Source organism: Solitalea koreensis (assembly GCF_900182575.1).
GTDB classification, from domain to species: domain Bacteria; phylum Bacteroidota; class Bacteroidia; order Sphingobacteriales; family Sphingobacteriaceae; genus Solitalea; species Solitalea koreensis.
This window is the reverse complement of the sequence record NZ_FXSZ01000001.1, coordinates 346,030-576,715: the sequence shown is the minus strand read 5'-3', so window position 1 is coordinate 576,715 and position 230,686 is coordinate 346,030. Positions and strand designations below refer to the sequence as shown.

Here is a 230,686-nt window from a genome sequence, read left to right as displayed (position 1 = left end):
CATGGATTCAATCACAATTACCGGATAGTCTCCTACTGAAGTTTCGTTGCTAAGCATTACTGCATCTGCTCCGTCAAGAACTGAATTCGCCACGTCATTCGCTTCAGCACGCGTTGGACGAGGATTATTAACCATGCTATCCATCATTTGAGTAGCAATAATTACAGGCTTAGCAAGTGCATTACATTTCTTTACAATTTGTTTCTGTAACAACGGAACTTCTTCCATCGGCATTTCAACGCCCAGATCACCACGTGCCACCATTACTCCATCTGTTACATCGATGATTGAATCTATGTTTTCAATGGCTTCAGGCTTCTCAATTTTGGCTATTACTTTTGATATTTTGCCATTGTCTGCAATGATCTTTTTTAGTTCGATAATGTCTTTAGCCTCACGAACAAATGAAAGTCCGATCCAGTCAAGATCATTTTTTAAAGCAAACTCCAGATCCTCTCGGTCCTTTTCAGTTAAACTTGGAGTACTCGTTTTGGTATACGGTAAGTTAACTCCCTTTTTAGAAGAAAGTGTGCCACCGTAAATTACTTCAGCCTGTACTTCATCAACGCGATTCGTTGCCAATACGCGCATCTGCATTTTGCCATCATCTAAAAGAAAAATTTCCCCAGGATTCACATCCTTTGGGAATGGTTCGTAAGTGATGTATATAGAATCTTTGTCTCCGAGTTTGGGAGTAGTGATGATCTTTACAGTGTCGCCTGCATTAAAGTACACCCCATTGTTTTCCATGTCGCCAATGCGGATTTTAGGGCCTTGCAAATCAGCCAGGATACCCACATTGTAATTATATTCTTTATTGATTTCTCGGATGGTGTTGATGGTCGTTTGATGTTCTGCATGCTTGCCATGAGAAAAATTGATTCGGCAAACATTCAAGCCCGCATTAATCATTTGCAGTAACACTTCCTTGCTTGCAGAAGCAGGACCCAGCGTAGCCACAATTTTTGTTCTGTTATGTAATTCCTTCATATTTATTTGTGTGTGCGGTGTCAAAAATACGATTTGTTTTGTAGAGAGATATAAGTACCCCTCAAAATAGTAAATTCTCTTTTGACTTAAGTTTGTTAGCGTTTAGTAGTAAAGCCGTTTGTATAATGTTTATATTAAGAATGCGGGAAAGCAGCTGGTCAATATCAGATTTATAGCTTAAGTTGTGAATCATTAAGAAGAAGTCAATCTCTTTATGTTCTGGAATAAGATACCCTTCGGAGCCTCTGTTCGTTAAAAGATAATATTCAATTTCACCTTCGTCAATAAAATAGGTATAGCGCGAAAAATAAATTTCATTATTCTCAGCATTTGAATGAATAATGTCATCAGTTTTTTCTAAATTGAAATGTAATTCATTGTTGAGAAACCAACATAAACGATAGTCTTTTATCGGCGCTATGATGCCTATAAGCGTAAAGTCGTAGCTGAACTCAATCTTTAATATTTTTTTATTCAAGCTTGAAACAAATTGGAACAAAGCTATTAAAAAAGGGCATTAGTTGCCACACTGAAAAAAAGTTTTGATTAGTTCTGTTAATTTACTTTTATTTGCAGAAAATTTAGAAATATAACCTTTTAAACACAAAAAATTATGTCAGATATTGCATCAAGAGTAAAAGCGATTATCGTTGAAAAATTAGGTGTTGACGAGAATGAAGTGACACCTGAGGCTAGCTTTACTAACGATTTAGGTGCCGACTCACTTGATACAGTTGAGCTTATTATGGAATTTGAAAAAGAATTTAACGTAGCAATTCCTGACGAACAAGCTGAACAAATTTCAACTGTTGGTCAAGCTATCACTTACTTGGAAAAAAACGTTAAATAACAACCACTCACCTTAAAAGTACTTAATGCAACTTAAACGTGTTGTTGTAACCGGGCTTGGTGCTCTTACACCATTGGGTAATACTGTTCCAGAATACTGGAACGGATTAGTTAGTGGTGTAAGTGGTGCGGCTCCGATTACGAAATTTAATACCGAAAAATTCAAGACAAAATTTGCTTGCGAGGTAAAAAATTTCAAGCCTGAAGATTTTATGGACAAAAAGGAAGCCCGCAAGGTCGATCCATTTGTTCAGTACGCAATGGCAGCTACTCACGAGGCGGTTGTTGACTCTGGAGCTAACTTTGAAGAACTTGATACAGATCGTATTGGAGTTATTTGGGGTGCCGGCATTGGTGGTCTGAAAACCTTCCTTGATGAGATTTCTGATTTTGCTAAAGGAGATGGTACTCCCCGTTACAATCCTTTTTTCATTCCTAAAATGATTATTGATATTGCAGCGGGTCATATTTCTATTAAATATGGGTTACGTGGACCAAACTTTGCTACCGTATCAGCTTGCGCGTCATCAAATAATGCTATTATTGATGCCTTTAACTATATCCGTTTAGGCAAAGCCAATATGTTTATTACTGGGGGGTCTGAAGCAATCATTAATGAAGCCGGTATCGGTGGATTTAATGCCATGCATGCATTGTCAACCAGAAATGATTCTCCTGAAACGGCCTCTCGTCCATTCGATCTTGATCGTGACGGATTTGTAGCCGGTGAAGGGGCGGGTGCAATTATTCTGGAAGAATACGAACACGCAAAAAAACGTGGAGCTAAAATCTATGCAGAAATTGTTGGAGGCGGCATGAGTGCTGATGCTAATCACATCACTGCTCCGCATCCACAGGGATTAGGTGCACGTAATGTTATGGTTGCTGCGCTTGAAGATGCCGGAATGACCGTTGATGATATTGATTACATCAATGTTCATGGTACTTCCACTCCGCTTGGTGATATTAGTGAAACTACCGCAATCGTTAACTTGTTTGGCGAAAGCGCTTACAAGCTAAATATCAGTTCTACAAAATCAATGACAGGTCACTTATTAGGAGCTGCAGGTGCTGTTGAGGCTATTGCTGCTATTATGGCCGTTGTTCATGATACTGTTCCTCCAACAATCAATCATTTTACTGATGATCCGGCAATTGATCCGAAGTTGAATTTAACGTTCAATAAAGCTCAAAAGCGTGTTATTCGTGCTGCCCTTTCAAATACATTCGGTTTCGGTGGACATAACACCTCAGTAATTTTCAAGAAATTTGTAGAGTAACAAAAAAATTAAGTTATCGGTTTTGTGCATGATCCAATCAAGAACAAAATCGGTAACTTTTTCTTTTAACCTCAGCTTCTTAAGCAACAACTCTTAGTTATAGAATGCCCGCACTTAAATTATACAGGCTTTACATTTCTCGCGATCGAAAGTATGCAAGGGTGTTGCATAATATGCTTGGGTTTGTTCCTCGAAATTTATCTCTTTATAAACTGGCTTTCCGCCATAAATCTGTAGCCCCTCAGCTAAAAGAAGGATTAAAAAATAGCAATGAACGTTTAGAGTTTTTAGGCGATGCCGTTTTAGGAGCTATAGTTGGAGAAATGCTGTTTAAGAAATATCCGTATAGGGACGAAGGTTTTTTAACGGAGATGCGCTCAAAAATTGTAAACCGAAATCATCTTAACCAGTTAGCTAGAAAAATTGGAATCGGTGATTTAATGGATTATGATAGCCGTATGATTCATAACCCCATTAAGCAGGGTTCTTTGATGGGCGATGCTTTTGAAGCGTTGGTTGGGGCCATTTATCTTGATCAAGGATATGTGTTTACCAAAGAGTTTATTCTTAAGCGTATTCTTAAACCGCATGTTGATGTAGATGCTCTTGAACAAACAGAAACTAACTTTAAGAGCAAACTAATAGAATGGTGCCAGCGACATGGGAAAGAAGTGTTGTTTGAACTTATGCCTAATGAAGAAGGTGCACGTACTAAACTTTTCACGGTGAAAGTTTTTGTCGATAACGAAGAATGTGGTACGGGGCAGGATTTTACCAAAAAAAATGCTGAAAAAACGGCTGCAGAGCACGCTTGTGCACTTTTAGGGCTTTAATTGCCTGTTATCTTTTTTATAAAGAGAATTCCTATTTTCGGCTGAACAACCTTAAGCCATGAGAAATTTCCTTGCCATACTACAATTAATGATTGCAGGATTGGTGTTCGTTGCTGTAATGATCATTGTTTTACCTTTTATCGTATTGCCTATCTTATTGATTCCCGGAAGAACAGGACGAGCTATCGGCTTTTATTTTTTGCAATTCTGGGCTATTTGTACTTCTACCGCCTCCTTTATATTTTTTAAAAGCTATCATCATGAAAAAGCACCCGATGGGCGTGCCTATGTGTACGTTCTCAATCATGGTTCATACCTGGATGCGATGGGAGTTGTGATGTGCATTAAACAAGCCTTTAGGCCTTTAGGTAAAATAGAAATGACGAAAGTGCCCGTTTTTGGAATTATCTATAAGCGTGTGGCCGTTATGATTGATAGGAGTAGTAAAGGAAGTCGTGAACGATCTGTCCAAGAGTTAAAAAAGGAATTGGCTCAAGGGGGTTCCATTTTAATTTTTCCGGAAGGCACTATGAACCGCACCGAAAAGCCTCTGGCTAATTTTTATGATGGAGCGTTTCGTATTGCGATAGAAACACAGTCTCCAATTGCACCGATTGCGATTATCAATGCCCGAACGTTGATGCCAAGATCTAATCCCTTCTCAATTCGACCGGGTTTGGTGAAATTTATTTATGATGACGTAGTGGAAACGAAAGGCCTTACCCAAGACGATCTTCCTGAACTAAAGAAACGAATTCATCAATCCATGGAACGGATAATAATCAGCAATGAAAGTAAATATGCAACTCATATGTCGGATCCAATAAGCTAATATTAGGAATTAACCAACTTTAATTTACTCATCCCATGTCACGTCAAGTACAAGTTCACATTGCATTATTCCTTGTAACTTTAATTTATGGAGCAACATTTACCATTGCCAAAGAGGTAATGCCTAAGTACATCCCGCCATATGGTTTCATTGTAATGCGCGTTTGGGGAGCTACTATTCTTTTTATGGTTGCTGGTTTTTTTTCCAGCGTTTCATCTATTCCTGTTGAGAAAAAGGATGTCAGGTTAATTGTTTTAAGTGCGATTACTGGTGTTGGTGCCAATATGCTTTTTTTCTTCAAGGGATTATCGCTAACCACCCCAATAAAAGCAGCAATTGAAATGGTAAGTACTCCATTGTTTGTAGCCATCTTAGCTTTTGTTGTTTTGAAAGAAAAGGTTACACTAATGAAAATTTTAGGATTAACGTTGGGATTGACGGGTGCGGTTTTGCTTATTCTTTGGCCTCATTTCTCTTTTACAGGAGGAACGGTGCTTGGTGATTTTTATGTTTTTCTAAATGCTATCATCTATGCTTATTATTTAATTATAGCCAAACCGCTTATTCTAAAATATCAAGCCATTAATTTAATAAAGTGGACATTTTTGATAGGGTCCATCTTTGTTTTCCCTTTTGGATTTAAAGATCTTACTAAAGTTAACTGGGCAAGTATCCCTTTACATATTTGGTTTGCCATTGCATTCATCATTGTTTGCACAACGTTTCTTACCTATTTGCTCAACGGCTGGGCGCTTAAATATGTACATTCATCAGTAGTGGGCGCATATATTTATCTGCAGCCTGTGTTGGCATCAATTATTGCAGTGTTATTGGGTAAAGACGTTTTGACTTTACATAAAGCAATATTTTCAGTGTTTATTTTTGCAGGAGTTTATCTGGTGAGCAGAAAGCAGCAGGAGTTGAGTCAATAGTTTTCCTATCTTTGCGCTTTGTTTTTTATATCGTAAATTGATGAAATGAGCCGATGTTTTACATTGGTTTAAATTTTTATACTCCTATAAATATATGCTAAAATCAATGACAGGCTTTGGCTTGGCTACTAAGGAAACTGAAAAGACTAAGATCACTGTTGAACTAAAATCGCTGAACAGTAAATTTCTGGAGTTAATGCTCAAAATACCTAAAGCGCATTCTGATAAAGAATTGCTGATTCGTGGTGAATGTAACAAGTTAATTGAGCGCGGCAAGGTAAATCTTACTATAACAATTGAATATAAGCCAGGGGCTGAACGCAAGCCAGTGACTATTAATAATGTATTGCTGAAAACCTATTATGAACAGTTGAAGCAAAGTGCCGCTGAACTGGGCGAATCTCCTGAAAACCTGTTTCAACTGGTAATGCAAATGCCAGAAGTAATAAAGCAGGACGAACAAATTGCCGATGACGAAGAATGGAAGGCTGTATACTCAACTTTTGAAGAAACAATAAAGGCATTCAATAACTTCCGTATTTCAGAAGGTTCAGAGTTAGAAAAGGATCTGGTATTACGCATCAATAATATCATTGCGTTACAGAAAAAGATTGAAGTTGAAGAACCCAAACGTTTACCGATCGTTCGTGAGCGTATTAATAAGTATTTGGAAGATGCTGTTGGAGTTGAGAATATCGACAAGAACCGCTTAGAACAGGAATTGGTATTCTACATTGAAAAATTCGACATTACCGAAGAAAAGGTTCGCCTTAAAAGTCATTGCGATTACTTTTTAAATACCCTTAAAGAAAAAGACGCGAACGGTAAAAAGCTTGGATTTATTAGCCAGGAAATTGGCCGTGAAATTAACACCATGGGATCAAAGGCCAATGATGCCAATATCCAAAAAATGGTAGTAGGCATGAAAGACGAGCTTGAAAAAATTAAAGAGCAATTATTAAATGTACTGTAAGTTGAATGAGAGAAGGATTGACTGGTAGAATAATTTCCTCCTTTTTAGTTTTATTAGCAAAAAATAAATAGATAAAATGTCTGGCAAACTCATCATATTTTCGGCGCCATCGGGTGCTGGCAAAACAACAATTGTTAAACATTTACTTACCAAATTTCCGGAATTACAATTTTCAATTTCAGCTACTACGCGCGAGGCACGTGGTGATGAAGAGGATAAAAAAGATTATTACTTCTTATCGAAAGAAGAATTTTTACACCGGGTTGCAAACCATGAGTTTGTGGAATTCGAAGAAGTTTATAACGGAACGATTTATGGAACGTTGCGTTCAGAAATCGAACGTATTTGGGCAGAAGGTAAGCACGTTATTTTTGATGTAGATGTGGTTGGCGGCCTGCGTCTTAAACGCAAATACCCAGAGAAAGCCATCGCCATTTTTGTGCAACCGCCTAATTTGGAGGCATTAAAGGAACGTTTAAGCAGTCGTGGTACCGATAGCCCCTCAAAACTAGCTGAACGCTTTGCTAAAGCTGAGAAAGAGTTGGCAGTTGCTCCGGAGTTCGATGTTATTCTTGAAAATTTTGAGCTCGAAAAAGCTTGCGAAGAAGCTGAAGTGTTTGTGAAATACTTCCTGAAGGATAAAATGAAGTTTGGGAAGCGATCAGAAAAATAGGATTAAGGTTTAAGGATAAAGGGTTTTCCTTTATCCTTAAACCATCAAAATAGTTCAATATGCAAAGCGCATACCTTTAGTCATGAAGATCGGCTTATTCTTTGGTTCTTTTAACCCTATTCACACCGGGCATTTGATCATAGCCAGTTACATGGCTAATTTTACTGAACTGGATAAAGTTTGGTTGGTGGTTTCTCCGCATAATCCTCTGAAAGAAAAAAACGATTTGATTCATGTGCACGATCGGTTGGAGATGGCAAAAATAGCCACCGAAGATTCAAGGATTGAAGTATCCGATGTGGAGTTGAAACTGCCTCAGCCTTCGTATACTATCGATACGCTAACTTATTTAGCTGAAAAATACCCTCAACATGAATTTTCTTTAATTATGGGTGGAGATAATCTTCGTTCGTTAAAGAAATGGAAGAACTACGAAGCTATTCTTAAATACTATAAGATTTTTGTTTATCCTCGTCCTGGTGAAGATTTGGGACCATGGGAAGGGCATTCTTCTATCGTAATTACCGATACTCCGCTTATAGAAATCTCAGCAACGTTTATTCGAAAATCAATTGCCGCTAAGAAGAGCGTCCAATTTTTCATTCATGATAAAGTGCTTGATTTTATAGAAAAGAAGGGCCTATATAGGAAAGCCTAACTTGCTGTGCTTAGGTACTGATTTAAAGCATGAATTACTTGCAAATCGCCATAACCATATATGCTTTCTGTTTCCCAAAAGCGTTTGCAGATTTCCATTTCATTAGTAATTCCGGCATCAATAATTTGCTGAAGTTTTTTTTCGATTCTGGTTGGTTTTCCATATTGGGGTAACCGTTCTAAATGAGCGGCAAAAACTTCTTTTACAAAAGGAAGATCTGTGCTGTTGATCAAATTTTTAATCTTCTTTATGTCTTCGGTCTGGTAGGCTTTCCATAACTCTGAAAAAAAGTCAAGATCCTTTGGGCTTAACTTTCTTCTATTCTGAAATAATTTTAAAAGATCAGCCGAGTTAAGACTGCCATAGCCTGTAAAATAATCATCGGCGGAAGATTGTACTGGAGTTACCCAGTAAATAGCTGCGGAAGTTTTTTTTGACTTTATAACCTCTAAGGTGCAAAGCATATTCACTTGGCAAAATAGATCAAATTCAAACCAAAGATTGATTTCATTGTATTTTTTAGCATGATCTAGCTTATGCAACTGTCGAAGAAACTTTGCCGAATATTCTGTCGGGCTTGAATGGTAAGTTTCAGAAATAAATTTGGCTCTTAGTTCCCAAAATTGTTTATCATCAGTCGAAATAGGGCCTTCAGCCATGCATTCTCGCCAAATTAATATTTCGCCAGGCAGATGCGTATGCTTGAAGGGTTTTAGTAATAAATCGCCATTAAGTATATGCAGCACTTTATTGAAGGTTTTAAGAAGTTCTGTAAATAGGTTTTAAATTAAACGGCGAACGTTCCTGAAAATTATCCTGAAATCTACTTTGTTACTTTGAGTTTTTGACCAATTTCAATTGAATAGCTTTCAAGGTTATTAAGCGAAACAATATCTTCTACTTTTAAATTAAACTTTCGCGCTATGCTGTATAAGGTGTCTCCTGCTTTTACAAGGTAATAGCCTGCCGGAATTGGTTGTGGAGAGGCCGATGCTGAAGAAGGGGTTGTTGTTTGATTTTCATTGGCATTCGTTGGTTTTTGCTCAAAAAATAACGAGCCATTGTTGTTTGAAGCAGTTTCTTTACCTGCATATTTATCAAATCGCGTTAAATCATACTTATCAATAAGATTAATTAATTTGGGTGCATACTCGGAATGCGTAGCATATCCTGCACTTTTTAATCCGTAAGCCCAACCTTTATAATCACTTGGGTCGAGTTTGTATAGCGCAGCGTATCGAGGACGTTTTAAGAATTCTGAATGATCATGAAACGAGCCTTCAACATGGGGATATTTTCTAAAACATTCGTTAGGACGATCATCGTCCTTGTAATAGGTTTCTCCCTGCCAGTCATTCGTGCATTTTATTCCAAAATGATTGTTGGCCATGGTTGCAAGGTCACTGTTCCCGCTACCTGATTCCAAAATACCTTGGGCAAGTGTAATACTGGCTGGAATTCCGGTGCGTTTCATTTCATCAACTGCAATCCCTTTATATTTTTGAATGTAAGCCTCTGTACTCGAAGAACGTACTGATCCAGTAGATTTGCTTGGACTAGGGGCAGGGCTAGCTGTCGAGGTAGTCGTTATAGTGGTTGGGTAGTTGTCTTTTGAAGGAACATTCGAACTGCTGCCTGTCGATGGTGTAAGAGGGCGATAAGCAGTACATGAACTCATTAAAATACAAAAGGTAAAGAATGAAAGTGAAGGTAGATAGTTTTTCATCGTACGCGAATTTTTTGTCCTGGTTTAAGTTGGGTTGATCGTAAGGAATTTAATGATTTAAGCTTATTTACGCTGATGCCGTGTTTGTGAGCTATGCCTGAAAGTGTATCTCCTTTTTTAACCTTGTAATAAGCGTGATGAACATGCGGTTTAGTACTCTTCTCAGCGGCGGCCGCTACAGGGTCATTCATGGATACAACATCTTCAATCGTTTGTTCGCCACAAACAGCCTCATCGTACTTATATAACTTATTGGCATTTATACAGTGAATAAGATCAGAAGCATATCTTTTACTTCTTGCATAGCCTGATCTTTGCAGACCGCGGGCCCAGGCTTTGTAGTCACATTTGTCAAGTCTAAATAAGAACGCATATTGTGAGCGGCTACTTAAGAAGTCTGATCGGTCATCATAGGCTTCCTGAACAGAGTCATAGCTTCGAAAGTTTTTGTAACGTTTCCCTTGCCAATTTTTACCCGCTTTTACTCCAAAATGGTTGTTGGCCAAACGTGCAAGTGTGGTTGTCCCTGCTCCTGATTCAATAATTCCTTGTGCAAGTGTTATGCTGGCAGGAATGCCTGTGCGTTTCATTTCTCTTACAGCAAGTTCGCCGTATTTCTCTGCATAAGCCTTGGAGGCCTTATTTTGAGCTAGAGAAATCGATGATGAAAGTATAAAAAGAGAAAGGAAAATGAGTTTTAATGTTTTGGTCATTCGTTGTACGTTTGATTTACTAAAACGATTTGCTCTTCATTTTTCGAATGTTATGAATACTACTTTTTACGGACAATTAATAATCCATCCCGGATCGGCAATAATACGTTTTCTACTCGTTCGTCGTGCTGAATTTTAGTATTAAAATTCTGAATTAACAGGGTGTCTTTATCTGCTTTTTCATCCACAACTTTACCGCTCCATAATACATTATCAGTAATTATGTAACCACCGGTTCGTACCTTGTCGAATACCATGTCATAATAGGTTGCGTTATTCTTTTTATCGGCATCTATAAAAACCAGGTCGAAGGTTTGGTTCAAAGTTGGGATAATTTCAGCGGCATTGCCAATTATATAATTGATTTGATTTGCAAGGCCGGCTTTTTCAAAGTAAGTTCTCGCCATACTTTCTAATTCTGCATTAATGTCGATAGTGGTGAGTTCACCTTCTTCTTGAAGGCCCTCAGCCAGACAAATTGCAGAATATCCGGTATAGGTGCCAATCTCCAAAATGCGTTTCGGGTTTATCATCTTACTTAACATACTTAAAACTCGTCCCTGATAATGTCCGCTTAACATACGCGGCATTAAAACTTTTAAATGAGTTTCCCGGTTCAGTTGCTTCAAAACTTCCGGCTCTGCATCCGAATGTTCATCTACATATTTATCTATTTTTTTATTGATGATATCCATTATTCAATAGGTAAGTAAGTTAGCATGTTCAAGTATTCAGGCAAAAAGTTTTCATTGGCAATTTCTTGTAATTCAACGTTTGTTACCTTGTCAATTTTTTTAAAAACTTCTTCTAAACTATCAATCGTGCCATAATCGAGCAGGCTTTTAGCCATGGCAATTATAACAGCAACACGATTCTCTTCAGCTAAAGCTATTTGACCTTTAAAACGTTGTTTTGCTTGTTGAAGTTGTAGGGAACCTAATGGTTGTTCTCGTAACTTCTTTAATTCCTTGTGAATCAGTTTTAAGCATTTTTCTGTTTTCTCGGCATCTGTTCCAAAATAAATTGAAAAAACGCCTGTATCGCTCATCGGGGTATAGTTCGATTCAATCGTATAACATGCTCCAAATTTCTCTCTGATTTCAAGGTTTAAGCGTGAGCTCATTCCAGGGCCAGCTAAAAGATTGTTCAATAAAAGCATTCCTGCTTTTTTAGGATCATGAATCGTGTACGACCTTCCTCCTAAAAGACAATGCGTTTGTGAAATGGATTTTTCAATGGATTGAATGCGGTGATTAAATCCATTTACAGGTAATCGGTTTTTTGATGGTTTGTTTTCAGTAATAACGGCTAAGTATTTATCGATAAGTCGCTGCAGTTTTTTCTCTGAAACATTCCCTAAAACCCCCACAACCATTTCATGTGTCGACCAAGTATTAAGTTGAAAATTGTTAATATCTTCCCCGGTAAAACCGTTTATGCTTTCAGGGGTTCCCAATATATTATGGCCTAAAGGGTGGTTCTCAAACACAAGTTCGTCAAATTCATCCTGAATTAATTCTTCAGGAACATCCCGGTATGAATCAAGTTCGTCAAGTACCACGCCCTTTTCTTTCTCCAATTCATGTGAAGGAAAAGTGGAGCGAAAGGTTATATCGGTAATTAGTTCAAGTGCGCGCTCCAGTTGATGGTCAAGAAAGGAAGCATGAATACATGTTTGCTCTTTGGTAGTATATGCGTTCAGGTCGCCCCCAACAACTTCCAATCGGTTTAATATTTGGTAAGTGTTGCGCTTTTGGGTTCCTTTGAAAAGTAAATGTTCAAGGAAATGAGCTAACCCCATTTTAGTGTCGGGCTCATCTCGTGAACCGGTGTTTACCATAAAACAAAGGTGAGTAATGCCTGAACCTGATCCGGCTTTATGGATTACACGTATACCATTTGATAATTCTAAAAGCTTATATTCCATTTGAGCCCCAAAGATAAGGATTTTGATTTTGTGGATTAATTATTCAAAATAGATAGAGTTTTATGCTTAATCTTGGCAAAAAATATATCCTAATAAAAAGCTGATTTTTTCCTAAATTATAAAATGAAAATAGTTCTCCACGACAAAGAGTTTGAGCCATTTATTAAAGAAGTGGCCATTCAAAATCGAATTAATGCGATGGCTGAGGAGCTGAGTGATGAGTATAGAAATAAAACGCCTTTGTTTATCTCTATGTTAAACGGCGCATTTTGGTTCACTGCCGATTTATTAAAACAGTTCAACGGCGATTGTGAAATAAGTTTTGTGAAGTTTAAGTCCTATTCAGGAATGGAGAGTAGCGGTGAGATAAGCCAAAGCATAGGATTGGATACCGATATTAATGGAAGAGATATCATTATTCTGGAAGATATTATAGATACCGGGAAAACATTAGCTGTATTTCTCGAGGTGTTAAAAAAGTATGCTCCGGCTTCTGTAAAAATAGTTACTCTTCTTTTAAAACCCGATGCCCTTTTGCATGATATAAAAGCAGATTATATAGGATTCGAAATTCCCAGTGATTTTATTGTTGGCTACGGGTTGGATTATGATGGTTTAGGAAGGAATTACCGAGATATTTATGTGGTAAAAAAATAATTCCGGCGTTTTAACACCGGAATTATTAGAATGGTTATTAGGAAAAGTAGTTAGAGTTTTGTGAGATATATCGTTACAATTTGTTTCAGATTTACTCCGTTAGAGACTCCTGTGCTTGTTTCAACCCATGTCATTTGCGCTCCGTTTACCGAGATCACTGCGGTATATCTTCCATTGCTATCAGCGTAATTGAATGAATTGCCGTCCTCGTTTTCCGTAATTGGGAATTTTTGAGGTTGATAACCCTTATTTGTTGCAATAAAACCACCGTCAACAAATTCAATTATTAAATCACCTGCCGCATAGGGTTGAACTCCGCTATAATCTGTATTAATCACATTGTTTTCATAATATTTGAATTCAATTGAATCAACATTCCATTGACCTTTTAAGCTTTTCTGAAGTTCCGTTCTCTGAGGGGTAGTGTCGTCTTTTTTACAAGAAGGCATTGTTAGGTAAAGTGTTAAGAATGATAATAAACACAATGCCTTGATTGCATTTATTGGTTTGAAGAAAGAGCGCATAAGAATAGTGGTTAATTGATGAATAATTTAGTGAAAAATGAGTAAAGGAGTCTTCATAGTAACGGGTTTGAAATGTGTAACTCATTTGTTTTTATTCTATTCGAATGCAAATAAATCCTAATTGAATAAGTGAAAGGTTAATTGAAGTAAAAGTGTAAGAAATCGGCAGATGTTAGTGCAGGCTTCTTTTTTTAATCTGTTGATTTACACTAATTTACGCTTTTAATTTCAAATAATTAAATGAAGTTTAAACAAATAAATACTATTAATACCTTATTTATTAGGCTTTATCTCTTTGGCCTAAAGAGCATGTGTTTCTATAAAGATTTGATTAATAGTTCAGCAGTAGAGGAGTTACTTGCTAACGGAATATTATGCACATCACATTGGCGCATTAGCATCATTATATCCGGCTCATGAGGATGAGCATTTAATGGGTCTCTAAAGAAAAATACCATTTGTGTTTTTCCTTCGGCTACTCGGGAGGCAATTTGAGCGTCTCCTCCATGAGGGCCTGAAAGTAGGCGCTTTACTGTTAATCCTAATTCTTCGGCTTTTGTGCCTGTTGTGCCGGTGGCAATGAGTTTAATGTCTGTTCGATTTAATTTCTCTAAATGTTTAATTAAAAAATTAACCATTTCTTTTTTCTTACCATCATGGGCAATGATTGCTATTTCCATATATAATTTAACTTTTGTTGTTCATAAAAAAGGTGGAGTAATGTGCTCCACCTTCAAGTATTATTGTTTTTTCGACGTTGATGCCGCTGGTTTTGTTGATATTGGTTTCAGAGGAAAGGCTTTATAATTTTGCGCCAATTTTACAGCTTCGTATAAGTTCACAACAGCTCCTGTATTACATAAATCCGAAAAATTTACCAGTTTAATATCGTTGTTAGCCGAATCTCCGCCATCTACAGGCATTTTTACTTTGTCCTCTACTCTAACGGCCGATCTGAGAATAATGTCTTTAATCTGAGCTGCAGTATAGTTAGGAAAATAAGAACGAAGTACTGCCGCTATTCCTGCCACAACCGGTGAGGCCATACTGGTTCCACTATTATTTTTATATTGCGATTCAGGAATGGTTGAATAAATGTCAACTCCTGGAGCAAATACATCTACATTTTTTTTCCCATAATTAGAGAATGTCGCAATTGCGTCTTCTCCTTTTTTCCATGAAAGAGCACCAACTTCGATCCAGTTTTTAGCTTGGCTTCCATCGGCAAAATAACTGTTAGGGAAATTAGCTTTAGTATCATTATTTGAAGCATCATTGCCTGCTGCATGCACCAATAAAACATCCTTGCTTTCAGCATATTTTACCGCTTCATCCACCACCGATTTATCATATGAAAATGATTTTCCAAAACTCATATTAATCACTTTCGCACCGTTATCTACCGCATAGCGAATAGCATTTGCAACATCTTTATCACGCTCATCACCATTTGGAACGGTACGAACCGACATGATTTTTACATTATTCGCAATGCCGCTCATTCCAATATTATTGGTACGGTTTGCTGCAATAATACCCGCCACGTGTGTTCCATGTGAGGCATCAGGTCCCTTTACGTCGTTATTGCCGTAGTAACGTTCATGCTGGTCAGCGTAATTATCGCCAACGATATCACGAGGGTTATAGTTTAAGTTCAATCCATAATCCATTATTTCCTTTAGATGATTAACATCTTCGCTTACATTAGAGATGAGTCCATCCATGTCTGTTACACCTGCTTGATTCATGCCGTTTACCAGGTTTATCGCCAATTCATCCAATTGTGGATTGCCTGATTTTAGACTGCTTAAACTATTGATATCAACTTTTTCCATCTTAAGGTTTTGCTTAAGCAGATTATTGATTTGCGTTAGTTGTTCAACTACCGGATTGTAATCGTCGTACTGTTTTTTGTACTTATTATATTCTTTGTCATACTCGGCTTTTAATTCTAAATATCTGGCATACTCTTTTTTATCAGTTACTTTCGAACTATCCGCATTTGCATATTTATCGGCTAGTGGTGCAAAAAGACGAGTTAGTTCAGTAGCCTCAAAATTGATATTACGTCCGTCTTTTCCTCCGATAAAGTTCCATCCATGTATATCATCTATGTAGCCGTTTTTATCATCATCTTTCCCGTTTCCGGCAATTTCTTTCGGGTTAGTCCAGAGTACGCTATTTAAGTCTTCATGGTTAATATCCACCCCGCCATCAATTACCGCAACAATTACGGGCTTTGATTTTTTGCCTTTTAAAAGCGTTTGATAAGTTTTTTCAGTACTTACTCCACGAACACTATCAGTTTTGAAATCAAGATTAAACCAATTGGCAGGTGCTTTTGCCGGGATTTGCGCAAAGGCTGTAGTCGCTAATAACGAAAGGAAAAGCGTTGATCGAATATGTTTTAACATGGTCTGAGAATTTAATAGATTAAATTACGGAATATTATTAGAATGGGTTTAAAAAATTATACCGTTTGAAGTTCGGCGATTTCTGAAAGTGTTTCAATTGCGTGTGTAATACTTTGAACATTATCAATAATTAAAGCTAAGGATTGTTTTCCTTCCTTCATGCGGCAATTTCGTTGATGTGTCTGAACATAATTAAGTACCTTGGTGAAATGCACTGATTCATAATACAGCGATTGTTGATTGGAGATAAAAGACCCACGCAGTGTATTACTTTTTAATGATAATTTCTCAAATCCTATTTCTTTTGCCAGCCATTGCAGTCGCATCGTATTCAGTAATTCTTTTACTTGTTTTGGCATCGGTCCAAAGCGATCGACAAGTTGCTTGGCGAATGCCTCCAGTTGGGTTTCGTTATTTAACTTACTGAGTTCTGTATATAAGTTGTAACGCTCGGCGGTACTGCTAACATATTCATCAGGAATAAGGATTTCTAGATCGGTATCAATTTGTGTATAAGTGATGAAGGGACGTGGCTTTTCATCTTTGAATAATTCACTGAATTCCTCTTCTTTTAATTCCTGAATGGCTTCATCTAATATTTTATGATACATTTCATAGCCAATTTCGGCAACAAAACCACTTTGTTCAGCTCCGAGTAGGTTTCCTGCTCCACGAATATCAAGGTCTCGCATGGCTACGTTAAATCCACTACCTAGGTCAGAAAACTCTTCAATGGCGCTAAGGCGTTTACGAGCCTCGGGTGTAAGTACAGATAAGGGTGGGCTCAGTAAATAACAAAAGGCTTTTTTGTTTGATCGGCCAACTCGTCCCCGCATTTGATGCAAGTCACTCAATCCAAAATTATGTGCCTGATTAATAAGAATTGTGTTAGCATTGGAAATGTCCAAACCCGCCTCAATAATGGTGGTGGCAACTAATACATCGAATTTTCCTTCCACAAATTCACTCATTCTGTCTTCCAGTTCATCGCCTTCCATTTGTCCATGAGCCACAGTTACCTTAACATCTTTACACAGCTTGCGTATGAGTCCGGCAATTTCCAAAATGTCTTTTACCCGATTGTGAATAAAAAACACCTGTCCGCCGCGATCAACTTCATATTCAATGGCTTCTTTAATGATCTTCTCGTTAAATACATGCAGTTCAGTTACTACCGGTTGGCGATTAGGAGGAGGTGTGCTGATAATGGAAAGGTCACGCGCTCCCATTAATGAGAAATGAAGAGTGCGCGGTATTGGTGTTGCCGTAAGGGTTAATGTATCAACATTTACCCGCATTGATTTAAGCTTTTCCTTTACGGTAACTCCAAATTTTTGTTCTTCGTCGATGATAAGTAAACCTAAATCATGGAATTTTACATCCTTACTTACAATCCGATGCGTACCTATAATGATGTCGACTTTGCCTTCTTCCAGCTTTTTAAGTGATTCTTTGATCTGTTTTGCTGATTTGAAACGATTTATATAATCGATAGTGCAAGGGAAATCTTTCAGGCGCTCTTTAAATGTGCGATAGTGTTGTGAAGCAAGAATCGTTGTCGGCACTAAAACCGCTACTTGTTTACTATCGGTAACTGCTTTGAAAGCAGCCCGTACAGCAACCTCTGTTTTCCCAAAACCGACATCACCGCAAACCAAACGATCCATTGGATGTGGCGCTTCCATATCTTTTTTGAAGTCGGAAGTGGCACGAATTTGATCCGGAGTATCTTCGTAGATAAACGAAGCCTCCAATTCGTTTTGCAAATAGGTGTCAGGCATAAATGCATAGCCATCTTTTGCTTTGCGTTTGGCGTATAATGCGATAAGATCGCGGGCTATGTCTTTAACTTTTTTTTTAGTGTTTTTTTTTAATTTCTCCCAAGCATCAGTTCCAAGCTTGCTTAGCTTGGGTTGGGTTCCATCTTTACCCGTGTATTTTGAAATGCGATTTAAGGAGTTGATGTTTACATACAGCAAGTCATTATCAGCATAAACTAAACGTATGGTTTCTTGTACATGACCACTCACTTCAATTTTTTCCAAGCCGGCATATTTTCCTATGCCATGATCAATATGTGTTACAAAATCACCTGGTTTTAAATCACGTAATTCTTTTAGCGTTAAGGCCTGAGATTGAGAATAGTTCTTTTTGGGTTTGTATTTATAATAACGATCAAATATCTGATGATCGGTATAACAAGCCATTTTTAGTTCTTTGTCAATAAACCCTTCGTGAATGGAGAGATTGATCGGAGTGAAGCCAACATTATCGCTGGTTTGAACTGATTTTTCTTTAGGCAGATCATTGAAAATAGCATATAAACGTTCAACCTGTTTGGCACTATCAGCGAAAATAAAGTTGTTGATGTTTTCGTTTGTGTTTTCGTTTAGGTTATGCTGAAGTAAAGTAAAGTCTTTGTTGAAAGATGGCTGGGGGCGTATCTCAAAATTGAAGATTTCTGTCGGTTCGTAGGTAAATTGCTTGCCAAATTCAATTACGGAGAAACGATCTACGTTGCGGCGGGTATCTTTTGCTTCTTCAAAAAGATAAATTGGATCCAGCCATTCAGGATGCATTATCTTGTCATCAGCAGTAAGGCCTTTGTAAATTTCTTTCGCTTTTTTTACCCCTTTTTCAATGATCTCATAAGTAAAGTTTACATCCTTGAACCACAAAATACTGTCTTCTGAAATATAATCCAGAAATGAAGTATTGTTGTCCGTCAAGAGTTTTGACTGAACATTCGGTATAATAGTAATGAACTGCATTTTAGCTACCGAAAGCTGATCTTCAGTTTCAAATGTTCGTATTGATTCTACTTCATCTCCAAAAAACTCAACCCGATAAGGAAGCTCATGTGAGAAAGAAAAAATGTCAACTATGCCTCCACGAACGGAAAATTGACCAGCCTCGTAAACAAAGTCAACACGCTCAAAACTATAATCGATCAAAAACTCATTGATAAAGTCGATACTGAGTTTATCACCTACGCTAATATTTAAGGTATTTTTCTCAAGTGTTTCCCTGCTTATAACTTTTTCTGCAAGCGCTTCAGGGTAAGTAACAATCGTTTGGGAGGGTGTTGTTTTTGATTTTATTTCGTTCAGTACCTCGGCGCGTAAAAGCACATTTCCGGGGTCGTTATTTATAAATTCAAAAGACTTTTTATAAGAAGCGGGGAACAGCAATCCGGTTTTTTTACCGATGTTTTCCAAGTCATTCAAAAAGTAAACGGCTTCCTCATAGGTAGGAAGCACATACACGAAAGATCTTTCTGATTCTGACTGTAGAGCAAGTGCCACCATTGCATCCGATGAGCCTACCAGTCCTTTCAGATGAATGCGTTGCTGCATTAATTGCAATGAAGAAGCTACCTGCTGAATGCGTGTATCTTGTTCATAAAGAGCTAAAATTTCCTGAATGGTTTGCATTAAATCAATTTGCTTTCAAGGCTAGTGTATTTGAATAGCTTGCGCAATCTAAAATTGGGCGGCAACTACTTATCACTAAGCACAGGCAAAGTAGTGCAAATATAATGCTTTGATGGGTTGGCAACTATAACGTTCCCCAAAATTTGTATTTACATACAAACGAATAGCAAAGCCCGACTTTTGGCCGGGCTTTTATCTATTTATGATTTACTGTTTTTTAACATTCAGCAATGTTAACAGGAATATTTATCGCCAGTCCGCCTTCTGAAGTTTCTTTATACTTGGTGTTCATATCACGTGCGGTATCCCACATTGATTTTATAACGGCATCTAAGCTCACTTTTGCTGATTTTGGATCGCTGTCTAACGCAATATTAGAAGCGGTAATGGCTTTTATTGCACCCATAGAGTTACGTTCGATGCAAGGAACCTGAACTAATCCTCCAATTGGATCGCAGGTTAAACCCAAATGATGTTCCATGGCTATTTCTGCCGCCATTAAAACTTGTTCAGGGCTGCCTCCTAAACATTCGGTTAAGCCTGCTGCAGCCATCGCTGAGGAAACGCCAATCTCGGCCTGACAGCCACCCATAGCCGCTGAAATGGTTGCATTCTTTTTGAAAAGAGTGCCTATCTCCCCGGCGGTGATAATAAAGCGAATGATTTTGTCATCGTCAAAATTATCTACAAAACAATGCGCATACATAAGCACTGCAGGAATGACGCCCGATGCTCCATTGGTTGGGGCGGTAATAATGCGGCCAAATGATGCGTTTTCTTCATTCACAGCGAGCGCAAAACAAGTTACCCATTTATTGATGGAGGTAAAGCTTTTGTCGGAGGCTTTAACTGCACGCATCCATTCATTTACAGTTGTGCAACTTCGACCGGCAAGAAGTTTTTCATTCATTTCGGCTGCACGACGTTTTACATTTAGTCCACCCGGAAGAATTCCCGGTTTATTTACGCCGCGGAAAATGCAATCCTTAATTTCATTCCAAATGTTTAAGGCTTGCGATTTTATCTCATCAAGACTTCTCCACGCCTGCTCATTGATAAATATCAAATCTGAAACACGAAGGTTTAACTCTGCGCATCTTTCAGCAATTGTTGCAGCATGATGGCAAGGATAAGGAGTTACAATGGCGTTTTGAGTAATTGTATTTTCGTTTTCAGTAGCTACAAAGCCGCCGCCTACCGAGTAATATTTCTTTTCAACTACGGTTCCGTCATTGAAAATGGCTAGAAACAACATGCCGTTGGCATGAAACGGAAGATTGTGCTCAAAATCGAAAATTAAATCGTTGGTGTAGCTGAAAGGAATTGCTTTTGCTCCTTTAAGTAGAATTTGATTTTCCGTTTTGATTTTTTCTACTTTCTCAGGGATAGTATTGGTATCAATCTGAGTAAAATCTTCACCGCCTAAGCCCATCAAAACGGCAACGTCAGTTCCGTGTCCATGACCAGTTTTTGCCAAAGAACCGAACAGCTGCACTTTTATTTGACTAATTTCATTTAAAGTTTTTTGTTCTGTTATTTCATTAATGAACATTTCGGCCGCTTTCCATGGTCCCATGGTATGAGAACTGGACGGCCCAATGCCTACCTTGATAATTTCAAAAGCACTAATCGATTCCATAAGATTGTATTCGTAAATTGGTCTCGCAAGTTAAGAAAGAACTAAGAACAAAGACAAAAGATTTGAGGGGTAATTTAGTTGACAGTAAATAAGGTCTTAAGAATTCCTTTATCTTATATCTTTGTCCATTATTCAAAATCACATGCAGCTACAGCAACTCATTACCTATTTGGAGCAATTGGCTCCTTTAGCTTTACAGGAAGATTACGATAATGCGGGACTTATTGTTGGTTCGCCTGACAGGGAAGTGAAAAAGGCAATGGTTAGTTTGGATTGCACTGAAGCAGTTGTTGATGAGGCCATTGCTCAAGGGGCTGATCTTATTATTGCGCATCATCCAATTGTTTTCAGAGGTTTAAAAAAACTGAATGGAAAAACCTATGTGGAGCGAACAGTAATGAAAGCGATTAAAAATGATATCGCTCTTTATGCCATTCATACTAATCTTGACAATGTGGCTGATGGTGTAAATGCAAAGATTTGCGAAAAGCTAGGTCTTAAAAATACATTGATTCTGGTGCCAAAAATGAACCTGCTTAAAAAAATAGTAACATTTTGTCCCACAGCACAAGCACAATATGTTCGTGAAGCATTATTTGCAGCAGGAGCAGGCAGTATTGGGCGTTATGACGAATGCAGTTTCAATGCCGATGGTACAGGGACATTTAAAGGGAATAATGAAACTAATCCATTTGTGGGTGAATCTGGTAAATTACATTATGAGCCTGAAGTTAGAATCGAAACGATATATCCTGCTTATTTGGAGGGCAACGTTTTAAAAGCCTTGTTTGCGGCTCATCCTTATGAGGAGGTTGCTTATGATTTGTATAACTTATTAAACCTTAATCAGCAAGTTGGGTCGGGAATGGTTGGCGAGTTGGAAGAAGATGTTGAAACGCTTGAGTTTCTTCGTTATCTAAAGCAAACCATGAACGCGGGCGTAGTTAAATATACCAGTATTACAAAGGCTACAGTAAAACGCATTGCCGTGTGTGGTGGGGCTGGAGGCTTTTTGTTGAAAGATGCGATTAAAGCCAATGCAGACGTTTTTATTACTGCTGATTATAAATATCATGAGTATTTTGATGCTGACGGCAAGATTATTATTGCCGATATCGGACATTTTGAAAGTGAACAATTTACAGCAGAATTATTGCTTGAAAAAATATCAAAAAAATTTCCTAATTTTGCCGTTCTGTTAAGCAGGGTAAATACCAATCCTGTTAACTATTTATAAAACCAAAAAAAATCTTTCATTACATGGAAGCAACAGTAGAACAAAAACTCCAAGCGTTATACGATCTTCAAACGATCCATTCAAAAATAGATAGAATTCGTACTGTTAGAGGAGAACTCCCAATGGAAGTAGCGGATCTGGAAGATGATGTGGCCGGCCTTGAAACTCGTATCAAGAAAGTTAAAGACGAACTTGATGAATTAGAGGATACAATTGTAACCCGCAAAAACAACATCAAAGAAGCTCAATCTCTGATCAAAAAATATGAAGGTCAGCAAAATAATGTAAAAAACAACCGTGAGTTTGAAGCATTGGCGAAAGAAATCGAGATTCAAGGTTTGGATATCCAGGTGAGCGAGAAAAAAATCAAAGAGCATGGATTCGAAATCACTTCTAAAAAACAATTGCTGGATACGGCTATTGCCAATTTAGAGGATAGAAAGAAAGATTTAGCAGCGAAGAAAAGCGAATTGGATACCATTACTGCTGAAACTCAAATTGAAGAGGATCAGTTGTTAGAAAAAGCTCATAAGCAAGAAGAGAAAATTGACCAACGCTTATTAGGAGCTTATACCAAACTTCGTTCAAACGCTAAAAACGGATTGGCAGTTGTTACCATTCAGCGTGATTCTTGTTCAGGTTGTTTTAATAAAATTCCACCTCAGCGTCAGGCTGATATTCGTCAACGCAAAAAAATCATTGTTTGCGAACACTGTGGACGAATCATTGTGGATGAAGGCTTTACTGTTGAATCGGTACTTGCATAAGCGCACAAGATTTTATTAAATATCCATTATAAAATATCCCTTCGGTTTCGAAGGGATATTTTTTTTAGCCATTGAAAAGCTATTTTTGAAAGCTGAACGTTGAAATAGATTAGTTCTATTATGTTTTGCACTACATGAAAAAAATACTTCCCCTTATATTCTTTTTTTTGATTTCACTCGTTGCAGAAGGCAACTTTGATTTTAATGAGAACTGTATTCAGGCTTATAAAAAAATAATTGCCTTGCGCTTGGATGAAGGAAGAAGTTTAGTGGAGCGCGAAAAGAAAATTAATCCGGGTAATTCAATAACTGTATTGCTCGATAATTACATTGATTTCTACACGGTTTTTACTTCTGAAACTAAGGCTGACTTTGAGCGGTTCAAGTCCAATAAGTCGGATCGAATAAATCGTTTGGAAAAGGAAAACAAGAAATCTCCTTACTATCTTTTCTGTATTGCTGAAGTAAACTTGCAATTGGCCTTTACCCGCGCACGTTTTGGTGAATATTATACCACTGCATTTGAAATTCAACGCGCAATGGAGGCGTATAAAGAAAATCAGCGAAAATTTCCTGACTTTCTTCCTAATAGAAAAGGGTTAGCACTCTTAAATATAATTATCGGATCGGCACCATCAGGCTTGAAAACCATCATGAATACGTTGATTGGCGTAAATGGTAACGTGCAGGTTGGCATACAATTAATGGAGAAAACTCTGGCCGAGCTTCCTTCATCGCCTTATAAATTTTATTACCCTGAAACAGCACTTTATTATAGCTATGTGTTAAATGATATTATTGGTGATCCTGGTGCCTATGCAAAAATGCAGCATTATCTCTCACCTATTGACAATGATTGTCTGCTGAAATATTTTGTGAAAGGATACATCTCCATGAAAACAGCTCATAATGAAGAAGCAATAGCTATGTTGGAAAATCGTCCTTCGGGTAAAGAATACGAGCCATTTTATCATCTCGATTATTTGCTGGCAGTTGCCAAATTGAATAGAATGGATTCTGATGCAGTATCTGCTTTTCAATTATATGTTTCCACTTATCCGGGAGTGTTCAACATAAAGGATGCTTATTTGCGTATGGCTTGGAGTTATTTGATTCGCGGTAATCTTAAAAAATATAATGAATACATTGCCTTGGCACAAAACAAAGGTTTTTCAATTAATGATAAAGATAAGCATGCGTTAAACGAAATTGAATCGGGGATGCCTGATATCTTTTTGCTTAGTGCCAGGCTGCTTTTTGACGGAGGCTATTACGGACGCGCATTGAACGTGCTAAAAACTAAGTCGGTCTTTGATTTTTCAACCGAAAGAGATAAGTTGGAATTTAACTATCGATTAGGACGGATTTATGATCAATTGAAAGATGATGCTAAAGCTATTTCTTATTATGGCGCTGCCTTAGCTAAGGGTGCTGGCAAAGAGTGGTATTTTGCAGCCTATTCTTCTTTGTACATTGGGCGTATCTATGAAGAAAATAAAAACTATGCTCAGGCAAAAATGTATTATCAACGTTGCCTGGATATGAATGGCCATGAATATAAAAGTAGCATTGATGCCAAAGCCAAAGCTGGTCTGAAAAGGCTGCAGGCTTTTAGGCCTTAAGTTAAAACCTTTTGTCTGAATCCTAAACCTAAATATTACCTTTGCCGAATGACCATAGAACAAATCAAAGATTTAAGGGATAGAATAGCTTCCCTAAGGAGGCATCTTTGACATTGATGCTAAACTTGCTGAAATAGCTGCTGAACAGGAATTAACACTATCTCCTGATTTTTGGGACGATCCCAAAGCCGCCGAAAAAGTTCTTCACAGTATAAAAACTAAAAAGGTATGGACTGACGCCTTTGCTATTGTAAATACAGCGGCCGAGGATACTTATGTGCTTTTTGATTTTTATAAAGAAGGCGACATTTCTGAATCTGAAATGCAGCAACAAATGGATGCTACTATTAAAGTGGTAGAGGAACTGGAATTTAAAAATATGCTAAGCGGTGAAGAAGACCAGCTAAATGCAGTTTTGAAAATTAATGCAGGTGCCGGCGGAACCGAAAGTTGTGACTGGGCTGAAATGTTGATGCGTATGTATATCATGTGGGGTGAAAAGCACGGATATAACATTCGGGAGATTGATTATCAACCGGGCGATGTTGCTGGAATTACCTCATGTACGCTTGAGTTTGAAGGCGACTTTACATATGGCTATCTTAAAGGTGAGAGTGGAGTGCACCGATTGGTTCGCATTTCTCCGTTTGATTCAAATGCGAAACGCCATACATCTTTTGCTTCAGTATACGTTTATCCTTTAGTGGATGATTCGATTAATATTGAAATTAATCCGGCAGATGTTACCTGGGATACATTCCGTGCAGGCGGTAAAGGTGGGCAAAATGTAAATAAGGTAGAAACTGCTGTTCGATTGAAGCATGCCCCATCCGGAATTGTTATTGAATGTCAGCAAGAGCGTTCGCAATTGCAGAACAAAGAGAAAACCTTAAAAATGCTTAAGTCGCAGCTTTATGAATTGGAAATTCGTAAAAGAAATGAGGCCAAAGCGCTTGTTGAAGGTTCAAAGAAGAAAATTGAATGGGGTTCACAAATCAGAAACTATGTGTTTCATCCTTATAAATTAATTAAAGATTTACGAACAGGTGTTGAAACCTCGAACGTACAATCAGTAATGGATGGCGAATTAGATGAATTTATCAAGGCCTATTTAATGGAGTTTTAATAAAAAGAAGTGCACTGCATCAACACATCTTGGGGCAGTGCACATTTGGTTTAGCTCCTTACCTTATATAATTTAATGATATTGTTGCGAATCAAGAACGAAAAGCAATTCTTCAACTTCTTCCACCTTATTCATAAATCCTAGTTTTTTATACGAACTAATTAAGTTGCGTAGTACACGTTTTACAATGTCGATATTGGTGCAGGGAGTATAATACTCTTCTATTGGCTCCAATTTCAATTGTCGTAAAAAGGAATCAACATCATGCTTGCCGAAAATAAAACCTTTGTTAAATGGATTGATGTAGAATAAAATGCCATTATGTGCTTCAAATCCGGGTAAAGTTGGCTCCGATTCATCAACGTATGCCAAAATGAAATGCTGCGGAAGATTAACTCCGTAGATAGGAATATCAAGTCGTTGTGCAATTAAGGAATAGATGATTGCCAAAGAAATTTGATTTCCCTTTTTGCTTTCCAGCACCAGATTAAGGTATGAGTTTTGAGGATCCTGATGATTAACAGTATTTCCGCTAAAGCCATGAATATGAAAAAATACATGGTTTAATACTTTTACTTTCTCAACTGCGCTCATCTCGTATCCAAGCTGTAACCAGGCATCACGTTTTATTTCTTCAATTTGATTGATGATTTTTTGGTCATCCAAATCGGGATATTGATATTTATTTACGGCAAGTACACCCGCAAGTAAATCAAAACTTCCACTCATTGCCCAGATACTTAAGCCTTTTTTTACGTCCTCAAATTGTATATGATGAATAATGTTTTCAATGCGTTCCTGCATCATTGCATCTAGTGATGTTTGCCACACTTCCTCCAAATAATCAATTACTTCTGATCCTAGTGAGACCAATTTTAATTTTACTTGCTCATAAATTTCATGGTCGGGATCATCCAGTAATTTTACTAATGAAGCTAATTCTTCCTTACTAATCATAATTAAAATCTCCTCAATACAATATAATAAAACTTATTAATACAGCAATGTAGCGGGGGCTATATGTGTTTTCTATTGCTATAACTCAAATAATTGTATTTTTGATTCATGAACTTAACTCTTGTAACGGCCTATATAAAGCACCAACTTTCAGCAACAACTCGTCATGGAACTCATTCGCCATTTGTATACGAATTGGTCGATAAAGTTATCTACGACAAAGATTTAAGGTCAGATTATCAAACCATTGAACAGTTGCGTGTCTCATTGTTACGTGATTCGCATTTAATCAATATTACTGATTTAGGAGCCGGATCAATGTACAATAATAACAAGCAAAAGGCAGTGAAAGATTTAGCTGCTAATGCATTGAAATCACCGGAGTGGGCACAATTAATATACCGATTGATAGAATGGAAGCGTCCGCAAATAGTAATTGAATTGGGAACCTGTTTAGGACTAACAACAGCTTACATGGCAAAGGCTGCTCCTGCGGCAAAAGTTATTACGGTTGAGGGGTGTCCAGAAACAGCTGCTATTGCTCGTAAGAACTTTGAAAACCTTAATCAAACGAATATTAGTTTATTGGTAGGAAACTTTGATACGATATTTCCTGAATTGGTTCGGGAACAGCCAATTCTTGATGTGGTATATGTTGATGGAAATCACCGTAAGGAAGCTACCATTAGATATTTTGAGCAGTTATTGCCAAAAGTAAACGAAAACAGCATGGTTATTTTTGATGATATACATTGGTCAAAAGGAATGGAAGAAGCCTGGGAAAGCATCAAAGAACACCCTCAAGTAAGCCTGACCATTGATTTGTTTACAATAGGCTTGGTATTCTTCCGAAAGGGGCAAGCTAAAGAGCATTTTCGGATTAAATACTAAGCTTGCTTTTGAGTTTATTGGGTCTGTAAAGAGTCTGTAAAATTAACTTTGTTAAGCACAGTTGAGTTTACAGACTCTTGGTTTTTTTAAAATGCTTCGTTTAGTGATAAGTAGAATCCACTGTTTCTTGGTTCTCCCTCATTTTTACTTCCAAATCCATAATCTACTCGAAGCGTAAGCCGGTTGCGAGGATCGAAAATATATCTTCCCCCTATTCCATAGTTTGGTTTAAAATTATTGAATTTAAAATCACCGTTTTTAAACACGCTTCCGCCTCCTGCAAAAGCTGCAAATACTCCTCTTGATAATGAAAACCAACCTTTGTCCTCACGATTGGCAAATGGCCTAAGCCGCACCTCTGATTGAAAAGCCAAGTAGTTTTGGTCCCTGTATCGACCAGTATAATATCCTCGCATTAATAAATCACTTCCCATTTGAGGAAGTAAAAAGAAAGGCTTGTCGCCACCTTGGAGTGATTGAGCATATCCTTGGACAGCTATTACGGTAGTGGGATGCACTTTAAAGTACTTGCGTGCATCTAATGTTATTAAAACAAAATTAAAGTCGCTGCCTATTGCATTAAATGAATTCTGTAGGTATGCGCGTAGATAATTGCCCTTATATGGATAGTTCACAATATCTCTGTCGTCCAAAGTGGCCGAAAAGGCTAAATAGTTTGTTTTGCCACCGCTTTTCCCCTCTAATTCACTTGAGTCATAAATTCCTGTTGAATCTTTTTCGCTTATTTTTTCATTAAGAAACCATAAGCCTACGCCAGCGTAGAAGTTTTTTGCTACTTCTCTTTCCACATCTACGTTGAACCTTGATTTCTTATCATTAATAAGATCCTGATCTGCATAAAGGGTATTATTGCCAATGCCGTAAAAATTATTGGGGAAGTTATAGTACTTTATATCGCCAATGATATGCCAGGTGTTAGCAGCTGTCCAAAAGTTGCCGTTCAGGCTTACTTTGGATTGATTCATAGTAGTATAGGTAGTAATTAAGCCTAGGGTGGAATTGCGCTGTACTATACTGTTTTTTTTATTTAGATAGAAGGAATAAACAGCAGCGGCACCAAATTCAAACCCTTTTTCTTGTGAAGAACCAATTACAGGTATCGGTAGTAAACTGTTTTCCTTTTTTACAGCAGCGGTGTCTGTTTTAGTGTTTTGTTGTGCAAAAGTAATTGTAATCCAGTTTGTTAAACATATACAGATTAGAAGGGTACGCTTTTTTAAAAAGTTGAATTGCATGCCATGAAGATAGATATTGTTAGGCATTGCACAATTTTTAATGAAAAATTAACTATAAGGAACTGTTTTTTATTTTATAATAAAGTTGGATCCGGGCCTGATTTAACAACTTATAATATGCCAATAGATGCTTCTATGGAATGCCCTCCTTTTATTATAAAAAAGCATTGCGTTAGAAATTCTAAGTAACCCATTACTGTTAGAATTCTCTAAGTTTTTTAAATAAAATATTCTTAGCCATAGGATTTGGCTATTTTTGCAGCGCTAAACAGAATAACATGGAAAAGAAACGCAATACTATTTCAGCTTTTATGGAAAAGTATTACCTGCATTTCAACGCAGCCGCGATGATTGATGCAGCTAAGGCTTATGAAAAGCACTTGGAAGAAGGTGGTAAAATGATGATCACTTTGGCTGGTGCCATGAGTACAGCCGAGATGGGCAAAATATTGGCCGAAATGATTCGTCAGGATAAAGTACAAATCATTTCTTGTACAGGTGCAAACTTAGAAGAGGATATTATGAACTTAGTAGCTCATAACAGCTACAAACGTGTTCCTAATTATCGTGATTTAAGTCCGCAAGAAGAGTGGGATTTGTTGGAAAATGGTTTTAATCGTGTAACAGATACTTGTATTCCTGAAGAGGAAGCTTTCCGTCGTTTACAAAAACATATTCATCATCAGTGGAAAAGTGCTCAGGATGCAGGTGAACGCTACTTGCCTCATGAGTTTATGTACAAGATGCTGCTTTCAGGCGATTTGGAGCAGTATTATGAAATCGACCCGAAAGACAGTTGGATGTTAGCGGCTGCTGAAAAGAATTTGCCAATCATCTGTCCTGGATGGGAAGACTCTACCATGGGTAATATTTTCGCCTCTTATTGTATTAAAGGAGAGTTGAATCCTACAACCATGAAATCAGGTATTGAGTACATGACTTGGTTGTCTGATTGGTATATCAAAAATTCTGGAGGCAAAGGAATAGGTTTCTTCCAAATTGGTGGTGGTATTGCCGGCGATTTCCCAATTTGTGTAGTTCCGATGCTTTATCAGGATATGGAAATGGAAACAATTCCTTTCTGGAGTTATTTCTGCCAGATTTCAGACTCAACAACCAGTTATGGATCATACTCGGGTGCTGTTCCGAATGAAAAAATAACCTGGGGTAAATTAGATATTCATACCCCTAAGTTTATTATTGAATCAGACGCCACAATTGTAGCCCCATTGATATTTGCGTGGTTACTTGATATGTAAGTTGAGTGTTTTGAAGAATTAAAAATGGGAAAGAAAGATAGGATAAGAAAGTTCAAGTTCTTGTCAACTTCCTCTTTCCCATTCTAATTTTATGGAGAAAACATTATTTAGAATGGTTATAAATTACTAAAAACTGTCACGCAATTGTCACAGAGTTAGTTTTATGCCTATTTTTGTGCGCTAATTATAAAGATGCTTATTTGTAAGTATCAGATTATTAGCGAATTGATACACAAATCTCAAGAAATTAAACGTAGAATATAGAGCATGAGTACAAACCCGTCCGTTTTTTTGAAAAACTATCTTAAGAAAGGGTTACTAATTTTAACCTTTGTTTTCTTTGGAGTAGCGCAAGCATTAGCCGCGGATCCTAAAGAAGGTGAAACCCTTTTTAAAGCGAATTGTTCTTCTTGTCATGCTGTTGGCAAGAAGGTAACTGGTCCGGCTTTAAAAGATGTTGATAAAAGACATGAAGAGGCCTGGATTATTAAGTGGGTGCACAACTCACAAGCAATGGTTAAAGCAGGTGATCCAGTTGCTGTAAAACTTTTTAACGAGAACAATCAGTCAGTAATGACTGCATTCCCTAACCTTACTGAAGACAATGTGAAGTCAATTTTGGCTTACATTAAGCAAGAAGGTGATGCAATTGATAAGGCGGCGGCTGCTGGACCGGTTGGAGGCGCTGCTGCTGAAAGCAAAGGAACCAGTACTTTCACAATCTTTAGCTTACTGGGCTTAGTTGGTGTTCTTTTATTGGTTATTTGGGTTTTAAACCGTGTAATTAAAACATTAGAACAAATTGTTGCGAACAGAAAGGCTGAAGGCCTTGTAGAGGAAGAAGTTGAAGAAGAAGAAAAACCTTCGGCATTTGCAGTAAAACTTAAAAAGTTAGCATTAAATAAAAAAGTAATCGCATTAAGCTTACTTACTGCCATAGTTGTATTGTCAGCTTGGAGTGTGCGTGAAATGTGGTTTACTGGGGTAACGCAAAACTACCAACCGGTACAACCTATCAAATTTTCACACAAAATTCATGCTGGAGTAAACCAGATTAATTGTCAATATTGTCACTCGGGTGCATTTAAAAGTAAAAATGCCAGTATCCCTTCGGCAAACGTATGTATGAACTGTCACTCGCAGATCAACGAATATAAAGGAGAGCCTATTTTTGACGCTGAAGGTGAAAAAATTGATGGAACTGCTGAAATTCAAAAGATTTACGCAGCCCTTGATTATGACCCGACGACTCAGAAGTATGGTACAAATACTCGCCCAATTGAGTGGATTCGTATCCACAACCTACCAGACTTTGCTTATTTCAACCATTCACAACACGTTAAAGTTGCCGAAGAATCAATTCGTGCTGCAAAAGGATTGAAAGCTGAAGATCCAGTTTGCTATGCATGTCACGGCGAAGTCGCTAAAATGGATGAGGTATACCAATACTCTCCGTTAACAATGAAATGGTGTATTAACTGTCACCGTGAAACAGATATGAAACATCTTCCTAAAAACCACTACTACGATAACATGGTAGAGGTACACGACCGAATTAAGCGTGGTGAAAAAGTAACCGTAGCTCAAATGGGTGGTTTGGAATGTTCAAAATGTCATTATTAATTTTTAAACGACTCTTACGATCATAAATGGATAGCAATAACAAAAAATACTGGAAAGGTTTAGAGGAGTTAAATCCAACTCCTGCGTTTGAAGCTTTACAGAAGAGAGAATTTGCTGAAGACCTTCCAATTGAAGAGATCCTTTCAGGTAAGGCGGTTGAATCAACTGTTATGCCTCGTCGTGATTTCTTAAAATCATTAGGTTTCAGTGTAGGTGCAGTAGCCCTGGCTGCTTGTAACACAACTCCTGTAACAAAGGCAGTTCCTTATTTAATTAAACCTGAAGAAATTACTCCAGGTATTCCTAACTACTATACCAGCGCTTCAAAAGACGGCTATAGTATTTTAGTGAAAACGCGTGAAGGTCGCCCGATTAAAATTGAAGGTAACCCTAACTGCCCTGTTGCGCATGGTGGTGTTGACGCTGCCGGCCAAGCTTCAGTAATTGATCTTTACGATTCAACCAAATTACAAGGCCCATTGTTAAAAGGCAATGAGTCTTCATGGGAAGAGGTTGATGAGTTTGTAAAGAAAGAATTAGCAAAAGTTAGCGCAAGTGGTAAAAAGGTAGTGATTTTATCATCAACAATTAACAGTCCATCAACCAATGCTGTTATTGCTGATTTTATTAAAGCTTACCCAACTGCAAAGCAGGTAACTTATGAGCCGGTTTCTTACTCAGGAATAATTAATGCAAACAAAAACAGCTTTGATAAAGCCGTTTTACCTAGCTATAAATTTGAGAATGCCGAAGTAATCGTAAGCTTTGGTGCTGATTTCTTAGGTACATGGATTTCACCGGTTGAGTTTACTCGCGCTTACGTTTCTAATCGTAACGCTAAGAAACTTAAGAAAACAAAGAAAATGTCACGTCACATTCAGTTTGAAACGGAGCTTTCGCTTACCGGTTCAAATGCAGACGTACGTATTCCTGTTAAGCCATCACAAAATGGGTTGGCTATTTTAGGTTTGTACAACAACATCGCAAAACTTGCAGGTGCCCAAACTTTCTCAGCTTCAACTCCTGAATTTGCAGGAAATATCATCAGCAAAACTGCTAATGAACTTTGGGCTAATAAAGGCAAGTCATTAGTTGTGGCAGGTTCAAACGATGTTTCTGTTCAGATTCTGGTGAATGCAATCAATGAATTATTGGGCAACTACGGTTCAACCATCGATCTTGACAATGTATCATTACAAAACAAAGGCAATGATGCGGAAATGATTGAATTGGTGAACGAAATGAACCGTGGCGAAGTAGGTGCTATTTTCATCTACGGAGTTAACCCTTCATATTCATATCCCAAAGCAGCTGACTTCTCAGCCGCAATGAAAAAGGTTTCGTTAAAAGTTTCATTTAACGAACGTGCAGATGAGACTTCTAAATTAGCTGATGTAATTGCTCCTGATCACCATTTCTTGGAAGCATGGAATGATGCCGAACCAAAACTAGGCACTTTCATCATTGCACAACCAACAATTAATCATATTTATGATACTCGTGCAGCCCAAAAGGGCTTGTTAGTATGGGCAAATAATCCAATTGAGTACGTAGATTACATTAAAAATGTTTGGAATACAACCATTTTCCCACAAGTAGGTGTTGCTGCTTTACAAGATTCATGGGATAATGCATTACGTGCTGGTTTTGTTCAGGCTGCGCCTAAAACTGCTCAACAATATACTCATGCTAGAGAATTAACTCAATCAGTTGTTTCGACTATTCTGGCAGGTAGTAAAGTTGATGCAGGTAAACTGGAGTTAACTGTTTATAAACACACCAATATTGGTGACGGTCGCGGAGCTAACAACCCGTTATTACAAGAAAACCCTGATCCGGTTTCAAAAGTTACTTGGGACAACTATATCGCTATTGCCCCTGCAACTGCAAAAGAAATGGGAATTAATGAGGGTGATGTTCTTGAAGTTGCATCAACTACATATTCTACTACACTTCCGGTTCTTATCCAACCTGGTCAGGCCTTAGGTACTGCTTCAATTGCTTTAGGTTACGGCCGAACTGATGCAGGTAAATGTGGTAATGGAGTAGGTAAAAATGCATATCCATTTGTAAGCATTGTAAATGGAACCATGCAGAACTATAGTTCAGTAACTGTTAAACCAAACGGAGACAGTTACGAATTAGCACAAACGCAAACTCATCACTCTATTGAAGGTCGTGATATTGTAAGAGAAACTACTCTTGCTGAATACGCTAAGAATCCAGCAGCTGGTAGCCAGTCACATCATGAAATTGCAAATGTTGCCCAAAGAAATGCTAAAGGTGAAGAAGAACGTTACAAAGAAGGTAATGTAAAACTTTTCAACATCTGGGAAGATAAAGAGAAAAAAGGCCATCATTGGGGCATGGCTATTGACCTGAACGCATGTACAGGTTGTGGTTCATGTATCGTTAGCTGTAGCATCGAGAATAACGTAGCTGTGGTTGGTAGAGATGAAGTTCGCCGTCGTCGTGAAATGCACTGGTTACGTATCGATAGATATTATGCAGAAGTTGAAAAAGGTACAGAAGGTTATGTTGAAGGCGCTGTTGAGGTAATTCACCAACCAATGCTTTGTCAACACTGTGACCACGCTCCTTGTGAAACGGTTTGTCCGGTATTGGCTACTATGCACTCATCTGAGGGCTTGAACCAAATGGCTTATAACCGTTGTTTCGGTACTCGTTATTGCGCAAACAACTGTCCATACAAAGTTCGTCGTTTCAACTGGTTTAACTATGCTGATAACGAGGACTTCGATTACTACATGAATAACCCAATGGGTAAACTTGTGCTGAATCCGGATGTGACAGTTCGTACACGCGGTGTGATGGAGAAATGTTCAATGTGTGTTCAACGTATCCAAGCGGGTAAACTGAAAGCTAAAATGGAGAACCGTCAATTAGTTGATGGCGATATCAAAACAGCTTGTCAGCAATCATGCCCTGCTAATGCAATTGTATTTGGTGATATCAATGATCCAGCTAGCGAAGTTTCGAAATTGCTTAAGAACGAGCGTACTTTCTACGTGTTAGAAGAATTGAACGTTCAACCGGGTATCGGTTACCTTACCATGGTACGTAATAAAGAAAAAGCAGCGCATGGTCATGGTGAACATGCAGAGAGTCATTCATAAGTTTAATTTTCTATACTCACGATATTATGCACGAGTCAATAATTAGAAAACCTTTAGTAACTGGTACGCCTGATATGCATACCATTACTGAAGATGTGTGCCGCCCGCTAGAAAATCCACCAAGTAAAGCTTGGTGGATCGGGTTCTCCCTGGCATTTGCCGGGTTTGTTTTATGGTTGGTTAGTTTTGGCTATACAACCTGGGTTGGATTAGGTGTTTGGGGTTTGAATAAAACGGTAGGTTGGGCATGGGACATCACCAACTTCGTTTGGTGGGTTGGTATCGGTCACGCCGGTACCCTTATTTCGGCGGTACTTTTATTGTTCCGTCAGAACTGGCGTAACTCCATTAACCGTTCAGCAGAGGCGATGACGATCTTCGCCGTAATTTGTGCCGCAACTTATATCATTGCGCACATGGGCCGTCCTTGGTTAGCATATTGGGCTTTCCCTTTGCCAAATCAATTTGGTTCACTTTGGGTGAACTTTAACTCACCACTTATTTGGGACGTATTCGCGATTTCAACTTACTTCTCAGTATCGTGTTTATTCTGGTTTATCGGTTTGTTGCCTGATATTGCAACTGTTCGTGACCGTGCCACTGGTACCCGTAAACAAGTATATTCTTTCTTGAGTTTGGGTTGGACATCTTCTGCTCGCAGTTGGATTCGTTTTGAAACGGTTTCATTAGTGTTATCAGGTTTGTCAACACCACTTGTACTTTCAGTACACACTATCGTATCGTTCGACTTTGCCACTTCGGTAATTCCTGGATGGCATACTACCATTTTTCCTCCATACTTTGTTGCGGGTGCAATTTTCTCAGGATTTGCGATGGTACAAACGCTTCTTTTAGTTGCTCGTAAGGTATTGAAATTAGAAGACTACATCACTATATACCATATTGAGTTAATGAACATTGTAATTCTGGTAACAGGGTCAATTGTAGGTGTTGCCTACTTAACAGAGTTGTTCATGGCTTGGTATTCAGGTGTTGAATACGAACAATATGCATTCTTAAATCGTGTGTCGGGCCCTTACTGGTGGGCATACTGGACAATGATGACTTGTAACGTAATTTCTCCACAGATGATGTGGGTTAAGAAACTTCGTACCAGCATCATCTTTACCTTTATCATTTCTATTGTGGTGAATATTGGTATGTGGTTCGAGCGTTTCGTAATCATCGTTACCTCTCTACACCGCGATTATTTACCATCATCATGGGCTATGTTCTATCCAACTAAAGTTGACGTGAGCTTATTCATTGGTTCAATTGGTTTGTTCTTCACCTTGTTTTTATTGTTTATCCGTTTCTTGCCTTCAGTGGCAATGGCTGAGGTGAAACTTCTCCTGAAACATTCAAGTGAAGAAGCTAAATCAAAATTGAAAAAACATAATCACGTGGCTGAGCCAACAGTTGAAGGAGGTAAAGTGATTATTGCTACTACAGCAACTATTAAGAAAGGAGAATCAAATGAGCAATAAGAAATACGCCATCGGTTTATATGATGATCAGGATATCTTGTTACAAGGTATCAAAGAGGTTCAAAATAATGGTCAAATGATACACGATGTGTATACACCGCATCCGGTTCACGGATTGGAGAACGTATTTATCATTCCTCGCTCTCGATTGCCAATCGCAGCGTTTTGTTTTGGATGTTTAGGTATTTCATGTGCTTTCTTAATGATGTGGTATATGATTACTTATGATTGGCCAATGGATATTGGTGGTAAACCTAACTTCCCGATTGTGAGTTTTATTCCCATCTTGTTTGAGTGGACTGTATTATTTGCATCGTTTGGTATGGGACTTACATTCTTCTTAGCAAATCGTTTAATTCCTGGTTCTACTCCAAGAATCATGGACGAGCGTGCTACTGATGATCGTTATGTTATTGCAGTAGAAGTTAATGATGAAAACGAACAAACAGTAAGTTCATTATTCAGACAGTCTGGTGCTGTTGAGGTAAAGTATAAAACGGTATAATAAGCAGTAGAAATATGTTACGTAATAAAATTAAAGGCGTTGTATTAGTCAGTTTAATTGGAGTAGTGACACTTTCCTCATGCTCAAAAGTTAAACGTGATCCAGGTTTGGAATATGCACCACAGATGTATCGTCCAATTGCTTACAATCCTGATCAAAAAAATGAAGCTTTTGCAGATGGAAAAACTGCTCAAAAACCTGTTGAAGGTACAATCCCTCAAGGTTTCGAAGTTTTCCATTATCCAAATACTCCTGAAGGTTACGAAGCTGCAGGGGCTGAATTACACAGTCCGCTAGCAAAAAATGAGGCAAATTTTGAAGAGGGTAAAAAATTATTCTTGAATATGTGCTCACAATGTCACGGTAAAACCGGTATGGCTGATGGTGCTGTTGTAGCGAAAGCAGGTTTCCCTGCTCCTCCTCACTATAATTCGGATGCATTGAAAAATTTACCTGAGGGTAAAATGTTCTTCACCATAACTTACGGAAAAGGTGCAATGGGTTCACATGCATCTCAGTTAAGCAAAGAAGAGCGTTGGAAAATCATTCAGTACATTCAATATCTTCAAAAACAATAATTTTTGAACCTTTAAACTTTTGATAATGCAACTAAATACATTAGAACAATTTGAGTTTACAGGTAAAGCCAAAACCTGGAGCCTGATCGCCATCGCAATTGGTGTTATCAGTGTTGCTATTGGTTTTGCAACAGGTCACGTTGATCGTACTTGGGCTAACCTGTTAATATGCGCTTATTACTTCACTTGCGTGAGTTTCGCAGGTATGATGTTTATAGCAATTCAGTATGTTGCGAATGCAGGCTGGGCAACTAGTATTTTACGTATACCTAGCGCATTCACTACCGTTATTCCATACGCCGCAGTGATTTTATTTGCCCTGATTGCTACCGGTTTGTATACGCATAACTTATATCACCACTGGAACGAAGAAGGAATTACAGATCCAAACAGCCCACATTTCGATCCAATTATTGCTGGAAAATCAGGTTATTTGAATATTCCTTTCTTCCTGATTCGCTTGGCTTTGTATATGTTTATTTGGGGTGGATTGGCAGTTTATTTAAGAAAACTAACCTTAAAAGAAGATTTAGAAGGCGGAATGGAATACTACAACACAAGTATTAAATATTCTGCAGTATTCTGCGTAATCTTCGGTTTCACTTACCCATTGTTCTCATTCGATATGATGTTATCGGTTGAAGCTCATTGGTTCTCTACTATGTTTGGCTGGTATAACCTTGCTGGCTTATGGGTAAGTGGATTGGCGGCAATCGCTTTAACTGTAATCCTGCTTAAAGAGAACGGTTATATGCCATGGGTAAACAAGAGTCACATTCACAATTTAGGATTGTTTATGTTTGCCTTCTCTACTTTCTGGACGTATCTATGGACAGCTCAGTTTCTACTTGATTGGTACGCTAACATTCCTGAAGAAACGTACTATTTCTTAAAACGTTGGACACCTGCGTATAAATTCTGGTTCTGGTTTAATCTTGTAATTAACTTCCTGACTCCGTTCTTGGTATTGATGTCGAGCGATAGTAAACGCAATATGAAAGTTGTTAAGATAGCAGCTATCATCATAATTCTAGGTCACTGGCTTGATTACTATTTAATGGTAATGCCAGGTTCAGTTACTGAAGCAGAACGTGGATTTAACCACATTGAAATCGGAACGTTTGTAGGTTTTGTAGGATTATTTGTTTTCCTTATGCTTAAGGGTTTGAGCAAAGCGCCTCTTTTACCAAAAAACCATCCTTATTTAGAAGAGAGTCTGCACCATTCAATAAACAATATCTAATTGTTTTAAAAAAATTATGTCGATACTAAAAAATATAAAATTCATTGCTTCTGCAGCTGTAGCCACTACTTTATCGAGTGTGGCTTATGCTCAGGATGCGGCAGCAGGTGCGGCCGCAACGGCTCCAGACAGAACCGAAATGTGGTTAACGGTTGCTTTTTATGTGTTGCTGGTTATTGCAGCAGGTTTTATACTTGGTATAATTGGCCGCATACTTAAAGTTTATGACCTTACAGCTAGCGCTGCCGGTACTAAAAAAGGAATTAACTGGAATTCGATTAACGCATCCTTGTTATTAATCCTTGGTTTCCTTGGTTTATACGGTTCGTTTTGGGAACTAGGTGTTCATGGTAAAATGATTTTACCTGAACCAGCTTCAATTCATGGTGTTGAAACAGACCGTTTATTCCACATTACTTTCTACATTACTTTTTTCGTATTCATTGTTACGCACGTCTTATTGTTTTCTTATGCTTACTTCTACCGTCAGCGTAAAAACCGTAAGGCATTATACTATCCGCATAATGATAATGTCGAAAAAATATGGACTCTTATTCCGGCCATCGTACTTACCGTTTTGGTATTCTTTGGATGGAAGGCTTGGACAAATATCTTTAGCCCTAACAGTGCTAAAGGTGCTATTGTTGTTGAAGCAGTAGGAGAACAATTTAAATGGACAGTTCGCTATGCTGGTAAAGACAATCAATTGGGTAAACGCAATTACCGTTTGATTGGTGGTGATAACGTGTTGGGTGTTGATTATAAAGATGAAAGATCACATGATGATTTTTACCCTTCAGAAATTGTATTGCCGGTTGGAAAGCCTGTTCAATTTGTGTTTGGAGCTAAAGACGTTATCCACAGTGCATACATGCCGCATTTCCGTGTTCAAATGAACTGCGTTCCTGGTATGCCAACTTACTTTGCATTTACGCCAACCATCACTACTAATGCGATGCGTTCTAAAGTAAATGATAGTAAATTTGACTATTTGTTGTATTGCAATAAAATTTGCGGAGCAGCACACTACAACATGAAATTCACCATTAAAGTTGTGTCAATGCGTGAGTACCAGGAGTGGTTAAGAGGTCAAAAACCTTTTTATGTACAACAGCAGGAAAAACTTCAACCTGCTCCTCCGGCTCCTGTAGCTCCAGTTGATTCAGTTAAAACTGCTGACTCAACCGCAAGTAAAACTTTAGCATTAAATAAGTAATTAGAAAATATTAGCACTATGGCTACTCAAGCAATAAGCAATCCTGCTGCCGTACATCATGATCATGCACACGACCACGGTCATGAGCATCATCATGAAACATTCCTGAACAAGTATGTTTTTAGTCAGGACCACAAGATGATTGCTAAACAATTTCTTATCACTGGTATTATCATGGCCGTGATAGGAATGGTTTTTTCCATCTTATTCCGTATTCAATTAGCTTGGCCTGATAAAGAGTTCCCATTCCTTGAGGTGATTCTTGGTAAATGGGGAGCTGGAGGTCGACTAGATCCTAACTTTTACCTTTCATTGGTAACAATTCACGGTACCATCATGGTATTCTTTGTATTGACAGCGGGGTTAAGTGGTACGTTTTCCAATTTGTTGATTCCTTACCAAATTGGTGCACGTGATATGGCTTCGCCATTTATGAACATGCTTTCTTATTGGTTCTTCTTTGCAGCCAGTGTAGTTATGTGTTCATCATTCTTTATCCAAACAGGTCCAGCTAGTGGTGGATGGACGATCTACCCTCCACTTTCTGCATTGCCAAAAGCGATGCCTGGTTCAGGTTTGGGTATGACTCTTTGGTTAGCTTCAATGGCATTGTTTATCGCTTCATCATTGATGGGTGGTATCAACTACATTAGTACTGTATTAAACATGCGTACTAAAGGTATGTCAATGACTAAAATGCCGTTAACAATTTGGGCATTCTTCTTTACAGCAATTTTGGGTGTCTTAGCATTCCCTGTTTTATTCTCTGCTGTAATTCTTTTGATTTTTGACCGTAGCTTCGGTACAAGTTTTTACTTGTCTGATATTTTTATTGGCGGTGAAGCGTTGCCTAACACCGGTGGTAGTCCTATTCTGTTCCAGCACTTATTCTGGTTCTTAGGTCACCCGGAGGTTTACATTATTATTATGCCTGCTTTGGGTATTACCTCTGAAATTATTGCCACTAATTCACGTAAACCAATTTTCGGTTACCGTGCGATGATTATTTCATTGTTAGGAATTACCTTCCTTTCGTTTATCGTTTGGGGTCACCACATGTTCGTAACCGGTATGAATCCATTCCTTGGATCGGTGTTCATGTTCACAACGTTGATCATTGCAGTACCTTCGGCAGTAAAAACATTTAACTATTTGGCGACTTTGTGGAGAGGTAATATTCGTTTTACCCCTGCAATGATGTTTGCTGTAGGTCTGGTATCATTCTTTATTACAGGTGGTGTAACAGGTTTATTCTTGGGTAATGCTTCTTTGGACATTAACCTTCACGATACCTATTTCGTAGTTGCCCACTTCCATATTGTAATGGGTTGTGCTGCTATTTTTGGTATGCTTGCCGGCGTTTATCATTGGTATCCAAAATTATTTGGTAAGATGATGAATGATAAATTGGGTTACCTACACTTCTGGATGACATTTATTTCAGCTTACCTGGTGTTTTTCCCAATGCATTTTATGGGCTTAGACGGTGTTCCTCGTCGTTATTATGAGTTCACTGAGTTTGAGCAGTTTAAACAGTGGTTGCCATTGAATCAATTTATCACAATTGCAGCTATCATTGGAGCTCTTGGTCAATTGTTGTTCCTTTATAACTTCTTCGTTAATATTTTCAGAGGTAAGAAAGCTCCTCAAAATCCTTGGAACTCAAATACACTTGAGTGGACTACGCCTGTTGAGCACATTCATGGAAACTGGCCAGGCGAAATACCAACTGTTTACCGTTGGTCTTACGACTATAGCAAACCAGGTGCTGTGCAGGATTTCATTCCTCAAAACGTTCCTTTCTCTGAAACAATTAGCTCTAACACTCCTGAAGACTTTGGCTATCATGGTGATGAAACACAATTTGTGCACGAATTTTACCAAGCTAAGCACTTAACAGTGAGTGATGAACAAAAAGCTGAAAAAGCTAATTAAGTCTTCGACTCCGCTCAGCTATACTGGTACACTGAGCGGAGTCGAAGAATAATTTTATTTGAAAAATGCAGAGTAGGGTCGAACGAAAGTTTCTTAAGATCAATTTCGTTACAATAGTATTATTGTTCTTTGTCATTTTGGCAGGAGGAATTGTTAGAAGTACAGGTTCAGGTATGGGTTGTCCCGACTGGCCAAAGTGCTTCGGGCATTATGTTCCACCTACAACCATTGATGAATTAACGTTTTCTGAAGGTAAATTCTTTAAGAAAGGTTATATCGTAATTTGGAATGAGGCTTTGTATAAAGCCAAGAAAGATCTTACAGCCGGGCCTACTTTTAATCATGCAGATTGGGAAAAGTACACCAAGCATGATTATGCAAAATTCAATGTTGCACACACCTGGACAGAATATTTAAACAGGCTGGCTGGTGTAATACTAGGTTTTGCAGCCATTGCTACATTACTATTTTCTATTCCATATCTAAAAACTCACCGTAAAAAGGTATTCTGGCTTAGCTTGTTTAGTTTTTTGCTGATTGGTTTTCAAGGGTGGGTAGGAGCCAAAGTAGTGGATAGTAATTTGAAGGCATACATGGTAACGATCCATATGCTCATTGCGCTTATAATTTTAGCTCTATACGTTTACTTGTATGAGTACGCTAAAGATCGGAAGATTGACGTGTCATTTATAGCAGCAATGAAAATGGGTTCGACAAAAGTAATGCTGATAATTCTTTTAGTTCTTACGGCATTACAAATCCTTTTAGGAACCCAGGTTCGTGAGTTGATTGATGAAATTTCAGCGGCGCTTAATTTTCAAGGTCGGGATCAATGGGTTAGCAAAGTTGGTTCGGCATTTATAATTCATAGAGAATTAGCTTTTGCAGTACTGGCAATTAGTGGATGGATTTGGTTTGCATTTCGTAAGCTTAAATCTGACAATACACTAAAGAAATTAGTTTACTGTAATGCAGCTCTAGTCGTAGTGCAGCTAATTACCGGGATTGCTTTGGCTTACCTCTCATTACCTCCGGCCGCGCAAACGTTACATGTATTGGTTGGCTGTTTAATGTTTGGAATTCAATTTTGGGCAGTATTGTGTTTTTCGAAAATCGATTACATGCAAGAAGCCATTGCTTAACTAAATAATAAGAATCGTGTTGATAGAAAAAACAGTAAAAGCGGATCTTTCTACCATTGTATCGGCAAAATTGGCCGATTACGTTCAATTGGTAAAAATGAGGCTTTCGTTGTTAGTGGTGTTTTCGGCCGCTATTTCGTACATGTATGCCTCAAGGGGTACTGAGTACATTAACTGGTCGGCCTTGGTTTCTTTGATAATTGGAGGTTTTCTGGTAACAGGTTCCGCTAATACATTCAACCAGGTTCTGGAGCGCAATCTTGATAAGTTGATGAGTCGTACTCAAGATCGTCCTCTACCTTCGGGCAGGATGAACATTTTAGAAGCATCGATTGCAGGATTAATAATGGGGATTGTTGGAATTCTATTCCTGGGATATGGAGTCAACTATTTAACTGCTTTTTTCGGTTTGTTTTCTCTACTTTCCTATTCATTCGTTTATACTCCATTAAAGCAAGTAACTCGCTTGTCCGTATTTATCGGAGCTATTCCAGGTGCAATGCCTCCCTTATTAGGATATGTTGCGTTTGCAAACCATTTCGGAATGGAGCCAGGTTTATTGTTTGCTATACAATTCATGTGGCAGTTTCCACATTTTTGGGCAATTGCCTGGGTATTAGAAGAAGATTATAGCAAGGCTGGCTTTCATTTATTACCGGCTAGTTCGGGTAGAAGCAAAAGCAGTGCAACCTGGATTTTAGTTTCTAATATTTTGCTTATTCCGGTTAGTATACTGCCCGTTTATTATAACATGGCAGGAAACGCCTATCTAATTGTAACGCTAATACTGGGTGTGTTATTTCTTTATCAGGCAATACGTTTATATCGTTTAAACGATGTTAAATCAGCATTACAATTGATGTTCGGCTCATTTTTGTATTTGCCTATTGTTCAAATCATGATCTTAATCAATAAATTATGAGTGTAGAAGCAGTTAGAATGGATCAAGAAAAGACAAAACTGAATGTTCGACCTAAGAAATTTATTCTTTGGCTGTTCATCGTAACCAGTATTATGTTAATCGGTGCTTTTACCAGTGCATATATTGTTCGTAAAGCGGAAGGAAATTGGGTTGAATTTGAATTGCCAAAGGTTTTCATGCTTTCAACAGCCTTAATCGTGTTGAGTAGTTTTACAATGCATTGGGCCTATATTTCAGGGAAGAAGCTGAATTTTGGAGCTCAAAAAACCGCCTTATGGATCACTTTCGCATTAGGGCTAGGGTTTCTTGGTTCACAATGGACAGCATGGCAACAGTTAGTTGCGCAAAAAGTGTTTTTTATCGGAAATCCTTCGGGCTCTTTCCTTTACGTGATCTCGGGTGCACACGCTATGCACATTATTGGAGGTCTGGTATTTCTTATCGCTTGCCTGGCAGGTGTATATAAAAATATACCGCAGGTAAAGAATGTCTTTCGCTTGGAGCTAGCATCCATCTTTTGGCATTTTATCGATATCTTATGGATATATTTATATGTTTTTTTACTTTTGAACCACTAAAATTTTTTCAATGAGTACTGTTGCACAAATCGATGAAGTAAAATCAAATCCTTGGGGTGGGGGCAGATCACCATTTTCTGTTGAATACGGAAAATTGATGATGTGGTTTTTCCTCCTGTCGGATGTTTTCACCTTCTCCGCATTACTGATTTTTTATGGCGCTATGCGTTTCAAAAACCTTAGCTGGCCTGAACCTGATTATGTTTTCCAATCTGCTCCCGGAATTCATGGGAATGCTCCATTGGTTTTCGTGGGTATAATGACTTTTATCCTTATTTTTAGTTCTGTTACTATGGTATTGGCTGTTGAAGCTGGTCATCGTAAATCTAAAGCTGAGGTCATTAAATGGATGGTTTTAACGATCATCGGAGGTTTTACTTTTTTAAGTTGCCAAGCTTGGGAATGGTCGCATCTTATCCACGAAGGAATGAATTTGCATCACAATCCATTCTTAAATGCTAATGGTACTCCTGGGGCAGTCCAGTTTGGTCAATTATTCTTTGTAATTACAGGTTTCCACGGTTTCCACGTATTTACAGGTGTAATTATTAACATCATTATTCTAGTGAATGTAATTGCCGGTACATATGAGCGCCGCGGTCATTATAATATGGTTGAAAAAGTCGGATTATACTGGCACTTCGTTGACTTGGTATGGGTATTCGTATTTACCTTCTTCTACCTGGTTTAATATATCTGATCTAAAATATTAATTGTAACATGTCAGCACACGAACAACATACATCAGCTGCTCATCACGAGGAGCACGGCAGCATGGGTAAAGGCCTAATTTGGAAAGTATTTTTTATCCTTCTGGGTATTACCGTAGTTGAATTTATTATCGCTTTAGGTATTTCAAACGAAGTTATGCCTCAGCATATAAAAAATGTAGTTTATATCATTTTAACACTTGCGAAGGCGGCTTATATCGTAGCATACTTTATGCACCTTAAATTCGAGCGAGTAGGTCTTATATTAGGAATCATTTTACCGATTCTCTTTATCATGTACTTTATAGTATTAATGATGATTGAAGGGAATGCTTTGTTGCCCGTATTAAACTAATGTTTGATAAACCCAATTTTGTTAAGAAGATCTTAGTTCTTTTTATTGTTTTTGTAGTACCATCAGTTGGTTATTTCCTACTAAAAACGGGTGAAAATATTTACAAGCCACTTCGGGTTCTCGGACCTAAAGAAGTGGCTTCTACTTTTCATAAGGTTAAGGGAAAAGAGATTCCGGATACCATTTATCACCAGGTGAAAATGTATCCTCAAGAAGTAAAAAATCATGTTTTTCTAGCTAATTTCTTGCTCGATAGCAATCTAGCTGCCAATAAGGAAAGTAATGAACAAATGGCAAGGTTGGTACATTACTTCTCCAAAAATCCTGAAGTACGTTTTGTAACATTTTCGGCCAATCCAAATTATTTAACAGATAGCCTTAAAACAGATAATTGGCTAGTTGAAAACAATGATCAACTAATTTTGGCCAATGCAGCGAAGCAGCAGTATCTACTTAATGAAATTCAAATTGATAGTGTTGCCAATACGGTTGTTCCAAGTCGGCGCTTTGTTTTAGTTGATAATCAACAGCGCATTCGAGGTATTTACTTAATCAAGAATCGTTTTAATGTTGATTCTTTGATTGAAGACGTTAAAGTGGCAACGGTAGAAATGCTTCGTTCGCAAAATAAAATGAAATAAGTGTAGTCAGTGGCACTTGTCCAACTGATAAAAACAATAAGTAATGTCAGATAAATTAATATTTCGCCTCGTAGCTGTTCTCTCAGTAGTTGTATTCGTTGTAGTAGTCATTTTAAATCGAAAGATACTTCCTGCTCCCGCTGTTGACCCTAAATCTTTATTGATTTTGCCAAAGCTAAATGCATTCATTAATGGAACTTGTTCTTTGTTACTTATCATATCTTTATACTGCATCAAAAGAAAAAAAATTGCTACGCATAAGAAGCTAAATCTAACAGCTTTCTTTCTGTCTGCTTTATTTCTGTTGTCGTACATAGCTTATCACTGGTTGGCTCCACAAGAAGCCAAATTTGGAGATTTAAATCACGATGGTTTGTTGAGTCAGGGTGAATTGGATCAAGCAGGAAATATGAGATTGACTTATCTTTTCATTTTGATAACGCATATTGTTCTTGCCGCCTTGGTACTTCCAATGGTGTTGTTATCCTTTTATTTCGGATTGAAAATGGATGTGGCCAAGCATCGCAAAATAACACGTTGGAGTTTTCCTATCTGGTTATACGTAACCGTAACCGGAGTTGTAGTTTATTTACTGATTTCTCCATATTATCTTCAATAAGCTAGATTATTCCAGGAAAAACAAAATAACAGCTAGTACGTTGTTTTTGAACATAGATTAAGACATGCAATTAATACCCAAAATAATTATTACTTGTGTTTTATTGATGACTTTGGTATTTGTAAATACTCAGTCAATGGCACAATGTCCAATGTGTAAAACTTCTGTTGAATCGTCAATTAAACATGGCGGAGATAAAGGCAAAGGCCTAAATAGTGGTATTTTGTACTTATTGGTGATGCCTTATTTTGCGGTGGCCGGAGTTGGAATACTTTGGTATAAAAAATACAGACGTAAAAATATTACGATTGATATTCCTGAAGAGAAATTAAACCTTAATTAATCCCGTATGCACGGGATTTTTTTTTGTTTGTGCTCAACTTGAATTTGAAAAGCCCTATTGCAAATCTTTATTCTTTTATCTTACTTCTATTATCTTAATAATTATGGCCTTAACAAAAAATCAAGCAATTTTAAAACAGAAGTGTCCACGTTGTCGTAAAGGTGATATGTTTACCCATTCAACCTATGATTTGGGAAACTTTCAGAAAATGCATAAAAATTGTCCTGTTTGTGGTTTAAGGTATGAGTTGGAACCCGGCTATTTTTGGGGAGCAATGTACGTGAGTTATGCCCTGAATGTGGCTCAGAGTGTTATCCTTGGTTTTCTTACGTATTATTTATTTAAGGATCCTTCGGCATGGGTATACTTAAGCATTTTGATTGGCGCAATTTTCTTATTTATGCCGATTAACTTTAGATTAGCAAGAGTATTGATGCTTCATTGGTTTTCGCCTGTTAAATTCGATCATCGTTATTTATAAGTTATGTTACATACATCCACTTTTGAATTTCTAACCGATCTTTCTAAAAATAACAATCGTGAATGGTTTCAACTCAACAAGAAACGTTTTGAAGTCGCCAAACAGGAGGTTGAAACCTTTGTAGATGAACTGTTATCCAAGATGGTATTATTCGATAGTTCTATTGGCGAACTAAAGGGCAAAGATTGTTTAATGCGTATCTATCGAGATGTTCGGTTTAGCAAAAATAAAGATCCATATAAAAAGAATTTTGGCATCGTTATTTCGTCAGTAGGCAGAAATGTAAACGGGCCTTGTTATTACTTGCATATAGAACCGGGACAAGTTTTTGTTGCAGGTGGTTATTGGATGCCCTCTGCCGATCACTTAAAAGCTATTCGTCAGGAAATCGATTACAATACAAATGATTTTAAGAAGATTATAGAAAGTAAATCTTTTATAAAAACGTTCGGACAACTTAGCGAAGAAGAAAAGCTTAAAATCGCACCTACAGGTTATCCCAAAGATCATCCTGAAATTGAGCTCTTGAAAAACAAAAGCTTTATTGCCAGTTCCCGGTTAGATGACAGTGCGTTAACAACAGCATCAGCATCAGAAACCGTGGTTGCTATTTTTAAAGAAATCTTACCCTTGAATATCTTTCTTCAGCAAGCTATTTCGCATTAAATAATAATAATAAAATTTGGAAAGCCGGATACATTCTTATTCGGCTTTTTCGTTACTTTTAAAACATTACAAAAAGAACCATGATAAAAAAATACTCTCTCCCTGCCTTTGTAGTGGCCACCATGTTCTCAGTATCATCATGCGTAGTGATGAATAAAAAAGATTACAAGCATTTACTCAATGATCGCGATTCGCTGCAAAATGCCTTGAACTCTTGTGGGATATCAAAAGATAGTTTAAATGCCATTGCTTTTAACTTGAAAAAAGACACCAGCGATTTAGGTAAACAACTTCGAATGGCTCAAGACCAAAATGATCTTTTATCTGAAAACTATAATAAACTAAATAACAAAAGTACCGGAGAAATTAGAAAACTTTCTGCTGATCTTGTTGCAAGAGAAAAGAGATTAAACGAGGTAGAGGCTGTTTTAAAGATCCGTGATGAAGCAAATAATGCTTTAAAGGATAAATTGGCCAAAGCTCTTCTTGGTTTCCGTGAAAGTGGCTTAACTGTGGACGTGAAGAATGGAAAAGTATATGTATCATTAACTGATAAATTACTTTTTGATACAGGAAGTATTATCATTGATAATAAGGGAAAAGAGGCCTTATCTGAACTTGCAAAGGTGCTTTCTACGCAACCGGATATTAATATTTTGGTAGAGGGAAATACAGATAATGCCAGAGTAGTCAACTTAGGTCAGATTAAAGATAACTGGGATTTAAGTGTGCTTAGAGCCACTTCGGTTGTACGTTATCTTACAGAAGTACATAAACTTGAAGCTACTCGTGTTGAAGCGGCAGGAAAAGGAGAGTTCGCTCCAATCGCCATTGAGAATACTCCTGCAGCACGTAGTAAAAATCGTAGAATTGAAATTGTGCTTTCTCCTAAATTAGATGAGCTATTTCAGATGATTACAGAAAATAAATAGCTTTTGAAAAACCTGAGTTTATGATGAAGAAATTTCTTTTGATACTGTTTTTGTGCAGTTCCACTTTAATTGTTCAGGCTCAGGAACGGTTTTCAAGCATTGATGACCTGATGGAGGTTTTGTATGCGTCAATCTCTGGTTCTGCCGGTGAAGCCCGCGATTCATCCTTAATTACGTCGATTTTTCTCCCGGAAGCCAAATTAATGCCTATTGCAAGAAACAAGGAAGGGAAGGTAATCGCAAAGGTCCTTTCTGTCGAGCAGTATATATCAAGATTGGTAAAGTATACGCTTAATGAAGGGTTTTTCGAGCGGGAAATACACAGGGAAACGCAGCGGTATGGAAATATTGCTCAAGTGTTTAGTACCTACGCATCCTACAAAAACAAAGAGGATAAGGCCCCTTATCAACGTGGAATAAATAGTCTGCAATTAATGTTTGACGGGCACCGTTGGTGGGTGATGAATATTACATGGGATGCCGAAAGTACCGGTAATCCGATTCCTAAACAATATTTGAAAAAGTAGGCCGAAGTCGATAGATCAAGCTTGAAAAAGTTAGGTAAAGCAAAGTCAGTCGAATTCGATTGACTTTTTGCATTTTAGAAGCACATTTATTTATTAGTAACAAAGTGTTATCTTACGACCCGAAAATGGAGGTTTATTGTCTTAAGATGAGAATTCATTTATGAATGGAGAAAATTTACAATTAAAGAAAAATGTGGGCCGCAATCGCCGTTTATCTTCGCTGCTTACCTTACTGCTTCTTATATGTAATTCGTTCAAATCCTTTGCTAAGCAACCGAAAGCATTGGTGACATTGAAGGCAAACACTATTAACATGTTAAAGTGCTTAACCGGATTAAACGCTTTTTACAATAATAGCGTGCCTCCATCCATCTAGATCTATTAACCAATAGTATGAAATTTGTACTTAACAATAGTAATATTATTAATGGCTTTCGAAATGGAGAAGAGGTTGCTTGTCGCCAATTGTACGCTCTTTATTATCGTCCATTATGCTATTTTGCTCAAAAACTTGTACATAATAAAGAAGAGGCAGAAGATATTGTGGTGAATACTTTTTTAAAACTGCTGAATAAAAAAAATGATTTTGATAACCTTCCTGATATAAAATCTTTCCTTTACCAAGCCGTGCGAAACACTTGTTTTGATTTTTTGCGTAAGAGTAAGTACCGTGATAAAGCCAACAAAGAAATTGAATACCTGTCTGAGGCTTATGAATTTTTTGGCGAAGAGGAAATGATCACAGCCAATGTATTACAGATCATTTATGCCGAAGTGGAAAATTTACCCGGGCAATGCAAACAGATTTTTAAATCTATCTTTATAGAAGGCAAAAGCACGTCCGTTGTTGCCTCCGAAATGGGAATCAGTACGCAAACGGTATTGAATCAAAAAACAAAAGCTCTTCAAAAGTTACGCCTAATACTATACAAAGAAGGTTTGTATTCTATTGCACTTTTTATTTATTGTCTTTCCTGTATTACCTGCAATCACATTTCTTAAGAAAAAATATTTTTAATTTTAATTACCTGTAATTCAGTTGTTTGCAATAATTTGTAAAAAAAAATGAATTTTAGCATAGTTAAAATGATGTTCTGTTCGTGTTACATCTGTTTTTAGGCTATTTCATTACTTTAATGCAATCCCATAATGCCGGACATGAATAACAATATAGATAATCTGATCATAAATTTTTTGCAAGGAACTCTGTCTGAATCTGGACAGGATGACCTTAATAATTGGATCATTGCTTCAGATAAAAACAGAGCACTCTTTGAGAAGCTCACTAGCCAAAAATGGATAAATACTGAACTGGAATCATTTTACCAATATAATGAAGACAAGGGATGGGATAAGGTAGTTGAGAGGTTAGCCCTAAACTCTTCTCCAATTGCAGAAAAGAACTTTGAAAGCCCTAAAATTGGTATGCTACTACTCTGGAAACGGATCGCTGTAGCAGCTTCAGTATTACTTGTGATGGGCGTTGGGAGTTATTTTTTGTTATTAAATAAGTTCGAAAGGAGAAATGAAATTGTAAAAACAATAAAACCTGCGAAAAATATTGAAGCTCCCATAGGCCCCAAGGCAATGATCACTTTAGCAAATGGTAATAAGTTATATCTCGATAAGGTAAGTAAAGGAGCGCTAGCCATTCAGGAAAATGTAAAAGTTATGAAATTAGCGGACGGACAAATAGTTTATAGTTCGAATGCCAGTAATGGAAACCAGAAAGTAGTACCATACAATACGTTAACCAATCCGAGAGGAAGTGCGGATGTTATAAATATGACACTATCGGATGGCACTAAGGTTTGGTTAAATGCAGATACTCGTCTTAAGTATCCGGTAAGTTTTGATGGTTCAGCAAACAGAGTCGTTTATCTGGAAAGCGGTGAGATATATTTTAAGGTGACAAAAAATCCAAGTAAACCATTTATTGTGCATAACGGTGATATGAGCATACAAGTGCTGGGTACTTCTTTTAACGTAAATGCATACTCGGGTATCATATATACCACACTTGTTGAAGGTAAAGTTAAAGTAGACATTAAAAATACATCAGAATTACAATTAATACCCGGTCAGCAGGCCCAATTTGATAGATGGTCTGGAGCATTAGAGAAGCAAGAAGTAGATGTGTTTCCTTATGTAGCATGGAAAGAGGGCATATTGGCCTTTGATAATACTACCCTGGAATCATTAATGGAACAGGTTGGCAGATTGTATGATTATGATATTGAATTTAAAGATTCCGAACTAAAACAATTGCATTTCAACGGCAGAATGGAGAAAACCGCCACAGTTATCGAATTGCTGGATATTATTCAAAAAACAACAAATGTAAAATTCAATCTTAAAGACAGGAGGATCATCATAGAAAAAACTACACGATAACAAAACAGGTGATGTTGCGACCATCACCCGTTTAAAGGAAAGCTTAAATAATCAAATTGCTTAGTTGAGCACAAAAGATTTATTGTTTTAACTCAACACTATTCCAATCTAATGAAAAAAATTTACAAAGAAGTTATCTATTTCAAAAGTACAAAGGACAGAAACCTTAAAACAAGTATTCTTCTCCTCTTTTTGGTGTTATTTTCAACCGGCTTATTTGCACAATCCAAGGAGAAATTAAGTCTGAATGTTAAAAATGTTAAGATTTCAAAAGCTATTGAAGTACTTCAAAAGCAAACGTCATTGAATATAGTTTATAACAGTGAAGAGCTAAAGGCACTTCCTGTTGTTAGTGTCAATTTAACGGGTCGGTCACTTTCAAACTTATTGGATCAAGTATTAGCAGGTACCAATCTTACCTACACCATTAAAGGCAACACAGTTGTAATTGGTCCCAAAGCAGCAAAATTAAATGGCGATGCACCAAGTCTTGGTACTGTGTCAGGTAAAGTTTTGGATGAAGAGGGAGGACCTCTCGCCGGAGCAAGTGTTTCGATTAATGGTACCAAAATTGGAGCCATAACCAATGCCAAAGGGGAATATGTATTAAATAATGTTCCTCAGGGATCTTCATTCTTGGTCTCATATATCGGTTACAAACCACAAGTTGTGTTTGCAAAACACAACTTGAAGATCAGGCTTGTTTTGGACGAAAACAAAATTGAAGAGGTAGTAGTTACAGGTACTGGTATTAACCGTAAGGTGAGCAGTTTTACGGGGATTACCTCTACTTTTACCGGTGCAGAATTGAAAGCAATTGGTAATAACAACATTATCTCCAGCTTAAAATCATTGGATCCTGCTTTTCAAGTAATCGATAATGAATTAAAAGGATCGAATCCCAATGTGTTACCAACACTTGAACTTCGCGGTAAAACAACAACTTCAGAACTTTCTTTAAAAGATCAATTTGGAACAGATCCTAACCAGCCATTATTTGTTTTAGATGGTTTTGAAACTAATTTGCAAACCATTATTGATTTGGATATGAACCGCGTTGCATCTGTAACTATCCTTAAAGATGCGGCTTCTACAGCCTTATACGGATCAAAAGCAGCCAATGGTGTTATTGTCATAGAAACCATTAAGCCGGTGGCTGGAAAATTACGTTTTAGTTACAGTAACGACTTAAGAATTGAAGGACCGGATTTGTCAGTTTACAATATGATGAATGCTAAAGAAAAACTGGAGTTTGAAAGACTTTCAGGAAGATATAAGGCACTGGATGATGTTGCACAAATACCCTTAGACTCGATATACAACCTACACTTGGCTGCTATTGCCCGCGGTGTAGATACTTATTGGTTAGCAGATCCTCTTCGCAATATCGTGTCTGAAAATCATTCTCTTAATGCAAGCGGCGGTGACGAGGCTTTTCGATATAGTGTGAATTTCAATTATAAAACCAACCCAGGAGTAATGAAAGGCTCTGCCCGTGATTCATGGGGGAGTAACATAAACCTTATTTACAGAAAAAATAATGTTAATATTACCAACTCGTTTTCTGTAGACGGAAATAAAAGTACTGAATCACCTTACGGCAGCTTTCAGACTTATGTTAATACCAATCCGTATTACGAAAAAAACACTACCAGCCCTAGTTTAGATAAAACAACAACTTTCGTAATTGGCAACCCATTTTTAACCACACCTGTCACTGTTTCAAATCCACTCTACAATGCTTCATTGCCTTTTAAAAATGAAAGTGAAGGAATGAAAATTAATAACAATCTGATGGTTATGTATGATATCAATGCAAAATTCAGATTGAGTGGAGGTTTGTCTTTATCAAAGGGAGTGACCGAAAGTGATGTATTCACCTCGCCTGATAATACAATGTATTCCTCACTAGCTCCTATACTGCGGGGTAAGTATTCAAATGCCAAAAGCAATAGTTTTTCATACAGCACTAATGCTGTATTATCTTATGGAAATGTATTTGCGAACAGGCATTCTGTTACTGCCAATATTAGAGGCCAGATAGGCAATAACTACTCCAGCTCAGAAACTTTTATAGCTCAAGGTTTTCCAAGTAATGTTGAGCCTCTATTAAGGTTTGCTTATGGTTATGAACTTAATGGTTTACCAAACGCTAATAATTCCCTTTATCGCAATGTAAATGCTACCGGGTCAGTTAACTATTCATATGCTTCACGTTATCTGTTTGATGCCTCTTACCGTTTAGATGGATCAACCTCTTTTGGTAAAAATAATCCTTGGTCTCCATATTGGTCAACTGGTATTGGATGGAACGTTCACAACGAAGCTTTCATGAAAAAATATGCTAAGTTCATGAGCCGTTTAAAACTTACTTCAAATATTGGTGTAACCGGAAATCAAACCATGGGCGCACCTCCGTCAAGCACGGTTTATCAATATTTGAAAAACTATAACGTAGCTGGTTTGGGCATATTTGTAAGTCAATTGGGTAACCCTGATTTGTTACCATCAAGAACAACCCAGATCAGTAACGGTATTGATTTTGGGTTGTGGCATGATCGTTTTACCGGTTCTGTTACTTATTACACAAAGAATACAGACAATCAGGTTGTTTCTATGAATTATCCAACTTCTACGGGCATTTCGAGCTACAACTTTAATGTGGGTCATTTAATTACCAAGGGAGCTGAATTAAAACTGAATTATGCGGTGATTAATGATCGTGAACATCGTATTGTTTGGAGAGTTGGGGTTACAGGAGCCAGAACTGATAGTAAATACAGCGGTTTTGGACCTGCATTAGCACAACTAGATGCATCACAGATAAGCAGTAAAGCCTTAACTCGTTTTAGAGATGGATCTAGCCCTAATGATTTATATACCGCTGTATCTTTAGGTATTGATCCGGCTACCGGACGCGAAATGTTCTTAACAGCCAATGGAGAACACACGCTTGATTACAGTCAAGCATATCAACCTAAAGTTGGCAGTGCTAAGCCATTAATGGAAGGTGTTATTTCAAATAACTTCAACTACAAAAAAATATCATTGTCAATAATGATGCGCTATAGAGCTAAATCTGATGTTTTCAATTCAGCGCTGTTAAATAAAGTTGAAAATCTTGATTACAGTGATATTCTCAACAATCAGGATAAACGCGCTTTGTATGATCGCTGGAAAAACCCAGGAGACATTTCTCAATTCAAAGGTATTTCTTTAACCACTGACACTCCAATGTCAACTCGTTTTCTTCAGGAAGAAAACACACTTTCATTAGAATCCATCAATGTGAGTTATATGTTCCAAAATACTAAATGGATGAAAGCTGCCGGCTTGCAAAATTTGAATCTTTCAGCTTTTACTAACGATATTGCCCGCTTCTCAACTGTGAAACGAGAGAGAGGAACAGATTACCCATTTGCACGCTCAGTATCATTCAGTTTAAAGGCCTCATTCTAAATTAAAAGGAACAATGAAAAAAATATATAGAAACATAATTGTTGCAATTTGCGCTGTTGCTTCTCTTTCATCTTGTACGGACTATTTGGATTTGAAACCGGATGACAAGCTGCTTGAGGATCAGGTTTTCAGTTCAGCCGCTAACACTTCAGCGTATTTAAACGGTATTTACGTAAAACTAGGTGCCACCCAATTATACGGTGAAAACCTTACATTAACCATTCCGGATCTCCTTGCTCAACAATATAATATGAATTATGGGTCTACCCCGAATTTATATTATACGTTTACTCAATATTCATATACGTCGCCCCAAGTAAGTAATAAAATGGCTGAAATTTGGGCAAATGCCTACAGTGTTATATTTAATGCTAATAGGTTTGTGGCAGGATTGGACAGATCTCCAGGCGTGCTTACCGCAAAAACCGACTCTACCTACAGGGGCGAAGCCTTAGCAATACGCGCTATGATACATTTTGACCTTTTGCGTTTATTCGGCCCTATGTATAACAGTGCTGATTCTACCCTGAAAAGTATTCCTTATAATACATATGGTGAAATTACTGTAAATCCTTTTTTGCCTGCTAATGAAGTGATGAATCATATTATGGCTGATTTAAGTAAGGCAGATAGCCTGCTTTCGCCTGATAAGACAATGACTTCTGTCAAAAAGTATAAGTTTACTTACTATTCAGTAAAAGCGCTGCAAGCAAGAGTAAATTTGTACAGAGGGAATAAAGCTGCAGCTTTAGCATGCGCAAAAGCTCTTATTGATAATTCTGCCAAATTTCCTTGGGCAGATAAGTATTTCCTTAACGAAAGGGCAAATCCTGACAGGATTTTCTCTTCAGAAATGATTTTGGGAGCATATAATCCTGAAATGTCCAATACGTCTCAGGGTTACTTGAAACTTTTCAGTTCTGGTTTGTCTGATAATAATATTCTGGCTCCATTGGACGCACGTCTGACTGCCTTATATTCAGATGCAAGCAGTGATTTCAGGATTTCTGGGCAGTTTTGGGATGTAGGGCCAAGTAAATCCTATAGAACTTTTTTAAAGTATTCTGAGGTGGATGACAAAACTAAATCATTCAGAAATACAATTCCTTTGTTAAAACTTAGCGAAATGTATTATATCGCTGCCGAATGTGAGAAAGATCCGATTGTAGCTAGAGGGTATTTGAATACGGTTAGAAATAATAGAGGCATAGACACATCCTCTCCTGTACCTGCTACCGCAGCGGAAATACTGAAAGAGTACAGAAAAGAATTTCTTGGAGAAGGTCAGTTATGGTTTTATTATAAACGGACTAACACGGCAATTCTTCCAAATGGTAGTAAGGGAGATGATGTAACTGGTGCATTTACCATGGGGCCGGCTCAATATGTTGTTCCAATTCCAACTGCTGAAACTGATAATCGTTAAGAACTAAAAACATGAAAAAACTCATATATAAAATCGCTTTATTATTTATGGCAGTTGCACTGGTGTCATGTGAAAAAGGTCTGATGACTTTTGATAATGAAAACACTGATGTTTATTTTTATGGCGCAGGGGGGACATCATCTGTCAATTTTGATGAATCTTATGTGTCGTTTCAATTTGTTACCAAACCCGACACTATTTTAAATGTCGTGGTGTCGATAACTGGTGCCGCTGCGGATCATGATAGAGAATATAAATTGGCGGTAGGACAATTGTCAAACGAGGAGTTATTGTATGATGACGATAACAATCCCGCTACTCCTCCAACTTCGATGGTAGCAGCTATTCAAGGAACTCATTTTGAATTACCTGAAAAATTTGTCATCAAAAAGGGCGCTTTTAGAGATACCGTTAAGTTAAAATTGCTTCGTTCTCCCGATCTCCTAAACAAACGGCTTGCATTAGCAATTGAGTTGCAGCCTAATGAAAACTTTGGCAATAGCTTTAAATCCCGGATTATAGGTGGTAAACCGATTAATACCATTAGAACCAAAATTTTCTTTGACGACAAAGACGCAAAGCCTAAATACTGGCTTGACGCTGCATTCAGCACATATTCTCGAGAAAAACTGTTTTTCCTATGCAACATGTTTAACTTATCACCTCGGTATTTTGACTCCCCTAATGATATATCAGAGCTTAATGGCTATGGGAAATTTGCCCAACGACATTTAAATGAATTAGCTGCGGCGGGCACGCCGGTTTATGAAAAAAATGGCACCACTCGGATGGTAATGGGACCTAATGCTCAGTAATTATTTGTTTTTAAATAAATGAAGAATATTATGTTAAAAAAATATATATATACCTGCTTACTGGCTGTTTCGGCTTTCTTTACCACTTCGTGTAGTAAAGAAGATTTAGGGAATTATAATTACCACGAAATCAATGAGGCTAAATTTTCAGATTTAAATGGAACCATCTCAGTAGATATGCTTTCCTCGTTAAAAATTACTCCTAAAGTGGCGTTTACTCAGGATTCTGCTATTGTAGACCCCAGCCGTTATGCGTACGAATGGTCTTATTTGACCAATGATCCATCTCCGATAAAAACAATAATAGGCACATCAAAAGACCTGGATTTTTTTGTAACCCTTAATCCTGGTACTTATGCTACCTCTTATAAAATTAAAGACAACGTAACCGGAGTTGAATTTCTAAAGAGGTTTAATGTCACGGTTAAAACTGCAAACATGGAGGGCTGGTTGTTAATGACTGAAGTGAATGGCAAAGCGAGATTTGATATGATTTCCTTCAACTATGTTAAGCCGACTTTTACTTTTGATCATATATCAACTGATCTGTTTGGACAAGCAAACAAGGGCATTCAATTACAAGGGAAACCTAAAATGATTTATAGTTATGATTGCGGTGCGCTTAAAGGGTATGGAATTAATTTACCCTGGGCAATTTACCTTGGAACAAATCAAAGTACAGACAGAGTAAATCAAGATAATTTTACCTGGAAGCCTGAGTATAATATAAGATACGAAAATTTAAACCGTTTGGGTCTTCCTAACGATTATCGTGCTGATTTGATTAAACGAGTATATGGGTCTACTCTTTCTGGTAGTACCTGTTACACGATAACTTCAGCTGGAGATTTGTACATGACAGCTGTAACTCCAGCCAATAAGTACGGTGTAGAGCTTAATGTGGATGCTAATAATGTAAAATACAAGGTAGCTCCATTTATTGGAGCCTATGAAAATGCAATTGCGGCACCGAATGCAACAACAACCTGCTATTTTTATGATATAACCAATAAGCGGTTTATGAAGCAAACTAGCCCCAGCTTTGGTATGACAACAGTTGCTGATCCTCCTACCGGAAATGCAGCTAAACCTTTCCTATTCTCCTTTACTAATACAGGGATGGACATGTTATACATGAATGCAAACAAAACTGAGGTGTTTGCTATATTTAAGAATAGGGAAACGAATAAGTGTTATTGGGCTAGTTGGGTTACAAAGACCGAAGTGCAAACAGCATTTCAAGAAATTGTAGCTCCTGAATTTGATAAGGCAGAAAACTTTGCGGTGAGTAATTTAACGAAATATCTTTTTTACAGTGTGGGGGGCAAAGTGTACATGTATAAGCCTGGAACATCGTTCGCAACAGCTTCATCTAAATTGGTATGGGATTATGGCTCAGCGAATGTTAGTGCAATGAAATTTCAGATTTATTATTATAATTTCCAAAAATACCCTGACACAGAAACAGATAAACTGGTTGTTTGTAGCTATGATCCGGCACTTCCCGAAGGTCAAAATGGAAAACTTGAAAAATTTGATATTCAAGCTGGTGGAGCAGGGTTAACTCAGGTGCCTAACTACACATTTACAGGTTTCGGTAAAGTACAGAGCTTCACTTATAGAGAAAGAAAATAATATTAGAAAGCCGGTAGCAATAGCTTCCGGCTTTTCTTCATTCACATTTCAATTTAAAATTTTATGAAAAAATTGATTGTATATGCCGCTGTACTATGTGGGTTGGGGAGCTCTTTGCCTGTTTTGGCCGAGGAAGGAGTAAAAACCGTTGTGAAGGGGGAAATGTTGGTGTCCAATGGGCGGGCAACCCTTTTTAAGAAAGATTTCAGCCCGAATCCAAAGAGTACCGCTCAAATTATTAACGGTCGTTTCTCTATGGAAACAAAGTTAACACAGCCTTCATATATTATTTTAACAACCTCTGATCCTATTGTAAAGGGATTTGATTTATTCCTGACACCTGGTGATGACATTTCAGTTGCTGTAAGGGATAAGAACGTTGTATTGAGTGGAAAGGGAAGTAAATTAAATCAGTTTCTCTTCGACCTTACCCGTAAATATGATTATGCAAATAATCAATTTACTGCTAAAGAAGTTTATACTAATCGTATAAATGCGATCAATGCTTCTACGAATGAAGAGGTAAAGATTAACAAAGCTGCTTTATTGGGCTATGCTCAAGGTGAATACCTCGACAAAGTGTTTACTTCGTACATGGAATCAAAGGTTGCGGGTGAAACGGATGAAATTAACAAAGTCAAGTTTGATGATTTGAACATCAGTTTAGCGCCTGAAATTGTTAGTTATTACAACTGGTATAAAACAATTAATGAGATCATGTACGCTAAAATGGAAGCCGGTAAACTTAAAGTGCGCAATTCAAATACCTGGATTGCGGATTTTGCCAAAACCATTGAAAATCAGAAATTAAGAGAAGCTTACATTGTTGCCTTATTGGACTTTGCCCGTCTGGAAGAAGACGTTTTTAAAATAAAAGATTATGCCCGGGAAGCACTGCCATTAGTGAAGGATCCGGTCAATATTGCAAAAATAAATGCTAATATAATTGGGGCTGATAAAGTGACCCGTTATAACAATGCTGTGCCCGGCACCGATTTTAGTGCCTATACTTTCCAAAAACCGGATGGTTCCATAGCGAAAATCAGTGATTATAAAGGTAAAATTGTTTTAATCGATATCTGGAGCACCTGGTGCCACCCTTGTGTTGCAGAAATGCCTTTCCTGAAACAACTAGAACATGAAATGGAAGGAAAAGATGTTGTTTTCTTATCACTTAATGGGGATGTTAAGGAAGAATATTGGCAAAATTTTATGAAAAAAAGAAACCTGACCGGGAATCAAGTAAAGATGACGGCAGGACTTAAAGACGATCCGTTTTTCAATCAAATTGGAAGAACAGGCATTCCTCGTTTTGTTCTTATCGATAAAGAAGGCAAAATGGTTAATGCTAAATGTTGTCAACGCCCGTCTAACCCGGTATTAAAAGTTTATCTCAACGAATTACTAAGTAAATAATTAAAACCCGCATGAGCAGTAGGCTCTCCAACGGTCATTAAAGTAAAATTAGCAGGTTCTTGATGGCCTATTAAAAACAAAACACTTTCAGAAAAAGATAAATAATGAAAAAACTATTAATACTCGCAGCCTTGCTCCTGACAAAGGTTTCGTTTGCCCAGATGAGTGAAATTCGCGGGGTTATGAAAAATGGTACTCAAAAGGATATTTCGCTTTTTAGTATTGAAGATGGAAAAGAGCAGTTAATGGCCACCACTCAATTGGGTGAAGATGGTTCATTCGGGTTTTTATTCACTCCTTCCAATGAGGGTTTTTATGCGGTGGGTTATGCAAAAATGGAGAAGGGATCTCTGTTTCCAGTGTACATGAAGAAAGGTGACAAAACTGTGATTGCAATCGATAAAAGGAGAATGATGTTTGTAGGAAAACAGACTCCTGAAAACACCGTTCTTTCATCATGGACTACGCTGACCCAGGAATTAAAGGTTAAATCAATATACTTTATGGAGCTACCATTAAGTACTTATCAGGATTTCTTCCCTGAATTGACCAAAGTTGCCGCCCAAGCCGACGGGTTCAGAAAGACCATCAAAACCAAGAATGAAAACTTCAATCGTTTGATGACTGCGATAACCTATTTCGACCTGGATCTGTACGCTATGAACCACCTAAAAACTCCACGAAAAGCATTCGCTAAGAAAGAGGAATATGTACCTTTTTATAACACCATTGTAGCTGAAAACAAGTTCAAAAACGATGATGTTTTATCCTACTTATTCGGTGAAAAGTTACTACATCTTTACGCTGGTTATGCAGGAGATCCGAGGAATACTAATATTCTTGATAAACTGAAACTCTTTTCCACAGATAGACAAAAAGGAGTATATATATTATTTAAGCAGATACCTTTTGTACAATCTTATCCTCAGTATCAAAGTTTAGTTAAAAATTTTGGCCAATATTTTACAACACCAAGTCTGAAAGCAAGAGTAGATGCTTTAGGCGCCAAATTGTATATTACCACTGCAGGAGGAGAAGCAGTTGATTTCACTTTCTCAGATAAGAACGGTAAAATGGTTTCTTTAAGTGATTTCAAAGGTAAGGTAGTAGTTCTTGATATTTGGGCAACCTGGTGTGCTCCTTGTAAAAAAGAAATTCCTTACTTAAAGACCTTGGAAGAGGAGCTACATGGCAAAGATGTGGTGTTTGTGAGTATTTCTGTGGATGAGGCAAAAAACAAAGAAACCTGGTTGAAAATGCTGGACGACCAGAAGATGGCCGGGGTACAATTGTTTGCAGGTAGTTATGTAAATAATGTAACCGATTTCTATAAAATTGAAACCATTCCCCGTTTTATTGTGATTGATCGCGAAGGAAAATTAGTAAACCCTAATTCTCCTCGCCCTTCTGAACCGAAATTGAAGGAATTGCTTGAAAAAGAATTAGCAAAAGAATTGGCAAAAGTTAATTAATAAAATCTTAAGGAAAAGTAGAGGGCGGTTTTAATCGCCCTCTTTCATACCATCAATAAAATCATGAAAAAATTAATACTTGCTTTAGCAGGTTTATTGTTTAGCCTATGCTCTTCGGCGCAAATGGCTCAAATCTGGGGAACAGTAAAATCGGAAGGTTTTAACGATAAGGATATTACCCTTTACGCTATCAAAGATGGAGAAACCAAGGAAATTGCAAAAAGCAATTTGGCTGAAGATGGTTCTTTTGGCTTCATGTTCAATCCTTCTCAAGAGGGTTTCTATGCCATTGGTTGGGGGGAGTTTCTCAGAGGTAAATTTCCAGTTTATTTAAAAAAGGGCGATAAGGCAGAGGTTGCCATCTACAATAGAACAATTGATTTTATTGGTAAGCAGTCACCGGAGAATGCCGTTTTATACAAATGGATGCAAATGACAGAATCTATAAGGTATAATTCATTCCACTCTATGCAAACACACAATCAATTCTTCCCTGCGTTAACGGAATTGGCTGCCCAGGCGGATCTATTTAAGAAATCTATCAATACTAAAAATGCAGTATTCAACGAGTCAATGAAACAAACCGTCGCATATGATTTGGATTTATATGCGTTGAATTTCCTTGGTGTACCTAGAGGAGGAGTATTTCTTAAAAAAGAACAGTTGCCGCCTTATTACAATACCATTGTTGATTCAAAAAAATTTAATGATTGTGTTTTGGGTATGCTCCACGGAAAACGTTTTATGGATATGTATGCCAATTTTGCAATACCCGGCCGCGGATCACTTGATCAAAAAATTACTGCATTTAGTAACGATCATGTAAAAGGTGCCTACATTCTAAATAGTGGCCGCGACATGCCTAATAATTATGCCGCCTACCGTGACTTTATGAATAAATACGGAAAGTATTTTCAAACGCCTTACCAAAAATCAGTTGTAGAGGAATTAGGTATAAAACTATACAGCAGTGAAACCGGACCTAAACCTGCCGCCAATTTCACTTATCCTGATCAACATGGCAAAATGGTTTCATTAAGTGATTTTAAAGGGAAAGTGGTAGTGGTAGATGTATGGGCTACCTGGTGCGGACCTTGTAAACAACAAATTCCGTATCTGAAAAAAATGGAAGAGGCGTTCAAGGGTAAGGATGTAGTCTTTATGTCGGTATCATTGGATTATGAAAAAGATAAGCAAAAATGGTTAGACATGCTTAAAGAGTTGGATTTGCACGGTATACAATTATTTGCCGGTGGTTGGACTAAAATAACTAAAGATTATGCTATTAGCGCTATCCCACGGTTTATGGTATTTGATAAAGCAGGGAATGTGGTGTCAACTGATTCTCCTCGCCCTTCTGATCCAAAATTGAAGGAAATACTTGAAAAAGAGTTGTCTAAAGAATTAGCAAAAGTTAATTAATAAATCTTCATATTTGACTACAACTGCGTTACAAGTTGACGCGGTTGTTTCTTTCGAATGGTTGCTAAGTAACTGATAATTAGTTATAGAAAAATGAAAAAGATTTTATTAAGCAGTTTTCTCTTATTCAGTGCACTGACCGTTTTTTCTCAAGGCATTGAATTTGAACATACATCCTGGAGCGAGGTAGTAAAAAAAGCGAAGGAACTAAATAAACCCATTTTTGTGGATGTATATACCAGTTGGTGTGGTCCATGTAGAGTAATGGCAACTCAAGTGTTTACAAGACCAGAAATTGGAGTTAAGTACAATCAGGGTTTTGTCAACGTAAAAATTGATGCAGAAAAGGGCGAGGGGATTGTAATTGCAAAAAAATACGAAGTCAAGTCCTATCCTACCTATTTGTTCATCAACCCATCTGATGAATCTTTGGTCGACAGATCCGGAAGTTCTATGCCAGCTGCAGATTTTAATGACGTGGCTGATAAAATGCTTAATAAGTTTTCCGGGAAAAAAGAGATAAGTTTTGCCGAGTTGGATGCTAAGTATAAAACGGGCGATTATGATGAAGTCTTCGCCCAAGCCTATATAAAACGTCTGAAAGCCGAAGGTAAATCGATAGTGGAAGCACTAGGAAAGTACATTAGTAAGTTTGTAACCAATACGCCTACTACTGATCAACTTTTTTTCCTCGGATCAAATTTTCCCAAAGGGGCTGATTCAAATCTTTATAGTTATATGATTAATAATTATAAAGTGATTGATGCTATTTTATGCAAAAAAGATGGAATTGCGGCTGCCTCCTTTTATAGAAACCTTCGTGAAGAAACGAAAACTAAGATTGAGGATATCCTAAGTAGAAAACTGTTAGTTTCTGAAAAGGAAGCACAATTGAATAAGCTTTTCGAAAATATTAAAACTGTTGAAATTGGCGATAGGAGCAATAAAAAAATCCTCGAATTTAAAATGCGACTCTACAATTTAAATGCCGATACACTTCAACTTTTACAGGCTTCACGAGCATATGCAAATGAGTTTTTATTGCCTACGGATAAAACATCTTCAATAGGTAGTGAAACTATAATAATGGACAAGAATGCTCCAATACCTGTCGCTCCTGTTGATTCTGTTAGAACTTCCGACTATTGCTCAAATTTTGCAGTTACGCTGTCCAAGCTTTCTAAAGATAGGCAGGATAAAAAATTAGCTTCCAGTTTATTGAAAAAGGCATTGGCATTAAATAATTCATTCGTAGTTAAAAACAAGATGAACATAGCGACTTATAATTTTGGTGAGAAAAAAGCAGCTATTATACAGCAATCTAAATTGATAGCCGAAATGAAAAGCAGTAATGATGAATATCTGGCTGATGCAGAAACTACGATTCAGAAAATGAAGAATAACGAATCTAATATTTCGCCTTTCTCGTACAGAAAGAAGCCCACCAGAAAGCATTAATCACCAAAAACTAATGAAGAGGGAAAAAATAGGAGGAAAGTCGGAGGGAGCCTGCTTCATTCATTTAAATATAACGTAATTTGATGAAAAAACTATTAACAATTGCAGTTTTGCTATTATTTCACATTTGTGCTTCAGCTCAAATGACTGAGGTGCGAGGAACTATCAAGTCTGCTACTCCTGGCAAACAACCTGTGTATCTATTTAAGATAGAGGACGGGGAAACTAAACTAGTTAAAGCTGCTTCTGCTACAAGCGACGGATTTTTTGTTTTTTCCTTTGAACCTGATTATATAGGTTTCTACATGATAGGAGGATTCACCTCTCAGGCCGGACAATTTCCTGTGTACCTGAAAAAAGGAGATAAAGCAGAAGTCATGTTTGATAATCGCCAAATGGAATTTGTCGGAAAACAAACTGAAGAAAACACCGTCTTATCCTCGTGGACTACGCTAACAAAGGAACTAAAAAGTCAAACCTCCGAATTTAGCCTTGTTAAAGATAAAATGATGGCTTTTCAAAAAAACATCCGTACCAGGAATGAAACGTTTAATCGATTGATGAAACAGGTGGTCAATTTTGAAATGGATTTTTATGTACTGAACCTTATTAAAAAAAATGCAGGTTCAGCTTCGGAAAGTTTAGCAGAATATGGCAGAAAATTTCTGGTGAAAGACAACTATAAAAACGACGATGTGTTTTCTTATCCTAATGGCAAAGCATTGATTAGCTTATATGCTGATTATGCCGCAAGTGTAAATAAGGCGGGGGATGGGCTTAATTTTCTTTCTACTGATCGCCAAAAAGGCATTTATATTTTTAGTAGGATGAACCCAAATATTAAAACCTATGCTCAATTTGAGGATATGACAAATAAGTATGGAAAATACTTTCAAGATCAAAGCTTAAAAGCCAAAGTTGATGCCTTGGGAACTAAGCTATATAATGCTACCCCCGGCCGTAAAGGGGCCAATTTCAGCTATCCTGACAAAGATGGCAAAATGGTTTCTCTGAGCGATTTTAAGGGCAAAGTGCTTTTAGTTGACGTATGGGCTACCTTTTGCGGACCTTGTAAAGAGCTCATGCCTGCTTTAAATAAATTAGAAGCCGAACTGCACGATAATAAGGATATTGCTTTTGTAAGTGTTGCATTTGATGGGCCAAGAGGCAAAGATACCTGGCTGAAAATGATCAAGGATATGCAAATGGGGGGGACTCAATTATTTGCTGGCGGTAGAGCTGACAAAGTAAATGTATTGCAAAACGATTATAAAATTAAAGTGATGCCGCGTTACCTGGTTTTTGATCGACAAGGAAATGTGGTAACGGCTGAAGCTCCACTTCCTAATAATCCGGCATTAAAAGAATTGTTGCTTGCACAACTAGGTAAATAACACAAGATGATCAATATTAAAAGCGAGTAAGGCAGGTTTTTGCTGAGCCGACTAGTTAATGATCGGCTTTTTTGATCCTTATTTTTTTTGGGTTCGAATTAGGTTAAAAACTAATACTTTTAAGCTTAAAATGCCATCAAACGATGTTATTTGGTGCAAATTGGAGATAATTCGATATTCTCGTCCGTGCTACGAACTAACGCTGCTTTATACAATAGAGCAGCGTTTTTTATTGGTTTTACTTTTCGTAGGGGTAAGTATGGGGTGATTTTTTGAAGATTTTTGATGTTCAAAGAGGTTGTTGTGAAGCTGTGAAATACCTACTCAATAAGTTGTAATGCCACAGCAGGTGTGCTAGTTTCAATTTCAAAATCAAGGGGTACTGGGTTTGAATCCGCCGCTAAGTGCATTAATGAAAACGAGTCCTATAAATGATTGCTTGTAGAACTCGTTTAAAAGTATTTATGGGAGATTAAAGATTCCCCATATTCTTATTGGGAATTAAATAATATTCATGGGCTGCAAGATTGATAAAACAATTGAACTGACGAATGATTTCTAATCCTAAGCTTCCGTCTCCGGGAGCCCAATTACCACTACTTTCTGAATAGGACTGTATGGTGCCAATAAAATTACTTACCTGCTTGTCTCCCAGTTTAACATGCTCAAAAAGACCACTTACTGTTGGTGTTTGGTGGCCCATACTGTAGTTTACGCCTTCATAGGCAACATTGAAATCTTTGGTAAGTTCCAACCGGTTAACCGAAGGTCCGTACAGAATGATCGGATAGGCGGCGCCGGTATCAAAATGAAGGTCACTTTCAATCTCCTTACCACTGTTCAATTTGATACCCGCTTTTATGCCGGGGATCCCAGCAGAATAATCCAGCGGCACAAGTGTTCCGCCTTCCGGATAAGTAAATGTTCCAAAGCTATAGAGTTTAATTACAGAATGATCAAAATCGAGGTAAGTAATGTAATTTGCCAACAGATTTCCTCCCAGTAAACCGTCCAGATCATTCCTGAAAGTTGGAAAAATAGCAATATTTTGGTTGGCTATTTTTAATGTGTCAATTTTGATGAGGTTACCGCCCGATATGCTCACCTGTGTGGAAGCTCCCACAACGTTGGTATTTTGCTGGCGGGTTACTTTCAGGCCAATTTCATCAGCTACCGCTTTTTTCATACCCATCCCATCGGCCCCTGTATCAAACATTATTCTTAATTCACGGTCGCTGTTATTTAGCTTCACCTTTAAAACTATACTCTTATGTTCAATCACGAATGGAATTTCAGCCATTAACTTAGATGGACGATTGATATCAATTCCAAAAAGTTGGTCAAAAAAACCAAACCGTTCAATCTTACCCTGCTGATCTAAATAGATTACCGACTCGGATGACTTCTCATGTACAAAGGAAAACTTAACGAATAAAATTTTCCCAGTTTTATTCTTTTTTTCTTTTAGTAGCTCCAGTTTATCAAGAGCGGCATAGTGTGTTAATATGCGATCCATCGCTACATTGGCTCTGGGTAGGGAATACACACCTAATGCAAAATTTGATGCTAATTGTGGTTTCAGGAGTTCAGCTTTGCGTTCTTTGAATGCCTGCTCAATCACTTTCATGAGAGAGGATGCATTTTGAGCGAATCCTGGTAATGCAAAACCAATTAAAAATGCAATAATTACAATTGTTCTTTTCATCTGTATAATCTGTATAGAATAAGTTCAGGGTATTCAAACATCGGAGTTTTCCCCCATCATAAAAAATGCATTCCTGAAATATTTCATAATAACGCGAGCATCTTTTGATAATAGTTATTTCATTTTAATTGGCGAGTAATAAAATAATCCGTTAAGTAAATTTGATAGCCTCTTGATTAAACACTTAATTTTTTCTTTCTTGCCAAAGTTATAGAACAAATGCTGAGTTACAGAGAATATACCGATAATGAATTGTTTTGCCTTTTAAAACAAGGTAAGCATGGAGCCTACGCAGAAATTTATAAACGTTATTGGGCTAGCCTTTTTCGTCATGCACGTAAAATATTGCAGAATGATGAAGAAGCTAAAGATGTTGTACAAGATATTTTTACCACGCTTTGGTTAAAAGCACCCGAAATCAATCTCACCTCAAGCTTATCCACTTTCCTCTATGCTTCCGTAAGAAATAAAATATTTGATCTGATCGACAAAAATAAGGTAAGAAGAAATTACTTGGCCTCTTTGGAAAGTTTTATTGTTGCTGCTGAAGCAACTACCGAAAATCAAATTCATGAAAAAGAATTGGCTCTTTTAATTGAGAAGGAGTTCGCTGCTTTACCACCTAAAATGCGCGAAGTTTTCGAATTAAGCAGGAAATCAGATCTCTCTTATAAAGAAATAGCTGATAAGTTGGATATCAGTGATAATACGGTTAAAAAACAAATCAGTAACGCTTTGAAAATTTTACGCCCTCGACTTAGCGATCTATTAATTATCATCTTTTGGATGAAATTTTAAGCTACTGAAATCCCCTTTGCCAATGTTTTCTAATTTTAATTTTTTCATTTTTCTGTTACACAAAGGTCTTACCTACCCGTCTTATCTATTAAATAGAATAATATTCTAAATGAATAACTCAAAAGCAAAAATTCTAATCAAAAAATATCTTGATGGAACATGTTCTCCTGAAGAAAAGACACTTCTTGAAAGCTGGTATTTCAGCATGGCCCATAATCAGGAAGATGAAACCTCAGAACTAGATTATGACCAAATAGGCAAGGAGATTTGGAATAAACTACCTGTTCAGAAACAATCTGCTCCTTCAATGATCAGGTTATGGCCTCGTTACGCAGCCGCCGCTATTATTCTCTTTATTCTTTCTTTTTCAGTTTACTTCATTTCAAATCAACGACACACTGAGAGCTCTAAGAGTTTAGTTGTCAAAAACGATAGAGATATACTTCCGGGTGGCAATAAGGCAACCTTAATTTTGGCAGATGGTTCAAGTGTTGTTTTGGGAAATTTGAAAAAAGGTGTTATTGCCAATGAGGAGAATGCTGTTATTACAAAAAATGAAGAAGGTTATGTTGTCTATAACGTAAATGCAAAAGAAACTGTGACGGAAGTTGAATTGAATACACTTTCAACTCCAAATGGCGGGACCTATCTAGTAGAATTATCCGACGGAACCAAAGTGTGGTTAAATGCGGCAACATCCTTAAAATATCCAACCATGTTCAAAGGCAAAGAACGATTGGTGGAGTTAACTGGTGAGGCTTATTTCGAAGTTGCAAAAAATAAGGAAATGCCATTCAGGGTTAAAAGCAATGATCAGGTAGTTGAGGTATTAGGAACCCATTTTAATATCAACACATATTCAAATGAGCCTGATGTGAAAACAACATTGTTGGAGGGTTCAGTAAGAATCAAACAACTATCAAGCGGAGTAGAAAAATTATTGGTTCCGGGTCAAAAAGCTGTTCTTAAACCTTTGCAAAGCGGTATTTCTCTTCAAAAGACAAATTTGGATGATGCCATTGCGTGGAAAAACGGAGAGTTTAGTTTTCATAATTCAGACTTGAAAGCAATAATGCGTCAATTGGAAAGATGGTATTCGATTGAAGTTAAGTACGAGGGAAATGTGGTAAACCAAAGTTTTGGAGGTAGCACATTCAGAAATGAAAATTTATCCGAAGTATTAAAAGTGTTGGAACTAGGTGGTGTTCGCTTTAAAAAAGAGGGGAATGTGATTACTGTGTACCCCTCTAATTAATTAAAAAAGCCTCACTACTTGTAGGTAATATCCCGCCCCCCCCCTCTTTTTATTTATTTTTTTCATTTTCTCTTACACAAACTCCCAGCATAGCCGTCTTATCTCTAAAACAGAATAATAAGTTAAACTGGCGGCTAAAGAGCAAATGAAATTTGGAACAAACTACTTGTTTAAAAACAATCGTCCCTTTTAATTGTGTGCGCTTATAAGTGGGGGATGTAGTAATTAATAGTAAATAAAAAATATTAAAAGATCAATTTATAGCTAACACAAATCCCTAAATCTATCCCTATTCTATGAAGTTAAAATTACTATTTAGAAAATCTTCACGGCTGATTCCAATCAAATTAACGTCAATGTTAATTATTGTTGCAACATTACTTTTAAGCGCGAATGCTTATTCTGAATCCATTACGCTTCATGGTAAAAATGTTTCATTAGAAAGTGCTCTTGAGTCTGTAAGTAAACAATCCGGTTATAAGGTTTTTTACAAACAAGAGCAACTTGCTAAAGCAAATCCTGTATCTGTATCTTTTAGAAATCTAGACTTAACCGAGGCGCTTGAACAGTTGTTTATTAATCAGCCATTTGCTTACGCAATTGCCAATAAAACAATTGTAATAACTGAAAAAACAGGGCCGGCTAAATTGCCTTCTTCAGTAAAGAGAAGAACTATTTCGGGTGTTATTACAGATCAAAGTAATAAGGTTCTGCACGGTGCAACTGTTATGGAGAAGGGGACTAATAACGTAACTACTACCGACGCTAAAGGTGCGTTTACCCTAACTGTTGAAGAAAAAGCGCAAATTCAGATCAGCTTTTTAGGTTATGAGCCCAGAACCATCACTGTAGGAGACCAGTCTGTGATCAATGTTGCGCTTAAAATTGCAGAGAGTTCGCTGAAAGAAGTAGTGGTAACAACCGGTATCTTTAAGAAAGTTGACGAAAGTTTTACAGGGGCTTCAAGGACTGTAACTGCTAAAGAATTGGAGCAATTCAGTAATCGTAATCTTATTACCTCTCTTCGTAATGTGGACCCTTCGTTTAATATTGTGGAGAGCAATTCATTTGGTTCCGACCCCAACCGTTTGCCTGAAATTCAAATCAGGGGAAATTCAAGTTTGCCCAATGTTAATGATTTACAAAATGAGTCTCGTGTTGCCTTAAACACACCATTAGTAATCCTTGACGGCTTTCAATCCACGCTGCAAAAATTATTGGATATCAACGCGAATGAGGTAGAATCACTTACCATCCTTAAAGATGCTTCGGCAACTGCTATTTATGGTTCCAGAGGTGCAAATGGGGTAGTTGTTATAACTACTAAAGCTCCTAAAGAAGGAAAACTTCGTGTTTCTTACCGTGGTGATGTAAACGTTGAGGCGCCTGATTTAAGCGCTTACAACCTTTTAAATGCCAGAGAGAAGCTGGATTTGGAAAAAACCAAGGGTCTGTATAATGGTGATAGACCTAATTTTGATATTCCCCTTAAGCGTTATTATAGCTTTCTTTTAACTGATGTTAACAGTGGTGTTGATACGTACTGGCTGTCTAAGCCGCTTAATACAGGTGTTGGCCAGCGTCATAACCTGCGTTTAGAGGGAGGCGATCAAACCTTTCGCTACTCTGCGTCTATGCAACTGAACGATATTCAAGGCGTAATGATAGGATCTAATCGTAAAACTTATAACGGAACCATTAACCTGGCATATACCTTCAAAAACGTAAAGTTTAGCAATAGTTTAATGATTGCCAAGGGCAGTTCAGCCAATTCGCCTTATGGAAACTTTAGCGATTACGTTAAATTGAATCCTTATTGGAAGGCCTACGACGAAAACGGAAAAGCGATTAAAATTTTAGGCGATTCTGGAAATGATGATTATAGAGGTCGTTGGTCTACGCTGCCAACCAACCCCCTTTATAATGCCACTTTGAATACTTTCGATAAGTCCCAAACTTCCGAAATAACCAACAATACCTCTGTTGAATTTCCAATTATTCAGGATTTAATCATGAGAGGGCGAATAGGAATTACACAAGGTGATACTAAAAGCGACAAATTCAGACCGGCCGATCATACAGCTTTCGCAAATTATGGCGATGCAGATATTTTCAGAAAGGGAGATTATAATTACGGTGTAGGAAGCAGATTGTTTTATGACGCGTCTGTAAACCTAAGCTATTCTAAAACACTTGGCGACAAACATACCCTCTTCGGTGGCTTGGATTACAACATCAGCCAAGGCCAATCTTCGGATTACAGTTTTCTTGCAGAAGGGTTTACCAATCCAAATTTTGATTTTATTACAATGGCACAACAGTATGCCAAGGATGGCAGACCTACAGGAGCGGAAGGATTAACAAGAGCTATTGGGATTACTGGTAACGCAAATTATATTTATGACAACCGTTACTTCGTTGACGGCTCATTCCGTGTAGACGGTTCTTCCCAATTCGGTGCTAATAAACGTTTTGCGCCATTTTGGTCAGCGGGAGCAGGTTGGAATATGCATAAGGAGGCCTTTCTTAATGATTCTAAAGTAATCAACCGATTAAAGCTTCGTGGGTCTTTAGGTCTTACCGGCTCGCAGAACTTTAGTTCTTATCAGGCACTTTCTTCTTACCGCTATTATACGGATGATCGTTACATTAACTCGAACGGTGCTTATTTAATGGGCTTAGGAAACAAAGACTTGAAGTGGCAGCAAACCATGAAATACAATGTGGGTATGGATGCTGAATTACTTGACAGACGCCTGAAACTAACGGCCGATTACTATATCCAAAATACAAATGGCCTGGTTTCTTCCGTAAACCTGCCCGGTTCTAGTGGATTCGCTAGCTATATTGAAAATATTGGCAAGTTGAATAACAAAGGATATGAGCTGAAGGCTACAGCATTCCTGATCCGCAATGCAGATCGCCAATTTATCTGGAGTGTGACTATGGGCGTTATGCATAATAAAAACAAGATCGTTCAAATTTCACAGGCGCTGAAGGATGCGCAGGCAGTAATCGAAAAATCTACAGGAGCGACTCCAAGTACTTTGTTTAAGGAAGGGTATTCATCAAATACAATATGGGTGGTTCCATCTTTGGGTATTGATCCGAGTACAGGTAAAGAACTTTATTTGGCTAAAGATGGACAACATACCTTTGTCTGGAATCCGGATAACCTTACTGCAGCAGGGTCAACAGATCCTAAAATCCAGGGCAATTTAAGTACGATGGTTCGTTATAAAGATTTGTCGTTAAACGTGGTTTTAGGGTACCGCACAGGTGGCCAACTTTACAACCAGACACTGATTAATAAAGTGGAGAATGCTGACTATAATTATAATGTGGACGCTCGGGTTTACAACGATCGTTGGAGAACCCCTGGCGACAACGTTCAGTTCAAAAGCTTGATGATTACTGATTTAACTAACAAAACTTCGCGATTTGTTCAGGATGAAAACACTATTAACTGCCAGAATATCAATTTGCAGTACAATATGGGTTTCTTAAGCAAACGATTAGGTGTAGAAGCGCTGTCGATTTCTGCAAGTATGGCTGATGCATTCTATTTCTCGACAGTAAAACAAGAACGCGGAATTCAATACCCATTCTCGAGACAATTTTCATTAAGCATTAATACCACCTTTTAATTAGTATGGAGATGAAAAATCTAAAATATATCGTAGTTACCTTATTGCTGGGGGCGTTAACCAATTCTTCTTGTACGGATTATTTAACCGTTAAGCCTAAAACTGAAATGACCCAGGATGTGCTTTTTTCCACAGAAGGAGGCTTTGAGGATGCGCTGAGCGGGGTATATATTCAAATGAAAGGAGCTAATGTGTATGGGCAAGCTATGACCATGACTACTATTGAATATCCCATATCTAGTTGGGATGGGGATGCCCTTAACACTACGTCGATTCCATATAAATTGGCCCGTTTTAATTACACAGATGCAGCAGTTGAAAACTCATTGTCTTCTATATATAGTTCCGAATATAAGATCATTGCTAGCATCAATGCCATTCTTGATCGTATTGATGAAAATAAAGAGGTTTTTAAAACCCCTGGCGTGTACCAGGCTATTAAGGCTGAATGCCTTGCACTGCGCGCGTATTGTCATCTGGATATTCTGCGCTTATTTGGCCCTATTCCAACTGATGTCAATACCGGCAACAAGCTGGCTTATGTAACTCACTTATCTAAAACGCCAAATGCACTCTTACCATTTGTAGCTTTTCAGGAAGCATTATTAAAGGACCTGGCTGATGCAGAAGCCTTGGTTAAGGATGTTGATCCCATTGTTAGTAATGTCACTCCTACAGGTACCTATTTTGCCAACCGTAATTTGAAAATGAACTACTATGCCGTAAAAGCATTGCAAGCACGCGCTTATTTGTGGTTCAATATTAAAGATAAGGCTTATGAGTGCGCCAAAATTGTGATTGATGCTAAAGACGCTAAGGGTAGTCCTGCGTTCCGTTTAGGAACGGCCACCGACATGACCGCTAAGGATTACATGTTGACTTGCGAACATATTTTTGGCCTGCATTACTTTGCTTTATATACGATGTACAGTTCATTGTATGCTAATGGAGTCCTAAGAAATGGTACCACCAATGCTGTCATTAATTCGCAGCTTTATGGCAATACTGGCACTGATATTCGTGAGGTAAACCTTTGGGAATTAATTGATTTGCCACATAGTACATTACAGGGCTATGTTTTAAAGAAATATAAAGTTGATGACGCTGGGACGAATTTTAAGCAAATTCCTTTATTACGTATTAGCGAAATGTATCTGATCGCGATCGAAACGGCACCGCTTGCAGATGCTCAGGCTCTATGGGCGACCTTCCGAACTGCACGTAATATACCTGTAACTACCTTGCCTTCGGATCCTACTCTGCTTCAAAATGAACTGCTAAAGGAATATCGCAAGGAGTTTTATGCAGAAGGACAGGCATTTTTTGCCTATAAACGGGTGAATGCGCCACAGCTTAATGTACTGTTTGTTCCGGGTGAGGCAACCCTCAATTATTTAATTCCAATGCCTAAAACGGAAGCAATTAACCTTAATTAATGTTTGACACTATGAAAAAAGTAAAATATTTTTTAGGAGCTCTGGCCCTGTTGGCCTTGGCTTCTTGTAAAGAAGATGCTCCTTTCCTGTTTAATGATGTGGCAACGTTGCAGTTCGGGCCTCCATTGTCTGCTATCTATCAGTCCGGCGCTAATGCGGCAGGAGCAAATAGGTCTTATACTTTTTTTTACAAAAGCCCGGATACCCGCCAGGATACGGTTTTTTTTGATATCTACGCTATTGGTGGCCCATCTTTAAAAGATAGGAGCTTTAAACTGAAACAGGTGCAGGTTGATGGCGTAAATAATGCTATTCCAGGAACGCACTATATCGCGTTCGATAATCCGGATGTCAGCAAAAATTTTGTAATTAAAGCTGGTCAGGTTCATAGTCTGGTTCCAGTGATTTTGTTACGTGACATCTCTTTAAAAACGGCTGATGCAGTACTTAAGTTTAATATTATTGAAAATGAGAACTTTAAACTGGGGGAGACTGATTATCTGTGGAGGCGACTTGATTTTACCGACCGTATTAATAAGCCTGCAGCCTGGTCTGCCACTTATCAAACTACATATTATGGCACGTATAGCACGGTAAAACACAAATTTATGATGGATAGTACCGGAGAACTCTGGGACCAAGCTTTTATGAGTGTACTTCAAGACCCTGTTGCCCCTGACCCTGCCCGGCTTACCTATTATATGACAGTCATTAAGACGGCTTTAATTAATTACAATAATGCTCATCCTGGCAATGCACTAAGAGACGAGTTGGGCAATTTAGTTGTATTTCCATAGTTCTAAAGATTATACATCATGAAAAAAATATATACAATTTTAGGCCTGACATCAGCACTTTTTATTTTCGGCTGTTCAAAGGATATAGGTAATTATGACTATGCACCCGGAGAAGTTATCACAATTAATGGCATTGAAGATTCATATACAAAAATTGCTGCAGTGGATAAAATCACCTTGGATCCGGAGGTTTCATCTACTGAAAAAGATGCTGATTTTGAGTGTTTCTGGGGTGTTTATGATAGCCGTGTGCTAGGTACACTCGTAATCGATACAATTGCTAAAACAAAGGCCATTGATTACCTAATTTCGCAAAGTCCTAAAGACTGGACATTGGTTTTTGGTGCAAAAAACAAAAAGACTGGAGTGTCGAAATACGTTATCTCTACTCTAAAAGTAGGGACCCAATTCACTCGCGGTTGGTATGTTTTAAAAGATGATGGCAGTCAAACAGATCTTGATTTGTTCAAGTCCTCAGTCGGTATTGTTCCGGTGGATAAAGTGGAAAATGTTTATAGCATAATAAACGGTAAAAAACTCAATGGTAAAGCATCACTTTTTAGTTTTCAATATAACTATAGAACAAACCCTACAGGGGTATATGCTAATTACCGTGCCTTATATTTGATGAGCGATAAGGATGTAAGCGTAGTGGATATTAGTTCTCTTAAAGAATTAAATGACTTTAACCACCTGTTTTACGAAGCACCAGCTACTAAAGCGCCAAGTATTGTAACATGGGGGTACCTTGGAGGGAACTACGTTGTTAATGACGGGCAGCTGCATTCCCTTTATGCTAATCTAGCAACCAATACAGGGCACTTTGGAGCGAGAAGGATAAAGGATGGTGTGAACACTCCATATAAGTTATCTAAATATTTTATGATGGGCAGCGGTATCCAGCAAAATCCAATTTTCTTTGATGAAATGAGCAGTTCTTTTGTTTCCTGTGTAGCTAATAGTACTGTGCTAAACCTGCTTACAGATGGTACCGGCAATAAGATTCCAGTGAACAATAACAACAAGAACTTATTGTTTATGGGTACAAAATCCGGTTCTCCTTATACTGGTTACGCTATTTTACAAGATAAAAGCAATCCGTCAATAAAGATATTGTCATCACTTACACCTGTATCTCCTAAGCTTACTATTACAGCAAGTGACACTATGAAAGTTACGGACAAAATTTATAACGCCTCTAACTACACTTTGAATCTTGATGATGAGAACATGATTTATTTTACAGTTGGTAACGAAGTTTGGTCTCGTAATTTGTCAAATAAATTTGAACAGAGGCAATTTATAGCTCCTGCTGGTGAGGAAATCACCTTCATTCGTCATAGAAAATATGCTGGAACGGCGTCAGGAGAGGCTCCTTTCAAATACAATTATATAATGATAGGCACCAAAATTGGAGCTAATTATAAGGTGCGTATGTTTACAAAAACATCGGGTAACCTTTCTCCTGATCCGGCAGTTACGCTTGATGGAAAGGGTTCAGTAGGAGATGTTATTTATATATCCCCTGTAAATTCTACTTACCTCAATAATTATTAAAACATCTGTAAAACGGTTTAAAAATGATGGTGGTTATATGCCACCATCATTAATATCTGTTAAATCCAATTTTTATAAAAAATGGTATAGGCTGCTTTAATTAGCTGATTAGGGTTTTCATTCCTACTTTATTCGGTGAACAATTAATGAATCTTTACGCCGATTATGCTGGTGGAAAGTATCAATTGATCAGAAAATGAAATGCTTTTCTACGGATAGACAAAAAGGAATATATCTTTTATTTTAAGTTGACTCCTCAAATCCAATCTTATCCTCAGCTTGAAGGGATGATTGAAAATTTTGGCCAATACTTTAAATCATCAAGTCTTCAGTGAAGAGTAGATGAACTGGGTGCCAAACTGTATATAACTACCGCAGGTGGTAACGCCGTTGATTTTACATTCGCAGACCAAAACGGTAAAATGGTTTCTTTAAGTGATTTCAAAGGTAAAGTGGTAGTTCTTGATATATGGGCAACATGGTGTGCGCCTTGTAAAAAGAAATTCCTTACTTAAAGACCTTGGAAGAAGAGCTACATGGTAAAGATGTGGTGTTTGTGAGTATTTCTGTTGAGGCAAAAAACAAAGAAACCTGGTTGAAAATGCTGGACGACCAGAAGATGGCCGGTGTACAATTGTTTGCCGGTAGTTATGTGAATAAAGTAACCGATTTCTATAAAATTGAAACCTTCTCCTCGCCATTCTGAACCGAAATTGAAGGAATTGCTTGAAAAAGAATTAGCAAAAGTTAATTAATAAAATCTTAAGCAAAAGTAGAGGACGTAATATCCCCCCTCTTTTTATTTATTTTTTTTTATTTTCTCTTACACAAACCTCCCACCTAGCCGTCTTATCTCTAAAACAGAATAATAAGTTAATCTGGAAGCTAAAGAGCAAATGAAATTTGGACTAGACTGCTTGTTTGAAAACAATCCTCTCTTTTAATAGTGCCTGCTTATAAGTGGGGATGTAGTAAATAAAAAACGTTAAAAGATCAATTTATAGCAAATAGAATCCCTAAACCCTAATCTATGAAGTTAAAATTACTATTTAGAAAATCTTCACGGCTGATTTCACACAAACCTCAATCAAGGTTAGGCAGATTAAGCTCGATATTAATTCCTGTTGCAGCATTGCTATCAAGCGCAAATGCATACGCTCAATCTTCTTCAGAAGTTAATAATAAAACAGTTAGCGATGCCACTAATGTTCCAATTGTTGCAACCGGTATCTTTAAAAAGAATGCCCGAAACTTTACTGGAGCTTCAACTACTGTTACTGCTAAAGAATTGGAACGATTCGGTAACCGTAATCTTATTACCTCGCTTAGGAATGTGGATCCTTCGTTTAATATTATAGAAAACAATTCACTCGGTTCCGACCCCAATCGTTTACCTGAAGTTCAAATCAGGGGAAATGCAAGCTTGCCAAAAGTCAATGATTTACAAAATAACTCTGGCTTAAACACACCGTTAATCATTCTGGACGGCTTTCAATCCACGCTGCAAAAATTGCTGGATATGAACGCCAATGAAGTGGAATCACTTACCATCTTAAAAGATGCCTCTGCTACAGCTATATATGGTTCACGTGCTGCAAACGGCGTGGTTGTAATTACTACTAAAGAGCCTGTAAAAGGAAATCTTCGTGTTACCTATCGTGGTGACGTAAACGTTCAGGCGGCTGATTTGAGTTCTTATAGTGTATTTAATGCGAAGGATAAGCTGGTATTGGAACAGGCCATGGGGCTTTATACTAACAATCAGTCTTATTACGATTATCTTTTAAATGAAGTTAATAGTGGTGTTAACACTAATTGGTTATCCAAACCTCTCAACAATGGAGTTGGACAGCGCCATAACCTGCGTTTAGAGGGTGGAGATCAAACCTTCCGCTATTCTGCATCCGTGCAAATGAATGATAATAAGGGAGTAATGAAGGGTTCTGATCGTAAATTCTATAACGGAACCATTAACCTGTCTTATACCTACAAAAAAATAAAATTTAGCAATAATTTAATGGTTGCCGATGGGTTTTCAGCCAATTCGTCATATGGAAACTTTAGCGATTACGTGCAAATGAATCCTTATTGGAAGGCTTATGATGCAAACGGCAAAGTGATTAAACTTTTAGGCAATCCAGGAAATAGTAATTATGTAGGTTTATGGTCTACGCTGCCAACAAATCCTCTTTACAATGCTACGTTGAATGTTTTTGATGAAACAAAAAACACTGACATCATCAACAATACCTCTGTTGAGTGGCCACTTCTTCAAGATTTAATGATGAGAGGGCGTATCGGCATTACCAAAGTTAAAGTCCAAAGCGACAAGTTTAGACCAGCAGACCATACCGCATTTGCCAAATATACCGATATCGATATGTTCAGAAAGGGAGATTATAGATACGGTGTGGGAAGCAAATTGTCTTATGAAGCATCTCTAAACTTAAATTATTCAAAAACATTTGGAAACAAACATGCCATCTTCGCTGGTATGGATTACAGCATGCGTGAAAGCCAATCTTCAGATTACAGTTTTCTTGCAGAAGGTTTTAACAATGCAAAATTTGATTTTATCTCCATGGCTCAACAGTATGGTAGGGACACACCTTCCGGATCTGAATATTTATCAAGAGGGATGGCGGCCGTTGGAAACGTAAACTATAGCTATGATGACCGCTATTTTGTGGACGGTACATTGCGTATGGATGGTTCTTCAGAATTTGGTGCTAATAATCGTTTGGAGCCATTTTGGTCGGCAGGTGCTGGATGGAATATGCACAATGAGGATTTCCTTAAAAATTCAAAAGTCATCAGCCAACTAACGCTTCGGGGATCATTGGGGCGTACGGGCTCGCAGAACTTCAGTGATAATGAGGCACTATCCGCTTACCGCTATTATACGAATGATCGTTATAACACCTCGTATGGCGCTTATTTAACGGGCGTGGGAAACGAAAACTTGCACAGTCAGCAAACCATGAAATACGATATGGGTATGGATGCTGAATTTCTGAATAGACGACTGAAATTAACGGCCGATTACTATATCCACAACACAAACGGTTTGGTTTCTACTGTAGATCTACCAAGCTATCGCGGATTTGCCAGCTACAGTGAAAATATGGGCAAAATAGACAACCGTGGATATGAGTTAAGAGCCACAGCTTTCCTTGTGCACAATCCGGCTCAAGATTTCACTTGGAGCGTTTCAATGGCCATGATGCACAATAAAAATAAGATCGTTCAAATTTCTCAAGCGATAAAAGACGCTCAAAAATCAATTGAAAATGCTGCAGGAGCTACTCCAAGTACCTTGTATAAGGAAGGGTATTCAACGAATGCAATCTGGGCTGTTCCTTCTTTGGGTATTGATCCCGGTACAGGTAAAGAATACTATATGGGAAAAGACGGGCAACCAACCAATGTCTGGAATTCGGCCAACTTAACAGCAGTTGGTTCAACCGATCCGAAAGTTCTCGGAAATTTAAGCACGATGGTTCGTTATAAAGACTTGACTTTAAATGTGGCTTTCGGATACCGCACCGGAGGGCAGCTTTACAACCAGACACTGATTAATAAAGTGGAGAATGCTGACTATAAATATAACGTGGACACTCGGGTTTATGACGATCGTTGGATAACCGCTGGCGATAATGCTGAGTTCAAAGGTATGATGGTTACAGACTTGACCAACAAAACTTCACGATTTGTTCAGGATGAAAGTACTATTAACTGTCAGAATATCAATTTGCAGTACGATCTTCACTCAAAATTCTTGAATCAACGCGTAGGAGTAAAGGCAATGTCATTCTCGGCGAGTATGGCTGATGCGTTCTATCTGTCGACCGTAAAACAAGAGCGCGGAATAGTGTATCCATTCTCGAGACAATTTTCATTTAGCGTTACTACCACATTTTAATTATGAAGATGAAAAATCTAAAATATATCGTTGTTACACTGTTGTTGGGATCATTAACAAATACATCCTGTACGGATTATTTAACTGTTAACCCTAAAACTGAAATGAGACAGGATAAGCTTTTTTCAACAGAAAAAGGCTTTAAGGATGCACTGAATGGGATATATATTCAAATGAAAGGAACTGAAGCGTATGGGGGGGCCATGACCATGACAACCATTGAGCACGCCGTTTCAAATTGGGATGTCGCTCCTGGTTCGGCTGAAGAGCAATTGAACCTTTTTAACTATACAGATACAAAGGTTGAAAACTCATGGTCTTCTATATATGGGACAGAATATACGATCATTGCTGGCATCAATGTGATACTTAGCCATATTGATGAAAAAAGAGAAGTTTTTACAAGCCCCGGTACGTACGAAACCATTAAAGCAGAATGCCTGGCATTGCGAGCTTATTGCCATTTGGACATTTTACGTTTGTATGGTCCTGTTGCTTCCGATGTCAGTGCTGGCAACAAGCTGGCTTATGTGATTGACTTATCTGGGACTCGTGCATCCTTCTTTCAAGAAGCCTTGTTAAAAGACTTGGTAGAGGCAGAAGGATTAGTAAAAGCTATAGATCCAATTGTAACAAATGTTACAACTAAGGATACCTATTTTGACTCCCGTAATTTGAAAATGAATTACTATGCTATAAAGGCATTGCAGGCACGCGCATATTTGTGGTTCAATAATAAAGAAAAGGCATATGAATGCGCCAAAATTGTTATTGATGCTAAAAACAGTAATGGTACACCTAAATTTCGTTTAGGAGTAAGTGCCGACATGTCAACTAATAAAGACTACACGTTGACCAGCGAACATATTTTTGCTCTGTATGACTTTAACTTAGCTAGTAAATACACCTCATTGTTTCAGAATGGAACCTTAAAAAAGGGCGGTAACAACAATGCTGTCATTAATTTGCAGCTCTATGGCAATACAGGGACTGATATGCGTGAGCTCAATCTTTGGCAATTGATAAAAGAGAACTACGTTTTAAGGAAATATGAAGGGGGAAAACAAATTCCTTTATTGCGTTTAAGTGAAATGTATATGATCGCTATCGAAACGGCACCTCCCGCAGATGCCCAGGCGCTATGGACGGCGTTTCGTTCTGCTAGGGGTATTGGTAATCGTGCTCCAATAACTTTGCCTGTTGATCCTGCCTTGCTTCAAACTGAACTGATTAAGGAATATCGTAAAGAGTTCTATGCTGAAGGACAGTCGTTTTTTGCCTGTAAACGTTTGAATTTAAAAACCAATGTACTATTCGTTCCGACTGAAGCAAAGATCAATTATTTAATTCCATTACCTAAAACGGAAACGATTAACCTTAATTAATCTGTTTGGCAGCCCTGGCAGTTTGAAATAGAACTCTGCATAAAAAGGGGCAATTTTATAATTGTCCCTTTTTGCTTTTTTATAGGAGGAGGATCTCCGTGTGAGACAATTCCTTTTAAGCCTGAAAAAAATATGCTAAACCAGAGGTAATGATTGATAAAAGGAAAATGGAGTTTATCGGCACCTAAACAGAAGAAAACGCATTGGGCTTTTAAATTAACGCAGTACTTAAAAGCCTGCCTGTCGCCATTTAAATGCTCCTGGAAAAAATGATAAACGTGAAACATATCATTCTGAAATCACCCTTCTTTTTAAAGTTTGATTTTTTTCATTTTCTCTTACACAAACTTCGAACCTAGCCGTCTTAACAGAATAATAAGCTAAATAGACAGGTTATAGGCAAATGAAATTTTGAAAATAAGCCTGTTTAAAAACTTAAAAACGATTATTCGCAAGTGGCCGATTAATAAAAAAATAACTGTTAAGCAATCAATTTTAAAGCAAAATCTATGAAGTTAAAATTACTATTTAGAAAATCTTCACGGCTGATTCCAATCAATTCTCCATCAAGGTTAAGCAGATTAACCTCGATGTTAATTATTGTTTCAGCATTGCTATTAAGCGCAAATGCATATTCTCAATCTATTACGCTTAACAGTAAAAATGTTTCATTAGAAAGTGTACTTGAGTCTGTTAGTAAACAGGCTGGTTATAAGGTATTTTATAAACAAGAGCAACTTGCTAAAGCTAATCCTGTATCTGTATCTTTCAAAAAGCTATCATTAAATGCGGCTCTTGATCAGGTATTTGTTAATCAGCCGTTTACTTATGCAATTGCTAACAAAACAATTGTAATAACTGAAAAACAGTCGCCAAAAAAATCTTCTTCCGCAGTAATTAAAAGAGCTATTTCTGGCATTGTTACAGATGATAGTAAAGATCCATTGCCAGGTGCTACTGTGCGAGAAGTAGGCACTAATAATGTAACCATCACCAATGCAGAGGGCGCCTTTACACTTACAGTTGATGAAAAAGCACAAATTCAGATCAGTTTTGTGGGTTTTGAAGCCCGAACAATTACGGTAGGTGATCAGACCGCTTATAATATTTCTCTTAAAGCAGCAGCGAGTAAGCTGAATGAAGTAGTGGTGTCAACAGGTATCTTCAATAAGGTAGACCAAAGCTATACAGGAGCTTCAACTACTGTTACGGCTAAAGAATTGGAGCTATTCGGTAACCGTAACCTCATTACCTCTCTTCGGAATGTGGATCCTTCGTTTAATATAATTGAAAGCAATTTATTTGGTTCCGACCCTAACCGTTTACCAGAACTTCAAATCAGGGGAAATTCAAGCTTGCCAAACGTAAATGATTTGCAAAATGAGACTCGTGTTGCCTTAAATACCCCATTAATTATCCTTGACGGCTTTGAAACCACTTTGCAAAAATTATTGGACATGAACTCCAATGAGGTGGAATCGCTTACTATCCTAAAAGATGCCGCGGCGACAGCTATTTATGGGTCAAGAGGTGCAAACGGGGTAGTTGTTATAACCTCGAAAGCGCCTAAGCAAGGAAAGCTTCGTGTTTCTTATAGTGCTAATATAAACGTTGAGGCCCCTGACTTAAGCGCTTATAATCTATTAAATGCAAAAGATAAACTGGCATTAGAAGAGACCATGGGACTTTACAATAACAATTCAGTTGCGACTGATTTGCGTATAAAGCGTTATTATAACTATATTTTAAATGACATTAATAGCGGAGTAGATACTTATTGGTTAGATATTCCACTTAATACGGGTGTTGGCCAGCGTCATAATTTGCGTTTAGAGGGTGGCGATCAAAAGTTTCGCTATTCTGCTTCTGTGCAATTGAATGATATTCAGGGTGTAATGAAAGGCTCTGATCGTAACACCTATAACGGAACCATCAACCTGGCTTATACCCATAATAAAATAAGGTTTAGTAATAACTTAATGATTTCCGATGGGAACTCTGCCAATTCTCCTTATGGGTCCTTTAGTGATTACGTGAAATTGAATCCTTATTGGAAAGCCTATGATGAAAACGGCAAGGCGCTCAAATTTTTAGGCGATTACGGAAATTTGGATTGGCAGGGTCGTTGGGGAGGCACTTTGCCAACCAATCCTCTTTACAATGCCACCTTGAATGTTTTCGATAAGACAAATACATTTGATATCACCAACAATACCTCTATTGAGTTTCCCATTTTTAAAGAGTTAATCATGAGAGGAAGTGTGGGTTTTACTAAGGGTGAAAATGAATCTGATAGGTTTAGGCCGGCAGACCATACCGCATTCGCTGCATATACAGAAGCCGATATCTTCAGAAAAGGAGATTATAATTACGGTATTACAAATAGACTGTCATATAATGCAGCTCTGAACTTAAGTTATAATAAGACATTTGGCGGCAAACATACCGTCTTCGCTGGTATGGATTACAGCATCCGCGAAAACCAATATTCATCGTATAATTTTCTTACAGAAGGGTTTAACAGTTCTGATTTTGACATTATCTCCATGGCACAGAAGTACGCTACTGGCAAACCTTCAGGATCTGAAGGTTTATTAAGATCGGTGGGTTTTACAGGTAATGCAAACTATAGCTACGACAATCGCTACTTCGTGGATGCTTCATACCGTATAGACGGTTCTTCTCAATTTGGTGCCAATAAGCGTTTTGCTCCATTTTGGGCATTCGGGGCAGGTTGGAATCTCCATAATGAGTCCTTTCTTAAAGATTCAAAAGTGATCAACCGACTAAAGCTGCGTGGATCTTTAGGGATTACAGGATCTCAGAATTTTAGTACTTATCAGGCACTTTCTTCATACCGTTACTTTACGGATGATCGATACTTTAACTGGAATGGCACCTATTTATTGGGATTAGGAAACCCGGATTTGAAATGGCAGCAAACCATGAAATACGATGTAGGTATGGATGCTGAATTTCTGAATACACGCCTGAAACTATCGGCAGATACCTATATCCAAACTACAAACGGTATGATTTCTTCTGTAACCCTTCCGGCTTCAAGCGGATTTAACAGCTATACTGAAAATATGGGCAAAGTAGAGAACCGTGGATATGAGTTAAGGGTTACAGGAGTTCTAATTAAAAATACGGTTAATAAATTCCAATGGAGCGTGTCCATGGGCATGAATCACAATGAAAACAAGATTGTTGAGATTTCTAAGGCGCTAAAAGACGCTCAGAAAAAAATCGAAGAACAGACACTGAAAGATGCTCAAAAAAATAGTTCCCTATTAGCTGCTCCAAGCACCACCTTTAAGGAAGGGTACTCAACCAGTACAATATGGGTAGTTCCTTCTTTGGGGATTGACCCGAGTACAGGTAATGAACTCTATATGGGTAAAGACGGTTTGCCAACATATACCTGGAAGGCGGCCGACCTAGTGGCTGTAGGCTCCACAGATCCTACCATCTGGGGTAATTTCAGCACACGGGTCATGTATAAAAACTTAAGTTTAAATATGTCCTTCGGGTACCGTTTAGGTGCAGAACTTTACAACCAAACACTAATCAATAAAGTGGAGAATGCTGACATTCAATACAATGTGGACTCTCGGGTGTATTACGACCGTTGGAAAACCCTGGACGACAGAGCTGCGTTCAAAGGCATTACTCCTTTAACCTCGGGCAGTGCGACCCCCAAAAGTTCAAGATTTGTACAGGATGAACGCACCCTTAAGTGCCAGAGCATCACTGCGCAGTACAACCTACGTTCAAAATTCCTGAGCCAAAGCATAGGAGTGAACGAAATGAACTTCACGGCGAGTATGTCTGATCCTTTCTACATGTCGTCCATAAAACAAGAACGCGGAACGTCATACCCGTTCTCCAGACAACTTTCATTCAGCATTACTACCACATTTTAATACTATGAAGATGATAAATCTAAAATATATCGTTGTAACCCTGTTGTTGGGCTCATTGGTGAATTCTTCCTGTACGGATTATTTAACCGTTAACCCTAAAACTGAAATGACTCAGGAGGTGCTTTTTTCAACAGAAGACGGTTTTAAGGATGCGCTGAGTGGAGTGTATGTTCAAATGAAGGCAACTAATTTGTACGGAAGTGCTATGACCTTTACTACCATTGAACAAGCCGTTTCAAGTTGGGATGTAACGGCTAATACGACTGAATCAAGATTGGGTCTTTTTAATTACACAGATGTTGGAGTTGAAAGCTCATGGGGTACTATATATCAAGCGGAATATAAAGTCATTGCCAATATCAATTCTATCCTTGATCATATTGATGCAAATAAGGCGGTATTTAAAACCCCTGGCCTGTACGAAACTATTAAATCCGAATGCTTTGCTTTGCGCGCCTATTGTCACTTGGATATTCTGCGCTTGTTTGGTCCGGTTCCAACGGATGTAAATAACGGCAATATGCTGGCGTATGTGACTAACTTCTCTAAAACGCCGAATACACTTTTGCCATATGAAGCTTTTAAGGAAGCCTTGTTAAGAGATTTGGCGGAGGCTGAAGCATTAACCAAGGATATGGATCCCTTTGTTAAATTCTCCATAGAACAATTAAGAAGGCCGGATCAGACCGCCGAGCTTATCGACAAGGATACCTATTTGGCCTACCGTTACCTGCGCATGAACTACTATGCCGTAAAAGCATTGCAGGCGCGCGCCTATTTGTGGTTTAAAAATAAGGAAAAGGCATATGAATGCGCCAAAGTGGTTATTGATGCCAAAAACAGCGACGGATCGGTAAAGTTCCGTTTGGGAACGGCGATCGACATGGCCAACAAAGATTATGTGCTTACCTGCGAGCATATTTTTGGACTGTATGATGTTTCACTGTATAACAAATACTCCGGATACTTTGCCAACGGCACGCTCAAAAAGAGCACATCGGCGACTACGATCAATTCGCAGCTTTTTGGCAATGTGACTACTGACATTCGTGCAGCCAATCTTTGGGAATTGATCACCTTGACTAGCGGGGCGAAAGCCTACGTGATGAAGAAATATCAGGTAGCACAAACTGCTAGTAGCCTTGCCACTGATTTCAAGCAGATTCCATTGCTTCGCATCAGCGAAATGTATATGATCGCCATAGAAACAGCGCCATCGGCAGAAGCCCAGGCATTGTGGGCGAGTTTCCGCACCTCCCGTAATATTTCGGCAACCACCTTGCCTACAGATCCGAATTTGTTTGTAAATGAGCTGCTTAAAGAATATCGCAAAGAGTTTTTTGCAGAAGGACAGGCGTTTTTTGCCTATAAACGGTTGAACGCTGTTAAGCCTAATGTTCTGTTCGTACCGGCTGCAGCAACCATCAATTATTTAATTCCATTGCCCCAATCGGAAACAATTGACCTTGATTAATCTGTTTAAAACTATGAAGAAAGTAAAATATTTTTTAGGAGCACTGGCCCTGTTGGCCCTGGCTTCTTGCAAAGAAGATGAGTATTTAACTTATAATGAAGTGGCTAGGATACAATTTGGGTCCATTAAGTCGCCTCGCACTAGTCTGTCAGATACCCTAAAGCCATACACTTTTTATTACGAAAGTCCTGATTTGAAGCAGGATACCGTTTTTTTTGACATCTTCGCTATGGGTGGCTCCACTCCAAAAGATAGAAGCTTTAAACTGGAACAAGTACAAGTGGATGGAGCAAACAACGCAGTTCCAGGCAAGCACTTTATCCGATTCGATGATCCGGCTGTCAGCAAAAATTACGTAATAAAAGCAGGAACGGCTAGCAGTTTAGTGCCGGTGGTTTTATTAAGGGACGCTTCTTTAAAAACGTCAAACGTAATACTTAAGTTTAATGTTGTTGAAAATGAGGATTTTAAGCTGGGGGAGAAAGCTGCCGTGTGGCGTAAAATCGATTTTACCGACCGCCTCAGCGAGCCAGCTGCATGGGCAAGCCTGAAAGGAAGTTATCTTGGCGATTATAGTGTGGAGAAGCAAAAATTTATGATTCAAGTTACCGGAATAAAATGGGATCAGTCATACATAAGTCAAGCAACTACTGACATTAGTCTATTGCAATATTATCTAGGAACGATTAAAGCAGCGCTAGCTACTTATAATGCTCATAACCCTCGACTTAAAGATGAGATGGATAATTATGTCGTATTTCCATAACCATAAAAATTAGAACGGATGAAAAAATTATATACTATCGCAGTAAGCTTAATGGTTTTAGGCTGCACAACGGATAAAGGCAAATTTGATTATGCACCAAACGAAATAATTACCATTAAAGGTATTGAAGATTCATATACAAAAATTTCAGAATTTGAAAGAATTACCTTGGATCCCGTAGTAACATCAACAGACAAAAATGCTGATTTTGAATACACTTGGGGGATGTATGAAACCGGGGTTGCGCTTAAACTTGATACAATTGCTAAAACAAAAGCATTGGATTATTTAATTAAGCAACCGGCTAAAGGCTGGGTGTTGGTTTTCAAGGCAAAAAACAAGCATACCGGTCTTTCCCAGTTTTTTAGCTCTAATATAGAGGTGACAACTCAATTTACCCGTGGTTGGTATGTTGCTAAAGATGACGGTAGTCAAACAGATGTTGATCTGTTCAAAACCCCGGTGAATATTGTTCCTGATGGCAAAGTAGAAAATGTATATAGTTTTGTCAACGGCAAAAAAATTCCGGGCAAAGCATCACTTTTTAGTTTTGCAGGGAAATATAAATCAACTGTAACTGGAGTGCTTGCCGATACTCGATCTTTATTTGTTCTCACCGATAAGGACGCTAGCGTGGTTGATATAAACACTTTAAAAGAAATAAGAGACCTTGATAGACTGTTTTATGCTGTTCCCTCAACCAAGGCCCCATTAATTGCAACAGCCGGTAATGGTGCTCTTTATTTTGTGAATGACGGTGGGGTTCATACTATAGCATCGGCCACCATTAATTCAGGGCAGTTTGGAGCAAAAAGGATGAAAGATGATTTGAATACTCCCTATAAAGTATCCAAATACTTTATGACATCCAATTTTAACAATCCGATTTTCTTTGATGAAGAAACTAGTTCATTTATTTCTTGTACGGCTTTTACCAACAGCCTTACAGCAATACCAAATTATACACCCTCAAAATTGAGTGTTAATAATAACAACAAGCAGTTATTGTATATGGGTATTAAGACTCCCTCTCCATATCTGGGTTACGCTGTGCTTCAGGATAAGACCAAACCTAGCATGAAGGTTTTATATTCCATTAATGCAGCTAATTTATCTGCATTTAATATTACTGTAATTGATACAATAAGAGCCCAGGCAGTCGGCACAAACCCCGCCAGCAAAATGTATAACGCCAGCAATTTTACTCTTTTACAAGGGGACGAAAACCTGCTCTATTTTACAGCAGGTAATGAAGTTTGGTCTCGTAACTTGTCAAATAAAGCCGAAAGGCTGCAGTATACTGTGCCTGCAGGAGAGGTAATCACCTATATCCGTCATAGAAAATATACAGGCACAGGAGCTGAAGCTCCTTACTCATATAATTACGTGATGATAGGTACCAAAATCGGAGCCAACTATAAAGTGCGCATGTTTACTAAATCATCATCAGGTGACCTAACGGCCACTCCGGCATTTACGCTGGATGGCACGGGTTCCGTTGGTGATGTCATTTACGTTTCACCTTTAGTTAATAAGGTTTTTGATGATACCTATATCAATTCATTCTAAAACACTTAAATAAATATCCTGTAAGTAATGATGGCGGTTTAAAGCCGCCATCATTACTTATATCTTTTTATCGCCCCTACTATTATTTAACTGAATTACTCAACCAATAATTATTATGAAAAAATACTTGGCGCTTCTTGCTGTAATGGCAGGCACCATTCTTAATGCCCAGGCACAAAATTTTACTGAAATTGCAGGCGTATCAAAAAAATCAAAACCTACTGAACCAGTAAAACTATACAAGGTGATTTCTGGCCGTATGGAGGAAGTCGCTGCAGTCACTCCGAGCGCTAATGGTACTTTCGGATTTAGTTTCCAGCCGGATTATACCGGGTTTTATGTAATAGGTTCAGGCCATCCCTTAACAATCAGAGATAAATATAAATTGTATATAAAGGGAAACGATAAAATTAACCTTGAATTAAATGATTCTACCTATGTACTTACCGGCCAGAATACGAAAGAAAACGAGGTGTTGAATCAATGGTCGAAGTTCACTTATAATATTGCACGCAAGTCAATATACTTTGATAAAATCAAAGGCCATAGCACATATGTCGATTTCTTCCCTGATTTTGACGCCACTCTTGCTAAGGCAAAAAAATGGACAAATGGTAAAGCTACCGGTAACGTCAAGTTTGATAATTTAATGAAGTTAACGGTTAATTATGACCTTGCCCATATTGCATTGATGTTCTTAAATACACCACGTCTGAAACATCCAACCAAAGAGGAACTTAACCCTTATTTGAAAAGCTTTAATGCTGATCAATTTATGCAAAATGAAGATCTATATAAATTTCCATATGGATCAACGATGCTGGAAATGTTAGTGAATCGTAAAGCTGACGCGATGGGATCAAATTTATTAGATGATAAGAACGTAATGCTTATCCCCAATGACGTGTTAAAGGGCGAGGATGCACTGAATAGAGCCAGTAAAATGAAGTCATATACCAACTTCATGGAACTGTCTGAAAAATACAGCAAATATTTTATTACCGCTGATCAGAAAACACGAGCAGAGGCATTTGCAAAACGCTTAGGAGCCACGTTTAAACCTGGAGTCAAGGCCATCAATTTTACCTGTCAGGACATGGAGGGCAAGCAAGTATCGCTGACTGATTTTAAAGGTAAAATCGTTTTGGTAGATGTTTGGGCTACCTGGTGCAAACCATGTGTAGGTGAATTCCCATTTCTTAAACTATTGGAAGAAGAATTTCATGGTAAAGATGTGGTATTTTTAAGTGTATCTGTAGACAAAGAGCAGGATAAAGAAAAGTGGGAAAATTTAATTAAAACCGAAAAATTAGGAGGTGTGCAATTATTAGCCAACGCAGACCGCCATCTTCAAAAAGCCTACGGAATCTCGACTATCCCAAGGTTTATGCTCTTCGATAAAAATGGCAACGTAATCAATGAGGATGCCCCTCGTCCTTCTGATCCTAAGTTGAAAGAAATATTGATAAGATACCTGAGTAAATCTTAATTGTTTATAACCTTAAATCTAATCGATAATATTAATGAAGAAGTATATAGCATTTCTTGCTGTAATGGCAGGTTCAATTTTTACTGCCCAAGCGCAAAATTTAACCTCAATTAAAGGGGTATCAAAAAAATCAAAACCTACCGATGCAGTAAAACTGTATAAAGTGGTGTATGGGCGAATGGAAGAAGTTGCTTCTACTACTCCCAGTGCCAGTGGTACTTTCGCATTTAGTTTCCAGCCAGAATATAACGGGTTTTATGTAATAGGCACAGGCGATCCTATGCAAGGAACTCAAAACAAATTTAAATTATATGTAAAAGGAAATGATAAAATCAACCTTGAATTAAATGATTCTACCTATGTACTCACTGGTGATAACACGAAAGAAAATCAGGTATTAAATCAATGGTATAAATTCACTTATAAACTTGAACGCAAGTCAGTATATTTTGGCCTTAGCACGTATGTTGATTTTTTTCCGGACTTAGATTCCGTTGTTGCTCAGGCAAAGAGCTGGACAAAAGGTAAAGCCACGGGAAATAAAAAGTTTGATGAGTTAATGAAGTTAACGGTTGACTATGACGTTGCATACATGGCCATGAATTACTTATATATGCCACATTCCAAGCATCCGACTAAAGAAGATTATAACCCTTATTTGAAAAGTTTTGATGCAAATCAATTCATGCAAAATGAAGATTTATTAAAGTTTCCATATGGCACCAGAGTGCTTCAATTTTTTGTCCTTTTTGCACATGGTGCAGATGATCTTGATAAAACCGTTATGGCTATACCAAATGATGTGATAAAAGGCGAATATGTTCTGATTAAAGCTAGATCATTAAAATCGTATACCAACTTTAAGGAACTATCAGATAAATTCGGTAAATACTTTTTAACAGCAGATCAGAAAATAAGAGCAGAAGAAATCGCATCGAGATTAGCCACTAATAAACCTGGTGACAAGGCAATCAATTTTACATATCCGGATGCTGCTGGCAAGCAAGTGTCGCTAACTGATTTTAAAGGTAAAATTGTTTTAGTAGACGTTTGGGCGACTTGGTGTGCACCTTGTAAGAAGGAATTGCCAGCGCTTAAGCTATTAGAAGAAGAGTTTCAAGGTAAAGATGTAGTGTTTTTAAGTGTTTCAATAGATGTGGAAAAGGATAAAGAAAAGTGGAAACAATTCATAACAGAACAACAATTGGGCGGCGTGCAATTATTTGCTAACGGATGGTCACAAATTGCACAAGCTTATAAAATAAAGGGAATTCCAAGATTTATGCTGTTTGATAGAAATGGCAACATTGTCAATGTGGATGCTCCTCGTCCTTCTGAGCCAAAATTGAAAGAGACATTGATAGAATTGCTTGGCAAATCTTAACATAGTTCTTAGCAGTCACTGAAATGGGCTGCTTTTTTAACCACTTTTTATCATTTCATCCTCAATTAAAGTATAAAATTCAAAGCCATGAAATTAAAATTATTGTCACTAATAGCTTTATTAATTACAAGCGGAAGTATTTACGCTCAGAATAATAACTACGTTCTAAATGGGAAAATCACAGAACTTAAAGATGGTGATAAAGTAAGTTTACTCTTTAGAAGATATGGGGGAAATGATACATTAAGTACGGCTTTTGTAAAGGATGGTCGTTTTTCATTGAAAGGTTCAGTTGTACATCCAACATATGTTACCCTACACGTTCCCGGAAAGGAGAGTTATTTTCTTTTTGTAGAAAATGCTCAAATGAGCATCGCTGGTGATTCGATTAAAAATGCTAACGTTAAGGGTTCAAAATCAAACGAGGACTTTGTTCGCTTAGAGAATTCAATCAATCCCATAAAAATGGAAATGCGAAAACTGGGTAAAGAACTTCAAAATGCTTATAAACAGAATGACAAGGTTCTTATAGAACAGTTAGGAAAGGAATTAAAAGAGTTGACTGCAAAAAAAATTGAGCAAGTACGCTCTTTTGCTATTGCAAATCCGAATTCATATGTTTCTCCGGTCGCTATTCTGACGTATGAAATGGTCAGGATAGATCCCGTTGTTTATAAGCCTATCTATGATAAATTTTCTGCCGAAGTGAAAAAAAGCGGTCCGGGTGAATTTTTAAATTGGCGCATTGCTTCAATGTCAGCGATTAAAGTTGGCGATATGGCTCCCGCAATATCTGCCAAAACACCTGAAGGTCAAGATCTATCTTTAGCTGAGGTTATGAAAACAGGTAAATTAACCTTAGTTGATTTCTGGGCATCATGGTGTGGTGCTTGCCGCAGAGATGCTGCGGAAATATATAAACTGTATAAGCAGCAATACCATGCCAAGGGTTTGAATGTAATTGGCGTTTCTTTAGATAAGTCAGAGAAGTATTGGAAAGCAGCTATCAATAAAGATAAGATCGATTGGTATCAGGTTGCTGATCTGCAATTTAAAGGTGTAAAACCTTCGGAAGCTTATGGGGTAGTGCAAATACCGGCTACTTACCTGATAGACCAAAATGGAAAAGTAGTTGCCAAAAACCCTACAATTGATGAACTGGCGAAGTTATTTAATCAAGTTTTAAACACGAATAAATCCGGGGAACTAAAAAAAGTGTTGAATGTGAATTAACACGAACATCTTAAATTATGAAAACAATATTATTGTCGCTTTTCTGCTTATTTATTGCCGGAGAAATGTGCGCTCAAACAAACACCAACTTTGTGTTGAATGGCAAGATTAAAAATTTAAAGGACGGTGAAAAAGTAAGTTTACTGGCGTACAAATTCTCAAAAGGGGAGAAAATTGATACCCTATGTTCAGATTTTGTGAAAAATGGATGTTTCAAATTACAGGGTTCTGTTTCTCATCCTTCATTTTATTATTTGTATGTAAGAGGGAATTTACGATACCCTCTTTTCATTGAAAATTCGAAAATGGAACTTGCTGGCGATTCATTAAAAGCTGCTAAACTTTCGGGTTCAAAAACCAATGATGAGTTTGTGTCCTTCAAACAAACTACTTTGCCAATTGAAGATGAGTTATTAAGGATGGCAAAATCGTGGCCTAAAGAGAATGCTCATAGGGAGGAAGACAGGAAAAAGGCAGGCGAATTGGCGTCTCAAAAAACAAAATTGATTTTCGCCTTTGTTAACACTCATCCCAATTCATTTGTTTCGCCTGCACTTCTTTTAACTAACGGAACGTATGAATTAGATCCTGTGGTTTATTCCCCGATATACGATAAATTTTCGGAGGCAGTTAAAAATAGTTATGCCGCTAAAACTATTAAATCTCGTCTCGATAAGGCAACCAAAATTAAGGTTGGAGATATAGCGCCTTCCTTTTCTGCTCAAACTCCCGATAGAAAGGAGCTTTCATTGGCTGCTGTGCTAAAAGAAAGTAAATTGACTCTAATTGACTTTTGGGCTTCATGGTGTGGGCCTTGCAGAACATTTGGTGCCGAGCTCATCCCAATCTATAATCGATTTCATGCTAAGGGCCTAAATGTCTTGAGCGTCTCAGTCGATGATTCAGCAGATAAATGGAAAAATGCCATCAAAGCGGATAACTATCCATGGTATCATGTTTCCGAGCTTAAGGGCTTTCACTCGGAGATCCCTCAGGCTTACGCCATTTCTTTTGTTCCGGCTACTTTTTTGGTTGATCAAAATGGTAAAATAATTGCCAAAAACCCAACCATTGAGCAACTGGAGCAGTTATTTGGTAAAACTTTGAACGCGGATTAAACGGGCCAATTCTATATAATATCTCAAAGCCTCTAAAAAAGATCTATTCCAACATTTATGATGTTCGATTGAAAATATCATAAATGTGGAAGTGATTTGTTCAACCTAATCTAAACAACCCAATAGTTATTTATGAAAAAAACCTTACTTAGCCTATTGCTATGCTTAAGTATCTCAATTGTTTCTGCTCAGGAAAAACCAGGAAAAGAAATCTCTGGAGAAAAGCATGAGGAATATGAAGAAAATGAATCTCCTGAAACAGAATTAAAGCACAATCGTGCCTTGTGGAATACCTTACTAAAGAAAGAAAAACCTAATTATTTTAAAGTTGAAAAACTTTTTAAAAACTATTTTAAGAAACATCCTGAAGAGAACAGCAAACCCAAGCAGTATTGCGCTGATTGGTTAAAGACTCAGCTCTTTTATCTTGATAATAAGAACAGGGTTGTTGCCTCTCCAAAAACTAATTACAACTCAATCCGTTCTTTTGCACCAGGAGTTTTGGCCAGCGTTACCGACACTATGGCTGGTGACTGGCATATGCTGGGCCCTAGAAATGTTTATGAAACCACCTATTCGGCTAAAGGAAACAATGGGGGGTACGTGAGTTTAGTGCGGATAGATCCCACTAATCCCAATAAATTATTTATAAGCTTTCAATGTGGTGGTTTATGGGTTTCCTCCAATGGAGGAACAGTTTGGCAATTGACAGATGCCAATATGCCTGATCAGGAATATATTGACATTGATGTTTGCAAGGGCAATAATTCCTATGTATATGCTATAAGTTTAGGAGCTGTCATCAAATCCACCGATGGAGGTTTAACCTGGTCGACAACTTCCTTAAATCTCACTAATTATCCAGGTCATTGGGGTTATGATATTGCTGTTTCACCAACTGATCCAAATATTGTTGTGGCCCGCTGGAACGACAAATTATATCGTACTACAGATGGTGGAACAACCTGGAATGTGGTTAAAAGCGGTTTGAAAGTGCACACCGTTTGGGGCGGTTCCGGTGTCTGTTCCGAATTGTTGGATTTTCACCCTACTAATAATAACATTGTTTATCTTTTAGATTATGGTCAAAACCAAAACAATGTTACCATCTATCGATCTGGCGATGCGGGAGCTACTTTTACCACTCTGGGACAACCTGTCAACGTCCCTAGCGGATTAGGTACGGCTATCTGTTGGTCAAAAATACTAACAGCCACAAATAATCCTGCCGTTTTTTATCTGGCAATGGATACAGGCAACGACACTATGTCACCTGCATATTGCAGTCTTTTTAAATTAGATGCCACTACTGGAGCCATACTGCAAACAAGGGTTAATATGGCTGATTTAGGCCACGGGGATATTACTATGGACCTGAATAATGAGAACAATATTGTTTATGGCAAATATGGTGAAACAAAAGCTTTCTATTCTACTAATAATGGAGCCACATTTATACAATCCAGCACAACCGTCCACGCTGACTTGAGGGCATTCAGTATGGTGAACGGGAAAGTGCTAATGGGTACTGACGGAGAAGCAACTTGCTCAGCAAACGGCGGCCTTACATTTACCAGTTTAAGTGCCACAATTTCCAATCATGAGTTGTGGGGCTTTGGTGCTGCACATAAATCGGATATATTAGGTGCCGGTTTAAATCACGGTCCGTTAATGATTCGTGAACATGAGGGGGCCGGAGGCTGGTACAATGCCCTGGGAGCTGACCAGGGGAATACGGATGTAAATCCTTTAGATGCTAAATATTTATATTCACAGGGATATGGTGTTTATAATGTGGAGCGTACAGGTCCTCATGTCATGAAGACTACCGGAAGTCAAATAGACCCGGGAGGTATTTATTCTTATTTCAACAGCATGGAGTTTCACCCCAATCTGTACTATACATTGATAACTCATCATGCAAGCACCTATAAAAATTCATTAATTAGAAGTAGCGATAATGGGGTTACCATCGATAAAATTGTAAAAACGTTTACCAACCAGGTATTCCGTGAAAAGATATGCAAGACCAATCCTAATTACATGTATGTAGTTGAAGGACTCAGCAATAACAAACTCTGGAAAACAACTGATGGAGGAACCAATTGGGTTGATATTACAGCATCTACAGCTGTTACCGGTATAGGAGTGAGAAATATCTCAGACATTGCCGTATCAGATGTTAACCCTAATGAAGTTTGGGTCACCTACTCCGGTGTTCAGAATACCTGTCAGGTGCTGCATTCAACCGATGGAGGAATTTCTTATACAAATTTAACGACTCCGGTACTTACCTCTTTCCCGGTAACAAAAATTATTTTTCAACGCGGAACAAACGGGGGGGTGTATATCGGAAATAAATCAGGGATTTTTTACCGGAACAACAGCTTGGGTGATTGGGTGAAATTAGGAACAGGCTTGCCTATGCTAGATGTTCGCTTTATGTTCGTCAATTATTACAAAAACAAATTGATGATCGGTACCAGCCGCGGTGCCTGGGATCATGATTTATATGAGCATTCCAATACAATGGCGCAGATATCTGCTGAAAAGGACAGCGTTAGATCCGTTTATGATAAAGTGCAATTCAGAGATTACAGTGTAGTTAGAAAAGGACCTAATGTAAGTTATTCATGGAGCTTTCCGGGAGGAACACCGGCAACATCCACTATGGAAAATCCTGTGGTGAGCTATGCTACGGAGGGAAATTTTGACGTGACCCTTACAGTTACTGATCAGTATGGAACTAATACCCAAACATTGCCTGGTTTTATCAAAGTATTGCCTAGTGAATGTGCAGGTGTTGACAGTGTTGCAGGCAGAAGTCTAAGTCTTCCGGATGCAACTGATAAAGCTGTTATTCAAAGTTTGCCGCTCAATACCAATACTATAACCATCACTGCCTGGGTAAAGCCCACTGGTAATCAAGCCAATGGAACTGGAATTATATTGCAGGGCGGTATTACCGGGACCGGGTTATATTTAAAAGGTACAAATAATACATTGGGCTGTGTATGGGGAGGTAACTATACGAGTTTTAGCGGCTTTTCCCTACCTCAAAATCAATGGCACCATATTGCCTTGGTAGTAACTCCCGTCAACCTCACATTGTATGTGGATGGTAGAGCTTCTACCATTAGTGGTGCTAACCCCGTTATAGACCTTACCCTAGCGCCTTGGTATATTGGGATAAATGGGGGCAGCAACTTTAATGGCGAAGTAGATGAACTGTGTATCTATAATCGTTCACTTACAAAAGATGAAGTAAGGGAAAAAATGCATCTCACTCGCCCTGCATCTGAACCGGGTTTGGTTGGTTATTACCAGTTCAACGAACCACGTTCGAGGACTTATAATTTAGTAGGTACGGGATCGGAAATGTTATTAACCGGAGGAGCGAAAGTGGTTTCCTCTGCACCTGTTGCAGCAGGTGTTAGTCAAACCCTTAATGTAAACAATCCTGGTATATTTGACTTTGATCAAACAGGGGCAAAATTAACCTATGATGCAACGGGAGCTTATCCTAAGGGAACGGTGGTAGTAAGCAAGCTGAACGGTGAGCCTTTTGCAAAACCTACGGGTGGAACGGCCAGAGGTAATTACTGGATTTTGAGAAGTTTTGATGATCCAGGAGGAGCTCCTACCCCGTTGAAAGGCATGCAACTGTCATTCACTGACCCCACCAAAAATTTTACTTTAAATAAACGCAGTATTACTTCAGTTGCAACATGGTTTCCCATTCCCGGATTTGGTACTAAGGTAAATTCAGAAACTCAATTTTCGTTAGGTACCAGTGATATTCGGAACTATCAGATTTGGGTTACTCAAGTGGCAAATGCAGCACCAACCTTCACGGTGCCGGGAGCAATTAGTATTAATAAAGATGCTGCAGGCGCTTATAATGCAGCCACCACAATTACCGGAGTGCCTACTGCGGTAAACGATGATTATGATGTGAGCCCGATTATAAGCTACACCGATGCCATAGCCGAAGGCTCTTGTGGAGGTGAACTGGTTATTACCCGTACCTGGAGCGTTGCAGACCATTCGGGGCTGTTTACCGAAAAGGAACAGGTAATTACAGTGAAAGATACTATTGCACCTGTTATTGTTGGTAAATCAAATGCCGAACGTGTGTCAAACCAAGGCGCATGTACTTATTCTATAGCAGGAGATGAGTTTGATGCCTCAGCTACTGATGAGAGTTCGGTAACACTTTCTTATTCATTAACCGGCGCTACTACGGCCACAGGATACCAATCGTTAGCTGGCCAAAGCTTTAACTCAGGGGTTACTACTGTTGAATGGACTGCCAAGGACCCATGCGGGAATTCAGTTATGACCAGTTTCACAGTGACGGTTGCTGACACGCAGGCTCCTGTAGCCCAAAGTCCGGAACGTATTAGCTTGTGTAACAAAGCCGATGGCTTCTATTCGATCAATGATATTTCTGCATCAGATAATTGTGGTATCCAATCCGTTGTTTACCAGGTGAGCGGGGCTACCAGCCGGACTGGCAGTGGATTAAACGCCAGCGGGCAATTCAATGAAGGTGAATCAACCGTTTTATGGACGATTACCGATAATGCAGGAAATACCACAACAACTCAAACGACAGTTAATGTTGACCGGGCATTGATCGTTTCGGTAGCAGATGTGCATGCGGTTAACCCAGGTGGCGATGCAAATACCATTTATATCGGTTATGGCCCATCGTCGCTAACACTTACTGCGGCTGTAATGGGTGGAACCGCGCCCTATACCTATTCATGGTCGACGGGGGCAAGAACAGAAAGTGCAGTCGTTAATCCAAATAAGGCAGGAGTACATGACTATACCGTTACCATTACCGATGCCTTGGGTTGTACTGCTACTACCATTGCACCGATCAAAGTACGTGATATTCGCTCGGCTGATGGCAAAATAAATATCTGTCATAACGATAACAGCTTGTCAATTTCAGTGAATGCAGTTGCCGCACACCTAAAGCATGGAGATAAATTAGGGAATTGCGGAGCAGATGCACTCGAAGCTAATGCCTCAGGAGCTGGTATTGCAGTAGCGTATCCGAATCCGTTTACCAATGAGTTGAAAATTCAACTGTCAAGCGCCTTGAACGGGCAAGTGGTGAACTACGAGATTTATAGTGTGCTGTATGGTAATTTAGTGCATAAATCAACCGCTGTAGCCAATGCAGGCTTTATCAGTATTGCCGAAGCATCAGCGTTGCCACCAGGTCAATATGTGATTAAGACTAGTTTTAATACAGAGGTGTATTCAGTACAAGTTGTAAAGCAATAATGCTGACTAAATAACATAAGAAAGCGGTAGTTTCAGAAGAAATTACCGCTTTCTTTCTTATAACTAGCGAGAGGAAAAGTAGATTAAATATTTTTCTCTTACACTAACTTACAGCTTAGCCGTCTTAATAATAATTTCGAAATACTGTAAGGCCGGGCCTTAGAACCTTTATTTAATTTTTTAGTCATTTGAAAAGAATAGTTTCCTTAATTCTATTGTTCATACTGTTTTTTCAGTTTGAAGGAACTATTTTTTTATTCCTAGTCAGGCATCGGCAAATAAAAAATGAAATACAATTACAAATTTCATCGGGCATCTCTGATGGTGATTTGGTAGTGCTAAGAATTCCAAAACAGCTTGAACTCAGTTCCAATGAAATCTTTCAGCGAACAGATGCAACAGAGTTTAGGTATTTAGGTAAAATGTATGATGTGGTCAAAAAGGTTGATGCAAATGATTCCACATTGTATTACTGCATTTATGACCAGGAGGATACCCAAGTTTATGCTTCACTACACAAATACCAGCAATCAATTAATTGCGAACACAACCCTGGTCAAAAGAATCAGACGAAGCAATTGGCGTCTCTTCTTTTTGCCTCTTATATTAATAATACCAATAAAGTATTCTTTCATAGTATTCTATTGGGCAGCTCTACTTCATTCTACAGAGTTTGCATAATGGATGGTTACCCTCAATCACTTACTCCCCCTCCTTGGTTATCGGTTTAGCTTTTTGATTCAACCCAATTATCCGAGGATGGATTATTATAGCTGATGAATGTGTTGTCGATTTAATTTTTTATACAAACTGAATGCTATTCAGAATTTTACCAATCAAAATGAAATTTAAACTTTACAATAATTTAATTATAGGTGGATGTTTATTGACCACCGTGTTGCCTCTTGCCTTGAAAGCGCAAAATAATATATCTGATTCCCTTTCGCATAAGCTGAATGAAGTAGTTATTACCGAAAACTTAAACCGCCAAAAAGCACAATCAGTGGTGCGTTTGGGTGCAGCTGAGATCAAACGCGGTCAAGGTGTATTTATGGAGGAGGCAATTAACACCAACGTACCGGGTGTGATGATGATGCGACGTTCGGTGTCCGGGGGCCAACAATTCAATATTCGCGGATACGGTAACGGCTTAGGCGCAAGAGGAGCCAATAACAACTTTGATAGTCAAGGATTAAAGGTGTATTTGAATGGAATTCCTGTAACTGATGCAGAAGGGATTACCATTATGGATGATATCGATTTTGGTTCCGTTTCAAATGTTGATATAGTAAAAGGTCCTGCGGGTAGTATGTATGGCTTAGCTATTGCCGGGGCAGTAAATCTGCAAACACAAAAAGCTGAACCGGGAAAAGTATCAATCGGTCAGGATGTAATGCTAGGGGAATATGGTTTACGCCGTTACACCACCCGTTTACAGACAAGCGGCGAGCGATCGTCATTGATGGTAAATTATGGCAGACAGCATTCGGATGGTTTTATGCCTCATAATGCCTCAGATAAAAATTTTGTTAGTGTAATGGGTGATTATCAGCCCAATGAAAAACAAAAACTCACGGCTTTTTTTGGCTATTCAAACAGCTATGATGAACGCGCCGGAGAGTTAACGATTGATCAATACAATAAAAAAGACTATACAGGCAACCCTAACTATATTAAAAACGATGCGCATTCTGAAGTTATCGGTTTCAGATTTGGCTTAGGACATACCCTTGCTTTTAATAAAAACTTGGCAAATACCACATCTGTATTCGCATCATCAAATAAAAACACAGCTAGCTCTGCTGGCGGCTGGACTGACAAATCGCCGGTTAATGCAGGTTTTCGTTCCTCTTTAGATTTCAAATTTAATTTGCTTGGCCAAGTTAATGTGAATGGTACAGCAGGTGTTGAAGCCCAACAACAAACTTATCAGAACATTAGCTATGCGATGGTTCCTAATAATGCCGATCTTAATGGGTACAACATTATTGGTGCAATGAGAAGCAATGTGGCCATTACCAATAAAAATTTTAATGCCTTTACTGAGTTAACTTTTTCTTTACCAAAATTATTTGATTTAACTGCAGGTTTAGGCTTGAGCACCATGGACATACGTTTACAAGACAGAGTTTACAATGCTTCAAATAACAATGCCTCTCCTGAATTAAACAAACCAACTTCTTACGGAAACAAATATGACAATTTGTTGTCTCCTCATGTAATGTTAAGTAGAACAATCACCAAAGGCATTTCAGCTTATGCTTCATATAGCGTAGGATACAGAGCACCAGTGAGTTCGAACTTGTTTATTGCCTACACTGGTAAAGTAAATACAGATCTTAAGCCTGAGAAGGGTACTCAATTTGAAATTGGTACAAAGGGCTCTTTAATTAATGCTCGCTTAAGTTACCAAGTGGCTGTTTTCAATACCGATTTCGCCGATAAAATGAGTTCGGTTTCTGTAGCTAATGCTGGTAATACTGCTACATTGTATTCATACATAGTAAATAGCGGTAGCCAGAAAAACAAAGGTGTAGAAGTACTGGCAAAATACGCCGTTTATCAATCGACCACAGGTTTCTTCCAAACTATTGCTCCTTTTGCAAACTTAACTTACTCTGATTTTAAATATGATAATTACCGATTCCAAAATAGCACAACTCGCGTAATGTCTGATTATTCAGGGTTAGCTGTAGCCGGTGCTGCGCCTTGGATTTACAACTTGGGTGTTGATGCAGTAACTAATCATGGAGTTTATGGCAACGTAAATTTCAATCACAGAGATGCAATGCCAATTACTTCTGATGGGTTAAACGAAACAAAAGCATTTAGTTTATCGAATGCAAAGGTTGGTTATCAACATACTTTTTTAAAGCAATTAGGAGTTGATGTGTTTTTCGGTGCTAACAACATTACTGGAAATCAATACTATAATATGGTGTTTGTCAATCAAATGCCGGATGCTTTTATCCCAGGTCCAGGTAAAATCAATTATTTCGGAGGAATCAATTTGAAATATACTTTGTAATTGATTAAATCCCTACAATAATCTAATTCATAAGCCGGTAGCGATAAGTTGCCGGCTTATACTTTATTAAAGCAAATGAAAAAACTAGCAATTATTTTAACGGCCTGTGGTTTGGCATTCGGGCTAAACGCTTGCAAAAACTCAGGCCGTCAACCACATCCACTCGACACAGAACGCATCGTTTGCGTATCTAAACAGTTAACAGAAATGATTTTTGCCCTCGGTGCACAAGATAAGCTAGTAGGTACTGACCTTTCCAGCACTTAGCCTGATGCTGCCAAAAAACTGACTAAAGTAGGCTTCCATAGGCTATTAATCCCAGAAGGTATAGTTACGCCAAGACTAGTCATTAAAATCTGACCCCCTCATTTACTTTCAAGCGAATCATGATTCGCTTAAAAAAGATCAATAAACCAAATGAAAAAGATATTCTTATTTTTAGTATGCCTACTTATTATCAAACCAATTTATGCTCAACGTAATGATGTTAACATTGAGCAGTTACAGCGTGATATTAAGGAAGGCATTAAGTGTGCCTATGATGCATCTGTTCGCATTATTCAATATAATACGGATGTGCAAAAGGGAGTAGGTGGCTATTTTAGCGGTGTAGTGGTTGATAACAAAGGACATATTCTTACTGCAGCGCATGCTGTTAAACCCAATGATATTTATCTCGTAACTTTTCCGGATGGTCGACAGGTTAAAGCCAAAGGTTTAGGGGTAATCTCCTCTGCTGATGCCGCTATGATTGTAATAACTGATAAGGGAAAGTGGCCAATTGCCAAAATGGGTTGGTCGTCTACACTGGAAAGCAACGTGCCGTGTATTAGTATTTCAAGCCCTGGGAGTTTAGGGTTTAATAAACCCACTGTACGTTTAGGATATATTTCCGATACACAACATGAAAGTGGCTTTATGAAAACAACCTGTTTAATGGAGCCTGGAGATTCAGGCGGTCCTCTTTTTGACTTAAGAGGGAGGGTTGTCGGTATTCATAGCCGCATTAAGCTTTCATTAGACGATAATTTTGAAGTGCCTATCGATGTGTTTAGAAAGTACTGGACCGCTTTGCAATCACCGGAATATCTTAACGCCTTTATTCCTGAAGATAAGGTTGTTCCTGGAAAGAAAGCTGAAGTGTTAAGGCCGGTACCGGAAATGAGACAATTAATTTCAAATTTTAAGGTACAGGATCAAGAATTTCAAAAAAACGTATTTACAGTAAAAGATTCGGTTAATGATTCTCCTATTGTTTGTACGTTGGTTGATTTGAATGGTTTGGTCCCCGAGTCTAAATTAAAAGGCAAGAGTTTTTTTATTAGCAAAAACTCTATGATACTAGCACATCCGATGGTTGAACTGGTTTCAGGGAAGTTTGTTGATGCCAAAGTGCTGGGTAGGGATGAACAGAGCGATTTAGTCCTTTTGGAAGTCCCTCAAGAAATTACTGGAGGCGTTAATCTGCAATCTGTTAAAACCGATTCAGTCTCTGTTGAAGAGCTTGGGAATTTGTTAATTTCTCCACAGCCACAAAATAACGGTATTGTAAGTGTTTTGGGTAATCAGTTGTTGTCAATTCCAAAATCGCCTGCCGCTTTTTTAGGGATTGGTGTAAATTTCAATATAGATACTCGCCAGATCGTAGTTACGGCGCTTTATCCGGAATGGACAAATACCAAAGGTGAAATAGAAAAGAGCAGTGACGATGACATTGAAATTTCTGATGTGCTGACCAAAATAAATGATCAGCCGATATTTACGGTGAAGGATTTGTCGGACGAATTATCCAAATATGATTACAAGCAATCTGTTTCTCTTCAGTATACTAAAAAAACAGGAAGCTCTCATACTAAAACACATGTTCTTAAACGTTATTATATAGTGCCTCATGTGCCAACTGATCTTTTTAGAGAAGGGAAAAGTCAGCGTGATAATTTCAAGGAGGTGTTGGTGCATGACGGAAAATTGAATCCATCAGATTGCGGAGGGCCTTTATATAGTGTCAATGGAACCTTTTATGGAATAAACATTGCGAGACTTTGCCGTACGGTTACCTTGGCAATTCCCGCTAAAGAAATTATGCAATTTGTTAAGGATTCAAAAGCGTTTTAAAATAGAAAACAATGAGGCAATCGAAGGCGCCGGAAGTCTTGGGATTCGAAATTCAATTGCTATATAAATATCGCAGCATGGGAATATTATGGGGCAGGAGTATTCCTAAAACCCTATTAAACAGATGCTTTTGCGGGGGGCTTAAAACAGCAATGTGAGCTGCAAGTTCTAAAGTTACAGTATAAAAAACAGCTGCTCTAAAAGGCAGCTGTTTTTTGTAAAGGTTAGGAAATCTTATAAGGTTTAAACTGACAAACTTGTCAAATCTTTAATAAAATGATTCGAATTTTGTGATCTTAGGAGTGACCTTTCTAATTTAAAAAGGGCTTTTTAAATCCTGCAATAACGACAGAATGGCGTCTTTCTCTGAAATCAGCGGTTCTGCAATATTCCATTCAATATTTAAATCCGGATCATTCCAAACAATTCCACCTTCGGAGTTTTTATCGTAATAATTGGTGCACTTGTAGGTGAAAATTGTATTGTCTTCCAGCGTAATAAAGCCATGAGCAAAACCCGGTGGAATCCAAAACTGAAGTTGATTTTGGGCGCTAAGTTCTATGCTGAAATATTGGCCATAAGTTGCCGAATTGGTTCTGATATCAACGGCAATGTCTAAAACACTGCCGCTAATTACCCTCACTAATTTTCCTTGAGCAAAAGGCGGAGCTTGGAAGTGTAACCCTCTCAAGGTGCCTTTTTGCGAAAGTGATTGGTTATCTTGTACAAATTCGGCATCAATCCCCACTTCTTTATACTTCTTCTGGCTATAACTCTCAAAAAAATAACCCCTATCGTCTTTGAAAACGCGAGGCTCAATAATTAATAATCCCTCAATAGGGGTGGATTTAATATTCATCTTACTAGGAAATGTATTTTGATAGATCCTCCTGAAAGGGACGATCTACTTTAGTTCTTCTATAACCTCAAGAATAGAACGGAAGGCTACAATTTTATTAGCATACTTCTTATTTACATCATCACGGAGTGTCGGGGCAAATTCTTTTTCATACTTAAGGTAATCATTAAAAGAATCACATAAATATTGAAAAGAATAAGTCATTCCTTCTTCATTTTCCTGAACGGGAGCAAGGAGCTGACAGATTTTACAGGATTTAAATAAACCAGTTTTAAGAACATCCGGAATGTGTATGCTACGCATCCAGTGTAACCATTCGTCATGCACTTCTGGTTCAATGTTAATAGTAACGTTGTATAATATCATGCTGAGAAATATTAGGCAGTAAAGTTGGGATTAAATTTTTTAAAAGCGCTGATGAATTGAAATTATGGCGAATTAATTCACAACATCGCCTCTCAAAATGCGGAAATGTTTGCGGGCTTCAATAACATACAAGCTGCCGGGGAATTTTGTAATAAGTTGTTCATACAGCGTTTGTGCTTTAGCAGGCTGATGTAATTTGTTTTCATATAAATCAGCTAACATAAACAGGGCGTCATCGGCCCAAACATCATAACTGTATTTTTCACAGATTTCGGTTAATGGATTAACAGCTTTTTCGGTTTGCCCCTTTTTAATATAAATCTTGGCCTTTGCCATTAAAATGTCGTCATTCAAAGAGTTATTCGGATATAATATATCAATGCTATCTAATTTAGCTAATGCATTGTCAGTTTTATTTTGGAAAATAAGCAACTCTGCTTTAGCATACATTTTCAGCGGAGCATTTGTGCTATCGGGGCCCAGATTGTCATTGATAACCAAGCTTAAATTCAGTGCGTCGTTGGCGAAAAGCTGTGATGTTGATGCTTTTAAAACATCTAATTGAGCCTTGGCCCAGTCAAAATCACCATTAAAATAGGAAAGTTGAGCGTTTCGAAAACGAGCTTCCTGCCCTAAAGGATTATCTCTTAAAGCTTTGTCTACTTGTCCGTAAATAAGCGTGGCTTCCCAAACATCACCTGTGAGAATATACAAATCGCCCAGGTCGAGTTTGCATTGTGCTTGTACCGAAAATGATAGTCGTGGAAGTTTAATGGCTTCCTCAAGCAAAGCAATCGCATCATTGGGTTTGTTTAATTGATAGGCCTGCAAATTGGCCAGCTCCCGGATGGCAAAAACAGTTTCGCTGCTTGTTCCAAATTCTTGTAATAATGATTTATAATCTTCTTCTAGTTCTAAAAGATCTTTCTGTTTGAAATTACCAGCGGTGATTTTCTTGTTTCTTGCAGTAAGGAGTTCAATACGCCCTTGTTGGTACAGCGGAGATTTATTGCCTTTGCTAACCAGATAGCTAAAAGCCTTGATGGCAATATCATATTCGTCATTGTTGATGCAGGCCTGACCAACACTGAGTACACGCTGACCATCCTCATCAAACTTTTTGTCGTATGAAATCGCCTGACTTAACGATGAATTATAATCCTTTTGCTGCAAGAAAAGCCATACTTGTAGTTCGGCAAGTTCCATGTTTTCTGAATCCTTATTCAATCTTTTTTGAAGGATGGTTCTAAACATTTCGAAGTCCTTTTTATCTTCTAATGTTCCTGCTAAAAGGGTTTTTGTTGAGGTTATAAAAGCAGGATTGATTTTGACCTGATTTAGCAACTCCTCAATTAAGGTGATTTTATCTTGTTTTATGGTATACAAGCGTGTTAACTCAAAGGTGAACATTGTTTCGTTGCCTATGAGTTGCCTGCCTTTTTTAAAGGCTTGTATTGCATAATCATATTCCGCGATGGAGTAAAACTTATTGCTGATTTCTGAAATTGCAAACATTTCTGCGGGCAAGTTATTTAACACACTATTGAATTGCTCTTTAGCCTTATTATTGTTCCCGCTTTGACGATAAATGTTTCCCAAATCAACCATATAGGATAAGGATTTGGATGATTTTTTAATTTGATGTTGAGCTAGTTTTTCAGCTTTGTCAAATTGTTTGAGCTTTAATTGGCAAAAAAGTAAGTTGTTGTAGCTTGTTTCAGAACCGGAAGAATTGTAGAGTTGCTCATATAATTTTGCAGCTTTTTCAAAATCTCCATTTTTTAAAAAATCATTAGCTAGGGCTTCATTGCTAGAGTTTTGTGCAAAACTGAATTGGCTCCATGTAAGTAAAAGCAATATGAGTAGGATACGCTGCATAAGAGTAAAAATAACGATTTACCTATGAAAAATGGAAGCCTACAATTGAAACTTAGCCTTTCGCTATAAAAGGTGTTATTTCAACCGATTGACCTTTTTTAACGTTGGTTTGTGGTAATATTTTAACATAGCAATTGGCATTCACAAAATCGCTAAGTGTAAGTTCATTGACATTTTGTCGAAAATTTACGATAATTTCTTTATCAAATATTGAATATCGGCCGATTGAAAAATGAGTATTTTGCGTTTTATTTTGATAGATAGTTGCTGACGTTGCTCTTAAAGGTTCTGTTTTTCTGTTAAGAAGTTGTGCTAACGCCAATCGTCCATACAGTTCGGCAGATAATAAAGCACCTGGTTGTTGAGGAGGCAATATGAAAATGGCTTTATTGTTTTTAATGCCAATCATTAATGAGCTGCCTGGCTGTTGTGTTACACTTTTAACAAAAAAAATTATACCCAACCGCTCAAGTAATGGCATAACCCAGTCCAAATCGTATCCGGTAAAAAATACTATATCAGATTGACTCGATAAAGCCTCTAAGCGAGGAATTGTTTCATCGCGGTTAGCCATAAGCACACGCTCTTCTGAAATATTTACCCCTTCAAAATTCCTGAAAATGTTACTGATCAGTGGTGCAATAATAGGTTTATAGGGATACCGGTCAGAATAAACAGGTTGGACCCTTGCCTGAATAGGTTTATATACCATAATTTCCTCAATGCCTTGTCTTAATAATATTCCCATTTCATAGGGGCGTAATAAAGAGCCTTTAGCAATCAAGGTTTCTGAAATGGCAAAATTAGTTTTTTCAATACGATTACGGGTCAGGATTGGCTGCTCCGGAATTAATAGGTCTTCCGCCAGAAACAGGTTTAAAGCATCCGAAAACGGCACTTTTATAATGCTCTGTTGAGGAGAAAAATTGTGGTTAATCAGGAATAAGGTTTCGTCTACACTGGTCAAGTTTTTCCGAGTTTTAATTTCAAGGGCCTAAAATTAATGAATGTTTTTCATAGGGTAACAATATTGTTTAAAGTCGTAAAAATATTGTTACAGCCCCGGTTGGCGCATTGTTTTTTAACTATTTTTAACATTCTTGCTTCAATTTTTAGAGCAGGAACAGAGAGGAATTATGAAGTTTATTTTGCGTTTAGTTTTAATGCTGCTTGTTGTTGTGATGGTTAGTTGCCATAAAAAAACATCAATCAGAGAAATACCCATTGCCAATTTTTTTCGAAATCCTGATAAATTTTATTACCATATTTCTCCGGATGGGAAATACATTTCCTATTTGAAGCCCTATCAAAATAGATTGAATATTTATGTTCATAAATTAAATTCCAATGAAATTATTCGCGTTACTTCAGAAACAGAAAACTCGGTGACCAGATATTGGTGGGGTAATAACAATCAGCTGATTTACTTACAGGATAATAACGGGGATGAAAAGTATCGACTTTATGCTGTAAACAAAGATGGAAGTAATAGACACGATCTTATTCCATTTTCAAATGTAATTACGCGTGTTGTTCGCGTGATGGGTAACGGCAATATTCTTATCGAAATGAACAAGCGCGATGAGAAAAAATTCGATATCTATAGGTTGAACTTAGAAACGAATAGACTGAAAATGGTTGCCGAAAACCCGGGAAACATTAGTTTCTGGCTCCCGGATTATAACGGAAAAGTATTGGTGGCTATATCATCCGATAGGGTAAATGAGAATTTGTTGTATAGGCCTGATGAAAATACACCATTTAGAGTGATTCGTACGATGAATTTTAAAGAGAGCTTTGAACCGGCATGTTTTTCTTTTGAAAATAATAAACACATCTATGCCCTTTCTAATATTAATCGGGATAAAAAAGCCTTAGTAGAGATTGATCTTGAAACCGGTAATGAAGTGAAAACGCTCTATGAGCATCCTGAGGTAGATGTAATGGAGGTTGGGTATTCAAAATTGAATAAAAAACTAAATTGGGTTGGTTTTACTACCTGGAAGTATCAACTCGATTTTATTGATAGTTCCGCTCGGCGTTTTTATAAAAATCTTACAAATCGATTTCCAGATTCAGAGATAAGTGTGATTGATAATGATACCCTGGAAAGAAAAATGTTAATCAGAACGTATAGCGATAAAAACCCCGGTTCTTATTACTTATATGATCGTGATAAAAGTAAAATCGTTAAGCTAAGCGATATTGCCCCATGGATAAATACGAATGAGATGGCTGACATGAAGCCGATCAGCTTTAAGTCTCGGGATGGCTTAACAATTAATGGATATTTAACCTTGCCCAGAGGACAAGATGCCAGAAATTTGCCGGTTATAATAAATCCTCACGGAGGCCCATGGAGTCGTAATAAGTGGGGATTTAATGCAGAAACACAGTTTTTAGCCAATCGTGGGTATGCGGTATTACAAATTAATTACCGAGGCTCCTCTGGCTATGGAAGAAAATTCTGGGAAGCCTCATTTGGGGAATGGGGAAAAAAGATGCAGGACGATGTGACTGACGGTGTAGATTGGCTTATTAAACAAGGAATTGCTGATCCCAATAGAATAGCAATCTATGGTTTTAGTTACGGGGGCTACAGCGCGCTAATGGGGGCAATACAAACGCCTGAAAAGTACCGCTGTGCCATCTCTTATTCCGGCATCTCCAATATTTTTACTTATTTAAAAGATATTCCGCCTTATTATAAATCAATGCAGTCCATGTTTTATGAAATGGTGGCTAACCCTGAGCTTGATGCTGATTATTTAAGAGATGTATCGCCTATTTTTCATACCGATAAAATCAATATTCCTGTTATGATTGTTCAGGGATCAAAAGATCCTCGAGTTAACATCAATGAAACTAACCAATTTGTTAAAAGCCTTCAAAAACGCAATATTGAAGTAAAATACGTGGTCAATCAAAATGAAGGACATATGCTCACGAAAGAAGAAAACCGTCTGAAATTCTATGAAGAGCTGGAACAATTTTTATCGCAGAACATGAAGTAATTAGCTTTGGAAAAAGAATCTCCTAAAAGTATATACCGCAAAAATCTTCCCCTAATTTCAAGTTTTGTAATACTTGTTACGCTTACCCTTGTGATAGGTTTGCTGTTGGGGTATAAGTTTACGCAAAAATTTGTTGAGGGACAGTTTGATGGTGATAAGGCAAAAGTTCTGGATAAAACCATTGAAAATTACAATGATTTAGTAAACAACCGTATTCCACAAATTTCACTTTTTCAGGGATATCTTGATTCTGTTTCCGTAGAGAAAATTGTGTATAGCAGGCTTCGGTCCTTTCCATTCATTAATTCGATTGTGTTTTATGATACCGAAATTAGCAATCACCCTTTAGGGCCTTTAACAATAGCCTTGCGAAAAGATAGGTTTTCGGCAGAATGTAAGGGTATTTATAAGTACGGAAAAGGAAAACCTCCTGAAGTGCTCTATAAAAAAGGCCGTTTAAATAATTATCCCTCAAATATTGAAGGGGATTTTAATGCCGCAATGCTCAAGTTCGCATCTTATGTAGAGGGAAGCGATACAACTCGTGTTCCGGATAACAACGAAATTTTTAAAACGTTTTATACCATTAGCGACAATAAAATTAGCTATTTAAATGTTCCTCGTCGAGAAGAGATTAGGGTGTATAAAGATTTTATACTTGATTCAAAACAGCCGCTTTCTTCTGTATATGAACATGATTTGCTTACGTTTAACCTAAATCCGTATGCCCTTCAGATAAGAAATACAAATCCTCGTTTGTACGAAACGGTGCTTATTAAACCTTTTACATTTGATTCGCTCAGTACCGATGCTAGAAATTATTATACAACCGGTATTGCCTTACCCGGCGCTTTTTCTGATTATCAGTTGTATTTCATCTCTTCTAAAAGATTTATTAATAAAGAGATCTTTGCTATCTTCAAACCGATAGCAATCAGTTTCATTATCGTTTATTTGCTGCTCATGTTTATTGCATATCTTATTTTCAGAAACATGAACATCAATCAGAAGCTGTTTAAACTGCAGTATGATTTTATTAATAACCTTACTCATGAATTTAAAACACCTGTTAGCGTTATAAAAATTGCTGGAGATAATATACGTAGCTCCGACACATTGAGCGATCGGGAACGTCTGCATTACGGAAAAATATTAAATGAAGAGGCTGATAAATTGAATGATTTGATGAATAAATTATTGTCATTCACTCAGCTTGAGAATAAGTCAATTAAAATCAAGTATTCAAGAATTAACATCGAAATATTTTGTCAGAATCAGGTAGATGCTTATCAACTTAAATACCCTGATTTTGATATTCAATACTCATTGGATGATGTTGATTATTTAGAAACCGATATTGTATTATTAAACAGTGTATTTACTAATTTAATTGATAATGCGTATAAGTATTCTCCTTCAGGAAGAAAACAATTAACGATTAATATAACCCGGCAAAAACGACTGATTATAATGAACTTTATTGATCAGGGAATAGGAATCGAAAAGTCAGAACTGGAAAATATATTTAAGAAGTTTTACAAAGTTGATAATGAATTTAACCGCCACGGAAGTGTCGGCATTGGTTTAGCTTTTTGCAAAGAAGTGGTTAACTTTATGCATGGTGAAATTGAAGTAAAAAGCAAGCCCGGTAAAGGTTCCGAATTTAAAATAACACTCCCGCTAAAAAGAATATAAGAAGCATACCATGGAAAAGAAAAAAATCAAGATTGTTGTTGTTGAAGATGATGAAAATCTTCGTTTTTTAGTTGTTAATCGGCTTGAGAAAGAAGGATATACTGTTTTCGAAGCGGCTAATGGCCATGATGGAGAAACAGCCATTCTAAAAGAAGAGCCGGAAGTGGTTTTGCTCGATTGGATGTTACCTGGGAAACAAGGTTCAGCGGTTTGCGCATCGTTAAGACAGCAGCAGTTTGAAAATCAGATTATCATGATGACTGCTAAAGCTCAGGATGTTGATAAAATTGACGCTTATAATTTTGGAGTCTCTGATTATATTACCAAACCATTCAATATGGATGTTTTGGTAGCCTTACTTGATAATAAAGTAAAATACTTGCTCACGCATGACAAATCTGAGATTCACCGATTTTCCGGAATGGAACATCACCCTAATGTACATTCGTTAGTTATGCGTGATGGCCGTAAAATGGAACTTACCATTCTTGAAAACAGAATACTGTTGTATTTTCTTAAAAATCCTGATAAGGTAATCAATCGTGATGAATTGATGCAAGTAGTATGGGGGTATAATTCAGATGTAAATACACGAACTCTCGATATGCACATTGTTCGACTTCGCAAGAAAATCGAAGAAAATCCCGAAAATCCACAATTGCTGCAAACCGTTCGTGGTATCGGTTATCGCTTTAACCTCGGTTAAACAGTTTTTTATTTTACTATAATTGTAGAGAGGCTGTCTCCTATGTTTGAAAAAAACAGGAAGCGGCCTTTTTTTTGAAAGTGTTAAGATATAAAACCTGTAGATGTGAGTTTGAAAACTAGTTTTGGTGATCGTTGTACCATCAATTACGATCACATACATTCGCAAACGCAGTATGAATTTGGGAATTTTTCTTGCTGAAAAATATAAGGAACTATACGATTTCTATTTAACAATGGCTAAGGCCGACAATGCTAAAATTGTACTGATGAACAGTCCGGTTGCTAGTAAAAAGTTATAATTCAATAATAAAAAAGAGAGAATTATCAAGTATTTCTCTCTTTTTTATAAAAAATAAACTGCAGCTAATACCAGTAAATAATGAGTAATCATTAAGCCATCTACCCAAAAAAGACAAAAATAATCGTTTCTTTTTGATGATGCCAAAATTACAAAGTAAGAAGTAAGTAGGCTTGATGCTAGTAATCCAATGAACACTTGTTGGGCAATTGCAGAATTGAAATTGATAATTAAAAACAACTGACTTGCTAATAAAAACAAACAAAGTATTTTGGTTTGAGCAGGTCCAAGTAACGTGGCTAAAGTCTTTAGCCCAAACTTTCTATCGGAATCTATATCTCGGAGATCGAATAACAATGCCAAGACAAAAATGAATACAAAGCGTTTTGCAAATAGGATGATAATTTGAGTCAAATGCAGTTCAATGCCTGCCTGAAGAATGGGCAATAGTACGGTTCCTAAAGCCCAAACTCCTGCAACCAAAAATGTTTTCAATCCCGGCACTTGTCTAAGGCCGCCTTTCAGTTTAGCAATAAAAGGAAGTGAATAAGACAACGCGATTATACCGGTTAGTAAACCGGCTTCGATTGTTTTTATTTTTAAGAAGAAAGAAAGAGGAACGATTAAAAGGGCCGCAACAAGAGCAATTGTTAATATGGAAGTTGAATGGCGTGAAACAAAACGTACCCGATGATTAGTGCTGTTCTTTTGGGAAGCTTTAATTCTCTGAAAATAAAGAATGACACGAAAATTGTAAACAAAAACAGAAGCGAAAAAGATAATGAGTAATAATGCTTCGTCCGGTTTTTGCCCGATAAGAAGATAGGTTAATGCAGCTTGAGCAACAGCGCATAAAGCCACAAAAAGATGGCTGAAAATTAAATAATCAAAAATGTGTTTGGCTTTTTGGCGCATGTGGTTATTAGGAGCTCAAAGATAAAAGACATTGGCATAAAGACTACTCTTGTTAAAACACCACCAAGAACAAAATTCTTATCTATATTCTTTGCTCGTGTTTATACTTCTTTGGTTAATTCAAAAATGGTGATCTCAGGGTAAATACCAACTCTTCCGGGGTAACCTAGAAATCCATAACCAACGTTTACATAAAGTTGTTGATTGCCTTCTTTGTAGAACCCTGCCCATTCAGGGTATACATACTGTATGGGGCTCCACTGAAAACTGCCAAATTGAATACCAAATTGCATCCCATGCGTATGTCCGGCAAACATTGCGTCAATCTGTGGATAATCTTTCAATACTTGGGCTCGCCAATGACTTGGGTCGTGCGAAAGTAGAAGTCTAACTGCTGCATCTTCCGTTCCGGGTGTAGCTAAATCCATTCGGCCATATTTGGGGAAACGTCCTGTTCCCCAGTTTTCAATGCCAATAATGGCAAGCTTGTCTCCTCCTTGTTCAATAAAACGATGTTCATTCATCAACAGATCCCATCCCATTCTTTTATGAACTTGTTTTAAGTCGTCCAGATTTTGCTTTTTTGCCTGAGGAGAGGCCCATTGCTTATAATCGCCATAATCGTGATTACCAAGAGTTGAATATACGCCAAGAGGGGTCTTCACTCTGCTGAAAATATCCATGTAGTCGCGAACTTCATCAGTTTGTTCGTTTACCAGATCTCCGGTAAAGAAAACAGCATCAGGCTTTTCTGCCAATAATAAATCAATGCCTCCGTTTACGGCTTTCTTGCTATAAAAGCTACCTGAATGAATATCTGATATCTGTCCAATTTTTAATCCTTCGAATGATTTTGGCAGATTGGGTAGGCGAAGTTTTACCCTTTTTACTTTATAATCATACACACCATCAATAATTCCAAAACTCATGGTCGCAAAAGGAATGGATGCACTGATTAAAGCGGCACGGCTCAAAAATTGCGATCTTGAAAGTGAATGTGGAGCTAATTCAATTTCTTCGGTTTCTCTTTCTGCTTCCTGATCAATTTCATCTTGAGGATCTCTGTGGGCTATTTCAGAAGCGGTAGAAAATAGATCTCTTATTTTTTTTACCCCAATAAATAAGCCTCTGCGCAAATCATCAAACAATAAAATAGGAACAGCAAATAGCTTGGAAAAATTCAGCAGCATGAACAATACGAGCACAATGGTGCGTAATACGTGATGTACGTTTAAGAAAGTGACTAATGCGGCAGCAGTAAAGGTGGTTAAACTTACCGTCCAATAAATCCTATTTCTTCTTTTCTTTTTTTTTGTGGAATTGTCTTGAAAAGATGCCTTATAAGCCTGAAATACGTACAAGTCTATCAGTAGCAGGGTTAAAAAAAAGGTGATTAAAAAAATGATTCTTCCTGAACTCATGCCACTAAAATAATGATTCGGAATTAGTTATTGGTTATTGGTTATTGTTGAATGGTTAAAACTCACGAATTGGTCGACTAATGTTATTCAAGTTTATAGACTCAAAACTTAAGACTGTTTTTAGTATCGATCTTCATCAAAACTGCGTTCATCATCTTCTTCATCCATTGATGCATTAAACAGGCTGTTGAACATATCTTTAAACTCAAAACCATTAGTCATATTGTGTTTGCTCAAGAGCGAATACTCCGCAAGCGTATGCAAGGCGAGTTCCATGTATAAGAGCAGGGTAGCTTGATCAAGCTTTCCATGCAATGACTGTATCATTTCTTCCAGTCCTGGAACTGTACGCAATGTGGCGGCATATTTTTTTTCCGAAAGATCATCAGATAAAGGCAAGGTATTTCCTTTGCCAAACCAGTCGATGATTCCTGCATAGAGATTATTGGTTTTACTTCTCTTCGCTTTTTCAGGGTCCGGTAGATAACGCGTTGAAAGTGTTCGAATGGCTTTCCCAATAAGAATGTGAGCAACTTTGGCCGGACCTTCTTGTTCTCCTTCATAAACCAGTTCAATTTTTCCGGTGATAGCAGGGATTACTCCCAAAAAATCTGAAATCCGAACCGAGGTTTGTTTTTCACCGTTGATGAGCATGCGTCGTTCTGCAGTACTCATTAAATTTTCGTAAGCTGTAATTGTTAACCGGGCTGATACACCGCTTTTTTTGTCAACATATTCGCTATTTCGAGCCTCAAAAGCTATTTGTTCAATTAAATCTTTTACCAAGGCATGGGCAACTATAACGGTTGTTTGTTCTTTGGGGATCCGAGCTTCCTGATGGGTAATTTCTTTGGAGACTGTTGTGTTTTTGGGATAATGCGTTAAAATCTGACTCTCAATACGGTCTTTCAGAGGAGTTACAATTGAACCCCGATTTGTGTAATCTTCAGGGTTGGCTGTAAAAACGAATTGAATATCCAATGGCAGGCGAAGTTTAAAGCCGCGAATCTGAATGTCTCTCTCTTGTAAAATATTAAATAATGATACCTGAATACGAGCTTGCAAATCAGGTAATTCATTAATTACAAAAATACCACGATGCGAACGAGGAACAAGTCCATAATGAATTACGCGTTCATCAGAATAAGGTAATCTTAATGCGGCAGCTTTGATCGGATCAACGTCTCCAATTAAATCAGCTACGGTAACATCAGGAGTTGCCAGTTTTTCAGTATAACGTTCGGCGCGATGTAGCCAGGCAATAGGTGTTTCTTCACCTTTCTCCGCAATACTATTACGGGCATACCAGCTAATTGGGTTCAAGGGATCGTCAAAAAGTTCCGAGCCGGCTACGTAGGGGATGTACTCATCTAATAAATTAATTAATTGACGCGCAATTCTTGTTTTTGCCTGCCCCCGTAGGCCAAGTAATAAAATATTATGTTTTGATAAAATGGCTGTATATAAATCAGGTATAACGGTTTCATCATAACCTATAACCCCATCAAATGAAGTTTGTTTAGCTTTTAATCTAGCTATTAAATTTTCACGGAGTTCATCTTTAATGCTACGTGAGTGATAACCACTTGCCTTTAATTGTCCTAATGTTTTTATTGTCATGGAATTACACTGATTATATTGTGATTGCACTGATTATATTTTTGATTGTACTGTTCCTCTTGCCTGTTATCCCGAAGAATGAGGGATCCGGAAGCGAAGAGTGATATCAGTATTTTAGATCCATCTCATTTTTGATAGGGATCCTTCGCTATGGCTCAGGATGACACAATTTTTATACTGATCCTGCCACTGTTGACTGAAGACTTTCGACTACCTTACTGTTCTTCTTCTGTTTCTAATGTAATCTTCAAAGAGGTATTCGCCCAATCCGTTTAAACTGCTATAAAATGCTTTGCCTCCATTTACCTGTGTGAATTCTCTCACGAATGATTGCAAGTATGGATCGCGAGCAATCATAAACGTGGTAATAGGTATTTTAATATGCTTGCATTGTGCAGCCATAGTCAAGGTTTTGTTGATTACTTTCCGATCCAAACCAAAACTGTTTTTGTAATAATGCTGCCCTTCTTTCAAACAGGTGGGTTTTCCATCGGTAATCATAAAGATTTGCTTATTATTGGTTTTTCTTCTTCTTAAAATATCAACTGCTAATTCCAGGCCAGCATAAGTGTTTGTATGATATGGGCCAACTTGCAAATAGGGCAAATCTTTTATAGTAATAGGCCATGCATCGTTTCCAAAAACTACAATATCAAGTGTATCTTTAGGGTATTTGGTGGTGATAAGTTCAGAAAGTGCCATTGCTACTTTCTTTGCCGGAGTAATACGATCTTCACCATATAAAATCATCGAATGTGAAATATCAATCATTAATACAGTAGATGTTTGGGTTTTGTAATCCATTTCTTCTACTTCAAGGTCTTTTTCAGTAAGGTGAAAATCGTTAATGCCATGATTGACTTGTGCATTGTGAATCGATTGGGTCATATCGATCTGATTCAAACTATCACCAAATTGGTATTCTCGACGTTCAGCATTAGGTTCGTCGCCCTGACCTGAATAGTTGGTTTTATGATTTCCCTGACCTGATTTCTTTAATTTGCCAAATATTTCTTCTAAAGCTGATTTTCGAATGGTTTGTTCGGATTTTGCAGTGATTTTAAATTCCCCCGGCCTGTTATCATCATCGATGTAGCCGCGTTTTTTCAGTTCCTCAATAAAATCGCCCATTCCATATTCATCTGATGTAAGCTTATATTGTTTATCCAGTTCGTTCATCCATGATAAGGCTTCGTTAGCATCACCGGCTGTATAGTTAAGCAACTGTATGAAAAGTTTTAACAGATCCTCAAAACTGCCTTTGGGAATATCCTGAGGAATAAATTGGCTGAAAGCATAACCGCGCATAATAGTAACCTTAAAAAAGTTTAACAAGTCATGCATTTTAATGTTTTGACCGCCTGCTATTACTAGATGGGGTCATAAAAGCTTTTCTTGCGTTGAGTGAACCATCTGTCAATTGACCATTTCCCCGCCCCATAAAGAAATAGATAGATAAGGCTAATAATTAAACAAAAATCAAGTTTCAGTTTTTGAATCCACAAATCCATTCCTTGATTGTCAGGGAATTTAATGACATATAGAAAAGTACAGATTATTAAAAATAAAGGAATAATTGCAATGCGAGTTAAAAAGCCTATTAATATAAGCAGTGCACAAATTATTTCAATGCCACCAAGGATTTTTACTCCTAAAGAGGGATCGTCAAAACCCATTCTTTGCACATAATCAATTGCAATCATTTCAGGGTTAAGAAATTTCTGAATGCCTTCCAATAGAAAGATCAGCCCAGGCATAAGCCTGATTAATATTCTTCCTGGAGAATTCCGCGTTACAACTATGGCTTGAAACATAACTTATATTGGTTATAAGTTATTAAATAACTGTTATTTGGTTTTTATATTGCTCTCTAGATTTAATATAAACCGTTGAGTTATTTTATTCCAAAAATAATATAATGCCAAGTTAGGTTATTTGTCTTTATTCTGGCTTTTTTTCTTTGATCTTCGAAATAAGGTGAAACATTATTTTAGCGAAAATATTATTGATATGAAAAAGTTAATCTTAATTGGGGCATTGTTAATATCATCTATAAGCACAAAAGCTCAGGTGCAGGGTAATGATGAAAAGCAGATTCGTGACTTGTTAAATTGGCAAACAAAGCAATGGAATAAGGGAGATATTGAGGGTTTTATGAAAGGTTATTGGCAATCTGATTCATTGGTTTTTATTGGCAAAAACGGGCCGAAATATGGATGGAAAACCACACTCGAAAATTATAAAAAAAGCTACCCTGATAAGGCGGCAATGGGGATATTGAAGTTCGACATTTTAAAAGTAGAAACCTCCTGCGATAAAAGTGCCTTTGTAATTGGTCGCTGGGAATTAACCCGTATGCATGATAAACCAGCGGGCTATTATACATTGTTCCTGGAGAAAATAAATAACGAATGGAGGATTGTGGCAGATCACTCCAGCTAATAATCAACTTTGTCATTCAAAAATATATAGTTCTTAATAGTCAGGTGAAATGGTTTGTTCGTGTTTTTGAAAAAAATGCACTGAATTAACGAAATGTCTGTAAGTCAAAAAGTTATATATAAAAGTTAATATAATTATTAGTAATTTAATATTAGCTAATTCTATAATTCTTATGAAAAAAAGACATTTACTATTTAAACTATTCATTTCAATTTTATTTGCATGGATAGCGCCTGTTTTAGCATTGGCACAAGTTAATGTTAGCGGCAAAGTAACTGACGCCGGTTCTGGAGAACCTCTTTCAGGCGTAACAGTTATTGTTAAAGGAACCACTAAAGGAGCAACCACTGATGGGAAAGGACAATATACTATCAGTGGTGTTGCTTCAGGCTCGCAACTTCTGTTCTCTTTAATTGGTTACACATCCCAAACTGTAGCCGTCAGTGGAGCAGTCATTAATGTCCAACTCAAGGAAGACATCGCTAAACTTGAAGAAGTTGTAATTACCGGTTTAGCTACCAATGTGAAAAGAAGCAATTTAGCAAATGCGGTAGCTACCATTTCTGGTAAAGAACTTACTGGAACTTCCCGTCCGCAAACATTGGATGGGGCAATGAACGGGAAATTAGTCGGGGCTAACATCGTTGCGGCGTCAGGTGCTCCAGGAGGAGGAATTTCGGTTCGTTTAAGGGGCCTTACTTCTATTAATGGAAATACCCAGCCCCTTTATGTGGTTGATGGAGTATTGATGAATAATTCAGCTATTTCCGGAGGCTTAAATTTCGTGACAGGAGCTTCAAGAACGGCAGGAGCTTCTTCTAATCAGGATAACCCTTCCAATCGTATAGCTGATATTAATCCCGAAGACATTGAAAATATAGAAGTATTGAAAGGTGCTTCGGCTGCAGCTATATATGGAGCATTGGCTTCTTCCGGTGTAATAATCATCACCACAAAGAAAGGTAGCGAAGGAAAAACTAAGATTAGTTTTTCCCAAGATCTTGGTGTGGCGAAAGCAATTAAACTGCTTGGCGTTAGGCAATGGGACGAACAGAAAATTAGAGCATTCTATACAGATCCGGCTGCTGCCGATGCTCAGGTAGCATTATTTAATACTGCCGTTGCCAGCGGGAAAATATATGATTATGAAAAGGAGATGTATGGAGAGAATGGTTTTTTAAGTACCACTTCGTTAAGTTTATCCGGAGGGTCTGAGAAAACAAAATTTTTTGTTTCCGGTTTGTATCTGGATGAAGATGGTATTATTAAAACCACCGGGTATAAGAAGTATTCAGTCAGAGCGAATGTCGATCATAAGATTTCTAATCGATTTAGTGTTGCTTTGACCACAAATTATATCAATTCTTCAGCTGACCGCGGGCTAACCAATAATGATAATAATAGTGTTTCTTTTGGTATAGCTTTATCTTCAACTCCTACTTATGCTAATTTGTTTCCAGATGCTAAAGGGGTTTATCCACTAAACCCGTACTCTGCCTCCAATCCCATTGAAACCAGAGATGTAATAACAAACAACGAAAGGATAAATCGTTTTATAGGAGGATTAACATTAACATCTTTTTTGCAACAATCAGATAGATCGGTTACTAAATTGATTTTAAAGGGAGGTTTAGATTATTACAATCTTTATACTAAAGCCATTTTTCCAAACACTTTGCAGTTTGAATCAAATGGTAACGGGACTGACGGTGCTTCTATCCAGGGCAATACTAATAATATAAATACCAATATATCGGCTTACTTTGTTAATACGTATTCGAATAGCGACCGTAAACTCAACTTTACAACATCCGCTGGTGCTACCGCAGAAAATTTTGATCAAAATCAAATATTGAATGTGGCTACAAGGATGTTGGGAGTACAAACCAACGTCGACCAGGCTTCAGCTCTGACAGCAAATCAATTTGTTACTCCTCGGAAAAACAGAGGACTTTTCGTTCAGGAAGAAGTCAATTTTGCCGATAGGGTTATTTTAACAGGAGGTTTACGTTTTGATAAATCTTCTGATAATGCAGATGTTAATTCATTTAAAACATTCCCTAAAGCGTCAGTCGCCTTTAATCTGGCTAATTTTGACTTTTGGAATTCTGATAAAATTAACTTGCTTAAGCTAAGAGCTGCGTATGGAGAATCTGGTAATTTTCCTCCATTTGGTTCTAAATATACTTCTTTTTCTGCATCTAATATTGGCGGCCGAGGCGGTTACCTCATAGGCGTTTTAAATTCACAAGCAATTGTTCAGCAAGGTAACGATCAAATAGAACAAGAACGTCAGAAAGAGTTTGAAACCGGTTTTGATATTGGTTTCCTGGATGGCAAAATAGCATTTGACGCTACCTTTTATAACAAAAAAGCATCTCAATTAATTTTTACCCAAAATGTCGAACCTTCGTCGGGTTTTGTACAAAGAGTGCTTAACGGTGGTACCCTTCGTAATCAGGGAGTAGAGCTGGGCTTAACATTTATTCCTTTTGAAAAAACTAACTTTAAATGGAATTTCCATACCGGTTTTTGGTTAAACAGGTCAAAGATGCTTGAGCTCGATATTCCTCCGTTTAACGTAGGAGGTTTTAGTAACACCTTAGGTAGTTTCCGGATTGAGCAAGGTAAATCTCCTACACAAATTGTTGGCTTGGATGATACTAATGGAGATGGCGTATCTGATGGTGTTTTTGTCTTGGGTAACTCAGAGCCAAGGTTTCAGATGAATTTTGCTAATGAATTTGTTATCTATAAAAACGTTACCCTTAGCTTTTTACTACATTGGAAATACAAAGGAGATAATATAAATCTTTCTCAATTTCTTAATGATCTTGGTGGAACTAGTCATGATTATGACCGTGATGACGATGGAAATGGAGTAAACAACGCTACTCAACGGATTAATAGCGTAGGTGTTACTTCCCGAATTTTTGTTCAGGATGCCAGTTATGTTCGATTACGCGATATAGGACTTTATTACACGTTCCCTTCATCCATGATGAAAGATACATTTAAAGGAGTGGTATCGAGTATAAAGTTAGGTTTGTCAGCCACGAATCTATTTACAATAACTCCCTACGATAGCTATGATCCTGAGGTTTCCAATTTTGGAACCGGTTTTTCTTCAAACGTAGAAGTAACACCATATCCTTCTGCTAAGCGTATGTTTTTCCATATCTCGGTTGATTTTTAATAGATAAAACGACATTAATATGAAAACTTATATAAAAATAAAATCATTGTTGATATTAAGCGTCATGGTATGCTTTTTATCGGTCATCCCTTATGGTTGTAAGCTCGATGATAATCCCGATCCGAATCATCCCTCTACTGATGTTGTTTTGAATAATGCTTCAGTTGTCGAGTTGAATAATGTTGTGGTGGGTAGTGAGGCCGGAATGCGTGATGCCGTTGACTTTTATTTAGATGATGTTGGGGTAGTAGGAAGAGATATTTATCGTTTTTCAGGTTCAGATCCTCGCTATACCCAGGATTTATTGGGACAAGGTAGTGCTACTTTGGATAATAATGCATTTTATACCACTCGGTTATGGAATGCTGCTTATCGGGTTATTAAAAATTGCAACACGCTTCTGGCTGCCGTTGATAATACAAGTTCTCCCACAGAGGAACAAAAGCAAGGATATAGGGCTTTTGCAAACACAATTAAAGCTTATCAATTGTTATTGGCCTTAAATCTTACCAATGAAAACGGAGTTAGAATTGAAGTGTCTGATCCGACTAACTTAGGCCCCATTGTTCCTCATGACCAAGCATTAGCAGCAATTGCAGCTCTGTTAGATCAGGCCAGTACTCAATTGGATGCTGCAGGTGCAAGTTTCGCTTTTCAGTTGTCTCCTGGTTTTCTTGGATTTAATACACCAGCTAATTTTAAGAAATTTAATAGGGCTTTGGCTGCCAGGGTAGCCGTTTATAGAAATGATTTTGCCGGGGCGCTTGCTATTCTGCCAACGTCGTTTTTGGATATAAATGGTAATTTTCAAAGCGGAGTTTATCATGTTTTCTCCAATTTGGCAGGAGATCAGCTGAATAAATTTTTTAACGCACCAAATGCAGGGGGTGAAATTCGAGTAGCACAACCTAATTTTCTAAGTGATGCTATTGCAGCTGGAGAAGGCGCTGATTTGCGCTTGTCAAAAATTGCACCTAGAACTACACCTGCATCACAAGGAGGACTTACAGGTACTCATGATGTGGTTGTTTATAAGAGTAATACTGATCCAATCGCAATCATTAGAAATGAAGAGTTAATCTTGATTTACGCAGAAGCAAATATTCAAACTAATCAATTAGCGAATGCAGTTGTGGCTTTAAATATTATCAGAACTAAGAACAATCTTTTACCTTATGCCGGAGCCGTTACTCAGACAGCATTGATTACCGAAATGTTGAAACAACGTCGTTATTCATTGTACGTAGAAGGGCATCGATGGGTAGATATGCGTCGTTATGGTCGTTTAGCTGAATTGCCTTTAGATAGGCCAGGTGATAATGTTTGGAACTGTTTCCCAGTGCCATTTGCCGAAAATGTGACTAGTACTTGTCAATAAATAGGCAGCTGTCTGATATCCTGTCAAATCAAAATCGGCAGGTTGTTTAACCAGCCGATTTTGATTTGGTTAACTCTTCAAAAGAGAATTAATAAGGCAAACCTTCTTTTACTGCTTTTAGTGCTCTTTTTTTAGCTAATTCCTCTTTCCAATTCATGTATTTTTCTTTGAAGTTTGTTTTCATGAAATCGTCGAATTTACGTTGAATGGTGAGGTTATATAAGCTTTTTGCTTTAATGACCGGTGATTTATCCCAGGCACGTAAACTAATAGAAAAACTCCCGTTTAAATATCGCATCCAATGCCACCAGCCCGTTGGCATAAACAATGTTTCCCCATGTTCAAGATAGCATTCTAACCCTTTAATTCCTTTTAAAGCAGGAAATTTTTCAAAATCCGGGTTTAGAACATCGTAATCCTCTAACGCATAGGTTGCAAAAGGAATACAGTAAAGACGTTCTTTCCAGCAATTATCAAATAAAATAATGTGTTTACGTCCGTGGAAATGTGTGTGAAAAATGTGGGCAAGATCAATATCGTAATGTAGGAATGTTACTGAACCCTTACCGCCGAAAAACATATTAGGGTATCGATCCAAAAAACCACCCATTAATTCACTTGGGCTCTTATAATCATCAAGCAGTTTTGGAGCATGTTTAAATATATCAAATGCGAAGATGCGTAATTCAGAAGGTTGAGATTGGATCAAATTTATATAATCACCAAAAGCCATTTCTGAGGCTGCTGCGTTAATTGGTTTCGATGGATCAGCTTTGGAGTTGTCATATAGGGGCACTACTTTATCTCCAACGATTTTTTTTAGATAATCAAAAGTCCATTTTTCATATGCAGGCCAATTTTGGACCATGTCGGTAATGATTACCGGCTTACGAGGAATCAAATATTTTTCCTTAAATGTTTTTCGGTCAATGCGAGAAATGCGCTCAATTGGCTCTAAAAAAAATCCCATGGGAGAAAGGGTAAGTCGTTCATATTAAATTAAATATAGTGAAAAGCGCTAGTTTTAATGTAATTCTTCCGCAAAAAGTTGAGCGGCGATGTGGTCGGCATAAAGTTTTCCATTTTGAGTTAGAGTTAAAATATTTCCATTACTTTTAATCCATTCTCGTTCAATAAAGGGTTGAGAAGAAACCAATAATGAATCAGCGTATTCGCGTCCAAAATCAGTGCTTACTTTAACTAAATCAAGTCCCCATATGGTTCTTAATGATGTCATAGTATACTCATTCAAACGCTGAGTAAAAGTGAGTTCTTCCACTTCGGCTGGGATAATTTGTCGTGCAATGGCATCTAAATACATGTTGTTATTAGCAATATTCCACTGTCTGTTATTTCCATTAAATGAATGTGCTGACGGTCCTATTCCTAGATATTTCTTGCCTTTCCAATAATTGGAGTTATGCTTTGAAATCCATCCTTCTTTCGCAAAGTTGGATATTTCATAATGTATAAAATCGTTTTCGCTCAGTTTGTCAATCAATAATTCAAATTGACCGGCACTTTGATCTTCATTCATGGGTATTTGTTTGCCTTTGCTTATAAACGAAGCGAGTGCAGTGCTGGGCTCAACAGTCATGGAATATGAGGAGATGTGAGGAACGCCAAAATCGACTAAGGTTTGAATATTGCTAACCCATTTTTTGTCGCTTAATAAAGGGTAACCATAAATGAGATCACAAGTGATGTTTTCAAAACCTGCATCCTGCACACGCTGAATGCTGACCTTTGCCTCCTTAGCATTATGTGCACGGTTCATCCATAAAAGATCTTCTTCAAAAAAAGATTGTATGCCTATACTGAAACGATTTATTGCAGTCTGACGAAGTTGTTTGATCTTTTCAGCATTAAGATCGTCAGGGTTGGCCTCCAGCGTAATCTCCGCATTAGAAGCTACTGTTTGCGTTTGTTCAATGGTATGCAATATTTTATTAATCTCATCTCCCGAAAAAACCGAAGGCGTTCCTCCTCCAAAATAAATAGTTTCAATTGTTTCTCCTGATAAATAGTCTTTTTGTAATGAGATTTCTTTCATAAGAGCATTTATCATTTCCTGCTTGTATTTCCAATTGGTTGAAAAATGAAAATCGCAGTAATGACAAGCTTTTTTACAGAAAGGTATATGGATGTATATTCCGGCCATGAGAATGTAATAAACAGCAAAGTTAGTTAACAATAAAAGGATGTTCTGTCTTTATTAGCTGAAAAGTAGAATAATCGTTCATTGCCTTGTAATAGTTTTTAAAATAACAATATTTTTGCATCGAACTAGATCATCACAAATTGAGGCAGTTAACCATTTTTTTACGTGTTTTTTTTCTTTTTATCCTCGTTTCTGTAAACACTCTTGCTCAAGACTCGAGTCATATAACCCTAAAAAGAACATCTTCTACCAACTCTTATAATCAAGCCTATGCTCCAAAATATAAGCTTGATTCTGCGTTTAATGCTTATCTGAAGCCAATTAAACTCGACAGTATTCGAACAGCCAAGGAAGATTCATCAATGCAGGTCGTAAACGCAAAGTTTTTTGATTACCTGCATTTAAAACGAAAAACGGCAATTGAATCCAAAAATGAAAAATATCAAACAGGAGCAGAGCGTAAGTTTTATCAGCAATGGAATGTGTTTGCTTTGCTGTCTGTTTTATGCTTGTTTGTTTTGATTAGTTATTTTTTTGCAAAAGATATCTACGCTATCCTACAGGGATTTATTAATAATAGGATATTAAATTTAGTAATTCGTGACAATAACGTTCTGAACTCGGAGTCGTTTCTTTTTATTGCCTTGTTTATAAGCTTAACCTATGCTTATTTGCTAAAACTATTATTCGGAATCGACGAACTATTTCATTTTGACGGCTGGGCAGCCTACGTTGCATTAGCGGGATGTGTGATGGTTTTTTTTGGTGTCAAAACTATTTTATTGCGACTTGCCGGGGCTTTGTTCTCTGTAAAAAGTTTGGTTAATAATTATATTTCTATTGTTTACATAACGTTTTGTGCATTTTCATTGATAATATTTCCATTGTTGATTTTTTATACTCTTGGTCCGAAGAGTATTTCTTCTCAATTATTAATAGTGTTTGTTGTTTTGTTAGTCTTAAGTTTAGTTTATCAATACCTTAGAGGCATACTTTACATTTCGTCTAATTTTCAATTTCCAAAATTTTATTTTATTGTGTATCTTTGCGCCTTTGAAATTTGTCCATTAATAATACTATATAAAGTACTTTTGAATTAAATAAAAGCAGAAGGAGGGGATTTTTAAAAAATGGCAGAGACAAAATTAAAGGTTAAAAGTATTTTAGTTACTCAACCTAAACCAGAAACCGAAAAGAACCCGTATACTGAACTTGCAAAAAAGTATAGTTTAAAATTAGATTTTAGGCCATTCATTCATGTTGAAGGAGTGCCGGCTAAGGAGTTCAGAAAGGGGAAAATTAATTTACCAGATTTTACTGCAGTAATTTTTACAAGCCGTCATGGTATTGATCAGTATTTCAGGTTATGTGAAGAAATGCGCTATGAGGTGCCTGCAGAAATGAAATATTTCTGTAATACTGAATCAACTGCTTTGTATTTGCAGAAATATATTCAATATCGAAAACGTAAAATTTTCTTTGGAAAACAAACCACTGCTGATTTAATGGAAATTTTCAAAAAACATCCGGGAGAGAAGTTTTTATTTCCATGCTCAGATGTGAGCAAAGAGGTTGTGCCAGATAAAATGCGTGAAGCTGGCTATAATATAAGCGAGGCAATTATGTATAGAACTGTATGCAGTGACTTGTCTGATTTAGCGGAAGTTAAGTATGATATGATTGCTTTTTTCAGTCCTTCAGGAATAAAATCTCTTTTTCTTAATTTTCCTGACTTTACACAAGATAATACGCGCATCGCAGCGTTTGGGTCTACAACCCATAAAGCCGTACTTGATGCCGGCTTAAAACTGGATGTTCAGGCCCCTACACCACAATCTCCATCTATGACAATGGCTATTGAAGAGTATATTAAGGCAACTAATAAGTAATTTTTAATAAAAGGTATGTCATTTGTAAATAAATATGTTTCACCACATATTTATTTACAAATGACATTTAATTAAACGTTAATACGGTGCTAATTCTTTAGAGATGCGTATTAACGTTTTTTTTTTGTCATTATTTTTGTATGTTGTGTAACAATTAAATATTACAAATCGTTTAAAAGGTATTAAAACTTGTTTTTTAATACCTAAAATTTAAAAATATTCGCCAAACCTTTACTTTTTGATTTATGAAATACTTGTGGCTTCTATGTTCCTCAGCACTACTGCTTAGTGTAAGTGGATGCGGTTCTTCCGGAGCAAGAGGAGAATTAGTAGGTATACAGGGTAGAAAACCCTACAAAACAGATGTGCCATACGGCATGGTTTATATTCCTGCAGGAACATTTATCATGGGGCAATCTGATCAGGATATCACTTCTTCTCAGACTGCTCAAAACCGTCAGGTTACCATCGCTCCCTTTTATATGGACGAGACTGAGATTACCAACAATGAGTATCGTCAGTTCGTTTATTGGGTACGTGATTCAATCGCTGCCAAAATGATGGGAGGCGATTACATTATTAAAGGGGATGACGGTACTGAATTTATCAATCCTAAAAAGCCCTTGGTATATGGTACAAAAAAAGGTAAAAAGTCAGTAGGGGGTGATTCAGGATCTGATAATCTAAATGGTATGTATTACCAGGGGGATGATCAGATTTATGGTAAAAAGGAATTTGACGTAACCAAGTTTGTATACCAATATACATGGTTTGATTTTCGTGCAGCAGCACTTAAACAAAATCGTACAAAAGCACGTACGTCTTTTATCAAACGAGAAAAGGTTCAAATTTATCCTGATACTTTAGTTTGGTTGGCAGATTTTAGTTATGCACAAAATGAGCCAATGGTTGAACAGTATTTTTCTCACCCTGCTTTTGATAATTATCCTGTTGTAGGTGTTACTTGGAAACAAGCCAATGCCTTTGCTGCTTGGAGAACAGAGTTCAATAATAGTTATAAGGATAAGAGTAAAAAGCCTCGTCGCGGTAGTGTAAGTTTACCAACCGAAGCACAGTTTGAGTATGCTGCTCGTGGAGGCCGGATTGGAACAGATTATCCTTGGGGAGGGCCATATATTCGCAATAGTAAAGGCTGTTTATTAGCTAACTTTAAACCAGGCCGGGGTAACTACGCTGATGACGGCGGTTTCTATACGGTTAACGTTAAGTCGTATTTCCCTAATGATTATGGCTTGTATAATATGGCCGGTAACGTTGCTGAGTGGACTAGTTCAACTTACGATGAATCGTCATATACTTTTGTTCATGATATGAATCCTACCTATACTACCCAAGAGAGTGATAATGCATCTCTATCTCAAAAACGTAAAGTGGTTCGCGGTGGCTCATGGAAAGATATCGGATTCTTTTTGCAAAACGGTATTCGCTCATATGAGTACCAAGATACAGCCAAGTCGTATATCGGTTTCCGTTGTATCGTATCATACATGGGGAAACCTATTACCAAATAAATAATTAAACAACCAAATCAAACACATTTAAACTATTGTTATGAAAGGTAAAGTAAAATTTAACCTCAATTTCTTCGCATCCTTATTTGCAGCACCTGTAATTATGGGAGCTTTATTTAAAATTCTTCACTGGCCAGGAGCTAAAGAAATGCTGATGGTGGGTATGACCTGCGAAGCGATTATCTTTATTGCAATGGCATTTCAACCACAATATGACGAAATAGATTGGTCTCGCGCATATCCTGAATTATTACCTGAAAATGAACCAGCTGTTGCCGGAATTTCAGTGCGCTCAGGAGGTGCAGGAAACTCCAATGCCTTAGACCGGATGTTGCAAGAAGCAAATGTTACTCCAGAATTAGTTCAAAACTTAGGTAATGGTTTACGCACTTTTGGCGATAAAGTCACAGCAATATCTAATGTAGCTAACGTTTCTATCGATACCAATACGCTTTCTGAAAGTCTTAAACGTGGAAACGATACGGTTAATCAGTTAATTATTTCATATCAAAAAGCGTCAAGCTCGTTGTCGGAAATGGCTGGTGCAACTATTGATACTAAAAATTATAATGAACAGGTTAGTAACATGGTTAAAAACCTTTCAGCTTTAAATGCTGTATACGAAATGGAACTTCAGGAAACCAATAACCACTTGAAGTCAATGAGTAAATATTATGCCAATATCAATGAAACTATGCAAGGTTTCGGTGAAACATTAAGTTACTCACAAGTATACAGAGATGAGGTTGCTAAATTGGCTAAAAATCTTACTTCGCTTAATTCTGTGTATGGTAATATGTTATCAGCAATGAATGTTCCTAAGTCATAATCTCAATCGATTATTTAAATTATTAAGTTAACCAATAACCATTCGAGATTATGGCAGGAGCAGGAAAGCAAACGGCAAGACAGCAGATGATTAACCTGATGTATTTGGTACTCACTGCCATGCTTGCCCTAAATGTAAGCGCAGAAGTATTAAATGCATTTAAAACAGTAAATGATAGCTTGGAAGAGTCTACAAAAAATGTAGATGGCTCTATTACAAGCACAATGGAATCTTTTAAAAAGGCAATTGCCAAAAACCCTGAAAAAAAGAACCTCTTAGAAAATGCAGAAAAAGCTATAGGATACACTGAAGAGCTGTATAAGTATGTTCAGGGGATAAAAGATGATATTATTAAAGAAGCAGAAGGGCGTGATCCAGTAACCGGTGATATCATAGGAAGAGATAATCTGGATATTGCAACTAGAATTATGCTGGAAGAGAAGAATCCGCAAGGCCCGGTGATTAAATCCAAAATTTTGGATGTAAAAGCTAAACTTGAGGGTTTGTTGGGAGAGAAAATGAAAAATCGTGTATCTATTTCATTAGATGCTAAGGATGAGAAGGATAAGAGTTGGGAGGTTAAGCAGTTTTCTAGTGTGCCAGTCACTGCAGCAGTAACTATTTTGACTAAAATTCAAGCTGACGCCAAAAACTCAGAGGCTGAAATAATCAAAGCGTTGTACCAATCAGTTTCTGGTGATGAAATTATTTTCAACCAATTTAGTGCAAATGTTGCAGCTCCTTCAAGTTACGTTTTAGTTGGTCAGCCATACGAAGCCAAAGTTTCTTTAGCTGCGGCAACGAGTTCTTCAGACGTTCAAGTATATATTGGAGGGACTAAAATGACTACTACCAATGGGGTAGCAAGTTATCATGTTACACCAAATTCAGTTGGGGAATTTACCTGGGGAGGAAAAATTGTGATTACTCGAAATGGTAAAATTGAAGAGTATCCATTTACTCAAAAATATCAAGTTGCAGCACCTGCAGCTGTCGCGATGGCCGATAAAATGAATGTTCTTTATATAGGGGTTGATAACCCTATTACAGTTTCTGCGGCAGGAGTATCTAACAGTAAAGTTAGTGCAAGTATTTCAGGCGGATCTTTAACAGGTGGAAATGGCAAATACATTGCTCGCGTTTCAACTCCGGGAACTGTCAATATTAATATTAGTGCAGAAGTTAATGGTAAAATGATGAACATGGGTTCACAATCTTACAGGGTTAAATTTATCCCAGATCCTATCGCTAAATTTGGTGGGGTAGCTAGTGGTAAATTGTCGGCAGGATCTGCTCGTGTACAACCAGGGTTACAGGCGGTTTTGGAAAACTTTGACTTTGACGCACGTTTTACCGTAGTTAGTTATAACGGTTATGTTATTAAGAAACGTCAGGATGCAATTGTTGCATCTAACACAGGAGCAAGTCTTTCCGGAAGCTTAAAGGATGCTGTTTCAAGTGTTGTGGCTGGAGATAAGATCATTTTTGATGAAATTAAGGTGAGTGACCCATCAGGTAAAATCAGGTTTATTAAAACACCTGTGAGTATCCAAGTTCAATAGTGATAAAAATGAAATTTAAACTAACAGCAATTGCAGTAATATTGAGTTGCCTCACGGTAGTGGCTTCAGCTCAAACCAAGAAAAAAACTACAGCTGGTAAAGCTAAAACTACAGCTTCATCCTCAGCTAAGAAGGTCTCTGCGGTAAAAACGAATGAGAACACTTCCCTGCCTGTTGCTGCTGTTGATACTGTAGTTAAGAATGTATCTAACCCAACGGGTTCAGCTTCATTATTTGACACTCCATTAGTTGATGGTGTATATAAAAAGGAAAATAACGTAAATATTAAGGTAATTCCTTATTCATATATCCGTCAGTCTGATGTTATGTGGTCAAAGCGTATTTGGCGAGAACTTGATGTAAAGGAAAAGGCAAACAAACCGCTAACTTATCCTCAATCTCGTTTAATTGACGTATTGATCAAAGGTATTCGAGCAGGCGAATTGACAGTATACGATGCTAATACTACAGATGATAGTACATTTAGACGTGTTCTTTCAATGGCAGAATTCGAACAAAAAGTATCAGGTGGTTCAACAACTGCTAAAATACCAGTTGATATTAATAGACCTGAATTAGGTGAAAGAGACACAACAATTAGTGAACCTTTTAAGCCTGAAGAAGTTCGTAAATACCGTATTAAAGAAGATTGGATTTTTGATAAACAACGTTCAATTTTTGAACCTCGTATTATCGCAATAGCTCCGATTAAGGAATACTTTAAAGGAGGTGATGATCTTGCTTCTGGTGGTACTTTGGTAAGTGAGGTGTTGTTTTGGATTTATTTCCCTGAAGCTCGTCAGGTATTGGCAAATGCAGAGGTGTTTAATCGTTTTAATGATGCCTCAAACTTAAGTTTTGATGATTTCTTTATCAAGCGTTTGTTTAGTAGCTACATAATTAAGGAAAGCAATGCTGATGATGTTCGTATTGCCAATTATGCAAGCGGTATTGATCGTCTGTATGAATCTGAGCGTATAAAGAACAAAATCATGGATTTTGAACAAGACCTTTGGGAGTACTAGAAATAGTAACATAAAACAAAAGAGAGCACTCGATTAGAGTGCTCTCTTTTGTTTATAACGGTTGATCATTATTCTTTTCCTGATCCGAAATAATCCAAAAGAGCTTGTGCTTGTTTCAAGTTAACTACTTCTAGTAGTTCTTCCAAGGTTGCTTGTTTTATCTTTTTTACAGAACGAAAATATTTGAGCAGGCTTTCTGCAGTTTTTGGGCCTACTCCTTCTATTAATTCTAGTTCTGTTACTAAGGTTCCTTTATCTCTTCGATTGCGATGATGCGTAATGCCAAACCGATGAGCTTCGTCACGTAGTTGTTGAATGATTTTTAACGTTTCCGATTTTTTATCAAGATAAAGAGGAATCGGGTCATTGGGGTAATACAATTCTTCAAGTCGTTTGGCTATTCCGATAATAGGAACTTTGGTGTATATATTAAGTTTTTTTAGTATTTCAACAGCTGAGCTTAACTGCCCTTTACCTCCATCAACAATAATTAAATCGGGGAGTGGTTGATTTTCATTCAATACACGGCTATACCGACGTTCGATTACTTCTTGCATGGTTGCAAAATCATTCGGACCTTCAACGGTACGTACATTAAAATGCCTGTAATCTTTTTTAGAAGGTTTAGCATTTTTAAAAACCACCATTGCTGAAACAGGGTACTTTCCTTGAAAATTTGAGTTGTCAAAACATTCAATGTGTCGTGGTAACTCAGATAGATGAAGGTCTTGCTTCATCTGGCTTAATAATCTGTCGGTTTTTAATTCCGGGTTTAGTTTTTCATATTGATCTAACTTTGCTTTTCGGAAAAACATCACGTTTTTTTCTGAGAGCTCGAGTAATTTCTTTTTATCACCTAGTTTTGGGACAATAAAATTCAAATTTGAATCCTCAAATTCAATTTTAAATGGTACTACAATTTCTTTTGCATCGCTTTGAAATCTGTTTCTGAATTCTGCTATGCCCAATAGCAATAATTCTTCATCGCTTTCGTCTAATTTCTTTTTTAGTTCAATTGTTTGGGTTTGAACGATGCTTCCATTGGAAACTTTTAAGTAATTAATAAAGGCATGTTTACTATCCGTTGCAATTGAATAAACGTCGATATTATTCAACGTTGAACTTACCACAGCTGATCGGCTTTGGTAACTTTCAAGCTTATCCAATTTTTGTTTAAAATGATGAGCCTGTTCAAAATCCAGGTGGGTAACAGCATCTTTTATTTTATCTTCCAAATGTCTTAAAACAGTCGAAGTGTTCCCCTTTAAAATGTCTTTTATGTCCTCTATATTTTGATCATAGTCAGATTTTGATTGAAGATCTTCACAAGGGCCTTTACAGTTGCCAATTTGATACTCTAAGCAAACCTTGAATTTTCTACTTTGAATATTTTCTTTTGAAAGTTGGAGAGTACAAGTTCGAATAGGATACAGGTCCTTTATCATTTCTAACATGGTTCGCATCATTCCAACCGAAGCGTAAGGCCCAAAATATTTTGATCCATCACGAATTATTTTACGGGTCCCATATATGCGAGGGAAGGGTTCGTTTTTAATAACGATAGATGGATAGGTCTTATCGTCTTTAAGCAGGACATTATATTTCGGCTGATGTTCTTTTATTAAATTGTTTTCTAATAATAAAGCCTCCAACTCACTGTTAACGATCGTGAATTTTATATCCTGAATTTTGCTGATCAATACGCGTGTTTTAGCATTTTGCATACGATCGGTTACAAAATACGATGCAACACGATTACGAAGATCTTTTGCCTTTCCAACATATATTAGTTTATTATCAGTATCGAAATACTGGTATATGCCGGGTTTGTGGGGTATTTTAGTAATTACTTTTTTATAATCGAACGCATTCATAGTTTCTCTTACTAAGATAAAGGAAAGATAATATACTCTGGCAGCTTAAAATAAAAAAAGACTGATTCATGTCCGAATCAGTCTTTTTTAGGGTAGCTTTTAATTTTAAAATCCTAAACGATCATCTTTTTTATTTTCAGATTCTTCGGGACGTTCTGTAGAAGCAGGAGCATATTTTGAGCAATCTAATTCTATGTTAAGCGTATCTGGTCGGGCAAAGTCTCCTTTCGAATATTTTAAGCTGGGGTCTTTATATACTTTCTGCATAAACAATGCAAAAGCGGGCAATGCCATATTGGCTCCTTCTCCAAGGTTAAGTGAGTGGAAACGAACTGCACGATCTTCACAGCCAGTCCAAACACCCGTTACTAAATCAGGAGTAACACCCATAAACCAACCATCCGATTGATTTTGAGTAGTACCGGTTTTAGCTGCAATCGGATTAGCAAATTTGTACTTGCCTCGTAGACGAAGAGCCGTACCTCCTGGTATAGTCGATGTGCCTTTTAGCATATCGAGCATCACATACGCGGTTTGTTCACTAATAGCTTGTTTGATTTCTGGTCTGTTTTCGAAAATAATGTTGCCGTTTTTATCTTCAATTCTCAATAAATAAATGGGTTTTGTCCATATACCTTTATTTGCGAATACACTATATGCTCCAACCATTTCGAATAAAGTTATATCGGCTACACCAAGTCCAATGGAAGGATAAGGTGGAATATCTGCAGTAATACCCATGTCGTGAGCATATTTCGCGACAATTTTCGGCCCTATTTGTTTCATTAAATACATGGTGATCAAGTTCATTGATCTTGCCAAGCCTTGTTTTAACGTATAAAATCCGCCTGTTTTACCGTCTGCATTTTTAGGGGAATAGATAGTTCCATCTGCTTGCTCAAAAGTAACAGGTTCGTTGGCTACACTTTGACACGGTGAAAACCCATTATCAATAGCTGCCGTATAAACAAAAGGTTTAAATGTTGAGCCTACCTGACGAGCTCCAGTTCTTACCTGATCGTATTTAAAATACTTAAAATCATTTCCTCCAACCCAAGCGCGAACATAACCTGTTTTAGGCTCCATTGACATCATTGCTGATCGTAGGAATCTCTTGTAGTATTTAATTGAGTCAAGAGGACTCATAGTGGTGTCAATATCGCCTCGCCAGCTGAATACAGTCATTTTTACTTTTGTTCTGAAGTCAGATTTGATCTCCTCTTCAGATTTACCTTGCTCTTTTAGGTCATGATATCGATCAGTAAGCCGGATCGCTCTCTCTATATCTCCTTTTTGTAAATCCGAAAGAGGATCCTGACCTCTTCCTTTCCAATGTTGATTAAATTGCCTTTGTAAATCAGTAAGATGTTCCTTTTCTGCTGCTTCTGCATACTCTTGCATGCGTGAGTCAATGGTGACATACACTTTTAAGCCATCTCGATAGAGATCATAAGTACTACCATCTTGCTTTGGTTTTATGGTTCCGTTATCCAGCATTTTGCTTATTTCAATGCGTAAATATTCGCGTAAATAAGCAGCAATGCCGTCATTGTGGTTTTCAGGATTATAGATAAGTTTAACAGGAGCGGCCTTAGCTTTTTCACACTCCTCCGCTGTGATTTTATCCTCTGATTCCATTCGCATTAGCACTGTATTTCTACGCGCTTTTGCACGTTCCGGATATCTTATTGGAGAATAATAACTCGGACCTTTAAGCATGCCAATAAGTAATGCGGCTTGTTCAATTGTTAATTTATCAGGAGTGGTGTCAAAAAATGTTCTTGCAGCTGTTTTGATGCCGTAAGCATTACTGCCAAAGTCAACAATGTTCAGATACATTGCCAATATCTCTTGTTTGGTATAATTTCGTTCCAGTTTAACCGCTGTGATCCACTCTTTCATTTTTGTAATGATGATAGCGTTTTTTTCACGACCAAATAGTTTTTTAGCCAATTGTTGAGTAATTGTACTTGCTCCCTGACGTTTACCCATTAGGTTGTACAAAACGATAGTGAAGGTTCGACTGAAGTCTATTCCTGAATGGTCATAAAAACGCGTGTCTTCAGTAGCAATAAGAGCGTTTACAATACTTGGAGACAATTCACTGTATTTTACGAACGAACGGTTTTCAAGGTAGTAGGTTCCAATAACTTTGCCATCAGCGGAAATTACCTCTGATGCAATATTGCTTTTAGGATTTTCCAAGTCCCGGAAAGAAGGCATTTTGCCGAATAATCCTAATGTAATGGATAAAATAAAGATGAAAAATAAAGCGATGCAACCAATAATGAATAACCAAAAATTCCTTAAGTACCTGCTAATATCTTGTTTGCTTATCTGCGTATTACTCATTGTATGTATTAAAAATTATTTCTGAAATAGTTTACGTATTGTATAACGTTTTGTTGGTTTGTTAAGCGTGCAAAGTTATCAGTAGTAATGATAAAAACATCGTATTTATCATCTTCAAGTGGAGTGATAGAACTTCGATTGGCCACAAATCTTTTATAATATTCTCCTGCAGTAGCTAAATCATTAAATTGAGTTACTGAAATGAGTTGAGTTTCTTTATTGAGAACGATAGTATTGTACTGATATTTTTTGTCTGGGTAATTATCCATATTAAAGTGGTTAATGCCATAACGGGTTCTGTTAAGGTTTGCGGTTGTATTATTAACTGAAATTATGAACAAGAACTTTGCATTAGGAGCTGGCTTTTTAAAATAACTGAGACGTTCAGCTTCTGCCTGTTCGCGTGCAATGCGTTCACCTTCTGATTGTTGTTGTTCAGCCAGCCTGCGAGTAACATCAGTCGCATTATTAGAGGTAGCGACAGATGTAAGATCGAGTGCGACCGACCGTGCCATATATTCATCTCGATTGCTATCAATCATTGCTAATAGTTGCGAGGCCTCTCTGCTAACTTCATAATCATTGTAGTTAATTTTTATCTTTTTTAATTCAGGTTCAAATTTATTTAGATTTTGGGTTTTACCAATTGCAAGAGCTGCCAGAAATGCATATTTCGATTTTAGATAGTCACTTGCTGTAGAGATTTGAAACTGTGTATTCCCTTCAAGTACTTTGTCAAATTGATTGTTTTGAAAATCGATATACGCAAGTTCATACTGATCTTCAAAAGCCTTTTGGCTGGCATCAGTTGCATTATTTTTTTTACCCGGCTCTTTAATTGCAGTTGCGTAGGTTGAATTCGGGAATTGGGAAAATAGCTTGTTGCGGTAATCACTGGCCAGGGTGTTGTTGCCCAACAATTCATAGCTTTTATAAATATCGTAAAGTAGTTCAGCTTGGTATTGAGCAGTTGGTGTTAAATTCAGAGCCAAGCTGTAATACGTGATGGCTTCATTGTACTCTTCTAAGTCGGTAAAATAGATATTTCCCAAATTATAGCAGGCCGTTTGCTTACGCATATTTGATGAGTCAAGCATTGTCGGTGTTAAAGGTATGTTTTTTAACAAATACGTTTTAATGTCATTTGGTTTTGCATCTTTTAGGGTGCTGAAATCGTCAATTGGGGCATTGCCCTGTATGTTCATTCCTGCAAACTGTTGTTGACTGCCGATTCGCCAATTATCCGAAAGAGTTCTGTTTCCCCAGCGTCGCACAAATTCATTATAACCTGAAGCTACCGCATTATTATTATAGAAATACCAAATGGCACTACCTTGTGAGTTAAACCTGTCGACTTGTACCGTATTATAATAAGGTTGTTCTTGGCCAACTGTTTTGGCCTGTCTTTGAGTTTCTAGTATGGAGGTTACCCGTTTTTCGATCAATTCATTGCGTTGATTTTCGGGCATTAATGCAATTCGTTGTAAACTATCTTCACGGTTAATGACACGCTGGTTTTCAATTAATTCATTTAGTTTATTATGGCGTTCAATGATCTTTGAATATTCAGGGTTGTCAGTTTGTATGAAAGCTCGGGTGCTATCATAGTATAATTTAGCCTGTTTGTAATCCTTAAGGTTGTTAAAGTAGATATCCCCGATCTGAGAATAAGATAATGCCTTTTGATTAAAATTATCCTGACTGTTTTTTATTGATAGTTTATAAAGTTTTAATGCAGAATCAACGTCGTTCCTACGTAGAGTAGCAGCGCCGAGCACATAGTAAATAGACCCTTTGTAATCCTTGTTTTTTTCGTCGGACAGTAATTTATTAAGCTTTTCTACTAAATCGTCGGTTTTTCCACCGTCGGTAATATTACTCAATCTAAATATATTAATCTTTGCTACTAAATCAATTTCATAAGGAGCTTTAAGTTTTTCAATTTGCTTAAAGGCCTCAATAGCTTTGTCGTTTGCATTGATTTTTTCATACAGTTGACCAAGTGTGAAACTATAACGTATTTTCTTTTCAGTATCGACTTTTTTTAGAGAGGCAACAGCTTTATCAAGGTATTGAGCCGCTTTTTCATAATCCTTATTTTGTTTATAGAACTCTGCCGAAGCTGCATGTACAAAACTTTTGGAAGAAATTGCATCTCCAATGTTTCCCAATGCCATATCAAAAGCGGAAGCAGCTTCATCGGTTAACTTGTCTTTCATTTTAGCCAATCCTATCCAGGCGACGGCTTCTTCTTTTAAGTTTTTATCTGGAAAAGTATTGTAAACATATTGGAATGTTTGAGCTGCATTGAAATAATCGCCTTTGTAGAAATAAGCTTTGCCCAGCATCATATAGCTATCATCGACCCATTTGCTCACCTTGTGCCGATCAACAACGTTTGAACATTTTTTAATTATTTCATCCATTGGTGTTCCAAGCGATTGGGTTGCGTTTTCATCCGGAAGGATAATTATAGGTAGTAAAGCGCCATATTGAAAAGCATAATCCTGTTCATACTTCTCGATATTTTTGCGATAGATTTCTCTTGCATTAAAAAAACTGTTATATCGGGCGGTGTTATTATGATAAAATCGATTCATAAACCCAGCGTTATTCGCAGCTGTTTTTGATGAACTACATGATTCAATGGCAGGGCAACTTGCAATGACAAGAATCCAAGTGCAATATTTTCTTATTCTATGCAATGGGCTATAGTATTAGAGATTAACAAATATAAATGATTAATCTAAATCGTCAATAATAAGGTATTTAGCGAATTTCGAATCAAAAAACGAATGTTAATCCAATAATTTTATAGGTTTAACGTTCAATAAAAAGAAATATCCCCTATTTTGCCAAGCCAAACCAAAACGAATGCCCACCCGAAAGAAGAAGTTTATAGCCTTAATTAAAGAGAAGTACAAACTGGTGGTTCTCAAAGATGATACTTTTGAAGAAAAGGTGTCGGTCACTTTATCATTAATGAATGTATTTGTAGCGCTTGCAATTTTAGGATTTACCCTAATCATGCTAACGTTATTATTGATCGTTTTTACACCATTACGGGAGCTCATTCCGGGTTATGCTGATATATCCCTAAAGAAATCCGTAATAGAAACAGTTATAAAGGTAGATTCCGTGGAAAATGCTATTCTTGAGCGCGATACTTATTTAGCCAACTTGCAGGATGTAATTAATGGGAAAGCCGGAGCCGAAGTACTACAAAGTACGGTTCCTGGCTCGAAATCAATTAACGCAAAAGACCTGGATCATAAAAAGCCGAAAGAAGATTCAAGCTTGCGATCATTTGTTGAGCAAACAGAAAACTATAAATTCAAACGCATATCGTCCGATTCTCCATTAGCACTTAAGGATTATAAATTTAGTTCACCTGCGAAAGGGAATATCTCGTCAGGTTTTAATCTTAAAAGCAATAAACTTTTTGTAGATATTGCAACCAATACCAGCAAAACAGTAAATGCTGTTTTAAGTGGTGTTGTTCTTTCGGTTGCTCCCGTAAGCGGCAAAGGGGTTGTTATTACCATTCAACATGAAAACGGTATAGTTTCCATGTATGAAAACTGCGCATCAAGTACTAAAAAGATGGGCGACTATGTATCCGTTGGAGAAATGATAGGTACAGCATCTGATAATCCTGCTAATAAAAATCAAGGTTTGTGTAGCTTTGCCCTTTGGAGTAACGGCAGCCCGGTTGACCCTAAAGAATATATTGATTTTCGTTAAGACAATAGTGGGTTATTTTTTCAATTTATTCCTAAAAAGAAAAAAGCTGTAACCTGTTCTTGATTTTACCGTAAAACCATTCATAACCAAACCATTTAAATTTATGATGCTTAGTAAAACAAAAAAAATGAACGAAGGAGAAGAATCTCTTGGTTCGTCAATCAATCTTATCGGATCAAAGACTGAAATTTGTGGAGATCTTACTTGTAAAGGTGATGTTCGGATTGACGGTTTTGTTAAAGGAAGTATCCATTCGGTTTCAAAAGTAGTACTTGGATCAACCGGAAGAGTTGAAGGTTCAATTTCTTGTGTAAATGCTGATATTTCTGGAACATTGTCAGGTAATATTAACATTTCAGAATTGTTGTTTCTGAAATCAACAGCAAAAATTGATGGGGATATTTATACTGCTAAGATGGTGGTAGAATCAGGTGCGGTATTTACCGGTAAGTGTCACATGGGTTCAATGCACAAAACAGATAAGAAAAATGAGCACACAATTTCCGCAGAAAGAAAAGAAGCCGAACGAATCTCTGCGTAACTATGCCAAGTACTCCGGCATGGGTTTTCAAATGATCGTAATTATCGGTTTTTTTGCCTGGGCCGGAGTAAAGCTTGATGATTGGCTAGCTACAGCTACTCCCTGGTTTACTATTTTGGGTTGCTTAATAGGAGTAGGGGCTGCAATGTATAATATAGTCCGCCAGCTGAAGTAGAGCTTTCAATAATTATTTTTACCACAAAGTACACAATAAAAATACAATGACAACAAGTTTGAGTACTTAGTGTTCTTTGGGCTTCCTCGGTGTTCTTTGTGGCTAAATAAAGAAAATAAAGACCCAATCTCTAAATGATAATAAATCAGCAATGCTTTAGTCTTACTTCTTTAATCTTTTGTCTCAAAAAATGTCTTTCTTAAAAAAGTATCTCCCTTTTATTGTATTATTAGCTGGTTTGATTTTCGCTTTTGCACAATACCAACCCGAATTACTACACCCTTATGTTTGGATGTTCTTCGCATTCTTTGCTGTGTTAAATTTAAGCAGTTATCTTTTATCGAGTTTTGGAATTAAAAAAGGAGGCGAGTCTTCTGTATTATTAGTACTGGTTTCAGTGGTGGTAAAAATGCTTTTAACCATGACTGTTGCGCTTATATGCATTTTTATGCAACTCGCTGGAAACAAATGGTTATTCATTTCTAACTTCTTTATTTTATATTTCTCTTTTACCGCCTTTGAAGTTTATAATTTAATATATAACTTGCGCGACGAAAAAAAAATAGAAAATCGTTAAATAAATGCGCTTTAACCCACTTTTTCTTAAAAAAACAATAATTCTATCTTCATTTTTTGCCATTTTCAGTATTTGTAGCCCAAATGCTAAGGCAAATTCAGAGGGAGTAGATTCTGCGAAACACGCAGCTGAGCATACTGAACAGGTTGCTGAAGGACACGAGGACGCTCATGGTAAAGAAGGTGAGTTTAATGCCACTGAAACCATCATGGAGCACATCTCTGATTCTCATGACTGGCATTTATGGGGCGACAAGTCGTTTGGACTTCCTGTAATACTAAAGACAGATGCCGGATTGGTTCATTTTAACTCTGAAGAGTTTCACCATGATAACGAAGGTTCTCATGTTGTTGAAGCTAACGGACAACGTTTTGTTCGTTTTGAAAACAAGGTTTACTACGCAAGCGAAACCGCAAATGAAAAAGGTCAATATCTGGCTTTTGTTGGCGAGCATCCTACTAATGGCAAACCTCTTGATTTCTCCATCACTAAAAATGTAGCTTCAATGTTTCTTTCGGCAATTTTATTATTGCTGATTTTTACAAGCATTGCAAGTTCTTACAAAAATCGTGAAGGTAAAGCTCCAAAAGGTTTTCAGTCATTGCTTGAACCTATTATTGTATTTGTACGTGATGAAATTGCACGTCCTAATATTGGACATCGATATGTTGGCTACATGCCATTCCTGTTAACAATTTTCTTCTTCATCTGGATCAACAACCTAATTGGTTTAGTTCCTATTTTCCCTGGAGGAGCTAACTTAACTGGTAACATTGCCGTAACGTTTACTTTAGGAGTTATTTCATTCCTGGTAGTAAGCTTTAGCGGAAACAAATACTACTGGAAACACATTTTTGCTCCTGATGTACCATGGTGGTTATATCCAATCATGTTGATCGTGGAAATTATTGGTGTGTTGTCTAAGCCTTTCGCTTTGATCGTCCGTTTGTTTGCTAACATAACAGCAGGTCACATTATCGTATTAAGCTTAATCTCCCTGATTTTCATCTTTAAAACAATGGCAATTGCACCTGTTTCAATAGGCTTTGTATTGTTTATGTATGTATTGGAGTTGTTAGTAGCATTCTTACAAGCATTTATCTTCACCATGCTTACTGCCTTATTTATAGGTACAGCTGTTGAAGAGCATCATCACTATGATTAATAGATCATAGACAAATAATATTAATAGCTACTAGTACTATAAAACATAAACTATTAGCTGTTAAGTGGATAAGTAATTTTTTTTAACATAATAAATCTATAACAAAATGATCGGAAGTATTGCTGCAATTGGTGCTGGTTTAGCTGTAATTGGTGCTGGTTTAGGTATCGGACGTATTGGTGGTTCTGCAATGGAAGGTATTGCACGTCAACCAGAGGCTGCCTCAAAAATTCAAACTGCAATGATCATCGCTGCTGCACTTGTTGAAGGTGTTGCTCTATTCGGTGTGGTTGTTGCGTTGTTAGGCACTCGCTAATTTACCCTAATGTTAAGCCTGAGGCGATTGGCAACAGGCTTAACATTACTTTTATCATTTGACTGATTTGTATAAACTTTAGATAACTACATAATATAATGGAATTAGTTACCCCAAGTATCGGTTTAGTTTTTTGGACAACACTTACGTTTGTTCTCTTAATCATGCTTCTAAGTAAGTTTGCTTGGAAACCGATTGTCGCTGCTCTTAATGATCGTGAAAAGTCAATTGAAGATGCTTTGAATGCTGCTGAAAAAGCGAAAGAAGAGCTGTCTCGTTTGAATGTAGAAAGTGATAAATTGATCAAAGCAGCCCGTGTGGAGCGTGACAAAATGCTGAAAGAAGCCAAAACGCTTAGCGACAGTTTGATCCACGAAGCAAAAGTTCAGGCTCATGCAGAAGGTGCTAAAATGATTGCTAAAGCTCATCACGAGATCAACAATCAAAAATTAGCTGCTCTTGCTGAAGTGAAAAACCAGGTAGGTGCCCTTTCAATTCAGATTGCTGAGAAAATTCTTCGCAAGAAATTTGCCGATGCTAAAGAGCAAGAAGCTTTAGTAACAGAGTTATTAAAAGACGTAAAATTAAACTAATCTATAGTGTCATTCGGTACGGAGTAAGGAATCTCTAGCAACATAAAGATCATTCTCATTCCCTCAGATGACAGTAAACTAGGAATAATGTCAGAAATTAAAGTTGCTTTACGCTATTCGAAAGCATTGTTAGAGCTTGCCAAGAGTGAAAATTTGGTAGAGGAAGTTAACAATGACATGAAGTTGTTCTACCAAACTGTTAAAGCCAGTTCACAACTAAGAGCAGTACTTTCAAATCCAATTGTTTCGACTGAAAGCAAACGTGCTATTCTTCATCAATTATTTGATGGAAAGGTAAACAAGATAACTATTGGCTTCTTCGACATCATGGTAAGTAAGGGACGTGAAGCGTTTATTTACGAAGGAGCAAAACAATACTTTGAGCTTTATAACGAGCTAAACGGTATTGTTAAAGCAGAAGTGGTTTCAGCAGTTGAAATGACGGAAGCAAGCAAAAAAGAATTGATCAACACGATTGAAAAAGCACTTAGCCGCAAGGTTCTCCTGCAGAGCAAAGTAAACCCTAAATTAATTGGCGGTTTTATTTTAACGGTAGGTGATAAACAATACGATACAAGTATTTCATCAGGATTGAATGACCTGAGACGCAATTTTTTGAGCGATGAATTTGTATCACAATTAAGTAAATAATTTTAAAAAGATTATATAATAAAAACTATGGCAGAAGTAAGACCAGACGAAGTATCGGCAATTTTGCGTCAGCAATTGGCCGGCTTCAAGTCAGAAGCTGAATTAGAAGAGATCGGAACTGTATTGCAAGTGGGTGATGGTATTGCCCGCGTTTACGGCTTAACAAAAGTTCAATCGGGTGAGCTGGTTGAATTTGAGAACGGTTTGCAAGGTATCGTATTGAACTTGGAAGAAGATAACGTGGGTGTGGTATTGTTGGGCTCTTCTGAAGAGATTAAAGAAGGCGATACTATTAAACGTACTAAGCGTATCGCTTCCATTAATGTGGGTGAAGGTATGTTAGGCCGTGTGGTAAACACTCTTGGTCAGCCTATTGACGGTCGTGGTCCTATTGAAGGTAAAACCTACGAAATGCCTTTGGAGCGTAAAGCACCAGGTGTTATTTATCGTCAACCGGTAGCAGAGCCATTACAAACTGGTATCAAAGCTATCGATGCGATGATTCCTATAGGACGTGGTCAACGTGAGTTAATCATCGGTGACCGTCAAACAGGTAAAACAGCTGTAGCGATCGATACTATTATCAATCAGAAAGAGTTTTACGAAGCTGGTCAGCCGGTATTTTGTATCTACGTTGCTGTAGGTCAGAAAAACTCTACTGTAGCCAATATCGTTAAAACATTAACCGAAAACGGTGCAATGCCTTACACTGTGGTTGTTGCTGCTTCTGCGGCCGATCCAGCTCCAATGCAGTTCTACGCTCCATTTTCTGGTGCTGCTATCGGTGAGTTCTTCCGTGATACAGGTCGTCCTGCATTGATCGTTTATGACGATTTGTCAAAACAAGCAGTGGCTTACCGTGAGGTGTCATTGTTGCTTCGTCGTCCACCAGGCCGTGAGGCTTATCCGGGTGACGTATTCTACTTACACTCACGTTTGTTAGAAAGAGCTGCAAAGATCAACGCAACTGATTCAATCGCTCAAGCGATGAACGATTTACCGGAGTCTATCCGTCCGTTGGTAAAAGGTGGTGGTTCATTAACCGCTCTGCCAATTATCGAAACACAAGCGGGTGACGTATCAGCATACATCCCTACCAACGTAATTTCGATTACAGATGGTCAGATCTTCTTGGAGTCGAACTTATTTAACGCCGGTATCCGCCCTGCAATTAATGTAGGTATCTCGGTATCACGTGTGGGTGGTAATGCTCAGATCAAATCAATGAAGAAAGTATCTGGTACCTTGAAGTTAGATCAGGCTCAGTTCCGCGAATTGGAGGCCTTCTCTAAATTCGGTTCTGATTTGGACGCTTCAACAAAAGCAGTTCTTGATAAAGGTATTCGTAACGTTGAGATCTTGAAACAAGGTCAATATTCACCAGTTACTGTTGAAAAACAAACCGCTATTTTGTACTGTGGTACTAAAGGTTTGTTACGTAATGTACCTGTTGAAAAAGTTAAAGAATTTGAAGCAGAATACCTTCATATTCTTGAGGTACGCCACAAAGCAGTTTTGGATAGTTTGAAAAAAGGTCAATTGACTGACGAAATTACCAACACGCTTGAAACAGTAGCTAAAGAACTAGCATCTAAATATTAATTATTAGTTGTCAGTTACCAGTTGTTAGTTTTGGGATAACCGATAACCTACAACTGGTAACCAATAACCAAACGTAAATGGCCAACTTAAAAGAAGTACGTCTTAGAATTGCATCTGTTAAATCTACTCAGCAGATCACGAAAGCTATGAAAATGGTTTCCGCTGCTAAGTTTAAAAGAGCTACCGATGCCATTGTTCAGATGCGCCCTTTTGCTAATAAGCTAAAGGATATGTTGAGTAATGTGTCTGAATCGTTGAGCGATATGGACAATGTTTACACACAAGAGCGTGAAGTGAACAATGTGTTAATAGTGGTGATTACCTCTAACCGCGGTTTGGCTGGTGCTTTTAATAACAACGTCATTAAAACTGCCAACAACATCATTGCCGAGAACTACCTTGAGCACAAACGCAAAGGAAATCTTCATATTGTTGCCGTAGGTAAAAAAGCGCAAGATTTTTATACCCGTGCGAAATACAACGTTATTGGAAACAATAATGAGTTATTCAACAAATTGAATTTTGAAAATTCTACCGCTATTGTTGAAGGTATTATGGAAGGTTTTGCCAATGGTAAATATGATAGAGTAGAATTAGTGTATAACCAATTTAAAAATGCGGCTGTACAAATTCTTACTACTGAGCAATTATTACCATTACCAAAAGCTGTTGCTTCAACTGGTAAATCTGCAAAAGTTGATTATTTGTTTGAGCCTTCAATTGAAGAGATTATTGAAGATCTGATTCCACGTTCTATCAAATTACAGTTCTTTAAAGCCTTGTTAGATTCACATGCTTCTGAACACGGAGCGCGTATGACAGCGATGGATAAGGCAACTGATAATGCGGGTGAATTGTTGAAATCATTAACACTGCAATACAATCAAGCTCGTCAGGCTGCAATTACCAATGAGATCCTTGAGATCGTATCGGGTGCAAACGCTTTGGCTGAAGCTTAAGTAATATTAAAAATTGAATGTAAAGGCCTTGGTTCATCAGAACCAAGGCTTTTTGCATTTAATGAACTTTATAAGGACTATATAGTGTTAGCGGGTTTTATTCTGTTTTCATTATTTATAACCCTTCTTGAAAGCTCCATAAATAACCCTCGGCCGGCAATGAGTCTGTCTCAAATGTTAACCTCATTAAGTCATGTTGAATGGAGTCGAAACATCTATTCCTTAATGTGACAAAACCTTCGACTTTACTCAGGATGACAAGTTCATGCTTCATGGTTTTTTGCATATTTCATTATTTGATCATTATTTATAGTAAAATGATATTTTTTTTGATTAAAGTTTAACATAATGATAAAATAGTGCTTATATTGCCATTTCAATCTAGCTTATTATGACGCAGTATCAACACGAACTTTTGACGAACGAACTACACTTGGTGAAGGCCGGTATGGGTAAAACCTATCATGACCTTGAATTCATATTAATCTGTTTAAAAGAGGTATTGGAAGAAAGCGGAGATAAGAAGTTGGCGGGTTTTATTCCCTGGATTAATGATGAAATTCCTACAGGTTCGGATTTTACCATCAAACACATTCAGTTGTATTCAATGGTTTTTCATATTCTGAACCTTACTGAAGTAAACGGTGCCGTTCAGTATCGTCGTAAAAAAGAAAATGATGATCTTTCAAGTGCTAACGGTTTATGGGCCCAAAAGCTGCATGCGTTAAAATACAGCGGCCTTTCGGATAAAGCAATTGCTCAAAAAATAAATATTATTAAGGTGGAGCCGGTTTTAACCGCTCACCCAACAGAAGCCAAACGAATAACCGTTTTGGAGCATCATCGTCAGTTATACCTCTTGATGGTGCAACGTCAAAACTCTATGTTTTCCGATCAGGAACAGGAACAAATCCGGGAGGAGATTAAATTGATTTTGGATACCTTATGGAGAACGGGTGAGATTTATTTGGAAAAACCAAATGTTGAATCGGAGCTCAGAAACGTACTTCATTATTTAACCAACGTTTTTCCGGAAGTACTGCCCATTCTTGACCACCGCTTGGAACAAGCATGGGTGGATGCAGGTTTTGCGCCGGAACTGATTGAAGATATTCGTAACCGTCCGAAAGTTTCCTTTGGTAACTGGGTAGGTGGCGACCGCGATGGCCATCCCCTGGTAACTGATAAGGTGACCGCCGAAACACTAAAAACACTGCGTTTAAATGCTTTTGTGGTCATTCGCCGTTCCTTATTGGAATTAATAAGCAAATTAAGTTTTACGCACACTTTTGAAGAAGCTGATCCTGCTTTGCAGCAACGGATGTTTGAAATGCGTGGGATTTTAGGTAAAGAAGGGGAGGAGGCATTCGCTCGCAATTCGGGTGAAGCCTTCCGTCAGTTTGTGAATTTGTGTTTGACGATGTTGCCGGTTAAAGTGAAAAGGAATCACTTAATTGAATTGAGGGAGAACGAAATAGGCTATACCTTTTCGCAAGAACTTTTGGATGATTTAGTGCTGCTGCGTGAATCGATGATAAAATATGGAGCAAAACGAGCCGCCTTGGGTTATCTGAACAATGCGATTCGTATAGTAGATACATTTGGTTTCCATTTGGCAAAGCTCGATGTTCGTCAGAACTCTGCTTTTCATGATAAAGCAATTGATCAACTTTTGCATGGGAGCGCTTTGCATGGAGACAGTTATTTTGATTGGTCTGAAGACCGAAAGATGATGTTCTTGAATTGTGAGCTTCAGTATAATCGCCCGTTTGTTCATCCTTCCATTAAACTACAAGAAAATGCCAGCCAAGTGCTCAAAACCTACGATGAACTCGCGAAACATGTGAGTCGTTACGGTACTGCTGCCATCGGATCATTGATCGTGAGCATGACCCGTAGTGTTTCTGACTTATTGGCCGTTTATTTATTGGAGCGTGAAGCAGGCTTGTCTGAATTTACGGAGGATGGATTAGTGTGCCGTTTGCCGGTGGTTCCCCTTTTTGAAACCATCGACGATTTGGAGAACAGTATTGCTATCATGGAAACATTCCTTGCACATCCGGTAACGCAACGCAGTTTGGAACATCAGCGCAAGCTTAGTGGTGAGGCTGAGCCAGTTCAAATGGTGATGGTGGGTTATAGTGATAGTAATAAAGACGGCGGCATTCTGGCTTCGCAATGGACGCTGTACAAGGCACAGTTCCAGCTCGCGGAAGTAGGCCGTAAGCATGGTGTTCGTATACGATTCTTTCATGGAAGAGGTGGTTCGGTAAGCCGTGGCGCAGGTCCGGCGAATTGGTTTATCCAGGCATTGCCACATTCTTCCCTATGCGGTGATTTGCGAGAAACGGAGCAAGGCGAAACCATCGAACAAAAATATGCCAATAAGATGAACGCCAGTTATAATCTGGAGTTGTTATTAGCCGGAACCACTGCTGCAACCCTCTTACAGCAAAATACGGAGCGTAAAGCGCATCCCCTAGAGTCAATATTTGAGTGGATGGCAACCGAGAGTTGTGAATTCTACGGAAAGTTAATTCATAACCCGAATTTCATCCATTTCTTTAGTCAGGCTACGCCGATTGACGCGATTGAATCGAGTCGTATCGGTTCACGTCCGGCGCGCAGAACTGGTGAGCGCACTTTGGCCGATTTGCGGGCTATCCCATGGGTGTTTAGCTGGAACCAGACTCGCTGCAACATGACCAGCTGGTATGGAGTAGGTTTTACCTTGGAAAAATTGTATAATGAAAAACCGGAGGAGTTCAATGCCTTGAAAAAAGCTTTGAATACCGATCCATTGCTACGATATGTATTTACCAATGTTGAATCTTCGTTGGATTCTACTGATGAAGAAATCATCAAGGCTTATGCCGAATTGATGACTAATTACGAGGCGAAAGAACAAATTTTAGGTTTGTTGCTCGAAGAATTGGAGCGCACCCGCAGGATGTTTGCCCACCTGCAAGATCGTTCATTCGAAGAACGCCGACAAAATAGGCATTACTCAACTCAGTTAAGAGCTGTTGCCCTTAATCCTTTGCATCAATGTCAAATCCGACTGTTAAAACAATGGCGGGAATTGAAAGCCAAAGGTGTAACTGGTAATGAAAATGAAGAAGTATTGATTAAGCTACTCACCTCTATCAATGCAATTGCAAGCGCGCTAGGAACGACAGGATAGAAGTAAAAAGTAAAAGTTTTGCATAGTGGTGGCGCAATTCTAAGTCGTGCCGCCACTGTTCCCAGACTTAAACAGCAAAGCCATTCTGAATTTCAGAATGGCTTTGCTGTTTAAGTCAACCTGAGCTGGGTCGATGGGACCTTGTCACAGTAATGACTCGATTGGAAGTAATCCAGTGGATGTATGACTTTAAGTTGTACCTCCACTATTCAAAAGAACTCAAGCCTAAATCCTCCTTCCTTTCAACCTTTCTGTATTGTTATTTAGCTTAAAAATCTTATTTTAAAGTATTGATTAAAAGCCTATGGCAACAGCAAACAGCTTGCAGAAAACACTTAGTCCGGTTATGTTATGGGGCTTAGGAGTGGGGTACGTCATATCGGGGATGTATTTTGGATGGAACCTGGGTTTGGAGCAGGGCGGCTCTCTGGGAATGGGCATAGCCACGTTGGCCATCATGGTCATGTATGTCACCTTTACTTTTAGTTATACAGAGCTTGCCTGTGCTATTCCTAAAGCGGGTGGAGCATTCGATTATGCCGGTAAAGCGTTGGGCAAAGATGCAGGATTTATAGCAGGTATTGCCCAGTCGGTCGAGTTCATTTTTGCACCTCCGGCTATAGCCTTTGCAATAGGAGCTTATTTTAATGCGTTTTTTCCTACCATGCCCATTTTTGCTTCGGCTTTGGTAGTTTACCTTTTATTTACAGCCTTAAATATTTACGGAATCAAGGCGGCGGCATCCTTTGAAACCATCATAACCATACTGGCCGTAGCAGAGTTGCTGGTGTTTGCAGGAGTTACTTTTCCGAAGTTTCAAATGACGAACTTAACTCATAATTCCTTTCCGAACGGGTGGATGGGTGTTTTTGCTGCGGTTCCATTTGCGATCTGGTTTTTTCTGGGGATAGAAGGCGTAGCCAATGTTGCCGAGGAAACAAAGAATCCGCAACGAGATATTCTGAAAGGCTTTGGATGGGCGATTTTAACATTAGTGCTTTTATGTGTTTTGGTGTTTAGCTCTTCTATAGGAGTGGCTGGATGGGAAACCATTGTGTTCAAAAATGGCAGTTCGGGAGCAACTTCTGATTCTCCCTTGCCATTAGCTCTGGCGAAAATCACAGGGAGCAATCATTTGCTCTATCATTTACTGATTACGGTTGGTTTATTTGGTTTGATCGCTTCATTTCATGGATTAATCTTGGCCGCCGGTCGTGCAACTTATGAAATGGGACGTGTACGTAATCTACCGCCTTTTCTGGGGAGTATTTCTCCGCGTTTTCGTACTCCCGCTAACGCATTATTGGCAAATATGCTGATTGGAATTTTGGCTTTATTATCCGGGAAGACTTCTGAAATTATTATCATTTCCGTTTTTGGAGCATTGACTTTGTATATCATTTCCATGATTTCGATTATCGTTTTACGCAGGAAAGATCCGCACCTGAAACGCCCTTTTGTAGTGCCATTTTATCCGGTATTTCCGGTACTTGCACTTACCATTGCTATGGTATCTTTTATTGCAATGGTGATTTATAACTTAAACTTAGGGTTGATCTATTTTGCCATATTAACGTTAGCCTATATCTTATTTAAGATCTTCAGTACCCGCAATTCTCTCATTTATGACAAAGCAGGAAGTACAGAACTACATTAATCAACATCCATCCGGGAAAGTAAAAGTAGCAGTGGCTGATATTGATGGTATTTTAAGAGGAAAGTTTATTTCGGTCGATAAATTTCAATCCGTAATTAAAGGAGAGTTGGGTTTTTGTGATGTGGTTTTTGGTTGGGATGCCAATGATGCAGCTTACAATAATGCGAAGTTTACGGGCTGGCATACCGGATATCCGGATGCTCCGGTAAAGCTCGATTTGAATACATTCAGGAAAATACCCTGGGAAAATGATGTGCCTTTCTTTCTGGGAGAATTCTTTACGAATACAAATGAGCCCTTGGCAATTTGTCCGCGACAGTTGCTGCGTAAGGTGCTTGCTGATTGTGAAAAACAAGGTTTTGTGCCCTGCTTTTCACAAGAGTTCGAATGGTTCAATTTTATCGAAACTCCGGAAAGTTTAAACGAGAAAGAATTTAAACATCTTACCCCTCTGTCTCCCGGGATGTTTGGTTATTCTATTCTCCGCAGCTCATTAAAAAAGGAGTTTATGAACGATTTGTTCGAGCTCTTGAACAAGTTTGATGTGCCAATTGAAGGTTTACATACTGAAACCGGACCTGGTGTTTATGAAGCCGCTATTGTATATACAGATATCCTCCAAGCTGCAGACCGGGCTGTTTTATTTAAAACTGCAGTAAAAGAAATCGCCTATAAGCATGGAATCATAGCCACTTTTATGGCAAAATGGAATGAAGCGTTGCCTGGCTGTAGCGGTCATGTGCATCAGAGTTTATGGGATCGGGGGGCAAAGAATAACTTGTTTTATGATAAAGTCGATTCGCAAAAAATGAGCTCATTAATGAAAAGTTATATTGCCGGGCAGCTTTATTGCTTGCCAGATATCTTGCCCATGTTTGCTCCCACTATCAACAGTTATAAAAGATTGGTAGAAGGAGCCTGGGCGCCCACCACCCTCACTTGGGCCGTTGATAACAGAACGGTAGCTCTTAGGGCGATTCCGGGCAGCAGCAAAGCCACAAGGCTCGAAACCAGGGTCGTGGGATCTGATTCCAATCCTTATTTAGCTATGGGGGCATGTTTGGCAGCAGGCTTATACGGCATAAGGCATAACCTTAATTTAGGAGATGCCACCCAGGGCAATGGTTATCTGGATACATCAAATGGAACCTTGCCTCGTAATTTGGATGAAGCCACTCAGAAAATGAAACAATCGGATGTTGCAAAGGAGTTGTTTGGGGAAACCTTCACCGAACATTTTACGTTGACTAGAGAGTGGGAATGGAAGCAATATTCAAAAGCTGTTTCAGATTGGGAACTGAAGCGTTATTTCGAGATCATATAGCTCTACCACTAAATCCCTAAAGGGTCTTTGGGCGAAGTGCTAATTGTTAACTATTGCGATAAACAAAAAACAAGGAGTGTTGGTGGGCTGAACTTATGACTTGCCACTTTAAAACTTTATTATGATTTATCAATATAATTTTCCTACTACGATTCGCTTTGGTGGCGGAGCTGTAAAAGAGCTGTCGGCCTATCTGCATCAGAATAATCTAAAACAACCATTAATAGTTACCGATCCGGTAGTAGTTCAACTCCCTTTTTTTACTGAGATCCTAAACGATTTAAAAAAGAGCAATATTTCGGTAGAAATCTTCCATGATACCCACAAAAATCCGGTAAAATCGGATGTTTACAAAGGTGCCGATGCCTGGGATAATACTAAGCGAGATTGCATAATTGGTATTGGCGGAGGAGTAGCATTGGATGTTGCCAGGGCTATTGTTTTGCGAGTGCATCATCGTGAAGATCTATTCAAATACGATGATCTGATTGGTGGAGATGTGTATGTGACTAATGATGTGCCTCATTTTATTGCCATTCCAACCACTTCAGGTACAGGTAGTGAAGTGGGTAGAAGTGCGATTATTGCAGATGACAAAACGCATCAGAAGAAAATTCTTTTCTCTCCCAAATTGATGGCGAAAATCGTGTTTGCTGATCCGATGCTCACCATGGATTTGCCGGCGTTTGTAACTGCAGCAACTGGAATGGACGCACTTACACACAATATGGAGGCCTTTCTTGCTAAAAATCCTCACCCAATTTGTGAAGGAATCGCACTCGAGGGAATTTCATTAATTAAAGATGCGATAGTGAAAGCTACACTTAAACCCGATTTGGAATCACGCAGTAAAATGATGATGGCGTCGATGATGGGCGCAATCGCTTTTCAAAAGGGCTTAGGGGTAGTACATTCTTTGGCACACCCGCTTTCTTCATTACTCGATACACATCATGGACTGGCAAACGCCGTGAATATTCCTTATGGAATGGAGTTTAATATCGCAGGTTTTGAAGATAAATTCAGGCGAATTGCCCGTGCTTTGGAACTGAAAGATGAAAACGGAGCCTCCGTCGTGAATTATTTATTTGAGCTTAACTCACGCATCAATATCCCGCATAAGTTAAGTGCAATAGGTGTGAAACCAGAACATATTGAAACCTTAGCAGATTTGGCAATTGCTGATTTTGCTCATCCCAATAATCCTAAACCCGTAAACAGAGAAGATTTTAAACAATTGTATCTAAAAGCACTATGAGAAGCTTCTGATTTAACTCTTATCTCAACTTTATCGCTTTAATCTATAAATAGAATCTGTGAAATCACAAGAAAACAAACTAATAATTGGCGTTGCTGATTGCAGTAAATTCATAAATTACAGCAATTGGATGTCGGATGGCCCGGATGAAATAGAGGTCGTTAAGTTGAGTTGTGAAGATGGAAATTTTAATGCTGTTAAAAGATGTCATGGTGTATTGCTTACAGGAGGAGAGGATGTTCACCCTCGCTTTTATAATAAACCTGAATATTTAGCCTATTGCCATAAAGATGATGTGAGGGAGGCCCGTGATCAATTTGAGCTGGAACTACTTTCTTATACCGAACAAAACGCGGTTCCGGTGCTGGGCATTTGTCGAGGATTGCAATTAGCAAATGTGTTTTTTGGCGGCAGCCTTATTCCTGATATTCCAAGCTGGGGCAAATTCAGTCACGCAAAATTAGCCGATGGAAAAGATAGATATCATTCTATTCAAATAGATCCGGCCTCCATGTTACGAAAAATCATTCAGCAAAAAGCAGGCTTTATCAATAGCAATCACCATCAAAGTGCTGATAAAGTTGGAGAAGAATTGGTGGTAACTGCTCTTTCACCAGATGGCGTAGTGGAAGCCTTAGAGCGCAAAGATGCTGCAAGTAAATCTTTTTTGTGTTTGGTGCAATGGCATCCAGAACGGATGGAGGATCAACTCAGTGCTTTCACCATAAATATAAAAAACGCCTTTTTAGATGCGGCTAAAATGAATAAAACATGCAAGTAATAAATCCTGCTACCGAAGAAACCATTGCTACGCTTAATGAAGAGGGTAAAGCCTCTCTTCAAGGCAAATGTCAACTTTTAAGGAATTTTCAAGCTGCCTGGTCCGAACTGAAACTTCAAGAGCGATTGTTGATTGTTAAAAAGTTTGATGATCTGCTGGAGAAAGAGACAGAAGAACTAGCGGCAATACTTACTTCAGAAGTAGGAAAGCCTTTGCAACAATCGCGTAATGAAATAAACGGAGCCCGAAACCGGATTCAGTGGATGCTCAATAATGCAGAAAAATATCTTTCGGATGAATGGATGGTTGAAACGCAGGGTATGAATGAGAAAATAACTTATGAACCCTTAGGAGTCATTTGTAATATTTCAGCCTGGAACTACCCTTATTTAGTAGGTGTGAATGTTTTTATTCCAGCCTTAATTGCAGGTAATGCTGTAATGTACAAACCTTCGGAGTATGCTACGCTTACGGGTTTGCAAATAGAAAGGCTATTGAAAAAAGCGGGCGTTCCGGATGGAGTCTTTCAGGTAGCTATTGGTGCCAAAGAAACCGGTGAGTATTTATTGGACATGGATTTTGATGGTTTCTATTTTACCGGATCTTACAAAACCGGCAAGCATATTTACGAAAGAGTAGCCTCTAAAATGGTTCCTTGTCAACTGGAGCTTGGAGGTAAAGATCCGCTTTATGTTGCTGACGATGTAAAAGATGTTGCCGCCGTTGCTGCTGCCACCGCCGACGGGGCTTTTTATAATAACGGACAAAGTTGTTGTGCTGTGGAACGAATTTATGTTCATGAGAAAATCTATGATCAATATGTTGATGCATTTGTTAAAGAACTTGGTTCATGGAAAATAGGGTTGCCCACGGAACACGTTTATTTTGGCCCTCTGACCCGTAAAAATCAAATCGAAGTATTGCAGAAGCAAGTGAAAGATGCAGTAGATAAAGGAGCCATGTTGTTATGTGGAGGTAAATCCATCTCCTGGAAAGGTTACTATTTTGAACCGACTGTTTTAACGAACGTCAATCATGCAATGCTGGTAATGCGTGAAGAAAGTTTTGGCCCGATCATCGGCATTATGAAAGTGAAAGATGATGCTGAAGCTTTAAAGCTCATGCAGGATACAGAGTATGGGTTAACAGCTTCTGTTTATACGGATGACAGAAACAGAGCAGAGAAAATGCTGAAACAATTAAACGCAGGAACAGGATACTGGAATTGCTGTGATCGGGTAAGTGCGGCTGTGCCCTGGAGTGGTCGAAAACACTCAGGCTTTGGAGCTACGCTTTCTCATCAAGGACTAAGAGCATTTACAAAATCCAAAGCCTGGCATTTACGTGGATAATTATTTTTTTGCGGTAGAATCTGGATGAAACACCATCGAAACGGAGTTGATGCAATAGCGTTGTCCGGTTGTTTCTCTAGGGCCGTCGTCAAACACATGGCCTAAATGACTTCCGCAAGTTGCACACACCACTTCAGTACGAATCATTCCATGGCTAACATCTCTATTATAAATAACTGACCCTTTAATGGCATCGTCAAAACTTGGCCAACCACAATGCGAATCAAATTTAGCACCTGATTCAAAAAGCTTTGCGCCACAGGCCGCACAATGATAAGTGCCTTTTGCTGTTGTTTTTTCGTATTCTCCTGTAAACGGACGTTCGGTGCCTTTTTCACGCAAAACTGAATATTGTTCAGGAGTTAATTCCTTTTTCCATTCTTCTTCTGTTTTCTGCACTTTATAAGTCATTTTAGTAATATTAGTGGTTTTTTTATCTTCTTGATTTTGAGCGCAAGCCACAAATGAAGAGCTAATAAAAACCAGGGTAAATAAAATCGTTTTGCTAATAGTTTTCATGATTGTTTATTAGTTGATTGAGGTTTAGAAAATACTTCAACCAAACTTACGTAACGAATGTATAAAGAGTTTTGTTTGGCCTCAGTTATCCCAGTCCGGATTTAGGGGGCCTTACTTTTCGATTTCAACTTCTTTAATAGAACGAATCAACGATTGGAGATCTTCATTGCTGTCCAGCACTTTTAATGCTTCTTCGTAACCTGTTTTAAAAATTTCGTCTGTTTTTCTAACATGAAAAAGACTGGTAGCGCCAAGATCTTTAGGCTCAATCACTACATTACAAAGGCGTTTTTTTGCCTCTGTTCGGGAATTGATTCCAATATTAACTGAGCGTTCAACCATGTGCTTTATACCATTAACACTTTTAATTTCCGGCAGATTATTGCAGCAAGAGCCAATGATGAAGTTACATTCATCCTTAATTATTTCCACAGGAAAGTTATCGAGTATGCCACCATCTACATAAATTTTCCCATTAAATTCAATGGGTTTGAACACTGCGGGTATACAACTCGAAGCTTGAATCGCTGAAATTAACTCTCCAGTAGAAAAATAAGTTAATTGTGCAATCCCAAAATCAACTGCTGATACCACCAATGGTATTTTCAGTTCTTCGAAAGTATCTGGAAGATATTGTTTATAAAGCGGACGGGTATTTTGCATCGTTAATAAGCCAAAGCCTTTGATGGTTGGCTTAATGTATTTAAACAGATGTGTTTCTTTAAAGGTCTGCAAAATAAAATCAGGTTGATAGCCATTCGCTAAAAATGCACCCACAATTGCACCGGCACTGGTGCCAGAAATTATTGTAAATTTTATGCCTGCCTCCATCAATGCCTTGGCCACACCCAGGTGAGCAATTCCACGAATGCCCCCGCCAGATAAAGTAAGTCCTATCTTCATGCTTCGAGTCCTCTGTCATCAATCTCCAGCTGGTTAGCGTAGAGTGACAACTATTTTTTAGGTTTATACTTCGATAACTTAAGGATTTTTTGGTAATCCTTGTCGTTCATTAATTGTGCCACAGTAACATTTGTATTCTCATTCATATACTTTCTCACAATTTGCCAGCCCGTCCAAATGCCTAGCTGAGGCGCTGAATCATTATCAAGTCCGGAGGTGAATGGAGCGTCGTTTAAATACTTGCTATATTTTAGTTCGTCAGTGGAGTAAAGTAAATTCTGATCTAAAAAGTTAGCCCACATTTCTACTTTATAAGCATTACACCAGTCTAATTGTTTTTGACTAAAGCCAATCTTTATTGAATCAGGTGTTTTAGGTAACACGGCATCCAAAAAGTACAATATTTTACCTTCGTAAATCATTTTGTTCAGCAAGCTTTTGTCGCCTTCCTTTTCTGAAAAATGCTGCTTGGCAAAACCTTTCATAGCGATTGCTGTGATATATTCTTTACCGAGTTTACGGGTAAGGTAATTTGGAAACCCAACAGAAGGATAGTACTTATAGTTTTTACCCAAAAACATATCCAGTTCGATGCCTAAGGTCTGATCGGTATTGGTAGCTCCCACCTGAAAATCGGAAATATAAGTAAGTACTTCCGGGATTTTTGCATCAGGGAAATAGTACTTATAATGTTTAAACGCATCAGTTATTTGATTTTCCAGATCTGTAATAGTTGGATAAACCGAGTCTACATCATGTTTCAGCGTGTTGAAATCTTTATTGGCCTTTATCATTTTGATGAAATCCAGGTCGGATGAATCACGATTCACTCCCAAACGCATCAAGCGTTCAAAGTAAATTGGATAGAAATCGGGGTATTTTTTTTTCAGGGCAGCAGCTCCTGCGGCTACATTATTGGTGTCGATGGCGAAAAAATCTTTTTCAAATCGATTAACCTTAATATTTAGATCAATATTAGAAACGTTTACGTCGAGGCGGTTTTGTTTGCAGGCCGTTAAAGAAAAGCTAAAGAGAATGATGCAAAAAAATAATTTGAAATAGGTAGACTTAATTACTGGCATAAAATATTGGTTTGACAGGGCAAATGTATCAAATGTTCGGACATTCAAATTCTATAAAAAATATTTTGGAAACAGAGAAAAGGCACATTTGGCCTTTTTTAGTTTTAACGTGTCCTTGTTCTTATCTTTGGAATAAATAAATCGCAAATATTAGCGCAATGAAAATCGCAGTCGCACAGCTTAACTACCATATTGGAAATTTCGAATCGAATACAACAAAAATTATAGATCACATTAGACAAGCAAAACAACAAGGAGCCGACTTGGTGGTTTTTGCTGAATTGGCAGTTTGTGGTTACCCTTCTCGTGATTTTCTTGAATTTTCAGAGTTCATTGATTTATGTCAGGAGTCAATTCAAAAAATTGCGAAGGAATGTGTAGGTATTGCATGTATTGTAGGTTCTCCTTCGGTAAATCCTAAAATTGAAGGTAAAAATCTGTTCAACTCCGCTTATTTTTTAGAGAATGGTAAAGTTAAAGCACAGGTAAATAAAACCCTGTTGCCTACCTATGATGTTTTTGATGAATACCGTTATTTCGAACCCAATACAGAGTTTAAATTAATTGAATTTAAAGGCAGAAGGATTGCGCTTACCGTTTGTGAAGATTTATGGAATGTAGATGAAGATCCGTTGTACGTGAATGTGCCGATGGATGAACTGATCAAGCTTAATCCCGATCTGATGATCAATATAGCGGCATCTCCATTTGATTATAATCATCGTGAAGACAGGATTGATGTATTACAGAAAAACTGCAAAAAGTACCAGTTGCCGTTGCTATACGTGAATCATGTAGGTGCGCAAACGGAGTTGATATTTGATGGAGGCTCATTGTTGTTGGATAATAATGGTAATGTGGCGCATGAGTTCGACTACTTTATTGAAGAAATGAAGGTGTTGAAATTGGATGCTAAAGGCTGGAAAAAGAAATCGGAAGCTATAATTAACCCACAGTCGGAAATCGAACGAATTTATCATGCACTCTTATTGGGTATTCGTGATTATTTTCAAAAATCTGGTTTTACAAAAGCTATTTTAGGTATGTCGGGAGGGATTGATTCTGCAGTGGTATTAGCCCTTGCAGCGGAAGCCTTGGGTAAAGACAATGTATTGCCTGTTTTAATGCCCTCACAGTTTTCATCTTACCATTCTATTGATGATTCGCTGGAAATGGTCCGAACTCTTGAGTGTCATCATGAAATCATTCCGATTAAAGATGTTTTTTCTTCATTGGAGTATGCTTTAAAACCACAGTTTAAAGATCTTCCATTTAACCTTACTGAAGAAAATATGCAGGCGCGTATTCGTGGCGTGTTACTCATGGCCATGTCGAACAAATTTGGTTACATTCTGCTCAATACATCTAACAAAAGTGAAACGGCTGTAGGGTATGGTACGCTTTACGGTGATATGTGCGGAGGACTTTCCATAATAGGTGATGTTTATAAGATACAGGTTTATGAGCTTGCACGGTACATTAACCGCAATGGTACCATTATTCCTGAAAATATCATTTCAAAACCTCCTTCGGCAGAGCTAAGGCATGATCAGAAAGACAGCGATTCCTTGCCTGATTATGATCTGCTTGATAAAATACTCTATCAGTATATTGAGTTAAGAAAAAGCTCGAAAGAAATCATTCGTCAAGGTTTTGACGAGGCTGTTGTAAAACGTATTTTAAAGCTGGTTAATACAAATGAATATAAACGTCATCAAACTCCTCCTATTCTTCGCGTTTCCCCTAAAGCGTTCGGTGTAGGGAGAAGAATGCCTATCGTTGGCAAATACTTGTCGTAATTGTAGAAAATGTGTTTGAAGTTTTTTACTTTATAATGTTTAATTTACTTTCGCCTGATTGTTGTAAATTTTGCAATTTTAAAGTTCAAACAAAATAAAATTAATAAGTAAATCACCTAATAGATATTTTTTAGATATGGAAAGATTTTTCGGCATCGACGTTGGCGGTAACCACGTAAAAACAGGTATCGTTGATAAAAATGGAGAGATCAATGATTTCAAAAGTCATGCAACTGCCGACCTACGCAAAGACGGAAGATTTATTGAGAATCTGTGCGATGTAATTACTTTTCGATTAATCAATCATAAAGAGATTAAAAAGATTGGTATTGGTTTGCCGGGTACGATTACCAAGGATCGTAAGGCGCCTATTGAAGTAACTGCTATACCGGAAATCAACGGAATGCCAATGTATGATATGCTGAAAAAGCGCTTTCCGGATAAAGAATTCTTTTTAGAAAATGATGCGAATGCAGCTGGTTTAGGTGAATTAATCTATTCAAAAACTGATTTGCCTGATACTTTTTGTTTTATTACACTTGGTACCGGAATAGGAAGCGCTGCTGTGATAGATGGCAAGATTTTTAAAGGCGGAGATGGTAACGGTTTAGAGCTTGGGCATATTTTAAGTAGAAATAATTTAGTTCTGGAACAAAATATTGGGAAAGCCGGAATTCTTAAATTGATAGAAGAACGTTTACGAGATTATAATGGAGAAACGCTTGTGTCGCGCACAGAGCCTATTTCTGCAACACGTACGGTAGTAGCAGCTAGTCAAGGGGATGACTTTGCTAAATCTGTGTTTTTTGAGGTAGGGGAGATGTTGGGAGAGGGGTTGGTGGCCTTAATTCGTATTATGGACATTAAAACGATTCTTATCGGAGGCGGTCTTTCGGCTGCGTACGATTTTATTCTGCCAGGAGCAAAGAGTATTGTAGAAACCCGACTTACCCCTTATTACACTAGTGCTCTTGATATTCGTTTGGCCTCTTTGGGTAATGATGCCGGCTTACAAGGAGCAGCCGCTTTATGTTTTGAATAGCTCTCTCTTAGAATAATGAATTTTGTCCATGGACAACTAAACTATATTGATTTAAAGCGTTTATTCAAAAATTTATTAACGAAAGCCAGGATAATAAATGTAACAGCAATTACACTGGCAACTAATGGAATATAATCTCCATGGCGAGCGTAAAAGGTAAGTTTTGAATTTAAATTTAAATCGGCTTTAATAACAGTTTGTACCCACCAGTCGGTTTGCTTCAAAATATCGCCTCGCTGATTTATAAATGAGGAAATACCTGTATTAGCTGATCGGGCGATGCATCTTCTGGTTTCGATGGCGCGAAGTTTAGCATAAGAAGCATGCTGTTTATAACCTGAAGTGTTTTTCCACCAACCATCATTGGTAATAATGCAGATCAGTTGAGCTCCCTGCCGTACATGATTAGCCATAAATGCTCCAAATACTGATTCGTAACAAACTGCAGGCGCTACGCCAATACCGCTTTGTGAATACAATACAGGATTTTTGTTTTCCTTTCCAAAGCCTCCCGTTGTGCCGCCAAGGTCAATAACTAAATTTCCAAGAAAGCCAAGGTATTCGCCGTAAGGATAGCTTTCTACACCCGGAACCAGTTTGGTTTTATGATAAACCTGTACTTCAGGCGAATTTTCAATCTGCATTGCTGAATTGAAAACATCGTAATACTGACCACTTTGTTGGCTTAATCGAGCCGTAGAAGTTGCTTTATTATTGTAAATTTTTATCGTTTCAGCTCCTGTAATAACATTAGCATTTTTATATTTAGATAGGAAATTTTGAATAATACGCACATTCGCATCATTAGGTAGTTGAACTTCATATACCGGATTAATAATTGCCGTTTCTGGCCAAATAAAAAACTCGGTGTTAGGTTGACCTAGAGAATCCGAAAGCCTGATCAAGCGGTTTAGCTGCTGTTCTGGCGGCATGTTGCTAAACTTTTCTGTAAAAGGATCAACATTCGGCTGCACCACCACAACATTCGCCGGGTTCTTGGCTTCTGTGTAGTTATAATACATATAATACGATAGACCAATCGGAATAGTTATTATGGTAAATAATCCTATTGCTGCATTGCGTAATTCTTTTTTGTTGCCAGGAAGAGTGTAGGTTTTATAGAACTTGTAGGCAAGAATATTAACGATCAGAATCCATAATGAGCCACCGAATACACCTGTGAACTCATACCATTGTACCCATTGATGGATCTCGGCAAACCCATTGCCAAGTGTCATCCACGGAAAGGCAAGCTGCCATTCCTGATGTAGGTATTCGTAAAACAACCATCCACAAATCAGGGCTACTAAGCCTGTGGTTTCATTAAATTGTGTTCTTATTCTGTGGAATAAAAAAAACACCAGAGACATAAGAAGAGAACCCAATAATATTGGAACAGCAACAATACCCAGCGCTCCTAAAACTCCCAGTTCTTGCCCTGCATTGTAAATCCAATACAGGCATAAGGTATTCCAAATAAAAAATGCTAGAAAACTATTTCTGAAAATCTTCCCTCCGGCGTTGTATTCAACTTTTACCCGATCCGCAAAAATAAAAAGTGGAGCTAAGGCAATAAAAAGTAATGGAGCTAAGATGTGAGGAGGCCAAGCTAACCAAAGCAAAAGTCCGGAAAGAACAGGTAATGAGATTCGTTTAATGAAATTCATAAGTTTTGCCTTTCGGTTAGGTGTTGCTGGAGTATCTAAGGATATATCAGTTGTTGTATCCTTAAATAATAAATTGCTGAAATTTATCATTCTTGATCGTTATCTGGTTTAGATGATTTATTGCTTTTCCCTTCTACGCAAATCACGAATTCTCCCTTTAACACATTGTTTTCAAAATGTGATTTTATTTCAGCAAGCGTTCCGCGTACATTTTCTTCAAATAGTTTACTTATTTCACGGGATGCACAAGCTTTACGTTCGGCGCCAAAGAATTGAGCAAATTCATCCAATGATTTTAAAAGTCGGTGAGGAGATTCATAGAAAATCATGGTGCGTTCTTCAGTAGCGAGTTCTTTTAGTCTGGTTTGCCGACCTTTCTTAACTGGCAAAAAACCTTCAAAACAAAAACGATCACATGGTAATCCGGAATTAACTAATGCAGGCACAAATGCCGTAGCTCCGGGAAGGGTTTCAATAGCAATGGATTCCTTCAAACATTCACGTACCAACAAGAAACCTGGGTCAGAAATAGCCGGGGTGCCCGCATCGCTAATCAAAGCAATCTGTTGTCCTTCTTTCAGGAACTTAACGATTTCATTTACCGCTTTATGCTCGTTATGCTGATGATGAGATAAAAGTCTTTTTTCGATTCCAAGATGCTTGAGCAGATTGCCTCCGTTACGGGTGTCTTCAGCAAGAATCAAATCAACCTCTTTTAATATCCTGATGGCCCTTAGTGTGATATCTTCAAGGTTGCCGATTGGTGTGGGTACTAGGTATAGTTTTCCGGTCATTGTTTAGTATGAGTTGGAATTGAGCGTTAAAATCTTTGAGCTGTGAATTTGGCTACGAACTTCTGATTTGGATCAATAACTAAACCTGGAATCTCAAACCCGAAACGGAAAATTTATATCTTTGGCACAAATTCACTAAAAAATGCTGCAAGTTAATTATATCCGCGAAAATAAAGATGAGGTGATTGCGCGTTTGAGCAAAAAAAGCTTTAAACAGCTCGATCTGGTCGATAAGGTTATTGATTTAGATAATAAACGCCGTGCTACTCAGGCTCAACTCGATAATATGTTGTCGCAATCCAATGCTATGGCAAAAAGTATTGGAGAGTTAATGCGTGATGGTAAAAAGGATGAGGTGGAAAAGATTAAGCAAAAAACCTCCTTAATCAAAGAAGATATAAAAACGCTTGGCGAAGAGCTTTCCGAATTAGAGCAACATGTACATAATTCGTTAGTGTTGTTGCCTAATCTGGCGCATAGTTCAGTACCTGCCGGTGTTACTCCCGAAGAAAATGAAGTAGTATTAACGCATGGCGATGTGCCTAAGTTGCCTGAGCATGCATTGCCTCATTGGGAACTTGCTGCCAAATACGATATCATCGATTTTGAACTTGGGGTAAAAATTAGTGGTGCTGGATTCCCGGTTTATAAAGGTAAGGGAGCAAAATTACAACGCGCGTTGATTAATTTCTTTTTAGATAATGCTGCAAAAGCAGGTTATGATGAAGTTCAGCCGCCAATTGTGATTAATGAAGCTTCGGGTTTTGGTACCGGGCAGTTACCTGATAAAGAAGGTCAGATGTATTTTATCGGAGAGGATAATTTGTATTTGGTGCCTACCGCTGAGGTTCCTGTTACAAATATCTATCGTGATGAAATTGTGAAGGAAGATCAATTGCCGATTAAAAATACAGCCTATACACCTTGTTTCCGTCGTGAGGCAGGCTCTTATGGAGCACATGTTCGCGGGTTAAATCGCTTGCATCAGTTCGATAAAGTAGAGATCGTTCAAATTGCTCATCCTGAAAAATCATATGAAATTTTGGAGGAAATGAGCGAATATGTACAAACCTTGTTAAAGAAACTTGAACTGCCGTACCGCGTACTGCGTCTTTGTGGTGGAGATATGAGTTTTGCTTCGGCTCTTACTTACGATATGGAAGTTTTCAGTGCAGCACAAGGTCGTTGGCTAGAGGTGAGCTCAGTTTCTAATTTTGAAACTTTTCAAGCTAATCGTTTAAAGTTGCGTTTTAAAGGCAATGAAGGGAAGGCTCAGTTAGCGCATACCTTAAATGGAAGTGCCTTGGCATTACCTCGCATCGTAGCCTCATTGTTAGAAAACAATCAAACCGAAAAAGGAATTAAGATTCCTGAAGCATTGGTGCCTTATACTGGTTTTGAGTATATCGACTAATAAAAAATCAATTTTATTTAAAAAGCTATCCCATTCGGATAGCTTTTTTTGTGAATGTCAGCTATGGTTTGTTTCAATATTAACTTCATGTTAAGAACCATGTTGAAAAATACTACGACATAATAACGTGTCGACGCTTTGATATGAAATAAAAATTTCAGAATATTGCTATTGTCAAAATATAATTTTAGTTAACAAGTCGATTGTGGCACTATATTATAAAGTTTGCAGGGTCCAGAGCTGTTGATTAATGAAAAAAGCTTAAGATATAGTTAAAATCATATTCAAGTAGCTTTAGCCTTCCTGCGGCTGAACAGTTTTAAATCCTAATTGCTGCTGCAAGCCTGCACAGTCGATAGGATGGCTTAAAGGCTGCTTAAAAAGCATAATAATGGTTTCGTTTGAAATCTAAAATATAACCTACAATAATTTAATCTATGATTAGCAGCCTTCAACCAGCTGCTTTTTTTATTTAGAGAAAAATCACTTTCCTTCTAATGAAAAAATAAAGTGTTTTTTTTACACTATTTATTTTATGAAATTTTAATTTAGTCGAGATCGGGAATGGTTTTTTGTTACGTTATTTACCTTTTTTATAAATAAATGAGAATCAGTCAATTGTTTTTGGGGAATTATTCCATTTGTTTTTCATTTTTTATGTAAATAATTAAATACAAGCGTTTTTTTTCTTTGTTTTTGTAGAAAAATAGGCAAGCTTTGAGAACCTAATTCGAGGAATATTTTATGAAAATAAGGAAAGTTCTAATCGCAAACCGAGGCGAAATTGCCATCCGTATTGCAAGAGCTTGTAATGAGCTCAATATTCAGACCGTTGCTGTGTATACTTATGAAGATCGTTATTCGCTGCACCGTTATAAGGCCGATGAAGCATATCAAATTGGTGAAGATACCGATCCGCTAAAACCTTATTTGAATATTGATGAGATTATCCGAGTTGCCAAGCTTTCTAAGGCTGATGCCATTCATCCTGGTTATGGTTTTCTTTCTGAAAACAGAGACTTGGCGCAAAAATGTGCTGATAATGGCCTTATCTTCGTTGGCCCGCGTCCGGATGTGATGGAAGCATTAGGCGATAAAGTGATTGCCAAAGAAAATGCAAGGAAAGCCCAGATCCCTATTATTGAAGATAACGAACGCGATCTAACCGATTATACTATTGCATTTGCAGAGGCTAATCGCATTGGTTATCCATTAATGCTAAAAGCTGCTGCCGGTGGTGGTGGTCGTGGTATGCGTGTGATCCGGAATGATGAAGAACTGGAAAAAGGGTTCCGTGAAGCAAAAAGTGAAGCTAAAAATGCATTTGGTGATGATACGGTTTTCCTGGAGAAATATATCGAAAATCCTAAACACATCGAGGTGCAAATTGTAGCCGACAGCCATGGTAATATTCGCCACTTGTTTGAACGTGATTGCTCAGTTCAGCGTCGTTTTCAAAAAGTAGTAGAGGTAGCACCTTCTCTCGGCTTAAAAGAAGAAACCCGTAATAAATTATACGAATACGCCATCAAGATCTGTTCAACAGTAAACTACAATAACGTAGGTACTGTTGAGTTTTTGGTTGATGGAGCAGAAAATATCTATTTCATCGAAGTAAATCCTCGTGTACAGGTAGAGCATACCGTAACCGAAATGATCACTGGTGTAGATATTATTAAAACCCAGTTGTATGTAGCTGATGGGTATAAACTATCAGATCCTGAAATTGGTTTGGGCGATCAAAGTAAAATCACCTATAATGGTTTTGCGATGCAGTGTCGTATCACTACTGAAGATCCTTCAAATGGATTTAAGCCTGATTACGGCACTCTATTAACCTATCGTAATGCTGCCGGGTTTGGAGTTCGGTTGGATGAAGGAAGTACCTATGCAGGGATGAAAATCAGTCCGTTCTTTGATTCCATGCTGGTTAAGGTAAGTACCTGGGGTAATAGTCTAGAGGATGCCGCTCGTAAAATGAACCGCGCTTTACGTGAATTCCGTATTCGTGGGGTGAAAAACAACATCCAGTTTTTGGAAAACCTGATCGCTGTTCCCGAGTTTGTTCAGGGTAAAGCTACCGTTGGGTTTATTGCCGATCATCCTGAATTATTTGTTTTCAAGTCACGATTAGACCGCGGAACTAAAATCCTTAAGTATTTGGGAGAAGTTTCTGTAAATGGTAATCCTGACGTTACTTCAGTAAATCCGAATGCTCGTTTTGAGAAGCCAATTATTCCTTCGTTCGATCAAAGTGCTCCTTATCAAAAAGGAACCAAGGATTTGCTTACCGAGCTTGGTCCGGAAAAATTTGCCGAATGGTTAAAGGGCGAAAAGAAAATTCAATATACTGATACCACTTTCCGCGACGGTCACCAGTCGTTATTGGCTACCCGTATGCGTACCTACGACATGCTGAAAGTGGCTGAAGGCTTTGCTAAAAATCATCCACAAACTTTCTCGATGGAAGTTTGGGGAGGAGCTACATTTGATGTTTGTATCCGTTTCTTGCGCGAAGACCCATGGAAGCGTTTGGGGCTTTTGCGTGAAGCCATTCCAAATATCCTCTTGCAAATGCTTATTCGTGGTTGCAACGGCGTGGGGTACTCTGCATATCCTGATAACCTGATCGAATCTTTTGTAGAAAAATCATGGGAAAAAGGGGTAGATATCTTCCGCATTTTCGATTCATTAAACTGGATGGAAAACATTGCTCCGTGTATTGATATGGTGCGTAAGCGTACCGGTGGTCTTGCAGAAGGGGCATTGTGTTACACCGGCGATATTCTGGATACTACGCGAACCAAATATTCTTTAAAATACTATTTGCAGTTAGCTAAAGATCTGGAGAATGCCGGAGCGCATATTCTTGCTATTAAGGATATGTCGGGTTTGTTAAAACCATACGCGGCAACAGAACTGGTAACCGCCTTAAAAGACACGGTGAAGATTCCTATTCATTTGCACACGCATGATACTTCATCATTACAGTCGGCTACTTACCTGAAAGCGATTGAAGCAGGCGTGGATGTGGTTGATTGTGCTTTAGGAGCGCTTTCGGGTCTTACCTCACAGCCTAACTTTAATGCAGTAGTGGAAATGATGCGTTTCAACGAACGTGAAAATCCGTACGATATTAAATCGCTGAACCACTATTCTAATTACTGGGAATCGGTTCGTGATTATTACTACCCGTTCGAATCGGGTATGAAAGCCAGCTCGGCCGAAGTGTTCCAGCACGAAATTCCGGGCGGACAATATTCTAACTTAAAAGGACAGGCGATTGCTTTAGGTTTGGGCGAGAAATTTGAGCAGATCAAAGAGCGCTATGCCGAAGTGAATGATATGTTCGGTGATATTGTGAAAGTAACTCCAAGCTCAAAAGTAGTGGGCGATATGGCGCAGTTCATGGTATCAAATAATCTTACCAAAGAAGATGTGCTTACTAAAGGCGAAACGATTTCGTTCCCTGAATCGGTAATGCAGTTTTTTATGGGAGAAATCGGACAGCCGGCAGGAGGTTTTCCAAAAGCATTGCAGCAGCTTATTCTGAAAGACAAAGAAGCTTTTTCAGATCGTCCGAATAAACACATTCCTCCAATTAATTTCGAAAAGGAATTTGCAGAGTTTAAAACCGCGTTTGGTGATGATTTGCAGTTTACCGACTTCCTATCCTATAAGTTCTATCCGAAAGTATTTGAAGACGGACTGAAGTTTTGGAGAGAATACGGTGATGTTTCTGCCGTGCCAACTAAATACTTCTTGTATGGTATGAAACTTGGCGAAGAAAGTACCATTGAAATTGGAAAAGGAAAAACGCTGCTGGTGCGTTTGCTTTCAATCGGTCCTGCTGATGATAAAGGTATGCGTACAGTGTTCTTTAAGCTTAACGGACAAACCCGAAACATTGAAGTTCAGGATAAATCAATTGTCGTTCTGAAACAAGATAATCGTAAGGTTGAGAAAGGAAACAGCAAACACATCGGAGCTCCATTACAAGGCATGCTTTCCAAGATTTTTGTAAAAAAGGGAGAAGCCGTAAAGAAAAATCAGCCTTTGTTTGTTGTGGAAGCCATGAAAATGGAAACCAACATTACGGCAAGTCATGACTTTGTTGTGAACGATATTCAACTTACTGCAGGAACGCTTGTAAATACAGATGATCTGGTGTTAGATATGCAATAGAATTAGGTTAAAGGATTCTAGGACTAATTAACTAAAAAAGCGACTCTAGGGTCGCTTTTTTAGTTGAGGGATTCCCCTATCGAGAGGGGCAGGGGTGTGTATTGTTTCAAGAAAAATGCATTAGAACACAATGAAATTCAAGCCCAGATTAATCACATCATAAGTGCGGGCGATGGATTGCTGATTGGCACCTTCGTAGGGAGTATTCAATTTTCCGAAATTGTAGTTCATCGATAGGCCGAGTCCTACCAAACCATTCCAGGTTTTTTCGTAACCGACACCAAATAAAAAGCCCAATCCCTTATCGTTTTGTTGGTTATTGTGGATAGGTAAAAATAAATTGGGACCTATGCCTGCTTTAAAATAAAAGGGCACAGTAAAAGGATATGCTTGAGCAAAAATTGAACTATTGACCAGAAAATCATTCGCGGTGGACTCTGGAGTATTCACTCCGGACTCAAAATTAAAGAATTGTCGTTTTGTAAGGCTCCATGCATTTAATTCAACACCTGTCAAAAAGGTTTCATTAATAGCATAAGCTAGGTTGACATTAATGCCAAGTCTGCTGGTACGTCCGGCTGTATCTTTTGAAAAAGATGTTTTAGAAAACCCTGAATTTACACCAAAGGAGGCCGATAGTCCACCGCGGTAGTACTGCATGCATTTTTGTGCACTACTTGAGGTGACAAATAAAATGCAGATTGCCCCGGCCAGTAGTGGTGTGAATTTTAAACTAGTGAACATGGTTTAACGTTTGGATGCGGTCTCCTGTTAGAAAAAGCTATGCCATTATTTAGTTATTGGATATTCATGCCTCAACGCTTCATTTTCGTCAACACAGTAAAAATATCCGAAATGCTTGCCCATAGGTTTTAAAAATCAATCTAAAGGCTTATCTTATAGTTGATTATAAGACTTGAATGAAGAATATACTGTACCTTCTTTTTTTCTGCATTTTTCTTGTTATTAATAGTGAAAGGGTTTTTTCTCAGCAAGCCGATAGTGCTAAAAACCTTAAGGGGCAATTAGTGCCTTTTCCCGTTATTGGCAATGCTCCAGAAACCGGTTTTCAATATGGTGTTGGTCTTATCTATACATTCTTTCTAACACCTGACCCTGTGAGCACAAGGGCTTCGTTCGGATACAGTTTTAACATGTGGACGGTAAAAAAGCAAACCCAGATTATTTTACAAGGCAGCGTGTGGACTGCTTTGAACAAATGGAATTTCAGTTGGCAGGGGAGCTATACCGACTTTCCCGTTTTTTTCTATGGATTAGGGAATGATACTAAGGAAACGGATAAGGATTTAATTGTTTCCACCCGATTTAAATTTGTTGGTATTGCAAAGCGGAAGGTCATTAACAATTTTTATGTCGGTACAGGACTTTCATTTCAAAATGATACTTACAGGGCAGAAGATACATCAGGTATCTTTAACACCGGCAATTATGTAGGTAAAGAAGGGGGAAATTCTGTGCTTTTGGGGTATGGCGGGGCTTATGATGATCGGGATTATGAAAATTCTACCACCAAAGGAAGTTTTTTGCAGTTGCTAGGTTGGACAAGCCTTGGAGTCAGTGGTTATAAATTCACAATAGTTAAGTTGGATGCACGGCATCTGTTCAATATAGACAAAACCAAGGTTGGCGGATTTCAATTGGTTTTTCAAACTGCACAAGGAAGCAACACTCCATTTTATTATTTGCCTTTTATTGGTGGAGATCAGATTCTTAGAGGCTATTATTCAGGGCGCTATCGTGAGCGAAATATGTTGGCCACTCAGGGCGAATTCCGTTACAGGCCTTGGGGTAAGCAAAAGGATCATGGATGGTTTTCTTTATCACGATTTAGCTTTGCAGGTTTTTTAGGAACCGGTCTGGTATTTGAAAACGGGGACTTTAGTTTTAAGGATTTTAAACCAAATTATGGTGGAGGATTTAGATACATGTTCGAACCCACAGCCCGAATGACTTTAAGATTTGACTATGGTGTGGGGAGTAAAAATCCTGGAGAGGAACGCTCAAAGGGGTTTTATATAGCTTTAAATGAAGCTTTTTAATTAATATGAAAAACACACCTCTTTCTCTCCTCTCAAGAATTTCATAAAAATTTCAATAATTTATAAGACCTTTGTGAGTTTTTTAACCATAAGGGTTGAATTCTAAAGTATTAGTAATTAAAAAAGTATCATCGACAGATGAAAAAGAAAATAGAAATATTAGCGCCTGCCAAGGATTTGATTCAGGGAATGGCAGCTATCAATTGTGGGGCTGATGCGGTTTATATCGGCGCTCCACAGTTTGGCGCGCGTTCAAACGCACACAACTCCATTGAAGATGTGGCAGAGTTGGTAAAATATGCGCATTTATTCAATGCTCAGGTTTTCGTGGTAATGAACACCATTCTTTACGACAATGAATTGGAAACCGCACGCCAACTGATTTGGGATCTCTACGCCATCGGTGTCGATGCCCTTATCATCCAGGATATGGCGATCATGGAAATGGATTTGCCTCCTATCGTTTTGCATGCCAGTACGCAAACCAACAACAGGGATGCGGATAAAATCAAGTTCATGGCCGATGCCGGAATCAAACGGGTGGTTTTGGCTCGTGAGCTGAACCTTCACCAGATCAAAGAAATCCACGAGGTTACAGATGTGGAGTTGGAATTCTTTGTGACTGGTGCTTTGTGCGTTTCTTTCAGCGGAAACTGTTATATGAGTGTTGCAAATGGCGAGCGCTCTGCCAACCGCGGTTCCTGTGCTCAAAATTGTCGTTTGCCTTACAACTTGATTGACGGCAATGGCGAGACTTTGATCAAGAACAGCCACCTGCTTTCTATTAAAGACTTTGATGTTACCAACCAAATCCCGAATCTGATTGAAGCCGGAATCATGTCGTTTAAAATCGAAGGCCGTTTGAAAGATATGGCTTATGTAAAAAACAATGTTTCTTTCATTAGAGAAAAGCTGGATGCGTTTTTAGAAAACAACAGCAGCTATACTAAAGCTTCTTCAGGAAAATGTACTTTCAATTTTGAGGCAGGGTTAGACCGAACCTTTAATCGTGGTTATACCGATTATTTTGTGAATGAGCGTCATCAACCGATCGGTTCATGGGAAAGCCCAAAATCGAAAGGTCAATATATCGGTAAATTGATCAGAACCATTGGAGCTGCATACCAAATTGAAAACGGACATTTGTTGAACAACGGTGACGGGTTGTGCTTCATTAACGAATACAATGTAGCCGACGGAATTCACGTAAACAGAGCCGAAAACGGCCTGGCTTACCCGAATGTGCTCAAAGAAATAGCAGACGGAACTGATATTTACCGTAACAACGATGCCGCTTTCATAAAATTGGTTGAACGCGAAGATAGTGCCGTTAGGAAAATCAGTACTACGTTGTTGTTGACAGAAAACGAAACCGGTTTCGAATTAATCGCAACCGATGAAGACGGAAATGAGAGCACTGTCAATTTGGTTCAGGCAAAAGAGCAGACAAAAAACAATCAGTCGATTGAGGAGAATATTAAAACTCAATTAGCCAAAACAGGTTTTACACCTTATACGGCCGATGAAATCAGCGTTATGTTTACTGAAAACTGGTTCCTTCCTATTTCTAAAATCAACGAAATGCGAAGAATGGTTTATGAGCAATTATCTGAGGTCCGTTTGGCAAATTACAAACGCGAGGAACGTCAGCTTGTGAAAACAGATCATCCTTATCCGGTTGAAAACCTCGATTTTATGTACAATGTTTCTAACAAAATGGCGCGTCAGTTTTATCACCGCCATGGAGTAAAAGAAATTGAGAAAGCATTCGAATTGCAATGGGATCCGGGGAAATCACGTGTGATGACAACTAAATATTGCATTAAATACGAGTTGGGAAAATGCCCTAAATACCACCGAGATACCATGGAAGGAAAACTGAAGGAACCATTGGTGTTGAAGCAGGGTGAATTGGAATATAAACTCAAATTTAACTGCAAACCTTGTGAGATGGAAATTTGGGAAAAAGACGCTGAATTTGAAATTGAAGATGATGAATAGATTCTGAAATAAAAGAACCGGTGTTTTTTAGCATCGGTTTTTTTATGCTGAATAGTTGACCGACCGGCCGATTAGCGCCATTCTTATTTCTCAATAAGCCACCGTTGGATAATTAAGAAGAATGGCTACTTTAGAGATTCGGTTACCGTAATCAATCTCGGTGCCTTTTTCTTTTAGAGAGCCTAGTGCCTAAATCTTTAGCTAATGCAACCCAGAATAGAAATCTTAACCGAGAAAAAACTAATTGGCCAACGAATGCTCATGTCATTCTCCAGCAATAGAACGGCTGAACTTTGGAGAAGCTTTATGCCCAGAAGAAAAGAAATTCAAAATAACGTTGGGGCAGACCTTTATTCAATACAGATTTATGAACCCTTGTTTTTTGACAGTTTTAATCCTAATAAAGAATTTGAAAAATGGGCCACCGTGGAAGTGGCCGACTTTAAATCGGTTCCGGCTGAAATGGAAGCCTTTACATTGTCCGGTGGTTTGTATGCCGTTTTTTTATATAAAGGAGCTGCAAGTGCTGCCGGTCCAGCGTTTCAATATATTTATGGAACATGGTTGCCCGGTTCTGTCTATTCATTAGATAACCGACCGCATTTTGAAATACTAGGCGAAAAATATAAAAATGAAGACCCCTGTTCAGAAGAAGAAATCTGGATTCCCCTCAAGTTGAAAGAATAAAAGTTATCCTGCTCAGTTTAAGAGTGACCAATCTGTATTGTTTATTTTAAATGAAAAGTAATTCCTAAAACAAGTATCAGTAATGTTTTCTGTAATAGATGTTTTACATGGAAATTGCTTCCACTTGCTTTATTTTTGTCGTAATTAAACCAGCCTTCGAAAGAGATTTATCAATCACTGAATTGATATAATTAGAGACTTTTCCTGGGTAAATAAAGGGCTAAAGTTTAATTGGAATACTGAAAAAGAGATTTTAATTTATAATGTGCTGCAACCCATTGTTTAAAGTTTCTCTTAAGGTATTCAATTGCTTAGTTAACCTCAGGCCAGCCTCGCGTTCATTCGAGCGCGAGATGGTACTAGGTCTGTTTGCAAGAATGAGTAGACATCTAATGTTTTAAAGTATTTTTCATAATTAGATTGTAGAAATGCCGGATCGGGGAACCGGCATTTTCTATTTAAGGCATGCTGAAATGCTTATTTCTTTAATCCGATTTCTCTTAAACGTTCGTCCAAATATTCACCGGCACTCATGTCTGAAAATTGTTTTGGATGATTTTCATCAACACACGATTCTAAACTTGTAAGATCCATATCAAACTTAGGATGCAAGAAGAACGGCACTGAAAAACGTGAGGTTTTCATTAATTCTCTAGGTGGATTTACAACGCGGTGTGTGGTGGAAACAAGTTTGCCATTGGTTAAGCGCTGTAACATATCGCCAACATTAACCACAATTTCCTGTTCCCCGGCTTTAATGGGATACCATTCTCCGGTACGGGTTAAAACTTCCAGGCCATCAGCGCTGGCTCCAATAAGTAAGGTAATTAAGTTGATGTCTTCATGAGCGCCTGCGCGAACGGTATCAGCTGAAATAGCATCCGGATCTTCTATCGGAAAGTAATGGATACAACGTAAAATACTGTTGCCATTCCATACTTTTTGCTCGAAATAATTTTCTGGTAAGTTCAAATAAACGGCAATGGCTTTCAATAGTTCTTTGCCGGCAACCTCTAGCTTTTTATAAACTTCTTTTGTTACCTGGTTAAAATGCGGAAGTTCATTAACTAACAAATTGTCAGGATAATCGTCTTTGCTAAGTTCTTCACCTTCTATAAACTGTCCGATTTGCCAAAATTCTTTCAAGTCAGGAACTTTTGCATCCTTGGCTTTCTCTCGGCCTTTGCTGGTATAGCCACGTTGTCCGGCGAGTTCAATTTTTTCGTATTTTCGTTTTGTATCCTCAGGTAGTGAGAATATTTTTTTTACTTCTACATAAAGTTCATCTATTAATTCAGGGCTTAAACCGTGATTTTTAATCGTTACAAAGCCTGTGTCGTTAAATGCTTTGCCAATATTATCGGAGAAATTTTTCTTTTGCTCCGCTGAGCCATTTATATAATCGTTAAGATCAAGTAGAGGGATATTAACTGGCATATTCTTAGGGTTTATTGGCGATTTAATTTTTAAATTTATGTACAAAACCCCTGACATTAGACTAACGTTGACGGGAGTTAACTACAAGTTTACGGGTTCTTGGTGATCTTTGAAAATAAAACAGATTCCGAAAAATAAGCCAAGCGGAACCCTGTAAAGCGAATAAAAAGTTTTAATGTAATACGACCTTTACTTATAGCATGTTATAGTGAACTTTTTGACTTATGCTTATTGCTGTTTTTTATTTAAAACAAAACCTATAATTTATATATATGAAAAAGCTAATATTTCTATTTATGACGGGGTTGCCATTTTTGTCACAAGCACAACAAATGAGCTGCTGTCAGACTCCGGGCGCAACTGCAAGTTTTGCAATGTTGGCAAGTGATAAACAGTTTAAGTCGTCACATGAGGAACCATTGCCATTTCATTACAAAAGCGTAGCCGGTACAGATATTACCTACCCAACTGCTGATGGTAAAACTGCACACGCCTTTGTTATTAAATCACAAAAACCTACTGATAATTATGTGTTTGTTATACATGAATGGTGGGGTTTGAATGACTATATCAAACAAGAATCAGAAAAAATATATAACGACCTGGGTAATGTGAATGTGATTGCTCTTGATCTTTACGACAACCAAATTGCCACTACCCGCGAAGATGCCGCAAAATACATGGGGGCTGTAAATACAGAGCGTGCAAAGGCAATTATTGAAGGAGCCTTTAAATATGTAGGCCCGAAAGCTAAAATTGGAACCATTGGATGGTGCTTTGGGGGAGGTTGGTCATTACAAACCAGTTTATTGGCAGGTAAGCAAGCTGCGGCTTGCGTTATGTATTATGGAATGCCTGAAAAAGATATAGCCAGATTGATGTTGTTAAATACGGATGTGTTGTGTATTTATGGTAGTCAAGACCAATGGATTACGCCTAAAGTTATAGCGGATTTTCAAGCCGATATGAAGAGTGCTGGGAAAAAAATAATAGTAAAAGAATACAATGCAGATCATGCTTTTGCAAATCCAAGTAATCCCAAATTTGATAAAACAGCAACCGAAGATGCTTATAAGCACGTTATGGAGTTCTTTAAATCCAGATTGAAGTAATAAAAACGTTTTTGGAGGACTTTAATTATCTTGGTTAGGTGTCGGAATAATTTTATTTGCAAGATTTTCAGGCTACTAGGTGATATTTTGAAAAAAAATTTTGCAGAAAGAAAAAAGAGCCTCATATTTGCAGTCCCAAACGGAAGGGGAGATTAGCTCAGCTGGTTCAGAGCACCTGCCTTACAAGCAGGGGGTCACTGGTTCGAACCCAGTATCTCCCACAAATAAAACCTTCCAAGGGAGATTAGCTCAGCTGGTTCAGAGCACCTGCCTTACAAGCAGGGGGTCACTGGTTCGAACCCAGTATCTCCCACAAAGCGACTCAAAAGAGTCGCTTTTTTTATTTGTCTTCATTGCTCATCTTTCTGCTACCTCAATATTTCTTCCAATACCTCGTGCGAATAAATGATGCCCATCCCATCAATATGTAAATGATAAAAATCAATTAATGCTTGCAGTAATACTTTTCTTTGAGCAGCATTGATTGTTAAATTCTCTAAATCTTCAAAGTGGATATTCAGTAATTGTGCAACAAAGTTTGAATAAGGCTGCGAGATATATTGCGGATGTAAAGGTTGGCTTTTGAGGAATACTCCATTTTTAAGATCAAAATAGTGGCTTGTTGCGGCGTAACTGTTATCAGGATAAAATCCTAAGTATTTTGATAGGCGTATTAGGAACAATAAATGAAAATTAGCAGGATTGCCTTGATACAGGTCAAGGAATTGGATGGAATTGAACACAAATTCAAAAAGCTGTGAATCTTCGGTTTCTTGTTTAAAAGATTTATAAATCATCTCATTCAGAAACATGAGTAAAGAGCCTTTTACGATATCAAACGGGATATTCATGTAAACAGGCGTATTACGAATCTCTGAAATGCGCTGTATTCCTCCTGATGCTTTATTGTAAACAACCAACTCCAGTAAATTGAGTGGCTGAAAAAGATTTGCTGAGTTTTTAGCCTTGGTTTTTCGTACTCCATTCACCATATATGATTGTACACCGAATTTTTCAGTAAAAATCTGGGCGACAATGCTACTTTCGCTGTAATTGGTAGTCTTTAATACGATGCCTCTAGTTTTCTGTAACACATTACAAAGTTATTAAACTGAGAGGAAACAAAACACTTTCTGTCGAAATACAATATAATGGCAGCTGATTCGTATTTTAATTAGGGAATTTGAGCCACATCAGTCTATTGAGATAGCCATTTTCCCAAGTGAAAATGGCTAAGTTAAACGTATTAATAGAGTGCGAAAGCTATTAGTTGGTTTGTTGAAGGTCATTAAAAAAACAAATTGTTTTCAGAAAAAATGTACTTTCGCCTCGTTTATATCTAAAAAATGTGGGGTTCAATTTCAAAATTCATTCTTAAAAATCGTTTCCTGTTACTTATAACCATTGCTGTTATTACAGCCTTTATGGGTTATAAAAGCAAAGGTATCCAATTAGCCTATGCCGGTAGTAAGGTGCTTCCTTTAACTGATTCAACTTATGTAGAATATAATAGATTCAAAGCTAAGTTTGGTGAAGATGGTGCTGTTTTGGTTATTGGAATGAATGATCCGAAGATCTGGCAAAAAGATGCTTTTAACGATTGGGTCAAACTTAGTAACGAAATAAAAAGCATTCCGGGAATTCAGGAAGTTATTTCTATAGGTAGGATTTTTGAATTAAAGAAAGATACTGCCAATCGAAAATTTGTTTTGGGTACGGTGATAAACGGCCCGTTAAGCTCTCAGACCGAAGTCGATTCTGTAAAACAAAAGATTCTTGATTTGAAGTTTTATGACGGCTTGTTATACAATTCAAAGAATGGAGCTACTTTGATGGCCATAACTTTTGATAAGAAAGTGCTGAATTCAAAAGAGCGTGGTCCAATTGTTAGATCAATCGATAAAGCGGCATCGGCCTTTAGTCAAAAAAATAATATTGAACTTCATTCTTCCGGTTTACCTTGGATTCGTACTAAAGTTTCAGATAAAATCGCAAAGGAGTTTTTGTTATTTCTTTTGTTGGCTTTGGCTACCACCGGTTTAGTGCTGGCTTTCTTCTTTCGTCAGTTTCACGCAGTATTCTATCCATTGCTGGTTGTTATTAACGGAGTAGTTTGGGCACTCGGTTTTATTGTGCTGTTTGGCTATCAGGTTTCGTTGCTCTTGGGCATTGTTCCTGCTTTAATTGTAATCATTGGTATTCCGAATAGTGTACTGATTCTGAATAAATACCACAATGAGTTCCGCAAAACTGGTGACAAAATGCATTCATTGGCTATCGCCATTCAGAAAGTTGGTCCAACAGCTTTGCTGGCAAATGTATCTGCCGCAATTGGGTTTGGGGTATTTTCGTTTACGCATAGTGCCATTTTGGAAGAGTTTGGACATATCGCCTCGATCAATATTATAGCAACATTTATCAATTCAATCATTCTTGTTCCTATTATTTTCAGTTTTCTTCCGGCGCCATCTACTAAACACATTCAGCATTTAGAGGGTAAGGCATTGAAAAATTTTCTTAATAGGGTGGAACAATTAGTATTCAATCACCGTCGATCTATTTATATCGTCACAGCGACGCTTGTTGGCGCGGCATTGTTTGGCGTTGTAAAAATGAAAGCCAATGGATATGTTGTTGACGACCTTCCTAAAAAGGATCCCATTTATAAAGATTTAAAGTTTTTTGAGAAGAATTTTGATGGTATTTTGCCGCTGGAAGTGAGCATTGATACCAAGCGTAAAAACGGAGTGATGAATGCTTCTGTAATTCGCCGAATTGATAAACTACAACAAACTATTTCTGCTTATCCTGAAGTTTCAAGAGCCTTATCGTTGGATGAAGTGCTTAAGTTTTCAACGCAGGCATTTTACAACGGAAGTCCGGAGCAATATAGAATTCCAAATACCATGGAGCAGGCCTTTATTCTTTCTTATGCAGGTAAATCAGCCGGTAAAGGTGCAGGAAATATGCTAAAAGGATTTTTGGATAGTACAAAGCAAGAAACACGTGTTAGTTTTCAAATTGCCGACATAGGTTCAGAAAAGATGAACATTTTGTTGAATGAACTGAAGCCAAAAGTCGATTCTATTTTTCCTTCTGATAGGTTTAACGTAAAAATTACCGGATCAAGCTTGCTGTTTGTAAAAGGTACTGATTATCTGGTTAAAAACTTGCGTGAAAGCTTATTGCTTGCTATCGCTTTAATTTCAGTGATCATTTTTATTTTATTTAGATCATTAAAAATGAATCTTATTGCGTTGATTCCAAACCTTATATCGCTTATTGTTACAGCAGGAATAATGGGTTATTTTGGAATCTTCCTTAAGCCTTCAACGATCCTTATTTTTAGTATTGCCTTTGGATTGGCTAATGATCAAACAATTTACTATCTCACTAAATATCGTCAAGAGTTAAGTCATGAGGGAATAAGTATTAGCAAGGCGGTTTCTTTAGCTTTAAACGAAACGGGAATAAGCATGATTTATGCAGCCGGTATTCTATTCTTTGGTTTTGGAATATTTATGGCTTCAAATTTTGAGGGGACAATGTGGTTAGGGTTATTGGTGTCAATTACCTTATTGGTGGCATTGTTGTCTAATCTTATTTTGGTTCCTGCTTTATTGTTGAGTCTTGAAGTTTACAATGAGCGTAAAACAGTTAGTGAACCATTGGTGGTAATGGATATGGATATGACCGAAGCTGAAGATTAAGGGAAATAGTTCTTGATAAGCTTTTCTCTTTGAAGGGAGCGAGGTTAAGTTAGTAAAGAGGCCGTCTTCTGTTTTTTTTCAAACATAGGAGACAGCCTCATTTTTTTTGCATAGCCATTTACTTGTCTGTTTTTTCAAGCAATGAAATTACTTTCTTTTGAAGTTCAATAATTTCCGCTTCACGTAAAGCTAGTCGGTCTTTAAGAACTAATAGTTCACTGTTAAATTTCTTCTGTTCTTCCTGATTATGATAGGTAATTAATTCCACAGCTGATAATCCAAAAAGTTGTGAAATTTGCTCAAGACGAGAGAAATTTATATCAGTAAATCCGCTCTCGATTTTTGAAAAGGCAGGAGCTGTAATACCCAATTTGGTGGCAACTTGTTCCTGGCTCCAGTTTCGCGATTGACGAAGCGATTTAATATTTTTTCCTATAGCGTTCATTTAGGGGAGAGTATAAAATGTTAAATGAATAATTTTAATTTATTGTTAGTTTGCTTTCCCAAAAGTAATAAAAAATGACAAAAAAGTTATTGTAAAAAACTAATTACCTGACATTAAGTTAATTAATATTTTGGAAAAAAAATAATTTTTTAAATTATAAGTTAATATAAACTCGTTAACAGGCTGTATTTGAATTGACTAAGTAAATAAAAGTGATGACCATGCAAACTTAGTAACTAAGAATTTTTACAGTTGTTAGAATAGTATAGCATAAAACGTGCAAGAATGTGTTGTGGGGGTAAAAAAGTCAATTTTGGATTGATCGGCATTTACGGATTACTTTACTTGCGGAAAAAACTAAGAATTGGTTTGAAAAAACCTTAAATTTGCGACCTATTTTAAACACACATCAGATTAGTTTTTAAGGCTTTGAAGTATAGAGAATATAAACAGTTAGACCTATCAGGGGTAGGAAAAGAAGTATTGGCGAATTGGAAAGAAAAAAAGATTTTCGAGAAAAGCATTAGCTCGCGTCCTGCATCTAAACCATTTAACTTTTACGAGGGTCCTCCTTCGGCCAATGGCATGCCTGGTATTCACCACGTTATGGCTCGTGCTATCAAGGATATTTTCTGTCGTTACAAAACGCTTAAAGGTTTTCAGGTAAAGCGTAAAGCGGGCTGGGATACGCACGGATTGCCAATTGAACTAGCTGTCGAAAAGGCTTTAGGTATTACTAAAGAAGATATCGGCAAAAAGATTTCGGTTGACGACTATAACCACGCTTGCCGCAAAGAGGTAATGCGTTACACCGATGTTTGGAATGATTTAACGGTTCGTATGGGGTATTGGGTTGATATTGACAATCCGTATATCACGTACGAAAACAATTATATTGAATCACTTTGGTACCTGTTGAGCGAACTTTATAAAAAAGGCTTGCTTTACAAAGGATACACCATTCAGCCATATTCGCCGGCTGCAGGAACCGGATTGAGTTCGCATGAGTTAAATCAGCCGGGAACCTACAAAATGGTGAAAGATACTACGGTGGTTGCTCAGTTTAAAGTATCAGAAGAAGGAAAAGCAAATCTCTCAACTTTTATTACTCAAGATTCAGAACTCAAGAATCAAGACCTTTTCTTTCTGGCTTGGACAACCACTCCTTGGACTTTGCCTTCAAATACAGCATTAGCTGTTGGGAAAGACATTACCTACTTAGTTGTAAAAACGTTTAATCAGTATACGTTTGAGCCTATCAATGTTATACTAGCCAAAGATTTGTTCCGTAAGTATTTCTCGGAAAAGAATGAAGAGTTAGAACTTGAATTGTACAACGCCGGCGATAAAACTATTCCATATAAAGTAATTGGAGAACTAAAAGGTTCGGATCTGGAAGGTGTTCGTTATGAGCAGTTGATGCCTTATCAACAACCTGAAGATGGGGACGCCTTTCGTGTATTAATCGGTGATTTTGTAACTACTGAAGATGGTACCGGTATCGTTCATATTGCGCCTTCATTCGGTTCAGACGACTTTCGCGTTGCTAAACAATATGGAATTGGTGCATTAACATTAGTGGATAAACAAGGAAAGTTTATTGACGGAATGGGTGAGTTCTCCGGAAAGTACGTTAAAAACTACGACGGACAAGACGAAAATGATCCGAATTACAGATCAACTGATGTTTTAATTTCTATTAAGCTAAAAGAAGAAAATAAAGCTTTTAAAGTAGAAAAATACGAACATAGTTATCCTCATTGCTGGAGAACAGACAAGCCGGTTTTATACTATCCGCTCGATTCGTGGTTTATTAAGACCACTGCTTTAAAGGACAGAATGGTTGAACTGAATAAAACCATCAACTGGAAACCTGAATCAACGGGAACTGGTCGTTTTGGAAACTGGTTGGAAAATTTAGTTGACTGGAATCTTTCTCGTTCACGCTACTGGGGAACTCCATTGCCAATTTGGCGTTCAGAAGATGCTTCGGAAGAAATCTGTATCGGTTCAACAGCTGAACTGGTAAATCAGCTTGAGAATGCAATGCAATCAGGTTTGCTAACTATTGAAGAAAAAAACGCGAACGAAGTTTATCTTGCTAAAATCAAAGAAAACGAGCATGATTTACACCGTCCGTATGTTGATAATATCGTGTTCGTTCAAAATAGGAAAAAACTCGTACGCGAACTTGATTTGATCGATGTTTGGTTTGATTCAGGAGCAATGCCTTATGCACAATGGCATTTCCCTTTTGAAAATAATGAAGAGTTCAAAAATGCTTACCCTGCTGATTTCATAGCAGAAGGAGTGGATCAAACGCGTGGATGGTTCTTTACATTGCATGCAATTGCGGTGATGTTATTTGATTCAGTAGCATTTAAAAATGTGGTGTCTAACGGATTAGTGCTCGATAAAAACGGCAATAAAATGTCGAAACGTCTTGGAAATGCTACAGATCCGTTTGAAACGATTGAAAAATACAGTGCCGATGCGACGCGTTGGTACATGGTTTCCAATGCATCTCCTTGGGATAATTTGAAATTTAATATTGAAGGCTTGGCTGAAGTTCAGCGTAAGTTTTTCGGCACGCTATATAATACGTATTCATTCTTTTCTTTATACGCCAATATTGATAAGTTTAAGTATGCTGAGGCGGAAGTTCCTGCTCATGAACGTCCGGAAATTGATCGTTGGATCATCTCACTATTGAATTCATTGGTTAAAGAAGTAGATGAATGCTATGCCGATTACGAGCCTACTAAAGCTGCACGTTCAATCCAGAGTTTTGTGGATGAACATTTAAGCAACTGGTATGTACGTTTATGCCGTCGTCGTTTCTGGAAAGGTGATTATACGCAGGATAAGGTTTCAGCGTATCAAACACTATATCGTTGTTTGGAAACTATCGCACAGTTAATGTCGCCGGTAGCTCCGTTTTACAGTGATCGTTTATTCTCTGATTTAAATGCCATCACTAAACGTCACAATGTTGAATCGGTTCATTTAACCGATTTCCCGGTTGTAAATGATGCAGAGGTGGATAAAGAGCTGGAAGAACGCATGGCAATGGCTCAGGATATTTCCTCGCTGATTCTTTCGTTGCGTAAGAAAGCGGATATCAAAGTTCGCCAGCCATTGACCCAGATTTTGCTTCCTGTTTTGGATGACAAGTTCCAGGAAAAAGTTGAAAAGGTTCGTGATTTAATTTTATCTGAAACTAATATCAAAGATATACAGTATATAGTTGATACCTCTGGTGTTATTAAGAAGAAAGTGAAACCTAATTTTAAGCTGTTAGGGGCTAGATTGGGTAAAGATATGAAAGTGGTAACCGAGGAGTTGGGCCTGCTTCAGGATAATGATATAATGACTTTAGTGACTGATGGAGAATATCAACTTAAAAAATCGGCACATAAAATTTTCATTTCAGAAGTAGAAGTGTTGGCTGAAGATATACCAGGTTGGTTGGTTGCCAATATGGGAAAACTTACCGTGGCATTGGATGTGACCATTACCGAAGACCTAAAACAAGAAGGTGTAGCACGCGAGTTAGTAAATCGTATTCAAAATCTTCGAAAAGAAAAGGGATTTGAGGTAACCGATAAGATTTCCATTATGTTGGAATCAAATACCTTGGTAAATGGTGCAGTAAAAAATAACTTGCAATATATTTGTGCTGAAGTATTGGGCATAAATTTTGAATTACAAGAAAATGGTTTCGTATCCACTGATACGATTGAAATTGATGAAACTACCTTAAAAATAGAGATAGAGAGGAACTAAAAATGGATAATAACGAAACAAACGTTAACGGAGCGGTAAAAAACCGTTATTCTGATGCAGAACTTTTAGAATTCAAAGAGTTAATCATAGAAAAAATTGCTAAGGCTAAATCTGAATTGAATGGTTTAGTAGCTAGTTTAAGTAATCCTAATCAAAACGGAACGGATGATACTGCCGGTACATTCAAAGCGTTAGAAGATGGTTCTGCAACCTTAGAAAAGGAGAGTACGAACCAATTAGCAGCCCGCCAAAAGAAGTTTATTGAAAACCTGGAAGCGGCTTTGGTACGTATCGAGAATAAAACATATGGTATTTGCCGTGAAACTGGCAAATTGATTCCTAAAGAGCGTTTGAGAGCAGTGCCTCACACTACACTTAGCATGGAAGCCAAATTGAAACAATACTAATCAGAGGTAAGATTAGGGGTAAAAAAGTATACTTTGAAAAGATCGTTTAAAGCAATTTTAATTATCGCGCTAGTTGTACTGGCCGATCAGTTGTTAAAAACCTGGGTTAAGAACAATATGTTCATAGGCCAGGAATACAATATTATAGGCAACTGGTTTATCATCCATTTCACTGAAAACAATGGAATGGCTTTCGGAATGGAATTCGCCGGAGCTTTTGGCAAATTGTTTCTTACCTTATTTCGCATTGCAGCAGTAGCGGGCATTGGTTATGGCATTCACTATGTTATTAAGCAGCGCTATACTTTTGGACTCACCGTAAGTGTAAGTTTAATTTTTGCAGGTGCTTTAGGTAATATTCTGGATAGCGTGTTTTATGGAGTAATTTATAATTATGCACCCTTGCTTCACGGTCGCGTTGTAGATATGTTCTATTTCCCGATTTTACAAGGATATTTCCCTTCATGGCTTCCAATTTGGGGCGGTGAAGAATATATTTTCTTCCGTCCGGTATTTAACATTGCCGATGCAGCCATTTCAGTAGGTGTAATTATGATACTTCTGTTTCAGAAACGCTATTTCCGTGTGCTTGAAAAGCCGCCGGTTGAAGAAGACGATACACAAAGTGAAGTTGTTGAAGCATAACTCCAACGATTACGATTTTCAAAAGAGCGTGCATGTTTATGTCCGCTCTTTTCTTTTAAGCCTTTCCTTCACTTTTCTTTTCAATATCTTTATGGAATACCAATACTTCTGGCATCTAAATAGTAAAACGATAAAAAATATGAAAAAGATTATTGCAAGCATAGCACTCTTAGTAGTTGGAACAACAGCGATGGCTCAATCATTTGCGGTTGTGCCGCCTGTGAAGAAAATTGAGGTAACCGGTACCGCCGAAATGGAAGTTACTCCAGATGAAATCTATCTGAATATTTCGTTGAAAGAGTTTTTTCGCGATAATGGGAATAAGAATAAGGTTGATATTGAAACACTGGAAAAACAATTGCAAAAAGCTGTGCTCGATGCCGGTATCCCTAAAGAGAGTTTTATGATTAATAATATTTATGGCTATAACTACGATCAGTGGTGGAACAAGAAGAAAGATCAAAACTTTTTGGCGCGTAAACAGTACCGGTTGAAATTGAACAAATTGGATAAAGTCAATGCTATTCTTTCTGCTGTTGATCCTAAAGGGATTGAAAGTGTAAATGTTGCCGAGTTTTCACACAGCAAAATCGCCGAGTTTCGCAAGGAGTTAAAAATGAAAGCGATTAAAGATGCAAAAGACAAGGCCACTTATTTATTGTCGGCCATTGGAGAACAAGTGAGTGGAGTATTGGAAGTTTATGATCAGGATAATTCAGGTGGAGGCTATCGCCCGCAACCGATGATGTCTATGAAGATACGTGGCATGGCAGATGAATCAGCGGTAATGCCCGAAATTGATTTTAAAACCATTAAGTTACGCGCCGATGTAAGAGCGGTGTTCAGTATTAAATGAGTTATTAGTATTGAGTAATATGCCTAAAGCAAATCGGGTCTTCGGATTTTTCGGAGGCCCGATTTGTTTTATCACTACCCTCACTTAAAGACAGATATCCTGCCAATCAATAAAATCCTCAATCGCTGTTCTTATCTTTTCTAATTAGTACTTTTAGTATTATTTTTAGATACATGCCTAAAGTTCACCATAACATTCCATCTAAGAAAAAACTCTTTTTCCCTGTAAATGATGATTTGCGAGAATACCTGGTAAAGTATGGTCGGGAAATTACACTCCCGTTGCAGTATTCCGATATGCTTCGCTTTAATCTGGAAGTTCCGCTATTGGATAAAAACGGCAAGGATACGCTTTGGAAAACCGTTTATTACGATGAAAGCAATATGCGTGAGCTTTATCCGGCCCTTACTTATATCTACTCATTGCTTACTACCCATGGTGATACCGACTTAATGACCAATCTTTCGGTTTCTCGTATCGATTTTTGTGCCTTCGGTAATTCCAAGCCTTTTCGTGTACGTATCATTAATCGTTTGAATGACAATTACGATCATTTTTATGTGAAAGTAGCCGATGCTTCGCGCGTTTACGGACTTGAATTGGAGCATATTTTATCTCCTAATCGGATTACATATCTTACAGAAGGCAACACCCTCATTGAAGAACATATTATTGGTTTGCCCGGTGATGTGTTTATTGATAGCTATTTGGATGATGTGAAATTTAACCAGATACGTGTGAGTAAAGAGTTTGTAAAGTTTAATGAACGCTGTTTTGTTCGTTTATTAGGTGATATGCGCTCTTATAACTTTGTGGTCGACATTACCCCTGATATTGAAGGCTTGCAGTACCGCTTGCGTGCGATCGATTTTGATCAGCAATCATACGAAGGACGAAAGAATTTTTACCTGCCCCATTATTTTAAGGAGAATAATAAGCTGGTTTTTTTGGGGATGCAGCACATGAATCATAAAACCATGAGCCAGTATCAGGAAGAAGAGAGAACGTTAATGGCTACCCGTTATAAGTCATCGTCACGGCGAGTTGGGGAGTTATTTAGTGTGCTGGGAAATGATACTATATCCACTACCGAAAAAGTGAGCACATTAAGAGCGGAGCTTGCCGAACATCACCATGATGCTGAATTTTTGAAATATGAAACCATGGGACAAGTAGTTATAGCACATATCCATGCTTGTTTAGGCAAGCGGCTCGAAGTTTAAAAATTCTCACCATGAGTAAGGTTTACGAGTTTACCCATTAAGCCGGGAGTGTGTTTAAGCAAAGCAATGGTTAAATTCGTTACAGTAGGGTGACCGAATAAATACTGAAAAGTGCGACCTACTTTAAGACGAGTTGAAAACTGCTGATTCCATAGTTTTAGATACCTTTCTTCTGCCAATTGCAATGATATTTTACTTTCAATGAGCTCAGGTAAAATGCAAGCTAATAGTTTTGAAGCATGCATTGCCATACTCATGCCATTTCCACAAAGTGGAGTAATTAATCCAGCCGCATCGCCCAGCATAAAAATGTGGTTTTCAACTGATGCTTTGCTCGAAAAATTAAGCTGTGAAATGGCGAGAGGTTGCTCATAGAGGAACTCGGATTGGGTAAAGCAATCGGCTAAATGGGGGTTCTTCATTAAAATAGCTTTTTCCATATGTTTGATATATCCGCTGTGCTTTTGCAGATTTTCAACAGTAGTAAGGTAGCATAAACAGAACCGACCACTATCCACTTTTGAAATGCCGCAATAGCCATTTTCAAAATTATGCAATGCAATGAGGTTCTCGGAAAGGTCGGCCTTGACATGATACTTAATAGCGATATAATTGTTTGGGTCTGGATTTTGAATAAACTTGCGCTTCAATTTAACATCAATGTTTGAACGTTTTCCATGTGCGCCACAAACCAAACCCGCACGTATTTCGCCTTTAGAGGTTTTAAGCAGAAATGAAGTGTATTCGGGCAATACTGCATTCACTTTAGTTTCATCAAGTAAAGCAACTCCCTTTTGTGTAGCAATTTGAGCTAATTTATGATCCAGTGTGAAGCGGCTGATTCCAAAGCCCCCGGGATTGAGGTTGTGCTTTAAAAGATTCCCGTTGCAGGCAGAAACGTGGAGCTTGTTGATACGAGGTAAATTCATTTGTGAAAGTGGCACTCCCAGTTGTTCCAAGAAGTTCCAGGATTCCATGGCAATGTATTCACCACAAACCTTGTGGAAGGGATATTTTTCCTTTTCAATTAAAACAACAGAATAACCCTGTTCCGCTAGTTGAATCGAAAGGCATAAACCCGCCAATCCTCCTCCAATTATGGCAACTTGAAAGTTATTTGATGATAGCGTTTGGTTCATAGTTCATATTGTCAATAGTCGATTGGCCATAGTTTGTAGTTATATCCATTTTTCTTTTTTACATTACTTTGTCTGTTCAATACTCAGATCTTTCTCCCCACAATTAACCATCTAAATGCCCACATCCAAGTTAATGAGGCGCGTTTGACTTTTGCTTTTGCTAATAAAGTTTGTAGTTCAATTCGTTTGAAACCACGAGCTACGGATACTTTGGCATCGTTTTTTACGAGATATGATTTTGAAAAGAGGTTTGTTATTGTGCTAATGCTGTGGTAGGCAAGTGAATGTCGGTGAAGGTCATTTACGATGAAGCCTACTTTCGCATTTTTATTCATCCACACTAAAAAATCAACTAATTGCTCATCGCTTAAATGATGGCAAAACAGCGATGAAATAATAATATCGGGTTTGGATTTGTTCTGATCTATTTTTCGATAATCTGTATGGATAAATTTAATTTCTGGAAAATCTTTGCAATTTTCAGCGGCATACTGTATAGCTTCTTCTTTTAAATCGACTCCGATAAGCTTAAACTTCAATCCTGACTTTCTGCCAAATTGGGCTATCGCTTTAAGCGTATCGCCGCCTCCGCTACCAATATCAAGAATAGCATATGTATGATTTACATCACTAATTAATCGCTGTAATCCTTTAATGGTGATGGAATGGCCTCCTAAGTAATGATTTATGGTTTCAAGTTCTTTTAGATTTTGCGCCAGGTCAGCATAGGGGATATTTTCAGCATCAAGCAATTCGAGTTGTGAGGAGCGGAGGGAAAGGTTGTTCATTTGTTGGTTCATTGATTCATTGGTTCTTTTGTCATTAGTCAATGGTCCATAGTTGATATCCATGGATATTTGCCATCATTTTCCCATTCTATTATTTTCCTCATTTCTTCATTCGCACATTCTCTTCACTTCAAACACCATGCTTTCCATGGTTAAGCCGGGTCCGAAACCGGCGGCAAACATAAGTTCGTCTTTATTCCAATCAATCTTGTTGTTCCAGATATCTTTCATTACGAATAATACGGTGGGAGAAGACATATTTCCATAATCTCGCAATACGTTGTATGACGATTCGAGCAGGTTTTTGTTCAGCTTAAGTTCCTTTTCAATAACCTCTAAAATTCTTCTTCCGCCGGGATGAATGGCCCAATGGTGAATGGTTGAGGGGCTGTTTCCTGTCGTTTTTAAAGATGCTGTCACCAGTTCGCAAATGCCGGCTTCTACCAAATCAGGAATATAATTGCTAAGCGTCATTAAAAAGCCGGTGCTTGAAATTTTCCAAGCCATGTCTTTTTTACCATTGAAACGAATATCAGAATGGAAGTTTTTTATCTGTAAACCTTTCCAGCCTTTTTCAGAGGCCATTTTATCCGAACAAACCAAGGCTGCCGCAGCTCCATCTCCAAAAAGAAGATTCGCTGTAAGGTTGTCCATGTCGTTTCGATTTTGGAAATGAATAGTGCAGAGCTCTACCGAAACAACCAGCACTTTAGCGTTCTGTTCTGTCTTGCAAATCATATCGGCTTGTTTGAAGGCATGTAATGCAGCATAGCAACCCATGAAATTTACAGACGTTCGGTATATTGTACTTTTCATTTTAAGGTTTTCTGTCAATTCGATATCCAAACCAGGTGCTGCCAAACCAGTGCAACTTACCGTAATTAAATGAGTAATTTCATCTGGGGTGCATTTGCCATCTAAACAACGCTCAATTGCTTTTATTGAAAGTTGGCCGGCCTGTTCATGATATAACGCCATTCGACCTTCTAAAGGTTGAGGCTTTCCATTTTGATGGAAGAAGGAAAGAGTGGCGTTTTTGGAAAATTCCGATAAAACGGAATAACGGGATTTTATTCCGCTTCGATGATAAAGAATACTTAATAGTTTACGTTCGTCTTCTGGCGATTGCAAAACACGAATCATGTAGTCGAGTATGGCTTTTTGATCATGTTTAAACTCCGGATTTGCTGTCGCAATAGACGCAACGATACTCATAGTATTTGGTTTAAAATTAACAATAAAAGAAAACAAAGGCCCATGCAAATTGAAGCCACTTTGTTCATTCTCATGGTGTTTTCAAAATTTGCATAAGCAGTATTTTTGAACACCTTTAACATCCAACTTACGAAATAAATAGCAATAGGGATAAAGAATACCTGTAAAATATAAAACTGTGCTAAGTTTTCTATTGAGTTGAAATAGTGCCAAAATAAAAGGTTGGTAATAAGAAAGGCTATTGATGAGAAAATGAATGTTCCGCGGTAACCTAGTAAATAGCTAATCGTTTTGTCACCCTGTTTAAAATCTTCTTCATGTTGATAAACTTGTGTTAATGGATAAACGCCGGCAAGTAAAACAGAAGAAGCAATCATGGCTATCTGTAAAGGAGAGTTTAATATCAGCGGAATACTTTGCTGAGTAATACACTGATAGACCATAAAAAAGGTAAACGCTCCCTGAACAAAAATAACCGTTATAAAGCCTACGAAAGGATACTTTTTAAGTCGAATGCCTTTGAAGCTATACGCTCTGGAAGCAATGATGTACAATAGTATGCAAACGAAGAAAATTTTGCTTATAAATAAACTAAGAATTAAGGCTGTAATGTCAAAGGAAAGTGCTGCATAGAAGAGTTTTTTTGTAGCTTTGGGCGGGTTTTTTAAGCCCCCAATTGGCCCCTCATCCTGGTCCATATAGCTATTGTAGCCATTGCTCGCGGGGTAAACAAATACGTGTAAAATCAGGAAAGCAGCAATGGCATTAATGATGTGTATAGGTTTTGCTTGGCTCAGCGCAAACAAAAACACAGGCATTAAATAGAAAGAAAAAGGAATGCGAAGCAGTTGAATTGTGTTTCTGTCAATCATCAATTGTTAGTTTTTCAACTGTTCCTTAATTACGCGGACAAGTTCATCGGGCTGTTGTGACCCGATCATGTAAATCAACCCATCTTTGTCGGTAAGTTTGGCGGCATACTTACCTCTCGTATAAAAACGAATGGTGCCTTTTTTATGCAGATTATAAACAGGGTTATTCAACAGGAAGTTACTGTACTGAGCCTTTTCTACCGATTGAACGCTGCCGAAATCAATTTTTATGCGACGTGTGGTCCAAAAGCCATCAAGAACCACGCAGTTTTCAAAAACAAGGGTTTTGTAATGGATAATAAAGGTTAAAATTATTGAAATTATGAGAATCGAAATTCCAACAACCAGCAAGATATCTGCGTTGTTTTGATCTGCGTCAAAGTAATAAATTACAAAACAGAAAATAGCTAAAACCAGTCTTGTAAGCAACCAATTGCGATTTAAGCCTAAAAATTGTTTTTCAACGAAAAGTGCTTTCTCTTTCATATGTACTGTTTAATGAGCTGTAATTTTGGTTGAAAACCAGCAACTCAATTGTCTCTAAATTATAAATATTCTTTGATTTCGTTGATGAATTTAGATTTATATTACCTCTTTAAACCTCCTTGGATCCATAAAAGATTAATGACGAGGGAATGATGTTATGTATATTCCGTTAATATCAAATTAACACTCAGTATGAAAAGTAGACAATCAATATTTGAACGGTTTGCCGCCTTTTTGCTAGCCTTAACAACATAATAATATGGTTAATTACCGTTCCACTTTTTAGTTATTCAGATACCTGGAAGCTCGTAATTAATACCGGAAAAACCATCGTTACTTTCCTGATGGTTTTTCTTATCCAGAAACTCAAAATAAAGACTTTATAGCCATTCATATTAATTGAATGAACTCGTTGCCAACCGTATAATTGATGCGGAAGATTTGAGTGCAGAAGAGTTACGAGTGCTTGAAAAGTTTTATGGCAAACTTGCTGAAATGGCCAAAAAAGATCGGGCTGTTTATCTTTCTCATTCTATTGAAGAGGGAAAATCATGTAATAAAAAGAAGAAAAGAGAATAATGCATTCAAAAACGAAATAATCTCTTACAATTATTTGAAATTCCTCAATTGTAGAAATTTCAAATAAAAACGTGGAATAATATCCATAAGTATTTAATAGCGATTGTCTTATGTGTACTGGTGTTTGTGTGAGTGTTTTGGGGAAACCATTTCTCGTAGCTGCATTGCTAATTTTAATTCCTGTTTAGTCTATTGGTCTTTCATTTGTAACAGTTAATGTACTCGTTTTTGAAGTATGAAAATAGTATACATTGGAACCCACAATAACCCAATACTTGATGCTTTATTGAGTACTGAGGAAGTGATTGGAATTGCGGAATCTGTTAACTCTCATCAATCTACCTTAATTAATCGTGTTGCATTTTCTTTAAATGATTTTAATCGGCTTATCAAAGGGGAAGGTTATCTCCAATTGTCAAGAGTAGCTAGGAAGAAAAAGATTCCCTTTTTTGCCTTCACAAAAGAGGAGCAAAGTGATTTTGCTCAATGGATAAAAAAGTTAAATCCGGAGTTGCTGGTAATTTACAGCATGGGGCATTTACTTTCTAAAGAAATTGTTGATTTACCTAATCTTACTATAATTAACTATCATCCTTCGTTGTTACCGCAATACCGGGGCCCCAATCCGGATTTTTGGATTTACTATTATATGGATCTGAATCCGGGAGGTACAGTTCATTTGGTTGATCATGGAGAGGATACTGGAGCTATACTTTTTGCAGAAGGCTTTACGTTATCACTTGGTGAGCGCTACAGCAGTTATAAAAGAAAATCAATGGCTTTAGGGGCAAAGCTTATTAAAAAAGCCATTAAGAGCTTAAAAACTGGGTCGGCCGAAAAGTACATGCAAATAGGAAGTTCCGATTTTAGTAAGGGCACGTAGAGTAGAAAGCAGTGATTATAAGGAGTTGATTAATTGGGATTTGTGGCCAGTGAGGAGAGTGTTTCACTTTTTACGAGGGCTTCCCAATCCTGCTTATGCTTTGAATTTAAATGGTAAACTAAAAAGTATGAAAAATTGCATTATTCTAAGTTTCTGTGAAGAACACATTACTGCTGTACCCGGCTCGGTCATAAAATATTGGAACGTATATCGCTTATTATGTAAAAATGGATTTATCGAGATAAAACCTGATCATAGTGTTACTAAAGTATTAAAATCATATGTTTCTGATTCAAGCGACTGGGCGCAACGTACTAAAAAATCAAGTCCTTCTCCAACAATATCACACTAAAGCCATAGTAATTCCTTAGTACTGCTTCTCCTATTTGAAATGCAAAAGAAAGGTCCTTGAAGATTTACACCTCCAAGGGCCTTGTAAAGAGAGCGTTTTTTTAAGAAATGGAATCACGCATTTTTTATCTTCTCATGCTTGGCAATTATTCTCTCCATTTCTATAATTATGCCATTACAGAGAGCGAAGCCATTTTATGATTTCGTCTCTTGTTTTTCCGATTTTTTGCTGCAATCGACCAACTAATTCATCGTCCTTACCATCTTCGTATCTCAAATCGTCATCAGTTAGCATTCCATATTGCTGCTTAATTTTACCTTTAATTTCATTCCATCTACCTTTTAATTCTAGCGTATCCATAATTTAAATTTTTAAGTAAGACACTGATTTATTTTAAGAGGGTTCCATTTAATTCTGAAACGGAATAGAATAAGAATCGAAATATCCATGCCATAATTCTATTTCTTAACACATTGCTCCCAATGATTATTGTTAAATGAGCCTTGTGGATCATATTGCACAATTATGTGTAATATCTTGCGGGTAAGCTTCTTTTAAAACAGAGAATATGTTGAAACGATTACCTTAAGTAAGTTTTTAAGCCACTGGCACAGATATTTCGTGTAATGAATTAAAATTTTTGTCATGAGATTTCTGATTATTACCATTTATGCCTTAGCTGTTTTAATAAGTGCTTGTAACTTCCCCTTAAAAAGAGCCGAAAATCAGGAGCTCGATAGTGAAGAGATTGCAAAGAGCATCAGTGAACAAAAAAAATCGGATAAAATGGATGAGGATGCTTCATTTGTTGTAGATAGTTATGATGAAAGTATGCTTCTGTTTAAATCAGCAATTTTGGCTAAAAGAAATGCTCAAAGTGACCAGGTTAAGTTAATTGCCCTGCAAGTTATTCTTGATCAGAGTAAAATAAGCGCTCAACTGTCAGCTTTAGCGAATCAAAAAAATATCGCTCTGCCTGATTCATTGGGGTATACATCGAGCCGAGAATATGATCACTTGGTTAGTTTAAAGGGTAAAAAATTCGACCGAGAGTTTGTTGACTTGGTGCTTAATAATTCTGGTAGTCTGATTTCTGATTTTAATCAGATTGCAGAAAAGTCGGTTGATCAAGATGTTAAGAAAATAGCTTCGGTTCTTTCACCTACATTAAAGAGTCATTATTCAGACGTTAAGAATCTTAATTATAGGGTTAATGCAAAGTAATCTAGCCATTGTGAATATTTTTGATTAAATTAATGTCCAATTGCTTTTAGTTAGAATTGTTACCCCATTTAGTGTGTTGGTTATGCAAGAAAAATATAAAGGATTTAATAGTGGCCAGGCCAATGTTAATCAGGATCCTTCTCCCGCAAAACCTGAACAACCTCCCTTAAAACCTGAACCGGTTCCACAGCCAACGCCTGAGCCTACAATTGATCCGGAGCAAGATCCCGGGAAAGCGGATCCTACTCGTCCGGATAAAAGCCATCCTCAAAAAAATGATCCAACAAGAGAAGATCCAAATTGGACTCCGCCTACCTCAATGGTGAATTTTGACTTTATGGATTAAAAGTCTAGCTCATTCATTGTTAGAATGTAGATTGTTTTAGTGTCATCAGTGATTTTAAATTTATCACTAATCCGTTGACCTGCCACCCAAATGATTTCATCGCCGGAGAGTACTACCTTTACTTTTTCCTTTTTACTGCGAGATAATTTAAGGTCGATCAGAAAATCGCTTAGTTTCTTCTTGCGGGCAAGGCCCAATGGAACAAAAGTATCTCCTGCTTGCCAGTACCGAACATTTAGCGGAAAAACAAGTTTGTCAAAATCAAAACAGCCAATGGTTTTACTGTACGGAATGCCAAATGATTTATTGGTTTCAATACGTGCAGTAAAAAGCGTATTCATATTTAAAGTCTCTTCATCTTCTTTTTTGAGCGGACTAATGATTAAGTCATTGCGATCCTTGATCAGCTTATAGCTTGGTGAAAAAAACTGTTTACCCGGCTGGCCATTGAATGCCTGAATCAATTCTTCAACCTGGCTAAATAAAAAATCATAAGGTTTTAACAGCTCGTATAGAAGTTGGGTTGGTTTTGAATGTTCTTTTAGCTTACTAATATTGATATGTTGATCAACACCATGTGAAGTGAACAGCTCTGATTTTTGATCTTGTAAATACAGTTCCAGCAAAGTTTCTGCCGCCCGAACATTTTCCGCAGTCGTCATAAATGATTCCTCTAAATCCGGGTTGATTTCTTGCAGAACAGGAATTACTTCATGACGTAATTTATTTCGTAGGTACTTGTTTGAGCTGTTGCTGCTATCTTCTCTGAATTCAATTTTGTCTGTTTTAGCAATCTTAGCAATCTCTTCACGGGTTAAAAATAATAGCGGACGCAGCGTATTTTTACGTTTTGGTAAAATGCCGTGTAAGCCCGCAATGCCTGTTCCTCTCACTAAATTAATCAGCATAGTTTCCACCATGTCATTTTTATGATGAGCAGTGGCCACATAGGAATAGTTTTGCAGCTTTAATAAATCCTCAAACCAATGGTAACGCAGTTCGCGAGCTGCCATTTGGGTTGATAGTTTGTTTGTTGCTGCAAAGCCAAGTGTGTCGAACTTTTTAACATAATAAGGTACATTTAAGTCAGTAGCCAATTTTTGCACAAAGGCTTCGTCTAAATCCGCTTCTTCACCACGTAAACTAAAATTACAATGAGCAATACCAAAATCAACTCCGGCTTCTTTAAAAAAAGAAACCATAATCATTGAGTCCATACCTCCACTTACAGCTAGTAAAATGCGATCAGAAGCATTGAAAAGACTATGCTTTTCATTAAATTCATTAAATTTTGGGAGATATGTGGCAATTGCAGTCATTGAGGTAAACCTACTTTATTCAAGCTAAAAACACAAGTAAATTAGATTATGTAGATACTAACAATCAATATCAGGAAATTGAATAATTAAGTCAGCATATTTCATCTTTATTCTTGAGTCTTATTTGAAGCAATACATTATTTTTGTCGTAATGAAAAGTCCTGTCCTCACCATTCTCATAGTTTTACTTAACGTAGGAGCACTTTTTGCTCAAAAGACTTCTTCCAAGATTATTATTGAAGGTGCCAATGAAGCGATTTTTGATACAAAATCGAACGTTTCAAAGTTTGTTGGTAATTGTCGTTTTCGTCATGATAACGCAACTATGATGTGTGATAGCGCTACACTAAATGATAAAACAAATGTGCTGGATGCCTACGGCCATGTTAAAATCATACAGGCAGATACGATTACGGTAACTTCGAAAACGCTTCACTATGATGGAAACACCAAGAAAGCCGAGCTTTTTGATGATGTAAGTCTTTCTGATAGGAAGGCGGTGCTTACCACAAATTACCTTTTATACGATATGGTTACACGGGTAGGTACTTATCCTAATCCGGGTAAAATCACCAATGCCGACAATGTGCTTACCAGTAATTCGGGTAATTATTTTGTGGGTTCGAAAGAAGCATTTTTTCACGGCGATGTTAAAATTGTGACTCCTCAAGCTGAAATCAAAAGTGATACTTTACACTATAACACTGTTTCTCGTATTGCCTTTTTTTTCGGCCCAACCCGTATTAAAAGTAAAGACGATTTTATCTATACTGAAAATGGCTGGTACAATACAAGCACCGATCAGGCTAATTCCAGTAAAAATTCATATTATGAGAATGGATCCAAAAAACTAAAAGGCGACAGTTTGTTTTATGATCGTAAAGCAGGTTTCGGACGTGCTATTAAGAACGTGTTTTTTGTTGATACAACCGATCGTATTTTACTGCAGGGAGATTATGGTCAATACACAAAACGAACAGAAGAAGCCTTTGTGACAAAACGGGCCATCCTTAGCATTGTTCAAGATAAGGATACGCTGTTTCTTACAGCCGATACGTTGAAAACTACCATGTCAAAACCAGACGAGAAGCCATCAATTATTAAGCCCTCAGAAGCAGATAGCTCCAATGCTACTATTGCTGAAGCCGAAGTTCCAATTGAAAAATTAGCCTCTGATACAGTTAAAAATATTCTTCCTCCGGTTGGCCCCGGAATCACGGAACCCTTAAAGCCTGTTGATAAACAAAAACCGGTAGAGGAGAAGGTGGCAATAAAAAATACGAAGACGGATAGTTTGAAAATCGGAAGTAAGGATACCCTTAAAAAAAACCTTCCAGATACTTCCCGGCACCGGATTATGTTTGCTTATCGTAACGTTAGAATGTTTAAATCCGACTTTCAGGCTGTAGCTGATTCTTTGGTATATACTTATGTCGATTCTACTATGCGGTGTTATAAACATCCTGCCATGTGGACACAAGGCTCACAAATGACCGCTGACCAGATTGATCTGGAACTGAAAAACAAAAAACTAAATCGTTTAAAATTGGTCAGTTCATCTTTTTTGGTGAGCCGTGATGTGGATAGTACAAAATATAACCAGATTGCTGGTAAAAATATGGTAGGACTATTTACAGACAATGAGCTCTCCAGGATGTTTGTGAATGGCAATGCTGAAAGTATTTATTACCCTTTGGAAGATTCGGTGCAAAAGACTTACACGGGAATGAACAGGTCGTTGTGCAGTAAAATGTTGCTAACATTTAAAAACAATAAACTCAAAACGGTTCGTTGGGATAAGGATGTGGAGGGAACATTGCATCCCATTGAAAAAATCCCTGCCGGTGTAGATAAATTGGATGGTTTTAATTGGAGAGGCGAGGAACGCCCAATTTCTAAAGAAGATATTTTTAGAAAGGTAGCTTATAAAGAACCGAAAGCGGAAGCTGAGGATACGAATGGACGCCCTCTTAAACCTGAAAATAATATTAAGCCTGCAACGCCTCAAAATTCACCTGAGAAAAAGGATAAAATGCCTGTGCCTAATAAAGCAAATCCACCGATGATAAGAGGCAAGAGGTTTTAATATTAGTAGTTGTTTAGTCTCTTTTTAAATATTGGACAGCTGTGGACGATAAACAAACGGTTGTTCAAAAAATAACCTCTCACCGTAACAAGATTAAATCCTTTGGAGTAAATCAATTGGGGGATATTGGGTTCTTTCTAAAGATACAGCTAATGGTCCGGTCAGTGAATATTGAGTGGAAGAAAATGGCAGGAACAAGAGATCGTTTGATTCATAATTATTTTGGAGTAGATTACGATATTGTGTGGGATTTTATCGTAAATAAGCTGCCTGATTTGCAATATTATATTGACGAAATTATTAAGGCTAACTAAGGTACTTAGTTAGCCTCGATTAGTGTTTTTCAGGAATATGCCTTTTTATTTACGCACTTATTCTTTTCAAAAATACTACTAATTGTTCCATTGCTTTTGCACGATGACTGATGCTGTTTTTTTCTTCCATGCTCATTTCGGCAAAGGTAACATTATAGCCCTCTGGCTCGAATATTGGGTCATAGCCAAAGCCTTTTGACCCGGAGCGTTCAGCGCGGATGGCGCCTTTTACAATACCTTCAAATAGGTGTTCTTCGCCGTTCAAAACAAGAGAAATAACGGTTCTGAATTGCGCTCTACGGTTATTTTTACCTTCCAGATTTTTAAGCAGATGATTAATGTTTTCATCGGAGTTGCGGCTGCCGCTGTAGCGTGCAGAGTAAATGCCGGGTTCGCCGTTTAACGCTTCTACTTCCAATCCGCTATCATCGCCAAAGCAGTCAATTCCATAGTTGTTTACCACATGCCATGATTTAATTCCGGCATTCTCACTAAAACTATTTCCTGTTTCGGCAATATCTTCCGTGCATCCAATGGCGTCAAGCGTTAAAAGTTCATAGCCTTCTCCTAGTAAATGTTTTACTTCTTCCAGTTTATGGGCGTTATTGGTGGCGAATACAAGTTTATGCGACATTGAACATGATTTTTAAAGCGTTCCATAATGATTTTTTGCGGGCATTATCTTCTCCAATGATGTTTAAGGCCTCTGCGGCTAGAATTTTCATTTCCAGATGATCTTTGATTGCATACGGAGTAAGTTCAATTTCTTTGAAAAGAGAATTGTTGAGATCAATGTTAAAGCTGATGATCTTATTTCCTGCAAAAAAAGCATGAAGTTCGGTAAGTGACGCCGACGGATACTTTGCCATATTCACAATCGCGATGTCTTTTAAATCCATTTTGAGGGCGCTAATCACTTTTAAAAGAAATTCTTTATCCCCATCAGCTATGTATTCATGATTAGGATAATTTACCAATACAACCACGTATCGGTTATTATCGCCTAAATAATTGAACGACGTGTTTTTTGATAGTTCAGGAGTTGGTTCGGCAACTACAGAAACGACAGGTGCATGCTCGTTACTATTTAACAATGTTACTGCTTCACAATCTCCAAGTTGATACAGATCTTCAGTCATTAAGGAAGTTAATGCAACAGCATCATGAGTCACAGAAAGTTTTTCCATCCCCAAAAATAAATTATTTATCCATATCGTTTTGTTTTAAAGTACCGGCCAATTAAAACTATTTGCTGTCAAGTAAAATAAAAATGTATTTTTGACAGTTGTTACCTATGTAATTTCCTTGTTGGATTTGCGTTTGATAAACAAAAATTACCAGATTTTTAGATGAAAAAAATTTTCACGCTGTTAGTTGCAGTTTGCTTTGCAATGGGTGTTTCTGCCCAATCAAAATCAGTAGATAAAGTTGTAGGAGTTGTTGCCGATAAGATTATTCTTCAATCCGATGTAGAATCGCAGTATTTGGAATATTTGCGTCAGCAAAATCCACCAAATGAAAAAGTAAAATGTACTATTCTTAATGAATTGTTATTACAGAAGCTACTGTTAACACAAGCTGAGCTTGATAGTATCACTGTTGAAGAGTCTCAAATTGATCAAACCATTAATCAACGTATTCAATACTTTATTTCACAAGTTGGCTCGCAAGAGAAATTAGAAAAAGAGTTGTTAGGTAAATCGGTATTGCAATTTAAAGTAGATATTCGTCCGCAGGTGCGTGAGCAGTTATTGGCACGTAACATGCATGCAAAAATTACTGAAGGAAGCACGGTTTCTCCTGCTGAGGTAAAAGCGTTTTATGATAAAATGCCGGTTGACAGTTTGCCGCTTTACAGTACCGAAGTTGAAGTGGGTGAAATCGTAAGATATCCGGTGTATAGCAAAGAAGAAAAAGATCAGGCAAAAGCTAAATTGGATGCATTGCGTGCCCGTGTACGTGCCGGTGAAAACTTTGGAACTTTAGCGATGCTTTACTCACAAGATCCGGGTTCAGCAAGAAACAACGGTGAAATAGGTTATTTTAGCCGTGGGCAAATGGTTACACCTTTTGAGGCCGTTGCATTTAAATTAAAACCGGGAGAGGTTTCGCCTGTTATTGAAACTAAATTCGGATTTCATATTATCCAGTCCATTGATCGCCGTGGAGATCAGGTGAATGTACGCCATATTTTAATTCGCCCTGAATTCACCCAAAAAGAATTGGATAAAGCAAAAGCCGATTTAGATTCCGCAATTCATTATATTAACGATAAGAAAATGACCTTCGGAGAAGCCGCTGTTGCATTTTCTGATGATGTTGATACTCGCTCAAGCGGCGGTATGTTTAAAAATCCTGAAAATGGAAGAACCGGTTTGATTCCTATGAATACTTTAGGGCAAATGGATCAAGAAGTAGTGTCAATCATTGATACGATGAAAGTAGGTGAGTTAAGTCGGCCAATTCCTTTTATTTCTCAGGGAGAAACCAAGCAAGGCTTTAGATTGATCTATTTCAAATCTCAATCTGAACCTCACAGGGCTAATTTGAATCTTGATTACCCACGCATTCAGGAAGCGGCTTTAAGTGAAAAGCAGCAACGTATATTTAATGAATGGGTGGTTAAAAAACGTGCCGAAAAATTCATCAAGGTTGATGCTGATTATGCAAGTTGCAATGAAGTACAACCGTGGTTAAAGAAATCGAAATAAAATCCTGAGAGGAAATTAACCTCAATTGGGAAGGAAATATTAAATTACTTTCGGAGAAAAACTATGTCGCTATACCAATCAGAAGTAGAAGCAGTAGATGCACTCAGCATTGCTTATAATGAAATACAAACTGAAGTAGGCAAAGTAATTGTCGGACAAGATGATATTATAAAATCAGTGCTCGTAGCTATTTTTAGTAACGGGCACTGTTTGCTTGTAGGGGTGCCGGGTTTAGCAAAAACTTTGTTAGTACAAACAATTTCCCGGGTTCTTGATTTGAGCTATAATCGCATTCAATTCACCCCTGACTTAATGCCATCGGATATTACCGGTTCAGAAATTTTGGGAGAGGATCGTTCGTTCAAATTTGTCAGAGGACCTGTGTTTGCCAACATCATCCTTGCCGATGAAATTAACCGTACGCCTCCTAAAACACAAGCTGCTTTGTTAGAAGCGATGCAAGAACGTGCAGTAACTGTGGGCGGCATAACCCACCGTTTGCCTAAGCCTTTTTTTGTATTGGCTACTCAAAACCCAATTGAACAGGAAGGTACCTATCCACTTCCGGAAGCACAGCTCGACCGCTTTATGTTTAATGTATTGCTTGATTATCCAACCTTTGAGCAAGAGTTAATGATTGTAAAGAATACTACCTCTAATAAAACTGCCGAATTGCGAAAAGTTTTAACAGGAGATCAAATTGAGTATTTCCAGCATTTGGTGCGGAATATTCCGGTAACTGATAATGTCTTGAACTATGCGGTTAATCTGGTGAGTAAAACACGTCCTGGAACTAGCCATGCAACCGATATGGTAAACAATTACCTGACTTGGGGAGCAGGGCCACGCGCCTCTCAGTTCTTAGTGTTAGGTGCTAAATGCCATGCTGCTATATCAGGCAAATATTCGCCCGATATTGAAGATGTGCAGGCGGTAGCTACATCTGTTTTGCGCCATCGTATCGTTCGTAATTATAAAGCGGAGGCGGAAGGTGTTTCAATTGAAAGGTTAATCAATAGCTTATTGTAGCTAGCTATTCAATATAATAATTGAGGCCGAAACTCTTTTAGTTTCGGCTTTTTAGCGTTTTATAACTTGCCCAATTTAAGCAGCGCATAAAAAACCGAAGCTGTGTGTAATGCTTGAGGCAGTTGATTGGTTAAGGCCAGATGTTTTAATTCATCAATGCTAATCTCCTCGACTATTATGTCTTCCGAATGATCCAATTGTTGTTCTTGAGTTTTTTTGCCCCCTCGTGCCAGAAAACAGTAGGTAAGGTTGTTAGAAGTAGAGGGATTGGGGTAGATGACCGCCGTAGCTTCAATGTGATTAAATTCGTAGCCCGTTTCTTCCAAAAGTTCTCTTCTGATGCTTTCAATGGGTTGTTCTCCTTCATCTATAACACCGCCTGGAATTTCAAGCATAACTTTACCGGCTCCATGCCTGTATTGACGCACCATTAGTACTTTGTTTTCCTCAGTAATGGCAACCGCATTGGCCCAATTCGAGTATTCCAGAACGTAATAAGGCGTTACAATTTTACCTTCAGGAGTTTCGCAGGTATCTACTCGTAAGGTTGCCCAGCTATCTTTGAGAAGGTAATTGGAAGAAAGTTTTTTCCAGTTGAGGTTTTTTGACATACACAAAAGGTGAAAATAGATCCAAAATTATAAGGCTTTCATTAGTGCCGGTAAATTTACTGGGATTTGAAGGTGTGAAAGAATAATTTACTAGTTTAATTTTCTTTTGTCCTCTTTCTTATTTCAATATTAATTTCTACCTTTGCGGGCTAATTCATTGATACGTACATTGAAAGCGAATAAAGAATATATTATTCCATTTATTGGCCTGACTACTGGAGAACATGTATTCGAATATTCCGTTGATGAAAAATTTTTCAACGAATATGAGTATTCACTGGTTAAAAGAGGCAATTTAAAGGTACATTTGCAGCTGAATAAGCAGGAAAATATGTTAGTGCTCGATTTTCATATCGAAGGCATTATTCAAGCATCCTGCGATCGCTGTTTAAGTGAGTATCCGCTTCCGGTGGAAGTAAATGAACAGCAGATTTACAAGATCACCGATGGTCAGCCTGATGATTCAGGAGAAATTATAATGCTGAACCGCAGCGCCTACGAAATTGATATCGCTCCACTTGTTTATGAGTTCGTCAATTTACAGGTGCCAATAATCAGTGTTTGCGATGAAAAGGGCAGTTATTGTGATGAGGAAATGTTAGCAACATTGAAAAAGATGAATGCTGAACAAGAAGAAAATGCCGGCGAAGAAGAGATTGTTGATCCTCGTTGGGCTGCATTAAAAAAGCTTAAAGAAAATTGAGTTCTGCTCAGTTAATAAGAATAAATAAATTTTTGGATATATAAAATTGTAAAGAAATGCCAAATCCGAAGCGTAAATTATCGAAATCGAGAAGAGATAAACGTAGAACTCACTATAAAGCAGAGCCTACTCCGCTTTTCGTTTGCAAAACTACAGGTGCCGTACACCTTCCACACCGTGCTTACACTGTTGACGGTAATTTATACTACCGAGGTAAGTTAATCGTAGAAAATACAGCTCAAGCTTAATTATAAAGCAATCTTACCATGCGTATTGGTTTAGATGTTATGGGTGGAGATTTTGCGCCTAAAGCTACAGTCTTAGGAGCGATTGAAGCCTTTAAAATATTGCCATCAGACCAGAAGCTGGTATTGATTGGTGATTCCGAGCAGGTAAAAAACATTTGCTCTGAAGCGGGTTTCGATGTTGCTAACTTCGAGTTAGTACACACTGATGAAGTAATTGGTATGGGTGAACATCCAACCAAAGCCATTGTTAAGAAACCTAATTCAAGCATTTCTGTCGGTTTTGGTCTATTGCAGCAGGGTAAGATTGATGCTTTTTCAAGTGCAGGCAACACTGGCGCCATGTTGGTGGGAGCCATGTTTACTGTAAAAGCTATACCAGGTGTAGTACGTCCTTGCATGCCGGCTATTGTTCCTAAACTCAAAGGAGGGCTAGGTATTTTACTTGACGTTGGTGCGAATGCAGACTGTAAACCGGATGTGCTTTTGCAGTTTGGTATATTAGGTAAACTGCTCATCGAAAATGTATACAATGTTAGCAACCCCAAAGTTGGGCTGTTAAATATTGGAGAAGAAGAAGAGAAAGGCAATTTGCTTTGTCAGGCTACTTACCCCTTAATGAAAGAAACTGAATTGTTTAATTTTGTTGGGAATGTAGAAGGACGAGATCTTTTCTCTGACCATGCAGATGTATATGTTTGTGATGGATTTACCGGTAATGTCGTACTTAAATTAGCCGAGTCGTTTTACGTAATCACTCGTAAAAAAGGAATCAAGGATGAGTTTTTTGATCGTTTTAATTATGAACAATTTGGCGGAAGTCCAATATTGGGAGTTAATGCTCCAGTAGTTATAGGTCATGGAATTTCAAACCCTGAAGCTATAAAAAACATGTTGCTGCTCTCTAGAGAGCTTGTTACGTCAAAGCTCATTGACAAGATTAAGGCGGCATTTAATTAATCATTAAAAAGGCCCAAATTTACTTTTAAATTATCTTTAAGGTGAATCTGGGCCTTTTTGCTTTTGAAAAAAAGCACTTAAGTCGTAATATTTTTATAATATTGCCGGCTTATATTAAAGAGTTTTTCAAGAAATTATATTCTGATTTTATGTCTAAAATTCATGCTGCAATAACAGCAGTTCATGGCTATGTGCCTGATTATAGGTTAACAAATCAAGAACTGGAAAAAATGGTTGATACCAATGATGAGTGGATTACTTCACGAACCGGTATCAAAGAACGCAGAATCATGAAAGATGGCGCAAGTTCTGACATGGGTGTAAAAGTCATGGAAGGCTTGTTGGCAAAACGCGGTATCAGTGCAGATGAAATTGATCTTCTGATCTGTACAACCGTTACTCCTGATCACGTATTCCCTGCAACAGCTAATATTATTTGTGATAAAATTGGGGCAAAAAATGCCTGGGGTTTTGACCTTAGTGCTGCATGCTCTGGCTTTCTTTACGGTTTAACTACCGGAGCTCAGTTTATTCAAACAGGAATGTATAAAAAAGTAGTAGTAATAGGTATTGATAAAATGTCGGCTATTATTGACTATGAAGATCGTGCAACCTGTATTATTTTCGGAGACGGTGGCGGTGCAGTATTGCTGGAAGCTAATAATGAAGGATTAGGTATTCAAGACTCCTACTTAAAAAGCGATGGCTCTGGTCGTCAGTTTTTATTTATGAAAGCTGGTGGTTCTGCTTTCCCGGCAACTCGTGAAACGGTTGAAAAACGTGAACATTTTGCTTACCAAGAGGGAAAAACGGTATTTAAGTTTGCCGTAACTAATATGGCCGATGCCGCTGCTACAATTATGGAGCGTAACAACCTTACAGCCGATGATATCGCCTGGTTGGTTCCGCATCAAGCTAATAAACGTATTATTGATGCAACCGCAAGCAGAATGGGGGTTGGTCCGGAAAAGGTAATGTTAAACATCGAAAAATACGGAAATACAACCAATGGAACCCTTCCTTTATGCTTATGGGAATGGGAAAGCCAACTGAAAAAAGGTGATAACATTGTGTTAGCAGCCTTTGGCGGTGGATTCACATGGGGAGCCACCTATCTGAAATGGGCTTATTAACAGCAAATTGACTTTTTCAAAATAAAAGGTAACTTTAAATTCAACTAAACAAACACATATATTAAAATGGAAATCAAAGAAATTCAGGAACTGATTAAGTTCGTTTCAAAATCAGGAGTTAATGAAGTTTCTATTGAGAGAAAAGATTTTAAAATCACAATAAAAACCACCACTCAATCAGCACAAACTGTTGTTCAAGCTAATGTACCTGCCATGGCACCGCTTGCTGCTGCACCAGTAGCACCGGTAGTAGCAGCACCTGCCGCACCAGCGCCAGCTCCAGTTGCACCAGCCGCTGAAAATGCGAATCACATCACGATTAAATCGCCAATGATTGGTACTTTTTATCGTCAACCTAGTCCTGATAAACCTTTATTTGTGAATGTGGGTGATGAAATTAAACCAGGTCAGGTGATTTGCATCATCGAGGCAATGAAATTATTTAACGAAATCGAATCAGAGATTTCAGGACGTATTGTTAAAGTATTGGTTGATAATGCCAGTCCTGTTGAGTACGATCAACCATTATTCATTGTGGAGAAATTATAATTTCAATTTGAAGATTTGAGAGTTCGTGAATTCTCAAATTTTTGAAATTTCTAAGATGATTTTTGGCTCATCCCGATAGCGATCGGGAACACATTTTCATCCCGTTAACTATCGGGACAAATTAAAAAGATTCATGTTTAAAAAAATACTTATTGCCAATCGTGGGGAGATCGCTTTGCGTATCATTCGTACCTGCAAGGAAATGGGCGTTAAAACTGTAGCCGTTTACTCTACTGCTGATCGTGATAGCCTTCATGTGCGTTTCGCTGATGAAGCTGTATGTATTGGCCCGGCTCCAAGTAAAGATTCTTACTTAAATATTCCAAATATTATTGCTGCTGCTGAAATTACCAACGCAGATGCAATTCACCCCGGATACGGATTCCTTTCTGAAAATGCTAAATTTTCAGCGATTTGCCGCGACCATGGAATCAAATTCATAGGAGCATCTCCAGAAATGATTAATGGAATGGGAGATAAGGCATCTGCTAAAGAAACCATGAAAAATGCAGGGGTTCCAACTATTCCAGGTTCGGATGGATTGATCGCTGATGTTAAAGAAGGTAAATTGGTTGCCGCTGAAATTGGTTATCCTGTTATTTTGAAAGCTACCGCCGGTGGAGGTGGACGCGGAATGCGTGTGATTTGGAAAGATGAAGAATTTGAACCCGCTTGGGATTCTGCACGTCAGGAAGCTGGTGCTGCTTTCGGCAATGATGGGATCTATTTAGAGAAATTTATTGAAGATCCTCGCCATATTGAAATTCAGATTGTTGGAGATCAATACGGAAAGGTATGTCACCTCTCTGAACGCGACTGTTCAATTCAACGTCGTCACCAAAAATTAACTGAAGAAGCTCCTTCGCCGTTTATGACAGAAGAACTTCGTCAGAAAATGGGAGAAGCTGCTATTGCAGGTGCTGCTGCGGTTAATTATGAAGGCGCCGGAACCATTGAGTTCCTGGTTGATAAGCACCGTAATTTCTACTTCATGGAAATGAATACACGTATTCAGGTAGAGCATCCGGTAACGGAGGAGGTAATTAACTTTGATTTGATTAAAGAACAAATTAAGGTTGCTGCAGGTGTGCCAATTTCTGGAAAATCATATTTCCCTACCATGCACTCCATTGAATGCCGTATCAATGCAGAAGATCCTAACAATGGATTTCGCCCATCTCCTGGAAAGATTACTAATTTCCATTCGCCAGGTGGCCACGGTGTACGTGTTGACACGCATGTGTATTCTGGTTATGTAATTCCTCCGAATTACGATTCTATGATTGCTAAATTGATTACAGTAGCGCAGACTCGTGAAGAAGCCATTTGCACAATGGAAAGAGCATTAAGCGAGTTTGTAATTGAAGGCATAAAAACTACCATCCCTTTTCATCTTAAATTGATGCAGGATGCAAATTATAGAGCTGGTAACTTTACTACCAAATTCATGGAAACTTTCGACATGAATTTATAAGCTTTAATAGTATAAAAAAACACTCCCTTGTGGAGTGTTTTTTTATGAAGTTTAGTTTTAAGTGTGGTCAATGAACCACATGTGATTTTTAAGAATTAAAGAAAATCTGCATGCAGGTTTTTCCTTTATATTTGCAGCTAAGTAATAAGTAAGATGCCAAATAGCCGTCGGGACACTTTAGTTTCCAAATACCTTAATAAAGATAAGCATACAATTGAAGCTGAAATGTCGTTTTTCGATCATCTTGAAGAACTGCGCTGGCATATCATCCGATCAGTAATCGCTATAAGTGTTTTTACCGGTATTGCTTTTAGTTATAAAGAGTTTGTTTTTGATAATATTATCCTCGGACCGAAAAATACTGATTTCTGGACTTACAGAATGATGTGTCATTTGGCCGCAAAATATAATCTGGAAGATTTCTGTGTATCGAAGATCAACTTCGTTATCATGAATACTGAACTTTCCGGTCAGTTCATGATCCACCTGAACTCTTCTATTATGCTAGGTATTGCATTAGCATTTCCTTATTTTATCTGGGAATTATGGCGTTTTATCAGGCCTGCTTTAAAAAGTGCAGAACGTCGTTATGCTTCAGGCTTAATCTTCTTTATTTCTTTACTATTTTTCCTGGGGATGTTATTTGGCTATTTTATTATTGTGCCTTTAACAATCGTGTTTCTAGGTTCTTATACCGTAAGCACTGAAATTATCAATCAGATTTCACTTGATTCCTATCTTTCAACGCTAGGGATTTTATCAATAGGTTGCGGTATTACGTTTGAAATGCCGATTGTGATTTATTTCCTTTCAAAGCTTGGTTTTGTTACTCCCAAATTACTACGCTCTAGTCGTCGTTATGCAGTGGTGATTATTTTGTTAATTGCTGCATTCATTACTCCGAGTCCGGATATGATGACACAAACCATCGTTGCTTTACCTCTATTTATCCTTTATGAAATTAGTATTTTTGTATCGGCAGGGGTCGCTAAAAATAAGGCCAGAAAAGAAGCCTTAGAAGAGGAAGAATATAGTAATGACCGTAAATAGAAATTTAGTTTAAAGAAAATAACAATGAAAATTGCATTAGGTGGCGATCACGCCGGTTTCGAGTACAAAAAAGTGCTGATAGATTTGCTGAAGGAAAGAGGATATGAAACTAAAGATTTCGGTCCGTTTTCAACTGATTCGGTTGACTATCCAGACTATGTACATCCTGTGGCGAACAGTGTACATGATAAAGAGGCTGATTTCGGTGTTTTAATTTGTGGTAGTGCAAACGGGGTTGCTATTACAGCTAATAAGCATGCGGGTATTCGCGCTGCATTGTGCTGGAAACCGGAAATTGCTGAATTGGCACGTAGTCACAATGATGCTAACATCGTTTGTTTGCCGGCTCGTTTTATTTCAATTGAAGATGCTACTGCAATCGTAAACAAATTTTTGGATACAGCATTTGAAGGTGGTCGTCATGCCAATCGTGTTAACAAAATTGATTGCGTATAACACTGATTCTTGTAACGAATATTATACAAAAGGATTATCTTAAACAGGTGATCCTTTCTTTTTTAATTCTACTTTAGTTAATAATAACAGCCAATTAAATAATGAAGAAGATAATTTTGTTAAATACGCTAATTGCTATAAGTGTAAGCTTAGCTTTTGGACAACAAAATCCTGTTGAAGTTAAGTATGCGAATACTATTACTCCTCAAGATCTAAAGAAGCATTTGACCATTCTGGCTTCCGATGAATATGGTGGAAGAGAAACAGGGCAAAAGGGAGCCGAGATGGCATCCGATTATATCGCCAACTATTTTAAAGGATTAGGGTTGCAGGCACCGGTTAATGGCTCTTATTTCCAGAATATACCATTGGTTGAAAAATCGTTGGATACTACGATTTTTATGGTAAATGGAAAGTCTTATGGTTTTGGTACTGATTTTTTGGTGTCGGGTTCGAGTAATCCGGATAAGATACAAATTAAAACGAATGAGATCGTTTTTGCCGGTTATGGAATTCAATCTGCTAATTACAACGATTTAAAAGACGTATCAATCAAAGGTAAACCAGTAATAGTAATGTACGGTGAGCCGGTTGGTAAAAATGGCTTAAACCTCATTACCCAATCAAATAATGCATCAGAATATACGGCCAATCCTCGCAAGCGTATTGACGACATTAAAGCAATGGAACCTTCGGTGATTTTTATAGTACTTGAAGGTATGCGCGCTAAATTCGGCAACAATCATTTAAAGGAAAAGAAAATTGAGTTTGCCAAAATTGAAAAAAACAATGGCACCAGGATCCCGGTAGTGTATATCTCAAATGAATTGGCGGATGTGATTTTGGGTGTTTCTCATACATCATTAGATAATTTTAAAGCAAAAGTAGCTAAAAGCACACAGCCTCAATCAAAAGCTATAAAGCTAAATCTCGATCTTAATATTCAATTGGTTGCAAAGCCTATTAATGCGCGAAATGTATTGGGCTTTTTACCCGGCTCAGACCTTAAAGATGAAGTCTTGGTAATCACGGCACATTATGATCATATCGGCGTGGGTACAGGAGATGTTTTTAATGGGGCTGATGATGATGGTTCAGGAACCACTGCCGTTATGGAGCTTGCTGAAGCATTTATGCAAGCTAAAAATGAAGGGAAAGGCCCGCGTCGAAGTATTTTGTTTATGACCGTAGTGGGTGAAGAAAAAGGATTGTTAGGTTCTGAATGGTACTCAGAGCATCCTGTGTTTCCATTAGAGAAAACAATTACTGATCTTAATATTGATATGATCGGCCGTATTGATCCGGAACATGCTGCTGATTCTAATTATGTTTATATTATCGGCTCCGACAAATTAAGCACTGATTTACATAATGTAAACGAACAAGCTAATAAAACGTATACAAAGTTAAATTTGGATTATAAATACAATGACCCTAATGATCCTAACCGTTTTTATTACCGTTCTGATCATTACAATTTTGCAAAACACAACATCCCAATTATATTCTATTTCAATGGAGTACATGCTGATTATCACAAACCTAGCGATGAAGTAAGCAAAATTGTTTTTCCATTGCAGGCCAAACGTGCTCAATTGGTGTTTTATACAGCCTGGGAATTAGCCAATAGTGCTAAAAGGCCAGTGGTTAATGTGAAGAATAATTTTCCGAGCAATCGATAACTGCTTTTGGAGTGAAAATAAGGCGACATGTTTTTAACGTGCCGCCTTATTTTGTGCATTCTGTCACCTGAAAATGGGTTAATAGATGCTCATTTCAACAACTAGAAGATTGAACAAGTTTCAGATTCTGATTTTTTTAAAAGAGAGAAAGGTATATTTCAGCCCTTTTTCGTTATTTTGGAGTGATGAGTCAAAATTCCGATCAGTTTCTCAACCTAGCCGAAGAAAAGGCATTTGATCTTGAGCATCGTCGCAAGATCAATTTTAACATTGGCAAATACGATGCGGCGGTAACACGCGGTCTTTCAAAATTTTATAATCTTGAAAATTCAAGACGGAAGGCTCATATTGTAAAATGGCGTACAATTGAGAATCTGGATAAATACCTCGTTGAGTTTGAACAAAACTTTACTCGTAAAGGAGGAAAAGTAATTTGGGCAAATGATGCCGATGAAGCGCGTCAGGAAATTCTGAATATTTTCAAAAGGCATGAGGCAAAAAGCATGGTCAAATCTAAGTCAATGACTACAGAGGAGATTGAGCTTAATCATTTTTTGGAAGCACATGGAATTGAAGCGCTGGAAACTGATTTAGGAGAATACATTGTTCAATTACTTGGACAAAAGCCTTATCACATTGTTACACCGGCGATGCATCTTTCAAAAGAAGATATTGCGAAGCTTTTTCATGAGAAGTTTGGAACTCCAATAGATGCCACTCCGGAACAATTAACACTTAAGGCACGTGAACTGCTGCGTAATAAATACCTTACTGCCGATATTGGCATTACAGGTGGTAATTTTCTTTTAGCAGATACAGGTAGCGTTTGTCTGACTGAAAACGAAGGGAATGCTCGCCTCTCTACAACTTTTCCTAAAGTTCATATTGCTGTTGTGGGGATTGAAAAAATACTGCCAAGTATTTATGACCTTGATCTGTTTTGGCCTTTGCTTTCTACTCATGGAACAGGGCAAAACTTAACGGTATATAATTCCATTTTTAGCGGACCTCGTCAGCCTGATGAAATGGACGGTCCGGAGGAAATGTACGTGGTGTTATTAGACAACGGGCGGACAAATCTCCTGGCGCAGAAGGAACAACGTCAAGGGTTATATTGTATACGTTGCGGCGCTTGTTTAAACGGTTGCCCGATTTATAAAAATATTGGAGGCCATGCATACGAAACTACCTACAGTGGGCCGATAGGTTCGATCATTACACCGCATTTGCAGGGGATGGAAGAATTTAAGCATTTAAGTTATGCATCGAGTTTATGTGGAAAATGTTCGGAAGTGTGTCCGGTTAATATTGAAATTCATAAAATGCTACTGCTCAACCGTCGTGATGCCGTGAATGAAAGTCTCGCCACAAAATCAGAAATGTGGGGTTGGTATTTTTGGAAAAAAGGAATGTTGAAGCGCAACATGATGAACATGGTAGGCGGGAAGTGGAAGACATTTTTTCTTAAAAAGGTGTTTGGTAGGAGTTGGGGTAGACGCCGTGACTTACCTGACATAGCAACCAAATCATTCTCTGAACAATGGGTTCAGCGTAACGGTAAAGCATAAATAAACGCGGGCTGAAGATCTTGATGATTTTCAGCCCGTTTTATTTACCGCGTCATTACTGAATGTTTATCTACCTCCTTGTTCAATAATTTTAAGAAATAAGACAGGGGAATGTTTTCTGCACCCAGGCTTTTTAGGTGAGCAGTTTCCATTTGGCAGTCGATTATTGAGAAGGGAAAGGCTTTGACAAGTGTTATAAAAGCCACTTTCGAAGCATTGCTTACTTTATGAAACATCGATTCTCCAAAAAAAACGGTCCCGAGGTTAATGCCATACAAGCCGCCAACCAATTCATCTTCTTGCCAAACCTCCACTGAATGGGCGAAGCCTAATTCATGCATTTCTATGTACGCCTCATGCATTGCATTGGTGATCCATGTGTCGGGCTGGTCTTTTCTGAAAACCTTCTGACAGTTGTTGATCACTGCTTTAAAATCTTCATCAACCGTAACCCTGAATTTGCCTGATTGGAGCACTTGTTTCATGCTTTTCGAAATCTTTAATTTTTCAGGGTAAAGCACGCATCGTGGATCAGGGGCATGCCAGATAATGGGTTCTCCTTCGCTGAACCAAGGGAAAATGCCATTTTGATAAGCTAATAATAAGCGTTCTGGACTTAAATCCCCGCCTATGGCCAGTACCCCGTTTTCATCGGCTAGAAGTGGATGTGGGAAAATGATGTCATCTGTTAATTGAAAGATAGGCATGGTTGAAAATACAAAAATGCAATGATAAGCAGATTATTTGCCATGCAATGGTTGTAAACAATTTTTGAACTCCTGTTTTTAAAAAAAAGCAAAAATTATTGTTCATATTCGTTTTACCATGGAGACTTTTAATAATACTTTAGAAACTACTATTGACATGCAATTTAATAGGAAAAACTATTCAGATGAGGTATTGATTTCATTGTATCAAAATATGGTGCGGCCTCGAATGATTGAAGAGAAAATGCTTATTCTTTTACGTCAGGGGCGAGTGGGTAAGTGGTTTTCTGGCATCGGGCAAGAAGCAATATCAGTAGGATCAGCCATGGCAATGAATGCGGACGAATATATTTTGCCCATGCATCGTAATCTCGGCGTTTTTACCTCACGCAATATCCCTTTAACCAGGCTAATTGCCCAGTTTCAGGGAAAATTGAGTGGTTTTACAAAGGGGCGTGATCGTTCATTCCATTTCGGAACGCAGGAATATAAAATTGTGGGCATGATTTCTCACCTGGGCCCGCAAATGGCACTTGCCGATGGCATTGCGTTGGCCGACTTGCTTGAACAAAAAAATAAGGCAACTCTGGTATTTACGGGTGATGGCGCTACCAGTGAAGGTGATTTTCATGAAGCATTGAATGTGGCTTCTGTTTGGAATCTACCGGTTATTTTTATTATTGAAAATAATGGATACGGGCTTTCTACTCCGGTATCTGAACAATATCGTTGTAAAGATTTAGTAGATCGTGCCATCGGTTATGGTATGGAAGGCCGTAAAATTGATGGTAATAATATTCTGGAAGTGTATGATACCATTAACAGTCTTGCCAATGATATTCGGCAGAATCCAAGACCTGTTTTAGTAGAATGCCTTACTTTCCGAATGCGTGGGCACGAAGAGGCTTCAGGAGTGAAATATGTTCCTCAGGAACTGTTTGAAGAATGGGGTAAAAAAGATCCGCTTGAGAACTTTGAGAAGTATTTGATCGAACAAGGAATAATAAATCAAGAGTTTATTGATTCGTTGCGTTCGCGTATTAAAACTGATATCGAGAGCGCTATTGACATTGCATTTGCTGAACCTGATATTATTCCAAATACAGAGGAAGAACTAGCCGACATGTATGCTCCTTATGATGAGGTAGCAATTGAGCCGTCTTCAGATTCAAAATCAGAGAAACGTTACCTGGATGCTATTTCTGACGCCATGCGGCAGGCTATGCAGCGCCGTAATAACTTGGTCATCATGGGACAGGATGTGGCGGAATATGGTGGGGCGTTTAAAATTACGCAGGGATTTGTTGAGGAGTTTGGGATAGGAAGAGTACGTAATACGCCTTTATGCGAATCGGCAATTGTAGGTGCTGCTTTTGGGTTATCAATTAACGGCTATAAAGGTATCATGGAAATGCAGTTTGCTGATTTTGTAACCTGCGGATTTAACCAGATCGTCAATAATCTTGCAAAAAGTCATTACCGTTGGGGCCAAAAAGCCGATGTAGTGGTGCGTATGCCTACAGGTGCAGGAACGGGTGCTGGTCCTTTCCATTCACAAAGTAACGAAGCCTGGTTCACTAAAACTCCGGGATTAAAAGTGGTGTATCCTGCTTTTCCAACGGACGCTAAGGGCTTACTTGCCGCAGCCATTGAAGACCCGAACCCGGTAATTTATTTTGAACATAAATATTTGTACCGAGGGATTTCTGAAGAAATTGCCGATGATTATTACACTACTCCAATTGGGAAAGCCAAATTGGTGAAAGAAGGCGATCAATTATCCATTATTACTTATGGCTTAGGCGTTCATTGGGCGCTTGATTACTTAACGCAGCATCCTGAAATTTCAGCCGATGTGCTTGATTTGCGCACCTTACTGCCATGGGATAAAGATGCCGTTGAAGCTACTGTGAAAAAGAATGGCAAGGTGCTGATATTACATGAAGATACACTGACTAGCGGTTTAGGCGGTGAAATTGCAGCATACATTGCCGAGCATCTTTTTGGTTATTTAGATGGCCCAGTGATGCGTTGCGCTAGCTTAGATACTGCCATTCCGATGAGCAAAGCATTAGAGGATAACTTTTTGGCAAAATCCCGTTTAGATGAAGTAATTCAAAAACTGCTTAGGTTTTAATTTGTATCATGCTGATTATTAATTGATTGGTAAATATTTCTTAAATTAAAGATAGCCAATCAGTTAATAGTCAGACCTATGAAAAAACTTCTAATTTGCCTATTGTTGCTTTGCGCTCAGCTAGCAAAGGCACAAATCAAAAAAAAAGTCCTGGTTGATACGAGTAAGGTAAAAACAGATTCCTCCAAAATTTGGAACATTCACGGTATTAATAGTTTGTTGATTAGTGAAAGCTCCTTTTCAAATTGGGTAGCTGGAGGTAATAATGCATTAGCCGGCAATGTGTTATTTAATTACGATTTTAATTATGCTAAAGAAAAATGGTCATGGGATAATAAGGTTATTCTGGCCTATGGTATTAGCAAACAGGCCGACAATGACTGGCGTAAAACAGATGATCGTATTATCCTGAATTCCTTGTTAGGCTACAAGGCGGCTAAATATTGGCTCTATACCTTTTTTCTGAACTTTCAAACCCAGTTTGCTCCCGGGTATGATTATCCTGATGTGGGAGATCGTATCTTGATTTCAAAACCTTTTGCTCCTGCTTATCTTAGCTTTGGCCCCGGTTTCGCCTATAAACGTTCTGATAACTTTAGAATTAACTTTTCTCCATTAGCATCCCGCTTTACCTTTGTTTCAGACGATTTTCTTTCAGATCTAGGTTCTTTTGGTGTTGATCCTGGTCAAAATTTGCGGTACGAATTAGGTGCTTACCTAGACCTCTATTACAGGGCTGAATTGTTGAAAAACATGGAGTTTGAGAACATTCTAAAGTTGTATTCTAATTATTTAGAAAAGCCGCAAAATGTAGATTTTGATTACACTTTTAATCTTTTTATGAAAGTAAATAAGTTCGTTTCGGCCAATTTCGGCCTGCAGCTAATATACGATGACGACAGCCGTCTTCCTTTTGATGATGGAGCCGGTGGAACTGTTTACCGGCCCAAATTACAATTCCGTCAAGTTTTTGGTGCAGGATTGAGTTACAGGTTTTAAAATAATGTGCTGTTCCAAAAGCTGACTGGTACATTTTGACATGTTAAGCGGAGTAGAAACAGTTTTTTGCGTGAGAATTAATGAAGCGTTTTATCGCCATTTTCTGCCCATTTTCGGAAAGCTGCTAAAGCTTGCTCACGTCCCAGTGGTATCATGGGGATTTTGCGTTGGTGAACAGGAACAGGAATCTCCTCGTAAATGAAGGCATCATCGAATCCAATTTCGGCAGCATCCTGGCGGGTATTGCCAAAATAGACTTTATCAGGGCGGGCCCAATAAATGGCCCCTAAGCACATTGGACAGGGCTCGCAACTTGTATAGATTGTACAACCCGTTAATTGAAATGTACCTAAGTTTTTACAGGCTTCACGAATCGCAACCACCTCCGCATGAGCAGTAGGATCATTGGTTGCACATACACTATTATAGCCACGACCTACAACTATACCATCTTTCACTACAATAGCCCCAAAGGGCCCGCCTTCACCCTTTATCTGGCCTTCCAGTGAAAGGTCAATGGCTTGCTGCATAAAATGTAGATGAGATTGCTTCATGTTTTTTGAGGTGCAAAAATTGACACAAGAATAAATACACAAGAATATAGTTTCTGACGATTTCTTATTTAAAAATCCAGGTGTTTTCAAATGAAAATAACCTGGATTTTTAGATAACCATCTAATGACGATTAACCAATCTGTTAATTACCTGGGGATTTTTAACTTCCATCCAACTTGTATAAGGTCAGGATTGCTTATGAGCTCTTTATTGGCTTCATATATTTTGTGCCAGTCTACACCAAAACGCTGACCTATTTTAGATAGACTGTCGCCTGAGACGACTTCATAAATTTCTTCAGGTGCTGAAATGTTTAATACAAGATCTCCGCCACGATAGTCAGGATCTATTTTATTGTAGATACTCCACAATTGATCGGTTACTTTTGACGAAGAAGCCTGTCCGTCAATGTATAGCACCCCGTCTTGTTCTCTCACCTGAAGATTGCCAATGCCAGCTGCTGAAGCTGCATTAATCAGTTCTTTATATTTATCTTGTAAAGCCATGGTTGTTATTTAATAGTTAGTTGATTGTCTACTTTTTTAGGTTTCAAAGCATTGAGCGTTTGCATCAATTTAGGCAAATCGCTACGTTTGATTTCTCCGGTAAGTGTGATCACACCATCTTTTACATCGCTTCGTACAGTCGGATAATCTTTTAATGCATTGTTAACACCTTCCATGAGGCTGTTGTCAGTTGAAATTTCAATGGGAGGTGCTGGAGGAGGGGGTGGTGCAATCGTACAATTGTTGACAACTGATTTTACCCCTTTTATGCTTTTAATGGCAGCTTCGAGGCTCGCTTTTGAGGCTTCGTCTTTGCATTCACCGCTTATGGTTACCTCGCCATCTTTTACCATAGGCTGGATCCCGACCATGCCCATAGAGTTAAGCTGCATAAAAATAGCTGATTGAATATCGTCGTCTTTGACTTTTTCCTTACAGGCGGTGAATGTCACAGCGGTTAGGACGAATAGAAGTATCGTCATGAGGAAGTTTAATGATCTTGTTTTCATACGACTATTTTTTTTGTATCTAAAATACTGATTATTATTTGTTTGTAGTGTTGAATGAATGAAGATGATGTTCAATAAAAAAGCCTCGTAAAGAAGTTTACAAGGCTTAGTTTAGTTCAAAAAAAATCTATTTTATTTATTCTTCAGAATCTTCATGCGTTACTCTTAGTTTATGAGAACGGAGCGGATTTGCTGAAAGTTCAGCTTTTTCTTTTCTTTTACGAACAATATCAATAGCAGTATAAAGCGCTTCGCGGAAAGAGCTTTCATTGGCTATGTTTTTTCCAGCAATATCGTAACCTGTTCCATGATCAGGCGATGTACGCACAAAAGGTAAACCTGCTGTAAAGTTTACGCCACCTCCAAATGCAAGGGTTTTAAACGGAATAAGTCCTTGATCGTGATACATGGCTAGTACTGCGTCAAATTTGTTGTAAGCACCGCTTCCAAAGAATCCATCAGCTGGATAAGGGCCAACTGCAAATACTTTTTGACGATTAGCTTGTTCAATGGCAGGGATGATAATTGTGTTTTCTTCATCTCCTATTATGCCGTTGTCGCCTGCATGAGGATTTAAGCCTAAGACTGCAATTCGTGGTTTCTCAATCCAAAAATCTTTGCGCAGGCTATCATTCATAATTTTGAGTTTCTTAACAATGCTTTCAATGCTAAGGGTGGATGCAACATCTTTTAAAGGAATATGCCCTGTAACAACACCAACGCGTAAATCATCATTTATAAGAAACATTAATGAATCACTGCTTCCGGCTTTACTTTGTAGATACTCTGTATGTCCAGGGAATTCAAAGCCAGGTTGTTGAATGTTATGTTTGTTAATAGGGGCAGTGATAATTGCATCCAATTTGCCGCTAACAAGATCGTTTGTCGCAGCTTCGAGTGATTTAAATGCGTATTTTCCTCCGTTTTCTGTCTGCTGACCCATATCTATTTTAACCTCTTCGTCCCAGCAGTTAATTAAATTAGCACGTTTGGCATTAGATTGATCGGCATTTTGGATAATATTAAAGCTAAAATCCTGAACACCCAATACTTTACGATGAAAAGAAGTAATCTTTACCGAACCATATACTATCGGGGTGCAAAGGTCTAAAATGCGGTTGTCCATTAAGGTTTTAAGTGCCACCTCGATACCAATTCCATTGATATCGCCCATTGTGATACCTACTTTTATTTTTTTATTGAGTACGTTCGACATTATTTGCGATTTTTGACAAATTGTTGGCAAAGTTATCGGTTATAACCTTGCAATAAAAATTGTCATTGCTAAAATAGCAGTTTGTCGGCAATTACGTTAAATTATAAATTAAACTTTCTTCATACAGATTCTTATGAGCTTGGTCAGAGCAAAGAAATTTCTTGGACAACACTTTCTTACAGATAAGAATATAGCACAGAAAATTGTGCTTAGCCTTCGTCCCGAAGGAAAATATACAAAAGTGTTAGAAGTGGGGCCTGGTATGGGTGTTTTAACCGATTTTTTGGTTAAGCATACCGATTATGAAACTTCGTTAATCGATATTGATGGAGAATCGATCGAGTTCCTACATAAAAAATACCCTGAAATAAAGGATCGGATAATTCATGGCGATTTTTTAGCGATGGATTTTCATTCGCTCTTTAACAGCCAGTTTGCCATTATTGGTAATTTTCCCTACAATATCTCATCTCAAATACTTTTTAAGATATTGGAAAATCGTGATTTAGTGCCGGAAATGGTGGGTATGTTCCAAAAAGAAGTAGGTGAACGAGTTGCGGCTGAAGTAGGTACCAAAGCTTATGGTATTTTAAGTGTGCTGGTGCAGGCTTTTTATAATATTGAATATCTGTTTACGGTTAAGCCAGGTGTTTTCAATCCGCCGCCAAAAGTAAATTCCGGGGTGATTAGAATTACGCGGAAAGATAGCCAGGAGTTAGGCTGCAATGAAAAACTGTTTTTTCAGGTAGTAAAGGCTGCATTTAATCAACGCAGAAAGCAACTGCGTAATGCATTGAGCATGTTTCAGCCTAAAGATAAAATTGATGAAAAAACGTTGGAACTTCGTGCTGAACGGTTAACAGTGGCTGATTTTGTAGAAATTACGACGAGGTTACAAGCTTAATGTGGGAATGAAGAACAAAATGTGGTCGGTCTGAGCGGAGTTGAAGCGCTTTTTTATTAAACCTTCGACTCCGCTCAGCGTGACTTTATTATTTTCTAACTCAATAATTAAATTACCTATGACCAAACATATACTTATCGTCGATCAAACACACGTTTCTCTAATGCAAGTTTTAGAATCGTATGGGTTTGTGTGCGACTATCAGCCTAAAATAACTTACGCCGAAGTACTGGATTGTATTGATCAATATGAAGGCATTGTAGTGCGTACAAAATTCCGAATTGAGCGAGAGTTAATGGAACGCGCAACTAAATTAGAGTTTATAGCAAGGGCAGGCGCCGGAATGGATAATATTGATGAAAAATTTGCCGCATCAAAAAACATAGCACTTTTCAACGCTCCCGAAGGTAACCGCAATGCCGTCGCCGAACATACCTTGGGAATGTTGCTTTCTATATTGAACAAGTTCTCCAAGGGCAATAAAGAGGTGCGAGTGGGTAATTGGGATCGCGAAGGGAACCGCGGTTTTGAGCTTGCAGGCCGTACGGTTGGTATCGTTGGATACGGTTTTATGGGTTCAGGTTTTGCGAGTAAACTAAAAGGCTTGGATGTTAAAATACTGGCTTACGATAAATATAAAAGTGATTTTTGGAGTCAATGGGTGAAAGAAGTAAGCATGGAGGAGCTTTTTGAAAAGGCCGATATAATAAGCTTGCATGTTCCGTTGACTGATGAAACCCGTATGATGGTGGATGAAACCTATTTTAATCGATTTAAAAAAGACATTTGGTTCATTAATACGGCCAGAGGTGAAATCGTGAACATTCAGGGACTTCTTGCTGCTTTAAAATCGGGAAAAGTGCGATCGGCAGCTTTGGATGTTCTGCAGGATGAAAAATTTCCGCTAAAGGAAGAATCAAAACGCTGGTTTAATGAATTAGCGGAGAGAGAGGATGTGCTTTTAACTCCGCATGTAGGAGGATGGAGCGTTGAATCGTTTGAGAAAATATCAATGGTGCTGGCAGATAAAATACTTCAGCATTATGGTATAGCAGGATGAATCTATTTATTATCTTAGTATTTCATACGCCGATTTTAAAATATGAAGCTAATATTTACAGTTGCTGCTTTGTTGATTGCAAGTTGTGCTTTTGCAACAAATGCATCGGTTTTGCGTGATACAACCCTATTATTAGAAAATGGTAAACAATTTTGGTTGCCGAAATATGATTTAGGAGGGGTGCAGGTAAAGCCTTATACAGGTCCCTTAGGATCAAAAAAAATGTTGGCCCCATACCAAAGTATGCCCGTGTTAAAAGTGGATCGAAACTGTGAACCGAAAATGCCGGTGGTTAAATTGAATCCAAATTGTGACCCTAAAATGGTATTGAAAATCGACACGCTTTATTGCCGACATTAGGTTCTGAAATTGGGTCTGAGAGGCGGCTGTTGAATATAAATGTCAGATGATGAGTGTGGTTGGCAGAATTTTACCACATTATTCATAAAATAGTTTTAATTTTGTAGCATTGTAAAACAAGACTATGCGTAAGCGCGTGTAGTCTTGTTTCTTTTTTATGTAGGGTTGATTAAAAAATAAAAATATGGCAGAAGTTACCTATTTAACGCCGGAAGGATTAGAAAAGTTGAAAAAAGAGCTGGCTTATCTGAAGAATCAAGGTAGGGCTGAAATCTCTAAACAAATTGCCGAAGCACGCGATAAAGGCGATCTTTCAGAGAACGCTGAATACGATGCGGCCAAAGAAGCTCAAGGTCTCCACGAACTGAAAATTTCTAAATTGGAACACGTATTAGCCAATTCACGTATCATTGATGAATCGAAATTGGATAGTTCAAAAGTGTTGGTGCTTTCTAAAGTGAAGATTAAGAACGTGAAAAATGGCGCAGTTATGAACTACCAATTAGTAGCTGAGAAGGAAGCTGATCTTAAAAATGGAAAAATTTCTGTTCAATCGCCTATAGCAAAAGGCTTATTAGGTAAATCAGCAGGTGATATTGCTGATATTACTACTCCTAATGGAACCATCCAGTTCGAAATATTAGAAATTAGTAGATAGATTAGAGTAATAAGTGAAAAGTTATAAGTAAGTAGCATAGCTTTTCTAACTCTAATACTAAGCTCAAACTTTTACTTAAAATTGATTAATAAGTGAAAGTTATAAGTAGAAGTAGCATACCTTTCTTACCTTTAATACTTATAATTTCAAACTTATAACTTTAAACTTAAATATGGCTTCTATCTTTTCTAAAATTGTTGCGGGTGAAATTCCTGCACATAAAATTGCAGAAACCGACGAGTTTTTAGCTTTTCTCGATATTACTCCATTGGTGGAGGGCCATACATTGGTTATTCCTAAAAAGGAAATCGACTATGTTTTTGAAATAGATGACGATATTTTAGGTAGGATGATGGTGTTTGCCAAACATGTGGCTAAGTCTATTGAAAAAGCAATTCCATGTAAACGCATTGGAGTAGCCGTAATTGGCCTTGAAGTGCCTCATGCACATATTCACTTGGTTCCTTTAAATCAAATGAATGACATCAACTTTTCCAGACCTAAATTGCAGGTAAGTCAGGAGCAGTTGGCTGCAACGGCTGAAAAAATAAAAGGGAACCAAGTTTTTTAAGATTCATTGGATTTTCTTGATAACAAGAAAAAAAGGATTGCTCGTCAATCCTTTTTTTGTTTCCTCCTGAATCACAGTTTATTTTATTTTTTTTGGATTATCCTTTACAAAAGATTCCCATCCGGAATACGATTTTTTAGCAGCTCCATCAATTCCGACACGTTGAAACGAGTGGCAAACAGCAACGGCTAATCCGTCAGTAGCATCCAAAAACTCCGGGGTTTCAGAAAAATTGAGCAACTGCTTGAGCATCGCAGCCACCTGTTCTTTACCCGCATTTCCGTTACCGGTGATCGATTGCTTTATTTTTTTGGGAGAATATTCAAAAATGGGCAAATCACGACTTAATGCTGCTGCCATTGCAACGCCCTGGGCACGCCCCAACTTCAGCATTACCTGTACATTTTTGCCATAAAAAGGATCTTCCAATGCCATGCAATCCGGTTTGAATTCTTCAATCAGCATCACGGTTCGATCGAAAATCTTGCGCAATTTAGCCGCATGATTATCGTACTTTTTAAGATGAATAACTCCTAGTGTTAAAAGCTCCAGTTTCTTATTGCGTTCCAATACCACTCCATAGCCCATAATGGCTGTTCCCGGGTCAATTCCTAAAATGATTCTTTCTTTCATGCTTAGCAGTTAATGGTTAATGGTTCAGTTGATGGAACTAATAACCATGAGTATATTTCGCGAAGTACATCATTTATTAACAGATCTCCAATAACTAATAACCCGTAACAAATAACCATTTTATTCGTGTTATTACCGTTAATTCTCGTAATTCGCGATTTGAAAAACATAAACATGCTTAAACCTAAAAATCTTATTGTAATCGCCATAAAGGTTGCCGTTTTACTGCTCACTTTTTGGTTTGTTTATAGTAAGGTAAATAATCCTGAATCCGTTGAAAAAATAAAAGCCTTCGCTCATCAGCCTTTTACGAGCAGAAATATAGCTTACGGTATTATAGTCTTATACCTGATGTATTTAAACGTGGTGCTGGAAACCTTAAAATGGCATTTTTTAGCCAATAAGGTAGAATTGATCTCGTGGAAGAAAGCATTGGAATCGGTGCTTGCCGGCTTAACGTTGGCCGTTTTTACACCCAGCAGAGTAGGTGAATTTGGCGGTCGGGTTTTATACCTTGCTCCTCAAAACCGGGTTAAGGGTGTCGTGGCCATGGGCATCGGATCATTCAGCCAGATGATGGTCACCAACGTATTTGGGGCTATCGGCCTGATATTTTTTGTTTGGCAATTTATACCAAGTAATGTTGCAATACTCATTGCAATTACGGCTGCGGGAATAGCTTTCAGTATACTGATCTTGTTGTTTTATTTCAATGTGAAGTGGTTTTACGGAATACTGCATTCGTTACGGTTTCTCAATAGATTCAAAGCAAACTTCCGGATTTTACTACGTTTCAGTAAAAAGGAACTGTTTACTGTTTTTGGGTTCAGTACACTGCGTTATGCGGTGTTTTCCATGCAATATTACCTGTTGATCAATCTCTTTATTCCAGGATTACGTTATCCGGAATGTATGATGATGATTAGCATCATTTACATGGTTCAATCGATTTTGCCTACATTCGCATTGTTGGATCTTGGCGTTCGCGGAGCTGCAGCCACTTATTTCTTTGGTTTTCTGATAGTTTCTTCTCAAGTGGTATCGGTATTGGCTGCCGCTTTTGGAGTTTGGATAGTGAATATCATTATCCCAGCTATTATTGGTGTTTATTTTATTCTTAAGGTTAATTTTTTTAGTGGAAATAATAATTAAAGGCCTCGTTTCTTTTTTTGGGTTAGGATACTTATTAATAGTAGTTGATATTATAAGAGGATGGAATAAGATTAAGAACCCTCAAGTAACAAAGGATAGCCATACTACAAAAGTTTCGGTAATAATTCCGGCGCGTAACGAGGAAAAAATGATCGGACTATGTGTAGGTGATGTCCTTAAACAAAACTACCCAACTGAGCTCCTTGAGATTATTGTAATCGACGATCACTCAACGGATAAAACAGCTGAGGTCATTCAACAGATTGATTATCCCAACTTGAAACTCATTCGCCTAAAGGCTGATCCTGCCTTAAATTCATATAAGAAAAAAGCTATTGCCGATGCCATTCACATAGCTTCAGGCGATTTAATTGTAACTACCGATGGCGATTGCCGAATGGGCGAAAATTGGATTCGTAGTGTTGTAAATGAGTATGAATGCACTGGTAATAAAATGATTTCCTCACCGGTAGTGTATTTTGAAGAGTGTTCAATGTTTGAAGAAATGCAAACCTTGGAGTTTATGATGCTGGTAAGTCTAGGAGCGGCAACCCTTTCAAACGGAAGAGCAGGGAGCTGTAACGGTGCTAATTTGGCCTATGAAAAGAAAGCTTTTTATGAAGTTGAAGGCTTTAATGGTATTGATAATATAGCTTCCGGCGACGATGAGTTATTACTGCACAAAATGATGGTAAGCTATTCCGGAAGAGTAAGTTTCTTGAAACAACGCGATGCAATCGTTTATACCCATGCCAAGCCTTCAGTTAAAGAGTTTATCATGCAACGCCGACGCTGGGCTTCTAAAAGTGTGAAGTATAAGAATAAGGCCATGGTTGCTATGGGCTTAACCGTGTTTGCATTTTATGTTTCTGTTTTGCTTTTGGGTGCAGTGGCTGTTTTTTATCCCGAATGCAGGCATTTCTTCTGGAGTGTTTTCATGTTTAAATTAGTGCTTGATATGATCTGGGCTTTGCCTATTGTTCGCTTTTTTAACCGTATGTCGGTATTAGCCTGGGCTCCTGTTGTGTGTTTTATCCATCTGTTCTACTTGGTGTACATAGGCTTTGCTGGCCAATCGAAACAGTACGAGTGGAAAGGAAGAATGGTGAGGTAGGTTTGAGTTATAAGTATGAAGGTGTAGGAGCGGGGGACTCAATTGCAAATCTCAATACTCAATAACCAAATCTCAATGCAAATATCCAATTAGAGCTTTATATTTGAAACATGTCATCAATACATAAGCCTGAAACTCCATGGCAACGTACAAAAAGGCGTTTCTTAAAAGATAAATTATCGGTAACCGGATTAATAATCATTGTATTTTTTCTTTTAATATCGGTATTGGGTTATCTCATCATGCCCGATGATACGCCTCAAGCTAACCGCATGATGGTGCAGTTGAGTACCAAACATCCGGGTACTGAAATTCAATTTCTGGCTATTCGAAAGCAACAAGCAGTTGATACGGTCAATGTTTTTACTAAAATGTTATATGGTCAGCCTGATTTCTATGATTGGGTGCCCATAACTACGTATAATTTCAAAGGTGACAGTATTATCGTTCATGAATACACAGGCATAACCGATGATGAACCAATTGAAAACCGATATGGATTAGCTCAGGTTGTTTATCCTGTCAGGGATACTCCGATATATAACGGCACTGACGTTTC

At 37.9% G+C, this 230,686-nt stretch carries 196 protein-coding genes and 2 tRNA genes (2 of these 198 running past the window's edge); 144 read left to right on the top strand and 54 right to left on the bottom strand.

The window, feature by feature from the left end; translation table 11 throughout:
- Both pyk and FN756_RS02530 read right to left on the bottom strand, forming a co-directional pair.
- Positions 1-990 carry the 5' portion of a pyruvate kinase gene (gene pyk, locus FN756_RS02535; RefSeq protein WP_142601176.1) on the bottom strand. It extends 441 nt beyond the left edge of the window, so 990 of the gene's 1,431 nt are visible here — the first part of the coding sequence; it begins with the start codon at positions 988-990; its stop codon lies beyond the left edge, outside the window.
- 61 nt (positions 991-1,051) lie between these two features.
- On the bottom strand, positions 1,052-1,468 hold the full coding sequence (locus tag FN756_RS02530; protein WP_185955159.1) for an IPExxxVDY family protein: 417 nt from the start codon (positions 1,466-1,468) through the stop codon (positions 1,052-1,054).
- A 135-nt stretch (positions 1,469-1,603) separates the two neighbouring features.
- Here FN756_RS02530 and FN756_RS02525 point away from each other — a divergent pair, with 135 nt between their 5' ends.
- The 8 genes from FN756_RS02525 (at position 1,604) to nadD (ending at position 8,020) form a co-directional block, all read left to right on the top strand.
- Positions 1,604-1,840: an acyl carrier protein gene (locus FN756_RS02525; protein WP_142601173.1), complete on the top strand. Its 237-nt coding sequence runs from the start codon at positions 1,604-1,606 to the stop codon at positions 1,838-1,840.
- Between the two features lie 25 nt (positions 1,841-1,865).
- On the top strand, positions 1,866-3,119 hold the full coding sequence (fabF, locus tag FN756_RS02520; RefSeq protein WP_142601171.1) for a beta-ketoacyl-ACP synthase II: 1,254 nt from the start codon (positions 1,866-1,868) through the stop codon (positions 3,117-3,119).
- Positions 3,120-3,223: 104 nt separating this feature from the next.
- Entirely contained in the window at positions 3,224-3,952 is a 729-nt protein-coding gene (gene rnc, locus FN756_RS02515) for a ribonuclease III (protein ID WP_142601169.1), read from the top strand.
- A 58-nt stretch (positions 3,953-4,010) separates the two neighbouring features.
- The gene (locus tag FN756_RS02510; protein WP_142601168.1) at positions 4,011-4,784 is read left to right on the top strand and encodes a lysophospholipid acyltransferase family protein; all 774 of its coding nucleotides are present in this window, start codon (positions 4,011-4,013) and stop codon (positions 4,782-4,784) included.
- 35 nt (positions 4,785-4,819) lie between these two features.
- The gene (locus FN756_RS02505; RefSeq protein WP_142601166.1) at positions 4,820-5,716 is read left to right on the top strand and encodes a DMT family transporter; all 897 of its coding nucleotides are present in this window, start codon (positions 4,820-4,822) and stop codon (positions 5,714-5,716) included.
- Between the two features lie 94 nt (positions 5,717-5,810).
- Entirely contained in the window at positions 5,811-6,689 is an 879-nt protein-coding gene (locus tag FN756_RS02500) for a YicC/YloC family endoribonuclease (RefSeq protein ID WP_246085400.1), read from the top strand.
- A 76-nt stretch (positions 6,690-6,765) separates the two neighbouring features.
- The gene (gene gmk / locus FN756_RS02495) at positions 6,766-7,362 is read left to right on the top strand and encodes a guanylate kinase (RefSeq protein WP_142601164.1); all 597 of its coding nucleotides are present in this window, start codon (positions 6,766-6,768) and stop codon (positions 7,360-7,362) included.
- 82 nt (positions 7,363-7,444) lie between these two features.
- Positions 7,445-8,020, top strand: coding sequence for a nicotinate (nicotinamide) nucleotide adenylyltransferase (gene nadD, locus FN756_RS02490; protein WP_142601162.1), 576 nt, complete (start codon positions 7,445-7,447; stop codon positions 8,018-8,020).
- Here the strand turns inward: nadD and FN756_RS02485 are convergent.
- The 5 genes from FN756_RS02485 to FN756_RS02465 all read right to left on the bottom strand — a co-directional run bounded on the left by FN756_RS02485 (position 8,017) and on the right by FN756_RS02465 (position 12,386).
- On the bottom strand, positions 8,017-8,766 hold the full coding sequence (locus FN756_RS02485) for a DUF1835 domain-containing protein (protein ID WP_142601161.1): 750 nt from the start codon (positions 8,764-8,766) through the stop codon (positions 8,017-8,019). The two genes, nadD and FN756_RS02485, sit on opposite strands and share 4 nt — an antisense overlap.
- A gap of 77 nt (positions 8,767-8,843) precedes the next feature.
- Positions 8,844-9,746: a glucosaminidase domain-containing protein gene (locus tag FN756_RS02480; protein WP_221929000.1), complete on the bottom strand. Its 903-nt coding sequence runs from the start codon at positions 9,744-9,746 to the stop codon at positions 8,844-8,846.
- Positions 9,743-10,459, bottom strand: a complete 717-nt coding sequence (locus FN756_RS02475) for a glucosaminidase domain-containing protein (RefSeq protein ID WP_142601159.1) — start codon at positions 10,457-10,459, stop codon at positions 9,743-9,745. Before FN756_RS02475 ends, FN756_RS02480 begins: the two co-directional genes overlap by 4 nt.
- 59 nt (positions 10,460-10,518) lie before the next feature.
- Positions 10,519-11,154: an O-methyltransferase gene (locus FN756_RS02470; protein WP_142601157.1), complete on the bottom strand. Its 636-nt coding sequence runs from the start codon at positions 11,152-11,154 to the stop codon at positions 10,519-10,521.
- Positions 11,154-12,386, bottom strand: coding sequence for a M16 family metallopeptidase (locus FN756_RS02465; RefSeq protein ID WP_142601155.1), 1,233 nt, complete (start codon positions 12,384-12,386; stop codon positions 11,154-11,156). Before FN756_RS02465 ends, FN756_RS02470 begins: the two co-directional genes overlap by 1 nt.
- Before the next feature lie 123 nt (positions 12,387-12,509).
- On the opposite strand from FN756_RS02465, the gene hpt reads away from it, so the two are divergent.
- Positions 12,510-13,043 (top strand): hypoxanthine phosphoribosyltransferase, encoded by a 534-nt coding sequence (hpt, locus tag FN756_RS02460; protein ID WP_142601154.1) that lies wholly within the window; start codon positions 12,510-12,512, stop codon positions 13,041-13,043.
- Between the two features lie 50 nt (positions 13,044-13,093).
- On the opposite strand, the gene FN756_RS02455 is transcribed toward hpt, so the two are convergent.
- The 5 genes from FN756_RS02455 to FN756_RS02435 form a co-directional block, all read right to left on the bottom strand.
- Positions 13,094-13,492: a hypothetical protein gene (locus FN756_RS02455; RefSeq protein ID WP_142601152.1), complete on the bottom strand. Its 399-nt coding sequence runs from the start codon at positions 13,490-13,492 to the stop codon at positions 13,094-13,096.
- 392 nt (positions 13,493-13,884) lie between these two features.
- Positions 13,885-14,247 (bottom strand): methylglyoxal synthase, encoded by a 363-nt coding sequence (locus FN756_RS02450; RefSeq protein ID WP_142601150.1) that lies wholly within the window; start codon positions 14,245-14,247, stop codon positions 13,885-13,887.
- Positions 14,248-14,307: 60 nt separating this feature from the next.
- Positions 14,308-15,981: a S8 family peptidase gene (locus tag FN756_RS02445; protein ID WP_142601149.1), complete on the bottom strand. Its 1,674-nt coding sequence runs from the start codon at positions 15,979-15,981 to the stop codon at positions 14,308-14,310.
- 56 nt (positions 15,982-16,037) lie between these two features.
- Complete coding sequence (gene mfd, locus FN756_RS02440) at positions 16,038-19,415, bottom strand: transcription-repair coupling factor (RefSeq protein WP_142601147.1); 3,378 nt, start codon at positions 19,413-19,415, stop codon at positions 16,038-16,040.
- Between the two features lie 217 nt (positions 19,416-19,632).
- The gene (locus FN756_RS02435) at positions 19,633-21,054 is read right to left on the bottom strand and encodes an L-serine ammonia-lyase (protein ID WP_142601145.1); all 1,422 of its coding nucleotides are present in this window, start codon (positions 21,052-21,054) and stop codon (positions 19,633-19,635) included.
- 142 nt (positions 21,055-21,196) lie between these two features.
- Between FN756_RS02435 and FN756_RS02430 the strand changes: the two genes are divergently transcribed.
- The 4 genes from FN756_RS02430 to prfB all read left to right on the top strand — a co-directional run bounded on the left by FN756_RS02430 (position 21,197) and on the right by prfB (position 25,806).
- On the top strand, positions 21,197-22,291 hold the full coding sequence (locus tag FN756_RS02430; RefSeq protein ID WP_142601143.1) for a Nif3-like dinuclear metal center hexameric protein: 1,095 nt from the start codon (positions 21,197-21,199) through the stop codon (positions 22,289-22,291).
- Between the two features lie 23 nt (positions 22,292-22,314).
- Positions 22,315-23,058, top strand: a complete 744-nt coding sequence (locus tag FN756_RS02425; protein ID WP_142601142.1) for a zinc ribbon domain-containing protein — start codon at positions 22,315-22,317, stop codon at positions 23,056-23,058.
- Between the two features lie 134 nt (positions 23,059-23,192).
- Entirely contained in the window at positions 23,193-24,680 is a 1,488-nt protein-coding gene (locus FN756_RS02420; protein ID WP_142601140.1) for a tetratricopeptide repeat protein, read from the top strand.
- Positions 24,681-24,728: 48 nt separating this feature from the next.
- Positions 24,729-25,806 (top strand): peptide chain release factor 2 gene (prfB, locus tag FN756_RS02415; RefSeq protein ID WP_142601139.1). Its coding sequence is split into 2 segments (ribosomal slippage): positions 24,729-24,788 and positions 24,790-25,806, totalling 1,077 coding nucleotides; the frame shifts between segments, so codons are not numbered across the junction.
- A gap of 72 nt (positions 25,807-25,878) precedes the next feature.
- Here prfB and FN756_RS02410 read toward each other — a convergent pair.
- On the bottom strand, positions 25,879-26,763 hold the full coding sequence (locus tag FN756_RS02410) for a transglutaminase-like domain-containing protein (RefSeq protein ID WP_185955158.1): 885 nt from the start codon (positions 26,761-26,763) through the stop codon (positions 25,879-25,881).
- A 108-nt stretch (positions 26,764-26,871) separates the two neighbouring features.
- Here FN756_RS02410 and FN756_RS02405 point away from each other — a divergent pair, with 108 nt between their 5' ends.
- Positions 26,872-27,654, top strand: a complete 783-nt coding sequence (locus FN756_RS02405) for an O-methyltransferase (RefSeq protein ID WP_142601137.1) — start codon at positions 26,872-26,874, stop codon at positions 27,652-27,654.
- Between the two features lie 86 nt (positions 27,655-27,740).
- Here FN756_RS02405 and FN756_RS02400 read toward each other — a convergent pair whose 3' ends face one another.
- A complete protein-coding gene (locus tag FN756_RS02400; protein ID WP_142601135.1) occupies positions 27,741-28,937 on the bottom strand; it encodes a BamA/TamA family outer membrane protein in 1,197 nt (398 codons plus the stop codon).
- A 251-nt stretch (positions 28,938-29,188) separates the two neighbouring features.
- On the opposite strand from FN756_RS02400, the gene FN756_RS02395 reads away from it, so the two are divergent.
- The 32 genes from FN756_RS02395 (at position 29,189) to FN756_RS02240 (ending at position 66,700) form a co-directional block, all read left to right on the top strand.
- Positions 29,189-30,169: a deoxyhypusine synthase family protein gene (locus FN756_RS02395; RefSeq protein WP_142601133.1), complete on the top strand. Its 981-nt coding sequence runs from the start codon at positions 29,189-29,191 to the stop codon at positions 30,167-30,169.
- A gap of 267 nt (positions 30,170-30,436) precedes the next feature.
- Positions 30,437-31,792 carry a cytochrome c3 family protein gene (locus tag FN756_RS02390; RefSeq protein ID WP_142601132.1) on the top strand — a complete coding sequence of 452 codons (1,356 nt, stop codon included), beginning with the start codon at positions 30,437-30,439 and terminating at the stop codon, positions 31,790-31,792.
- Between the two features lie 26 nt (positions 31,793-31,818).
- On the top strand, positions 31,819-34,929 hold the full coding sequence (locus tag FN756_RS02385) for a TAT-variant-translocated molybdopterin oxidoreductase (protein WP_142601130.1): 3,111 nt from the start codon (positions 31,819-31,821) through the stop codon (positions 34,927-34,929).
- A gap of 26 nt (positions 34,930-34,955) precedes the next feature.
- On the top strand, positions 34,956-36,416 hold the full coding sequence (nrfD, locus tag FN756_RS02380) for an NrfD/PsrC family molybdoenzyme membrane anchor subunit (protein ID WP_142601129.1): 1,461 nt from the start codon (positions 34,956-34,958) through the stop codon (positions 36,414-36,416).
- The gene (locus tag FN756_RS02375) at positions 36,406-36,921 is read left to right on the top strand and encodes a DUF3341 domain-containing protein (protein WP_142601127.1); all 516 of its coding nucleotides are present in this window, start codon (positions 36,406-36,408) and stop codon (positions 36,919-36,921) included. The genes nrfD and FN756_RS02375 overlap by 11 nt, the downstream gene beginning before the upstream one ends.
- Positions 36,922-36,935: 14 nt before the next feature.
- Positions 36,936-37,499 carry a c-type cytochrome gene (locus FN756_RS02370; RefSeq protein ID WP_142601125.1) on the top strand — a complete coding sequence of 188 codons (564 nt, stop codon included), beginning with the start codon at positions 36,936-36,938 and terminating at the stop codon, positions 37,497-37,499.
- Positions 37,500-37,524: 25 nt separating this feature from the next.
- A complete protein-coding gene (locus FN756_RS02365; RefSeq protein ID WP_142601124.1) occupies positions 37,525-38,742 on the top strand; it encodes a quinol:cytochrome C oxidoreductase in 1,218 nt (405 codons plus the stop codon).
- A 16-nt stretch (positions 38,743-38,758) separates the two neighbouring features.
- Positions 38,759-39,958: a cytochrome c oxidase subunit II gene (locus FN756_RS02360; protein ID WP_142601122.1), complete on the top strand. Its 1,200-nt coding sequence runs from the start codon at positions 38,759-38,761 to the stop codon at positions 39,956-39,958.
- An 18-nt stretch (positions 39,959-39,976) separates the two neighbouring features.
- Positions 39,977-41,893: a cytochrome c oxidase subunit I gene (locus tag FN756_RS02355; protein WP_142601121.1), complete on the top strand. Its 1,917-nt coding sequence runs from the start codon at positions 39,977-39,979 to the stop codon at positions 41,891-41,893.
- Positions 41,894-41,958: 65 nt separating this feature from the next.
- Positions 41,959-43,035, top strand: a complete 1,077-nt coding sequence (locus tag FN756_RS02350) for a COX15/CtaA family protein (RefSeq protein ID WP_142601119.1) — start codon at positions 41,959-41,961, stop codon at positions 43,033-43,035.
- Between the two features lie 16 nt (positions 43,036-43,051).
- Positions 43,052-43,957, top strand: coding sequence for a heme o synthase (cyoE, locus tag FN756_RS02345; protein WP_142601117.1), 906 nt, complete (start codon positions 43,052-43,054; stop codon positions 43,955-43,957).
- Positions 43,954-44,535 carry a cytochrome c oxidase subunit 3 gene (locus FN756_RS02340; protein WP_142601115.1) on the top strand — a complete coding sequence of 194 codons (582 nt, stop codon included), beginning with the start codon at positions 43,954-43,956 and terminating at the stop codon, positions 44,533-44,535. The genes cyoE and FN756_RS02340 overlap by 4 nt, the downstream gene beginning before the upstream one ends.
- A gap of 10 nt (positions 44,536-44,545) precedes the next feature.
- Positions 44,546-45,226, top strand: coding sequence for a cytochrome c oxidase subunit 3 (locus FN756_RS02335; RefSeq protein WP_142601114.1), 681 nt, complete (start codon positions 44,546-44,548; stop codon positions 45,224-45,226).
- Positions 45,227-45,255: 29 nt separating this feature from the next.
- The gene (locus FN756_RS02330) at positions 45,256-45,600 is read left to right on the top strand and encodes a cytochrome C oxidase subunit IV family protein (protein WP_142601112.1); all 345 of its coding nucleotides are present in this window, start codon (positions 45,256-45,258) and stop codon (positions 45,598-45,600) included.
- Positions 45,600-46,241: a hypothetical protein gene (locus FN756_RS02325; RefSeq protein WP_142601111.1), complete on the top strand. Its 642-nt coding sequence runs from the start codon at positions 45,600-45,602 to the stop codon at positions 46,239-46,241. The genes FN756_RS02330 and FN756_RS02325 overlap by 1 nt, the downstream gene beginning before the upstream one ends.
- 43 nt (positions 46,242-46,284) lie before the next feature.
- Positions 46,285-46,860, top strand: a complete 576-nt coding sequence (locus FN756_RS02320; RefSeq protein ID WP_142601109.1) for a DUF420 domain-containing protein — start codon at positions 46,285-46,287, stop codon at positions 46,858-46,860.
- A 64-nt stretch (positions 46,861-46,924) separates the two neighbouring features.
- Complete coding sequence (locus FN756_RS02315) at positions 46,925-47,203, top strand: hypothetical protein (protein WP_142601108.1); 279 nt, start codon at positions 46,925-46,927, stop codon at positions 47,201-47,203.
- Between the two features lie 103 nt (positions 47,204-47,306).
- The gene (locus tag FN756_RS02310; RefSeq protein ID WP_142601106.1) at positions 47,307-47,684 is read left to right on the top strand and encodes a DUF983 domain-containing protein; all 378 of its coding nucleotides are present in this window, start codon (positions 47,307-47,309) and stop codon (positions 47,682-47,684) included.
- Positions 47,685-47,687: 3 nt separating this feature from the next.
- The gene (locus FN756_RS02305) at positions 47,688-48,350 is read left to right on the top strand and encodes a DUF2461 domain-containing protein (protein ID WP_142601105.1); all 663 of its coding nucleotides are present in this window, start codon (positions 47,688-47,690) and stop codon (positions 48,348-48,350) included.
- Between the two features lie 80 nt (positions 48,351-48,430).
- Positions 48,431-49,282, top strand: a complete 852-nt coding sequence (locus tag FN756_RS02300; RefSeq protein WP_142601103.1) for an OmpA family protein — start codon at positions 48,431-48,433, stop codon at positions 49,280-49,282.
- Between the two features lie 20 nt (positions 49,283-49,302).
- Positions 49,303-49,809 (top strand): hypothetical protein, encoded by a 507-nt coding sequence (locus FN756_RS02295; protein ID WP_142601102.1) that lies wholly within the window; start codon positions 49,303-49,305, stop codon positions 49,807-49,809.
- Between the two features lie 393 nt (positions 49,810-50,202).
- Positions 50,203-50,811: an RNA polymerase sigma-70 factor gene (locus FN756_RS02290; protein ID WP_142601100.1), complete on the top strand. Its 609-nt coding sequence runs from the start codon at positions 50,203-50,205 to the stop codon at positions 50,809-50,811.
- A 156-nt stretch (positions 50,812-50,967) separates the two neighbouring features.
- Positions 50,968-52,203: a FecR family protein gene (locus FN756_RS02285; RefSeq protein ID WP_185955157.1), complete on the top strand. Its 1,236-nt coding sequence runs from the start codon at positions 50,968-50,970 to the stop codon at positions 52,201-52,203.
- Between the two features lie 111 nt (positions 52,204-52,314).
- The gene (locus FN756_RS02280) at positions 52,315-55,662 is read left to right on the top strand and encodes a SusC/RagA family TonB-linked outer membrane protein (protein WP_142601097.1); all 3,348 of its coding nucleotides are present in this window, start codon (positions 52,315-52,317) and stop codon (positions 55,660-55,662) included.
- Between the two features lie 13 nt (positions 55,663-55,675).
- Positions 55,676-57,088, top strand: a complete 1,413-nt coding sequence (locus FN756_RS02275; RefSeq protein WP_142601095.1) for a RagB/SusD family nutrient uptake outer membrane protein — start codon at positions 55,676-55,678, stop codon at positions 57,086-57,088.
- Between the two features lie 11 nt (positions 57,089-57,099).
- Positions 57,100-57,903, top strand: a complete 804-nt coding sequence (locus FN756_RS02270; protein WP_142601093.1) for a DUF4843 domain-containing protein — start codon at positions 57,100-57,102, stop codon at positions 57,901-57,903.
- 18 nt (positions 57,904-57,921) lie between these two features.
- Complete coding sequence (locus FN756_RS02265) at positions 57,922-59,538, top strand: PKD-like family lipoprotein (RefSeq protein ID WP_142601091.1); 1,617 nt, start codon at positions 57,922-57,924, stop codon at positions 59,536-59,538.
- A 63-nt stretch (positions 59,539-59,601) separates the two neighbouring features.
- Positions 59,602-60,954 carry a TlpA disulfide reductase family protein gene (locus FN756_RS02260; protein ID WP_142601090.1) on the top strand — a complete coding sequence of 451 codons (1,353 nt, stop codon included), beginning with the start codon at positions 59,602-59,604 and terminating at the stop codon, positions 60,952-60,954.
- A gap of 104 nt (positions 60,955-61,058) precedes the next feature.
- Positions 61,059-62,426 (top strand): TlpA family protein disulfide reductase, encoded by a 1,368-nt coding sequence (locus FN756_RS02255; protein WP_142601088.1) that lies wholly within the window; start codon positions 61,059-61,061, stop codon positions 62,424-62,426.
- Positions 62,427-62,489: 63 nt separating this feature from the next.
- Positions 62,490-63,848, top strand: coding sequence for a TlpA family protein disulfide reductase (locus FN756_RS02250; protein ID WP_142601086.1), 1,359 nt, complete (start codon positions 62,490-62,492; stop codon positions 63,846-63,848).
- Positions 63,849-63,941: 93 nt separating this feature from the next.
- Complete coding sequence (locus FN756_RS02245; protein ID WP_142601085.1) at positions 63,942-65,306, top strand: thioredoxin family protein; 1,365 nt, start codon at positions 63,942-63,944, stop codon at positions 65,304-65,306.
- 83 nt (positions 65,307-65,389) lie between these two features.
- Positions 65,390-66,700 (top strand): TlpA family protein disulfide reductase, encoded by a 1,311-nt coding sequence (locus tag FN756_RS02240; protein WP_142601083.1) that lies wholly within the window; start codon positions 65,390-65,392, stop codon positions 66,698-66,700.
- 472 nt (positions 66,701-67,172) lie between these two features.
- Here FN756_RS02240 and FN756_RS02235 read toward each other — a convergent pair whose 3' ends face one another.
- Entirely contained in the window at positions 67,173-68,405 is a 1,233-nt protein-coding gene (locus FN756_RS02235) for an aspartyl protease family protein (protein ID WP_142601081.1), read from the bottom strand.
- A 219-nt stretch (positions 68,406-68,624) separates the two neighbouring features.
- Here FN756_RS02235 and FN756_RS02230 point away from each other — a divergent pair, with 219 nt between their 5' ends.
- From FN756_RS02230 to FN756_RS02120, 23 genes are all read left to right on the top strand, one after another.
- On the top strand, positions 68,625-69,203 hold the full coding sequence (locus FN756_RS02230) for an RNA polymerase sigma factor (RefSeq protein ID WP_142601079.1): 579 nt from the start codon (positions 68,625-68,627) through the stop codon (positions 69,201-69,203).
- A 109-nt stretch (positions 69,204-69,312) separates the two neighbouring features.
- Positions 69,313-70,458 carry a FecR family protein gene (locus tag FN756_RS02225; RefSeq protein ID WP_142601077.1) on the top strand — a complete coding sequence of 382 codons (1,146 nt, stop codon included), beginning with the start codon at positions 69,313-69,315 and terminating at the stop codon, positions 70,456-70,458.
- 296 nt (positions 70,459-70,754) lie between these two features.
- Positions 70,755-74,105: a SusC/RagA family TonB-linked outer membrane protein gene (locus FN756_RS02220; RefSeq protein WP_142601076.1), complete on the top strand. Its 3,351-nt coding sequence runs from the start codon at positions 70,755-70,757 to the stop codon at positions 74,103-74,105.
- A gap of 11 nt (positions 74,106-74,116) precedes the next feature.
- The gene (locus FN756_RS02215; RefSeq protein WP_185955156.1) at positions 74,117-75,541 is read left to right on the top strand and encodes a RagB/SusD family nutrient uptake outer membrane protein; all 1,425 of its coding nucleotides are present in this window, start codon (positions 74,117-74,119) and stop codon (positions 75,539-75,541) included.
- 11 nt (positions 75,542-75,552) lie between these two features.
- Positions 75,553-76,338, top strand: a complete 786-nt coding sequence (locus tag FN756_RS02210; protein WP_185955155.1) for a DUF4843 domain-containing protein — start codon at positions 75,553-75,555, stop codon at positions 76,336-76,338.
- An 18-nt stretch (positions 76,339-76,356) separates the two neighbouring features.
- A complete protein-coding gene (locus tag FN756_RS02205) occupies positions 76,357-77,895 on the top strand; it encodes a PKD-like family lipoprotein (RefSeq protein ID WP_142601071.1) in 1,539 nt (512 codons plus the stop codon).
- A gap of 347 nt (positions 77,896-78,242) precedes the next feature.
- Positions 78,243-78,410: a peroxiredoxin family protein gene (locus FN756_RS14680; RefSeq protein WP_142601373.1), complete on the top strand. Its 168-nt coding sequence runs from the start codon at positions 78,243-78,245 to the stop codon at positions 78,408-78,410.
- A 5-nt stretch (positions 78,411-78,415) separates the two neighbouring features.
- Positions 78,416-78,601, top strand: coding sequence for a hypothetical protein (locus tag FN756_RS02195; RefSeq protein WP_142601069.1), 186 nt, complete (start codon positions 78,416-78,418; stop codon positions 78,599-78,601).
- A gap of 324 nt (positions 78,602-78,925) precedes the next feature.
- Positions 78,926-81,817 carry a SusC/RagA family TonB-linked outer membrane protein gene (locus FN756_RS02190; protein WP_142601068.1) on the top strand — a complete coding sequence of 964 codons (2,892 nt, stop codon included), beginning with the start codon at positions 78,926-78,928 and terminating at the stop codon, positions 81,815-81,817.
- 8 nt (positions 81,818-81,825) lie between these two features.
- Positions 81,826-83,202: a RagB/SusD family nutrient uptake outer membrane protein gene (locus tag FN756_RS02185; RefSeq protein WP_185955154.1), complete on the top strand. Its 1,377-nt coding sequence runs from the start codon at positions 81,826-81,828 to the stop codon at positions 83,200-83,202.
- Positions 83,203-83,711: 509 nt separating this feature from the next.
- A complete protein-coding gene (locus tag FN756_RS02180) occupies positions 83,712-87,128 on the top strand; it encodes a SusC/RagA family TonB-linked outer membrane protein (protein WP_142601064.1) in 3,417 nt (1,138 codons plus the stop codon).
- Positions 87,129-87,138: 10 nt separating this feature from the next.
- Positions 87,139-88,602 (top strand): RagB/SusD family nutrient uptake outer membrane protein, encoded by a 1,464-nt coding sequence (locus FN756_RS02175; protein ID WP_185955153.1) that lies wholly within the window; start codon positions 87,139-87,141, stop codon positions 88,600-88,602.
- A 13-nt stretch (positions 88,603-88,615) separates the two neighbouring features.
- Positions 88,616-89,368, top strand: coding sequence for a DUF4843 domain-containing protein (locus FN756_RS02170; protein WP_142601061.1), 753 nt, complete (start codon positions 88,616-88,618; stop codon positions 89,366-89,368).
- Positions 89,369-89,386: 18 nt separating this feature from the next.
- Positions 89,387-90,937: a PKD-like family lipoprotein gene (locus FN756_RS02165; protein WP_142601059.1), complete on the top strand. Its 1,551-nt coding sequence runs from the start codon at positions 89,387-89,389 to the stop codon at positions 90,935-90,937.
- Positions 90,938-91,052: 115 nt separating this feature from the next.
- A complete protein-coding gene (locus FN756_RS02160) occupies positions 91,053-92,426 on the top strand; it encodes a TlpA family protein disulfide reductase (RefSeq protein ID WP_142601057.1) in 1,374 nt (457 codons plus the stop codon).
- 34 nt (positions 92,427-92,460) lie between these two features.
- Positions 92,461-93,810 carry a TlpA family protein disulfide reductase gene (locus FN756_RS02155; RefSeq protein WP_142601056.1) on the top strand — a complete coding sequence of 450 codons (1,350 nt, stop codon included), beginning with the start codon at positions 92,461-92,463 and terminating at the stop codon, positions 93,808-93,810.
- Positions 93,811-93,897: 87 nt separating this feature from the next.
- Positions 93,898-95,043, top strand: coding sequence for a TlpA disulfide reductase family protein (locus tag FN756_RS02150; RefSeq protein WP_142601054.1), 1,146 nt, complete (start codon positions 93,898-93,900; stop codon positions 95,041-95,043).
- Positions 95,044-95,060: 17 nt separating this feature from the next.
- A complete protein-coding gene (locus tag FN756_RS02145) occupies positions 95,061-96,161 on the top strand; it encodes a TlpA disulfide reductase family protein (protein ID WP_142601052.1) in 1,101 nt (366 codons plus the stop codon).
- Between the two features lie 132 nt (positions 96,162-96,293).
- On the top strand, positions 96,294-101,462 hold the full coding sequence (locus FN756_RS02140) for a LamG-like jellyroll fold domain-containing protein (protein ID WP_142601051.1): 5,169 nt from the start codon (positions 96,294-96,296) through the stop codon (positions 101,460-101,462).
- Positions 101,463-101,650: 188 nt separating this feature from the next.
- A complete protein-coding gene (locus tag FN756_RS02135) occupies positions 101,651-102,193 on the top strand; it encodes a hypothetical protein (protein WP_142601049.1) in 543 nt (180 codons plus the stop codon).
- Between the two features lie 110 nt (positions 102,194-102,303).
- On the top strand, positions 102,304-104,490 hold the full coding sequence (locus FN756_RS02130; protein WP_185955152.1) for a TonB-dependent receptor: 2,187 nt from the start codon (positions 102,304-102,306) through the stop codon (positions 104,488-104,490).
- A gap of 75 nt (positions 104,491-104,565) precedes the next feature.
- On the top strand, positions 104,566-104,757 hold the full coding sequence (locus tag FN756_RS14390) for a hypothetical protein (RefSeq protein WP_185955151.1): 192 nt from the start codon (positions 104,566-104,568) through the stop codon (positions 104,755-104,757).
- A 150-nt stretch (positions 104,758-104,907) separates the two neighbouring features.
- Positions 104,908-106,605, top strand: a complete 1,698-nt coding sequence (locus tag FN756_RS02120; RefSeq protein ID WP_142601046.1) for a S1C family serine protease — start codon at positions 104,908-104,910, stop codon at positions 106,603-106,605.
- 316 nt (positions 106,606-106,921) lie between these two features.
- Here the strand turns inward: FN756_RS02120 and rfbC are convergent, their stop codons facing one another.
- From rfbC to FN756_RS02100, 4 genes are all read right to left on the bottom strand, one after another.
- Positions 106,922-107,464 (bottom strand): dTDP-4-dehydrorhamnose 3,5-epimerase, encoded by a 543-nt coding sequence (gene rfbC, locus FN756_RS02115; RefSeq protein ID WP_142601045.1) that lies wholly within the window; start codon positions 107,462-107,464, stop codon positions 106,922-106,924.
- Between the two features lie 45 nt (positions 107,465-107,509).
- The gene (locus FN756_RS02110; protein ID WP_142601043.1) at positions 107,510-107,830 is read right to left on the bottom strand and encodes a DUF4286 family protein; all 321 of its coding nucleotides are present in this window, start codon (positions 107,828-107,830) and stop codon (positions 107,510-107,512) included.
- 72 nt (positions 107,831-107,902) lie between these two features.
- A complete protein-coding gene (locus tag FN756_RS02105; protein ID WP_142601040.1) occupies positions 107,903-109,708 on the bottom strand; it encodes a tetratricopeptide repeat protein in 1,806 nt (601 codons plus the stop codon).
- Between the two features lie 52 nt (positions 109,709-109,760).
- The gene (locus FN756_RS02100; RefSeq protein WP_142601039.1) at positions 109,761-110,675 is read right to left on the bottom strand and encodes a molybdopterin-binding domain-containing protein; all 915 of its coding nucleotides are present in this window, start codon (positions 110,673-110,675) and stop codon (positions 109,761-109,763) included.
- 133 nt (positions 110,676-110,808) lie between these two features.
- Here FN756_RS02100 and FN756_RS02095 point away from each other — a divergent pair, with 133 nt between their 5' ends.
- The 4 genes from FN756_RS02095 to FN756_RS14385 all read left to right on the top strand — a co-directional run bounded on the left by FN756_RS02095 (position 110,809) and on the right by FN756_RS14385 (position 115,424).
- On the top strand, positions 110,809-112,722 hold the full coding sequence (locus tag FN756_RS02095; RefSeq protein ID WP_246085398.1) for a S9 family peptidase: 1,914 nt from the start codon (positions 110,809-110,811) through the stop codon (positions 112,720-112,722).
- A 6-nt stretch (positions 112,723-112,728) separates the two neighbouring features.
- The gene (locus FN756_RS02090; protein ID WP_142601037.1) at positions 112,729-114,417 is read left to right on the top strand and encodes a sensor histidine kinase; all 1,689 of its coding nucleotides are present in this window, start codon (positions 112,729-112,731) and stop codon (positions 114,415-114,417) included.
- A 10-nt stretch (positions 114,418-114,427) separates the two neighbouring features.
- Entirely contained in the window at positions 114,428-115,123 is a 696-nt protein-coding gene (locus tag FN756_RS02085; RefSeq protein WP_142601035.1) for a response regulator transcription factor, read from the top strand.
- Positions 115,124-115,250: 127 nt separating this feature from the next.
- Complete coding sequence (locus FN756_RS14385) at positions 115,251-115,424, top strand: hypothetical protein (protein ID WP_185955150.1); 174 nt, start codon at positions 115,251-115,253, stop codon at positions 115,422-115,424.
- A 44-nt stretch (positions 115,425-115,468) separates the two neighbouring features.
- Here FN756_RS14385 and FN756_RS02080 read toward each other — a convergent pair whose 3' ends face one another.
- The 5 genes from FN756_RS02080 to FN756_RS02060 all read right to left on the bottom strand — a co-directional run bounded on the left by FN756_RS02080 (position 115,469) and on the right by FN756_RS02060 (position 121,193).
- Positions 115,469-116,338 (bottom strand): UbiA family prenyltransferase, encoded by an 870-nt coding sequence (locus tag FN756_RS02080; RefSeq protein ID WP_142601034.1) that lies wholly within the window; start codon positions 116,336-116,338, stop codon positions 115,469-115,471.
- Positions 116,339-116,439: 101 nt separating this feature from the next.
- A complete protein-coding gene (locus tag FN756_RS02075) occupies positions 116,440-117,759 on the bottom strand; it encodes a metallophosphoesterase (protein ID WP_142601032.1) in 1,320 nt (439 codons plus the stop codon).
- Between the two features lie 120 nt (positions 117,760-117,879).
- The gene (locus FN756_RS02070) at positions 117,880-119,379 is read right to left on the bottom strand and encodes a sigma 54-interacting transcriptional regulator (protein WP_142601030.1); all 1,500 of its coding nucleotides are present in this window, start codon (positions 119,377-119,379) and stop codon (positions 117,880-117,882) included.
- A 210-nt stretch (positions 119,380-119,589) separates the two neighbouring features.
- On the bottom strand, positions 119,590-120,687 hold the full coding sequence (locus FN756_RS02065; protein WP_142601370.1) for a vWA domain-containing protein: 1,098 nt from the start codon (positions 120,685-120,687) through the stop codon (positions 119,590-119,592).
- A gap of 62 nt (positions 120,688-120,749) precedes the next feature.
- Complete coding sequence (locus tag FN756_RS02060; RefSeq protein ID WP_142601028.1) at positions 120,750-121,193, bottom strand: DoxX family protein; 444 nt, start codon at positions 121,191-121,193, stop codon at positions 120,750-120,752.
- Positions 121,194-121,389: 196 nt separating this feature from the next.
- Between FN756_RS02060 and FN756_RS02055 the strand changes: the two genes are divergently transcribed.
- The 3 genes from FN756_RS02055 to FN756_RS02045 all read left to right on the top strand — a co-directional run bounded on the left by FN756_RS02055 (position 121,390) and on the right by FN756_RS02045 (position 126,395).
- Positions 121,390-121,821, top strand: coding sequence for a YybH family protein (locus tag FN756_RS02055; RefSeq protein ID WP_142601027.1), 432 nt, complete (start codon positions 121,390-121,392; stop codon positions 121,819-121,821).
- 172 nt (positions 121,822-121,993) lie between these two features.
- Positions 121,994-125,017, top strand: coding sequence for a SusC/RagA family TonB-linked outer membrane protein (locus FN756_RS02050; protein ID WP_142601025.1), 3,024 nt, complete (start codon positions 121,994-121,996; stop codon positions 125,015-125,017).
- Positions 125,018-125,036: 19 nt separating this feature from the next.
- Positions 125,037-126,395 carry a RagB/SusD family nutrient uptake outer membrane protein gene (locus FN756_RS02045; RefSeq protein WP_142601024.1) on the top strand — a complete coding sequence of 453 codons (1,359 nt, stop codon included), beginning with the start codon at positions 125,037-125,039 and terminating at the stop codon, positions 126,393-126,395.
- A gap of 88 nt (positions 126,396-126,483) precedes the next feature.
- On the opposite strand, the gene FN756_RS02040 is transcribed toward FN756_RS02045, so the two are convergent.
- Both FN756_RS02040 and hemW read right to left on the bottom strand, forming a co-directional pair.
- Positions 126,484-127,365 carry a cupin-like domain-containing protein gene (locus tag FN756_RS02040; RefSeq protein ID WP_142601022.1) on the bottom strand — a complete coding sequence of 294 codons (882 nt, stop codon included), beginning with the start codon at positions 127,363-127,365 and terminating at the stop codon, positions 126,484-126,486.
- 54 nt (positions 127,366-127,419) lie between these two features.
- Positions 127,420-128,556 (bottom strand): radical SAM family heme chaperone HemW, encoded by a 1,137-nt coding sequence (hemW, locus tag FN756_RS02035; RefSeq protein ID WP_142601020.1) that lies wholly within the window; start codon positions 128,554-128,556, stop codon positions 127,420-127,422.
- A 140-nt stretch (positions 128,557-128,696) separates the two neighbouring features.
- Here hemW and FN756_RS02030 point away from each other — a divergent pair, with 140 nt between their 5' ends.
- The 6 genes from FN756_RS02030 (at position 128,697) to porN (ending at position 135,393) form a co-directional block, all read left to right on the top strand.
- The gene (locus FN756_RS02030; protein WP_142601019.1) at positions 128,697-129,656 is read left to right on the top strand and encodes a DUF4271 domain-containing protein; all 960 of its coding nucleotides are present in this window, start codon (positions 128,697-128,699) and stop codon (positions 129,654-129,656) included.
- Between the two features lie 30 nt (positions 129,657-129,686).
- A complete protein-coding gene (locus FN756_RS02025) occupies positions 129,687-130,445 on the top strand; it encodes a uroporphyrinogen-III synthase (protein WP_142601017.1) in 759 nt (252 codons plus the stop codon).
- A 245-nt stretch (positions 130,446-130,690) separates the two neighbouring features.
- Complete coding sequence (porK, locus tag FN756_RS02020) at positions 130,691-131,977, top strand: T9SS ring complex lipoprotein PorK/GldK (RefSeq protein ID WP_142601016.1); 1,287 nt, start codon at positions 130,691-130,693, stop codon at positions 131,975-131,977.
- Between the two features lie 40 nt (positions 131,978-132,017).
- The gene (gene porL, locus FN756_RS02015) at positions 132,018-132,806 is read left to right on the top strand and encodes a type IX secretion system motor protein PorL/GldL (protein WP_142601014.1); all 789 of its coding nucleotides are present in this window, start codon (positions 132,018-132,020) and stop codon (positions 132,804-132,806) included.
- Between the two features lie 50 nt (positions 132,807-132,856).
- Positions 132,857-134,368 carry a type IX secretion system motor protein PorM/GldM gene (porM, locus tag FN756_RS02010; RefSeq protein WP_142601012.1) on the top strand — a complete coding sequence of 504 codons (1,512 nt, stop codon included), beginning with the start codon at positions 132,857-132,859 and terminating at the stop codon, positions 134,366-134,368.
- An 8-nt stretch (positions 134,369-134,376) separates the two neighbouring features.
- Positions 134,377-135,393 (top strand): type IX secretion system ring subunit PorN/GldN, encoded by a 1,017-nt coding sequence (gene porN, locus FN756_RS02005; RefSeq protein WP_142601011.1) that lies wholly within the window; start codon positions 134,377-134,379, stop codon positions 135,391-135,393.
- 68 nt (positions 135,394-135,461) lie between these two features.
- On the opposite strand, the gene uvrC is transcribed toward porN, so the two are convergent.
- From uvrC to porW, 3 genes are all read right to left on the bottom strand, one after another.
- Complete coding sequence (uvrC, locus tag FN756_RS02000; protein ID WP_142601009.1) at positions 135,462-137,267, bottom strand: excinuclease ABC subunit UvrC; 1,806 nt, start codon at positions 137,265-137,267, stop codon at positions 135,462-135,464.
- Positions 137,268-137,372: 105 nt separating this feature from the next.
- Positions 137,373-139,619 carry a penicillin-binding protein 1A gene (locus FN756_RS01995; protein WP_142601008.1) on the bottom strand — a complete coding sequence of 749 codons (2,247 nt, stop codon included), beginning with the start codon at positions 139,617-139,619 and terminating at the stop codon, positions 137,373-137,375.
- Positions 139,620-139,627: 8 nt separating this feature from the next.
- On the bottom strand, positions 139,628-142,324 hold the full coding sequence (gene porW / locus FN756_RS01990) for a type IX secretion system periplasmic lipoprotein PorW/SprE (RefSeq protein WP_449441398.1): 2,697 nt from the start codon (positions 142,322-142,324) through the stop codon (positions 139,628-139,630).
- Positions 142,325-142,493: 169 nt separating this feature from the next.
- Between porW and FN756_RS01985 the strand changes: the two genes are divergently transcribed.
- From FN756_RS01985 to FN756_RS01910, 16 genes are all read left to right on the top strand, one after another.
- Entirely contained in the window at positions 142,494-143,363 is an 870-nt protein-coding gene (locus FN756_RS01985; RefSeq protein ID WP_142601004.1) for a murein hydrolase activator EnvC family protein, read from the top strand.
- 127 nt (positions 143,364-143,490) lie between these two features.
- Complete coding sequence (locus FN756_RS01980; RefSeq protein WP_142601003.1) at positions 143,491-143,904, top strand: bactofilin family protein; 414 nt, start codon at positions 143,491-143,493, stop codon at positions 143,902-143,904.
- Positions 143,852-144,079, top strand: a complete 228-nt coding sequence (locus tag FN756_RS01975; RefSeq protein ID WP_142601001.1) for an AtpZ/AtpI family protein — start codon at positions 143,852-143,854, stop codon at positions 144,077-144,079. Before FN756_RS01980 ends, FN756_RS01975 begins: the two co-directional genes overlap by 53 nt.
- Positions 144,080-144,269: 190 nt before the next feature.
- Complete coding sequence (locus FN756_RS01970; protein WP_142601000.1) at positions 144,270-144,656, top strand: hypothetical protein; 387 nt, start codon at positions 144,270-144,272, stop codon at positions 144,654-144,656.
- A 4-nt stretch (positions 144,657-144,660) separates the two neighbouring features.
- The gene (gene atpB, locus FN756_RS01965) at positions 144,661-145,821 is read left to right on the top strand and encodes a F0F1 ATP synthase subunit A (protein ID WP_142600998.1); all 1,161 of its coding nucleotides are present in this window, start codon (positions 144,661-144,663) and stop codon (positions 145,819-145,821) included.
- Positions 145,822-145,927: 106 nt separating this feature from the next.
- On the top strand, positions 145,928-146,137 hold the full coding sequence (atpE, locus tag FN756_RS01960) for an ATP synthase F0 subunit C (protein WP_103790345.1): 210 nt from the start codon (positions 145,928-145,930) through the stop codon (positions 146,135-146,137).
- A 98-nt stretch (positions 146,138-146,235) separates the two neighbouring features.
- The gene (atpF, locus tag FN756_RS01955) at positions 146,236-146,730 is read left to right on the top strand and encodes a F0F1 ATP synthase subunit B (protein WP_142600996.1); all 495 of its coding nucleotides are present in this window, start codon (positions 146,236-146,238) and stop codon (positions 146,728-146,730) included.
- 87 nt (positions 146,731-146,817) lie between these two features.
- On the top strand, positions 146,818-147,381 hold the full coding sequence (gene atpH, locus FN756_RS01950) for an ATP synthase F1 subunit delta (RefSeq protein ID WP_142600995.1): 564 nt from the start codon (positions 146,818-146,820) through the stop codon (positions 147,379-147,381).
- A 27-nt stretch (positions 147,382-147,408) separates the two neighbouring features.
- Positions 147,409-148,983, top strand: a complete 1,575-nt coding sequence (atpA, locus tag FN756_RS01945) for a F0F1 ATP synthase subunit alpha (protein ID WP_142600993.1) — start codon at positions 147,409-147,411, stop codon at positions 148,981-148,983.
- A 77-nt stretch (positions 148,984-149,060) separates the two neighbouring features.
- Complete coding sequence (gene atpG, locus FN756_RS01940) at positions 149,061-149,942, top strand: ATP synthase F1 subunit gamma (RefSeq protein WP_142600991.1); 882 nt, start codon at positions 149,061-149,063, stop codon at positions 149,940-149,942.
- Between the two features lie 391 nt (positions 149,943-150,333).
- Complete coding sequence (locus FN756_RS01935) at positions 150,334-153,126, top strand: phosphoenolpyruvate carboxylase (RefSeq protein ID WP_142600990.1); 2,793 nt, start codon at positions 150,334-150,336, stop codon at positions 153,124-153,126.
- 304 nt (positions 153,127-153,430) lie between these two features.
- Positions 153,431-154,783 (top strand): ethanolamine permease, encoded by a 1,353-nt coding sequence (eat, locus tag FN756_RS01930; protein WP_142600988.1) that lies wholly within the window; start codon positions 153,431-153,433, stop codon positions 154,781-154,783.
- Positions 154,752-156,107 carry a glutamine synthetase family protein gene (locus FN756_RS01925; RefSeq protein ID WP_142600986.1) on the top strand — a complete coding sequence of 452 codons (1,356 nt, stop codon included), beginning with the start codon at positions 154,752-154,754 and terminating at the stop codon, positions 156,105-156,107. Before eat ends, FN756_RS01925 begins: the two co-directional genes overlap by 32 nt.
- A gap of 121 nt (positions 156,108-156,228) precedes the next feature.
- Positions 156,229-157,365, top strand: coding sequence for an iron-containing alcohol dehydrogenase (locus FN756_RS01920; RefSeq protein ID WP_142600984.1), 1,137 nt, complete (start codon positions 156,229-156,231; stop codon positions 157,363-157,365).
- A 58-nt stretch (positions 157,366-157,423) separates the two neighbouring features.
- Positions 157,424-158,146, top strand: a complete 723-nt coding sequence (locus FN756_RS01915) for a gamma-glutamyl-gamma-aminobutyrate hydrolase family protein (RefSeq protein WP_246085397.1) — start codon at positions 157,424-157,426, stop codon at positions 158,144-158,146.
- Complete coding sequence (locus FN756_RS01910) at positions 158,137-159,498, top strand: aldehyde dehydrogenase family protein (RefSeq protein ID WP_142600983.1); 1,362 nt, start codon at positions 158,137-158,139, stop codon at positions 159,496-159,498. Before FN756_RS01915 ends, FN756_RS01910 begins: the two co-directional genes overlap by 10 nt.
- Here the strand turns inward: FN756_RS01910 and msrB are convergent, their stop codons facing one another.
- The 3 genes from msrB to gldB all read right to left on the bottom strand — a co-directional run bounded on the left by msrB (position 159,499) and on the right by gldB (position 162,002).
- The gene (gene msrB, locus FN756_RS01905; RefSeq protein ID WP_142600981.1) at positions 159,499-160,017 is read right to left on the bottom strand and encodes a peptide-methionine (R)-S-oxide reductase MsrB; all 519 of its coding nucleotides are present in this window, start codon (positions 160,015-160,017) and stop codon (positions 159,499-159,501) included.
- Between the two features lie 111 nt (positions 160,018-160,128).
- The gene (locus FN756_RS01900) at positions 160,129-160,920 is read right to left on the bottom strand and encodes a patatin-like phospholipase family protein (protein ID WP_142600979.1); all 792 of its coding nucleotides are present in this window, start codon (positions 160,918-160,920) and stop codon (positions 160,129-160,131) included.
- Positions 160,921-160,970: 50 nt separating this feature from the next.
- The gene (gene gldB, locus FN756_RS01895) at positions 160,971-162,002 is read right to left on the bottom strand and encodes a gliding motility lipoprotein GldB (RefSeq protein WP_142600977.1); all 1,032 of its coding nucleotides are present in this window, start codon (positions 162,000-162,002) and stop codon (positions 160,971-160,973) included.
- Positions 162,003-162,160: 158 nt separating this feature from the next.
- Here gldB and FN756_RS01890 point away from each other — a divergent pair, with 158 nt between their 5' ends.
- Both FN756_RS01890 and FN756_RS01885 read left to right on the top strand, forming a co-directional pair.
- Positions 162,161-163,801, top strand: a complete 1,641-nt coding sequence (locus FN756_RS01890; RefSeq protein ID WP_142600975.1) for an NAD+ synthase — start codon at positions 162,161-162,163, stop codon at positions 163,799-163,801.
- 136 nt (positions 163,802-163,937) lie between these two features.
- Positions 163,938-164,843 carry an ROK family protein gene (locus FN756_RS01885; RefSeq protein WP_142600973.1) on the top strand — a complete coding sequence of 302 codons (906 nt, stop codon included), beginning with the start codon at positions 163,938-163,940 and terminating at the stop codon, positions 164,841-164,843.
- Between the two features lie 41 nt (positions 164,844-164,884).
- On the opposite strand, the gene lnt is transcribed toward FN756_RS01885, so the two are convergent.
- Together lnt and rsmI are read right to left on the bottom strand one after the other, a co-directional pair.
- Positions 164,885-166,510: an apolipoprotein N-acyltransferase gene (lnt, locus tag FN756_RS01880; protein WP_142600972.1), complete on the bottom strand. Its 1,626-nt coding sequence runs from the start codon at positions 166,508-166,510 to the stop codon at positions 164,885-164,887.
- An 86-nt stretch (positions 166,511-166,596) separates the two neighbouring features.
- Positions 166,597-167,304, bottom strand: a complete 708-nt coding sequence (gene rsmI / locus FN756_RS01875; protein ID WP_142600970.1) for a 16S rRNA (cytidine(1402)-2'-O)-methyltransferase — start codon at positions 167,302-167,304, stop codon at positions 166,597-166,599.
- A 142-nt stretch (positions 167,305-167,446) separates the two neighbouring features.
- On the opposite strand from rsmI, the gene serS reads away from it, so the two are divergent.
- Entirely contained in the window at positions 167,447-168,718 is a 1,272-nt protein-coding gene (gene serS / locus FN756_RS01870; RefSeq protein ID WP_142600968.1) for a serine--tRNA ligase, read from the top strand.
- 744 nt (positions 168,719-169,462) lie between these two features.
- Positions 169,463-172,903 carry a pyruvate carboxylase gene (locus tag FN756_RS01865; RefSeq protein ID WP_142600967.1) on the top strand — a complete coding sequence of 1,147 codons (3,441 nt, stop codon included), beginning with the start codon at positions 169,463-169,465 and terminating at the stop codon, positions 172,901-172,903.
- A gap of 120 nt (positions 172,904-173,023) precedes the next feature.
- On the opposite strand, the gene FN756_RS01860 is transcribed toward FN756_RS01865, so the two are convergent.
- Entirely contained in the window at positions 173,024-173,647 is a 624-nt protein-coding gene (locus FN756_RS01860) for a hypothetical protein (protein ID WP_142600965.1), read from the bottom strand.
- Positions 173,648-173,823: 176 nt separating this feature from the next.
- Between FN756_RS01860 and FN756_RS01855 the strand changes: the two genes are divergently transcribed.
- The 3 genes from FN756_RS01855 to FN756_RS01845 all read left to right on the top strand — a co-directional run bounded on the left by FN756_RS01855 (position 173,824) and on the right by FN756_RS01845 (position 177,651).
- Entirely contained in the window at positions 173,824-174,963 is a 1,140-nt protein-coding gene (locus tag FN756_RS01855) for a BamA/TamA family outer membrane protein (RefSeq protein WP_142600964.1), read from the top strand.
- 138 nt (positions 174,964-175,101) lie between these two features.
- Positions 175,102-176,964 carry a peptidase U32 family protein gene (locus FN756_RS01850; RefSeq protein ID WP_142600962.1) on the top strand — a complete coding sequence of 621 codons (1,863 nt, stop codon included), beginning with the start codon at positions 175,102-175,104 and terminating at the stop codon, positions 176,962-176,964.
- 204 nt (positions 176,965-177,168) lie between these two features.
- The gene (locus FN756_RS01845) at positions 177,169-177,651 is read left to right on the top strand and encodes a GyrI-like domain-containing protein (protein WP_142600961.1); all 483 of its coding nucleotides are present in this window, start codon (positions 177,169-177,171) and stop codon (positions 177,649-177,651) included.
- Positions 177,652-178,128: 477 nt separating this feature from the next.
- Here FN756_RS01845 and FN756_RS01840 read toward each other — a convergent pair whose 3' ends face one another.
- Positions 178,129-179,088 (bottom strand): isopenicillin N synthase family dioxygenase, encoded by a 960-nt coding sequence (locus FN756_RS01840; RefSeq protein WP_142600959.1) that lies wholly within the window; start codon positions 179,086-179,088, stop codon positions 178,129-178,131.
- Positions 179,089-179,360: 272 nt separating this feature from the next.
- On the opposite strand from FN756_RS01840, the gene FN756_RS01835 reads away from it, so the two are divergent.
- The 3 genes from FN756_RS01835 (at position 179,361) to FN756_RS01825 (ending at position 180,513) form a co-directional block, all read left to right on the top strand.
- Complete coding sequence (locus FN756_RS01835; protein ID WP_142600958.1) at positions 179,361-180,200, top strand: dienelactone hydrolase family protein; 840 nt, start codon at positions 179,361-179,363, stop codon at positions 180,198-180,200.
- Positions 180,201-180,346: 146 nt separating this feature from the next.
- Positions 180,347-180,421, top strand: a tRNA-Val gene (locus tag FN756_RS01830).
- A 17-nt stretch (positions 180,422-180,438) separates the two neighbouring features.
- A tRNA-Val gene (locus FN756_RS01825) sits at positions 180,439-180,513 on the top strand.
- 55 nt (positions 180,514-180,568) lie between these two features.
- Here the strand turns inward: FN756_RS01825 and recO are convergent.
- The gene (gene recO / locus FN756_RS01820; protein WP_142600956.1) at positions 180,569-181,294 is read right to left on the bottom strand and encodes a DNA repair protein RecO; all 726 of its coding nucleotides are present in this window, start codon (positions 181,292-181,294) and stop codon (positions 180,569-180,571) included.
- A 252-nt stretch (positions 181,295-181,546) separates the two neighbouring features.
- Between recO and FN756_RS01815 the strand changes: the two genes are divergently transcribed.
- Entirely contained in the window at positions 181,547-183,910 is a 2,364-nt protein-coding gene (locus FN756_RS01815; protein WP_142600955.1) for an efflux RND transporter permease subunit, read from the top strand.
- Between the two features lie 118 nt (positions 183,911-184,028).
- Here FN756_RS01815 and FN756_RS01810 read toward each other — a convergent pair whose 3' ends face one another.
- Positions 184,029-184,355, bottom strand: a complete 327-nt coding sequence (locus tag FN756_RS01810; RefSeq protein WP_142600953.1) for a helix-turn-helix domain-containing protein — start codon at positions 184,353-184,355, stop codon at positions 184,029-184,031.
- A gap of 429 nt (positions 184,356-184,784) precedes the next feature.
- Here FN756_RS01810 and ileS point away from each other — a divergent pair, with 429 nt between their 5' ends.
- From ileS to FN756_RS01785, 5 genes are all read left to right on the top strand, one after another.
- Positions 184,785-188,141, top strand: a complete 3,357-nt coding sequence (gene ileS / locus FN756_RS01805) for an isoleucine--tRNA ligase (RefSeq protein ID WP_185955149.1) — start codon at positions 184,785-184,787, stop codon at positions 188,139-188,141.
- A 2-nt stretch (positions 188,142-188,143) separates the two neighbouring features.
- A complete protein-coding gene (locus FN756_RS01800) occupies positions 188,144-188,548 on the top strand; it encodes a TraR/DksA family transcriptional regulator (RefSeq protein WP_142600949.1) in 405 nt (134 codons plus the stop codon).
- 33 nt (positions 188,549-188,581) lie between these two features.
- Complete coding sequence (locus FN756_RS01795; RefSeq protein WP_142600948.1) at positions 188,582-189,193, top strand: lipoprotein signal peptidase; 612 nt, start codon at positions 188,582-188,584, stop codon at positions 189,191-189,193.
- 139 nt (positions 189,194-189,332) lie between these two features.
- Positions 189,333-190,049, top strand: coding sequence for an SIMPL domain-containing protein (locus FN756_RS01790; protein ID WP_142600946.1), 717 nt, complete (start codon positions 189,333-189,335; stop codon positions 190,047-190,049).
- Between the two features lie 173 nt (positions 190,050-190,222).
- A complete protein-coding gene (locus FN756_RS01785) occupies positions 190,223-191,272 on the top strand; it encodes a hypothetical protein (RefSeq protein ID WP_142600944.1) in 1,050 nt (349 codons plus the stop codon).
- Here FN756_RS01785 and FN756_RS01780 read toward each other — a convergent pair.
- The 5 genes from FN756_RS01780 to FN756_RS01760 form a co-directional block, all read right to left on the bottom strand.
- Positions 191,269-192,411, bottom strand: coding sequence for an NAD(P)/FAD-dependent oxidoreductase (locus tag FN756_RS01780; protein WP_142600943.1), 1,143 nt, complete (start codon positions 192,409-192,411; stop codon positions 191,269-191,271). The genes FN756_RS01785 and FN756_RS01780 overlap by 4 nt on opposite strands.
- 83 nt (positions 192,412-192,494) lie before the next feature.
- The gene (locus tag FN756_RS01775) at positions 192,495-193,262 is read right to left on the bottom strand and encodes a methyltransferase domain-containing protein (RefSeq protein ID WP_221928999.1); all 768 of its coding nucleotides are present in this window, start codon (positions 193,260-193,262) and stop codon (positions 192,495-192,497) included.
- A gap of 45 nt (positions 193,263-193,307) precedes the next feature.
- On the bottom strand, positions 193,308-194,414 hold the full coding sequence (locus tag FN756_RS01770) for a type III polyketide synthase (protein ID WP_142600941.1): 1,107 nt from the start codon (positions 194,412-194,414) through the stop codon (positions 193,308-193,310).
- The gene (locus FN756_RS01765) at positions 194,411-195,286 is read right to left on the bottom strand and encodes a UbiA family prenyltransferase (protein WP_142600939.1); all 876 of its coding nucleotides are present in this window, start codon (positions 195,284-195,286) and stop codon (positions 194,411-194,413) included. The genes FN756_RS01770 and FN756_RS01765 overlap by 4 nt, the downstream gene beginning before the upstream one ends.
- A gap of 6 nt (positions 195,287-195,292) precedes the next feature.
- A complete protein-coding gene (locus FN756_RS01760; RefSeq protein ID WP_142600938.1) occupies positions 195,293-195,772 on the bottom strand; it encodes a hypothetical protein in 480 nt (159 codons plus the stop codon).
- 251 nt (positions 195,773-196,023) lie between these two features.
- Here FN756_RS01760 and FN756_RS14615 point away from each other — a divergent pair, with 251 nt between their 5' ends.
- The 4 genes from FN756_RS14615 (at position 196,024) to FN756_RS01745 (ending at position 197,586) form a co-directional block, all read left to right on the top strand.
- The gene (locus FN756_RS14615; protein WP_317131194.1) at positions 196,024-196,158 is read left to right on the top strand and encodes a low affinity iron permease family protein; all 135 of its coding nucleotides are present in this window, start codon (positions 196,024-196,026) and stop codon (positions 196,156-196,158) included.
- 13 nt (positions 196,159-196,171) lie between these two features.
- Positions 196,172-196,351: a low affinity iron permease family protein gene (locus tag FN756_RS14610; protein WP_246085396.1), complete on the top strand. Its 180-nt coding sequence runs from the start codon at positions 196,172-196,174 to the stop codon at positions 196,349-196,351.
- A 235-nt stretch (positions 196,352-196,586) separates the two neighbouring features.
- Positions 196,587-197,234, top strand: a complete 648-nt coding sequence (locus FN756_RS01750; protein WP_142600936.1) for a formyltransferase family protein — start codon at positions 196,587-196,589, stop codon at positions 197,232-197,234.
- Between the two features lie 127 nt (positions 197,235-197,361).
- Complete coding sequence (locus FN756_RS01745) at positions 197,362-197,586, top strand: hypothetical protein (protein ID WP_142600935.1); 225 nt, start codon at positions 197,362-197,364, stop codon at positions 197,584-197,586.
- Positions 197,587-197,760: 174 nt separating this feature from the next.
- Here the strand turns inward: FN756_RS01745 and FN756_RS01740 are convergent, their stop codons facing one another.
- Positions 197,761-197,946, bottom strand: a complete 186-nt coding sequence (locus tag FN756_RS01740; RefSeq protein ID WP_142600933.1) for a CsbD family protein — start codon at positions 197,944-197,946, stop codon at positions 197,761-197,763.
- A 285-nt stretch (positions 197,947-198,231) separates the two neighbouring features.
- Between FN756_RS01740 and FN756_RS01735 the strand changes: the two genes are divergently transcribed.
- Together FN756_RS01735 and FN756_RS01730 are read left to right on the top strand one after the other, a co-directional pair.
- Complete coding sequence (locus FN756_RS01735; protein WP_142600931.1) at positions 198,232-198,810, top strand: DUF4142 domain-containing protein; 579 nt, start codon at positions 198,232-198,234, stop codon at positions 198,808-198,810.
- An 82-nt stretch (positions 198,811-198,892) separates the two neighbouring features.
- The gene (locus FN756_RS01730) at positions 198,893-199,156 is read left to right on the top strand and encodes a hypothetical protein (protein ID WP_185955148.1); all 264 of its coding nucleotides are present in this window, start codon (positions 198,893-198,895) and stop codon (positions 199,154-199,156) included.
- Here FN756_RS01730 and tilS read toward each other — a convergent pair.
- On the bottom strand, positions 199,153-200,475 hold the full coding sequence (tilS, locus tag FN756_RS01725; protein WP_142600928.1) for a tRNA lysidine(34) synthetase TilS: 1,323 nt from the start codon (positions 200,473-200,475) through the stop codon (positions 199,153-199,155). The genes FN756_RS01730 and tilS overlap by 4 nt on opposite strands.
- A gap of 151 nt (positions 200,476-200,626) precedes the next feature.
- Between tilS and FN756_RS01720 the strand changes: the two genes are divergently transcribed.
- Together FN756_RS01720 and FN756_RS01715 are read left to right on the top strand one after the other, a co-directional pair.
- Positions 200,627-202,561, top strand: a complete 1,935-nt coding sequence (locus FN756_RS01720) for an OstA-like protein (protein WP_142600927.1) — start codon at positions 200,627-200,629, stop codon at positions 202,559-202,561.
- A gap of 41 nt (positions 202,562-202,602) precedes the next feature.
- The gene (locus FN756_RS01715) at positions 202,603-202,875 is read left to right on the top strand and encodes a HepT-like ribonuclease domain-containing protein (protein ID WP_142600925.1); all 273 of its coding nucleotides are present in this window, start codon (positions 202,603-202,605) and stop codon (positions 202,873-202,875) included.
- 49 nt (positions 202,876-202,924) lie between these two features.
- Here the strand turns inward: FN756_RS01715 and FN756_RS01710 are convergent, their stop codons facing one another.
- Together FN756_RS01710 and FN756_RS01705 are read right to left on the bottom strand one after the other, a co-directional pair.
- Positions 202,925-203,509, bottom strand: a complete 585-nt coding sequence (locus tag FN756_RS01710) for a non-canonical purine NTP diphosphatase (protein WP_142600923.1) — start codon at positions 203,507-203,509, stop codon at positions 202,925-202,927.
- Positions 203,499-204,062, bottom strand: a complete 564-nt coding sequence (locus FN756_RS01705; RefSeq protein ID WP_142600922.1) for a hypothetical protein — start codon at positions 204,060-204,062, stop codon at positions 203,499-203,501. The genes FN756_RS01710 and FN756_RS01705 overlap by 11 nt, the downstream gene beginning before the upstream one ends.
- Positions 204,063-204,224: 162 nt before the next feature.
- On the opposite strand from FN756_RS01705, the gene FN756_RS01700 reads away from it, so the two are divergent.
- Positions 204,225-205,586, top strand: coding sequence for a peptidylprolyl isomerase (locus FN756_RS01700; protein ID WP_142600920.1), 1,362 nt, complete (start codon positions 204,225-204,227; stop codon positions 205,584-205,586).
- Positions 205,587-205,649: 63 nt separating this feature from the next.
- Positions 205,650-206,615, top strand: a complete 966-nt coding sequence (locus tag FN756_RS01695; protein WP_142600919.1) for an AAA family ATPase — start codon at positions 205,650-205,652, stop codon at positions 206,613-206,615.
- Positions 206,616-206,674: 59 nt separating this feature from the next.
- Here FN756_RS01695 and FN756_RS01690 read toward each other — a convergent pair whose 3' ends face one another.
- On the bottom strand, positions 206,675-207,226 hold the full coding sequence (locus FN756_RS01690; protein ID WP_142600917.1) for an NUDIX hydrolase: 552 nt from the start codon (positions 207,224-207,226) through the stop codon (positions 206,675-206,677).
- A 169-nt stretch (positions 207,227-207,395) separates the two neighbouring features.
- Between FN756_RS01690 and FN756_RS01685 the strand changes: the two genes are divergently transcribed.
- From FN756_RS01685 to FN756_RS01640, 10 genes are all read left to right on the top strand, one after another.
- Complete coding sequence (locus FN756_RS01685) at positions 207,396-207,929, top strand: YceD family protein (RefSeq protein ID WP_142600916.1); 534 nt, start codon at positions 207,396-207,398, stop codon at positions 207,927-207,929.
- Between the two features lie 56 nt (positions 207,930-207,985).
- Complete coding sequence (rpmF, locus tag FN756_RS01680) at positions 207,986-208,177, top strand: 50S ribosomal protein L32 (protein WP_142600914.1); 192 nt, start codon at positions 207,986-207,988, stop codon at positions 208,175-208,177.
- An 18-nt stretch (positions 208,178-208,195) separates the two neighbouring features.
- Complete coding sequence (gene plsX / locus FN756_RS01675; RefSeq protein ID WP_142600912.1) at positions 208,196-209,134, top strand: phosphate acyltransferase PlsX; 939 nt, start codon at positions 208,196-208,198, stop codon at positions 209,132-209,134.
- A gap of 149 nt (positions 209,135-209,283) precedes the next feature.
- Positions 209,284-210,267 carry a beta-ketoacyl-ACP synthase III gene (locus tag FN756_RS01670; protein ID WP_142600911.1) on the top strand — a complete coding sequence of 328 codons (984 nt, stop codon included), beginning with the start codon at positions 209,284-209,286 and terminating at the stop codon, positions 210,265-210,267.
- 66 nt (positions 210,268-210,333) lie between these two features.
- A complete protein-coding gene (gene accB, locus FN756_RS01665; protein WP_185955147.1) occupies positions 210,334-210,816 on the top strand; it encodes an acetyl-CoA carboxylase biotin carboxyl carrier protein in 483 nt (160 codons plus the stop codon).
- A gap of 133 nt (positions 210,817-210,949) precedes the next feature.
- Complete coding sequence (gene accC / locus FN756_RS01660; protein ID WP_142600907.1) at positions 210,950-212,290, top strand: acetyl-CoA carboxylase biotin carboxylase subunit; 1,341 nt, start codon at positions 210,950-210,952, stop codon at positions 212,288-212,290.
- Between the two features lie 153 nt (positions 212,291-212,443).
- On the top strand, positions 212,444-213,340 hold the full coding sequence (tatC, locus tag FN756_RS01655; RefSeq protein ID WP_142600906.1) for a twin-arginine translocase subunit TatC: 897 nt from the start codon (positions 212,444-212,446) through the stop codon (positions 213,338-213,340).
- Positions 213,341-213,364: 24 nt separating this feature from the next.
- On the top strand, positions 213,365-213,796 hold the full coding sequence (rpiB, locus tag FN756_RS01650; RefSeq protein ID WP_142600904.1) for a ribose 5-phosphate isomerase B: 432 nt from the start codon (positions 213,365-213,367) through the stop codon (positions 213,794-213,796).
- 101 nt (positions 213,797-213,897) lie between these two features.
- Complete coding sequence (locus tag FN756_RS01645; RefSeq protein WP_142600903.1) at positions 213,898-215,478, top strand: M28 family peptidase; 1,581 nt, start codon at positions 213,898-213,900, stop codon at positions 215,476-215,478.
- Between the two features lie 185 nt (positions 215,479-215,663).
- Positions 215,664-217,046, top strand: a complete 1,383-nt coding sequence (locus tag FN756_RS01640; RefSeq protein WP_142600901.1) for a LutB/LldF family L-lactate oxidation iron-sulfur protein — start codon at positions 215,664-215,666, stop codon at positions 217,044-217,046.
- Between the two features lie 44 nt (positions 217,047-217,090).
- Here FN756_RS01640 and aat read toward each other — a convergent pair whose 3' ends face one another.
- On the bottom strand, positions 217,091-217,753 hold the full coding sequence (gene aat / locus FN756_RS01635) for a leucyl/phenylalanyl-tRNA--protein transferase (protein ID WP_142600900.1): 663 nt from the start codon (positions 217,751-217,753) through the stop codon (positions 217,091-217,093).
- A gap of 118 nt (positions 217,754-217,871) precedes the next feature.
- On the opposite strand from aat, the gene FN756_RS01630 reads away from it, so the two are divergent.
- Entirely contained in the window at positions 217,872-219,890 is a 2,019-nt protein-coding gene (locus FN756_RS01630; RefSeq protein WP_246085395.1) for an alpha-ketoacid dehydrogenase subunit alpha/beta, read from the top strand.
- Between the two features lie 78 nt (positions 219,891-219,968).
- Positions 219,969-220,889 (top strand): DUF3078 domain-containing protein, encoded by a 921-nt coding sequence (locus tag FN756_RS01625; RefSeq protein WP_142600898.1) that lies wholly within the window; start codon positions 219,969-219,971, stop codon positions 220,887-220,889.
- 77 nt (positions 220,890-220,966) lie between these two features.
- Here the strand turns inward: FN756_RS01625 and FN756_RS01620 are convergent, their stop codons facing one another.
- The 4 genes from FN756_RS01620 to pdxA all read right to left on the bottom strand — a co-directional run bounded on the left by FN756_RS01620 (position 220,967) and on the right by pdxA (position 223,675).
- Positions 220,967-221,443 (bottom strand): nucleoside deaminase, encoded by a 477-nt coding sequence (locus tag FN756_RS01620; RefSeq protein ID WP_142600896.1) that lies wholly within the window; start codon positions 221,441-221,443, stop codon positions 220,967-220,969.
- 147 nt (positions 221,444-221,590) lie between these two features.
- The gene (locus tag FN756_RS01615) at positions 221,591-221,950 is read right to left on the bottom strand and encodes a LysM peptidoglycan-binding domain-containing protein (RefSeq protein WP_142600895.1); all 360 of its coding nucleotides are present in this window, start codon (positions 221,948-221,950) and stop codon (positions 221,591-221,593) included.
- A 5-nt stretch (positions 221,951-221,955) separates the two neighbouring features.
- On the bottom strand, positions 221,956-222,402 hold the full coding sequence (locus FN756_RS01610) for a BON domain-containing protein (RefSeq protein ID WP_221928998.1): 447 nt from the start codon (positions 222,400-222,402) through the stop codon (positions 221,956-221,958).
- A 193-nt stretch (positions 222,403-222,595) separates the two neighbouring features.
- Complete coding sequence (gene pdxA, locus FN756_RS01605; protein ID WP_142600893.1) at positions 222,596-223,675, bottom strand: 4-hydroxythreonine-4-phosphate dehydrogenase PdxA; 1,080 nt, start codon at positions 223,673-223,675, stop codon at positions 222,596-222,598.
- 133 nt (positions 223,676-223,808) lie between these two features.
- On the opposite strand from pdxA, the gene rsmA reads away from it, so the two are divergent.
- The 5 genes from rsmA to FN756_RS01580 all read left to right on the top strand — a co-directional run bounded on the left by rsmA (position 223,809) and on the right by FN756_RS01580 (position 227,228).
- The gene (rsmA, locus tag FN756_RS01600; protein WP_142600891.1) at positions 223,809-224,579 is read left to right on the top strand and encodes a 16S rRNA (adenine(1518)-N(6)/adenine(1519)-N(6))-dimethyltransferase RsmA; all 771 of its coding nucleotides are present in this window, start codon (positions 223,809-223,811) and stop codon (positions 224,577-224,579) included.
- A gap of 118 nt (positions 224,580-224,697) precedes the next feature.
- Complete coding sequence (locus tag FN756_RS01595) at positions 224,698-225,639, top strand: NAD(P)-dependent oxidoreductase (protein ID WP_142600890.1); 942 nt, start codon at positions 224,698-224,700, stop codon at positions 225,637-225,639.
- A 42-nt stretch (positions 225,640-225,681) separates the two neighbouring features.
- Complete coding sequence (locus tag FN756_RS01590; protein ID WP_142600888.1) at positions 225,682-225,999, top strand: hypothetical protein; 318 nt, start codon at positions 225,682-225,684, stop codon at positions 225,997-225,999.
- A gap of 184 nt (positions 226,000-226,183) precedes the next feature.
- On the top strand, positions 226,184-226,657 hold the full coding sequence (gene greA, locus FN756_RS01585; RefSeq protein ID WP_142600887.1) for a transcription elongation factor GreA: 474 nt from the start codon (positions 226,184-226,186) through the stop codon (positions 226,655-226,657).
- A 172-nt stretch (positions 226,658-226,829) separates the two neighbouring features.
- Positions 226,830-227,228: an HIT family protein gene (locus FN756_RS01580; RefSeq protein WP_142600885.1), complete on the top strand. Its 399-nt coding sequence runs from the start codon at positions 226,830-226,832 to the stop codon at positions 227,226-227,228.
- A gap of 78 nt (positions 227,229-227,306) precedes the next feature.
- Here the strand turns inward: FN756_RS01580 and ruvC are convergent, their stop codons facing one another.
- Entirely contained in the window at positions 227,307-227,861 is a 555-nt protein-coding gene (ruvC, locus tag FN756_RS01575; protein WP_142600883.1) for a crossover junction endodeoxyribonuclease RuvC, read from the bottom strand.
- A 174-nt stretch (positions 227,862-228,035) separates the two neighbouring features.
- On the opposite strand from ruvC, the gene FN756_RS01570 reads away from it, so the two are divergent.
- The 3 genes from FN756_RS01570 to FN756_RS01560 form a co-directional block, all read left to right on the top strand.
- Positions 228,036-229,013 carry a lysylphosphatidylglycerol synthase domain-containing protein gene (locus FN756_RS01570; protein WP_142600882.1) on the top strand — a complete coding sequence of 326 codons (978 nt, stop codon included), beginning with the start codon at positions 228,036-228,038 and terminating at the stop codon, positions 229,011-229,013.
- A complete protein-coding gene (locus FN756_RS01565) occupies positions 228,997-230,127 on the top strand; it encodes a glycosyltransferase (RefSeq protein WP_317131193.1) in 1,131 nt (376 codons plus the stop codon). The genes FN756_RS01570 and FN756_RS01565 overlap by 17 nt, the downstream gene beginning before the upstream one ends.
- 110 nt (positions 230,128-230,237) lie before the next feature.
- Positions 230,238-230,686 carry the 5' portion of an ABC transporter permease gene (locus FN756_RS01560; protein WP_142600880.1) on the top strand. Its footprint extends 766 nt past the window's final position, so the window shows 449 of its 1,215 coding nt (coding positions 1-449); it begins with the start codon at positions 230,238-230,240; its stop codon lies off the right edge, out of view.

What these genes read in the sequence shown, in the direction of transcription:
- FN756_RS02525 (WP_142601173.1), top strand. Translation starts at nt 1,604, where the DNA reads ATGTCAGATATTGCATCAAGAGTAAAAGCGATTATCGTTGAAAAATTA.
- fabF (WP_142601171.1), top strand. Translation starts at nt 1,866, where the DNA reads ATGCAACTTAAACGTGTTGTTGTAACCGGGCTTGGTGCTCTTACACCA.
- rnc (WP_142601169.1), top strand. Translation starts at nt 3,224, where the DNA reads ATGCCCGCACTTAAATTATACAGGCTTTACATTTCTCGCGATCGAAAG.
- FN756_RS02510 (WP_142601168.1), top strand. Translation starts at nt 4,011, where the DNA reads ATGAGAAATTTCCTTGCCATACTACAATTAATGATTGCAGGATTGGTG.
- FN756_RS02505 (WP_142601166.1), top strand. Translation starts at nt 4,820, where the DNA reads ATGTCACGTCAAGTACAAGTTCACATTGCATTATTCCTTGTAACTTTA.
- FN756_RS02500 (WP_246085400.1), top strand. Translation starts at nt 5,811, where the DNA reads ATGCTAAAATCAATGACAGGCTTTGGCTTGGCTACTAAGGAAACTGAA.
- gmk (WP_142601164.1), top strand. Translation starts at nt 6,766, where the DNA reads ATGTCTGGCAAACTCATCATATTTTCGGCGCCATCGGGTGCTGGCAAA.
- nadD (WP_142601162.1), top strand. Translation starts at nt 7,445, where the DNA reads ATGAAGATCGGCTTATTCTTTGGTTCTTTTAACCCTATTCACACCGGG.
- FN756_RS02480 (WP_221929000.1), bottom strand. Translation starts at nt 9,746, where the DNA reads ATGAAAAACTATCTACCTTCACTTTCATTCTTTACCTTTTGTATTTTA.
- FN756_RS02475 (WP_142601159.1), bottom strand. Translation starts at nt 10,459, where the DNA reads ATGACCAAAACATTAAAACTCATTTTCCTTTCTCTTTTTATACTTTCA.
- FN756_RS02470 (WP_142601157.1), bottom strand. Translation starts at nt 11,154, where the DNA reads ATGGATATCATCAATAAAAAAATAGATAAATATGTAGATGAACATTCG.
- FN756_RS02465 (WP_142601155.1), bottom strand. Translation starts at nt 12,386, where the DNA reads ATGGAATATAAGCTTTTAGAATTATCAAATGGTATACGTGTAATCCAT.
- hpt (WP_142601154.1), top strand. Translation starts at nt 12,510, where the DNA reads ATGAAAATAGTTCTCCACGACAAAGAGTTTGAGCCATTTATTAAAGAA.
- FN756_RS02455 (WP_142601152.1), bottom strand. Translation starts at nt 13,492, where the DNA reads ATGCCTTCTTGTAAAAAAGACGACACTACCCCTCAGAGAACGGAACTT.
- FN756_RS02450 (WP_142601150.1), bottom strand. Translation starts at nt 14,247, where the DNA reads ATGGAAATAGCAATCATTGCCCATGATGGTAAGAAAAAAGAAATGGTT.
- FN756_RS02445 (WP_142601149.1), bottom strand. Translation starts at nt 15,981, where the DNA reads ATGTTAAAACATATTCGATCAACGCTTTTCCTTTCGTTATTAGCGACT.
- mfd (WP_142601147.1), bottom strand. Translation starts at nt 19,415, where the DNA reads ATGCAAACCATTCAGGAAATTTTAGCTCTTTATGAACAAGATACACGC.
- FN756_RS02435 (WP_142601145.1), bottom strand. Translation starts at nt 21,054, where the DNA reads ATGGAATCGATTAGTGCTTTTGAAATTATCAAGGTAGGCATTGGGCCG.
- FN756_RS02430 (WP_142601143.1), top strand. Translation starts at nt 21,197, where the DNA reads ATGCAGCTACAGCAACTCATTACCTATTTGGAGCAATTGGCTCCTTTA.
- FN756_RS02425 (WP_142601142.1), top strand. Translation starts at nt 22,315, where the DNA reads ATGGAAGCAACAGTAGAACAAAAACTCCAAGCGTTATACGATCTTCAA.
- FN756_RS02420 (WP_142601140.1), top strand. Translation starts at nt 23,193, where the DNA reads ATGAAAAAAATACTTCCCCTTATATTCTTTTTTTTGATTTCACTCGTT.
- FN756_RS02410 (WP_185955158.1), bottom strand. Translation starts at nt 26,763, where the DNA reads ATGATTAGTAAGGAAGAATTAGCTTCATTAGTAAAATTACTGGATGAT.
- FN756_RS02405 (WP_142601137.1), top strand. Translation starts at nt 26,872, where the DNA reads ATGAACTTAACTCTTGTAACGGCCTATATAAAGCACCAACTTTCAGCA.
- FN756_RS02400 (WP_142601135.1), bottom strand. Translation starts at nt 28,937, where the DNA reads ATGCCTAACAATATCTATCTTCATGGCATGCAATTCAACTTTTTAAAA.
- FN756_RS02395 (WP_142601133.1), top strand. Translation starts at nt 29,189, where the DNA reads ATGGAAAAGAAACGCAATACTATTTCAGCTTTTATGGAAAAGTATTAC.
- FN756_RS02390 (WP_142601132.1), top strand. Translation starts at nt 30,437, where the DNA reads ATGAGTACAAACCCGTCCGTTTTTTTGAAAAACTATCTTAAGAAAGGG.
- FN756_RS02385 (WP_142601130.1), top strand. Translation starts at nt 31,819, where the DNA reads ATGGATAGCAATAACAAAAAATACTGGAAAGGTTTAGAGGAGTTAAAT.
- nrfD (WP_142601129.1), top strand. Translation starts at nt 34,956, where the DNA reads ATGCACGAGTCAATAATTAGAAAACCTTTAGTAACTGGTACGCCTGAT.
- FN756_RS02375 (WP_142601127.1), top strand. Translation starts at nt 36,406, where the DNA reads ATGAGCAATAAGAAATACGCCATCGGTTTATATGATGATCAGGATATC.
- FN756_RS02370 (WP_142601125.1), top strand. Translation starts at nt 36,936, where the DNA reads ATGTTACGTAATAAAATTAAAGGCGTTGTATTAGTCAGTTTAATTGGA.
- FN756_RS02365 (WP_142601124.1), top strand. Translation starts at nt 37,525, where the DNA reads ATGCAACTAAATACATTAGAACAATTTGAGTTTACAGGTAAAGCCAAA.
- FN756_RS02360 (WP_142601122.1), top strand. Translation starts at nt 38,759, where the DNA reads ATGTCGATACTAAAAAATATAAAATTCATTGCTTCTGCAGCTGTAGCC.
- FN756_RS02355 (WP_142601121.1), top strand. Translation starts at nt 39,977, where the DNA reads ATGGCTACTCAAGCAATAAGCAATCCTGCTGCCGTACATCATGATCAT.
- FN756_RS02350 (WP_142601119.1), top strand. Translation starts at nt 41,959, where the DNA reads ATGCAGAGTAGGGTCGAACGAAAGTTTCTTAAGATCAATTTCGTTACA.
- FN756_RS02340 (WP_142601115.1), top strand. Translation starts at nt 43,954, where the DNA reads ATGAGTGTAGAAGCAGTTAGAATGGATCAAGAAAAGACAAAACTGAAT.
- FN756_RS02335 (WP_142601114.1), top strand. Translation starts at nt 44,546, where the DNA reads ATGAGTACTGTTGCACAAATCGATGAAGTAAAATCAAATCCTTGGGGT.
- FN756_RS02330 (WP_142601112.1), top strand. Translation starts at nt 45,256, where the DNA reads ATGTCAGCACACGAACAACATACATCAGCTGCTCATCACGAGGAGCAC.
- FN756_RS02325 (WP_142601111.1), top strand. Translation starts at nt 45,600, where the DNA reads ATGTTTGATAAACCCAATTTTGTTAAGAAGATCTTAGTTCTTTTTATT.
- FN756_RS02320 (WP_142601109.1), top strand. Translation starts at nt 46,285, where the DNA reads ATGTCAGATAAATTAATATTTCGCCTCGTAGCTGTTCTCTCAGTAGTT.
- FN756_RS02315 (WP_142601108.1), top strand. Translation starts at nt 46,925, where the DNA reads ATGCAATTAATACCCAAAATAATTATTACTTGTGTTTTATTGATGACT.
- FN756_RS02310 (WP_142601106.1), top strand. Translation starts at nt 47,307, where the DNA reads ATGGCCTTAACAAAAAATCAAGCAATTTTAAAACAGAAGTGTCCACGT.
- FN756_RS02305 (WP_142601105.1), top strand. Translation starts at nt 47,688, where the DNA reads ATGTTACATACATCCACTTTTGAATTTCTAACCGATCTTTCTAAAAAT.
- FN756_RS02300 (WP_142601103.1), top strand. Translation starts at nt 48,431, where the DNA reads ATGATAAAAAAATACTCTCTCCCTGCCTTTGTAGTGGCCACCATGTTC.
- FN756_RS02295 (WP_142601102.1), top strand. Translation starts at nt 49,303, where the DNA reads ATGATGAAGAAATTTCTTTTGATACTGTTTTTGTGCAGTTCCACTTTA.
- FN756_RS02290 (WP_142601100.1), top strand. Translation starts at nt 50,203, where the DNA reads ATGAAATTTGTACTTAACAATAGTAATATTATTAATGGCTTTCGAAAT.
- FN756_RS02285 (WP_185955157.1), top strand. Translation starts at nt 50,968, where the DNA reads ATGAATAACAATATAGATAATCTGATCATAAATTTTTTGCAAGGAACT.
- FN756_RS02280 (WP_142601097.1), top strand. Translation starts at nt 52,315, where the DNA reads ATGAAAAAAATTTACAAAGAAGTTATCTATTTCAAAAGTACAAAGGAC.
- FN756_RS02275 (WP_142601095.1), top strand. Translation starts at nt 55,676, where the DNA reads ATGAAAAAAATATATAGAAACATAATTGTTGCAATTTGCGCTGTTGCT.
- FN756_RS02270 (WP_142601093.1), top strand. Translation starts at nt 57,100, where the DNA reads ATGAAAAAACTCATATATAAAATCGCTTTATTATTTATGGCAGTTGCA.
- FN756_RS02265 (WP_142601091.1), top strand. Translation starts at nt 57,922, where the DNA reads ATGAAGAATATTATGTTAAAAAAATATATATATACCTGCTTACTGGCT.
- FN756_RS02260 (WP_142601090.1), top strand. Translation starts at nt 59,602, where the DNA reads ATGAAAAAATTGATTGTATATGCCGCTGTACTATGTGGGTTGGGGAGC.
- FN756_RS02255 (WP_142601088.1), top strand. Translation starts at nt 61,059, where the DNA reads ATGAAAAAACTATTAATACTCGCAGCCTTGCTCCTGACAAAGGTTTCG.
- FN756_RS02250 (WP_142601086.1), top strand. Translation starts at nt 62,490, where the DNA reads ATGAAAAAATTAATACTTGCTTTAGCAGGTTTATTGTTTAGCCTATGC.
- FN756_RS02245 (WP_142601085.1), top strand. Translation starts at nt 63,942, where the DNA reads ATGAAAAAGATTTTATTAAGCAGTTTTCTCTTATTCAGTGCACTGACC.
- FN756_RS02240 (WP_142601083.1), top strand. Translation starts at nt 65,390, where the DNA reads ATGAAAAAACTATTAACAATTGCAGTTTTGCTATTATTTCACATTTGT.
- FN756_RS02235 (WP_142601081.1), bottom strand. Translation starts at nt 68,405, where the DNA reads ATGAAAAGAACAATTGTAATTATTGCATTTTTAATTGGTTTTGCATTA.
- FN756_RS02230 (WP_142601079.1), top strand. Translation starts at nt 68,625, where the DNA reads ATGCTGAGTTACAGAGAATATACCGATAATGAATTGTTTTGCCTTTTA.
- FN756_RS02225 (WP_142601077.1), top strand. Translation starts at nt 69,313, where the DNA reads ATGAATAACTCAAAAGCAAAAATTCTAATCAAAAAATATCTTGATGGA.
- FN756_RS02220 (WP_142601076.1), top strand. Translation starts at nt 70,755, where the DNA reads ATGAAGTTAAAATTACTATTTAGAAAATCTTCACGGCTGATTCCAATC.
- FN756_RS02215 (WP_185955156.1), top strand. Translation starts at nt 74,117, where the DNA reads ATGAAAAATCTAAAATATATCGTAGTTACCTTATTGCTGGGGGCGTTA.
- FN756_RS02210 (WP_185955155.1), top strand. Translation starts at nt 75,553, where the DNA reads ATGAAAAAAGTAAAATATTTTTTAGGAGCTCTGGCCCTGTTGGCCTTG.
- FN756_RS02205 (WP_142601071.1), top strand. Translation starts at nt 76,357, where the DNA reads ATGAAAAAAATATATACAATTTTAGGCCTGACATCAGCACTTTTTATT.
- FN756_RS02190 (WP_142601068.1), top strand. Translation starts at nt 78,926, where the DNA reads ATGAAGTTAAAATTACTATTTAGAAAATCTTCACGGCTGATTTCACAC.
- FN756_RS02185 (WP_185955154.1), top strand. Translation starts at nt 81,826, where the DNA reads ATGAAAAATCTAAAATATATCGTTGTTACACTGTTGTTGGGATCATTA.
- FN756_RS02180 (WP_142601064.1), top strand. Translation starts at nt 83,712, where the DNA reads ATGAAGTTAAAATTACTATTTAGAAAATCTTCACGGCTGATTCCAATC.
- FN756_RS02175 (WP_185955153.1), top strand. Translation starts at nt 87,139, where the DNA reads ATGATAAATCTAAAATATATCGTTGTAACCCTGTTGTTGGGCTCATTG.
- FN756_RS02170 (WP_142601061.1), top strand. Translation starts at nt 88,616, where the DNA reads ATGAAGAAAGTAAAATATTTTTTAGGAGCACTGGCCCTGTTGGCCCTG.
- FN756_RS02165 (WP_142601059.1), top strand. Translation starts at nt 89,387, where the DNA reads ATGAAAAAATTATATACTATCGCAGTAAGCTTAATGGTTTTAGGCTGC.
- FN756_RS02160 (WP_142601057.1), top strand. Translation starts at nt 91,053, where the DNA reads ATGAAAAAATACTTGGCGCTTCTTGCTGTAATGGCAGGCACCATTCTT.
- FN756_RS02155 (WP_142601056.1), top strand. Translation starts at nt 92,461, where the DNA reads ATGAAGAAGTATATAGCATTTCTTGCTGTAATGGCAGGTTCAATTTTT.
- FN756_RS02150 (WP_142601054.1), top strand. Translation starts at nt 93,898, where the DNA reads ATGAAATTAAAATTATTGTCACTAATAGCTTTATTAATTACAAGCGGA.
- FN756_RS02145 (WP_142601052.1), top strand. Translation starts at nt 95,061, where the DNA reads ATGAAAACAATATTATTGTCGCTTTTCTGCTTATTTATTGCCGGAGAA.
- FN756_RS02140 (WP_142601051.1), top strand. Translation starts at nt 96,294, where the DNA reads ATGAAAAAAACCTTACTTAGCCTATTGCTATGCTTAAGTATCTCAATT.
- FN756_RS02130 (WP_185955152.1), top strand. Translation starts at nt 102,304, where the DNA reads ATGAAATTTAAACTTTACAATAATTTAATTATAGGTGGATGTTTATTG.
- FN756_RS14390 (WP_185955151.1), top strand. Translation starts at nt 104,566, where the DNA reads ATGAAAAAACTAGCAATTATTTTAACGGCCTGTGGTTTGGCATTCGGG.
- FN756_RS02120 (WP_142601046.1), top strand. Translation starts at nt 104,908, where the DNA reads ATGAAAAAGATATTCTTATTTTTAGTATGCCTACTTATTATCAAACCA.
- rfbC (WP_142601045.1), bottom strand. Translation starts at nt 107,464, where the DNA reads ATGAATATTAAATCCACCCCTATTGAGGGATTATTAATTATTGAGCCT.
- FN756_RS02110 (WP_142601043.1), bottom strand. Translation starts at nt 107,830, where the DNA reads ATGATATTATACAACGTTACTATTAACATTGAACCAGAAGTGCATGAC.
- FN756_RS02105 (WP_142601040.1), bottom strand. Translation starts at nt 109,708, where the DNA reads ATGCAGCGTATCCTACTCATATTGCTTTTACTTACATGGAGCCAATTC.
- FN756_RS02085 (WP_142601035.1), top strand. Translation starts at nt 114,428, where the DNA reads ATGGAAAAGAAAAAAATCAAGATTGTTGTTGTTGAAGATGATGAAAAT.
- FN756_RS02080 (WP_142601034.1), bottom strand. Translation starts at nt 116,338, where the DNA reads ATGCGCCAAAAAGCCAAACACATTTTTGATTATTTAATTTTCAGCCAT.
- FN756_RS02075 (WP_142601032.1), bottom strand. Translation starts at nt 117,759, where the DNA reads ATGAGTTCAGGAAGAATCATTTTTTTAATCACCTTTTTTTTAACCCTG.
- FN756_RS02070 (WP_142601030.1), bottom strand. Translation starts at nt 119,379, where the DNA reads ATGACAATAAAAACATTAGGACAATTAAAGGCAAGTGGTTATCACTCA.
- FN756_RS02065 (WP_142601370.1), bottom strand. Translation starts at nt 120,687, where the DNA reads ATGCGCGGTTATGCTTTCAGCCAATTTATTCCTCAGGATATTCCCAAA.
- FN756_RS02060 (WP_142601028.1), bottom strand. Translation starts at nt 121,193, where the DNA reads ATGTTTCAAGCCATAGTTGTAACGCGGAATTCTCCAGGAAGAATATTA.
- FN756_RS02055 (WP_142601027.1), top strand. Translation starts at nt 121,390, where the DNA reads ATGAAAAAGTTAATCTTAATTGGGGCATTGTTAATATCATCTATAAGC.
- FN756_RS02050 (WP_142601025.1), top strand. Translation starts at nt 121,994, where the DNA reads ATGAAAAAAAGACATTTACTATTTAAACTATTCATTTCAATTTTATTT.
- FN756_RS02045 (WP_142601024.1), top strand. Translation starts at nt 125,037, where the DNA reads ATGAAAACTTATATAAAAATAAAATCATTGTTGATATTAAGCGTCATG.
- FN756_RS02040 (WP_142601022.1), bottom strand. Translation starts at nt 127,365, where the DNA reads ATGGGATTTTTTTTAGAGCCAATTGAGCGCATTTCTCGCATTGACCGA.
- hemW (WP_142601020.1), bottom strand. Translation starts at nt 128,556, where the DNA reads ATGGCCGGAATATACATCCATATACCTTTCTGTAAAAAAGCTTGTCAT.
- FN756_RS02025 (WP_142601017.1), top strand. Translation starts at nt 129,687, where the DNA reads ATGGCAGAGACAAAATTAAAGGTTAAAAGTATTTTAGTTACTCAACCT.
- porK (WP_142601016.1), top strand. Translation starts at nt 130,691, where the DNA reads ATGAAATACTTGTGGCTTCTATGTTCCTCAGCACTACTGCTTAGTGTA.
- porL (WP_142601014.1), top strand. Translation starts at nt 132,018, where the DNA reads ATGAAAGGTAAAGTAAAATTTAACCTCAATTTCTTCGCATCCTTATTT.
- porM (WP_142601012.1), top strand. Translation starts at nt 132,857, where the DNA reads ATGGCAGGAGCAGGAAAGCAAACGGCAAGACAGCAGATGATTAACCTG.
- porN (WP_142601011.1), top strand. Translation starts at nt 134,377, where the DNA reads ATGAAATTTAAACTAACAGCAATTGCAGTAATATTGAGTTGCCTCACG.
- uvrC (WP_142601009.1), bottom strand. Translation starts at nt 137,267, where the DNA reads ATGAATGCGTTCGATTATAAAAAAGTAATTACTAAAATACCCCACAAA.
- FN756_RS01995 (WP_142601008.1), bottom strand. Translation starts at nt 139,619, where the DNA reads ATGAGTAATACGCAGATAAGCAAACAAGATATTAGCAGGTACTTAAGG.
- FN756_RS01985 (WP_142601004.1), top strand. Translation starts at nt 142,494, where the DNA reads ATGCCCACCCGAAAGAAGAAGTTTATAGCCTTAATTAAAGAGAAGTAC.
- FN756_RS01980 (WP_142601003.1), top strand. Translation starts at nt 143,491, where the DNA reads ATGAACGAAGGAGAAGAATCTCTTGGTTCGTCAATCAATCTTATCGGA.
- FN756_RS01975 (WP_142601001.1), top strand. Translation starts at nt 143,852, where the DNA reads ATGAGCACACAATTTCCGCAGAAAGAAAAGAAGCCGAACGAATCTCTG.
- FN756_RS01970 (WP_142601000.1), top strand. Translation starts at nt 144,270, where the DNA reads ATGTCTTTCTTAAAAAAGTATCTCCCTTTTATTGTATTATTAGCTGGT.
- atpB (WP_142600998.1), top strand. Translation starts at nt 144,661, where the DNA reads ATGCGCTTTAACCCACTTTTTCTTAAAAAAACAATAATTCTATCTTCA.
- atpE (WP_103790345.1), top strand. Translation starts at nt 145,928, where the DNA reads ATGATCGGAAGTATTGCTGCAATTGGTGCTGGTTTAGCTGTAATTGGT.
- atpF (WP_142600996.1), top strand. Translation starts at nt 146,236, where the DNA reads ATGGAATTAGTTACCCCAAGTATCGGTTTAGTTTTTTGGACAACACTT.
- atpH (WP_142600995.1), top strand. Translation starts at nt 146,818, where the DNA reads ATGTCAGAAATTAAAGTTGCTTTACGCTATTCGAAAGCATTGTTAGAG.
- atpA (WP_142600993.1), top strand. Translation starts at nt 147,409, where the DNA reads ATGGCAGAAGTAAGACCAGACGAAGTATCGGCAATTTTGCGTCAGCAA.
- atpG (WP_142600991.1), top strand. Translation starts at nt 149,061, where the DNA reads ATGGCCAACTTAAAAGAAGTACGTCTTAGAATTGCATCTGTTAAATCT.
- FN756_RS01935 (WP_142600990.1), top strand. Translation starts at nt 150,334, where the DNA reads ATGACGCAGTATCAACACGAACTTTTGACGAACGAACTACACTTGGTG.
- eat (WP_142600988.1), top strand. Translation starts at nt 153,431, where the DNA reads ATGGCAACAGCAAACAGCTTGCAGAAAACACTTAGTCCGGTTATGTTA.
- FN756_RS01925 (WP_142600986.1), top strand. Translation starts at nt 154,752, where the DNA reads ATGACAAAGCAGGAAGTACAGAACTACATTAATCAACATCCATCCGGG.
- FN756_RS01920 (WP_142600984.1), top strand. Translation starts at nt 156,229, where the DNA reads ATGATTTATCAATATAATTTTCCTACTACGATTCGCTTTGGTGGCGGA.
- FN756_RS01910 (WP_142600983.1), top strand. Translation starts at nt 158,137, where the DNA reads ATGCAAGTAATAAATCCTGCTACCGAAGAAACCATTGCTACGCTTAAT.
- msrB (WP_142600981.1), bottom strand. Translation starts at nt 160,017, where the DNA reads ATGAAAACTATTAGCAAAACGATTTTATTTACCCTGGTTTTTATTAGC.
- FN756_RS01900 (WP_142600979.1), bottom strand. Translation starts at nt 160,920, where the DNA reads ATGAAGATAGGACTTACTTTATCTGGCGGGGGCATTCGTGGAATTGCT.
- gldB (WP_142600977.1), bottom strand. Translation starts at nt 162,002, where the DNA reads ATGCCAGTAATTAAGTCTACCTATTTCAAATTATTTTTTTGCATCATT.
- FN756_RS01890 (WP_142600975.1), top strand. Translation starts at nt 162,161, where the DNA reads ATGAAAATCGCAGTCGCACAGCTTAACTACCATATTGGAAATTTCGAA.
- FN756_RS01885 (WP_142600973.1), top strand. Translation starts at nt 163,938, where the DNA reads ATGGAAAGATTTTTCGGCATCGACGTTGGCGGTAACCACGTAAAAACA.
- lnt (WP_142600972.1), bottom strand. Translation starts at nt 166,510, where the DNA reads ATGAATTTCATTAAACGAATCTCATTACCTGTTCTTTCCGGACTTTTG.
- rsmI (WP_142600970.1), bottom strand. Translation starts at nt 167,304, where the DNA reads ATGACCGGAAAACTATACCTAGTACCCACACCAATCGGCAACCTTGAA.
- serS (WP_142600968.1), top strand. Translation starts at nt 167,447, where the DNA reads ATGCTGCAAGTTAATTATATCCGCGAAAATAAAGATGAGGTGATTGCG.
- FN756_RS01865 (WP_142600967.1), top strand. Translation starts at nt 169,463, where the DNA reads ATGAAAATAAGGAAAGTTCTAATCGCAAACCGAGGCGAAATTGCCATC.
- FN756_RS01860 (WP_142600965.1), bottom strand. Translation starts at nt 173,647, where the DNA reads ATGTTCACTAGTTTAAAATTCACACCACTACTGGCCGGGGCAATCTGC.
- FN756_RS01855 (WP_142600964.1), top strand. Translation starts at nt 173,824, where the DNA reads ATGAAGAATATACTGTACCTTCTTTTTTTCTGCATTTTTCTTGTTATT.
- FN756_RS01850 (WP_142600962.1), top strand. Translation starts at nt 175,102, where the DNA reads ATGAAAAAGAAAATAGAAATATTAGCGCCTGCCAAGGATTTGATTCAG.
- FN756_RS01845 (WP_142600961.1), top strand. Translation starts at nt 177,169, where the DNA reads ATGCAACCCAGAATAGAAATCTTAACCGAGAAAAAACTAATTGGCCAA.
- FN756_RS01840 (WP_142600959.1), bottom strand. Translation starts at nt 179,088, where the DNA reads ATGCCAGTTAATATCCCTCTACTTGATCTTAACGATTATATAAATGGC.
- FN756_RS01835 (WP_142600958.1), top strand. Translation starts at nt 179,361, where the DNA reads ATGAAAAAGCTAATATTTCTATTTATGACGGGGTTGCCATTTTTGTCA.
- FN756_RS01815 (WP_142600955.1), top strand. Translation starts at nt 181,547, where the DNA reads ATGTGGGGTTCAATTTCAAAATTCATTCTTAAAAATCGTTTCCTGTTA.
- FN756_RS01810 (WP_142600953.1), bottom strand. Translation starts at nt 184,355, where the DNA reads ATGAACGCTATAGGAAAAAATATTAAATCGCTTCGTCAATCGCGAAAC.
- FN756_RS01800 (WP_142600949.1), top strand. Translation starts at nt 188,144, where the DNA reads ATGGATAATAACGAAACAAACGTTAACGGAGCGGTAAAAAACCGTTAT.
- FN756_RS01790 (WP_142600946.1), top strand. Translation starts at nt 189,333, where the DNA reads ATGAAAAAGATTATTGCAAGCATAGCACTCTTAGTAGTTGGAACAACA.
- FN756_RS01785 (WP_142600944.1), top strand. Translation starts at nt 190,223, where the DNA reads ATGCCTAAAGTTCACCATAACATTCCATCTAAGAAAAAACTCTTTTTC.
- FN756_RS01780 (WP_142600943.1), bottom strand. Translation starts at nt 192,411, where the DNA reads ATGAACCAAACGCTATCATCAAATAACTTTCAAGTTGCCATAATTGGA.
- FN756_RS01775 (WP_221928999.1), bottom strand. Translation starts at nt 193,262, where the DNA reads ATGGATATCAACTATGGACCATTGACTAATGACAAAAGAACCAATGAA.
- FN756_RS01770 (WP_142600941.1), bottom strand. Translation starts at nt 194,414, where the DNA reads ATGAGTATCGTTGCGTCTATTGCGACAGCAAATCCGGAGTTTAAACAT.
- FN756_RS01765 (WP_142600939.1), bottom strand. Translation starts at nt 195,286, where the DNA reads ATGATTGACAGAAACACAATTCAACTGCTTCGCATTCCTTTTTCTTTC.
- FN756_RS01760 (WP_142600938.1), bottom strand. Translation starts at nt 195,772, where the DNA reads ATGAAAGAGAAAGCACTTTTCGTTGAAAAACAATTTTTAGGCTTAAAT.
- FN756_RS01750 (WP_142600936.1), top strand. Translation starts at nt 196,587, where the DNA reads ATGAAAATAGTATACATTGGAACCCACAATAACCCAATACTTGATGCT.
- FN756_RS01745 (WP_142600935.1), top strand. Translation starts at nt 197,362, where the DNA reads ATGAAAAATTGCATTATTCTAAGTTTCTGTGAAGAACACATTACTGCT.
- FN756_RS01740 (WP_142600933.1), bottom strand. Translation starts at nt 197,946, where the DNA reads ATGGATACGCTAGAATTAAAAGGTAGATGGAATGAAATTAAAGGTAAA.
- FN756_RS01735 (WP_142600931.1), top strand. Translation starts at nt 198,232, where the DNA reads ATGAGATTTCTGATTATTACCATTTATGCCTTAGCTGTTTTAATAAGT.
- FN756_RS01730 (WP_185955148.1), top strand. Translation starts at nt 198,893, where the DNA reads ATGCAAGAAAAATATAAAGGATTTAATAGTGGCCAGGCCAATGTTAAT.
- tilS (WP_142600928.1), bottom strand. Translation starts at nt 200,475, where the DNA reads ATGACTGCAATTGCCACATATCTCCCAAAATTTAATGAATTTAATGAA.
- FN756_RS01720 (WP_142600927.1), top strand. Translation starts at nt 200,627, where the DNA reads ATGAAAAGTCCTGTCCTCACCATTCTCATAGTTTTACTTAACGTAGGA.
- FN756_RS01710 (WP_142600923.1), bottom strand. Translation starts at nt 203,509, where the DNA reads ATGTCGCATAAACTTGTATTCGCCACCAATAACGCCCATAAACTGGAA.
- FN756_RS01705 (WP_142600922.1), bottom strand. Translation starts at nt 204,062, where the DNA reads ATGGAAAAACTTTCTGTGACTCATGATGCTGTTGCATTAACTTCCTTA.
- FN756_RS01700 (WP_142600920.1), top strand. Translation starts at nt 204,225, where the DNA reads ATGAAAAAAATTTTCACGCTGTTAGTTGCAGTTTGCTTTGCAATGGGT.
- FN756_RS01695 (WP_142600919.1), top strand. Translation starts at nt 205,650, where the DNA reads ATGTCGCTATACCAATCAGAAGTAGAAGCAGTAGATGCACTCAGCATT.
- FN756_RS01690 (WP_142600917.1), bottom strand. Translation starts at nt 207,226, where the DNA reads ATGTCAAAAAACCTCAACTGGAAAAAACTTTCTTCCAATTACCTTCTC.
- rpmF (WP_142600914.1), top strand. Translation starts at nt 207,986, where the DNA reads ATGCCAAATCCGAAGCGTAAATTATCGAAATCGAGAAGAGATAAACGT.
- plsX (WP_142600912.1), top strand. Translation starts at nt 208,196, where the DNA reads ATGCGTATTGGTTTAGATGTTATGGGTGGAGATTTTGCGCCTAAAGCT.
- FN756_RS01670 (WP_142600911.1), top strand. Translation starts at nt 209,284, where the DNA reads ATGTCTAAAATTCATGCTGCAATAACAGCAGTTCATGGCTATGTGCCT.
- accB (WP_185955147.1), top strand. Translation starts at nt 210,334, where the DNA reads ATGGAAATCAAAGAAATTCAGGAACTGATTAAGTTCGTTTCAAAATCA.
- accC (WP_142600907.1), top strand. Translation starts at nt 210,950, where the DNA reads ATGTTTAAAAAAATACTTATTGCCAATCGTGGGGAGATCGCTTTGCGT.
- tatC (WP_142600906.1), top strand. Translation starts at nt 212,444, where the DNA reads ATGCCAAATAGCCGTCGGGACACTTTAGTTTCCAAATACCTTAATAAA.
- rpiB (WP_142600904.1), top strand. Translation starts at nt 213,365, where the DNA reads ATGAAAATTGCATTAGGTGGCGATCACGCCGGTTTCGAGTACAAAAAA.
- FN756_RS01645 (WP_142600903.1), top strand. Translation starts at nt 213,898, where the DNA reads ATGAAGAAGATAATTTTGTTAAATACGCTAATTGCTATAAGTGTAAGC.
- FN756_RS01640 (WP_142600901.1), top strand. Translation starts at nt 215,664, where the DNA reads ATGAGTCAAAATTCCGATCAGTTTCTCAACCTAGCCGAAGAAAAGGCA.
- aat (WP_142600900.1), bottom strand. Translation starts at nt 217,753, where the DNA reads ATGCCTATCTTTCAATTAACAGATGACATCATTTTCCCACATCCACTT.
- FN756_RS01630 (WP_246085395.1), top strand. Translation starts at nt 217,872, where the DNA reads ATGGAGACTTTTAATAATACTTTAGAAACTACTATTGACATGCAATTT.
- FN756_RS01625 (WP_142600898.1), top strand. Translation starts at nt 219,969, where the DNA reads ATGAAAAAACTTCTAATTTGCCTATTGTTGCTTTGCGCTCAGCTAGCA.
- FN756_RS01620 (WP_142600896.1), bottom strand. Translation starts at nt 221,443, where the DNA reads ATGAAGCAATCTCATCTACATTTTATGCAGCAAGCCATTGACCTTTCA.
- FN756_RS01615 (WP_142600895.1), bottom strand. Translation starts at nt 221,950, where the DNA reads ATGGCTTTACAAGATAAATATAAAGAACTGATTAATGCAGCTTCAGCA.
- pdxA (WP_142600893.1), bottom strand. Translation starts at nt 223,675, where the DNA reads ATGTCGAACGTACTCAATAAAAAAATAAAAGTAGGTATCACAATGGGC.
- rsmA (WP_142600891.1), top strand. Translation starts at nt 223,809, where the DNA reads ATGAGCTTGGTCAGAGCAAAGAAATTTCTTGGACAACACTTTCTTACA.
- FN756_RS01595 (WP_142600890.1), top strand. Translation starts at nt 224,698, where the DNA reads ATGACCAAACATATACTTATCGTCGATCAAACACACGTTTCTCTAATG.
- FN756_RS01590 (WP_142600888.1), top strand. Translation starts at nt 225,682, where the DNA reads ATGAAGCTAATATTTACAGTTGCTGCTTTGTTGATTGCAAGTTGTGCT.
- greA (WP_142600887.1), top strand. Translation starts at nt 226,184, where the DNA reads ATGGCAGAAGTTACCTATTTAACGCCGGAAGGATTAGAAAAGTTGAAA.
- FN756_RS01580 (WP_142600885.1), top strand. Translation starts at nt 226,830, where the DNA reads ATGGCTTCTATCTTTTCTAAAATTGTTGCGGGTGAAATTCCTGCACAT.
- ruvC (WP_142600883.1), bottom strand. Translation starts at nt 227,861, where the DNA reads ATGAAAGAAAGAATCATTTTAGGAATTGACCCGGGAACAGCCATTATG.
- FN756_RS01570 (WP_142600882.1), top strand. Translation starts at nt 228,036, where the DNA reads ATGCTTAAACCTAAAAATCTTATTGTAATCGCCATAAAGGTTGCCGTT.